Raw genomic sequence first — 230686 nt, 5'->3', positions numbered from 1 at the left:
ATTTTGTAAAATACAGTAAAGTGCAATAAGACCTGAAAGCCCAAAAAGCAGCGTAACATGAATGGGCGTAAATCGGGTATTCTTTAATTGATTGGCTAAGAATTTCCCGAATGGTCTTCCGTAATCTGATAAATCTAAAAATTTATCTGGAGCAGCAAGTTTAGACATTTAAGTTTATGAACAAAGAAATGCGACAATATAGTCGGGTATAAATAGTGAAAAAATTATTTTGATAAGCGGTGTAATGTGAAAGTCATTGCCGTCAATAAGAAAAATGCACTCACTTGATGTAAGAGTCCCAACCACAAAGGAACGCCATATAACAACGTTAAAACACCCAATCCAAACTGTACAAAAACCAATAATAAAAGCAATTTAATTCCTTTAGTTTGGGGTTTGTCTAAAGTGAAATTAATGCTTTTAAAGTACAATAAAACAATCATGCCAACAACAAAATAAGCTAATGTTCTATGTACAAATTGAACCCCGCTTTTTCCTTCTGTGAAACTCAAAAGTAGGTTTTTTTGTTCCAGAAAAACACTGTCATGGATAAATTGTCCATCACTCATTAAAGGCCAGTGATTGTGAATTAAACCCGCATTTAAACCGGCAACAAAGCCACCATATATAATTTGCAATAATAAAAAAGCCAGAGCTATACGGGCAATGGTTCGTAATGATTTTTCAATTTCTTTCTTTTCAGGATATAGTAAATCCAAAGCAACCCAAAGTGTATAGGCAAATGTGATAAAAGCAAAAGTTAAATGCAATGCGAGTCTAAAATGACTTACATCTGGATTATTTACCAAACCACTTTTTACCATAAACCAACCCAAAAATCCTTGAAATGCACCCATTCCCAGAAGAATGCCATATTTTTTTAAGGTTTCGCGGTCAATTTTTTTCTTAATTAAAAAATAAACAAACGGGATGATAAAAACAAAACCAAGAATTCGTCCAGTAAAACGATGAAACCATTCCCAGAAATAGATGAATTTGTAATCAGAAAGAGTAAAATCGTTATGGATGTTTATTTTTTGATATTCGGGAAATTGCTTGTATCGTTCAAAAGCTTCCTGCCATTTTGCTTCTGAAAGCGGAGGCAAGGTATCGGTAACTAAATGCCAGTCGGTCATGGAAAGTCCTGAATTGGTCAAACGTGTAATTCCGCCAACAACAACCATTATAAATATTAAAAGACAACCTGAAAGCAACCAAATAATAATTGACTTATTCTCCTTTTTCATTTTTGAAACTAATTTTTGCAAAGATATTTTAAAAACAATTAATCCTTAATTCAACAAGCGTTAATCTTCAGCCCTATTTTTTCGGCTCTTTTTAGCATAAAACTATAAGCAGCTTGATATTCGTTCGGGATTTCCCCTTCCAGTATGGCTTCTTTGATGGCTTCTTTGAGCATTCCAATTTCTTTGGATGGTTTAATGTTAAAAATTCCCATAATCTCTTCTCCTGTTATTGGAGGTTGAAAATTACGAATATTATCGCGTTCCTCTACTTCCACAATTTTCTTTCGAACAATTTCAAAATTATTATGGTATTTTTTGAATTTGGTTGGGTTTTTGGTGGTGATATCTGCTTCACAAAGCGTCATTAGATTTTCTACATCTTCACCGGCGTCAAAAACTAAACGACGTACCGCAGAATCGGTAACGGTATCTTGCGATAAAACAATCGGTCGCGAACTCATCATGACCATTTTTTGGACAAATTTCATCTTTTGATTCAAAGGCATGTGCAAACGTTCAAAGATTTTCTTCGCCATTTTTCCGCCCAGAAATTCATGTCCGTGAAATGTCCAGCCTTGCTTTTTATTGAAACGCTTGGTGGGTGCTTTTCCAATGTCGTGCAACAAAGCAGCCCAGCGCAACCAGACATCATCCGTATTTGGACAAATATTATCAACGACTTCTAAGGTGTGGTAGAAATTATTTTTGTGTGTGTGCCCTTCAATTTCTTCGACTTGATTCAAAGCAGTTAATTCCGGTAGAATGAGGTCCAAAAGCCCTGTTTTGAACAATAGCAAAAATCCAACAGAAGGTTTGTCTGTAGAAAGGATTTTATTCAATTCATCAACAATACGTTCACCGGATATGATTTTAATCCGTTCAGCATTTTTTGTAATAGAGTTCAAAGAGCGTTCCTCGATTTCAAAACCCAATTGGTTTGCAAAACGGATTCCTCTTAACATTCGCAAAGGATCATCAGAAAAAGTGATATCCGGATCCAAAGGGGTTTTGATCGTTTTGTTTTTTAAATCTTCCAAGCCATTAAAAGGATCTGATAATTCGCCAAAGTTTTTTGCATTCAATGATAAAGCCAAAGCGTTTATCGTAAAATCACGACGGTTTTGATCATCCTCTAGCGTTCCGTTCTCTACAACAGGATTGCGACTATCTACATTATAGGATTCTTTTCGCGCACCTACAAATTCAATTTCGGTATCTTCAAAACGCAACATCGCTGTTCCATAGGTTTTGAAAACCTGAACTTTTGGTTTTTTTGGAAGTAATTGGGAAACTTTCAAAGCCAATTCGATTCCGCTGCCAACGGCAACAATATCAATATCTTTTTTGAAATCTCTATTCAAAATCAAATCTCTCACGAAACCACCAATTACATAACTTTCAATGTTAAGTTCTTGGGAAGCTTGAGAAATCACTTCGAAAATTTTATTATTTAAGGCTTCTTTATAGGAAGTTTTGATGCTCATTTTAAAAATGTTTAAAGTCTATAGTCTAAAGTTGCTAAACTGAAAACTGAAAACTGAATACTGCAAACTATTTCCGAATCACTTTTACCTGCGCATCATTCGTCAATTTTATAATTGTAGAAGGTTTACCGGCAATTTTTTCGCGATGCAAATTTACAACATAGTCCACGCCTTTTATAATTTCGGGGCTAATTTCTTTGAAACTTTTTGGAGTAGGCTGTCCGGAAATATTTGCCGATGTTGAAACCAATGGTTTTTTCATCTTTTCCATTAATTTGAAGCAAAAAGGTTCTTTTACGATTCTAATTCCTAAAGTGTTATCTGGGGCAATTAAATTAGGAGCCACATTTCTTGGTTTGTCTAAGACTAATGTCGTTGGATTTTCGGATAAATCCATGATTTGCCAAGCCACTTCAGGGATATCCTTAAAAACATTGTACATCATTTTTTCACCATTCATCAAAACAATCATGCTTTGGGTCTCGGCTCTTTGCTTGAGTTTGTATATTTTGGCAACAGCCTCAGGATTTGTGGCATCACAACCAATTCCCCAAACGGTATCAGTAGGATATAAGATTATTCCACCTTCTTTTATGACTTCGTAAGCATTGTGTATTTCTTGATTGATATCCATTTTTTTGTTTTAATAGTGTAAAGATATTTATATGGATCTAAAAAAAATGGGGATATAATTAAAAATGTTTTTTTTAGAATATATGTGTTTCAGATTCCATGTTGATTTGAACAGAGAAATAGTTTTTCAAAATGGTTCCAGTTAAAGAATTAGAATTCTATTTTTCCCATTTTATTTTTTTTAAAGTCATTAATGGCTTTAAGTCTATATTTAAATAAAATAAAAATATTTTTTTGATACAATAGATTAGAAAATATTTGGCTTGAATATCTTTTTTTTCTTTCCCGAATAAATGTAGGAAACAATAAGCCATATTTTTTTTCTAAATAAAGCATGTTTCTAATAATGTAATAGATTCGTATGGGAGAATGTAACTGTTTCTCTTTTTTTATTAAATAGAATGTTTTAATGGAAGCTCTTTTTGTTTTTACGCCTAAAGAATGTTTTAAAAAATTGTTTTTAAAAAGAATACATTTCAGTCCCTTTTTTAGTACCGCAAAACAATAATCAAAATCAACACCGTCAATAAATAAATTTTCATCAAATCCTCCTATTGCATTAAAATGATTCAAATTTATTACGGATCCCGAAGTTATTAAAGAATGAACTTCTGCAGAAATAATATTTTTAGCATTTGCAATTCTATTTTCACTGCTATATTCTAAACCAAAGATTCCCACAGCGGCCTTATTTGAATAATTTTTAATATCATCAAAATAATAGTCCAAATTTTCTGTGATAAAAGAAGAATCTTGATCCATTGTCATTAAAAATTCAAAACCATCCGAAAGTGCTTCTTGGCATGCTTGATTTAATCGAACGGACAGTCCTTTGTTTTCAAAATCAGAAAAATAGACGATTTTATTATCATTTTCGAAAGGAATTATTGTTTTTTTGTTTTCAGTATTATCATAGATGTACAATTTATCTACTTTTGGCAAATAGCTTAATATGTTATTTAAATCTTTTTCTTTAGGATTGTATAATATTACACAGGCTGCAATTTTCATTTTAACTTTAAATTAAAGGATTTTGGGTTTGCAAAACTATACGTTTTTTATTAATTATTTCCAGAAAAGCGATGCGGCTCAATTTGAGAATTTTTTTTTGGATTAATATGTCTGATTAAGGGGATTTTTTTTCTGTGTTTTTTGATATATTTTAGCGTCTATTCCAAGAAGTAGTGCCCATCTAAAGAATTTAAAACGTTTATGTACATTATATTTTTAATTAAGATTCTATTTTTGTAAAGATTAATTTGCTCTAAATAATTTATATGATGGTAAAGCCTAAACGGATAGCAATAATAACGACACATTCATTTGGTTACATTGATTTTTTAGTCGCTAAGCTTAATGAAGCTCAGAATGTTGATTTGACTTATATTAATATCGATACTATTCCTTTTTCTTATAAAAATATATTTTATAAAATTTCTAATTTCTTATTAAAATTGATAAGTCTTCCCAGTTTAAAAGAAAAAAATAAGACAAATTATATAAAAAAAGTAATTGAAAATGGAGATTTATTTGATCAGATTTTAATTATCAGGCCTGACAAATTGCAGCGTAAGGCTTTGTTTATATTAAGGGACAATGCAATTCAAATGACCTGTTTTTTGTTTGATGGTATAGAAAACTTTAAAGATCAAAAAAAGACATTATCTTTTTTTGATACCGTTTATAGTTATGATAAAATGGATGTTAAAAAATATAATTTTCAATTTTTGACTAATTACATTTATGATGATAACATTCAAAATAACGACATTCAAAATAAAGTTTTTAATATTTCTTCATTTGATAGAAGATTCCTTTTTTTAGAGAAGGTTGCCAATTATCTATCTAAAAATTCCATTTCTTTTCGGTTTGTAGTTAAAAAAGATAAAATATTTGAACATAAAAACATAGAAATTATTAATGAATACTTACCCATTAGTGAGGTTAAGAAATTAATAGCTAGTAGTTTAGTTTTGGTTGATATTCAAAAGGAAAACCAATACGGATTGAGTTTTCGTGTTTTTGAAGCTTTAGGTTATAAGAAAAAATTAATCACTAATAATCAGGATATTGTTACTTATGATTTTTATAATAAGAATAATATTTTTGTGATTTCTGAAGAAAATTATGAAATACCGCTTGATTTTTTTGAAACGGACTATGTCGAAATTGATCCTGAAATTAGTAATAAATATAAATTAACAAGCTGGATTTCAGAAGTTTTTAAAGTAAATTCGTTATAAAATGAGCATTTTATAATTTTTAAGTGCTTTTTAAGTACTTTTTAATTTTTTGATAAAATGTTTAGATTACATTTACCGTTAAAATAATGTTAAATGAGAGTAATACATTTTACAACTTCAAAAGTTTGGCGTGGTCATGAACAAATGATAATAGATATTTACGAATCATTTAGAGATAATAAATTTGTTCAAAATCAATTAATTATATGTACAGCTGATTCGGAGATTTTTAGGATTGCCACTGAAAGGAAATTGCAAGTACAGACCATCAATTTTAAATCTGAATATGACCTTAAATTGGCTAAAAAAATCAAAAAAAATGCGGTTGAATATGGTGCGGATTTAATAATAATGCATAATAGTAAAGCACATACTATAAGTGTTTTATCGTCTGTTTTTTTTGGATTAAAAGTTCCTTTAGTTTTATGCAGAACTTTAATTAAAGATATTGGGACTAATTTTTTTAGAAAATACAAATACAATTATAATGGTATAAAGAAAATTATATGTGTATCAGATTCTGTGGTTGAGATACTTAAACCTTCTATAAAAAATCATAATTCCATGACTGTCATTGGAAGTGTCGTTGATACGGATAGGTTTCTTGATGTTAAAAAAAATGGATTCCTTCACAGAGAATTTAATATACCATTAGATTATAAAATAATTGGAAATATCTCTGCATTTTGTAAAGTCAAAGATCATTATACTTGGGTAAATACCGTCGAAGAGTTGCACAAGAGAGGGCTCAAAGCAAAATATATTTTAATAGGTGAGGGGTCTTTAGAATTAGAGATTAAGAACTATGTTAAATCAAAAGGATTAGAGAATGAGATTATCTTTGCGGGTTTTAGAACTGATATTAATAAATGCCTTCCTGAATTTGACTTGTTTTTATTTACTTCTAATTCGGAAGCAACAGGCGGGGTTATTCTAGAAAGTTATGCTTGTAAAGTTCCAGTAGTTGCTTCAAAAGCTGGCGGAATTCCAACAGTTTTAATGCATAATGAGACAGGTTTATTAGCAGAAGCGGGAAATTCGATTGATTTTGCTAATAAAGTTGAGATTCTAATTAACGACAAAATGATGCAAGATAAATTCACTAACAATGGCTTTGAATTTTTGATGGCTACTTCTACACGTTTAATAATTGGTACAAAATTTTTAGATGTTTTGAATGAGGCAATTAATACTAATTTGATTTAATTAAGTTGAAAAATATTGATACTATGATTTTTATAATAATTATGCTTTTTTTACTATTAATTGTTTTTTTGATTTTTATAAATATCCAATTTAAATTGTTTTATTTTCCTTCAAAAAAAGTTCGAATTTTAGAATATCATTCTATTTCTATAAATGGTTTTGAAGATCAGATTACAATTAGTAAAGAGAAAATAATTGAACAATTTGAATATTTAAAAAATAATAATTATACGACTCTTTGGATGTCGGACCTGGATGATTTACAAAATAAAAAACAGAATTTGGCCCCAAAAACGGTTGTTCTTACGTTTGACGATGGTTTTTTAGATAATTATACAGAGCTATTTCCTTTGTTAAAACAATACAATTTTAAAGCCGTTTGCTTTATGGTTTTGGGTAGAATAGGACAAGATGTGGACTGGAATGGACAATATGTTAATGAGAATATGAAGTTGATGAATAAGCAACAATTATTAGAAATAGGTTCTCATATTGAGTTAGGATATCATACTTTTAAACATGATAATTACGCTGATTTAAGTTTGGATGAAATTGAAAAAGATCTACAGCAATGTCACGAAATAGTAAAAAGAGAAAAACTGAATGTTTTCCCTGCAATAGCATATACTTACGGTGGATATTATAGAAAAAAAGGAGTTAATCAAAAGCTATTTTTTGATGTATTGAAAAAAGCTGGTATTAAATATGCGCTTCGAATAGGAAACAGAATCAATGTTTTTCCTTTAAAAAACAGTTACGAAATCCAACGTATTGATATTAGAGGTACAGATTCCATGAAAGACTTTAAAAAGAAAGTAATTTTTGGTCGTAAAAAAATATTTTAGAGTACTTAACTTCTAGGGTTCCATTTAAAAAATATTGGCTTGGGTTTTAGTAAAACCCTTTTCTTTTAAATAATTTTTTTAAAAAAGACATTTCTCATACACTTTCAAATAGTCAGCGGCGGCAACTTTCCAATTGAAACTTGCCGCTCTCTCTTTCATAAGTAGTTGCATTTCGTTTTGATTACTATAGAAATGATTTATACCATCCATCAAAATTGTTTTCATTTGTTCAGGATCAAAATTATCCCAATAATAAGCATGTTCTCCGCCTATTTCTGGTAAGGAAGTTTTATTGGATAAGAATACCGGTTTCCCAAAATGCATTGCCTCTAGAGGAGGTAGCCCAAAACCTTCACGAATAGATGGGAAAAGAAAAGCATGGCATTTTGATAAATAAAATTGTTTAGCAACATCATCTACTTTTCCAGTTAGAAAAACGCGGTTTTGCAAGTTGTTTTCCATAATGAATTTTGCTATTTCAATCCCATATGATTTATTGTTATTTCCGGAAATAATTAAATTGAAATCAGTGATGTGAACCATCATTTTCACTATGGATATGAAGTTTTTCCGCTCCAAGAAGTCCCCTATAGAATAAAGAAATGGCTTATCTGTTGGAATAGTTGACATAAAATTAGATGTGTCAAGTAGGGCTGTAATAGGATTTCCATTATGAATTACATATTCTGGAACATTTGGAACTTTAAAATACTCATGTGTTTGTTTTTTTGCAAATTCCGAAACGTAAGTAATTACTGTAGATTTTTCTAATTTTGCAAGAAAAAGTTTATTTACTTTATGATTCATGTCAGATGAAATTTCTTCTACAAAATTTACATCATGTACGGTAAGTAAATATTTATTGACGTGAAACGGTTCCACTTTTGTATTCTGATTTACGGAGTGCCATAAGTCATGTTTTTTTCGCGTTCTAAAAACACTCCATCGAGATAAATCATTGTATTTGTTGTAGTTGAATTTATTACCAAATTCAGCCTGATGAAGTGCTGGATTTTTGGTATTTAATGTTAATTCCAAATTATTAAAGTCTAATTGGTGCAAACCTTTAATTAACTCATAATTAAAAGTTCCTAAGCCAGTGGCTTTATTCTTAAGATTATGCGTTTCTAGTAAAACAGTTTTTATCATAGATATTTACTTTGGATGTTTTAGAACAACGGCAATAAACCGTAAATGTTGTTTATAGATTCCTCTTAATAATGGCGTTTTTTTTTATTGCACTCATTGTTTTAGACTTTGAAAAATCTAAAAGGTTTAATTTATTTTAAAGGATTATTTGCTAAATTTATAAGGTGTTGTTTTTTATAAAATTAATTATTAAATCTGTTTTTTATAAAATTAAAAAAGCATTTAACTATTTTTGTTTAATAAAAATACTCTAGCCAATTATTCATGCCACTATTTATAAATACTATATTCATTTCTAAAGAAAATGAACTGAAGAATCACATTAACAAATTTAATTCGACAGGGATTCTTTTCGGTGATGGTAAAAGAAATGTAATTAAATTATTCAAATTAGAGGAAATTACTATAAATATTAAATCCTTCAAGATTCCACATTTAATCAATAAGATAGCCTATAAATATTTCAGAAAATCTAAAGCCAGGCGTTCGTACGAATATGCCAACAGATTACTTGAAAATGGAATAGGAACTCCAAAACCTATTGCATACTATGAAAATTTCACGTTATTAGGATTACAAGAAAGTTTTTATATCAGCGAGCATCTTCAGGCAGAGTTGACTTTTAGAGAATTGGTGCTTGACCCAGATTATCCGGATCATGAAAATATATTGAGACAGTTTACTAAGTTTACTTTCGATTTACATGAAAAAGGAATCGAATTTCTAGACCATTCACCAGGAAATACTTTGATTAAAAAAGGTTCTCAAAATCAGTATGAATTTTTCTTGGTAGATTTAAACCGGATGCATTTTCATGAGATTATGGATTTTGATTCTCGCATGAAAAATTTTCATAGGCTTACGCCAAAAATAGAAATGTTGGCCGTAATGAGTGATGAATATGCTAAACTTTACAATAAAGAATATGATGAAGTTTTTAGTAAAATGTGTTTTTATACTAATGATTTTCAAGTGAAACTTCATAGAAAAATAGAACGAAAAAAGAAACTGCTATTTTGGAGATAGTAATTATTTTTTCCAAAGTTGTTCTAGCTCTTGATATCTAATATGAATGCAATACGCGTTCAGATAACAAATAAGAACACCTTTTTTTCCATCAAGAAAGCCCAAACGGATCAAATAATTGTATATAAAATTATAGGTTGGATGAAAAAAGTGAAGTAAATAGGAAGGTTTTTGTTTCTTTATAAACTTCTCTTGCGCTTTCAGCTTTCCGTAACGGATTATTTTTGATTTATAGGACTCATAATTGGTATAGGAAAAATGAATGAGTTTGTTTTTAAGGATTCCAATTTTTCCGTCTACTTTTAATTTCTCGTGAATCAGCCTGTCTGATGTATATTCAGCATCCTTTTTATCGAAAAGCCTAAATATTTTATCACTTTGATTTCCGCTGAAATGCAATACTTTATTTTCAAACATAAAAGTTCTGGGGAATAGAAAAGCAGCGTATGTTAGGTTGTTTTTTATAGTAAATAAAATTTCCTTTTTTAATTCAGTAGTCAATCGTTCGTCAGCATCCAGAAATAAAACCCAATCATTTTTTGCTTGTGAAATCGCAAAATTTCTTTGAGAAGAATAATTTTCAAACTTGTTTTGAATGAATTTTACATTTTCGAATGATTTACAAATAACCTCAGTAGTGTCTGTGCTGAATGAATCCACAACAATAATTTCGTCAGCAAAATCCAAATCAGCCAAAAGTGCTTTCATTTGACTCTCTTCGTTTAATGTAATTATTAAAACTGAAATATTCGTGTTGTGATTGTATTTCATTAATTTTTGGATGTTTTACAAAAATAGAGTATTATTCTAAATGTGTTTCCAAGAAAGTATGCAAAGAAGGAAAAATCAACTCGGGAGTAAACTCTTTGTAAAACGCAATGGTTTCTTTTTTTATGATTTTAGCCGTTTTACCTTCAAATAAATTTGGTTTGAACTCTGTTAAATGTAGCGAAACATGATTAATTCCATCTTCAAATGTAGCCCAACCTTTTTTATCAATCCAAGGAGAAAAAATAATTAATGAAGGTTTTTCTAATGCTTTTGCCATATTTATAGCGCCACCATCATTACCAATTATCATGTCACAATTATTCATTAGGGCAATAAACTCTCGAATATTTTTCCCTAAAAGAGAGAAATAAATTTTTTGTTTTGTACTTTCTCTACAACCATTGTAAATCGTTTTTGCATCTTCAATTTGCTTTGGAAAATAATTAAAAAGAATGTTTACATCCTCTTTATTTGCAATGAAATCTACTAATTGCGACATGTATTCCAGCGGATAGGTTTTAACTGGACTGCTTCCAATTATGCTGACCATAATTGTTTTTTTAGAGTGGTCTATACCGTGAGATTCAAAAAGGGAAGTAGCAAAATCATTCTCTTCTTTTGTAACATAAATTCTGGGAAATGTTTCTAATTCAATATCCAGATGTAAAGGATTTAGCAATGCTAATCGTTGTTCGATTATTAGACCTAAATTCGTATGGGTCGTTTTTTTTCTAATGACAGTATCCGTATAAAGAAAGTCTCTCCCTTTTTTCCAATACGATATTTTTTGTTTGGCACCCGAAAATAATACGACGAGCCAGCTTTCTAATTTGGAATACGCATCAATAACAATGTCATATTTTTCAGCTCGAATGGACTTCAATAATTTAAAATAGTCCCATTTGCTTTTTTGATGCTTTTCCTTGAAAAGTATCAAATTATCAAAACTTGTATTTCCTTGTAAAACTGCAATTGTAGATTCGTAAACCATATAATCAATTTGCGCTTTTGGATAGGCTTTGCGCAAATTATCGCATAATATGGAGCTTACTAAAACATCTCCAATCATTTTTTGTTGAATTACAAGTATTTTCATTCGAAGTAAATTTGAAAAAATTATGCTTTTGTTTTCAAGTAATTCATTGCACGAGGACTAATCCAAGTTTGTTTTTGTATTGCATTTAAATAATAAACGGATAAATTTTTAAGCATCAACCGATTCACTTTTAATTTTGGAATAAAAAATAAAAATAGGCTTAAAAGCGACAAGATTATTTTCTCACTAAGTACTCCTAAAATCAATACACTATGTAAATAGAGTTGTATTCCTGTTGAAAATTGATTGCTGATGTACACGTGTTTAGAAATAATAACTTCTGTTTTTGTGAGTGCTTTTGTCTTTACGTTTAATCGGGATGCACCACCATGTTGATGAAATATGGTTGCTTTTCGGGTAACGGCAACTTTTCCTCCAGTATCAAAAATCTTTTTACAAAGAGCAACATCTTCAAAATACAACCAGTAATCTTCGTTCCAACCTTTAATTTTGCTAAACCATTCTCGGCTTATAAAAATGACCGCTCCGGTAACCCAATCTGGGTAAAACAAATCAGCAGTGTTGTTGAAGCGTTTCTCCAGTTTTGCTTTGTTCCGTTTTCTAAAAAGAGATCTTGATATTCCGAAAAAGCGTCCAAAAGCCGGAAATAAATTATTCTGTTTGTAAAAAACATCATTTTCATTTATTTGCAAACAAGACAAAATTCCAATTTCAGGATGTGAAACAGCTGTTTGTAATAGGATTTCCAGGGCTTCAAGAGTAAGTTTTGTATCTGGATTTAAAAAAAGGAAATGGTTTCCCGTAGCAATGCTTGCACCAAAGTTGCAACCATTTGAGAAACCATTATTACCAGAATTTTCTATAAATGTAAACTTGGAATATTTTTGTTTAAAAACAGGAAATTGTCCGTCATTAGAAAAATTATCTACAAGGATAACTTCGAATGCCATTGTTTTTGAAGTAATGGAATCGATAGATTCTAAACATTCGTCTAAGGCTTTCCAACCTCGGTAATTGACAATAATTATTGAAATATCCAATAGGTCTTTTTATAAAATTTTTAACGAAAACGGATTATACCGCTACGTCATATTCGCGCAATGCATTGTTCAATGATGTTTTTAAATCAGTTGAAGCTTTGCGGGTTCCAATGATTAAAGCGCAAGGCACTTGGAACTCACCAGCAGCGAATTTTTTAGTATAACTTCCAGGAATTACTACTGAACGCGCAGGAACATATCCTTTCATTTCAACTGGAGTATCTCCTGTTACATCAATGATTTTTGTAGAAGCAGTCAAACAAACATTGGCACCAAGAACGGCTTCTTTTCCAACGTGAACGCCTTCAACAACAATACAACGAGAACCAATAAACGCTCCGTCTTCAATAATTACCGGAGCAGCTTGCAAAGGTTCCAATACGCCACCAATTCCAACACCACCACTTAAGTGTACGTTTTTACCAATTTGAGCACAACTTCCTACGGTTGCCCAAGTGTCCACCATCGTTCCTTCGTCAACATAAGCACCAATGTTTACATAACTTGGCATTAAGATTACGCCGCTTGAAATGTAAGCGCCATAACGTGCTACTGCATTAGGAACTACACGAATTCCTTTTTCGGCATAGCCTCTTTTTAGCAACATTTTGTCATGATATTCGAAAATACCGGAATGTAACGTTTCCATTTTTTGAATTGGAAAATACATAACTACCGCTTTCTTAACCCATTCATTTACTTGCCATCCTTCACCAACTGGCTCGGCAACACGTAATTTTCCGGTGTCTAGTAATTCAATAACCGCTCTGATAGCATCAGTTGTAGTCGTTTCTTGTAACAAAGCGCGGTTTTCCCAAGCTTGTTCTATAATAGTTTGTAATGGATTCATTTTAATTAGATTTTTGACAAAGATATGTTTTTTAGCCAAAAGCCAAAAGGCTAATTGAGTTGAAAATGTTACAGATTTAACTTGCTTTGTGTTTAATGTTTTTTAAATGTTGTAAATTTGATAAATCAATGAAAAACTTCTAAACATGAAAGATAATTTCTCCAAACAAGCTGCTGAATATTCAAAATTTAGACCGCAATATCCAGACGAATTGATTGATTATTTGGTTTCATTTGTCAAAAAAAAATCGATCGCGCTCGATATCGCAACTGGAAATGGGCAAGTGGCACAGAAACTTTCTCGGTTTTTTGAAACGGTTTATGCCATTGATATCAGTCAGAATCAATTGGATAATGCGATTCCTTCAGATAATATAATTTATAAAGTAGCCGCTGCTGAAAACACCTTTTTTAAAAATCAAGAATTTGACTTGATAACTGTGGCGCAAGCGGTTCATTGGTTTGATTTTGATTCGTTTTATAAAGAAATCTATAGAATTTTAAAACCGGACGGAATCTTTGCGGTATTAGGATATGGATTGTTTTCCACAAATTCGGATTCAGATAAAATATTACGAAATTTTTATCACAATATAATAGGACCGTATTGGGATGCTGAACGAAAATACTTGGATGAAAATTACAAAACGATTCCATTTCCATTCGATGAGATTGTTGCGGAACCTTTCGTAAATCATTTTACATGGACCTTTGAAGAACTTATCGGATATCTGGAAACGTGGTCAGCCACTCAACATTATATTTCAAAAAACAATAAAAATCCTTTGGACTTGATTTATGATGAGTTGAAAATTTCTTGGCAAAAAAATGATAAGAAAGTGACTTTTCCATTGTTGCTAAGAATCGGAAAATTAAAATAGTTACCTTTGAAAAAAATAAGCAAATGCCAAGAATACTCTCCATAGACTATGGTCAAAAACGTACTGGAATAGCCGTTACCGATGAGATGCAAATCATAGCTTCAGGTTTAACTACCATTCCATCCGCAACTGCAATTGCTTTTTTGAAGGATTATTTTGCCAAAGAAAAAGTAGAAGCGGTGCTTATTGGTGAACCCAAACAAATGAATGGAGAACCTTCCGAAAGCGCTTCCATCATTAAAGGATTTGTAACGCATTTCACGAATCATTTTCCGGATATGAAGGTCATTCGGGTGGATGAACGGTTTACTTCTAAAATGGCTTTCCAGACGATGATTGACAGTGGCCTGAGCAAAAAACAGCGCCAAAATAAAGCCCTGATTGATGAGATTTCAGCAACGATAATGCTTCAAGATTATTTGACGCGAAAATTATTTTAAAATTGTTCTTTCTTAGGCGTTAAAACGGCCGTAATGTTTTCTTGATTTCCTACTTTTTAATAATAATTTGTTATAATTTTTATGGTTATATAAAGTATCTTTGCGCTTTAAAATTTTGTTATGCCTGATACAACCATTCGTTCAAATAGTGATGTAGTTCTTATAGGAGCTGGAATAATGAGCGCCACACTTGGCTTAATCCTAAAAGAATTACAACCGGATATAAAAATTGAAATTTACGAAAGATTAGATATTGCTGCTGCCGAAAGTTCTGATGCATGGAATAATGCTGGAACCGGACATTCTGCTTTTTGTGAGCTTAATTATACTCCTGAAAGTGAAGATGGAAGTATTAGTCCTAAAAAAGCAATTAGTATTGCGGAATCTTTCGAAGTTTCTCGTCAGTTTTGGGCTTATTTAGTCCAACAGAAAAAAGTTTCATCTCCTGAAAATTTTATAAAAAGCATTCCACATATGAGTTTTGTTTGGGGTGATAAAAATGTAGCGTATCTTAAAAAAAGATATGAAGCCTTACAAGCTAATCCGCTTTTTAAAGAAATGCTTTTCAGTACTGATTTTTCTCAGTTAAAGGAATGGATGCCTTTGGTTATGGAAGGCAGAAATGAATCTGAGAAAGTTGCGGCAACTTCTATGGTAATTGGAACGGATGTGAATTTTGGAGAATTAACCAGAAGCATGTTCAATTATTTGACTCAATTGGATGGTGTTACGATGCATTTTCATCACGAAGTTCAAAAATTGAAACAACGTGAGGATAAATCTTGGAGAATAAAAATTACAGATTTGGCTACAGGCCAAAAAAGAAAAGCATATACCAAATTTGTCTTTATAGGAGCTGGTGGTGGTTCATTACCATTATTAGAAAAAGCAGATGTTCCTGAAGGAAAAGGTTTCGGAGGTTTCCCAGTAAGTGGACAATGGCTGAAATGTACCAATCCAGATGTGATTGCAAAACATCAGGCTAAGGTTTACGGTAAAGCTAGTGTAGGTGCGCCACCGATGTCTGTACCACATATTGATTCCCGAATGATAAATGGAGAAAAAGCATTGCTTTTTGGACCTTTTGCGGGTTTTTCAACTCGGTTTTTAAAAAATGGATCGTATTCTGATTTACCATTATCAATAAAGCCAGACAATATCTTTCCTATGATTGCTGCTGGGATTAAAAATATTCCACTTACAAAATATTTGATTGAGCAAGTGCGTCAATCACCAAAAGATAGAATTAATGCGTTAAGAGAATATGTTCCAAGTGCAAGATCTAAAGACTGGAAATTAGAGCGAGCGGGTCAACGCGTACAAGTTATAAAGAAAGACGAAAAAGAAGGTGGAATATTAGAATTTGGTACTGAAGTAATCACAACTGCGGATGGTTCATTATCTGTTTTACTTGGTGCTTCTCCTGGAGCTTCAACTGCAGTTTCTATTATGATTGATTTAATAGGAAGATGTTTTAAAGAAGAAATTGAAACACCGGAATGGCAGAAAAAATTAAAAATGATGATTCCGTCATATGGAAAGGCTTTGAATACGAATCCAACCCTATTGGAAGAAATAAGAAAAGATACTGCTGAAATTCTAAAACTGAATAATTAGACATTTTAAAATAAAATAAAATAAAAAGCGCTGGGTTTTTAGATATTCAATCTAATTCCAGTGCTTTTTGATTTTAGGAATCGATTAGCTCTTTTGTTGTCTTTACAATATTTTTTGATAAATTAGTTAACCAGAGTAATTGTTCTATAACCAATTGTGCTTCTTGCATTTTCAGTTGAAATGCTTCCTCATCGATAGGAATTCCTTCTTTTAATTCTTTTTCCCGAATGTTTTTTAACTCCGTAAAACGCATGGCTAAATCTTCTTTTGGCAGATTTTCTTTTATATCTAAATCATTTTCTTTCAATAGTGCAATAGCGTTATCCAGATTTTTAATAACGGTATCGACCACAACATTAAATGCCTCAGAAGCAGATGTTGTTTTGTGAGACTGAATGTAAGTTCCCAATGAAGCTGAAGAGGAAAGTAAGGAATGATTAAGTATGGCCAGTTTATATACTTGTGGCAGTTGTTTTTGTTTGGATTTGGGTTCTTGAATCATTCTTTGGAAAGAAGCCATTAAATTACCTATTTCGATAAAAGCATTCTTTCTGGCTAATCGGTATGCAGTAGAAATTATTCCTTTTTCATTGTATAAAACAGAGATTTCCTTCAGGTAATTTTGATTTGCTTTAATAGATTTCTCCAAATGAATAGGAATGTTTAAAAATTCCCATGAAGGCCATAAAAAGTGATTGGCAAGAAAAGCTAAAGCGGCTCCAACGATGGTGTCCAAAATTCTATATTGAATTACATCATTAATATTGGGAGTCAATATTCCATAAATAAAAACGATATACATGGTCACAAATGTAGCGCTGACTTTATAATTTGTTTGCGTAAAGGAGAATCCTAAAAGCATGCAAAGAATAGAAAAAATACTGATTACGATGCTGTTATGTATGAAGGTAAGAACTCCAAATGCAATTAACCCGCCTAAAATAGTGCCAAAAATTCGATGAAAGGAACGTTGTTTGGTCAAGCCATATCCTGGTCGCATGATTACGATGATAGTCAATAGAATCCAATATACGTTGTGAAAAGGCAGTACATTACCAATGATAAAACCGATCAGAATAGTGATGGTTAATCGGAGTGAATGCCTGAAAATAGTGGAGGAGAAACTGAGATTTTGAATCAGCGTACTTAAAGGATAGTATTGTGGCGTCAGAAATTTTTCTAAGTCTTTGTCTTTTCCTTTAAAATCCAATGAATTGATAGCTAAAGTAAAAGCACGTTCTACAATTTTTATTTTTTCGACTTGTTTTTCGGCATATTGAAGCATGGTAGTCAGCATAAAAACACCTTCGGAAGCGGCAGTTTTTCCTAAGTCATTTTCGTATTCTGTGATGGCAACTTGTAAAGCATTTAAATCCCCAACTAAATTATGTTTAGAAATATATTTGGTTCGGTTTTGTACACTTTTATATACGTGTTTTAAACTTGCCGCAAGATTATAAGCCAAACTTTGATAGGTTAGCAACACCTTTGGATGATCGTCAAATTTTTGATGCAGCTTGTCATGGTCGAATGAAGTGGATAAAGCAAGTTCCAAAATTTCTATCAAAGAAATAAAAACGATAAGCATCTTTCGGTTTTGATTGGAAGAACCAGAATTAGTATGACTGCTAATAAGTACTTCTCTTATGTTTTCTCGAATGGTATTGAGCTCTACCTGAAGATGTAGTTGTTTTTCAATAATTGCTTTTCTATCCGCGTCAATGGTCCATAAATCACCTCTTAGTTTTAAATACTTTGCCGTGAGTTTGATACACTCAGCAATTTGTAATTCGATGTAACGATGAGGGCTTACATAATGAAAAATGAGCGAGATTAGGAGGTAGAACAAACCTCCAGCCAGAATTAATCCTGAGTATTCAATCATTTCCCAGCCGGTATGTAAATGTGCAAAGGCTAATGCAACTGCAAGTAGTGCAGAGAAAGAAACCGCTGTGGCTCTTTTTTCATATACAGAAATCATGGATAACAAGAAAATCAACAAGGCTAAAAAAGGATAAAAAATCCAAGAATACGGATGCATAATATTGACTAACAAATTGACACCGGCAACTAAAAAAGCGGTAACGAGAACACCGTTAATTTTATGTTTTAAGCTACTTGGAATGTCACTTGGATAGGTGAAAAAAGCTCCTAGCGCTATTGTAAATCCCATTTCAAAATCACCAAGAAAAGAAAACAACAAAACTGGTAGAACAGCTGCTATTGTTACTTTTAGGGCATTATTGAAATAGGTACTGTCGGTAAATTTTCGGATTCTGTAAATCATATAGTTGAATTACAAACAAAGGTAAGAATTGTACGAATTATTCAAAGGATAAATAGAGGTGTTTTGGACTTAATCGTAAAAAAACACTAATTATCAATTCAGGATTAATGATTGTCTATTTTTTTACTATTTTTGCAGACTGAATTAAAGGGAAGACTATTCAGATTTTAGTAGATAATACTTAATACATTAATAATGATTTTACCAATTATAGGATATGGTGATCCTGTTTTGAGAAAAGTAGGAGAAGTTCTTTCACCGGAACATCCAAACTTGAAAGAAATAATTGCCAATATGTACGAAACGATGTATAATGCTTATGGTGTTGGACTTGCTGCACCACAAGTAGGATTAGCAGTTCGCTTATTTGTAATCGATACAACTCCTTTTAGTGAAGATGAAGATTTAGAAGATTCTAAACAAAAAGAATTGAAAGGATTCAAAAAAACTTTTATCAATGCAAAAATGATAAAAGAAGAAGGACCAGAATGGAGTTTCAACGAAGGATGTTTGAGTATTCCAGATGTTCGTGAAGATGTCTATCGAAATCCAACCATAACTATTGAGTATTGCGAAGAGGATTTTGTGATGAAAACCGAAGTATTCGAAGGTTTAATCGCCAGAGTAATTCAACACGAATACGATCATATCGAAGGGGTTTTGTTTACAGACAAAATTTCGACATTAAAAAAACGGTTGATTCAAAAGAAACTAAAAAATATCTTGGAAGGCAAAACATTCCAAGAGTACCGAATGAAATTTTTTGCCAAAAAAGGAAGATAAAATAGCATTTATAGCTTTACCTTGGTATGGTTTTTGGTTTTAAATGAAAAAATAAATAAGTCAAATTCTTAATAAATAATTACAAAAACATGAATTTAGAAAAAATATTATCCATTTCCGGGAAACCGGGTTTATACATTTTGAGAGTACAAACACGCACTGGGTTTGTTGCAGAATCATTAGTGGACGGGAAAAAAATTACAGTAAATTTAAAAAGTAATGTGAGTTTATTGTCCGAGATTTCAGTTTATACGTATGAAGGCGAAAAACCATTAGCTGATGTCATGCAAAAAATTGCAGATAAAGAAAATAAAGGTGCGGCGATTTCTCATAAAGAAGATAATGCTACATTAACGGCTTATTTTAAAGAAATTTTACCTGATTATGATGAAGAAAGAGTTTATGCATCTGATATCAAGAAAATTTTAAACTGGTATAATATGCTTCAGGCAAAAGGGTTGGTTACTGATGAAGTATCGGCCGCAACTGAAGAAACACCAGCTGCTGAAGAACTTGTTGCTGTTGCTCAAGAGACAGAAGTGAAAGCTCCTGCAAAAAAAGCAAAAGCTACAAAAGAGTAGTTCCTATTTTTAATATACTATTTAATCCTGTTCAGCTATTTTCCTGAACAGGATTTTTTATTTTTACAAAAAATCATTTCTTATGAATTCAAGACAAAACCAACTGCAAGCTTTCGAAAGATTATTGGATATTATGGATGATTTGCGTGAAAAATGTCCTTGGGACAAAAAGCAAACCATGCAAACTTTACGGCATCTTACCATAGAAGAAACCTACGAATTAGGCGACGCTATTTTAGATAATGATTTGAACGAAGTCAAAAAAGAATTAGGGGATTTGTTATTGCATATTGTTTTCTATGCCAAAATAGGAAGCGAAACCAACGATTTTGACATGGCAGATGTTTGCAATGAAATTTGTGAAAAGTTAATTCACCGTCATCCGCATATTTACAGTGATGTTGTTGTAAAAGACGAAGAAGAAGTGAAGCAAAACTGGGAAAAACTGAAACTCAAAGAAGGAAAAAAATCAGTTTTGGAGGGTGTGCCCAAAAGTTTACCCGCATTAGTAAAAGCCAGTAGAATTCAAGATAAAGTAAAAGGAGTAGGATTTGATTGGGAAGAATCGCATCAGGTTTGGGATAAAGTTCAGGAAGAATTAGAAGAATTGCAAGTTGAGGTTCAAGCTGGTGATCAGGATAAAATAGAAGCCGAGTTTGGAGATGTTTTGTTTTCAATGATAAATTATGCCCGATTTCTAAATGTAAATCCCGAAGATGCTTTGGAACGAACCAATAAAAAATTTATTAAGCGCTTTCAATATTTAGAAAGTAAAGCGGGAGAATTAGGAAAACCATTGATGGATATGACACTTGCAGAAATGGATGTTTTTTGGGAAGAAGCCAAGAAATTGTAATTTTTAATCGGCAATTCTTTTGAGTTTGGCTATGTCTTTTAAAACAATCTTTTTACCAGCCAAATCAATTAGTCCTAATTTTTTAAAATCCGACAGCAAACGAATACAGCTTTCGGTGGCAGTACCAATCATACTGGCTAATTCGTCTCTTGAAAGTTGGATTTTTAAGGAGTTATCTTCATTTTTTCCGAAAGTATCGTGTAAATAAAGAAGTGTTTCTGCTAATCTTTCTTTGACTGTTTTTTGTGCCAAATTGACCATATGATCATCAGCCTCTTTTAGGTCTCCACAAATAGTTTTCATCACATTCATCGAAAACTGATTGTTTTTGTCAAAGTATCCCATCACTTCTGACTTTGGAATAAAACAAACCTCCATGTCTTCAAGGGCAACAGCACTTAGATTTACAGGCTCGTCACTGATCATGGAACGTTGCCCTAATAACTCTCCTTTTGTAACTAGCTTAACAATGTGGTCTTTACCGTTTGGACTCAGTTTTGTGAGCTTGCAAATACCATCCTTAACGCAATAAATACCATTGACGTTTTCTCCTTCTTCAAAAATCACTTCACCTTTTTTAATAGTGTGAGATGTTTTGCAGTCAGAAAGTTTTAGTAATTCGTCTTTAGTAAGTGCTTTCAAAGAGCTAAATTCTCTAACGATACATTGTTCGCATTTGCTCATCTTGTTTATCATTTTATTGGTATTACAAAACTAACTCTTTAATATGATAAATGTCATATTTTTAACGTATTCAATTTGTCACCTTTGTTCAAGGTAAAATGAGCAAAGTTATGGACACACAAAACTGTTTCCATTGTGGGTTAGATGTTATAAAAGAAGATCAAATTATTTTTGATGCCAAAAAATTTTGTTGCAATGGTTGTAAAACCGTGTACGAAATTTTTAGCCTCAATGATTTGACTTGTTATTATGATTTTGAAAAATCCCCTGGAGCAACCCCGCAAGATAGTAATGGTAAATATGATTTTTTAGATAATGAAAGTATCGTTTCTAAACTTTTGGAATTTCAAGAAAATTCAACCGCTATTATTTCACTTAATATTCCTCATATTCATTGCAGTTCGTGTATTTGGATTCTGGAAAATCTACAGCGTCTTCAAAAAGGAATAAGCACTTCTCAGGTCAATTTTCCTGAAAAAAGAGTTCGAATCACTTTCAATCCGGAAGTTGTTTCTATTAAAACTATTGTTTATTTATTGAGTTCCATTGGATATGAACCCTACATAAGTCTTGAAAACTATGAAACGGGGACTAATAATGTCGATAGAAGTTTGACCTATAAATTAGGGGTAGCCTTCTTTTGTTTTGGAAATATCATGTTGCTTTCATTTCCAGAATATTTTGAGGTCAAGGAATTTTGGCTGGACCAATACCGAGACTTTTTTAGAGGAGCTATTTTTATATTATCATTACCCAGTTTTTTCTATTCGGCCAGTGGTTATTATGTTTCGGCGTATAAAAGTATCAAATCTAAAATGCTCAATATCGATATTCCCATTGCTTTGGGAATTATTGTGATGTTTGTGCGAAGTACATTCGACATCCTGATGGATTACGGTTCTGGTTTTTTTGACAGTTTAACAGGATTGATTTTTTTTATGCTTTTGGGTAAAATGTTCCAAATCAAAACCTACAGTTTTTTGAGTTTCGAAAGGGATTTTAAATCTTATTTTCCAATAGCAATTACCAAAATTAATACAGATGCTTCGGAAGAAAGTGTCGCTGTTTACGAAGTTGAAAAAGGGGATCGATTACTGATCAGAAACCAAGAACTCATTCCTGTTGACGGTATTTTAATATCTGAAAAAGCAGCAATAGATTATAGTTTTGTAACTGGGGAAGCTATTCCTATTACCAAACAATCTGGCGATAAAGTATTTGCAGGCGGAAAACAAATAGGTAAAGTGATAGAGATGGAAGTCTTACATTCCGTTTCACAAAGCTATTTGACGCAATTATGGAGCAATGATGTGTTCCAAAAAAATGTAGAACAAAAACACAAAACGATAACAGACAGAATTTCTCGTTATTTTACGCCCATACTTTTATTAATTGCCTTTGCTGGATTTGGATATTGGATTTCTATTGACGCTACTATTGCTTTCAATGTTTTCACAGCCGTACTCATTGTTGCTTGTCCATGCGCTTTGGCATTGACTGCACCATTTACTTTCGGGAATGTATTGCGAATTTTAGGGAAGCAGAAATTCTATCTCAAAAACGCTTTAGTTATTGAACAATTAGCCAAAGTAGATACCATTGTTTTTGACAAAACGGGTACCATTACCACCAATAAAAAATCGAATATATCGTATGAGGGTGACGTTCTAACTAATGAAAATTTGTTACTGATTAAAAATGTACTTCGGGCCTCCAATCATCCGTTGAGCAGAATGTTATATGAGTATTTACCAGTTCCGATTTTACAAAACAAATTGGCAAAGGAAACCAAAAAGTTAAAAGTTGATGCTTTTGAGGAAATTACAGGAAAGGGAATTCAGGCTCAAATTTTTGGATACCAAATTCAAATTGGTTCAGCAGCTTTTGTAGAAAAAACAGAAGAAAAGAACATTCAGCAAACATCTGTTCATATAAAAATAAATAGTGTTTATTATGGAAAATTCATTTTCAATAATCAATACAGAGAAGGGTTAGGGGAGCTTTTCAAGGATTTAAGCGGTAAGTATCAAATTAAGGTTTTGTCTGGAGATAATGAAGGAGAACGGGCAACTTTAGGAAAACTTTTGCCGAAAGGCTCGGAGTTAATTTTCAATCAAAAACCGGAAGAAAAATTAGAATTCATTAAAAAATTACAGCAGAACGGCAAAAATGTGATGATGGTAGGGGACGGATTGAATGATGCTGGAGCTTTGGCACAAAGTAACGTAGGGATTTCAATTTCAGAAAACGTGAATGTTTTTTCACCGGCCTGTGATGCCATTTTAGATGCCAATGAATTTCAAAAACTGAACTATTTTTTGAAACTGTCAAAGAAATCCATTACGACTATCAAAATGAGTTTTGCAGTATCATTATTATACAATGTAGTAGGGTTATCATTTGCTGTTACCGGAAATTTATTGCCTTTGGTTGCAGCCATTATCATGCCTTTGAGTACCATAACGATTGTTAGTTTTGTGACAGTAATGAGTAATTATTATGCGAGGAATAAATAGAATTATGCAAGCTTTTAAAAGGAGAGTCTTAATGATTTGGACTAAAAGGGTAAGTATGATAAATGTCATATTTTTTTAGAAAACAGCAATGTAATTTTGTTTAACACAAAGTAAGGTATGAGTGTCATTTATTTATTAATCTCCATCAGTATAATCGTAGCTCTTGTTTTTTTTATTGCATTTATTTTCGCAGTAAAAACAGGACAATATGACGATGATTACACACCGTCGGTTAGAATGCTTTTTGACGACGAAATCAAGAAAGCACCCCAAAAGAAAATACAAACAATAGAAGAAAAACAAATTTAATTATGGAAATGCAACAGTTTTATTATGACAACAAAATTGTAAAAAAATTCATTTACGCAACCATTGTATTTGGAGTGGTAGGGATGTTAGTGGGGCTTACATTAGCCTTTATGTTCCTTTTCCCCAATATAACTGATGGGATTTCGTGGTTGAGTTATGGTCGATTAAGACCTTTACATACTAATGCCGTTATTTTTGCTTTTGTAGGAAATGCTATGTTTGCAGGGATTTATTACTCTTTGCAACGATTGCTTAAAGCCAGAATGTTTAGTGATTTTTTGAGTAATCTGAATTTTTGGGGTTGGCAATTAATTATTGTTGCCGCTGCCATTTCCTTGCCAATGGGTTACAGTTCTTCTAAAGAATATGCTGAATTGGAATGGCCTATAGATATAGCAATAGCATTAATTTGGGTTGTTTTTGGAATCAATATGATTGGAACTATCCTGAAACGTAGAGAGCGTCATTTGTATGTTGCGATTTGGTTTTACTTGGCGACATTCGTTACTGTTGCAGTTTTGCATATTTTCAATAGTTTATCATTACCGGTTTCTGCTATGAAAAGTTATTCTGTTTATGCGGGAGTTCAAGATGCTTTAGTTCAATGGTGGTACGGTCATAATGCGGTTGCGTTTTTCTTGACTACGCCTTTCTTAGGATTGATGTATTATTTTGTTCCAAAAGCGGCTAATCGTCCTGTGTATTCTTATAGATTATCGATTGTTCACTTTTGGTCCTTAATATTTTTATATATCTGGGCTGGACCACACCATTTATTGTATTCAGCATTGCCTAACTGGGCGCAAAATTTAGGTGTTGCTTTTTCTATCATGTTGATTGCGCCATCATGGGGCGGAATGATAAACGGACTTTTAACGTTGAGAGGAGTTTGGGACAAAGTACGTGTGGATCCAGTTTTGAAATTTTTTGTTGTAGCGATCACAGGTTACGGAATGGCTACTTTTGAAGGTCCGATGTTGTCTTTGAAAAATGTAAACGCAATTGCGCATTACACGGATTGGATTATTGCTCACGTTCACGTAGGGGCATTAGCGTGGAATGGATTTATGGCTTTTGGGATGATCTATTGGTTGGTTCCCAGAATAACCAAAAGTAGTTTGTACTCTCTTAAATTGGCTAATTTTCACTTTTGGATTGGGACTTTAGGGATCATATTATATACAATTCCAATGTACGTTGCCGGATTTTTACAGGCTTCTATGTGGAAACAGTTTAACCCGGACGGAACTTTAACCTATGGTAACTTCCTGGAAACAGTAACTCAAATTATGCCCATGTATTGGATGAGAGCTATTGGTGGAACCCTTTACTTAACTGGAATGTTTGTTTTAGTTTATAATATTATTCAAACAGTAAAAGCAGGTTCTAAAATTGAAGATGAATTAGCCGAAGCTCCTGAATTATTGAAAATTAGTGCAGGAAGAGTAAAAGGAGAGAAATTTCACCCTTGGTTAGAAAGAAAACCGATCCAATTGACACTATTAGCTACAATAGCAATTTTAATTGGAGGTGTAATCCAAATTGTACCAACGATTATGGTTAAATCCAATATTCCAACAATTGCAAGCGTAAAGCCCTATTCTCCATTAGAACTCGAAGGACGCGATTTATATATTCGTGAGGGTTGCGTGGGTTGTCATTCGCAGTCTGTTCGTCCGTTCCGTAGTGAAGTGGAACGCTATGGACCACAATCTAAAGCAGGGGAATTTGTGTACGATCATCCATTCCTTTGGGGTTCAAAACGCACAGGTCCGGATTTATTAAGAGTGGGAGAAAAATACAATGACAACTGGCATTTTAACCACTTCTGGAGTCCTCAAAGTATATCTGCCGGATCAATTATGCCAGGTTATAAATGGCTTTTTGATAATAAACCAATGGATATTTCTTTAACCAAAAAGAAAATGGAAGTCATGGTTACATTGGGCGTTCCTTATACAAAAGCTCAGGTTGCAAGTGGATTGGATGATTTAAGAAAACAAGCTATTGCAATTGAAGAAAGCTTGAAAAACGACCCTGACTTTGTCAAAAGTTACAATGAAAGCAAGAAAAAAGCATTAGCCAGAGGAGAAAAATTTGTTCCAATGAACGAAAGGGAAATCGTTGCCTTGATTGCTTACATGCAAAGACTTGGAACCGATATTAAAGTAAAAGATCTAGCTAAAAAATAAAAGTCATGTTCGAACAAATAAAACACAATATGGAAACTATCGACGGAGTTGCGATATATCCAATCGTATCGTTATTAATTTTCTTCGTCTTTTTTGTAGGACTTGGTATGTGGGTTTTCTCATATAAAAAAGAAAAGATTAATGAATTGAGCCAAATTCCTTTGAACGACAATTAAATAGTATAATTTTTTAAAATTTAGAAAATGAAAAAATTAATTCCAGCATATGTTAGAGTCCCAGTTATTTTCTTTGCTGTATTTGGGGCAATGGAATATTTTATTGACTCTGGAGATAAACCGGCATTTATAAAATTCCCAATGGTTTCCGTCTTTTTGTTTGTGTTTCTTTTCCTTTTGACAGCAATAGAAATTACAATGAGTGCCGTTGATACTATTACCTATCAATTGTTATCAGAGGAACAAAAACTAAAATTAGAAGAAGCTAATTCTTTGGGTCTAAAAGAAAAAGAATGGTTCAAAAATCTGATAAAAAGTTTAACAAATACAGTACCATTAGAAAATGAAGGCGAATTATTGTTAGAGCATGATTATGATGGAATCAAGGAATTAGACAATAATTTACCGCCTTGGTGGGTATATTCATTTTATGCCTGTATTGTTTTTGCCTTAATTTATATGGTTCGATTTGAATTATTAGGAGCAGACAATCAAGAAATGGAACTTAAAAAAGAGGTTACCCAAGCCAAAATTGATATTGCCGAATACATGAAAACTGCACCGGATTTAATGGATGAAAAAACAGTTGTTTTATTGACGGAACCGGCTGATTTAGCGGCTGGAAAAGAAATTTTCACAACGAATTGCGCGGCTTGTCACAGAGCGGATGCTGGAGGACAGATAGGACCTAATTTAACGGATGTTAACTGGATTTTGGGCGGAGGAATTAAAAATCTATTCCATACCATTACAAATGGAGGCCGTGATGGAAAAGGAATGATTGCTTGGAAAGGTACTTTAAAGCCAAAAGAGATTCAGCATGTTGCCAGTTATATATTGTCTTTACAAGGAAGCAATCCTAAAGATCCAAAAGCACCAGATGGTGAAGTTTGGGTAGATGAGAATGCACCTAAAACGGTTGCTTTAAGCACTGAAGTTAAAAAATAATAGGTTAGTCTATTAACAATGTCAAAGGCTAAAACTTTAACGTAGTTTTTTAGATTAAATATTCAAAAATAAAAAAATGTCAAAATTACCAGACGAAGCTTTTAGAGATACTATTGGAACGATTGATGAAGAAGGGAACCGAAAATTTATTTTCCCTAAAAAACCCTCAGGTAAATTTTATGAATACAGAAAGTGGGTCAGTTACTTTTTGTTGACTGTACTTGTCGCCAATCCTTTTATAAAGATTAATGGTAATCAGTTCATGATGTTCAATATATTGGAAAGGAGATTCAATATTTTCGGATTTCCATTTTGGCCTCAAGATATTTATCTTTTCGTTCTTTTTATGATTGTTGGCGTCGTTTTCGTCATCCTTTTTACGGTAATTTTTGGACGTATATTTTGCGGATGGATTTGTCCGCAGACTATCTTTTTAGAAATGGTTTTTCGAAGAATTGAATATTGGATTGAAGGCGATCGTGGTGCCCAAATTCGTTTGGAAAAACAAGAATGGAATGCGGAAAAAATCAGGAAAAAAGGATTTAAGTGGTCTTTATTCCTCATTATTTCTTTTTTTATTGCCAATGTCTTTCTGGCTTATCTGATCAGCAGCGATACCTTATTTTTAATGATTGAAGAAGGACCCGAAAACCATGTAAGTACTTTAGTTTCTTTATTGATTTTCACAGGAGTTTTCTATTTTATTTTTGCATGGTTTAGAGAACAGGTTTGTATTATCGCTTGTCCTTACGGAAGATTGCAGGGCGTTTTATTAGATGATAAATCGATAAATGTTGCGTATGATTTTGTTCGAGGTGAAAAAGAAGTGGGTAGGGCTAAATTTAATAAACAAGAGGACAGAGCAACAACAGGAAAGGGCGATTGTATCGATTGTAAACAATGTGTGAACGTTTGTCCAACTGGAATTGATATTCGAAACGGGACGCAAATGGAATGTATTAATTGTACCGCTTGTATTGATGAATGCGATACCATTATGGATAGCGTGGGTTTGCCAAAAGGACTGATTCGTTATGCTTCGGAAGATGAAATCGAGAAAAAAGTAACGTTCAAGTTCACACCCAGAATGAAAGGCTATTCCGCTGTATTGTTTATTTTGACAGGGATTTTAATAGGATTATTGTTTTTACGTACAGATGTAGAAGCCAGTATTTTGAGATTACCAGGACAATTGTTTCAACACAAAGGAGATAATATTAGTAATATCTATACTTTTAAAATTATCAATAAGACCAATAATGATTTTAATGATATTCATTTCAAATTAGTTGGCGTAAAAGGAACTTTAAAAGTTGTGGGAAAACAAGCTGTAAAAATCCCAAAACAAGGAATGTATAATGGAACTTTGTTTATTGAAATCAATCAAAATTTATTAAAAAGTGATAAAACAAAATTAAAAATTGATGTTTATGATGGACTTAAAAAAATTGAAACCAGCGTAACCAGTTTTTTAAGTCCGAGAAGTTTTGATTAGCAGATCTGTTTTTTAGATTAAATATAAAAATAACAATACTATGAAAATTAACTGGGGAACGGGAATCGTCATTGCTTTTGGGTTGTTTATAACCTTCATTTTATATTTTGTTTTTACGGTGCAATCCGATTCAAAATATGACAACGAGTTGGTTGTGGAAGAGTATTACAAACATGATGCTCATTTTGGGGATGAAATGATACGCATTAAAAACGCGCAAAATTTGGCTCAAAAACCATTGGTAAATAGTACTTCAGATGGAATCACAATTGTATTTCCGGATGTGTTTGTGCCAAAAAATATTAAAGGAAAAGTATCCCTTTATAGACCGTCTAACAAAAGATTAGATTTTGAAACTCCAATTTCGTTATCTGATGCTACTTTGCTCATACCTAAAAAAAGTTTGTCAGGCGGTCGCTGGGATATTAATATGGAATGGCACTATGAGGGTAAATCATATTTGACCAAAGAAATAATTTATATAAACTAAGGATAATAGATAATAGACGAAAAGAGGATAGACAATACTATTTGATCCAACTTAAATATTCTGTCGGTAAACTTCTATTCGTCTATTATCTATCTGTCTATTATCTAAAAAAGATGCTTTACACGGCTTTCATTTTCGGTTTAATAAGTAGTTTTCACTGCATAGGAATGTGTGGACCTATTGCTATGATGTTACCTGTAGATAGGAATAATCAGGCAAAAAAAGTTACCCAAATTATCACGTATCATTTAGGAAGAATAACGGCGTATGCCACGATTGGTTTTGTTTTTGGATTGCTGGGTAAAGGTTTTTTTATGGCCGGACTGCAACAGAAATTATCCATATTTATTGGTATCTCCATGATTATTGTGGTGTTAACTCCTGATAAAATTTTTGCTAAATATAATTTTTCGAAACCAGTTTTTAAATTAATCGCTACAATAAAAACGGCTTTAGGTAGTCAGTTTAGAAACAAAAGTTATAAATCACTATTCATTATTGGCTTACTCAATGGTTTTTTGCCCTGCGGAATGGTTTATGTGGCTTTGTTTGGTGCCATTGCCATGCAGAGTGAAAGTCTGGGAGTTTTGTATATGATATTATTCGGATTAGGAACCATTCCTATGATGAGCAGTGTCGTGTATGTTAATTCCTTTTTGACCATTGCTATTCGAAATAAAATCCAAAAAGTAATTCCTTATGTTGCCGTAATCATAGGCGTATTATTTATTTTGAGAGGATTGGGATTGGGAATTCCATATATTTCACCATCCAATATAAGTTTGTTTATACAAGCAAACCCGAATTGCCATTAATTTTGAATATATAAAATCAAAGCTTTCAGTCTACTGTCTTGACGTAAATACCGTATAGTATAATAAACACGAATTCCACCAATTTCTACCAATTAATTCGTGCAAATTTGTGGAATTCGTGTTTAATTTTTTAATATTATTTTAAAAATTATGTAAATCTAATCACTAGATTGTCATCGAAAATAATTCGGTTTCTGGAGCTTTCCTTTTTAATCGTAAATCAAATGCCATACAGATATTACGAACATAAGGCATCCCTTTTTCCGTAACCTGAATCGTATTGTCATTTATGATAACTAATCCATCTTGTTCCATTTCCTTCAACTGAATTAAAACGTCGGGAATTTCAATAAAATAGCTCTCGTTATTTTGCCATGAAGTTTCAAATTGGCACATTAAATTCAAGATGTGTTTTCGGATGATGAGGTCTTCATCGGTTAATAAATGGCCTCTAAAAACAGGTAATTTATTCCATTCTAATATTTGATAATAATCTTCCAAATTTTTTACATTCTGGGCAAAACTATACCAGCTGTCACTAATGGAGGAAACACCCAAACCGATCATCAATTGTGTTTTTGAGGAGCTGTATCCCATAAAATTGCGATGCAATTTCCCGTTTTGGAAAGCGTCATGTAAACTGTCCGTTTTCAAAGCAAAATGATCCATTCCTATTTCATGATATCCATTTTCGTATAATAATTTTTTGCCCGTTTCATAAAGTATTCTTTTTTTATCATCTTTTGGAATGTCTTTATCATTAAAACCGCGTTGTCCATTTCCCTTAATCCAGGGAACATGAGCATAACTATAAAAAGCCAATCGATCGGGTTGTAATGATTTTGTTTTCTCAATAGTATCGATAACATCTTCAATTTCCTGAAATGGTAATCCAAAAATAATATCATGACCAATGGAAGTATAACCAATTTCTCTTGCCCAAAAGGTAACTTTTGCAACATTGTGAAAAGGCTGTTCTCTATGAATGGCTTTTTGAACTTTTTCAGAATAATCTTGCACACCAAAACTTACTCTACGAAAACCTAAATCATATAGTTTTTGTAAGTGTTCATGTGAAGTATTGTTTGGATGACCTTCAAAACTAAATTCATAGTCTTTGGCTTTATTGGCATAACTAAAAATACCATTTATTAAATCCTCCAGATTTTTAGTAGAGAAAAAAGTGGGAGTTCCACCGCCTAAATGAATTTCTTTGATCGTTGGTTTAGCTCCAAGTATTTTACAATATAAAGCCCATTCTTTCAAAACGGCTTCTATATATGGATTTTCGACAGCATGATTTTTTGTAATACGCTTGTTACAGCCACAAAAAGTACATAAGCTTTCGCAAAAAGGCAAATGGATATACAAACTTATTCCTTCCGAATTATTACTCGCTATAAATGATTTTTTTAAGGTTTCTACCCAAATTTCATCCGAAAAATCAGTTTCTTCCCAATAAGGAACTGTCGGGTAACTGGTATATCTGGGGCCTGGAACATTGTATTTTTGAATTAACGAGTTTTTCATGGTAAAGTCATTTTGCATAACCAAAAGTAGCATTACTCCTAAAAATTTAAAATGATAATTATCATATTAAAAATAGCATTTATAAAAAAAGAGACTGTCTTTTAGAACAATCTCTTTTAATGAATAATAATTATAGTTTAGGAAATACAATCTGTAATGATTTTTGTCCATTTTTGTGCCAATACATGGTCTTCGTACAGGCATTCCTGGTCAATTATTTCGTTTTCAATAGTGTAGAATTGAACTAATTCTTTCTTATGGGCTTCTTTGTATCCAAATTCAAATTCGATTTTTATGATTTTAGCAGAATTATTTTCAGTTGTAGCAACCAGTTTGCAAGAAGCAATATCATTTAAATTAACAAAAGTGACTACTTCTTCTGGAGCGTTAAAATCCATTAAAAGGAAGCCTTTGTTCTTTTTGTCTAACGCCAATACTTTTTTGTTTTGTGTTTCAGTCAATTCAAAATTTAAATGATTATTACGACTGTATTTCCTCTTTATCTCCTTGATTTTATTTTTATTAATAACATTTGAGCGAAATACAAAGAAGAGCGGAATGCCTATTAAAATTGTTATTACAAGACCTATTATAGTTACGGATGTATCCATTTTTTTATTTTTTGAGTTATTTGTAAAGCATGATAAATTCGATTGAAAACCAAAAGGAATTCATTCTAAAAAGAAAGATAAGTGTATCTTCAAATTACGGAATCAGCGCTTTAAATCACCAAAAATAATGGAAAGGAAAGAGTAGGAGCGAAACCATTTCACATCGGTTGATGTCTTGTTTCGCATGACGAGAAAAGAATTTTAGGACTTTAAAATCCGGAATTGCAACTAGAAAATTTTCAAGATATTTTGCAATTGTATAATCGATAGTTTTATAATGGAATCCAACTATATTGTTTGCGTGGGGCTGAATAAAAACTGACGAATGAATGGGGTCAGGAGAAAAGGAAGAACTGGTTTTTTCTATTTTAATTTTTTTAATAGAAGATTCGTTTGCATTAGAAGCAAATAATAAAACTATTGAAAGTCCAATAAAAACAACTGTTTTCCGAATCCAATTCATTTTGCAAATTTAAAATTAACAGCTGACTTAAGATGGTTTTTTCTGATAAATGAAAGTTAAATTTTTAAATTCGGAACCTCTTTTGCATAAAAAAACCTCACACTATTTAAGAACGAGGTTTATAATTTTAAAAATTTCTGAAAATTATTCTATTTTCAAATTTCTCAATTGTTTTAGTTTTTCTTTCCAAACATCAAGACTTTCTTTGTGAATAGCTATGTTTTTACGAACTTCTAATACAATGGAATTTTCTTTTTTTGCATTTCTTGTGTTGGTGAAAAACTGAATGTTATTCTCTAGTTGGAAAATTTCATTCTGCACTTCCTCAATTTTACGCATCAGGAATATCTTTTCGTTATCCAGTTTGCGAATATCGTTACTTTCTGATAAGTTGTCCATTCTATTGGCAAAACGGATCATATCAGTGTCCTTTTTACTCAAACTTAATTTTTCAAAAAGTGCATCTAATATTTTATTGAATTTTCCTTCGATATGTCTTCTTGGAAAAGGAACTTTTCCAAAGTTTTTCCAAGTTTCAATATGTAATTTTATGGAATCTAAATCCGTTTTATGATCACCGGTCAATTGGAATTCTCTCAACGTTTCTAAATAGGCTTTTTTATTATCAAAAGCTTCCACTTCTTCGCCATTTTCCTCATTCTTTTGCTCTTTTAATTTGTCAAAATAATGATTACAGGCATCTTTGAATTCTTTCCAAATTTTATCGGAATATTTTCTAGGGACATGTCCTATTTGTTTCCACTCATCCTGAATTTGCTTCATAATAGGTGTAGTCACAGCGAAATCAGTGCTTTCTTGTAGTTCTTTGGCTTTAGCAACAAGAGCTGTTTTTTTGCTTAAATTGTCGTTTTGATCTTTCTTAATGTCTTTATAAAATGAATTTTTGAAAGAATTAAAATTTCTAACGGCAGTTTTAAAACTTGCCCAAGTTTCTTCATTTACATCCGATGGGACTTTTCCGGCTGAAAAGAAAGCAGTTCTTAAGGCTTCTATTTTTTCTATTTGAGTCAGCCATTGCGAATGAGCATTCACTTTTTCGGTCGCTAAAACTTCAATTTTGGTGATAATTTCTTTTTTCTTTTCTAAATTTTCAAGTTCTGTTCCTCTTTGATTTTCAAACAAAACTTCACGTTTATCATGCATTTGCTTAGTCAAATCACTAAACTTGTTCCAGATTTCATCACGATGTTCTCTAGAAACAGGTCCAATATCTTCTTTCCAAATTCTATGTAAATCCTGTAATTCTCGGAACGCTTTATTAACATCAGCTTCTTTTACCAATTCTTCGACACGTGCGACAATTTTTTGTTTTTGTTCTAGATTATGTTTGAAATCCAAGTCTCTCGCTTCTCGGTCAAGATGCAAATAGTCATAGAAATTTTCCACATGAAAATGAAAATTATTCCAAACGTGATTGTATTTATCTTTCGGAATTGGTCCCGCATTTTTCCATCGTTCTCTTAAATCATTAAAATGTTTTAAGGTGTCTTTGATGTTTTCCTGTGGATTGATTAACTCTTTTAATTCCTCAACAATAGCCAAACGATTTTCCAAATTGGTTTTTAAGTTCGTTTGTAAACTCTTGAAATGTGTATTTTTAGTATCTCTAAAAAGAGAATAATATTTATCAAATTGGGTTTTTAACGGAGAATGATATTGAAATTCTTCATTTAGATCTTGATTTTTAGCGAGAAATTCCTCTTTTTTCTCTTCAAGAAGATGATTGTATTTTGCTAAGAATGCTTTTTTAATTTCTTCAATATGATCCTTTGCTGACATCACTTTCTCACTGGTAACTAAACTTTTAAGTTCTTCAACCAGTACCTCAAGAGACAATGTATCGTAATCCTGCATCGGAATATCGTGACGCTCTTTCAACGTGTCATCTTCGCTTTCTTCAGCATTAGCTTCCGTAATCGCGTTTAATACCGATTGGTTTTCAGTTTCTATAGTAGGTTCATCATGTGTCAACTCTTCCCCTGTTAGGGTTACAACATTTTCGTCAATAGGGTGAACAGCTACGCTATCGTTATTTTCGTCAATTGTTTCAGTTTCCATAATACTATCTGATTGATTTAATTCAAGTGAATTATTCTCTAAACTTCCATCTGCTTCCAGCAGGTTATCATTCTTTTCTTCTAACATTTTTTCAATGTGTAAGGTTTTTATTTTTTGTATCGAACACGAAAGATAGTAAAGGAGCATGAAATTACAAAATAAATCCTTTATTTAGAGTCGTTTTATGTTAAAATTTTCCTTTTTTTGATGCAATTTCCTGCTATTCGCTGTATCTTTTTTATCCGCCGAAAAAGCGGATAAAAAATGATGCCGCTACCATCAGGGCTAGGGTTTTGGTAATTAATCAGTTTTTTTATTTACTGCAGTTCAATATTTTAAACAAAAAGCCACTTTTTTTAAGCGGCTTTTTTACTTACATAAGTGTGTATACGAAAAATGAAGTTTTTCTATTATTTATTCCAAATCTTCCAGGCTTTCTCTGCTTGAAAAATAAGCATATCCAAACCATTTTTGATTTGAGCCCCTTGTGCAGCTGCTCTCTTAAGAAATTGAGTTTCTGCAGGATTGTAGATCAAATCATAAGCAATGTGCTTATTCGTGAAAAACTCATACGGAATTAATGGAAATGCATCCACATTAGGGCTTGTTCCTACTGGAGTGGAGTTTATTATGATTTGGTAATTATCAAATGTTGTCCCATTGATTCGGTCATAATCGATAGCATTTTCTTTGGCTTCTCTGGAAACAAAAGTGTATGGAATATCTAGTTCATCCAAAGCAAAAGCGACTCCTTTAGAAGCGCCTCCTGTTCCTAAAATCAATGCTTTTTTGTGGTGTGGCTGCAATAAAGGTTGTAATGATTTTTTGAAACCATAATAGTCCGTATTGTATCCTTTCAATTTTCCTTTTTTAGTAATTTTAATGGTATTAACAGCGCCAATTTGTGCTGCGTTTTTAGATAATTTATCCAAAAACGGAATTACTGTTTCCTTGTACGGAATGGTAACATTCAATCCTTTTAAATCCGAAGTGTTTTTAATTACCTCAGGAAAAGAGGATATTTGAGGAATATCAAAATTCTCATAGGTACAACCAGTGAAGTTTTCGTTATTGAATTTATCTGTAAAATATCCTTTTGAAAAAGAATAATTAATGTTGCGTCCTAATAAACCAAAGCGTTTTCTAACTATGTCAACCATTATTTTTTATATTTTGCTATGTAATTTTGTACCATTTTCTTTGTCCAAACTACAGGGAATAAATCTTCTAAAAGAATATAGTTGTCAAAATTCAATCGCAAAGCATTACTTAAATGGAATTTTGCTTTAGTGTTTTGTCCAATCATAAAATACAACCCGGCCAAACGGTATTCTACTTCATTCTCTTCCGGAAAATATTCAGAGGCTTGTAATAAAGTTTGAATAGCACTTTCAAATTCTCCTAAAAACTGAAGAATATCCACCCAAAACAACCAAGTGTCTAATCCGTAATCACCAAATTCCACTGCTTTCCTGTAGCCAAGTTCGGCTTCTTCAAAGAAGTTCATTTGTTTATTAATAGTTGCAAAGCGTTTCCAGTACAAACGATTTTGATTGTCAATGGCTAATGCTTTGTTGACAAAAAACAACGCTTTTTGATAGTTTTTTTGACGTACATAAAAGTCAGTTATAGCAATCCATCCTTTGTCTAAAAGAGGATCTTCATGTACCGTTTTATTGAAATATTTTAATGCTAAAACTTTGTTTCCTAGTTTTTCATAACATTTTCCCATACGGAGTAAAGCATAGGAAGTAGCATCATCTAATTCGATGGTTCTGCTGTAACTTTCGATGGCTTCGGCGTATTTTTTTAAACGCTCATAAGCTTTGGCTTTTTCCATGAAAGCACCTAGGAATTCATCATCTATTAAAGTAGCATAATCAAAGGCGCGAATTGCATTTTCATATTCTTTTACACCATAATGCAAACGACCCAATTGGTGCCAGGCGATTTCGCTGTATGGGTTTTGGTCGATGTATTTATTCAAATAGGCGATAGCCTCTTGATTTTGATCTAAAAATTCAAAACAATACACAACGTTGTATAATGCGGATTGGTCTTCCAGATCTTCTTCCAGACACTTGATAAAGCTTTCTTTGGCCATTTCAAGATTGTCCATAAAAAGATATTCCATGCCTATTAGATTATAGACATCGGCATAATCATCAGTGTATTGTAATGCTATTTTCAACATTTCCACGGCCTTTTCGTGCTGGTCTCTTTTAGAACAGATATTGGCTTTTTGAATATAAATTTCTTCATTGGTTGGTTCGATGGCATATAATTCATTCAATAGCTTTTCAGCTAATTCGAGTTTGTCATCATAAACCAGCATTTCCACTTGGACTAATTTTAGTCCGGTAGATTTTGGATGTTGTTCCAATGCCAGTTTCAACGCTTTTTTTGCCAAAGCGGCCTTACCCATATCGAGATAATGAAGAATGATTTCTTCAAATTCTTCGGAGTCAAAAAAGAGAACTTTGTTGGTTTTCAACATGGACTCAAATTTAGACAATGATAAGTTATAGTCTTCTTCTTCGTTGCTTAATTGCATACTGTGTGTTTTTAATTTGGCCTAAATAAATTTAGGGAATCGTGCGTGTACTGTGAGAAAAAGTTAGAATTGTTGTGAACAATTTAATTAACAAAAAAAGCTTTGGTTTAAACTGATGGCATAGCCCTGATAGAATTGGAAATCCCACGCTTTTCGCGTGGATTGCAACGTATAGCGGGACACGAGCAAAGCGAACTGACGAAGTAAATAGCTCCCAATTTTTTTAATTATTTTGAATCTATGTGATATGTAATCAATGTTGCTACTTCTGCAATCAAAAATCGTTAATCATCATTCTTCAATCATCATTTCATCCATTACTTCAAGTATGATGCTACAACCTTCTCGTATTTCTTCTTCAGAAATGGTTAGAGGAGGTGTTATTCTAATAGCACATCCTTCAAACAGTAACCAGAATAAAATGAGTCCTTTGTCTTGGCATTTAAGAATCACTTCGTTTGTTATATCGGCACTTTCAGTCATTGCGGCCAGCATTAATCCTTTTCCTCTTATTTCTACTATCAAAGGATGTACCAAAAGTGTTCTGAATAGCTTTTCTTTCTCCATAACTTCGGCCATGAGGTTGGTCTCAGTAATTTCCTGCAAAGTCGCCAAACAGGCTGACGCAATGACAGGGTGACCTCCAAAAGTCGTGATGTGACCCAGTTTAGGATTATCGCTCAACAAATCCATCATGGCAGATGAAGCCGTAAAAGCACCTACAGGCATTCCGCCGCCCATTCCTTTTCCCATAACGACAATATCAGGAACGACATCGTAATTTTGGAATCCAAAAAGTGTCCCTGTTCTCCCAAAACCCGGCTGGATTTCGTCGAGAATCATAATCGCGCCCACTTCAGTGCAGCGTTGGCGTACTTTTTTAAGGAAATCATTGTGTGGCTGAATAAATCCGGCGCCACCTTGAATGGTTTCCAGAATAATTCCTGCAGTTTTCGTTGTTATTTTTTGTATATCGTCTTCGTTATTGAACGTGATAAAATCGACATCAGGAATCAACGGGCGAAAAATTCTTTTGCGTTCTTCAAATCCCATCACGCTCATGGATCCCATAGTATTTCCGTGATAGGCATTGTGGCACGATATCAATTGGCTTCTTCCTGTGGTTCTTCTGGCGAGTTTTAAAGCGCCTTCAATGGCTTCCGTACCTGAATTTACCAAATAGGTTTTGTCTAAAGGAGCGGGCAGGAGCGAGGCTAATAGTTTGCAATACAGAACGGCGGGACTTTGGGAATATTCCCCATAGACCATTACGTGTGAATATTTGTCTAACTGATCTTTGATGGCCTGATTGACTCTGGGGTGTTGATGTCCCAATGTACACGCGGAAACTCCGGCCACAAAATCCAAATATTTTTTATTGTTGGAATCGTAAATATAAGAACCTACTGCATGCGATACTTCCATACCCAATGGATACGGGGAAGTTTGTGCTTGGTATTTTAGGAAATCGTTATTCACGGTTATTTGTTTATTCGTTTATTTTTGTGAACTGTTAGCTGAAACTTTTTATTTGGAATCTGAGCAATTGAGACTGACCACTACTTTTTGCCTTTCTTCTTATCATAGTTCAATGTTTCCTTTCGGATTTTTATTGGAACATCTTTCTTTGCATCTTCGGCTTTGGTTGCTTTGGCTATTTTAGCGTTGTCTTGATTTTCTTCCGGAGGAAAAATATCGTCTTTGGATTTTATTCTCTCATCGCCCCGCCAGACTAAACCCCGGAGTTTTCGTGCGTTTTCAGGTAACTCTTTCTCGGGAAATATATCGCCATCGACTTGCTTAAAAAAGGTGATGGTTTCTATCGTATTTTTGTCAAAGATAATATTGATTTTGCTACTTACATTTTTATTGATGCCAATGAGTTCTTTGGCGTCATTCCGCATATAATAAATGACTTCGGTGTTTTTAATTATGTCTACATCATGCAATTTTCCTTCCTCAAATTTCCCAAAGAGATTTTGTCCTTTTACCTGATTAAAGCCCGTTCCCAGTGTGTCTTTCGAGACCAGAAAAGTATTATTGAGGACTTTAAGCGAATCGAGCGCTTTGGTGGTATTATTCCCAATAAGATGCATGATGTCACCTGTAATCTGGTTTTCACCATTCCAAAGTATTGGATTTCCTATCAGTTTTGTCAAGGCTGTTTTGGAACTCGAATGTATCGAATCACATTTACCGCTCATGTCCGTTTTGTAAAAGCGAACATTGTTGAACGCTCTAATAATTCGGTTGCCTTCTTTACCGGTAACCATTAATTTTTTGCCATGAATGTAAACCGAGTCGTTTTCTACAAAGTTTACTGCTACGGCTCTTTTGGTGACAAACATCGAATCTTGGTTTTTATATATTTCGGCGTAATTCCCTTTAACAATTCCGCGATTGATGGAATCCGTTATTTTTACATTCCGTGTTGCCGATGCAAATTCCCTATTTCTATCATAGTACAAGCTGTCTCCTTTTATAACCCGATCATCGTATCTAATATACGATTTATTAAGAAAATGTGCCAGATTTTTTTTGGTGTCATAAAATCCTTTTTCGGTATAAATATAATTAGCCTTACTGGTAACTGTCGAAGGCCCTAAAAGATAGGAATGTCCTGAATTACTGAAATAATCCAAATGATTTGTTTTTATCACATACGTTGGATTTGTAATAGTAACAGCCGTTAAGAATTGGAATTTTTTTTGAGCTACATAATACCTTCCTGATTTGCTTTTTAAAGTATTATCCTTATTTACGATTGTTCCGGGAGAATTGTAAAATACTTCCTGCGTGTTTCTGTCAAAGTTGATAGTGTCTGTTGCCAATGTAGCATCTGGAGAACTCATTACTGCATTTCCCGTAGCAAGTGCTTTTTTTACATTTCCATTATATTCAGCATATTTACTGTTTAAAAATAAAGTGTCTCCTTGAACTAATTGTACATTTCCAAAAGCCTTTATGTAATTTTCCTTTTGAAAATAATAGGCTTTATTACAGGTTAAAACGACTCCATCATGATTGACACGTACGTTTCCGGTGAGTAAAAAAGCATCGGGCATTTCAACTTGATTTACATCTGCGAAATCGGAATGTTCAACAATAATTTTTTTTGGTGTTTGTGCCAAAACCAAATTAGTACAAAGTAAGAGCAAACAACAACGAATGAAAAATAGCGGTTTCTTCAAGGGATTTATTTTTTGTCAAATTTATGAAAAAGGAGACAATCCTAATCCATATTAGGATTTATTTATAATTAGATAGTAGGACGTCAAAAAACAATTGAGCTTATTCTAAAGTTATCAACAAATAATGAGACTCTTTCGTTGTAGTATCCTTTTTTAAAAACGGATTCATTTTAATTTCAAACGATAGCAGCTTCTTTATTCTAAAAAATATTAAATTTAAAAATTGATTTACAAATCATAAAAAAAGACAGAAATCAGCGTAAATAATTTTGTATGATAAAAAAAATAACTATTGTTGCAGGAATAAGCGTGGTGCTTTTGGCGACAGCTTGTAAAACGAAAGATTTAAAAATGAACGCAGCACAGAAAGAGACCGTCTCAAATAAAAAAGAAGTTGTATATCAGGTTTTTACACGGTTATTCGGAAATAAAAACACCAGCAATAAACCTTGGGGAACCTTTGAGGAAAATGGGGTGGGGAAGTTTAATGATTTTACAGATACAGCATTACAGGAAATAAAAGATTTAGGGGTTACTTATATTTGGTACACCGGAGTTCCACATCATGCTTTGATACGTGATTACACCGCAATAGGAATTTCTAATGATGATCCTGATGTAGTCAAAGGACGGGCAGGATCGCCTTATGCCGTAAAAGATTATTACAATGTGAATCCGGATTTGGCAGTTAATCCAGCCAATCGTTTGCAAGAATTTGAGGCATTAATTGCAAGAACGCATCAAGCGGGTTTAAAGGTAATTATAGATATTGTTCCCAATCATATTGCGCGCAAATATGAAGGGAAGAATAATCCAAAGAATGTTACTGATTTTGGTGCCAATGATGATGTAACTGTCGAATATAAAAGAGATAATAATTTCTACTATATACCAAATAAACACTTTGAAGTCCCTGATACCGAGAAAGCATTAAACGGAGAAGAGAATCCGCTTATTGATGGAAAATTTGAAGAATATCCTGCAAAATGGACTGGTAACGGGTCTCGTTTGGCAAAACCAGATCGCAATGATTGGTACGAAACGGTCAAAGTAAATTACGGAATTCGCCCTGATGGTTCGAAAGATTTTCCAGAACTTCCTGCTGGTTTTGATACAAAATCATACAAAGAACATTTCGATTTTTGGAAAGGAAAAGACGTCCCGGATTCTTGGAAAAAATTCAAAGATATTGCGTTGTACTGGACAGATAAAGGAGTTGATGGTTTCCGATACGATATGGCAGAAATGGTACCGTATGAATTTTGGAGCTATATGAATTCCGCTATTAAAGTTAAAAATCCGAATGCTTTTTTATTGGCCGAAGTCTACAATCCCAATGAATATAGAAATTACATTCGTTTGGGTAAAATGGATTATTTATATGATAAGGTAGAAACGTATGATAAATTAAAAGATGTAATTAGAGGGAAATCGTTGCCTGACGGATTATCGGACATACAAAACGGGATGGCTGATATTGAGCATCATATGTTGCATTTTCTAGACAATCATGATGAACAACGTTTAGCAAGTCCGGAATTTGCGGGAACGCCAGAAAAAGGAAAACCCTTAATGGTCGTTTCTACCACAATAAGTACTTCGCCAACGATGATTTATTTTGGTCAGGAAGTAGGAGAGGCAGGAAATGAAAATGCAGGTTTTGGGACGCATTCCAGAACTTCAATATTTGATTATGTAGGTGTTCCAAATCACCAACGCTGGATGAATGGAGGGAAATTTGACGGAGGTCAATTATCACAAAGCGAAAAAGACCTGCGTGATTTTTATAAAAGATTGCTGAATTTTTCTCTTAAAAGTGCTGCTTTGATGGGTAAATACCAAGAAATTCAAACAGTTAATCGCCATGAAACGCAAGGGTATGATTCCGGGATTTATGCTTTCCTCCGTTGGTCTGATACGGAAAAGTTATTAGTAGTCACTAATTTTTCTTGGTTAACCACTAGTAATTTCGAAATAAAAATTCCTTCGTATATTATGCAAAAATGGAATTTGAAAGATGGAAATTATACGTTAACAGATCAGTTGTATCATAAAAGTGCCATTCAATTGCAGGTTTTAAACGGGGTAGGAAAAGCCCATATTACAATAGCTCCTTCCGAATCGTTTATTTACCAATTATAGAACATAAGTAGGCTACACAAAGTTGTAGTTCCTTTATTGTGATTTTGAAAAGGAAAGAAAAATTTTAAACAAAAAATGCTGATATGAAACTATCAGCATTTTTTTATGATTTAAATCTAGAGAATTATTTTTTTATCGCGGCATCATAATTCTCCCCCACTTTTTTCCAATTGATTATATTAAAAAAAGCATCGATATAATTTTTTCTTTTGTATTGGTAATCCAAATAATAAGCGTGTTCCCAAACATCTAAGGCTAATATTGGAGTCCCGGGAATAAGTGCATTTTTCATTAAAGGATTATCCTGGTTTTGAGTACTGGTCACTTGAAGTTTTCCAGTTTTATCAACCACAAGCCATACCCAACCGGAACCAAATTGTTTTGTAGCTTCATTTTTGAATAAAGTCACAAAACTTTCGAATGAACCAAAATCGGTTGTAATTGCTTCGGCTAAAATACCTGTGGGATTTCCACCGGCTTTAGGAGCCATAATTTGCCAGTATAAAGTATGATTGTAATAACCGCCAGCATTATTTCTAGTATTGGCATCATTCAAATCTAACTTTGCTAATACTTCCTCAATCGTCAGGTTTTCTAATACAGTTCCCGCTACAGCCTGATTCAAGTTATTCGTGTAGGTTAAATAATGTTTAGAATAATGCATTTCTAGTGTACTAGCTGAAATATTTGGTGCTAAAGCATCATAAGAATATGTTAGTTTTTCCAGTTGAAAAGAACCTTCATTAGCCTTTACATCATCAGGAATTCCTGCTGATATTTTTTCTTGAACTGTTGGAAGAGGAACTTCAACAACTTCAGTCAGTTTTTTGTTATTGCAGGAGAGTAATAGGGTTGCTAATACTAAACAAGGGATATAAAAATTAAACTTTTTCATGAGTTAGATTATTTTTTTACAATAGAATTGATGATTTCGATATACTGTTCTTTAGCTTCATCTGTAGTAAGATGGCTTATTTGCATCCAAGCATTTATTTTGAAAGCATCTCTTAAATGATAATTTGAGGTTTGTTTTAGATCTAAAGTTCCCAGAGAAGCCTGTTTATAAAAAGCATAAAGTCTTAGCTGAACATCTTGTGGTAAAGATGCTTGAGTCATTTCAGAAGCTATTTCAACTGCTTCTTGAAATCGGGTATCTAAATCTTTTTCAATCATTATCCTTTTGTAGCAATAATTGTTTTTCCTCCAATTGCTTTTTGATTAAGAACTACATTTATTGGTGTTCCTAATGGTAAAAAAATATCTACTCTTGAGCCAAATTTTATAAAACCGGCATCAGTTCCCTGAATAACCTGCATCCCTTCTTCGGCATAGTTTACAATTCTTCGGGCTAAAGCACCCGCAATTTGTCGGTATAGAATGGCACCGAATGTATTATTTTCAATGACTACTGTTGTTCTTTCGTTTTCTTCGCTTGCTTTTGGATGCCAAGCCACTAAGAATTTTCCAGGATGGTATTTACTGAATTTTACAATTCCGCTTAGTCCATAACGCGTTACATGCACATTTATTGGTGACATGAAAATCGAAATTTGCAAACGTTTGTCTTTAAAATATTCTCCTTCATATACTTCTTCAATAACAACCACTTTTCCGTCAACCGGAGCAAGAATTACATTCTCATTAAGTATGGCAGTCCTTTTTGGATTTCTGAAGAATTGTAAAATGATAATCAAAAGCAAAAGGGCACTTAATTGAATTAACATTTTAAGCCAATTGGTGTCAATAAATTTGTCGGACAATAAAAGGACTACAGCAGTAAAAATAGTACCTAATAAAATTGATGGGGTTCCTTCTTTATGAAACATAGTTTAAGATTTGGTAAAATAAAAATATAATTGGTGCTACAAATATAACACTATCTAATCGATCTAGAATGCCTCCATGGCCTGGCATGATACTTCCGCTGTCTTTTACACCAGCTATACGTTTGAATTTGGATTCAATTAAATCTCCAACGGTGCCTACAATTCCAACAATTACAGCTATTGAGGTCCAAATTAAGATAGATCGGTCACTAAATTGTGGATTGGCTCGGATATAGTATTTTGATATTAAATAACCCGCTAAAACCGCAAAAACGACTCCGCCGAAGAATCCTTCTATAGTTTTTTTAGGGGATATTTTTTCGAATAATTTGGTTCGACCTATAGATTTCCCTACAATGTAGGCAAAGGTGTCATTAGTCCAGATTAAGATAAATAAACCAATTATAATTTTAGGATTATAGTCATTTATTCCAAATGAAATTTTAGTAATAAATACAAATGGCAGTATAATATACCCTAATAAATACAAGTATTTGGAAGAAGTACTTATTTTTTGAATATTATCATAAAACAAGAAAAGGATGCATTTTATGGATACCACCAATGCTACCACCAATAAAACTACGTCTAATTGTTGTATGTTTATTGAAATTTCTAAATCAGTATTGAATATATTATTGATAGTATCTGTAGTAATTTTATTGTAATGGCTTACTAAAGTTACTATAGTATATAAAACTGTTCCGAAAAGAATTGGAAATAATTTATGTATTTGAATTAAATTGCAAAATTCATAAACTGTAATTACAAGAAAGATTCCAAATAGAATAAAAAAGCTTTCCGTTGAATATAAAATAGAAGCGAGTAATAAGATGATATAAATGGCTCCTGATATACCTCGTTTTAGAGTTTCATTCATTTTAAAGATCTTCTAAAAGCAATAAATATAGATTTTTTGCCGAACTTCCGTATTGTGTAAAATCTTCCTCTTTCGCTTTTTCGAAATATTTTATTGTAGTTATATTGGTAGGATAATCAGTTTGGTATTTCTTTTTTATAGCGCTAAGCCCGTCACTTTTAGCATCAAGAATTTGACTTGTATGTGCTAAAATGATAATGTTTGCCGGTAATTCGTTTGGTTTGTTTTGTTTAATCTGTTTTGAAGAGAATAATATAGAACCTTCCTCAGCAATTAAATTTTCACAACTTGCAAGAATGAATTTTGGATTTTTAGGTTTGTCATAATTAAGCTTATTGTCATCAAGCATCCCAAAAAGAGCCGGCTCATAACATAAAGCTTCACTTTCAAACCAGTCATTTTCTTCGAGTATGTTTTCAAATTGTTCTTTTACTTCTTCTGAGTTTTCGCAGTATAAAAATTTACCACCATTTTTTTTAAAATTGTAGATAAATTTTTCATCTATAGAGGTAGCTTTATCAGCAAAGGAATTATTAAATTCACTTTCTTTATCTTCCTCAGAAGCCGGATTGCTAGAACCAAAAATTTTTCTAAAAAGACTCATATTCTTGTAAACTACTTAATTTATTATTTGAGAACGTCCAAAGATAAAAAAATCTTAATTCAAAAAAGGTTTTTGAATTAAGATTTTAAAAATAATTAAATAATTATGTATTTTTTTAAGAGACCACTTCCTCAAGATTTTTGTCAAAAGTTCTTTTTCCAAAAATAGCTTCTAAATCATCTTTAAAAATAACTTCTTTTTCAATTAGAATATTTGCAAGTTGATCTAGTTTATCTTTATTTTCTTCTAAGATTTCAATAGCTCTTTGGTACTGACTTTCAATAAGTAATGAAATTTCTTCGTCAATTACTCTAGCAGTTTCTTCAGAATATGGTTTTGAAAAACTGTATTCACTTTGTCCGGTTGAATCATAATAAGTAACATTACCTATTTTTTCATTCAAACCATAAATGGTAACCATCGCACGAGCTTGTTTAGTTACTTTTTCTAAATCACTTAATGCACCTGTTGAAATTCTGTTGAAAGTTACTTTTTCTGCAGCTCTTCCGCCCATAGTAGCACACATTTCGTCTAGCATTTGATCAGGACGAACAATTAATCGTTCTTCCGGTAAATACCATGCTGCACCTAAACTTTGCCCTCTAGGAACAATAGTTACTTTTATTAAAGGAGCTGCATGTTCGAGCATCCAACTTACTGTTGCGTGGCCAGCTTCATGGATAGCAATTGCTTTCTTTTCTTCTGGAGTTACAATTTTATTTTTCTTTTCAAGACCACCTACAATTCTATCAACTGCATCAAGGAAATCTTGTTTGTCAACTGCTGTTTTATTATGTCTTGCTGCAATCAAAGCGGCTTCATTACATACATTGGCAATATCAGCACCAGAAAAACCTGGAGTTTGTTTAGCTAAAAAGTCAGTATCTAATCCTTCTATTTTTTTCAAAGGAGCTAAGTGTACTTTAAAAATTTCTGCACGCTCACGAATATCTGGTAAATCAACAAAAATTTGTCTGTCAAAACGACCCGCACGCATTAACGCTTTGTCAAGAACATCAGCTCTATTTGTTGCTGCCAATACAATTACATTTGAATTGGTTCCAAAACCATCCATTTCAGTAAGTAATTGGTTTAGTGTGTTTTCACGTTCGTCATTTCCACCTGACATATTGCTTTTTCCTCTGGCTCTACCTACAGCATCAATCTCATCAATGAAAATGATAGCTGGAGATTTTTCTTTGGCTTGTTTGAATAAGTCACGGACACGTGAAGCACCTACACCCACAAACATTTCGACAAAATCAGAACCTGATAAAGAGAAGAACGGTACTTGCGCTTCACCTGCAACGGCTTTAGCTAGTAACGTTTTTCCTGTTCCTGGAGGCCCTACGAGTAAAGCTCCTTTTGGAATTTTACCTCCAAGATTGGTGTACTTTTCAGGATTTTTCAAGAATTCTACAATTTCTTGTATTTCTTCTTTCGCTCCTTCAAGACCAGCAACATCCTTGAATGTGGTTTTGATATCGGTTTTTTCGTCAAAAAGTTTCGCTTTAGATTTTCCAATATTGAAAATTTGTCCGCCGCCGCCGCCGCCGCCGCCTGACATTTTTCTCATGATAAAAATCCAAACACCTATAATGATGATGATTGGCAATAAACTGATTAAGATATCAGACCAATTATTTTTTGGTAAGAAGTTAAAATCTTTTAATTTTCCTTCAACAACAGCTTTTTCAAGTTTAGTTTGAAATATTTGATCATTACCAATATCGAATGAATAATGAGGACCTTTGTTAGGTCTGTCAAAAACATCTTTAGCAACTTTTTTATTCGCAGGATCTTTCAAAGCTGCTGCGTTAAGATATACTTCAGCCTCAGTTTTATTGTAAACGATAACTTTTTCAATTTGACCTTTTTCTAAATAATTATTAAATTTAGAAGAAGTTAATTGCGCTGGTTCACTTAAAGTTGAACCTCCAGTTATGAAACTTATAAACAAGAAAATTAAAAGAATTGCTGTATAAATTAACCAAGGACTTATTTTAAATTTATTCGAATTTGGATTATTATCTTTAGCCATTAGAAGTTTGTTTCTTTAGTATTTGTTTTCGATTGTAGTGATTTTTGCATCACCCCAAAGACTCTCAATGTTGTAATATTCTCGGATGTGTTTTTGGAAAACATGAACCACGATATTTACATAATCCATAAGAACCCATTCTGCATTATCAGTCCCTTCAACATGCCAAGGCTTGTCTTTTAATTCTTTTGAAACTGTTTTTTGGATAGAGTTTACAATTGCGTTAACTTGCGTGTTTGAATTTCCATTGCAGATGATGAAATAGTCGCAAACTGCCGTGTCTATTTCTCTTAAATCAAGAATATCAATATCATTTCCTTTTACCTCTTCTATTCCTTTAATGATGTTCGCTAATAGCACGTCATTGTTTATAGTCTTTTTCGCCATGAATTATTTTTATATATAAGTTTGTAAAGTTACCATTTTTTGTGATTATTTTTGAACCTTAACATAATATTAAATTCTGTTTCACAAAAAAACGTATATGAAAGTTATCAAACTCGATGCCATAGATTCTACAAATGAATTCCTAAAAGGGTTATCGAACAAACAAGAACTAGAAAATTTTACTGTTGTTACTGCTGAAAGCCAAACAAAAGGCAAAGGACAAATGGGTGCTGTTTGGGACTCTGAGGCTAGTAAAAACTTAATAATGAGTGTTTTGGTTAAAGATTTTTTATCAAATATTTGTCAGATATACAATCTAAATATTTCAGTTTCACTTGCAGTAATTGATGTTTTGGAATCCTATAAGATTCCCCATCTTAGTATAAAATGGCCAAACGACATATTGTCATACAATAAAAAAATAGGTGGCATTTTGATAGAAAATAGCATCAAAAGTGACGGCACTATTATTTCTATTGTCGGTTTAGGTCTAAATGTGAATCAAACTGATTTTGGAAATTTGCCCAAAGCGTCTTCTTTAGCGGTTATTTGTAATAAACAATTTGATAAGGAGGAATTGCTTTTTTCTATTATGGATAAAATAGAATCTAATATAAAATTATGGAACCAAAACGCTGAAATGTCATGGTCAGATTACACTGATAAACTATTTAAAAAAGGAATTCCAATGCCTTTTTCAGATCAGAATAATCAAAATTTTATGGGAATTATCCAAGGTATTTCTCCTATTGGAAAACTTCAGGTTCTTTTGGAAGATGATCGTATTTCTGAATTTGACATCAAGGAAATTCAAATGTTATATTGAAGTTGAATTGCAGTTGTTTTTTATGAAATAAAAAAGCATAATATAACGGTAACTTTAGGGTAATCCTGTAAGCGTAACTTTGTATCTTAATAAGATTCACTATGCTATTTTTATTGTATTTAACTTCTATACAATCGCTGATTACGGCTCTATTAATTTTTTTTAATAAAAAATTTAAACAAGAAGATTTTTATCTGAGCATTTTTTTTGGGGTAGTTTTTTTTCATATCCTGTTCAAAATAGCCATAATTTTGATTTATCAAGATGCGAATTTATTTGAAAAACTGCACGGGAGCTTTTCATTTCTCTATGGTCCAATGTTGTATTTTTATACACTCTCTGTTTTGGACAAAAAAATCGCCATAAAACAAATTTTATATCATTGTATTCCATTTTTTATTGGTTTTATACTCAATGTTGTCATATTATTTATTTCGGTAAATCATCCTTTCTTTTATATAATTATTAACAATTCTAATCTTGTCGTGATGGTGCTTTTAATGCCGTCTTTCCTTGGTTACAGCATTTATTGTTTGCGATTGATTACCGATTTACAGGTTGAAAGGAATAAAATTTTTGCCCATAAAATAAATATTATAAAAGTCATTAGCATCATTTTTTGTTTATTGGGAGTCCTCGTTGTTTGGGCCGTCCTTTTGATGGTATTTAACTTTACGAGTTCAATAAATATGAGATTTATTTTTTACCTCTTTATGTTATTTATTTTTGTTTACGTGATTCATATTCGATTTGCTATATTTTTCGAAATTCAAAAGGTGATTTCAGAATTAAAAATTGAAGAAAAATATAAAAATTATGAGTTAGATTCAACTGAAATGGATAATATAATTACTGCTGTAAATTCTTATTTTAAATTAAAAAAAGGTCATTTAGATTCTGAATTCAATTTAGACAAGCTTTCTTTGGATTTAAGGATTTCGAAAGTTAAAATCACGCAATCACTTAATTTACAATTAAAAACTAATTTTTATCAATATATCAATTCTTTGAGGGTTGAAGAGGCTAAAAGATTGATTGATGAAAAACAAGAATCCAATTTTGTAACCATTGGTTATGAAAGCGGTTTTAAAAACAAATCTACTTTTTATAAATATTTCAAACAAATTACTGGAGCAACTCCTAGTGACTATAAAAAGATGTTGTTAGAATAATAACTATCTAAAACATTTTTATTTTCTCCTAATTAATGTTTTCTACACTCTATTTTGTCTTAAACAAATTCTATTAAGAAAGTAAAATGTTCCGCTCTACAACTTATTTACACTTTGATAACAATTTGGTGTTGTTTGTAAATAACTGTAAAACAGTTGTTTATTTTTTATTTTGTTTGTTTTTGTACGTGTAAATTTAAAAAGACTTCTAAAAAAATATCTTCCAATAGTTTTGCCCCAGATATTTTTAAAAACTAATAAAACAATGAAAAAATTACTATTGCTATTCGGATTGATGTTGATTGGGACACAGATAATAGCTCAAAATCGAGCGTCAATTATCGGAAAAATTTCTGACGGAAAATCGTATTTACCAGGAGTAAATGTTACAATTCTAGAAAAAAAAATTGGATGGAATACTGATTTAGATGGGAATTACCAGATTTCTAATTTGACTGAAGGTCAAATTACAATTTATTTTAGTTATATGGGCTACATAAGCACAACTAAAGAAATAAAATTAGTATCTGGAATAAACAATTTAGGGACAATTGTACTTGCTGCAAAGGAAGGTGCTTTGAATGAAGTAATTGTAAAAGGTTTTACAGCTCATTCGCAAATTAAAGCATTGAGTATCAAGAAAAAATCATTAGCAATTATGGATGTTCTTTCGGCCGATGCTGTGGGTAAATTACCAGACCGTAATGCTGCCGAAGCCGTTCAGAGAATGCCAAGTGTAAGTGTAAATCGTTATCACGGAGAAGCGAATCAAGTAAGTGTTAGGGGAACTCCTTACGGATGGACATCGACTTTGTATAACGGAAATAGATTGCCGAGTGCTACAGTAACAGGAACAAGAAACACGCTTTTAGATGCTATTCCTACCGAAATGATTCAATATATTCAACTTTCAAAAGCAATTACTCCAGATATGGAAGGAGATGCAATTGGCGGATCTGTAAATTTTGTTTCACGAAATGCACCCCAAAAAACAATGTTGAACGCTAGTTTGGGTGGTGGATATAATGAAAAATCTGGAAAAGGTTCGTATAACGGATCTATTGTTTATGGTCAAAGGTTCTTTAAAGACAAACTGGGAATTGTATTTGCCGCTTCGGTTTGGGATAGAAATTTTGCTACAGATGAAGAGGTTGTTGATTATAATGTTAATGCAGCAACTCAATCACAAAAATATGCCATCAATTCGGTAAATGCTAAACGTTATTTTGGAGAAAGAATTACCAAAGCTTTTAGTGGTTCTTTTGATTATGTGTTGAATGATAAAAACAAATTTTTCGGTAAATTTTTGTATGATAAATTTCAAGATGTAAGGCCTGTTTATGAATCTTTTTATGATTTTGCCAAAAAAAGATACACCTTTAGTTATCGCTATTCTGATTACAAAACAAGTTTGAATGCGATAGAAATTGGTGGCGAACATCGAATTATTTCTAAATTGAAAATGGATTGGTCTTTCTCTAATAATGAAATGTCATACCTTTTAGACACACCGCCCAATATGCCATCTGACAAGAGAGGCTTACCAATAGCACAATTCAATCAGAAATTAGTTGGTGATTTTGGAAACAGATCTTCCGATGGATTAATCTACAACACATTCGATTCTCCAAACGGAACGGGAGTGGATATTTTTGCTATTGACCCAAAGTTGACCAATCCAAACGATGTTATGGATCCAACAAAATTAACCTTGCAACAATTGGTAATTTATCAATTAGACCAAAGAGATAAAGATCAAATAGGACAATTAAATTTAACCTATGATGCTACTGATAAATTATCCATCAAAGCGGGTTCCAAGCTAAAGTTTAAAAATTATTCAGGAGAGCAAACACCATTAGCTTACTTACCAGGTGCAGCTCTTGGTATTCCTGGTTCTCCAGCCTTGGTTCCAATGAGCAATTTAGCAAGCGAAGGATATCCAAATGCGGATAACTTCTTTTCAGAAATAAACAGTCCTTTCAATAATCTTATTGTAAATCCGATTACAAAAGATCAATTGTTTACTATTTTTTCTCCAGAATATTTTACTGCAAATGGGTTTAAAGATTATTCTTCAGCCTCCAATGCAACCACAAAATTTAATGGAAAAGAAGATGTTTTTAGCACATATGTAATGGGTGTTTATGACCTTACTGATAAAACAAAAATCATTGCTGGTGTTCGAAATGAGCAAACAGATGTTACTATGAATAGCAGCACTTATGATGCAAAAACTAAAGCTGTTTCGCCAATTACAAAAAAATCATCATACAATGCTTTCTTACCAATGTTGCATATAAAATACGCTATTAATGAAAATATCAATTTGCGAGCAGCTTATACAAGAACTTTTGCTAGACCTAATTTACCAGATTTAAACCCAAGTGAAATAGTAGATATTACAGGATCTGTATTCAAAATTACTAGAGGAAATACTGAATTGTTACCTACTTTTTCTAATAATTTTGATTTGATGGGAGAATATTTCTTAAATGACATCGGACTAATTACCGCTGGTGTATTTTATAAAGGAATCTCGGATTATATTTTTAAAGATATTTCATACGAAAAAATCAATGGTGTAGATTATTTAGTGACACAACCCAAAAATATTAAAGACGCTAGTTTATTAGGTTTCGAAATAGGAATTACAAAAAGATTTACGGAGTTGAGTGGTTTTATGGGAGGATTCGGGGTCGATTTTAATACTTCAATAATCAATTCAAAACTTGAAGTTTCAAGATATGATGCTACAGGTAAAATAATTGCCACTGACGAAACCACCTTGCCAAATCAATCTAAATTATTGTTTAACTCATCTGTTTTTTATGAAAAATACGGGTTTATGTTTAGAATTGCAGGAAATTTTAGAGGAGAATCGGTAGAAACAATCAATCAAAACTTAGGGCCTGATTATTATATCTCGGCCAAAAGTAATTTCACTGTCGATCTGTCGGCAGATTATTCCATCAGCAACAAAATAAAAGTTTTTATGGAAGTTAGAAATCTTAGCAACGCGCCATTTCAACAATATTTAGGAAAAAATCAAGGCAGGATTACTAACAGTGAGTGGTCATCAATAAACGGTCAATTAGGAATCAGATACCATATTTTATAAAATTAATAATATTAAATAAAAATATAAGATGAAAAATACAATGAAATTTAACATAGTTATACTATCACTATTTTTAGCAATAAGCAGTTTTGCTCAACAAAATATGAATATAGAAATGAGTTCTAATTTTAGATCCTTATCTGGAATCCAAAACCAAGAGGGAAGAAAGATCAAAGAAGGAATTATATATCGTTCAGGTAATTTTGCGAAACTTACAGAAAGTGATATTGCAAAATTTTATGCAATGAAAATTACTACAATTGTCGATTTTAGAAGTGACAATGAGATACAAAAAGATCCTGATTTTATTCCTGTTGGTCAAAAAATTGAAACCAAAAGAGCGTTAATAGGATCAATTAACGAAAAAGAAATGGGCCAATTTATGAAGGTTTTAATTTCTCCAAAGTTTAGTGAAGCGGCATTAGATTCTTTAATGATTGGAGTTAGTGATGGATTTACAAACCATATCAAAGATTTTAAACCTTTCTTCGATGAAATAGCAAAAGACGAATCAGTAGTGTTGTTTCATTGTACGGCGGGTAAAGACAGAACAGGATTGGCTTCAGCTTTATTTTTGTACATTTTAGATGTTTCAGATGAGGAAATTATGAAAGATTATTTAAGATCGAATGAAGCAATTCAAAAAACAGATTTAAATAAATACAAAGCCTATGGAATTCCAGAAGAAAGAATGGCTATGTTAATGGGGGTTAAAGCATCTTATTTAGAGGCTTCTTGGAATAATATCATCAAAAAATACGGAAGTATTGACAAAATGCTATTAGTAGAATTCGATATTGATAAAAAAATAAAAAATGAAATAAAGAAAAAGTATTTGGTAAAATAAATCAAATATAAAAAATAAGAAACCCGTCTAAAATTATTTAAGATGGGTTTTTTATTTTAAAACAATATTTTTTTTAATGTTATAATTTATTCATGTTCAAAGCCAATGTTTCAATAAATTTTCCAATAGGACCTTTGATCATCATCGCCATCATAGGATTAAAATCTCCTTCAAAATCGAGTTTTACAGTGCTTGAATTATCTGAAACAGCATCAATATTTGCGATTAAAGTAAAAGGAAGTTTATCACTTGCAGCACCCAAAACAATTTTGTTTGGCGCTACTTTTTCTTTCATTTTTAATTTTATTTCCGGCATGCCTTTCAATCCAAAAATGAATGCATCGTCACCAATAATTTCAAATTTAGCAATACTTTCCGGCATCAATTTTTCGAAATTTTTAACGTCACTCAATAAATCAAATAATTCTTGAGCTGATTTTGGAACAGTAACTTTTGGACTTTGTAAGTTCATAGTTTCGTGGATTTGTATTTTTAAATTTTTTAAACTTCAATATTCCAAGTTGATGGACTCACGTTCCATTCTCTCAAGGTTTGTTCCTCTTCTTCGGTAATATATTTTTTGGCAACAGCCAAATTCAATAAATTCGTATAATTACTAAGGGTAAATAAATCAATATTTGCATCTTTGAAATTACGGTCCGCAACATCAAAACCATAAGTAAAAATGGCTGCCATACCTTTTATGTTTGCTCCTGCTGCACGTAAAGCTTCAACGGCAAGTAAACTGCTGTTTCCAGTACTAATCAAGTCTTCTACAACGACTACATTTTGTCCTTTTTGTAAAAAACCTTCTACTTGGTTTAACCTTCCGTGTTTTTTTGCTTCTGGGCGAACATACACAAATGGTAACCCTAAACTTTCGGCTACGAGCATTCCAATTCCTATTGCTCCTGTGGCAACTCCGGCAATAACATCAGGTTTGCCAAATTGTTTTTCAATATTTTTGGCAAATTCATCCCGAACATAATTTCTTATGGCTGGAAATGAGAGTATTAATCGGTTATCACAGTAGATAGGAGATTTCCATCCGGAAGCCCATGTAAAAGGATTTCCTGGATTCAATTTAATTGCATTTATTTGCAAAAGCAATTCGGCTGTTTTTTCGGCTGTTTCTTTATTAAAAATCATAGTACAAATGTATAAAGTTTTTGTTAACGACAAACCACTTTTTTTGACAAATCACATCTCTAAGGAGACAGATTTTCAACTTTTTTTATTAGAAAGTATTGACATAGAGCAGCTTATAGTAAAAATCTTTCAAAATAAAATTCAAAAAGCCTACCTGTATCACCCCGATGAAAGGGAGATTATGAAGACTTTGAAAGCAAAAATTCCTGTTAATAAAGCAGGAGGTGGCTTAGTTTATAATAAAAAAGGGGAGGTTTTATTCATTTTCAGAAACGGAAAATGGGATTTACCTAAGGGGGGAATCGAAAAAGGCGAAGAAATAGAAGCTACAGCCATGCGGGAAGTAGAAGAGGAGACTGGCGTAAATGGTTTAACAATTTCCCATAAACTTCAAAAAACCTATCATATTTTCAGGCGTAATGGAAAATATAAACTAAAAATCACACATTGGTTCGAAATGCAATCTAATTTTGAAGGTACTCCTCAAGGACAATTAGAAGAAGGAATCGAAAAAGTGGCTTGGATGAATCCCGAACAAATTAAGGAAGCTTTAAAAAATTCTTATGAAAACATAAAATTATTGTTTGAAGAAGAAAAAAGTCTTCATTCATAAAGTAACGCTGTTTTGGGCGTGTCACCAGTAAAAAAAAGGGGCTAATCATCGAAATATTGATTTGCCCCTTTTTTTACCGCTGTCAGGCTATCCGCAGCACATGGTGCTTCGCTTCTATCCTTCACGCAGAGCAGTATCCAGATGACAGTTTACAGTCCCGATGCTACGGGATTAGTTTGTAGAATTTACTGTGTACTTTGTAGATTATGTTTTTTTGTTTTACTTTTTTATCAAATTAGTATCGTAAAATCGCTTCTGAAGCTCTGGAATTCGCTTTTGCCAAATCGTTCCCCGACGGCTGAATACTAAAAACTCAATATTTTTTACTTTAGTACGGACAGTTCGCGAACTGTCCCTTCATTTTTTAATTACCTTTGCAAAATGAATACGAAACACCATTCTAATAATATACTTTTGAATTTAGGCATCGAAAGCCTGAACGAAATGCAGGAAGTAGCGCAAGATGCTATCTTGAATGATAATAATGTTTTATTGCTTTCGCCAACAGGTTCTGGAAAAACACTGGCTTTTTTATTGCCCATTTTAGAAATGTTACAGCCTGAAATCCAATCGGTTCAATGTTTAATTCTGGTTCCATCTCGTGAATTAGGGTTGCAAATAGAGCAGGTTTGGAAAAAAATGGGAACCGATTATAAAGTAAATGTGTGCTACGGCGGACATTCCATTGATACCGAAATTAAAAATTTAAGCAATCCACCAGCGGTTTTAATAGGAACGCCAGGAAGAATTGCGGATCATATCGACCGAGGAACTTTCCGTGTGGATAAAATCCAAACGTTGATTCTGGATGAATTTGACAAATCACTTCAATTGGGTTTCCATGAGCAAATGTCATTTATCATTGGAAAATTAACCAAACTGAATAAACGTGTTTTGGTTTCAGCAACTTCCGATATTGAGATTCCAAGATATACAAGAGTGGTGAATCCAACGATTCTGGATTTCATTCCAGAAAACGTAAAAGAAACGAATCTTTCCATGAAAATGGTTGTTTCTAAGGAAAAAGACAAAATTGGCAGTTTGTTCAATTTGATTTGTTCGTTAAAATCGCAATCGGCAATTGTTTTTTGCAACCATCGTGATGCAGCGGAACGCATTAGCGACACATTGAACGAAAAAGGAATTTACGCCACGTATTATCATGGCGGAATGGATCAGGATGAGAGAGAACGCGCTTTAATTCAGTTTAGAAACGGAAGTGTGAGTTATTTAATCACTACTGATTTAGCTGCTCGTGGACTTGATATTCCTGAAATGAATCATGTAATTCATTATCATTTACCATCCAAAGAAGACGAATTCACCCATAGAAACGGTCGTACAGCACGTATGTTGGCTTCTGGAACGGCGTATATCATTGCTCATGAAAGTGAGAAAAAAATGGATTACATCGATTATGGTATGGAAGCTTTGAAAATCGAAAACTCGACTTCATTGCCAAAACCGCCTGAATTCCAAACGATTTACATCAGTGGTGGAAAGAAAAACAAACTAAATAAAATTGACATCGTAGGTTTCTTTTCCCAAAAAGGAAAATTAGAAAAAGGAGATTTAGGATTGATCGAAGTGAAAGATTTTATCTCGTTTGCAGCAGTGAAATTCAATAAAGTAAAAGAGTTATTGCACGCCATTAAAGATGAAAAAATGAAAGGCAAGAAATTTAAAATTGAAGTGGCCCGAAAAGTTATTAAGAAAGAAGAGGAGTAGTTTTTAGTTCGGAAACTTCGGAATCAGTCGGAGTATTTAGTTTTAAAAAAAAATCGTTAGCAGTATAATTTACTGTTAACGATTTTTTTATTTGAATCAGCTTAAAAGCGAATAGTGAAAAGCAATTTTTTTAAACTTCAGAGACTGAAAACGGTGATTGCTACTGAAAAAAGCTATATTTTTTTTACGTATTGTGTAATGATAACAATCTGCTGACCATCAACTTTTCCTTCAATATATTCTGCATTTTCATGGTCCAGTCTAATGTTACGAACTGCAGTTCCTTGTTTGGCCACCATACTAGACCCTTTTACTTTCAAATCTTTGATTAAAACTACTGAATCTCCATGTTCTAAGATGACGCCGTTACTGTCACGGTGAATCACTTTGTTTTCATCATCTTCCCCTTCCCCCGTAGCTTTCGCCCAAGCCAAAGTATCCTCGTCTAAATACATTTGATCCAATAATTCTTGAGGCCAACCTGCCGAACGAAGACGACTTAACATTCTCCATGCTACAACTTGTACGGCGTTATGTTCACTCCACATGCTGTCATTTAAACATCTCCAATGGTTTAAATCTACTGTCTCCGGATTTTCAATTTGGTCAATACAGGTACTACAGGCTAAAATACTTTCGTCAATTCCCCCTTTTTTGGTAGGTAAAACTTGATGTACTTGTAGGTTTTCTGTTGCCCCACAAAGTTCACATTTAGATCCGCTGCGTTTATTTAATTCTCTTTCTATACTCATGTCTAATGGCTTTTATTTTTGGCGAACGTAAGGCGTATTCCCTCGTTTCACAGATTTATATTTTTACTGTTGTTTGTCAATTGGAGCGCAGTCGAGACTGTATCGTTTTGCTCGACTTGACAAAATCCCTTGATAAACAAAATTAGTTTTTACGGATTACTATTTTACTCGGACTGCATTGGGAACCAGCATTTCATATTTTCCACCGTTACGAATAACATCCCTTACAATACTGGAACTGATATAGGATGTTCCTGCGGCAGTCAATAAAAACACCGTTTCTATTTTAGATAAGCGTCTGTTGGTGTGGGCGATGGCTTTTTCAAATTCGAAATCGGCGGGATTGCGCAGGCCACGAAGGATAAAATCAGCTTTTATTTTATGACACAAATCAATCGTTAAACCTTCGTATGTAATCACCGAAACTTTAGGTTCGTTTTTGAATGTTTCTTCGATAAACTGTTTTCTTTCTTCCAGCGAAAACATGTATTTTTTTTCGGCATTGACACCAATAGCAATTACTATTTCATCAAATAAAGAAATGCTTCTCTTGATGATGTCTTCATGACCTAAAGTGATTGGGTCAAATGAACCCGGGAATATGGCTTTTCTCATTTATTTTATTTTTAAACTAAAGCCAATTCTATCGCATTTGTAAACAAATCTTCTAATGAGATTCCGGCGGCTTTGGCTTGTTGGGGTATCAAACTTTCCGTGGTTAATCCCGGGATAGTGTTCATTTCCAGCATGTGTGGTTCTCCGTTTACAATAATAAATTCACTACGAGAGAAGCCTTTCATTTTTAGGACATCATAAGCGCGTTTGGCTATTTCGCTGATTTTTTGTGTCATTTCATCCGAGATTCTCGCTGGCGTAATTTCCTGTGATTTACCCAAATATTTGGCTTCATAATCGAAGAAATCATTATCAGAAACTATTTCGGTTATTGGTAAAACGGTTACGGTTCCTTTGTAATTGATAACACCTACAGAAACTTCAGTTCCGTCAAGGAAACTCTCTATTATGATTTCATTATCTTCTTTGTATGCCATTTCTATTGCGATTGGCAATTCGGCGGCAGTTTTTACTTTGGAAATTCCAAAACTGGAACCTGCTTTATTGGGTTTTACAAAACAAGGCAATCCTACTTTAGTTATAATTTCTTCGGTATTTATGATGTCACCTTTGTTTAGGTAATAGGAAATAGCAGTTTTTATTCCGTATGGTTTTAAAACCGACAATAAATCACGTTTGTTAAACGTTAAAGCTGCTTGATAATAATCGCAGGAGGTTTGCGGAATTTGTAACAATTCGAAATAAGCTTGCATTAATCCATCTTCGCCCGGAGTTCCGTGAATGGCATTGAAAACGCAATCGAAAGAGATTTTAGTTTCGTTTATTGTTACAGAAAAATCATTTTTATCGATGGGGAATTCGGCATCATTAGCATCAACATAAACCCATTTTTCTTTGAAAATATGGATTCGGAATCCGTTGTATTTAGTTTTGTCAAGAAATTGATATACGACGTTTCCGCTGATAAGTGAGATTTTATACTCGCTGGAATATCCGCCCATAATGATGGCAATGTTTTTCATTTTATACTATTTTTATCTTAATTGTTGAAATTAATAAAGTTGTTTTTAGTACTAATATCTAGCCCTGATAGCAGTGGAAATCCTTTTTATTTTTTCTTTAAAAATAAAAAGATTGCAACGTATAGCGGGAAATAGCTCCTGAAATTCATTAGGATTAAGCCTAAAAACGATTAAACAAAATTATCATTTTTTTTGAAACGAAATAGCTTTATCTTTGCCGCATATAAAAATAAATTTATGACTTTACGTAAGTATCTTACAAGCCGTGTCTTTTTTGGGCAGGTATTCATTGCTCTTGCCATTATTGCCGTTTTGGGCTATTTGTTTATGCATTGGTTGACGTTTACAACGGATCATGGTCATGAAATTGCTGTTCCGGATTTGCGAAAGCTAACTGAGGAACAAGTGGAGGATAAGTTGGATGAATTGGATTTAGACTATGTGCTTTTGGACAGTGTGGATTTTAGAAATGATTTCCCTAAGTTTAGTGTGGTAGAGCAAGATCCATTGCCAGGGACGAAAGTTAAAGTTGGTAGAAAGGTTTATATAAAAATAAATGCTTCGGGATTTTCGTCTGTACGAATTCCTGATTTGATTGAGAAAACATATCGTGAAGCAGTGCCAACATTGAAAGCTTTAGGCCTTGAAGAAGGAACTATTACTTATGTTCCAAATCTTGGAAAAGATATGGTACTGGAAATGCGTTACAAAGGTAGAAACCTGAAAGTAGGGGACAGAGTATTGAAATCATCCAAAATTGATTTGGTTTTAGGAGACGGAAAAATGAGTTATGAAGAGGAAAGTGCCGCAGTAGACAGTCTTGCAACACAGTTAGAACCAACACCAGCAGATGAACAATAATATCGATACAATAGATTTAGAAGAAGAGTTATTTGAACATTTCAGATTTGAAGTTCCTAAAGGGCAAGCGCCTTTGCGGATTGATAAATATTTGATGGGTTTGATTCAAAATGCAACTCGGAATAAAATACAGACCGCTGCAACAGAAGGAAATATTTTTGTAAACGACGCCACAGTGAAGTCGAACTACAAAGTTAAAGCCAATGATGTAGTACGCGTTATGCTTACGCATCCTCCTTATGAAAACCATATTAATCCGGAGAATATTCCGCTTGATATTGTTTATGAAGATGATGCATTGTTATTGATAAACAAATTGCCAGGAATGGTGGTGCATCCCGGTCATGGGAATTACACGGGGACTTTGGTGCATGCTTTGGCCTATCATTTTGATAATTTGCCAATGAACAGCAGCGAACGTCCGGGCCTTGTGCATAGAATTGATAAAGACACTTCGGGTTTATTGGTTATTGCCAAAACCGAAGCGGCTATGACACATCTTGCCAAGCAATTTGAAGCAAAAACTTCCGAAAGAGAATATGTTGCTTTGGTTTGGGGAAATGTAGTTGAAGAACAAGGGACGATTGAAGGAAACTTAGCGCGTCACCTGAAAGATCGCATGCAAATGGCGGTTTTTGCTGATCCGGAAATAGGGAAACCTGCTGTGACACATTATAAAGTGTTGGAGCGTTTTGGATACGTGACTTTGATTTCGTGCCAACTGGAAACAGGAAGAACACACCAAATTAGAGCGCATTTAAAACACATAGGACATCCACTTTTTAATGACGAGCGTTATGGCGGTCATTTGATTCTAAAAGGAACTACGTTTACCAAATACAAGCAATTTATAGAAAACTGTTTCAAAGCGTTGCCAAGACAGGCTTTGCATGCCAAAACTTTGGGCTTTGTACATCCTACAACAGGCGAAATGATGCGTTTTGATACGGAACTTCCACAGGATTTTCAGAATTGTATTGAAAAATGGCGTGGCTATTCAAAATCCCATAGCAGTGATGAAGAACAAGAAGACTAAAAATATGAAAAGCCCCAGATTTGGGGCTTTTTTTGTGGGCTTATGCGCTTCAGGCATGCGGATTGTAGTTTGTAACTAAAGTTTTTTCGCTCTTTTTTTGCAGCGCGTAATACATCGTTCTTCGTTCAGATTTATGTTTTGGGAATTTATTTATATTTTGGAAACTCAAAAGCATAGCTTTTTCCAAGAAGAAATAGTAATCCATGAACAATAGGCTCCGGTAGAAAGTTTAGTTTATTTAAATAAGAGTCGTATGTTTTATTGCAATAATTAGTGATTAAAAAAGGAGCAGAATTAGAAGTTATATAAATATCCGTTATCCTTTTACAGTCAAGTTCGGTGTTTTCGTTAAAACACGAAAAGCTTACTTTTTCATTTCCATTTTTTAGAGTAACCAAATCAAAAATGGATAATGGAATCGTTGGATTTATAGGATAGAAAAGTAGTGATTTGGAAACATCAATTATAAACCATTTTTGGAATTCTTTGGAATACACTTCGTTAAATGCATGACCGCCTTTAAGACTGGGGTCATTTGAAATTACTTTCAGTCCCCATTCTTTTACTTTTAAATCATTAATCACACAAAAATTATTGAAGACTTGCGAAAAATCACTGCAAACCCCTCCTTCTCCGTTCATCATTTTTATTAAAGCGATTTCTGATGATTTCCCTAATCCAGCTCCGCCTTTTATGTTGTTTCTAAGCCAAATAGCTATTTTTTTTGCTTTATCTACATCACTTAATGCGCCTTTTGTTTTTTCGAAAATTAAAGGATTTAACTCAAAATAGATTTCAGGAATATCGGCTGTTTTATTAATGTTGTTGTAGCAAAAATTTTCTACACGATCAACAGATGCATTTTTAGATAATAATCTAAATCGTACTTCGTAAAGTAAAGGATGCCTTCTTAGATACCAAATTAAAGATCTACTCATTATTCAATAATTTATCCTGTTTTTAAACAATTAAAATAAAGAAATGAAATGTAAAAAATGATTTTTTGTAATTGTAAATATATAGTAGTTAAGTAGGTATATCAAATATAGTGAAATTAACTATTTAAAAATATTTTTTCTGGTTAACCGTTTTAAGAGTGAATAAAAAGCTCCAAATTGGACTTTTGAATTCGTTTTTAAATGAATTCTAACGAGCTCCAGAAATTATTTTTTTAGAGGATAATTTGCTTCGAAAGTTTTAAATCGAGTGTCGAGATTTTTAAGCAATTGTTTTTTTACAGAAGTGTCTTTTATAAAACTATAATTTATGCTGTTGTAAACAAACTGTTTAATATTAGCGTAAGTAATGTCTCTGTATCTTTTTGCTAATAGCACATATTGCTCAGTCATATTAGTTCTTAATATTCCAGCATCATCGGTACTGATGACAATTGGAACGCCAAATTCTTTATACAATGTCAACGGATGACGGTTTTCTTTTACTTTTAAAATGAATTCATTACTCACCAGATTTATTTCGATGGGAATTGTTTTCTTAGCCATGTATCGCAGTAAATCATAAGAATTTTGTTCATACGCCATGTCCACACCATGACCAATACGGTTTGCTCCGGCAATATACACTGCAGCATTAATGTGCCAAGTCAGGTCTTCAGGTTGTACTAAACCAAGGGTTAATTCGCCGGCGTGTAACGTATATTTTACATTTGGATACCGAGAATGGCAATATTTAAACATCACCATATGCAACCAATAATCTTTCATGGATGTTTCGCCATCTTCCGGAGAAACAATGTTTACTCCGGCCATAAGCGGACTATTATCTGCAGAGATAAAAGCAATGACCAGATTTTTAAATAAATCTACAGGTTCCATGAAACGCAATACAAAATTTTGATAACGCATCGTGAAACGGGCATCATCAATTTTAAGGTCGGTATGCAGTTTGGCTACAAAGTTAGCATTGAAATCATTGGCGTACGATGTAGCATCCTTTTGCTGCAAAGCATTGTAAACAGAATCCAGCGATTTTATAATTGCTTTTTCATCTTTTACTTTTGCTAATTGTCTCAATCGGGTACTGAATTGGGTCAAATCATCTGTATTCATAGCACAAGGAATCGTAGATAATTGCGTTTCAATATAACTTACGTTTTCTGTAATAGCTCTGTTTTTTAGTTCCAATACTCCTTGTCCAAAATTACCTCTGATTGCTGGTTCAAATTTCATAAACGATTCGAAAAATAACTTGTCCGATGGATAATCCACATGATTATAATCTTTTACAGACCATTTTTGCATGATTTTTTGCTTGTACACATTTAATTGTCCATGGCTTTTCAATGCTGAAAATTGTTCCCAGTTTCCTGTAGAAGGTTTCTCTTTTTGAACTTGCATCGTTTCGGTATTCAGATAAAAATCTTCTGAAATAGCATGTTCCAATAAAGGTTCCGCATAAATCGATCCGGAATAGTGGTGGTGTAAATCGCCTCCTTTAGGCATTTGAGAAAAGAAAGCGGTTAATTTGGCTTCATTATTTCTAATCTTTTCAAAATACTCGTTAGTAGATTGTGAGTAACCGATATTCAAAAGAGCAGAAAAGAGTAAAGTATAAAGTAATTTCATATTGTAAATTTCAATTGAATGGTTTGTATATTGATCTTTGCTAAATCGTCAAAAATGAATTTAGCTTAGAAACTAAGAAGTTTAATAAGCATTTTAAACGAAGGTTTTTTTTTTCAAATTTAAGCAATTCCGTTTTCTATTTTATGCATCGAATAAAAAGTTTTACTTTTGCCATTCTATAGAAAAGTATTTTACCATTTTCTAATTTGCTATACTTTGGTTTAGTCTTTTATACTGATTTATTTATACAATTTCGTATTGTGGGTATTGACTTCTTTCGGGATTTTGATTTCATGAATCCTGACGCTAACATTTTACATGCCTAGTAAACAACCCATGAAGAAATATTTTGATTTTACGCAAGCTGTAAATTATAAAACTGAAATTTTCTCGGGTTTAACCGTGGCCATGACCATGATTCCTGAATCACTGTCTTTTGCTATATTAGCTGGTTTTCCACCTTTGTCAGGTTTATATGCCGCTTTTATTATGGGTTTGGTTACCGCAATATTAGGAGGTAGACCAGGAATGGTTTCCGGAGGAGCAGGGGCAACGGTGATTGTATTAATTGCCTTGATGAAATCAAACGGGTTAGAATATGTTTTTGCAGCAGTTGCTTTAGCGGGAATTTTGCAAATTTTAGTTGGTGTTTTTAAACTTGGGAAATTCATACGTTTGGTACCACAACCGGTAATGTTTGGATTTGTCAATGGCTTAGCGGTTATTATTTTCATGTCGCAGTTGGAACAATTCAAAAAGGTAGTCAATGGTCAAAGTGAATGGCTTTCCGGTAGCCCAATGTTGATTATGCTTGGTTTAGCCGCATTGGCAATTGGAATCGTTGTGTTTTTACCAAAAATTACTAAAGCTGTTCCGGCATCATTAGTAGCAATTATAGTAATTTTTGTATTGGTGTTTTTCTTAGGTATTGAAACCAAAACAGTCAGAGATATTGCTTCAGTAAGTGGTAGTTTTCCACCATTCCATATTCCGAATATTCCAATGAATTTAGAAACATTGCAACTCCTATCCCCTTATGCTTTGATTATTGCCTCGGTAGGATTGACGGAAGGTTTACTGACTTTGAATTTAGTCGATGAAATTACCGAAACAAAAGGAAACGGAAATAGGGAATGCATCGCACAAGGAAGTGCAAATATCTTAAATGGTTTTTTTTTCGGAATGGGCGGTTGTCCCATGATTGCGCAAACATTAGTGAACCTTTCCGCAGGATCCAGAGCCCGTTTATCAGGAATTATTGCTGCGTTGACAATATTGATGATTATTTTATTTGGTGCCCCAATAATTGAGCAATTACCCATGGCTGCTTTGGTTGGCGTCATGATTATGGTTGCTATTGGAACATTTGAATGGGCTAGTTTTCGCATCATCAATAAAATGCCGAAACATGATATTTTTGTTGGCGTGGTTGTGGCGTTAATTACTATTTTATTGCATAATTTGGCTTTGGCAGTTTTAATTGGAGTTATTATTTCTGCTTTGGTTTTTGCTTGGGAAAGTGCTAAAAGAATTCGTGCCAAGAAATATATTGATGAAAAAGGAGTGAAGCATTATGAAATATATGGACCTTTATTTTTTGCATCTACAGCAGCATTTACCGAAAAATTTGACATTTCAAATGATCCAAACGAGGTAATTATTGATTTTAAAGAAAGTAAAATTACCGATATGAGTGCTATTGATGCCGTCAACAAAATCACGGAGCGTTATGCCAAACTGAATAAAACAGTTCATCTGCGTCATTTAAGCCCCGATTGTAGTCAGCTATTAAAAAATGCTGATGAAGTTATTGAAGTTAATATTATTGAAGACCCAACTTATCAAGTGGTTAGTGAATAATTTAGAATAAAAATAAATTTCGGTATCTATTCAAGGCCATTTAATTAAGCTCCGAATGGAATTTTATTTTACCAATTGATCCTGTTTCCGTTGGAATTAATTCAAAAACCGAAGTTGGTTTCAGTGCAGGTTCGATTCGATGTGAAACATAGATAATCGTCATATTGGTTTCTTGCATTAAGATATTGATGAGGTGTATTACCAAGGCTACATTTTCATCGTCTAAACCTTCCACTGGTTCGTCTAAAATGACTAATGGGGGGTGTTTTAGAACGGCACGAATAATCAGTGCTACTCTTTGTTGACCAATAGAAAGTTGATTAAACATTTTATTCTTTAAATGGCTCATCTGAATTACATCGAGCCATTGTGCTACAATTTGTTTTTGCAAAGTAGTTGGTTCAGTATATAATCCGATTGAATCAAAAAAACCAGACAGAATCATTTGTTCTAAACTATTATTTCTTTGGAATAATTCCATCATTGCCGTTGAGAAAATACCAATTTGTTTTTTGATTTCCCAAACACTTTCACCGCTACCTTTTTTTCTTCCAAAAAGATATAATTCTTGTCCAAATCCTTTTGGGTTGTCCCCTGTAATCATGGATAAGAGCGTACTTTTTCCAGAACCGTTTGGCCCAATAAGTTGCCAAAATTCACCTTGTTTGATGGTCCAGGAAATTCTGTCTACAATTTTTCGATCCTCATAACTCACGGAAATTCCATTCATTTTTATAAGAACACTTTCGTTATAATTAAAAGGTTTTAAATATTTAGGTATTTCAGGCTTTACTGATGTTTTTTGATTGGTTTCAGTTGCATTGATTTTGTTTAAAGCAAAGGAATTATCAATTATATGCCCATTATTTTGAATAAAAGGAAGTAAATCAGTGGCACGATTTACCAATTGTATAATGCGAACAGAAGCTGATAATTTCACAAGTGAATTTAATAATGTTACTCGGGAGGATTGGTCTAAATGATCAAACGGATTATCAAATATGATATAATCTGGATTTTGATTGACACAATAGCGTAAAAACTCCTTTTTTTGTTCACCAGAGGAAAAAGTACGTAGTTTTCGGTTTGATTCTGGAGCAGCTTCTATAATATCATATCGATTTTCTTTTTCGATGAATTTTTCAATAGCAATATCAGAAAAAAGAATCCCTTTCAGTTCATTAAAAGTAGTTAATTCTCCTTTGGCTTCTCCTGAAATCAAGGTTTCAATAAAGATTTTTTTATTTACCTGATTAGATAAAAGGATGTTCCAATGTTTGTTTTTGTACATTTTAAAATAAGTAATTTGTGGTGCTAAGATGCATGTGCAAAATTAAACGTATAGTTTTTCAAACACAAATTTTACAGCTTTTATATCCTACTACTTTCAGTATTATTCAAATCAATAAAGGTTTTCTTTTAAATTTTCCACGAGCTAAAATTGAATTACTGATAAAGAAGTATTGCTTATCAATGTTTTTTATTCAATATAAGCTGCATTAATAAGTCGGTTTGTTCTTCATTTCCTAATGTGAAAACATGTTTGTCAAATTCGACAAACCCATTTTTCGAATAGAATCTTAGCGCTCTGTGATTTTCTTCCCAGACACCGAGCCAAATGTAATCAACACCAGTTTCTTGTCCAATTTTTTTTACTTTATCAATTAATAATTGACCCACATTCTTTCCGTGAAATGCTTGTGAAACATAAATTCGATGTACTTCCAAAGCATTTTTATTAATGGTTTCGGTTTGGGCATCGCCAAAATTTATTTTCAAATAACCAAGTATTTCGTTGCCTGAAGTGGCCAGATAAAATTGGGAATTTACATTGTTTAATTCAGAAGCTAATTGTTCTGAATTAAAACTTTCAGTTACATAATTAGCGATGTTTTCGGGTGTATTTACCGCTGCAAAAGTTTCTATAAAAGTTTGGGTACCTATCTTTTGTATTGTTTCAAGATCAGATAGTGTGGCTTTTTTAATTTCTATTGGATTCATAATAGTAAATGGTCTTTTGGTTTTTTTTCAAAACTCAAAAATACACAAAAATTTTTGGTGACAATTTTCATTTTCTATTATACTATTAAACAAATCAATTCATAGATTCTTACTTTGTTGTTTTCAATTTGTACTTTTGAAACAATTAATAAAAAGAACTTGAAAGAGTATAGTATATGAAAATTGTTATATCGCCAGCCAAATCCTTAAATTTTGAAAAAGAGTTGCCCACTCCACTTCACACAGAAGCCCAGTTTCTAAAAGAATCGCGACAAGTTCATAAAGTGTTAAAAGAAAAAAAGCCCGCCCAGTTGTCTGATTTAATGAGTATTTCGGATAAACTCGCTGATTTAAACTGGAGACGCAACCAAGAATGGAAAACACCTTTCACAGCTGAAAATGCGCGTCCGGCAGTTTTTACTTTTGACGGAGATGTATATACCGGATTAGATGCTTATTCGATTCCAATAGAAAAATTAGAAACATTACAAGATAGTTTGAGAATATTATCCGGTTTGTATGGCTTGTTGAAACCATTGGATTTAATACAAGCGTACCGATTGGAAATGGGAACAAAACTGCCTATTAGCGAAAGCAAAAACTTGTATGAATTTTGGAAATCAAAGGTTACAAAAGCATTAAATAAAGAACTTAAAAAAGGAGAATTATTTATCAATTTAGCCAGTACGGAATATTTTTCGGTTATTGATGTAAAAGCCTTGAAAGTGCCTGTATTCACCCCGGAATTCAAAGATTATAAAAATGGAAAACTAAAAATAATCAGTTTCTTTGCCAAGAAGGCGAGAGGAATGATGGTGCGTTATATCATTGATACCAATGCAAAAACAATTGATGATTTAAAAGGTTTCAATTATGAAGGCTATCAATTTGATGCTAATTTATCAAAAGACAATCATTTAGTATTCACCCGATAATAAAAAAATGCCGGTTTTTCGTAATGAAAAACCGGCATTTTTTTAATTTATTATTAATGCATCGCATCTGCAGGATTGATTTTATTTTTTCCTTTTTTGATTAAAAAAACAATAGGAATACAACATAAAAACATAATTCCGAGGTAAAGAAAAATATCCATATAAGAAAGAACAGTACTTTGCTTCATGACTGAATAATCGATCACCTGATAGGCTTTTTTCAAAGATTCATTACTAGTAAATCCTTTGGACATAAAACCTTTTTGCAACATCATTACACGTTGTTGTACTTCTAATCTGCTTCCGTCTAAATGAGAAACCAAATTCACCCGATGTTCCTGACTAAATCTTGTGATGAAAGTTGTGATAATGGCAATTCCGAATGAACCTCCAAGTTGTCGCATCATTCCGGTAAAAGCAGCCCCTTCACCAATGTTTTTTCCTTTTAATGTGGAAAGAGAAAGTGTCGTTATAGGTACAAAAAGCAATCCTAATCCGATTCCTCTTAAAATCAATCCCCAATAAAGATGTTCCACTCCAGTATTGGGTGTCATACTATTGTGCATCATCAGCGTAAAGAAAAAGAATATTAAAAAACCTATACCTACCATATACCCTTGAGGAACGCCCCTTTGAATTAATTTACCAATAATAGGCATCATAATAGCGGTGGTAATAGAACCTGGAATAAGCAATAAACCAGCATCTGTGGCGGTCCATCCTAAAACGGATTGTGTGTAAATTGGAATAATTAAAGTGGAACCATAAAGTCCAAATCCTAAAATGAAACACATTACCGTTCCAATTCGTAGATTTCCATCTTTTAGGACACTTAAATTTACAATAGGATGTTTATACGTTAATTCCCTCCATATAAATAGAATCAAACCAAAAACGGATACGACACTTAAAAATGTAATGACTTTATTATTGAACCAATCATCTTGCTGGCCATGTTCTAAAACAAACTGTAAAGAACCAATGAAAGCCGTCAAAAGAAAAATCCCCAACCAATCGACTTGTTTGGCTTTTAATTTTTCGCCAAATTTAGGGCTTCTTACAAAACTCAATGCCAAAATAGTGGCAATAATCCCAAGAGGAATATTAATATAGAAAATATAAGGCCAGGAAAAATTATCAACAAGATAACCTCCTAATGGTGGACCCAAAGTAGGTCCCACAATTACACCCATTCCATAAATAGCCTGAGCCATACCACGTTTTGCAACTGGATAACTTTCGGTTATGATTGTTTGTGCTGTAACTAACAGAGCACCACCACCCAGACCTTGTATAAATCTAAAAGCGATAAGCTCCCATATATTATTGGCATTACCACATAAAAAAGAGGATATGGTAAAAATAATGATGGAAGTCACAAAATAATTTCGTCTTCCAAATTGTTGCGAAAGCCAACTCGTCATGGGGATTACAATAACATTTGCAATAGCATAAGCAGTAATAACCCAGGCTACATCATTTAATGTAGCGCCAAGACTTCCTCTCATGTTCGTTAAAGCTACATTGACAATAGTAGTATCTACGATTTCCAACAGTGCACAAAGTACCGCTGTAATCGTAATTAGAACTCGTCTATAACCATATTCTACTAAATCATCTTCTACTTTTACTTGTGCCATTTTAGTTTAAATGTACGTCAACATCAACATTCATTCCCGGTCGTAATAATTTTATTTTTTCAACATCATTAGATGCATTCAAGTTGATTTTTACAGGTAATCTTTGAATGGTTTTTACAAAGTTACCAGTAGCATTATCCGGAGGCAATATAGAAAAACGAGAACCTGTTGCAGGAGAAAATGAAGTTAATGTTCCTTCAAAATCATAATCAGGATAAGCATCTACTTTGATAGTTACTTTTTGTCCAATAATCATTTTGTTCAATTGTGTTTCTTTGAAATTAGCAATTATCCATGCATTAGAATTGTTGATAATATAAAAAAGAGATTGCCCCGGTTGTACCAATTGCCCTGGTTGGATATCAATTTTTGAAACTTGACCATCGATAGCCGCGGTAACTGCAGTATAGGATAAATTTAATTTTGCAGCTTCTAGCATCGCTTCTGCTCTTTTGATATTGGCAGCAGCAACTTCAGTTTGTTTACCTGAAACTTTTGATTTGGCTACAATAACTGATTTTTGATAGGAGCTTGCTTTTTCTTGTTGTTGCAAAATACGGATTTGACTCTCCGCTTCTTGTTTTGCTGCTAAAGCTTGCTCATATTGTTGTTTGGTAATCGAATGATTTTTATATAAATTTTCGTAACGGTTGTAATCACTGGTGATTCTGCCTAATCTAATTTTTGCAGTTTCGATATTTCCACCTGCTGATTGTACATTAGCATCAGAGACAGAAATGTTAGCCAACGCGCTACCGATATCAGCTTTTGAAACTTCAAAATTCCCTTCAGCAGCTAATAATGCAGCACTTGCTTCATCAATTTTTAATTGATAATCTCTTTTGTCGATCGTAAAAAGCGTATCGCCTTTCTTTACAAAATCATTGTCTTTTATGTACACTTTGTCCACATATCCCGAAACTTTTGGAATAATTGGATTCATGTTTTTTTCAATCTGCGCATCATCGGTTTCTTCGTGCGATAAGGAATGCATGTATTTATATGTTCCATAAGTTCCGCCTAATACAACCAAAGCCACTAGGATAATAATGAATTTTGTATTTGTTTTTTTCTTTTCCATGTGATTGGTGATTATATTTTTGAAAGATTGAAAGATTGTGATAATTGTCCGGTAACAGAAAGCAATTCGTAGTATTTCTGTATAATATTGGCTTTAGCTAATGCTTTATTAATTTTGGACCCCAATTGTTCTACATCGGCTTCAAGTAAATCATTAGTGTCCGAAAGTCCGTTGTCGTACTTGTCTTTTATGATTCTGTAATTTTCTGTTGATTGTTCAACAGCCTGAACATAAACTTCATTTTGTTTTAATGCCAAATCATAATCTTCTATCGCTTTTTGAACTTGCATTTTGATATAATCCGTAAGTACTGCTTGAGAATTTTGTACTTCTAATGATTTGCTCTCGGCTAGTTTTACCATAGTTCCGTTTTTAAGAATAGAGCTTATGTCATAAGAAATACCAACACCAAAATTCATTGCATTTTGAACCGTTATCACATTTTTTAAGTCTAATGCCGTATAACCGCCAATAAGGGAAATTGCAGGGTAATAGGCGCTTTTTGCCATTTTGATATTAGCCTTGCTCGCTTTTTCCTGAAACCGAATCGCTTCTAAATCTTTACGATTTTGTAATGCGGGTTCATCATTAGTAGGGATATTATTCATTTGAAAATTAGCAAAATCACTTTCTCTAATTTCTAATTTGGTTTCAACTGGTAATTTTAAAAGTGTCACTAAATAGAAATTTACAACATTCAAATTGTTGTTTTCTTCGTCTATTGACAATTGAATTTTTGAAACTTGTAATTGTGATTTTAGTAAATCATTTCTTGGAATTACGCCATTTTTTTCCAAATCACTAAAATCAACGACACGTTGTTGTGCACTTTTTTGATTTTCTTTGAGCAGTTCAATCGTTTTTTGCGATTTGTATAAATTAGCGTAGCTATTAATCACTTTCATCGCAATTTCTTCTTTTGTTTGGGAAGCTGTTGCATTTTCAGCCTGATATAAATTCTCAGAAAACTTTATGCCATTTTGGATTTTAAAACCTGCAAAAACGGGTACGTTGGCATTAACTTGACCAATCATCAATTGATCTACAACAGGCATCGGTTCCGCATTACTGCTTTTGTTAATTTTTAAATTTACTGAAGCCTTTGCCAATCTTTGATATTGTCCCGAAACTTTTAAATCAGGATATTGACTGTTTTTTACCGATTGCAATTCGTATTTTTTAGTTGCTACTTTGGTATTGGCTAAACTAACTTCATTGCTTTTTGTCCAAGCCATATGAATGGCTTCATCGAGAGTAAGACTCGTTTTTTCTTGTGCTTCTACTGAAGAAATTCCTATAAAGAAAATCCCAAAGAGCATTAATTGACTAACTTTCATATATTAGAAGGGCTTTTATAGTTTGTTGGATGTGCTTTGTCAAATTGGTTCTTATGTAATTATTATATAAATCCTCGGTTTTTAAGTTTAGTAAATTTTGAAAGAACGGTTTATTCATGTGAAAATGAAAAAAAGTTCCCAGTATAGTTGGTGTTATTAGCGGAATTATGATGTCTTTTCTAAAAACCCCTTTCGTTTGGCCTTCTACGATTATAGCTTCAAGGGATTTTAGATTTCCTTTTTTTAATTCGGTAAAGGATTCAAAATTCAAATCTCGTTTATTAGTGGCAAATTCAAAATGTATAATTCTATAAATTCCTTTATTACTATTGATTCTATTGATATACAGCTCGATTAACTTATTGATTTTTTCAATAGGCTCGAGGTTTTCTTGTATTAATGAATCTAATTGAGATTTTAAATCGGAAGTTCTATACAAAATTAGGGATTCGAGCAAACGCTCTTTGGATCCAAAATAATAGGAAACCATAGCAATGTTTATTTTTGCTTCTTTTGAGATGTTTCTAATTGAAGTACCATCAAAACCTTTTTCAGCAAATAGTGTTTCCGCTACTTGAAGTATCTTAATTTGTTTTTCGTTAAAATCAGTAACTGAACCCATATACTTTAAAATAGGCTATAAAATTAAACAAGTGTTTAATTTAAACACTTGTTTAATTTTATTTTAACACAATTTTAACAATTTTAAAATTATGAAAATAAAATTTTCAATCTATTAAATTTTTCTTATTAGGCAAGCTTTTAGTGCTATATTTCCGATGTTAAGAGGGAATTTAGTCTGTTTAAAAATCACTTAAATACTTGTTAGTTTATTATTTCAAGTAAGCAGAAATAAATTTGTATACTGCCAAATAATAAAGAGGAAGTCAAAAATTACTTCCTTTTTATTATTCAGAGGTTTTCTAAGTCAATTAAAAGCAATATGAAATTTTGCAAATTTTACTTTCCTAATTATCTTTCGAAAATATGTTCTCCTGATCCAATATTGTCTAAATAGATGTAGTCACCTTCTTCAATACCATTGATTTCTTTTTTGTCGTATTTTATTGCGGTGCCGTTTTTACTACATTTTGGAACAAATACTTTGGCTATTATATTATCGGGTACCATTATTTTTAGAACATAGCCCTTGTCGCTTTTATTCCAATCAACTGAGATGTCGCCCTTATCCGTTGGATATACGCCTTTGGCATAGCTAAGTTTATTACCAAACCACAAAGGTTTAATTTGAATCTTTTCGTGTTGCGGGCTTAATGGTTTAATACCTAAAATGTAATTTTGCATAGCCAATAGACCTGAGGCGCCCCAAGGATGTGACATACTCTGATTGGTTACATTAGCATCCCAAGATTCCCATGTCATGGTTCCTCCAAGAGCAACGGTTTTTGCCCAACCATCCCATGTTGTGTTGGTATATAAATCGATTAAATGTTCTCCTTCATCGGCCTGACCAAGCGATTCTGGTAACCAACGCAGACAGACCATTCCAACGTTCATTTTACGGTTTTTGATTTCAGCCATTACCTGTTTTTTATTTTCTTCCGGAACAATGTTTAATGCATATGGAAGAATGTTAGCATGTTGCGAAACATGGGAACTAGGTGTTTGATTACTATATAATCCATCAATATAAACACCATCTTTATTCAGAAGCAGCGTATTCATCGCTTTTTTGATAGTGTCTGCTTTAATTCTGTATTCCTCTTTATCATTTGTATTTCCGAGTGCGTTAGCAATTTTTGAAATAATTTCGAAATTTGCAAAGGCATATGCATCGATAACGGTTCTGGAATCAACGGTCATATCGTAGCCATATCGCATCACTTCTGGCCAATCGATAATCCCATACTCATACGGTCCTTTTCCTCCTTTTAATTTATAAATTAATCCGGTAACATCATTTTTATAGGTATCCACATAGTCGGCAATTTTTTTCAATCGGGTATAATTCGATTGAAGAAATTCGATATTGCCTGTTTGCATGTAATAATCCCAAATCCAAACCAGATACGATTGGGTAAAGTCAGGGATATCTCTTGCGCCATCAACATTAGGATACACCGCATTTAAACGGCCATCAGGCCAATATTGATCCTGCGAATCGAGAAATTCGTTCAACACCCTCATGTTCATGGTTCGGTCGTACATAACACTCATATTGGGTACTGCTTGTGACCATCCATCACTCAAAAAAGCACCTTTTTCCCGGGTTGGCGTATCTACAAAACCTTCTTGGGCACCAACAAGTAGCGATTGAACCATTAATTGCCATACGTTGTTGAGCATAGAATTGGAAGATTCGAATGAAGAGCGTTTGGGATCAAGTTCGAAATGTCTGGAAATGAAACTTACATTTTCTTTGGTCAGAACATTGGGTGAATTCTCGACTTGTAAATAACGTAATCCCAAATACACAAAAGGATTAAAAATGGCAGTAGTGCCATTATGAATAAAATGAAATTGTAAATTGGTTGACTGATCGAATTTGGTCGATACCGTGTTGTCACTGTTTAAAACAAATCCACCAAGCATATTAATTGCATCTCCGGCGTTACCACCATTGAAGTCTATTTTGAAGCTGCCAGCATATATTTTTCCCAAATCAATAACATATTTCCCATTTCCCAAATCTTTTATGGCAACGGGTTTAATTTCTTTTTCAATAACCCTTGTCAGATCAGATCTTAAAGTACCTGTCCAAGGCGCTACCGGTGGTTTTCCTATTTCAGATGCGTTGGCCCAGCTGGTATCGTTAAAATTTTTCGCATTCCATTGCGGAATGATCTTACGGCTGTCGATTTTTTCTATTCGTCCAATACCTTCGCCATTGCGTTGCGGCTGGTCGGGAATCCATTGTGCTGCCTGAACTTGTTTCCAAGATTTATCGGTGCCAATAATCATTTTGGTTCCATCGTCATATTCTATAATTACCTTCAAAAGCAATCCGCGGGCACCTGTAGCACGACCCTGACCTCCGCCATACCAGTGGGTTAAACAACCAATTAAATTTTCCTTATATGCAGATACAAACGAACTAATATCCCATGAATTGTAGTAGCTATACTGTGGATAATGCATGTTAAATCCTTTTCCAACAAATTTCCCATTGATATACAACTCATAACTATGACAAGCCGAAATATACGCTGTCGCTTTTTTTATGGTTTTCTTCGGGAGGCTAACTTTTTTACGGAAATACGTATAATCATCGCTGTCTTTTGAGTCTCTTTTTATCCAAAAAGCCCCTGACCAATCGGCATTGGTTAGCAATCCTATTTTAAAGGTGGCTGTTGCTGCATACGAACTGACATTTCCGTCTTTATCCCAAGTGCGTACTTTCCAGTAATATTGGGTTGCCGGAGCCAATGGTTTTCCTTTGTAATAAACATAGTTTTGCATTCTGGAATTTGTTTTCCTGCTATCCCATACATCTCCTTTATTCATCGTAAGATTAGAAGGATTGGAAGAAACTATAATCTGATAGGCAGATTGAACCTCATTAGTATCCGGATCACTTACAGACCATCCAAAATAAGGTTTGTCATTCGTTCCTATTGGATTGTGCTTGTCAAAACTTCTTAAATTAAATGGTGCATTCGGATTGGAGGCAAATCCCTGAAAAAAGGTAAAGTTCAGCAGCAGCACTATAATCGCATAGCGTGCTATCGATATTTTTTTATTCATACTTTGTTAATTATACTAAATAATGGAAATTGGTTTGAAGGTAACTTGTTTATAGGTATGACAAAAAGCATACTTTATTTTTCTCAAAAATATATAAAAATAGCTGCAAATGATAAAAAGGACTATATATTTTATGAGTTGAATCTTGTTTTAAAATTAAATAAGAAGGTATAATAATGTTTCTAATTTAATTTTTTATGGAGATCTAAATTTATTCAAAGGAAAATAATGACTCAAAAAGACAAAAAAAAGCAATAGAAGAATCCATCCGAAATTGTGAATATCTATTTTATAAATTGGGAATTTATTTTCCCTTTAAAATCTATCTTTGACATCCTTAAAAAAAAGAAATGAGCACAACGTGGTATGAATGCAAAGTAAAATATAGAAAAACAGATGAAACTGGAGCACAAAAAATTACGACAGAACCGTATTTAGTAGATGCGTTATCCTACACGGAAGCAGAAAGCAGAATTAATGAAGAAATGTCGGCCTATATTAGTGAAGAATTTAAAATCACCAATATAAAAGTGGCTAATTATGCAGAGATTCATCCTTTCGAAAATGCGGACCGTTGGTTTCGATCCAAAGTGTCATTATTGGCGTATGACGAAGAAAGTGGCAAGGAACGCAAGTCGAATATGTATTTATTAGTGCAAGCCAATGATGTAAAAGAAGCTTATGATAACACCACCAGTGTAATGAAGGGTACAATGGGCGACTATACCATACCTGCTATTTCGGAATTGCCTATTATGGATGTTTTTCCTTATTTCAGTGGGGAAGAAGGAGAATTGGAACAATTAGAACGGTTCAATGCCCTCAAAGGTTCTAAACCGGAAGTTGCTGCCGAGATAGTAGATAATATGGAATTTGAAATGGCTCCTGAAGAAGAAGCTGCAGTTTAAGAGAAGTTGTTTTTTTTTAAATACCGCAAATTCGCAGATAAAAACAGTTGTAAACTAATTTTATTTGCGAATTTGCGGTTTTTTAATTTTAACCCTAAGTTTTTGATAATTTCAATTAGTCTTGTTTAGCTAAGACTTTTTCATATGCTTTTCTGGAACTCCCTCTGAAAAATACTTCGCCACAATACGTGTAACCCGAATTTTCAAAAATGTTAATCATGGCGATATTATCAAAATTAGTATCTGCTTTTATGCTGTATATATTGTTGCTTAGCGCAAAATCTTCGATGTGTTTGAGAATCATTTTAGCAAAGCCTTTGCCCAAATACTTTTCAGAAATCGCTACGCGATGCAGTACTATAAAATCACCATTCGTTAGCCAGTTTCCTTCAATTTTTTCGTAAGCAGGCTCGTCATTGATTAGTACCGCACTATAACCGACGATGGTTTCTCCATCAACCAAAACAAATCCTTCTCCTTTTTCAATATCTTTTTGTACGACTTCCGGATTTGGATAGCCGTCTTGCCATTGGGTACTGCCGTCTTCTTTTCTGCGTAGGATTGCTTCTTGTAAAATTTCCCATATCGAAGCTATTTCAGATAGTTCCGCTTTTCGAAAGTGATAATTCATCTTTATAATTTAATTTTGTCTGTTAAGGAGTGTGCTTTAAAAGTACAAAAGAAACTTTAAATTTTGGACAATCCGTATTATAGGGTGTGTTTATTTTTTAGAAGAGTATTTTCAATCTCGCTTTCCACATTATATGTTGTGAATGCGAGCGCGAGCGTCCCGCTCGTGAACACTATTTCGTTAACGAGACCTTTTACCGCTGGATTTAATTTTTAATAATATAATCTGAAATCGAGTAGATTACAAAGAGTATCGTGTTTTTTATGTAATTCTGCTACAATTTCAACAAGATCATCTTGTTCTTGACATAAGCTAAAGAAAGCTTTGTCGATGGGACCGCTGGTCAAGTTATGAAATGCCGCTCCATAACCCGAAATAGCACGTGCTCCTGTAATATCTAAAAAGTATTGTGCTTCTTCCCCGCTTAAGTCTAATACCTTTGAATTGGCAAAATGCAAAATTTTACCTGTCATTTTCCCTTCAAAGAGTTCGGCTATTTCTTCTAAACTATAGTAATACTCATTGAGGCAAATATTATTTCCTTGACCTTGCATGACTAAGTAGATTATTTCATAATCCTTAAAATTATGGTCCTCATGGAGCAAGGTATTTAAACTTTCTTCTAATCCTTCTATAGTATCACACGTCTTATAAATACTTGTAATACCTTGTTCAAAGGCTAATTGTTCTAAGTTTTTGACCACTTCAGTAGTGGTGTTCGTTTCTACATCTTGAACGGCTTCGAGGCAGAAAATAAATTGATCATAATCCATGAAATTTATTTTTTAGAAGACACTTCGCGTAGCGGGTAATTCATTATTGTAATTTAAGTTTTTATATAATTGGTGATAGTACACTACCATTCTTCCTTTTTCGTTTCAGAAATATATTTTTTTAAATTATCATTTAAATTATTGAAATAAACTTCAATATCATTCGGAGTATTACCCCAATATTTAATAATTTTTTTATCGGTTTTAAAATTCTGCATAGTTTTCAAATCTTTTACATTTTGAACTATTAGTGAAACAATTCCAAATTTATATTTATTGTCTTTAAAAGTAATTTCAACTATATAATTTATATTAAATTTAGTTTTATTGTTGTTTATGCTTGCTAAATTAGTTGCGATAGCATCTATTCTTATCTTTTCATTTAAAATTTGCATTTTTAAAACAATATCAGGATTTTTATAAGTTTCCTTTACCCAATTTAAGGTTTTGTCATAAATATCTTCTTTTTTCTTGTTTTGAATTTCTGTTACAACAAAATCATTTAATCCAGTTTCACTATATTCAAATTTCTCATTATTTTTTATTTCTGAAACTTGCCCAAATGCAAATGTGCTTGTTAGAAACACTAAAGCAATTTTAATCAATTTAACTATTTTCATAATTTTTTAAATATTGGTTTTTAATTTATTGAATTCTCCATTAGGGTTTTAGACAGTCTAACGTTCTAGTAGTTATTAGTAATCATTTTTTTTGTATTAAATTATTGAATAATAGACATATAGTATTAATGAAAAAATTGAAAGAATTAGAAGAATAAAGGTTGTTATTTCGAATATTTTTAAATTTCCTGGGTCTAAATGGCTAATTTGAACATCCTCTTTTTTATCTGAATCTAAATATTCATTTAGTTGTTTTTGGCGAACCTTAATTTCTTCACGATATTTTTTAGTCTCATAAAATAAACATATTGACAAGAAAAGTATTCCAAAAGCAATTAAGGTTATTGTTACCAAGAAAAAGACTTTTGAGTTCTGATTTGGCAGAGTTTCGGGTTTCAAACCAATTAATAAACCTAAAAAGCCAATTGAAATTGTCGCTAAATGTCTTAAAAATGAAAAATAGGATTCAGTTTCTTTTTTTTCGGTATTTATAATATTATTTAAATGATTTTTTATATTTTCATCAATCATAGTTTTCGTTTTATTATAAAGTAAACACCAACTTGTATAACCTAACCATAAAATGGCTTCAATCCAACCAATATAAGGTGTCTTTGTACCATAAGATGGCTTTTTGTTATTTTGTAAATATAAATAAATTATTACAAATAATTTAATGTTTTTATAACGTGTGACCACAAAAAAACGGCGTTTAAATGAACTTTAAACGCCGTTTGATTTATAGAAAAAGAGTTGTTTATCGAATCGCTTTCACAAACTCGGCAATTTTTGCTGTTCCGTTTTCGGTTAAATGGGTGATAAAAGCACTTCCTATAATCGCTCCTTTGGCAAATTGTGTCGCTTGATTGAACGTTTCTTTGTTGTTTATTCCAAAACCAATTACTTGTGGATTTTTTAGATTCATTGCTGCAATGCGTTTGAAATAATCTTCTTGGACGCTTCCAAAACCAGATTGTGATCCCGTAACACTCGCCGAACTTACCATATAAATAAACCCATCAGATACGCCGTCAATAAAATGGATGCGCTCGTCAGAGGTTTGTGGCGTAATCAAGAATATATTTTTCAATCCGTATTTTTCGAAAGTAGCTTTGTATTCATCCGCATACACATCAACTGGAAGATCTGGAATGATTAATCCATCGATGCCAATTTCTGCGCATTTCTGGCAGAAATTCTCCACTCCGTATTGCAACATCGGGTTAAAATACCCCATAATCACCAAAGGAATAGAAACCGTTTTACGGATGTCCTTTAATTGGTCAAACAAAACTTGTGTCGTCATTCCGTTGTGCAACGCTTGAGTGGAACTCGCTTGAATCGTAGGTCCATCGGCCAATGGATCACTGAACGGCAGCCCTATTTCAATCATGTCAATACCGCTTTTTTCTAAATCCTGAATGATTTGTACGGTATCATTTAAGTTAGGATATCCCGCAGAGAAATAAATGGAAAGTATCTTTTTGTCTTCTTGTAATTTTTGATTTATTCTGTTCATTGTTTTATTTTTTTCCTAACAGGTTTTTAAAAGCCGTTAGGTATATTAGTAAGTTTTTATTTAATTATCTGACTTGCCCAATTATCATTTTGATTTTCCACAAGTAATAATCCAGAATCTGAATCATTCATTTGAGCAACCAATTCTTCTTTATTATTCCAAAAAGCACTTTTTCCGCATCTTCTCTTTCGTAACCTGTAATAGACATTTCTGGAAAGGCAATTAAATTAGCTCCTTTTTGCACGGCCAATACTATAAGACGATAATGGTCGGCTAAATTAGCTTCGATATCTCCTCGTACTGGTTTTGTTTGTGCAGCTGCTATAATCGTTTTCATTTCTATTATTTATTCCTGCAAGGTTTTCAACCTTGTAGGTGTATATTTTTATATTTACAATTATTAATTTTCCATATAAATCCATGCAACTATTCCGGATTTCAATGTTATTTGAACTCTTTTATACGCATTAGATTCGAATTGATCTGCTTTAATCAGATCTTCACTGGAAACAGTAAAAACAATACCATTTATTTCATCCGAAGGATTTTCGCTTGGTGTTGCTACAAAATAATCAGCCATTCCAAATTCTTCTTCTATTTTTAGATCTTTTAGCTTGTAGCCTTTGAGTTGGTCTAGTGTTCCACTCAATAGCTTGTTAAAAACCTGCATTTGAATTTCTTTAGACTGTAATGTTCCGTAAGAGAATATATGTTCCATAATACTATTTTTTCTCGTTATTTATTTGCGTTAGGGATAGGAACGGCATCCTTTTTTGTGGTTTTTTCTACCACAAAAAAGATATAGTGTACAGCCCGACCCGACTTTTTTTGGGAGGGTAACGCTCAAATTATTCTTCAGTTATAATTTAAAATAATCGATATAGGTATTCAAATCTTTGTCACCGCGACCGGAAAGATTGATGACTACGACGTCCTCTGGTTTGAATTTTATTTCGTCCAGAACGGCAAAGGCATGTGCACTTTCGATAGCAGGAATAAGTCCTTCCATTTTAGATAATTTCAATCCCCATTGCATGGCTTGGTCATCCGTAATAGAGATGAATTGCGCTCTGCCTGTAGCGAATAAATTAGCGTGCATAGGACCTACGCCCGGATAATCCAGTCCTGCCGAAATAGAATAGGGCTCGGTGATTTGACCATCAGGAGTTTGCATCAACAAGGTTTTACTGCCGTGAATAACGCCTACTTTCCCTAATGCGGATGTGGCGGCACTTTCACCTGAATCGACTCCTAATCCCGCTGCTTCGACTGCTATAATGTTCACGTCTTCGTTATCCAGAAAATGATAATACGCCCCGGCGGCATTGCTACCACCACCTACGCAAGCAATCACATAATCAGGGTTTTCACGACCTTCTTTTTCTAATAATTGTTCTTTGATTTCCTTAGAAATAACACTTTGAAAACGCGCCACCATATCAGGATAAGGATGAGGTCCCACTACAGAACCGATGATATAATAGGTGTCAACGGGATTGTTAATCCAGTCGCGAATGGCTTCGTTAGTGGCATCTTTTAAGGTTCTTGAACCCGAAAGCGCCGGACGCACTTCGGCACCCAACATTTTCATACGAGCCACATTTGGCGCCTGACGTTTGATGTCTATTTCTCCCATATAAACGATGCATTCCAGTCCCATTAACGCACAAACGGTTGCTGTTGCAACGCCATGTTGACCAGCGCCAGTTTCGGCAATGATTCGTTTTTTACCCAAACGTTTGGCTAACAAAATTTGTCCGATGGTGTTGTTCACTTTATGCGCGCCAGTGTGGCATAAATCTTCTCTTTTCAGGTAGATTTTAGTGTTGTATTGTTCTGATAGACGTTTTGCAAAATAAAGTGGCGTAGGGCGCCCTACATAATCTTTAAGCAAGGCATCAAATTCAGCCTGAAATTCTGGTTCGGCGGTAATTTTCAAATAATTTTGACGCAGTTCTTCCACATTTGGATATAACATTTCAGGAATGAAGGCGCCTCCAAATTCTCCGTAATAGCCTTTTTCGTTGACGTTGTATGACATATTTTATTTTTTTATTTTATTATCTGTAGAGACCCACTGCAGTGCGTCTCTACATAATTGTGTGTTTTTTAATCCGGGTTCTATTTCAAATTTACTGTTTACATCAATGGCGTAAAGTGGTAAATTTGTTTTCGAAATTTCATTTACAGCGTCCATTTCATTAATTCCGATTCCACCACTCAAGAAAAAGGGTTTGTTCGAAGGATACTTTTCTAATACTTTCCAATCGAATGTGGTTCCGTTTCCGCCGGGTAATTTTCCTTTGGTATCAAAAAGAAAATAATCACAAACGGCCTCAAAGGGTTTCAATACTTCAAAATCAAAAGAATCATCTACCGAGAATACTTTTATAATTTCAATTGAATTATTCATTTTATCCTTTAAATCCAAACAAAATGCAACCGATTCCTGTCCGTGCAATTGAACGGCTTGCAAATCGTATTTTGCTATTTTTTCAAGAATTTCATTTTGTGTAGCATTTACAAAAACGCCTACTTTTTTAATTGATTTAGGTAAATCTGGAATACTATCTTCAAAATATCGAGCTGATTTCTCCCAGAATATAAATCCCATATAATCGGGTAGGAGCGAACCTACTTCGAGTATATTATCGGGATATTTCATACCGCAGATTTTGAGTTTCATATCGTTTTTTATTTAACCCTAACAGGGTTATTTTTTATAGTTGGCTAATAAATTCCGTTGCAGCTTTACCGGCATTGTCCGTTTTCATAAAGTTTTCTCCAATTAAGAATCCTTTGTATCCGTATGGTTTTAATTCATTAATCGCTTCAACGGATGAAATCCCACTTTCGGAAACTTTTACAAAGTCATTCGGGATTTGGGCTGCCAATTGCTTGCTGAAATCTAAACTCACTTCGAATGTTTTTAGGTTTCTATTGTTCACACCAATCATGTCTAATGTTGGCATAATCGATTTTTCCAATTCTTCTTGGTTATGGACTTCCAGTAAAACTTCCAATCCTAAACTTTTAGCAAATTCAGATAATGATTTGATTTCCTCTCTCGTTAAAACCGCTGCAATTAGCAAAATTAAATCGGCTCCATGTGCTTTGGCTTCTAATATTTGGTATTCATCAACAATGAATTCTTTTCTCAATAATGGAATATTTACTGTGGCTCTTGCCAAAAGTAAATCGTCTAGCGAACCACCAAAATATTTTCCATCCGTCAATACTGAAATTCCACAAGCACCAGCATTTTCATAGCCTTTAGTTACTTCTTCCACCGTAAAACTATAATTTATTTCTGCTTTAGAAGGCGAACGACGTTTGTGTTCTGCAATGATTCCGGATGTACTGTTTCTTAAATTGTCACTCAAAGAAAGGGTCTTTTTTCCAAAGAAAACCGAAGCTTCCAATTGCGAAACCGGAATAATGGATTTCTTGAGAATGACTTCTCTTTTTTTGTCAACTATAATTTTATCTAAAATATTCATTCTTATTTGTTTAAAGTTTTCTTTGTTTAAGGTTTAAAGTTATTGAGACAACTTTAAACCTTAAACTTTAAACTATTTTTATTTACTTAATTCCTGTAATATTTTTAAAGTGTTATATCCTTTCCCAGAAAACAAACTTTCCTTTGCTAATTCAAAACCTTCAAGCGGCGTACATTTTGTAACGGTTGCAATTGCCATTGCAGCATTGGCACAAACCACATTATTTTGAGCTTCGGTTCCTTTCCCAGAAATAATGTCAGTAAATATTTGAGCGGATTCTTCGATTGTTTTTCCACCTTCGATTTCGCTTTGCAACAAAAGCCGAACACCAAAATCTTCTGGATTTAGCATTCCTTCCATCGAACTGGTAATCGTTTTTGTAGGTCCTGTTAGGGAAACTTCGTCATAGCCGTCTAGCGAATGCAAGATGGTAAAATTCACATCGGTATTTTGGTACAAATACGCATACATTCTGGCCATTTCTAAATTAAAAACACCGACCAATTGATTTTTTGGAAAGGATGGATTAACCATTGGTCCTAACATGTTGAAAAAAGTTTTTACAGCCAATTCTTTCCGAATCGGACCTACATTTTTCATAGCGGGATGAAATAACGGAGCGTGTAAAACACAAATTCCTGCTTTGTCGATACATTTCTCCAGAAAATCAGTGTCATTACTGAACTTAATTCCCATTTTTTCCATCACATTACTAGAACCAGAAATAGAAGAAACACCATAGTTCCCGTGTTTTGCTACTTTTATTCCAGCTCCCGCAGCTACAAATGAAGCTAAGGTTGAAATATTGAAGGTGTCTTTTCCATCGCCCCCTGTTCCACATAAATCAATAGTATTGTAGGCTGATAAATCCACACGGATGCACAATTCCAACAACGCTTCACGAAATCCGGCAAGCTCTTCGATACTAACGCTTCGCATCATATAAACGGTAAGGAAAGAAGCAATCTGACTGGTGTTATAACTCCCGTTGGAGATATTTACCAATACATTTTTTGCCTCTTCTTGCGAAAGTATTTCGTGATTGATCAGTCTGTTTAGTATGTTTTTCATTTTATATTTTTTTTGCTGCTAAGGCTCAAAGACGCAAAGTTTTGATTTTTTTTAGTTTTTGGCTCCCCCTCCTTCGGAGGGGGTTGGGGGGAGGAACTAATTCTTCACCCAATTCTCCAATATCTTTTTTCCATTTGGAGTTAAAACACTTTCCGGATGAAATTGTACCCCGCGCACATCGTACGTTTTGTGTCGCAAGGACATTACTTGTCCATTTTCGTCGAATGAAGTCGCTTCCAGAACATCAGGTAAATTGGTGTCAACCACCCAAGAATGATAGCGTCCTACTTCAAATTCGTTTCCTAATCCTTCGAATAAAAGTTCATCATCCACTACGGTTTTTACCATCGTTGCTACACCATGATATACTTTATCCAAGTTAGAAAGCGTTCCTCCATATACTTCTCCAATAGCTTGTTGGCCTAAGCATACACCAAAGATACTTTTTGTTGGGCCATATTTTTTAATGACTTCTTTCAATAATCCTGCTTCATCTGGAATCCCAGGTCCGGGAGAAAGAAGAATTTTATCGAAAACTGCAATTTCATCAATATCAAATTCATCATTTCTGTAAACGGTTACTTCGCAATCTAAATCTTCGAGATAATGCACTAAATTATAAGTGAAACTATCGTAATTGTCTATGACTAGTATTTTTTTCATGTTTTTATCTTTCGTCTTGTCTCTTTCGTCTTTTTCTAAATTGTTTCCGCTAAATCCAAAGCGGCATTCAACGCTCTCAATTTATTATATACTTCCTGCATTTCGCTTTCTTCATCGGAACTGGCTATAATTCCTGCTCCGGCCTGACAATGCAATTGGTGATTTTTGCTCAGGAAAGTACGAATCATAATGGCATGATTAAAATTACCTTCAAAATCCATAAAACCAATAGCGCCACCATAAAAAGTCCTATTGGTTTTTTCATAATCTTCGATCAGTTGCATCGCTCTGTGTTTTGGCGCACCGCTTAATGTCCCTGCTGGAAAAGTATCGGCTACGACTTGCATCGTTGTTGCGCTTGGATGTAAATGTCCTGTCACTTTTGAAACCAAGTGAATCACATGTGAGAAAAATTGCACTTCTCTATATTTTTCAACATTCACATTATGGCCATTTCTGCTTAAATCATTTCTGGCCAAATCTACCAACATGACATGCTCACTGTTTTCTTTTTTATCTACAGATAATTCTTTGGCGAGTATGGCATCTTTTTCGTCATCACCGGTTCTTTTGAAAGTCCCTGCGATAGGATGAATTTCGGCTTTACGGTTTTTTACAATAATTTGGGCTTCTGGTGAAGAACCAAATATTTTGAAATCGCCGTAATCAAAAAAGAATAAATAGGGGGAAGGGTTGATGCTTCGCAACGCGCGGTATACATTAAATTCATCGCCTTTAAAACCTTGGGTAAACCTTCTGGATAAAACCAATTGGAAAACATCACCACGGAAACAATGCTTTTTGGCCAAAGCCACATTATGCTTGAATTCGTCATCTGTCAAATTAGAAAATCCGTCTCCTTCTTTAGAAAATTTATAAGAAGCAATATTTCGGGATTGTAACAATTGTTCGATTTCTGAAATGTTATTTCTTCCGTCTAAGCTGTGACAGAAAATATATGCTTCATTTTTGAAATGATTTATGGCAATGATATTTTGGTATACTGCATAATAAACATCAGGAATAGAAATACTATTGTCTTTTTTGGCAATCGTTACTTTTTCGAAATAACGAACAGCATCGTACGAAATGTAACCAAACAAACCATTATTGATGAATTTGAAATTATTCTTTTCGGATTTGAACTGATGCGAAAATTCTTGAATTACCTGTGGAATGTCGGTAGTTTTGTCAATGTTGATTTTCTCAAAACTGCCATCAGGAAAAGTCTTGTAGATAATTTCATTTTCTATTTTTATAGAAGCAATCGGATTGCAACAGATATAAGAAAAACTGTTATCATTTCCGTGATAATCACTACTTTCCAGTAATAAACTATTTGGAAATTTATCCCGAATTTTGAGATACACACTTACTGGAGTAATAGTATCTGCAAGGATTTGCTTATAATTGGTATTGAGTATAAAAGGTTTCAATTTGTATGTTTTTTAGTGTTGTGTGATAGTGATAAAATGGGCACAAAAAAAAGGCCTGTCGTGATGACAAGCCTTTTATATTTATAGTTTAATAATACTATAGGAAGCTTAGTTCACGACGATTGACGTAAATTGTTCCACCACCAAGTATTGTTTATTGTTGTTTTCATCATTTTTTTTCTTGTGACAAATATATAAATGAATTTCGATTATTCAAAAATAAAAAACCAAAAAAAATATTAAATTTCACGCTTTTTTGTTAAATAAATTTTGTCTAAAACACTAAATCAATATTTAATTCAAATTCATCGTAAATTGTTTTGTCTCCCAAATCATCAAAATAACTTCCGGAGCCGTATTTTATATCATATTTTGTTCGGTCAATTTTTAAAGCTGCTGTTGCCGTATTTCCTTTGACAATAAAATCAAATTTTACGGGATTGGTAACTCCTTTTATGGTTAAATCAGCAGTGACAGCATAAACGTTATTGCCTTTATCTCCAATGCTTTTAAAAACTAAATTTGAGGTATTGTATTCATCAACACCAAAAAACTCATCTGATTTCAAATGGCCCTCCAGTTTTATTTTTGACTTTCCTGTTTGATCTGTATTTATTAGTGATTTCATATCCGAAGTAAAATTTCCTCCAACCACTTTATTATTTTTGAAAATAATGTATCCGTCTTTTAGTTTTACTGTTCCTTCATGTTGACCAGTTACCTTTTTTCCAACCCAATTAATTTTACTTTTAGTGACATCAATTTTATTGGTTTGTCCTTCTACTTTGATAAATGTAAAAACTAGTATTAGAACGAGACTAATTTTTTTTAAATTTTCCATGATAATATTTTTAAGTTAAAAGTCAAAGTTGAATAATAAAATAGTGATCCAAATTTATTTATTCAAAATCAAAGTTACAAAATCAATTTCAAGTTTAAATAGTTGATAAGCTATATCTTAGTTAATTTTCACAATGATTTTAAGATGTGGAATTATCAATTAAATGCATTCCAATAACACAATATTTAAGGGACTTTTAAAGTTGGTTTTATTAAAAATTCATTTAATTACAAAAAGAAATCCCAGCAAGATTTGTTGGGATTTATAGGAATTAAAAAATTGAACTCTAAAAAGATGTTTAATTTCTGAGGGTTATATTAGCATTTGCTTTTAGCCTAAAATCAGGTGCTTTTTTAATGTTTGATTCTATGAATAGATCGGAGTTATTGATTTTAGAATACTCCAGAGAAAAAGAATCATTAGCATACCAATTCATTATTTCGATATTATTTGTTGCTACCTCACTTTGGATTTTATCCATGCAATTGTTAATGAGTAAATTATGAAGGTTTATTTTTGCTAAATTTTCTGAAAAAGCACCTATTTTTCCATCTAACAAGGCACAAAGTTTAAAACCTGAAATAACACTGTTACGGAGGCTAAAATAGCTTTTGTCTTTAATGTAAACAGCTTCTTTAACTAAGCCTTGATTGTTATCTTCTAGGTTTGCCAAAGTTATATTTGTGGCAATTATTTTGGTTAATTTTTTAGATAGGTCAGTGTTTTCAATTTTATCGAAAGAATCTATTTCAAAACATCGAGAACCGGAAATATCAGAAGAAAACGGATAACGAATAGCAATACTGTTATTCATATTGCATTGCGCACCTTGTGTAAAATCAAAATCGTCATCAGTTGCTCTGTATGAAATGAGATTTTCAAAATTTATGTCTCCACCATAACACTCAAAGGAATCATCATTGGAGAAGCTGATTTGAATAAAATTAAATTCAGTTTTTCGGCCTACACCTGCTAATGACAATCCGTTAAGTTCTTTCAACGCATTTAGTTTTCTTCCTGAGAATTCGATACGAACATATTTTAATATTCCAGAATTGCTATCTTGGTTTTCTCCTCCATAATGGCTAAGGGTAGGGTCTAAATTAAAATCTAGAAAACCAACCCCTCCAATTTTATTTATAGGAGCTTCTCCAAATAGGATGATACCTCCCCAATCTCCGGGTTTTCTGGATGAAATTTCTCTATTAGAAGTGAAAATTATAGGATCTGTTTCTTCGCCTTCTGCCATAATTTTTGAGCCTTTTGTTATTACGAGTGTACCACATGTTTCAACATCTCCTCTTATAACTGTTCCCGGTTCAATAGTCAACACCGCATTATTAGTGATGTAAACAACTCCAATTAATCGATATGTGTGTTTTTTATACAGCTTAAGATCGGTATCTATTATACCAGTTAAAATATTTGTTGCTTCAGGATATTCTTCAGAAGCAGGTTTAAAATTAGTCCAGTTTTTCATCCAATTAGTTTCACCAATGGTTCCTTTTATTTGTTGTCCATTTATGGACAGGTTGCATAGTAGGCTAATGAATATAACAAATAGGGCTTTTTTCATAATTAAAGTTTTTTGAGGTCAATTCTTTTGATAGGTATGTTTTTATTTCAAAATTACTTCGGATATGTTAAGACAATAAAGGCTATATGTTATTTGATTGTTACTATAAGTTATGGGATAAATGTGTATTGACTTTATATCTATGAGTATTTTTATTTTATTGCAAAAAGAAACCCCAACAGTTTCCTGTTGGGGTTTTTAGTATATTTAAAAAAAATATTAGAATTTCAAAGCTACAGCTAATTCAAAATCATCAGAAATTGCTTTGTCTCCTATGCTACTGAAGATACTTGCAGAATTATATTTGATACCGTATTTTGTTCTGTCCACTTTAAATGTAGTTGCAGCAGTATTTTTTGTTGTTGCAAGATCAAAAGTAATAGGATTAGTTATCCCTTTTATTGTTAAATCACCAGTTACAGTATAAACATTTGGCGCTTTAACAGCTATTTTTTTGAAAACTAATGTTGCAGTTGGAAATTTTTCAGTTCCAAAGAAATCTTCTGATTTCAAGTGACCGTTTAATTTTCCTTGGTATTCACCTTGAAGATCAGTTGCAGTCAATGATGTCATGTCAACAACAAAAGTTCCACCTCTTAATTTTTTTCCTTTAAAAACTAATGTACCTGATTTAAGGTTAACTGTTCCGTTGTGTTGTCCAGTTACTTTTTTTCCAACCCAGTTGATTGAACTGTTTGAAGCATCTACTTTCTTAGCTTGTGCTGTTACTGATAATGTAGATAAAACTACTACTAATGCTAATGCAATTGATTTTAAATTTTTCATGTGTTTAAATTTGATTTTAATTAATAATTATAGTGTAATAAATAATTCTTCGTTTGATTTTCTAACTTTTTTGTAATGTTGAGTTGCGTCCTCATCATGACGATATCCCAATGTTGTAATCAATGTGGCGTTCAGGCCTAGTTTATCTAATCCTAATATTTCGTTTACCTGTGCAGGAACGAAACCTTCCATTGGAGTAGCGTCAATTTTTAGTTCAGCTGCTGCATTCAATAAATTCCCTAAGGCTAAATAGGTTTGTTTTGCTGTCCAAATGTTTTTAACTTCAGTTTCTAATGTAGAAATTTTAGATTTCATAAAATCGCCATAACCAGACAAAGCTTCAATTGGAGTATTTCTTGTTTCACTGATATTTTTCAAATAACTATCAATTGTTGTGTTGTCAACGTTAGTTTCATTTGCAAAAATAATTAGGTGAGAAGCCTCAACAATTTGAGATTGTCCCCATGCCGCTGGCTGAAGTAGGGCTCTTAATTCTGGATTTTCAACGATTATTACTTTATAAGGTTGTAATCCGTAAGAAGATGAACTCAAACGAATGGCTTCTTTTAAAATATTTAAATCTTCGGTTGTTATTTTTTTGGAAGTATCAAATTTCTTTGTAGCATATCTCCAGTTTTGATTTTCTAAAAAAGTATTCATAATTTTAATGTATTTAATTTCTGTATTTTTCTAATAAATAATTTAATTGTTCTAATTCTTCGCTGTTTAATTTTTTCGAAAATAATAGTTCGTGTGCTATTACTTTAGGGTCTAATTCAGTTAAAATGTCTAATCCTTTTTGCGTAATTTGAACTTCAATTTTTCTTCTGTTTTCAGGACAAACATTTCGTGTTACAAATTTTTTTAATAATAATTTATCTACTAATCGAGTGGTGTTACTAGTTCGAGCTAACATACGTTCCTGTATTAAACACATATTTGCCGGATTCCCTTTTTGACCTCTTAATATTCGTAGTACATTATATTGCTCTCCGGATATGTCATATGGCTTCAATATTTCATTGAAATTATCTGTGATAACATTTTGAGTATATAAAATATTCAGAGTAATTTTTTTTGAAATGTCCAATGCTATTGTACTTTTAATTTCATCTTCAATTTTCATGCCTTTATCTTTCTCATTTGTCGGTACAAATGTAACACTTTTTATATTTGTATATACAAGTGTGAGTTATTTTTTTGTTAAAATTATTTTAAGGAACAGTAAAGGATTTATTTTTTATTTTAAACTATTGATAATCAAATGTTTGTATTTATTTTGAAAAAATAAAATCTTATCTGTTTTTTAGATTTATACTGACTACTGAAAATATTTAAATCTGTTTTTGAGTGTTTTGTCAAAATTTATGCCGCTAAATCTTTGAAGTTAAAAATATAACGGAAGTTAAAGAGGGTATAATAATGGTTTTCAGAATTTTAAAAGTATTGTTACAAGTTTTAATATGGATTTTACATTCAAAAAAACAGTACTTTTAATTAACTGATTTATTCAAAATGTCAAGAATAAAATACGGGTAAATAAAGCAGTTAAAATCGATCAGTCTGATTGAAAAAATTAAATTCCCTTAATAAACAATATCATTTCCCTAAAAACAAATAGTAACTTTCATAGTAGTGAAAAATGGAAAATATTTATATAGGCTGTTCAAGTTTTTACAACACGAAATGGGAAAGTATTTTTTATCCGAAAGGGGTGCCGAAAAGTAAATGGTTCGAATTTTATTGCCAAAATTTTAATACGTATGAACTAAACTCCACTTTTTATAACTTTCCTACTCTTAAAAGCTTGCAGGCATGGAACGACAGAAGCCCTGAACATTTCTTATTTTCGGTGAAAGCGCCTAAACAAATTACACATCTCAAAAAATTCATTGATTGTACAACTGAAATTCATGATTTTTATTCCATTTGTAAAGAGGGATTCAATGATAAATTAGGTTGTGTTTTATTTCAATTGCCGCCGAGTATCCAATACAATGCGGAATTATTGGATTTGATAATAAATTCATTAAATCCAAATTATAAAAACGCAATTGAATTCCGCCATGAAAGTTGGTGGTCTCAGAAAGTATACGACCGTCTATCAGCACATGCAATCGTTTTTTGTAGTGTAAATCATCCCACATTGCCTACTGTTATTATTGCCAATACGGCTATTCTTTACGTTAGATTGCATGGCAGTCCAAAAATGTTTTATTCTAATTACCGTCATGAGGATCTCAACATGCTGTATCAAAATATCATTAAAAAAAATAAACTCAAAGAAGTTTATATCTATTTTAATAATACTGCAAGTACTGCAGGAGTTATGAATGCGCTAGAATTGGCGCAACGTTTCTAGTTCGTTTTTTATTGAAAATATTTATTTAAACAGTTATGGATTATATTCAAATACTCGGTTTAGCAGCAGCGGCATTAACCACCGGAGCCAATTTTCCGCAAACCTATAGAATTATAAAAACAAAATCAACAAAAGATATTTCAAAGGTCACTTATTCGATGCTTCTTTGCGGAGGAATCATGTGGTTGGTTTATGGAATTTTTAAATCTGATCTTCCCATTATTATTGCTAATGCAATATCTGCAACAATCTGTGGCATTATTTTGGGCCTTAAATTTTCTTCTCGAAAAGTACTGGAAGATTTGAATAAAAAATTATAAATTACTGTGAATCAAAGTTATGTAAATTTAAAATTCAAGAATATTGTAAATTTAAAATACAATTATGTGAAAAAATTTAACTTTAATAATGTAAATTTATAAAACTTTAGAACGGGTTACAAATCAAAAAGCTATTAAAATGAAAAACAGCAAGAAAAACTTAGATGATTCTGAAAATCAGAAACAGCAGGATTTGAAATTAAATAAATCCGATGGTACGAATCAGTTTATGACTACGGATCAGGGTTTAAAAATCAATGATGATACTAATTCCCTTAAAGCTGGCGAACGCGGACCTTCGTTATTGGAAGATTTTATCTTAAGAGAAAAAATCACCCATTTTGACCACGAAAGAATTCCGGAAAGAATTGTACATGCACGAGGTTCAGCCGCACATGGTTATTTTCAGGTTTATGACTCTATGGAGAAATATACTAAAGCGGGATTTCTTCAGGATCCTAGTGTCAAAACTCCAGTTTTTACCCGATTTTCAACTGTAGCAGGATCAAGAGGCTCAACGGATTTGGCACGTGATATAAGAGGATTTGCAGTAAAATTTTATACAGAAGAAGGTAATTATGATCTAGTGGGAAATAATGTACCTGTATTTTTTATTCAGGATGCCATTAAATTTCCGGATTTAATCCATGCCGTAAAACCGGAACCGAATAATGAAATGCCACAGGCAGCTTCAGCCCATGATACTTTTTGGGATTTTATTTCCTTAATGCCAGAATCGATGCATACCATTATGTGGGTGATGTCGGACAGGGCAATCCCGAGAAGTTTGCGAATGATGGAAGGTTTTGGTGTGCATACTTTTCGTTTTATAAATAAAAAAAATGAATCTCATTTTGTAAAATTTCATTGGAAGCCAAAATTAGGAACACATGCTGTAGTCTGGGATGAAGCTCAGAAAATATCAGGGAAAAATTCAGATTTCCACCGTCAGGATCTATGGGAAGCTATCGAAAATGGAAATTATCCGGAATGGGAATTAGGCGTTCAAATTATTCCTGAATCTGATGAGCATAAATTCGAATTTGATTTATTAGATCCAACTAAATTAATTCCCGAAGAGCTGGTTCCTGTTACCATAATTGGAAAAATGGTGCTAAACCGTAATCCTGATAATTTCTTTGCTGAAACGGAACAAGTAGCTTTTCACCCTGGGCATATTGTTCCGGGAATCGATTTTACAAACGATCCTTTATTGCAAGGGCGTTTATTTTCTTATACCGACACACAATTATCGCGTTTAGGAAGTCCAAATTTTCATGAAATCCCTATTAATAGAACAATTGCACCAATGCATAATAACCAACGTGATGGCCACATGCGTCAGGAAATTAATGTCGGTAGGGTAAGCTATCATCCCAATTCTCTTGGTGGTGGTTGTCCTTTTCAGGCCAAAATTGATGAAGGTGGTTTTACCAGTTTCAATGAAAGGATTGATGCCCAAAAAGTGCGTGACCGCAGCGAAAGTTTCTCGGATCATTTTAGTCAGGCTATCTTATTTTTTAATAGCCAAACACAGATTGAAAAAAATCATATTATAAAAGCATTGCGTTTTGAATTGGGTAAATTAGAAACCCTTGCCATTAAAACCCGCATGTTGGGTTTATTATCGCAAATTGATAAAACATTAGCTGATAAAGTAGCCCAAGGTTTAGGTCTGAAAGTTCCTGCTACTCTGGAAAAACCAATGAATCATGGAATTGGAGCGAATGCTGATAAACAAAAGTATGAACCAAAAAAAGTTATACAAACCATGAAATCTTCGGATGCCTTGAGTATGCTTAAAAACAAAACATTGTCCAACACAATTGCCACTAGACAAGTTGCTTTTTTATGTTCAGAGGGTGTTCATCAGGCCTCCGTTAATGCAATGAAAACTGCATTGGAAAAAGCAGGTGCTACTGCAAAAGTTATCGCACCTCATTTAGGAACTATAAAAACAAGCGAAGGGAATGAACTTGTGGTTGATCAAAGTTTTTTAATCGCCTCTTCTGTTTTATTTGATGCGGTTTACATTCCGGGCGGAAAAAATGCTGGTTTTTTGAGTTCCAATCCGGAAGCAATTGAATTTATCAATGAAGCTTACAAGCATTGCAAAGTCATTGGTGCTGATGAATTTGAAATATTGGGTAAAACTAATATCGATGTAAAATTAGATAAAAATGCAGAACAAGGGGTTGTAATAAGTTCAGAAATTACCGATAAAAATTTCACAAATGCTTTTATAGATGCTATGGGACATCACCGTTTCTGGAACCGTGAAGAAGAACTGTAAATCTATTTGTTACATCATAGTCTATATAAAAAGCTAATTAATTTAAAATAGAATTATTTGCATAAAAGAAAGCCGAAACAAATGTTTCGGCTTTCTTAGGTTTGTAAAGGGACTCTAATCTACGCGAACTGACGAAAATTATCATCAAAAACTAATTACACCCAACGGGTAAATAGATTTAATTTGTTAGGGTATTTTTATTATATTTAAGAAATCTAATAATATTGATTAATATTTGAATTATGAGTATGAAAGAAGCAAAACCTACATATAACGATCTACTCAATAAATTGAAAGAACAAGATTTAGAAATAGATCGATTACTAAAAAAAGAAGAATCATTAACTAAATTCAAATTTTTTATTGAAGAGTCTAATGATTTAGTATGTATTGTGGGCACTGATGCTTTTTTCAAAGAGATAAATCCCGCATTTGTTGGTGTTTTAGGATATTCAAAAGAAGAATTACTTAATAATTCGTTGCTCCATCTTTTACATCCTAATGATCTTGAAAGATCATTAAAAGAGATTGAAAAACTTTCTACGGGGATACCTTCAATAAATTATGAGAATAGATTCAAGAAAAAGAATGGCGAATTTGTTACTATTCAATGGACTGCAAATAGTATTTCTTCTGGAAATATTTATGCAATAGGAAAAGATATTTCAGAGATAAGGAAAACCCAAGAAAAATTAATTAAAAGTGAAAATTTATTAAACCATGCACAAAAAAACGCAAAAATGGGTACTTGGGAATTCAATTTTAGAACTAAAGAAATACTTTGGTCTGATGAATTGTACGCTATTTTTGAAATTGAAAAAAAGAAAGATCAAGATTTATTCCAAGAATATTTAAAGAATTTTTCTAAAGAAGATAAAACGTTATTTCAAGAAAAAATAACACAATTAATGGTTGATAAAAAACCTTTTGAAATCGAACAAAGTGCCACTTTTTTTAATAAAAAAGTAAAATGGTTTAACCAAACTATTTTTCCGCTATTAGATGATAATGACAATGATAATGTGTTTGGAATCAGAGGTAATACTCAAGATTTTACTTTAAAAAAACAAATAGAGGTTGCAGTTAAAGCTGAAGAAAAAGCAGAAGTTGATTATAAACTAAAAGTGATTGAAGAAGAAAGCAATGCTAAGTTTAAAAATTATATAGAATGTGCACCAGATGGAGTTTTTGTATTAGATGAAAAAGGGCATTACTTGGATGTAAACCCTGCAGCAACCCTGTTAACTGGTTATTCTAAAGAGGAACTCTTAACGATGAAGTTTGGTGATTTGTCTTCTGTAGAATCACTAGAAGAATACTTTAAGGAATTCCGAAATCTTTTGAATAATGGAATTGCAAAAAAAGAAATTAAAGCGATTCATAAAAAAGGAGAAATTAGATGGTGGTCAGTTGAAGCTGTAAAACTTTCAGAAAATAGGTTTTTAGGTTTTGCAAAAGATATTACTGAAAGTAAAAAGACAAAAGACAAAATTGCCCAAAATGAAAAGCGTTTTCGTGCCATGTTGGAAAACAATGATGCAGTTGTTTCTTTAATTGATGAAAATTTAAATACTATTTTCCGCAGTTCTTCGGCAGCACGAATTACCGGATGGACTCATGAAGAATTTGAGAAAATTTCTGTCCAAGAATACATACATCCAGATGAAGTAGAATGTATCCAACAAATAATGAAAAAAGCTTTGGCTAATCCTGGACTCCCTTTTCCTGTTTCGCTAAGGGTAAGACATAAAGGAGGATATTATATCTGGATGGAAGGCGTTATCAATAATAAGTTAGATGATCCTGAAATAAGAGGTGTTATAACTAATTTAAGAGATGTTACTGAAAGTAAAAAAGCATTAGAATTACTTCAAGAAGAAAGAAATAAATTTGCTAAAATAGCGGAAACTTCACCAGGACTTATTTATTCGATGCGTCAAAATAAAGATGGTTCTTTATGTTATCCTTATGCCAGTAATGCTGTTGAAGAAATTTACGGATTTACTTATGAAGAAATTGAATATGACGCTAATACCATTTTTTCACTGATTCATCCTGACGATTTAGATTATGTTATGCAAAGCATTATTGAAACAAAATCTAAGTTAGTTCCTCTAAAAGGTAAATACCGTTACAAGCACCCAATAAAAGGATTGGTATGGCACGAAATGAACTCTTTGCCCGTGGTTGAACCGGAAGGAACCGTGATTTGTCATGGAATTATTACGGATATCACCGAAAGTGTTTTGGCCGAACAAAAACTTATTAAAGCGAATCGGCTCTATTTATTTATTAGCCAGATAAACCAGATGATTGTTCGTACTACGGATGAAGAAACTCTTTTTAGTGAGACTTGCGCTATTGCGGTAAGCTTAGGAAAGTTTAAGTTGGCATGGATTGGTATGATTGATTCAGAAACTAAAAAAGTAGTTCCTGTAATGTTTGCAGGAGAAGATCAGGGTTACCTTTCGACAATTAAAACTATTTCAATGGAGTATATACCACCAGAAGGTAGAGGTCCAACTGCAACAGCTATTAAAGAAGGGAAGAGCGTTATTTGCAATGATATTGAAAATGATTTGCGAATGCTCCTATGGACAGAAGAAGCCTTAAAACGAGAGTATTTTTCTTTAATGGCGATTCCAATAATAAAATTTGGTGAGATAATTGGAGCTATTACTTTTTATGCCAATGAAAAGAACTTTTTTGATGCAGAGGAAATCGCATTATTAGAAGAAGCTACGGGTGATGTAGCTTTTGCGTTGGAGGTTTTTGAGAATGAAGCGCTGCGCAAAAAAGCGGAAGAGGCCGTTTTTGAAAGTGAAGTGCGCTATCATACACTTACTGAAGTATCTCCAGTAGGAGTTTTTCGTACTGATATAAATGGACTCACTACCTATGTTAATCCCCGCTGGTGTCAAATTTCGGGGTTATCTTATGAGGAGGCTTTAGGAAACGGTTGGCTAACCGCTGTTCATAATGATGATAAAAAACTAGTGTTTAATGATTGGGAAAAAGCAACTTTTAATCAGGAAATCTCCTTGTCAGAATATCGTTTTGTTCGTCCAGACGGTTCAATTTCATGGGTAATTGGGCAAGCTATTCCAGAGAAGAATACAAAAAATCAGGTTGTGGGCTATATAGGCACAATTACTGATATTACAGAACGTAAAATTGCGGGAGATCTAATTTTAAAGGAAAAACAGCTTTCAGAAACGGTAATTAATAATCTGCCAGGTATTTTTTATCTTTATGACGAATCTGGAAAATTTTTAAAATGGAACAAAAATTTTGAAGAGGTTACCGGGTATACTAGCAATGAAATAGGCCAAATGAGACCATTTGAATTTTATGAAGAAACACAAAAAGAAAGAATTCAGGAAAGAATAAAAATAGTATTTGATAAAAAATCTCCTGGTATAGAAGTTGAATTATTTACAAAAACAAAAAATAAAGTTTCGTATTATATAAATTCACTTGCAATAGAATATGAAGGGAAAAAATGTTTGCTGGGAATGGGCTTAGATTTAACTGAAATTAAAAAAGCAGAAGAAAAAATTAAAACTGCTAATGAACGATTTGAGAGGATTTCAATTGCAACAAAGGACGCTATATGTGAAGTAGATCTATTAACGGGGCAGAGTTGGAATAATAAAGCATTTACTGAGCTTTTTAATTTCGGCAGTAGTGGTGAACCAAGTAATGTAGATAATAAGGTAATATGGCGCTCTAGACTACATCCTGATGATAGCGAAAGAGTTATTAAAAAGCTTGAAGAAACGTATGCCAGTGCTACAAATATTTGGGCGGATGAATTTCGTTTTCAAAAAGGGGACGGTAGTTATGGATACTTTTATGATCGTGCTGTTATTATTAGAGATGAATTAGGAAAAGCAAATCGTTTTGTTGGTTCAATGACTGAAATTACGGAATTAAGAAATGTTAAGGAACAACTTCTTAATAGTGAAGAAAAATATCGCAGCCTTATAGAACAAGCTTCAGATGCTATTTTTATTAATGATATTTCAGGAAATTTACTTGAGGTAAACCAAAGTGCCTGTATGATGCTTGGTTATACTAAAGAGGAACTTTGTACAAAAAAAATAACAGATTTATATAGCGTTGATGAACTTGTCTCTAGACCCATTATGATAAAAGAATTGCTTAGTGGTCAGCAAACTCTAATGGAGCGTAATATGCTGCATAAAGATCAATCGTTGATTTCTGTAGAAATTACTGCCAAAATGCTTGTTGATAAACGTATTGTAGCAATAGTACGAAATGTAAGTAAACGCAAACAAACAGAAGACGAGTTTAAGAAAATGCACAAAAAATTGGAAGCTGTATTAGAAGCAATTCCTGATTTAATGTTTGAAGTTGATATAGAAGGTCGGATTTATAGTTATCATTCTCGTAGAGATGATTTATTAGCATTGCCTGCAGAGCTTTTTCTTGGTAAAATGTTTTCGGAAGTATTGCCTCCAGATGCTGCAAATTTAGGTTTGTCAGCAATACAGGAAGCTGCTGAAAAAGGATTTTCTACAGGGAAACAATACTCATTGGAGTTACCGGATGGTTTACATTGGTTTGAACTTTCAATAGCTCCCATGCAGGAAAGTGTAGACAATGAGCTACATTTTATTTGTTTATCTCGAGATATTACCAGTGCTAAACAATTAGATAGTGCACTGCTAAAAAGTGAGGAAAGATACCGCGGTTTGTTAAATAATCTAGATGCAGGTATAGTTGTTCATGCATCGGATACTTCAATTATTGTTAGTAATCTAAAAGCATCAGAACTGCTTGGGTTGAAAGATGATGAAATGAAAGGAAAAATGGCGATTAGTCCAGCATGGAAATTTTTGAATGAAGACGGTACAGAACTATCGATTGAAAAATATCCAGTTAATCAAATTATTTCGAAGAAGAAATCAATTAAAAATATTACACTTGGAGTAAATCGGTTAGACACGAATAATGTTGTATGGGTTTTAGTAAATGGCTTTCCCAATCTTGATGCTAATGGTAAAATAAATGAAATTGTAATTAGTTTTATTGACGTTACGGAACAAAAAATCATGGAAATGGAGTTGGTTAAAGCTAAAGAACAGGCTGAAGCAGCTAATAAAGCCAAGACTGATTTTCTAGCTAATATGAGTCACGAGATCAGAACTCCATTAAACGGAATAATTGGTTTTACTCATTTATTGATGAAGTCAGATCTGAAGAAAAACCAGTCAGAATATATGACTACCATCAATGAATCTGCAAATTCATTGATGGAAATCGTTAATGATGTTTTAGATTTTTCTAAAATAGAATCTGGAAAATTAGAGTTGGATATTGAAGAAATAAATCTTTTTAAATTAACAAATCAGATTATTAATCTGTTTAAAAATCAAGCCAATCAAAAAAAGATAAATTTAATACTCCATATAGATGAAAACGTTCCGCAATATATTCTTGCGGATTCCATTCGATTAAAACAAGTAATAGTAAATCTATTAAGTAATGCTATAAAGTTTACCCATTTTGGAGAAATACGATTGGATATTACTGAAATAGCCCAAGAAGATATAAAATTGTCAAACATAAAGTTTTCAGTAAAAGATACCGGAATAGGTATAAAAGTAAACAATAATGAAAAAATATTTAATTCTTTTGTGCAAGAAGATAATTCTACGAATCGGAAATTTGGAGGTACTGGATTAGGTTTGGCTATTTCAAATCAGCTTTTAGAATTAATGAACAGTAAATTACAATTAATTAGTAAATACGGTGATGGAAGTGATTTTTTCTTTGTGATTAAATTTATAAAGTCTAAACACAAGAAAAATATAGATTTAATAGCTAGTAATACGATTAATGAGAACGCAATTGTTTTTACAGAAATTCTAGGTGATAAAAAGATTTTAATAGTTGAGGATAATAAAATTAATATGCTTTTAGCAAAAACACTAGTGAAAAGAATAGTTTCTAATTGCACTATTTTTGAAGCTAAGGATGGAAATGAGGCTATTGAAAAATATGTAAAAGAACAACCAGATGTCATTTTAATGGACATTCAAATGCCAAATAAAAATGGATATGAAGCAACTGACGAAATCAGAAAATTAAAAAATTCTGAAAACATTCCAATAATTGCAATAACTGCCGGAATAATGGTTGGGGATAAAGAGAAATGTTTTCAAGCAGGAATGGATGATTATCTGCCAAAGCCAATTATTCAAGCTGATTTAGAAAAAATACTGCATAAATGGATGGATAAAAAATAATTTTATTTTTAAAACAAAAAAAGTGTTTATTGATTTAAACACTTTTTTTGTTTTATACTAGTATCGGTTTGTTTGATGATTATTGAATTTAATTTATTTGTAAAAAATATTTATTTTCACTAAATTTAATATTAATTACCCCTAAATTCAGATTAATATTTAATTTATAATAGTATAGTGTTGGATTAAATGTATATAAGTTATTTTTCGTAGTATTAGAATGAAGTTTATTATTTTAAAAAGGCAATCAATTGTAAAACAGAACTGATTTCTTGGCGAAAGATTAAGAAAATTTAACAGTTTTTACTTTTGTGAAAAAGCAATTTAGTCCATAATAACGTATTAATTTAGCCAAATTATTTTAGCCAAAATAAAAAAAAGTAATTGTGAATGAAGAAATCCGATTCAACAAATAAAAGATATAGAAAATTCTAATTTCGTGATGATAAACAATAATCAAATCAATCTGTTGGAAGACAAAGTTTTAGATTTGAAATCAGATTCAATTTTGTCTGGAACCGATACCAATGATTTTCCAGTCATTGGTATTGGAGCATCAGCTGGAGGACTTGAGGCATTAGAATTGTTCTTTAGAAACATGCCCAATAACAGCGGCATGGCATTTGTAGTTATTCAACATCTGGATCCCACACATGTTGGAATAATGCCTGAGTTATTACAAAGAATGACACAAATGGAGGTTTTACAAGCCACTGATATACTTAAAGTAAAACCAAATCACGTATATGTAATTCCGCCAAATAAAAGTTTATCCATTTTAAAAGGGAGACTGCATTTATTTGATCCTGTTGAATCCCGTGGCTTACGCTTACCAGTCGATGTTTTTTTTAGATCTTTGGCCTTAGACCGAATGGAAAAAAGTATAGGAATCATTCTTTCCGGGATGGGGTCCGATGGTAGCTTGGGATTAAAATCCATTAAAGAAAAAAATGGGATCGTACTTGTTCAAGAACCTTCATCTGCAAAATTTGATAGTATGCCCCGCAACGCAATCGAAGCTGTCATAGCGGATATTATAGCTCCCGCCGAAGAATTGCCCGTTAAACTGATTGCCTTGCTCAAATATTTTCCCGAAATAAACTTGGATTCTGAAGTACTTCTTAAAAGTAAAAGTAGTATTGATAAAGTTATAATCTTGCTTCGGGAACAGTCGGGACATGATTTTTCGATGTATAAAAAAAACACTTTAATGCGACGGATTGAAAAGAGAAAAGCAATACATCAAATAGACAGAATACAAACCTACGTCCGTTTTTTACAAGAAAATCCAAAAGAGGTAGAATTACTTTTCAAAGAATTGTTAATTGGTGTCACCAGTTTTTTTAGAGATACCGCCGTTTGGGAAAAACTCAAAGAGGAAATTATTCCCAATATGTTGAAAAACATACCGGATGGATATACTATTAGGGCATGGGTTCCAGCCTGTTCTACAGGAGAGGAGGCGTATTCTTTGGCTATAGTTTTTGCGGAAGCCATTGCAAAAATTGAAAAAGATAAAAATATTAAATTCCAGATTTTCGCCACTGATTTAGATCTTGTAGCGATAGAGAAAGCCAGAAAAGGAGTTTTTTTATCAAATATTATAAAAGATGTAGCTCCGGAGCGTATCAACAAGTATTTTTATACTGAAAAAACAGGTTATCGTGTGAATGCATCCATTCGCGAAATGATAGTTTTTGCTCCTCACAATGTTATAAAAGACCCTCCATTTACAAAGCTAGATCTATTGACTTGCCGAAATATGTTGATTTATATGGAGCCACAATTACAAAATAAATTGATAATGCTATTTAATTATAGTCTTAATCCAGGCGGGATAATGGTATTGGGAACGGCAGAAACTGTAGGAAACAGTATCAAAGGATTTGAAGTAATTGATTCCAAATTAAAAATTTTTAAACGTACTTCAAAATCAGTTGTTCCTGAATTCACTAATTTTCCAAGTTCTTTTTCCCAAATTAAAAGATTAACCACCGATATTATGAAAGAAACTAAGGTTGTAGAAAACATACAAATCCTTGCAGATCAAATTTTACTTCAGCGTTTTTCACCTGCAAGCATATTAGTTAATAATAAAGGAGACATTATTTATATTACTGGAAGAACTGGAAAATATCTAGAACCAGTTGCCGGTAAAGCAAACTGGAATATACATGCAATGGCTCGGGAAGGTTTGCGAAATGAACTACCTGTTGCTTTCCGTAGAGCATCACAAAGCTTTGATCCGGTAAAAGTTGAAAATGTAAAAATAGTTGAAAACGGGAGTAAATATTTTGTAAATTTAACACTCCAACAGATTGAAAATCCAGATGCTTTAAAAGGGATGATTATGTTGGTATTCAGTGATGTAACGGAAGATATAGAATCGGATGGAAATACATTAAAACAAAAAAAACAAAGTGTTTCCAGAAAACAAAAGGAACTGGAAGCTGAACTAATTCGGTGTAATGAAGATTTGAACAGTACTCGTGAAGAGATGCAAACCTCACAAGAGGAGCTAAAATCGACCAATGAAGAGCTGCAATCGACTAATGAGGAACTGCAGTCCACTAACGAAGAACTTACTACTTCCAAAGAAGAGTTGCAAAGTCTAAATGAAGAATTGCAAACGGTAAATGCAGAACTCCAAAGTAAATTAGTTGATTTTGAACAGGCTAACAACGACATGAAAAACCTGCTCAATAGCACTGAAATCGCTACTCTTTTTCTAGATAAGGTGTTGAATATTCGCAGATTTACTGATCCGGTGACTAAAATATTTAAATTAAGAGGAGCTGATATAGGAAGACCTTTTACTGATTTAGTTTGTGATTTGAAATATCCTGAAATGGAAAGTAATGCGCTTGAAGTTATCAAAACACTTACACCCATTCAAAAGGAAGTTGAGACAAATGATGGCAGATATTACTATGTTAGAATAATGCCCTATCGCACTCTGGACGATCGTATTGATGGAATTGTGATTACTTTTACTGATATTACAACAACAAAACAGGCAGAAGAGTCTCTGAAAATGGAGAATAGATACCGTCGTCTCTTTGAATCAGCAAAGGATGGAATTCTGATTCTGAATTCCGAAACAGGGATGATAATGGATGCAAATCCCTTTTTGGTTGAAATGTTAGGCTATTCACATGATCAATTTATCGAAAAATCTATTTGGGAAATTGGTTCTTTGAAAGACATAGTTGCCAATAAAGATAAATTTTTAGAACTACAAAAAAAGGAATTTGTTCGATATGAAAATTTACCACTTGAAACGGCAAATGGAAGAAAAATAAATGTAGAGTTTGTAAGTAACGTATATTTAGTAAATAATAAAAAAGTGATACAATGTATTATTCGTGATATTTCTGATCGAGTAGAGGCTCAAGATGCATTAGTCTTTTCAGAAACACGTTATAATCATCTTTTTGAATCAGTTAAGGATGGAATTTTATTTCTGAATCCTAAAACAGGAATAATAACAGCCTTAAACCCATTTTTGATTGATTTATTAGGCCATACCAAAGAAAATTTTATTGGAAAAGAAATTTGGGAAATTGTTTTTTTTAAAAATATTATTCCAAATATGGAAAAATTTAAAGAATTAAATCAAAAAGAATTTGTTCGTTTTGAGAATATCAATATTGAAACAGCTGATGGGAAAAAAAGAAACATTGAGTTTATCAGCACAATGTATTTTATAGGAAGTCATAAGGTGATTCAATGCTTTATTCATGAAATCCCGAATCGCTAAGTAAAAAAGTAAATTCAAATAAGAGTAGAACATATATAATTCCCCAATCATATCTTCAAAAAAGACAATATTTAACACAGGCGGAAATTATGAAAAAAACTAAAAATGAATCAGAAGCCATGATAATTCTTCGGGAAAAAGCGGAAGAATTACAAAAAAAGCAACAGTTAAAGTTAGACTCTAATCTTTCTGAAGCCGATACGTTGAAACTTATTCATGAATTTGAAGTTCATCAAATAGAACTTGAAATGCAAAATGAAGAACTTATTCATGCGAAAGAACAGGCCGAAGTTGCTACTGAAAAGTACACGAATTTATATGATTTTGCTCCGTCTGGCTATTTTACGCTTACAAAAACAGGAAAAATTGCAGCACTTAATTTGACGGGATCCCAAATGCTAGGGAAAGAAAGATCTCGATTAATGGAGAGCCAATTCGGATTTTTTGTCACCAATGATACAAAGCCAATTTTTAATCTTTTTTTAGAGAATGTATTTAGCGGTAAAGTTAAAGAATGTTGTGAGGTTGATTTATTGTTAGACAATAATAGTATAACGAATGTTTATCTCACGGGTATAGTTACTCAGGATAGGGAACAAGCTCTGATTTCAGTTGTGGATATCACACAATTAAAATTGGCGGAAAAAGCACTTAGAAAAAGTGAAGAAAGGTATCGTGGATTATTAAATAATATCGATGTTGGTATTATTGTTCATTCTTCAGATACTTCTATTATTTTATCTAATCCTAAAGCGTCGGAGTTGATTGGTTTAAGTAGCAATCAAATGAAGGGCAAAATAGCAATTAATCCAGTATGGAGACTTGTAAATGAAAATTATGAAGCTTTGCCAATTGAAAATTATCCTATAAACCAAATTATTAGCCAGAAAAAACCAATCAAAAATTTTATCATGGGAATTAAAAGACCCGATAATTCTAAAACGATATGGCTTTTATTAAATGGATTTCCCGTTTTTGATTATCAAGGAGAAATAACAGAAGTAATTATAAGTTTTATTGAGATTACGGAAATGAAAATGTTGGAAATAGAATTGACAAAAGCAAAAGATCAAGCCGAAGCCGCGAATAAAGCGAAGTCAAGTTTTCTTACTAATATGAGTCATGAAATTAGAACTCCATTAAACGGAATAATTGGTTTTACTGAATTGTTGATGAAATCAAATCTTGATAAAAATCAGCTAGAATATATGAATACCGTAAATGAATCGGCAACGATATTAGCTGAAATTGTAAATAATATTTTAGATTTTTCAAAAATAGAATCCGGAAAATTAGAATTAAATATCGAAGAATTAAATCTCTTTGAACTTGCACGCCAAGTTGTTGATCTTTTCAAATATCAGGCGGCTTTAAAAAATATAGATTTAGTTTTAAATATTGATAAAAACGTACCTCATTATGTCTTTGGGGATTCCATACGATTGAAACAGATTCTAGTAAATTTAATTGGGAATGCATTAAAATTCACAAAAACAGGTCAAATTGTATTAGATATTCATAATAAATCTAACTCAGGAGTTAATACTGCTAACTTACATTTTTCAGTAAAAGATACCGGTATTGGTATAAAACTACAAAATCAAGATAAAATATTCCAGTCTTTTGTTCAAGAGGATAATTCTATAACACGTCTGTTTGGAGGAACTGGCTTAGGATTAGCAATTTCAAATCAACTTTTAAGTTTGATGAACAGCAAATTAGAGTTAATAAGTAATTATGGACACGGAAGTGATTTTTTCTTTACCATTGAACTTAAAAAATCGAAACATTTGATAGAGCCAAGTCATAGTGAAAGTAATCGAAAAGGGGAAGATGAAATTATACCTACTGAAATTTTAAATCCCATCAAAATATTAATTGTTGAGGATAATAAGATTAATATGCTTTTGATAAAAACACTTCTTAAAGCTATAATTCCTAATTGTATAATAGTAGAAACTTCGGATGGAATTGGGGCAATAAAACTGTGTAAAAAAGAGCAACTGGACCTCATTTTAATGGATATACAAATGCCAATAAAAAATGGATATGAAACGACCGCTGAAATTAGAAAATTACAAAAAGCTAAAAACATTCCTATTATTGCCTTAACTGCCGGAATAATGATAGGAGAAAAAGAAAAATGTTTTGAGTCAGGGATGAATGATTACATTGCGAAGCCTATTGTTAAATCAAATCTAGAACTAATTCTGCATAAATGGTTGGATAAATAATTTTAATTATTGTCAAAATAAAAAAGGAGATGATAGCAAATTCAGCTATTAGTTGTTTTTATCTTTTTCTTCTTTCTCCAAACCACCATTTGGCTTTATAAGGTTGCTTTTTTAAACCAAATTGTTTAATTGCATGTTTTTTTATGTGCGCTATTAATTCATCTACGGAATCAGTTACAAATAAAAGCTTCATATCTTCCGGACTGATACTTTCATTTTCTGACATCATTTGGATATGGTGAATTAGCTCTTCGTGATATTTTTTATCAAAAATTACTATCGGAAAATTATTTATTATTTTATTCTGAATTAAAGTTAAAGCTTCAAATAATTCGTCCAAAGTGCCAATTCCTCCAGGCATAACAACAAATGCATAAGAGTATTTTATCAGGATTACTTTCCTGACAAAAAAGTAGGGGATATAAACCCATTTGTGTAAATATGGATTTTGTATTTGTTCTACGGGAAGGACAATATTGCAGCCTACAGAATAGCCGCCAGCTTCATAAGCGCCTTTATTTGCCGCTTCCATTATTCCGGGACCTCCGCCAGTCATTACTGTAAATCCTAGTTTGGCTAACTTTGCTCCAATTTTTACCGCATCATGATAATGATTCGTTTCCGGACCAAATCGGGCAGAGCCAAAAATGGTTACACAAGTACCAATAGAATGCATTTTTAGGAATGCATTAACGAAGTTATAAAGGACTTTACATAAGAAAACTAAGTTTTTGAATCGTGATAATGGTTCTCTTACAAACAAAGATTCGGATTTTGAAAGCCTGTAGTATTGAGGGAATTTTTTCATAATGATATAAAGTTAATTAACTTTTTTATAACTCCACACAGCCAAAACATTTAAAATAAAAGCATAAATAATAATGACAAAAAATTGAAATAAAATATCTGAAAAAGAAGCACCTTTGAGCATTACCATTCTAATAATTTCCACAAAATACCGAATGGGGTTAAACAAAGTTACATTTTGGGCCCATTGCGGCATACTTTCTATAGGTGTAAATAAACCGCTCATTAAGATGAAAATCACTATGAAAAACCATGCAATAAACATGGCTTGTTGTTGGGTTTCCGTATGGTTTGATATGAACAATCCGATGCCCAGAATGACAAATAAATATACCGATGTGAACAAATAAATCAATCCAATATTACCTAAAATGGGAACATCAAAAATCAGTTTTGCAATGAGCAATCCCACAGTTAAAATCACTAAGCCCAATACCCAAAAAGGAAATAATTTTCCAATAATGAACTGGTGTTTTTTTATAGGAGTAACGTTGATTTGTTCTAATGTTCCCATTTCTTTTTCCCGAACAATATTCATCGAGGACAGAAATAAAGTAAGCATTGTAACCAAAAGAACCAAAATTCCAGGAACCATTAAGGTTTTATAATTCAAGGTGTTGTTGTACCAAAAGGAAGGTATTGTAACAATATTTTGAGGTTGTACAAAAGTGGCATCGTTGTATTGAAACAGTTTAGTTTGTATGTTTTGATTGAATGCCGTTATGATTTGGGTGATATACACATTTTCAATTCCGGCGGCCGCACCGTCGATGGCATTGATGCTTACGGAAAGACTTGTTTTTTTTTCTTTGATGAGGTTGCGTTCAAAATGGTTTGGGATTTCGAGAATGATGTCTACTTTTCCTTTTTGCATTTCCAGATTGGCTTCGGTTTTTGAAGTAAAGCTTTGGACTACTTTAAAATAATTGGAGGCTTGAAACTTAGAAATTAATTCTCGTGAAGCAGCCGAATGATCATTGTCAACATAGGAAAACTGGATATTTTTTACTTCAAAACTAGCCGCGTTTGACAATATCAATAATTGAAGTAAGGGCATAACAAATATAATGGGAAGCATTGCTTTATTTCTAAAGATTTGCCTGAACTCCTTTTGGATGATAAATAGTATTGTTTTCAATTTTATGTTTTTAGCCTTGATTCTTCACTTAATTTCAATTTTCATCGGAGTTCAGTGAACTTCGTTTGCAGTAAAAATCCTTTATAGTTTCCTTTTTTGGAAACAATAAAGATTGTAACGGATAGCAGGAAATAGCTCCTGAAAAAATTATTCTAATCTTATTTTATATTGTCTAATACTTAATGCAATGAAAAACACGGTCATTCCCAATAGAATCAATGTTTCTTTCCAAATCACTGCAATCGATGCGCCTTTGAGCAGGATGGCTTTGATGATGATGATAAACCATTTGGCAGGAATGATATTACTGATGATTTGCATCGCCTTGGGCATACTGGAAATTGGGAAAATAAATCCTGAAAGGATAATGACGGGCAGCATTAATCCCATCAGGGAAATCATCATGGCGGTTTGTTGCGAATTTGAAATAGTTGAAATCAATATTCCTAGTGAAAGTGCAGAAATAATGAACAGAATACTTTCGAAAGCCAATAAAAATAAGCTTCCTTCAATAGGCATTTTGAATACAAAAAAGCCTAAAAGTATTATTATCGTGGCATTGATAATTGAAAGGAAAACGTACGGAAATACTTTACCAATAATCACCTGAAAGGGTTTCAGTGGTGAAACCAAAAGGACTTCCATGGTACCAAGTTCTTTTTCTCGGGTAATGGAAATCGAGGTCATCATGGCGGAAACGAGCATCAAAATGATGGTCATAACGCCGGGTACAAAATTGTACACACTTTTCAATTCTGGATTGTAATACAATTGTGTCTGCGTTTGTATTTGGTAATTGGATGGATTGTTTTTATTGATTTCCTGTGTGTGATTTTGCAAAATAGCATTCACGTAATTCGTAATTGTATTGGCAATATTGGGATCTGTCGCATCAGTTATTACCTGAACTTTGGCTTGTTTTTTAGTTTGGAGGTTTTTTATAAAATGGTTTTCAAAAACGAGAACTGCTTTTACTTTTCCTTTTTTGAAGACTGATTCTATTTGGCTTTCACTGCTGATTTCCTGTTCAATATTAAAGTACTGAGAAGCATTGATTTTGTTGATTATTTTTTGCGTTTCAGTATCTTTTGATTGGTCTAAAATAGCAATATTCACATTGTTGATTTCATTGGTAATTGCAAAGCCAAACAACATGATTTGTGCAATTGGCATTCCGAAAAGGATAAACATAGTGCGTCTATCACGAAATATGTGATAGAATTCTTTTGTGACAAATCCGATGAATCTTTTCATTTTTAAAACTTTTAGTTTTTACTCCACATTCCTCGATAATTTTAAAAATACGTCATTCATAGAAGCCACATTATAGTGTTTTTTTAAGTTTTTTGGAGAATCCAAAGCTTCGATGCCGCCTTCGACCATGATGGAAACACGATCACAATATTCGGCCTCATCCATATAATGTGTGGTTACAAAAATGGTAGTTCCTTTGTGGGCTTCGGCATAAATCATTTCCCAGAATTGTCTTCTGGTTATGGGATCCACGCCACCGGTTGGTTCATCCAGAAATACGATTTTAGGCTCGTGTAATAAAGCAACCGAAAAGGATAATTTCTGTTTCCATCCCAATGGCAGTGCGCCAACCAGTTTGTCGGCTGCTTCTTCGAGTCCTAATTTGTGAATTAATTTGTCTGTCTTATCTTTAATTTGGATTCGGCTTAAGCCATAAATTCCGCCAAAAAAAGTGATATTTTCCTTGATGGTCAAGTCATCGTACATCGAGAATTTTTGACTCATGTAGCCAATACTTTTCTTCACCATTTCGGACTGTGTTTTGACATTGAAACCGGCAACTATAGCTTCGCCGGAGGTCGGTTTCGAAATCCCGATAAGCATTTTCATAGCGGTAGTTTTTCCGGCTCCATTGGCTCCCAGAAAACCAAAAATCTCTCCTTTATTCACATCAAAAGAAATACTGTTGACCGCGGTGAAACTGCCAAATGTTTTAGTGATATTTTGTACGCTTATGATTTTTTCTTGGTTCATATTGTCATTGTGAGGCACGAAGCAATCGCATTATTTTTAATCTTATAAATCCATAAATACGTCTTCGATTGTTGGATTTGAAATATGAATTTCTATTTCAGCATGATTTCTACTTTGAAGATAATTCAGCAATTCAGCGCTATTAAAATCTTCTTTTTTATCAATATAATGAATGTATTCTCCAAAGGCAAAAACGCTGTATTGACTGGGATAATGTTGCAAATCCTGAATGAGTTGATAGGTGTTTTTGGCTCGAACATCGTAAATAGTTTTATCATAGTTGCTAATGATATTTTCAGGACTGTCTATTTTTAGGATTTTCCCTTTTTGGATTAGCGCGATTCTGTCACACAAAGCAGCTTCGTCCATATATGGCGTTGAAACCAGAATCGTGATTCCTTTTTGTTGCAATCGCTTGAGCATTTCCCAAAATTCTTTTCGGGAAACAGGGTCAACTCCCGTGGTGGGTTCATCTAAAAAAAGCACTTTTGGTTTGTGGATTAAAGCGCAACACAAAGCCAATTTCTGTTTCATTCCTCCCGAAAGTGCACCCGCTCTTCGTTTTTTGAATGGCTCAATCTGAATGTAAATATCCTTGATTAAATCGTAATTTTCTTCAATCATTGTTCCGAAAATAGTCGCGAAAAATGTCAAATTTTCCTCAACTGACAAATCTTGGTACAATGAAAACTTTCCAGGCATATAACCCACCGAATTCCGAATGGCTTTATATTCTTTCACAACATTAAAACCTGCTACAGTAGCCGAACCTTCATTAGCCAGCAAAAGCGTTGTGAGAATCCTGAAAATAGTTGTTTTTCCTGCGCCATCAGGTCCAATTAATCCAAATAATTCCCCTTCTTTTACTTCAAAAGAAATGTCCTCAACCGCTTTGATATTGTTGTAAGATTTGGATATATTTTGGACTTGGATACTCATTATTTAATCAGTATAAAATTGCTGTCTTCTTTAGCGTCTACCCAGTGTTTTACATTTGCTTCGATATTCACATAATCGCCGGATAGTAATCCTATTGATTTTCCTTTTTCATCGTGAAAAATTGCATCTCCATTGACACAAACTAATAGTGCAGGAACTTTTGTAATATGCTCTTTTAGCTGTTCGCCTGCTGCAATCTGCAAGGAAATCACTTTTCCTTCTTGTGTTGAAAAAAGTACGTTTGTTTGAACAGGCTTTTTTTCTGTATGCAAGTTTTTTAAGTTCATCATTTTGTTTTTTAAATTATTTGATCCACATTTCGGCTGGCATTCCTATTTTTAGAATGCCGTCATTTTTAACTTTTACTTTCACGGCATAAACGAGATTGGCGCGTTCTTCTCTGGTTTGGATTATTTTTGGTGTAAACTCCGCCGATGAAGCAATCCAGGAAATAATACCGGGATACGATTTCATGTCTTTTTGGGAATCTATTTTCACAGTAACATTTTGTCCGACTTTTATTTGAGCCAATTGGGTTTCGCTGACATAGACGCGCAAAGTCATTTCAGAAATATCGGCAATTTTATAAAGTGGTTTGCCAAAAGCGGTGACTTCATTTGGTTCCGAATATTTGGCCAAAACCGTTCCTTTTATTGGATTGATGATTTTGCTTTTCTGAATTTGGTCGTTGATTTTTTCGATTTGCACATCAATCGATTGTACTTCGTTTACGATGGGCGCATTTTGAGTTCCTACACTTTTTATCTGTTCATCCAACACATTTACTTTCCCGATAATTTCATCCACTTGACGCTTGGTAGCTGCATTTTCGGCAAACATGTTTTGAATTCTTTTTTGTTCAATTAGAGTAGTTTTTAGCTGTTCTCTCAATACATTGGTTTGTGATAAAACGTTTTTGGATTTTGAAAAAACCGTGCTTTTGGAAGCAATCAATTGCTGTTTGTTGAAATACAATTGGGTTGTGTCAATCAATCCCACTTGGGTATTAGGTTCGAGAATATCGCCTTCTTCCAATTGTAAAAAGTCAATTTTTCCATTAGCTTCCGCCGAAATCGTAACTTCGGTTGCTTCAAAATTTCCGTAGTCATCCGCTTTTTCATTGTTTCTAGTACAAGAAATTAGACTGGTAAGAATTAAGAATGTAAATATTGTTTTCATTTTTTTATTTTTATTATTTTCTGAAATCATCTCATTATCAAGTTAATACCCTTTATTAACCTGATAATTTGCTTTGGCCAAAGCCAACTGAATTTCATGCAATTTTTGATTGTTTTTTGCTTCGTATAAATTGGTCAGTTCCACCAAGTATTCGGAGGAAGTAATCACACCATTTCGCAATTGGGCATCAGATGATTTGACCACATATTCCCGTAAAGTGATGATTTCAGAATCAGTTTTAATAATTTCTTCCGATTTTTTTATTTCGTTTTCGATTTCCTGAACTTGCAAATTGTTGTTTAGTAAAAATGTATCTTTTTCTGTTGTTATAATATTTTCTGAAATGGAAAGTGCTTGTTTTTCGATTTTCGATTTGTTCCAGTCAAATACATTCCAATTAGCTTTTAACCCCACCATATAAAAGGTTTGAAACGAATTATCTAACATATTTAAACCCGGATTTCCATAACCTGCCTGACTAAATGCATTTACTTTTGGGAGATTATTTTTCGAAATCACCTCTTTTGAAATTTCGATCTGTTCGTTTTGCAAATCGAATAATTTCAATTCCGGACGATTAGTATCTTTTGTAAAATCAGTAGCAATATTTGGTTTCTGCAAAGTGCTATTTTCATCTAATGGCGAAAAAATAAGCGTAGATAAATTGTCCAGCATTCTTTTTTTGTCAAATTGAATTTCTATGAGTTGTTGTCGTATTTTTAAATTTTCGGCTTCTAAAACTTGCTCCGAAGCAGGAAGAATAGCGCCAAATTTCACTCCCGTTTTCACTTCTTTGATTTTGGAAATCAGTTGTTCTTGCTTCGAAATAAAAATAGCTTTCCGTTCCTGCAGTAACAAAACAGAGAAATAAAACTGATTGATTTTATTTTTAATTTGGTACAAATTAACTTTAACTTGTTGCTGTTGCGTTTTGGTTTGTGCGGTTTTAAGTTTGGCATTGGTGTCAATCATTCCGCCATTATAAAGTAATTGGTTTACATCTAATGTTGCTCGATATTGGTCTTTATTTAACGGAGTTACGTTGGGCATCGCAATTGGCAATCCTGTCACATCTGATTGATAAGTTGCTTGAGCATTTATGTCAATTTTAGGTAGTTTCCCTTTGTTGAGTGCGTCAATTTCATAGACTGATTTTTGTTGCAGCAGTTCGGTCTGTTTGTACAATGGATAGTTTTTGTTTGCTAAAGCGTAACAATCCTCTAGCGAAACTATTTGTTGCGCATTCGTATAAAAAACGACTAATGAAAAAAGGGTGATTAGTATTCGTTTCATCTTTTTATCGAATTAATAATTTGTTCCGCAATGCTGGTTTTTCGTTCTTCCATCAGCTGATTAAACTCTGAATCGGATATTTGTATGATTCCTTTCACCATCATTTGTGCTGCAAATGGAAAAACGGTCATCGAAAAAATATCCAATAATAGTTGTTTTGGATTAATTGGTTTTATGATTCCTGATGCAATCTCTTTTTCGATTTGAGAAATCAGCAGAGTAGGGTTGGGTTTGTTTTCGTGATTTAAAAAAGACATCATAAACTCCGGATTATTATTCATTTCCTGAATGATAAATTGTGGTAAATACGGATTGTCAATAACAAACGAAATATAGCTGTAAGTAAACTTTTTTATTTTATCGAAAACGGTTTCATCAGAATTAAAAATAGTATTGATTTGCGGTGCTAATTGTCCAAAAGCATTCATAAAAACAGCTTTAAAAAGCAATTGCTTGTTCTTGAAACAATAATGAAGCATAGCTTTATTTATTCCGGCTTCATCTGCTATTTCCTGCATTCTGGCGCCTGCAAAGCCTTTTTTCTGAAATACAATCCTGGCGGCGTTGAATATTTTTTCTTCGGTTGTCATGGTGATTTAACTATACGGTTTAACCATTTGGTTAACAAAGATAATTAAAAAAAAAAGTATCTCAAGATGAGATACTTAATTTTTTTTTTAATTATCTTTCACAAACATGTTAAACACTAATCCGCCGATTAAACTCCCGTTAAATGTAGAATTTAATGGTTTTGAAGTAATGGCACATTTTCCAGTAGCGCAACCTATATAGTAATAATACAGATAACCTGCGATGGCACCTACAACTATCCCTAATCCTGTGACAAGGATTGCTTTTCTAGTCATGCATTACTTTTTTCTATAATAGTTTTAATTATTTCTTCTTTAGTCAATACGCCGGATTGTCTCCAGAGTTGTTTGCCATTTTGAAATAAAATCATTGTGGGAACACCTCGTACTTGGTATTGAGACGCTATTTGTTGGTTTTTGTCTACATCAATTTTGATGATAGAAACACGGTCTCCTAAACTGTCTTTTACTTCTCTTAAAATGGGACTAAGCATTTTGCATGGTCCACACCATGTTGCAAAAAAGTCTATTAAAACTGGCTTTTCGGATTGGATAATACTGTTGAAATTACTCATCTTTACTGTATTTATTGTTTGAAATAGTACAACCATTAGAACCGCAACTTAAATTAAATAGCACTTGAATGAAGAAAAATAACCCAAAGGCGATAAACATCCATTCTCGTAATATATAGGCTTGAGCAAATAAAAATAAGGCAAACGCCAGACGAACTAATCGCATAATATGCCAATTTGTAAATAATAATTCTTTCATTTTATTTTTGAAAAAAGCAAACTTGTATGACTAACTTATTTTTTTAATTTGATACTTTTCATCATAAGAAATTGCATTTTGTAATGCTGCGGCTGCAATTTCATATTTACTGACAATTAGTATTTCCGCAAAATCACTGCTCATACTTACATTTACTATTCCATCTATTGCAGCAAATTTTCGTGTAACAGATTCCGTACAACCGCTGCAAGTAATCCCTTCAAATTCATAAAGATTAACATTGACTTTGTTGTTCTTTTTTAATTCGAAAAATAATTCCGAATTTGCTCTTGGTGCAATCGAATTCAGACTAACTTCCATTTTTAAAAATTCAAAAGCTGCTGTGAAAAGTGTCTCATATTCTTCTTTACTTCCGCCAAAAGGGGGGCTTACTTCAAATGTTCTAGTAAATAATAATCCTGCCAATTTTCCTTCATCAGCCAAAAGTTGATGCATTTTCCAAACGTATTTTTGACGTAGGGTAGGAGGCAAAGCACAGAAAAAAGTCTGTTCAATAATCAAATCGTATTTTCCTTGATGTTCAAAAAAATCACCTAATATGATTTGGATATTGGAATTGTTTTTGAACTTCTCTTTTAAATCAGCAACCGGTGTTGGCGCAATATCAATAACGGTAATATTAGTAAAACCATGTTCCAGAAGGTATTTAGCTTCATAGCTGTTCCCGCAACCAGGAATCAAAATAGCGATGTTTTTATTTTCTAATGTATCTATATAGGTTTGTAAAGGAGGGGATGTTTTACCTAAATCCCAACCGGTGGCTTTGGTTTTGTATTGGGCTTCCCAATACGCTGCGTCAAGCGGTTTTTCACATGAAGTTACACAGCATTTTATATCTTCCATAATTTGATTTTTTTGAATGTAATTACTTTTATTTCAAAACTTTGCTTTGGCAAACGAAATCTGTTTTTGGTAAATTTGTTTTTGCAATAGCATTGAAACCGCCTTCAATTTCAGTGAAATTTCTAAAACCACGAGCTTCTAATATGGAAGCTGCAATCATGCTGCGATAGCCACCGGCACAATGCAAATAAAAATGTTCTTTTGGATTAATGTCTTTGATCCAATCATTGATAACTGCTAATGGCTTGCTAAACGCTTCCTCAACGTGTTCGGCACAATATTCACTTTCTTTACGTACATCAATTACTTTGCTTTCGCCAATTTTTACTTCTTTGGCAAATTGTTCGGCAGTAATTCTATTTACGGTGTCAATTTCTTTTCCAGCTTTTGCCCAAGCATCAAAACCACCTTCCAGATGACCTATTAAGTTATCAAAACCCACACGACTCAAGCGCGTAACGGTTTCTTCTTCTTGTCCTTCTTCGGAAACGATTAGAATTGGTTGTTTGACATCGGCAACTAAAGCACCCACCCAAGGAGCAAAATCGCCATCAATTCCAATATTTATAGATTGAGGAATAAATCCTTTGGCAAAATCAGTGTTTTTTCTGGTGTCTAAAATTAAGGCTCCGGTTTCTTCGGCAGCAGCTTCAAATTCAGTTACCGATAAAGCACGCATTCCTAAGTGTAATACATTCTCGAAACTTTCATATCCTTTTTTATTCATAGCTACATTCATCCCAAAATAGGCTGGAGGCGGCAACAAACCTTCCGTTACTTCCTGTACAAATTCGGCTTCAGTCATATCAGCTCTCAAAGCATAATTAGTTGCTTTTTGGTTGCCAATAGTTGAAACGGTTTCTTTACTCATGTTTTTACCGCAAGCGCTTCCTGCACCGTGAGCCGGATATACAATAACATCGTCAGCCAAAGTCATCACTTTGTCTCTTAACGAATGGTATAACATAGCGGCTAATTGTTCCTGAGTCATGTGTGCCGCTTTTTGGGCTAAATCCGGTCTTCCCACATCACCAATAAATAAGGTGTCTCCAGAAAAAATAGCATGATCTTTACCGTTTTCATCAATCAATAAAAAGGTCGTGCTTTCCATGGTATGTCCGGGCGTATGTAATGCTTTTATTTTGATGTTTCCAATGATGAATTCCTGACCATCTGTGGCAGAAACGCATTCAAATTCACATTTTGCATTTGGACCATAAACAATTGGAGCTCCGGTCTCTCTGCTTAAATCAACATGTCCGGAGACAAAATCAGCATGAAAATGGGTTTCAAAAATGTATTTCAGTTTTACCTGATCACGTTCCAGTCTATCTAAATAAGGTTGAATTTCACGAAGAGGATCAATTATAGCTGCTTCACCATTTGAAGTAATGTAGTAAGCGCCTTGTGCTAAACAACCCGTATATATTTGTTCAATTTGCATGATTACAATTTTTTTATTTACTGTACAAATGTACTTCTGTTTTTAAGAAAAATTGGTGACTAAAGTTACACAACTTTTTTTAATTTCAGGAAAAAAGACGCCAATAGTATTCGCTATATTTCTATATGAAAATCTACTAAATTGAAGAGAATAAAGTTGGATTCTGTAAAAGAAATGTTACTTATAATGGGTAAATTTGCAAAACCTCTGATAAAATATATTTGAATGGAAGAAATGCTTTTTTACGACCGAATGCAATTTGCATTTACGATTACCTTTCACTACTTGTTTCCTCAATTGACCATGGGACTTTCCCTAATCATTATTTATTTCAAATGGAAGTTTTTGCATACCCAAAATGAACATTACAATCAGGCTACCCATTTTTGGATGAAAATCTTCGCACTTAATTTTGCGATGGGCGTGGTAACCGGAATTCCGATGGAGTTTCAGTTTGGAACCAATTGGGCTAAGTTTTCGGAATTAACGGGAGGAATCATTGGACAAACGTTGGCTATGGAAGGCATGTTTTCTTTCTTTTTGGAATCCTCCTTTTTAGGTTTGTTTTTATTTGGAGAAAAATTAATCGGGCATAAATGGCATTTTGTCACCGGATTACTCATTTTTATAGGTTCCTGGGCCAGCGGATTTTTAATAATAGCAACGCATTCCTGGATGCAATATCCAGTTGGTTATGAAATTTTAGCCAATGGTAAATTTGTCCTGAATAACTTTGCAGCGCTATTTACAAACCCTTGGTTGTGGCCTTCCTATTTTCACAATCAGGCAGCTTCTATGGTAACCAGTTCTTTTGTTGTTGCAGGGATTGGCGCTTTTTATATTTTGAGTAAAAAGAATGTGGTTTTTGGGAAATTATTTGTGAAAACGGGAGTGATTTTCGGATTGGCTTCAAGCCTTATCGTTGCAGTTCCTACCGGAGATTTATTAGCCAAGAATGTCGTAAAATACCAACCTGTTACTTTTGCCGCTATGGAAGGGATTTTTCACAGTGAAAAAGAGGGTTCCGAAATTGTTTTGATTGGTCAACCTGACGTAAAAGATAAAAAACTGGACAATAAAATTGCAGTGCCTAATATTTTGAGTTTTTTGACTTACGGGAATTGGCATAGTGAAATTAAAGGATTGGATCAATTTAAAGAAGAAAATCATCCCACTAATATTTCAGGATTATATTACGCGTATCACATTATGGTTGGACTCGGAACGGTTTTCATCGGTTTAATGGGTTTTGCGGTTTTTCAGCTCATTCGAAAAAAATTATTCGAAACCAAATGGATTTTGTGGTCGCTGCTTTTTATGCTTCCATTTCCATACATCGCGAATACAACAGGATGGTACACCGCTGAATTAGGAAGACAGCCCTGGTTAGTATATAATTTATTACGCACCGCCGAAGGTGCTTCGCCAACAGTTTCCTCCGGAAATACGTTATTTACGTTGCTTGGATTTATAGGATTGTACCTCTTATTAGGCATGTTGTTTTTACTCTTGGTTGGTAAAATTATAAATAAAGGACCTCAAACAGAAAATAAATAAATTATGGAATTCTTTTGGTATGTAGTTTTAATGGGAATTTTGGCCGTTTATATTGTACTGGATGGTTATGATTTTGGAGCGGGAATTATTCATTTGTTTTTTGCTAAAACAGAGAAAGATAAAAAAGCGATAACCAGCGCGATTGGCCCTTTTTGGGATGCCAATGAAGTATGGTTAATTGCCGCAGGCGGGGTTTTGTTTTTTGCTTTTCCTACGTTGTATGCCTCTTCATTCAGTGGATTTTATTTGCCTTTAATGATGATTTTATGGTTGCTTATCTTCAGAGCTGTAGGTTTGGAATTGCGTGGTCAAATTCATCATCCTATGTGGGAAGTCATTTGGGATAAAGCCTTTGGGATTGCGAGTTTATTATTAGCCATATTTTTTGGTGTGGCTTTGGGGAATATTGTTCGCGGTGTAAATCTGGGCATGGTAGAAAATGGTGTTTCAACACAGGAAGCTCATTTTTTCTTTTTGCCGTTGTGGAATCCAACTTTTAGTCCAAAAGCGGATCAATTGGGAATTATAGATTGGTTTACCCTGTTTTTAGGAGTGGTTAGTGCTGTTACGCTGACGATTCATGGTGCGAATTGGATTATTTATAAAACGAATTCTTCTTTGAATGCAAAATTAAAAGAGGTGGTTTTTAAACTCAATTTTGTGTTATTGGGATTGGTAATGATTTCATTATTAATTTGGCACAGAATAGAACCCAAACCGTTTCACAATTTTGTTGAAAATCCATTTCTTTGGATATTCCCATTGATTGCATTTATAGGCATTTTTGGATTGTTTAAAGTAAAAACATTTAAAAAAGACGGGCATGGATTCTTGTTTTCGAGCATGTTTCTCGTAGGAGGATTTGCCGCAACGACGGCTTCTATTTTTCCGAATGTCCTGCCTTCGACCAATGCGGTGAATCCTTCGTTAACCATTTACAATACTGCTGCTGGAGAATATGGATTGTCAGTAGGCGTGTATTGGTTTGTTATCGCTTTGCCTTTAGTTATTGTGTACTTCATAATTCAGTATAAAGTTTTTAGCGGTAAAATGGACGAAATCGGGTATGGTGAACATTAGCATTGTATTCAAATTAAAAAATAAAAAGTATTCCAACTCGGGATACTTTTTTGTTTTTAATGAAAGAAAATCTCTTTAGTAATGATGTAAATTCCCATCACTAATACAAACCAGCCAAAGATTGGTTTTAGTTTAGCACCGTCAATTTTTTTCGAAAGTTTGATTCCTATGATCATTCCTAAAAACGCTATGACGGTAATCCCCAGTAGAAAAGGATAATTTATAGGTGTACCAATATATAAATCGCCACCAAAACCAATTGAAGAGTTGATGAAAATAATGAGTAAAGAGGTGCCAACGGCTTGTTTCATGGGCAAATTAGCAAAAAATAACAAGGCTGGTATGATTAAAAATCCGCCACCCGCACCTAGAAAACCAGTTACAATTCCAACTATAAACCCAATGATTCCCAGTTGTGTGTAGTTTGTTTTTGGAGTGCCCATTACCGGTTTTGTTTTGCGTATCATGGATATAGCAGCGGCCATCATCAATACGGAAAAAACAATCATAATCAGAAAACTTTTCGATACTTGGTAAGATGCAATAGAGAATAGTGTTGCCGCTATTTTTGGAAAAATAACTTCCCGGATTATCAGTATTGAAAAAACCGACGGAATGGCGAAGTAAAGTGCGGATTTAATTTTAAGATTTCCCATTTTATAATGGCTAATACATCCAAATAATGCGGTAACTCCAACGATGAATAACGAATAACTGGTTGCTAATTCTGGTTCGATCTTAAATAAGTAAACTAAAATGGGAATGGTTAGAATTGATCCGCCGCCGCCTATTAAACCTAATGAAAGGCCTATGATAATTGATGCAAAATAGCCTAAATATTCCATTTTAAAACTTTTTATTGCAAAGGTTGTCTGTAAATTTTAGACAAACAGTAACATTTATCACATTAGGAAGATTTATTTCAAAAGTTCAATGTTATTGCGCTGTAAATTGACCAATCCTCGTTGTTCCATTTTTTTTAGTAAACGGGAAATAACTTCTCTTGATGTATTCAATTCAGATGCAATTTCCTGATGGGAAAGTTTTAAATGGTTGCAGCCACAAGCATCGGCATGGCGTTTTAGGTAGAATTCTAAGCGTTCATCCATTGCTCTAAAAGCGATACTGTCAACAACTTCCAGCACTTCTTCAAATCGGCTGCGATAGGTATCAATTACAAATTCATACCAACTGCGGTGTTGCATCATCCATTTATCCATCAGCGGTAAAGGAATCATTATCAATTCTACGTCCTCAACAACTTTGGCCATGATTTGGCTTTTTGTATTCTTTGTAGCGCAAATCATGGAAATAGCACACGCTTGACCGGGTTGTAAATAATACATGAAAAATTCACCACCATTTTCATCTTCGCGGTAAATCTTAATCTTGCCACTGATAACCAAAACGGTGTTTTTTATGTATTGTCCAGTTCGCATAATAACATCGCCTGCTTTGAAGGATTGAAAAGTAGCATTGGCATCAACATCTTTGACTAATTCAGTAGAAAATGAAGGAAATAGTTTCTTTATAGGATCAAGCATTTTCGTATTATTTTAAATTTTGGCAATAGTTATATTGTAAAAGTAGTCTAAAAACTCAAAAGATTATTGCAATTATAGTATTCAAAAAGAGATTGATTCCTGAATTATCAGGTGTTGTGCTTTATGTATTTCCGATGGATTTAATAGACTATTTTTCGCAAAAATAAACGCCGAATTTATAGTTTCTTGATAGTTAATGTTTTGCGAAAACGTTTTCTTTTGAATATTATCTAATTAACAAATGGAGGGTTTATTGTTTGGTAAAATCTTTGTATTTTTACAAAAAAAGATACTATGAATTTAACACAAGAAGATTGGGTTGCTCAATTCGAAGCTGATGAAAATGCAGTAATACTTGACGTGAGAACCGAAGACGAAACGAATGATGGAATTATAGCTAATGCCATACTTATCGATATTCACAAGGGACAGGGTTTTATAGACGAAATAGAGGCTTTAGACAAAAGTAAAAATTATTACGTGTATTGCCGTTCCGGAATGAGAAGTGCAAAAGCTTGTGAAATCATGAACGAACTGGGTTTTGAAAACACCTACAACTTATTAGGAGGAATTATAGAATGGAATGGCGATATCGTTTAACCATAAAACTATAAATACGAAGGCCTCTTTTTATTAAATTTTAAATATAACCAACCTATAATGAGTTTTATACCAGAAGAATTTCAAATTAATACGCTACTAAATCAGGATACTTATTTAATCAATGGGGAACTAAAAAAATGGACCGGTCAAACCACTCCAGTTTTTTCTACGATTTCATCTACTGAAAAATACGAACCTACTATCTTGGGTTCTATTCCATTTATGGGAGAAGCAGAGGCTATGGAAGCAGTTGAAGCGGCATCTGCGGCTTACAATAACGGACAAGGTTTATGGCCTACAATGAAAGTTGTGGATCGCATCAAATGCATGGAAAATTTTGTTGCCCAAATGAAAACGACTCGAACAGAAGTTGTTAAACTTTTGATGTGGGAAATTGGAAAATCATTGGGTGATTCTGAAAAAGAATTTGACAGAACTGTAGAGTATATCTATGACACTATTGAAAGTTATAAAGAATTAAACGCCCGTAGTGCTCATTTTTCTAAAGTACAAGGGATAAATGCAATGGTTCGTAGAGGACCGCTAGGGGTTGTATTGTGTCTAGGACCATACAACTATCCATTGAATGAAACTTTTTCGTTGCTTATTCCTGCCTTAATTATGGGGAATCCTGTAATTTTTAAACCAGCTAAACACGGCGTTTTATTACTATCTCCTTTGTTAGAAGCGTTCAGAAGCAGTTTTCCAAAAGGAGCTATCAATATTGTGTACGGTAGAGGACGTGAAGTGGCTTCACCAATCATGAAATCTGGAAAAGTTGATATTTTGGCTTTGATAGGAAACAGTAAATCAGCGATTGCTTTGCAAGACCAACATCCAAACAAAAACAGATTGCGTTTGGTATTAGGATTAGAAGCAAAAAATCCTGCGATAATCCTTCCGGATGCCGATTTAGATTTGGCCATCCAAGAATGTATAGCGGGATCTTTGTCTTTCAACGGGCAACGTTGTACTGCTTTGAAGGTATTATATGTGCATGAATCAATAGCGGACGAATTCAACAGACGTTTTGCAGCCAAAGTGGATGCATTAACTTTTGGAAATCCATGGGATAAATCAGTATTTCTTACTCCTTTACCAGAAAAAGAAAAACCGGCTTATATTCAGGAATTAATAGATGATGCTACAAGTAAAGGAGCAAAAGTTATTAATGCAAAAGGAGGAGAGCATTCTGATAATTATATCTTCCCAGCAGTTTTGTTTCCTATAAACAAGGAAATGCGTGTGTATCATGAAGAGCAGTTTGGACCAGTTGTGCCTATTATTTCTTTCAAAGACATTCAAGAGCCATTGAATGATATGGCTGAGTCTAATTACGGACAACAAGTAAGTTTGTTTGGAAAAGACATCAAAACTATTGCACCGCTTATCGATACTTTAGTAAATCTTGTTTGTAGAGTAAACTTGAATAGTTCTTGCCAAAGAGGACCGGATGTTTTCCCATTTACAGGAAGAAAAGATTCAGCAGTGGGTACGTTGAGTATTCACGATGCATTGCGTTCGTTCTCTATCAGAACTTTTGTTGCCTCTAAAGATAATGACTACAACAATGCCATTTTACAAGAGTTATTAAATAGCAAAGAATCCAATTTCATTAATACCGACTATATTTTGTAAGTATTAAATAGTTATAATTGAAGCCGTCTCGTTTTTTCGAGACGGCTTTTTTATGAGATTTGGATATTGAATTTGGGTTTTATTTTCCGTAAATTAAATATGGACTTGTATTTTTTAAAATAATAACAAAAATAACACAGCTTTACGGGAAACCGCAACATAACGGAAAAACATTACATTATATTTGTTAAAATTTTATTTTTACCGGATGGCAATGATGGTAATCGTTGACTAATTTAATACGCAATTATGAAACACCTTTACAAGATTATTTTTCTTTTTGTCTTGATAATTTCAGTTAATAATTTAAATGCTAAAAGCAATTACCCACATTTGGGCATCGATAAAATTGTTGTAGCGGAGAGTACCAATATTTTAGTATTACCAACTGCTACAATAACCACAAATACAACTTCTGTTTGTACTAATGGAACCCAACCTGTAATAACTTTTACAGGAATAGGAGGGACTGCTCCCTATACTTTTACGTATAAGATAAATGGTGGACCTGATATAATTACTTCTCAATCGACAGGAGATATTTTTACATTGAATGTGCCAACTTCTACTATGGGAAGTTTTGTATATACATTAGTTAGTGTCAAGGACTCAACTAATGCAACCCAAGCCCAAACTGGATCAGTAACGATAGAGGTTAATGCTTTGCCAGTTATAGATTTTACATTTACAAATGACAATTCTTGTTCGGGAACAGCACTTCAATTTTCTTCTTCCACAACAGGTACAGTAACATATACTTATGCGTGGGATTTTGGAGATGCCACAACCTCAACGCAACAAAATCCTAATCATTCTTTTACTTCATTAGGATGTGGTACTACAACATTCAATGTTACTTTAACCGTAACAGGTGGTGGTTGTGCAGTAACCAAAACAAAGACCATTACTGTAAAACAAAAACCTGATATCAATTTTATAGATGTCAATAATCAATTTACTGATCCATTTAATAACTGTGCCAATGCATCCTCCAATTCTGTGTATTTGATTACAGTTGGAAATTCTTCTGCTTCCTCTTGTATTTCTTCCTTTTCCATAGATTGGGGGGATGGAAACACACAATCCAATATTACATTCCCTATTTCCCATACCTATTCTTCCATTGGGGCTTATTCTATGACCATCACTGCCAATGGAACCAATGGTTGCGTTAATTCTAAAACCTATATTGTCAAAAATGTTTCTAATCCACTTGGAGGTTTAAATAGTCCCGGATCTACTCAAAATTTATGTGCTCCAACAGCCAATCTACAATTCTCCATCTCGAATTGGGGAGGTAATTCACTTGACACAACCTATAAAATAAATTATAATGATGGTTCTCCAATAGTCATTTTAACCCAAAATCAATTAAACAGCTCTACTTATTATAATTCATCGAGTCCCTTAAATTCTCCCAACTATCCTATTCCACATACTTACACCACAAGTAGTTGTCCAGCACCCAGTTTTGAAGTAAAATTAGAAATAACCAATGCCTGTGGAATGACCCCCTTATCATTGGGAAACATATCCATATTAACAAAACCTACAACAAATTTCACGGTGCCTGCTAATGGTACTGGATGCGTAAACAATAGTATTCTATTTACCAACACAACTGTTTCAGGCTATGGTCAAAATTGTGTTCAAGGTTCGATTTATACTTGGGATTTCGGAGATGGCTCGCCTATTGTCACAACTCCGCTATCAGCTCCTCAAAACATTAATCATACCTATTCTAATACAGGAACATATACAGTTACCCTAAACGCCCAAAACGGATGTGGAACTGCAACAAAAACCCAACCAATCTGCATAGAATCTCCACTAACTCCTCAATTTACGCTTAATACTACTTCGGGTTGTAATCCTCTTACAGTAACTACAACCAATACAACCAATATTACAAATTCTTGTACTACGCCAACATATTTATGGAATGTTGCTTATACAAATCTAAATTGTGATGTTGTTTCAGTCAATCCAGTCTATACTAATGGTACCAATTTAAATTCTGCTAGTCCTTCTTTTAATTTTACTGCCCCAGGTACTTATACTTTAAAATTAACGGTAACAAATTCCTGTGGAAGTACGAGTACTACTCAAACAATAACTGTAAAAAAGCCACCAACAGCCATTATAAATACTATCCCAAATGCTTGTGGGACAGCAACTATTTCACCAACGGCTGTAGTACAAGGATGTGCACCTGCTTCTAGTGTCTTAACGTATGCTTGGAGTTTTCCTGGTGGTACTCCGGCAACTGCAACCACAGCTATTCCGGGAACGATTACTTATAATACTTCGGGAAATTATACGGTTTCATTAACAGTAACCAATGAATGTGGTGTTTCTGCAACCGCCACCAAAACATTTTCGGTCAGTACAACACCAACTTTAACAAATACATCCTTAACCGAAACTATTTGTTCTGGTTCACAAACGAGTTTAGTAAACTTAACGGCTGATACTGTTGGAACTACTTTTTCTTGGACGGCAACAGCAACAGCAGGAATCACCGGTTTTATGGCTTCCGGGACAACGAATACAATTCCTGTACAAACTATTTCAACAACAAATACTGCAGTAGGTACCGTTACTTATGCCATTACTCCCATATTAAACGGATGCTCAGGAGCAGTAGTAAATTATGTTGTTACTGTAAACCCAGCGCCAAATATCACAACCCAGCCCGCTTCAAATACGATTTGCCAAAATGGAACACTTAATGTATTAGCTGTTGTTTTAAATACTTCAACAGGAACGCCAACGTACCAATGGTATTCAAATACAAGTAATAATGCAACTACGGGAACGCCACTTTCTGGAGAAACAAATGCTACTTATGCGCCGCCAAGTGCAACAATTGGAACAATTTATTATTATTGTATTATTACATTGGGTGGTTCTGGAGGCTGTTCCAGCATTACTTCTGCTGTAGCAAATATTACAATTACTGCCAGTGCAACAATTATTTTGCAGCCAACAGCATCACAAAATCTCTGTGTTGGAAGTACGATAAGCCCGCCATTAAAAGTAAATTATTCTGGTGGAACAGGAATTCCGAGTTATCAATGGTTTTCAAATACAACCAATACAAACAGTGGTGGAACCCTCATTTCGAGTGCCACTAATTCAAGTTATACTCCACCGGTTTTCCCTATTGCAGGAGTAAACTATTTTTATGCAGTTATAACATTATCAGGAAGCGGATGCGGTCCAATAACAAGTAATCCTGCAGAAGTTAAAGTTGTTGCGGACCCAATTGTTACTGCACAACCATTGTCAACGCAAACTTTATGTCAAAATGTTGCTCCAACAGATTTATCTGTAACTGCCTCTGGAGATGCTAGTGTTGGGACTGTATCTTACCAATGGTTTTCGAATACTACAAATTCAAATAACGGAGGAACTTTATTAATCGGAGCAACAAATGCTACTTTTACGCCGCCTACAGCAGCAATAGGAACAATTTATTATTATTGTGAAATTTCACAAAGTGGCTTGGGCTGTAATACCAAAAGTAATGTAGCTGCCGTAATTATAAATCTTGCGTCCACAATTACCTTGCAACCCTCCTCAAGTACGTTATGTTTAGGAGGAACACCTACACTTTTAAAAGTAGCTTACAGTAATGGAGTTGGTACACCACAATACCAATGGTATTCTAATGCAACTAATTCTATAATGGGAAGTACTTCAATTTTAGGAGCAACAAATGATAGTTTCAATCCACCCGCTATAACAGTTGGAACAACGTACTATTATTGCATTATTACGTTGTCTACTGGAGGATGTTCTGTTTTAACATCCGCTATTGCATCAGTTAAAATCAATCAAAATCCTATAATTGTAAATAAAAGTGCAGTACTATGTAGCGGAACAGCTTTTACAATTACACCAGATAATTCAAGTGGTGATATAGTGCCGGTTGGAACCACATACACTTGGACAACTCCGGTAATTAATCCTTCGAATGCTGTTAATGGCGCCGTTGTGGGAACAATTCCTCAAAATAATATCAGCCAAACGTTGATTAATACAACAACTAGTCCGGCAACGGTTACTTATACTGTTACTCCAACTTCGGGAACTTGCGTTGGAATTAATTTTACAATTGTTGTAACTGTCAATCCATCAATAAGCCCAAATAGTATCCTCACAAATAATACTTGTTTTGGCATTAATAATGGTTCAATACAAACTAATTTAACGGGAGGAATTCCTTTTACTGTTGGCGTACCATACGTAGTTTCATGGGTGGGACCAAATGGATTTACATCTAGTGCAACAAGTATTTCTAACCTGTCGCCGGGAGATTATACACTTTCAGTTTTAGATAATGGAGGTTGTCCTTTTTCAAAAATTTATAAAATTACAGAACCTGATGCCATCGTTATTACTACCGATTTAGAAAAGGATATCACCTGTTTTGGTAATGTCAATGGAGCGATAGCAATTACAATAACTGGAGGTACTATAAATTATAAGTATGCTTGGACTAAAGATAATTTACCATTTGCAAACACTGAAGATTTATCAAATTTAAGTCCGGGCATATATACTGTTTCGGTTTCGGATAGTAATAATTGTGGCCCAGTAACAACCACTTTCACAATTAAGGAGCCGCCTGTTTTAGTTTTAAATTTAGTAAGTCAGACCAATGTTTTATGTTTTGGAACTGCAACCGGAGCTATCGCTATTAATGTAATGGGAGGAACACCAATCCAGATTTCCCCTGGCGTTTTTGATTATAATTATGCTTGGACAGGACCAAACGGATTTACAAGTTCCAATAAAAATCTAAGTTCCATTTTAGCTGGAACGTACGACTTGACTGTAACGGATAATTCAGGCTGTGCCAAAAAGCTATCGGTTCTTGTAACACAATCTTCAGAAATTACAATAAAGGCAACCACTACCGTAATCAACTGTTATGGTGATAATAATGCGTCAATTAGCTTAGTTGTTTCCGGTGGAATTGCACCTTATAAAATCACATGGAGTACTTTAGCAACTGGATTATTTCAAGACAATCTTTCGGCCGGAGATTATCTGATTACAGTTACGGATGCTTTGAATTGTATTAATACATTAAATGTCAACATACCCGAAGCACCAATTTTTACCATCAATCCGGTAGTGAAACAAATTTCTTGTTTTGGAATGAATGACGGCAGTATAAATCTAAATTTAGTAGGAGGAATTGCTCCACTAAAATTGGTATGGAGTGATGGAAGTACGGCAGGTTTGACTAGAAATAATCTAGGCCCGGGTTTTTATACTGTAACCATAACCGACAGTAAACCCTGTATTATAACCAGAACTTTTATACTATTGGAACCTCAAAAATTAGTGCTTTCGGCAAATGTTACCCATGCATTCGACTGTGATGATACTAATAGTGGCGTGATCAATCTGCTAGTTGCCGGTGGGACGCCACCTTTCACGTACACTTGGTCAAACGGAGCTACAACCGAAGATTTAACTACTATTCCCGCAGGAAATTATTTGGTTACAGTCACTGACAGCAGAGGTTGTTCAAAAATGGCCCAATATGTTATCAACAGACAACCACCAATAGTAATTGGAGTGGAAACAAAAACCGATTTTAATTGTGATGCTAAATCTGTCAAACAAACTTTTGTGGCACAAGTTTCAGGTGGAGTCCCTCCTTATCAACTGACTTGGTCCAGCGGAACGATAAGTGGAGTCAATAACGAAATGATGAACACCAATCAAAACGGAACAGTTATTCTTGGCGTTACGGATAACTTGGGTTGTACTGCAAATTATACTTTCAATGTGGCTATTCCAAAATTAGGAACGCCTTCCTTCACAACCAGTTCGTATTCGTATGCTACTTTTGGTACTTTTTCAATTAGTGATCCCATACAATTCACGAATACAGCTACGGCAGATTATAGCAGTACTGCTTGGGATTTTGGTGACGGAAGTGTTTCCAGTGAAGAAAATCCAACTCATACTTTCGTCAAAGAAGGGAGTTATGTAGTTACTCAAACCGTTATTTATCCTTTTGGATGTATTTATACGCATATTGTAACATTACTTATTGACAAAGGGTATAAAATGGTAATCCCAAATGGGTTCACTCCCAATGGAGATGGAATTAATGAAACTTTTAAACCGGTTTTTGTTGGATTGAAATCACTTCAACTCGATGTGTATGATACTTGGGGAGAATTAATATATTCTGAAAAAGGAGAGACATTACAAGGATGGGATGGGAGAATAAAAGAAAGAGAATCGGAAAATGGAAATTATTATTACAAAGTAAAGGGAACCACTTTTTATGGGAAAATAATGAATGAAAACGGTCCTTTTACACTAATCAAATAAGAATAGCATAATGAAAATAAAAATTACAACTTTTATAATTTTGTTTGTTTTTTCTTTAACGGTTAAGGCGCAAGATCCCATTTTTACACAGTATTTCATGGTTCCCGAAACGTTGAATCCTGGATTTACAGGATTCCTCGAAACGACTAACGCTGGAATATTGCACAGAACGCAATGGCCTGATTTGAATTTTAGAGTCGATTCAGATTTTGGTTTCATCAATACGTGGTTAGAAAACGCCAACAGTGGAATCGGGGTAAATGTTTTGAATCACAGGGAAAAATTCACGAATTATAATTTCACCCAGGTTAATTTTAATTATGCGTATCGGGTTCAATTAAATGACGATTGGTTTTTTAGACCCGCAATAGAAATGGGCTTTGGAAACAAATCGTATGGTTTTCAGAATATCGTTTTAGAAGACCAAATCAACATTGGGCAAGGAACCATTAACACATCGAGTGTAGATCCACTTTTATTAAATGAAAAAGTAACTTTCTTTGATTTTTCGGCAGGAATGCTGTTTAACAATGAAGAAGCATGGTTTGGTCTTTCTCTAAAACACATTAATAAACCTAATATCGCATTTTCAAACACCGGAAATGTGCCGTTAGGGATGTTTTTCTCTGCCAATGCAGGATATGAATTCTTACTGGGAGATTACATTGACATTACCTATTTTCCTTATGAAACCAAAATGCTTTTAACGTCTAATTACATGCATCAAGGACAATACAGCCGATTTGATTTAGGAATCGGGCTTGTTTTTAAAAAATTTTTCTTCGGGGTTAGTGCAGCTACAAATCCAGGGAAGAAAGTGGATAACAGTCATTTCTTGACTTCGGTAAACGCCTTTGGAGGATTGCAATACGAACATTTTAAATTTGGTTATTCCCATGATTTTAGTACATCAAAAATAGGTCAGACAGGTGGAATTTATGAACTCTCCGTAACCTATCAATTTGATTTGAAAGTAAAATGTTTCGGTTGTCCCAATTATTATTAAGCATTATAGGAAACCTATTAGACTGAAAAACCGTCTCGTTTATAATAACAAGAGGGTTTTTTATGAATTTGAAGTGTTGACAAAAATTAAAAATAAGTACTATTTAATCATTAAAATTATCGTTATAAACAGCATTTATTCTTTTGAGTTCAATTGCCTTTGGCTTTAGACAAAGGTTTTTAGAGGTTGCATTTATTGGCTTTAGCCAAAATTGTATAATTGTTTTGCCTAAAGTGAATTACACATTCAACCTAAATTCCGGAGACTAAAGTCAACGGCAATTGAAACAACAGTATTGCAGTATATTCAAAGATTAAATGGTATTATTTTTTAACCTTACTTAGATCAAAGCGATAAATGGTTTCCATCTTAAATAGGATAGTGTTTGATTTGTCTTGAAATAATTTTGTACGGTTATCACCAAATTTTAACGCTAGAATTTGTAAATCAAGTTTTTGATCGATTGGATATACTCTAAACTGGTTTAAAGAATATCCCATTTTTAGGCGTAAAAGAATTTTTTTATCGAACACGCTTCGTTGTACATAAGAAGAAAAATCTATCGAATTATTTTCTACATAATTGGAACGGATATTATCAGTTGTCACTTTGTAACTGTTTCCATGACCCAGAAAATCAACACCTATTTTTGTTTTATCAGTCAAACTATAATTGATATCAGCATCATTTGGCATAAAGAAATTCATCTCGAAACGTTTATCCGGACTGTGATAATAGAGACCAATGATTGGCACCATAGACATACCATAAGCTTCATTACTGCCGTAAAGTCCAACACTATAACCGAAGTTTTCGTTTCTTTTATATTTTAATAACGCTAGTCCGCCAAAGTAAAAATCGTCACTGCTCAGATGGATATAATCTGAGGCGACTTTTGGAAGCAAAAGGTATATTCCACTCCAGTGTTCAGAATGGCTTATTCTTAAACCAGCTCTTAAATTTGTTGAATATAAATGACTGTTATTGGAATCAGGGAATAATTGTAAGTTGTAGCTGCTGAAATTTACTCCGGTGATAACCGTGTATTTTTCATTTAAAACAACGGGTAAAGTAAGATTCGTTTGGAATGTGGATATAGTGGTGTTAATTGATGAATTTTCAAAGGTAGTTTTTTGCGATTTCCCATAGTTCACGGAAAATAGATCTATATATTCTTGAGCGTTACATAAAAAAGGTACTATCAAAAATAACAATTGTATTATTTTTTTTTTCATTTTATAAATTTTGATATTACGTTATTAATCCCAAATATTCATTCTTAAAATTAATAAAAGAAACCTCAATCCGCTTTAAACAAACGGGATAGTGATGATTAATCATCCTACTTATTTGGCGAATATAATGATATTGTTCTTCCGTAAAATTGGTATTTAAAGAATTCAGTGAATTATACAAGTAAACGGGAAATAATTTTGAATCCAAATAAATTTTAATCATTTCATTATCAGTACTTTTAGTTATATTATGTAATAAAAATAACTTAAAAAAAAATAATAGTATGAGAAACATTAAAAATTTTTTAAAACCAGTTTTGATATTAGTTTTTACCGTTGCATTTTTATCTTGTAAAAACAATAAAACTGAGAAAACAGAGCCTGAAGAAGTTAAGGCTATGGACACCACTTCTGCTGTTGTAGTCTTTGAACCTTTTCAAGTGATAGTGCATAAGCTGACCTTAGTAATAATTCTATTTTCACATTAAGGTGAAAAAACTACTTTGATACTATCAAATGATATTATCAATGAATTCTCTCTAATATATTACTCCTAAGATTTTAAAATTAATAACTACCATTTCTTAAAAATTACTGTTTTCTAAACCATCAAATGATAATTTATTCCTAAAGCGGAACAATGTGTGGAAAGGTTCGCAGTAACTTTAGCAAAAAAATAAATATGAGTTTATCTGATAAAGTTGAAGAAAATAATAATGCGGCCTTAAATCCAGTAACCTCAGAACTTGAAGCTTGGGTTGGAATTTTATATTCTTGTATTTCTGCGGACAATCTTATTAAGGATTCCGAAACAGCGTCATTATCCAAATTGTTATATTCAAAAGAGAGGTTTGCTGGAATTGATATCGCGCCTCTTTATGCAAAATCGTATCATTTAAAAACAGAACTTGGACAATTAAAATACATTGGGGCTTGTTGTGAACTAATTAATGAAGTAGATAAAGAAACGGTATTTGCCCTTGCTTTGGAAATCTTACTTTCGGATGGCTTGCTAGGGGAAGAAGAAAAAAACGTAATTGAAGTTTTATCAAACCAACTTAAAATGGATACCGGAATGACCAGTAAAATTATAGAAGTTATTTTCTTGAAAAATAAAGGTAATCTTAAAGAAATATAAGTAATTGCTGGAAAGATTAATACTTTGTTTAAAAATAGAAGTAGTCTAAAGCCATTATTTTTTTAAATAGCAATCACAATACAAAAGAGGATTTCCATACGGTCATTCTCTTTTTCTATTTCATAACCCTCTTTATATTAATTTTATTACGTAATTTAGAGTAATAAAATTGCAAACCACAATCGGTGCGAATAATCTATAACGGTGTATTTAAAAAAAATTGAATTATCAAAAAGAAAATCAAAATAGCGAAACAAAATATTCATGAAAGACTGCATCGGGAACCGTATTTCACGCATCCCAGATTGAAGTTTCTTCCTAATATTGTTGTGAACTTGGTTAGCTTTATACTTTCCATCACCGTGGTGGCTACGTTACTCTATTTTGTGCTGAATTATTTGGTTAAAAAGTTTTACCATTTGGATTAAAAAAGAATTGTGATTTCGTCTCTTCGAGGTTTTTCATAATCATGTTATCCATAATTTCTGTTAAGTAAGGATAAGTTTTTTTAAATAAAAAATAGAAGGCATTAAAAAGCCCTAATAAATAGGGCTAATAAGAAATTATTGTTTTTTTAATTGTGTAAGCACAGTTTCCGGAACTCTTAAAACAGTACCGTGACGAGTACCTAAAGGAAAACTAATCTTTTCGGAAATATCCTCCCAGCCATTTGCTGTTTCTTTTACAGCACCATATTTCTTCTGGGTATATTTATCAAAGTAAACTACCCAATTTCCATCTATTTTGACAGCGGTAGGTCCTTCAGCCCAATAATCACCTGTAATAGAATTACCAGCTTTAGTGTATGGTCCCGTTAAACGCTTGCTGTAGGCTATTTTTATGTTTTTCTGTATTGGTTTTCGGGTTTCATCTTTTAGATACATAACAAAGCCCTTATCTTGTTTTAAAATCGTGGCATCTATGACATTAAAACCAGGCTCATAAAGAAGTTTAGTACGGGTGAATTTTTTAAAATCTTTTGTGCTGGTATAATAAATTCTATGATTGTATCCTTTTTCTTCCTCTGATTGAGTTTCCGTAAATTTTCCTTCAATGGTTGATGCCCAATAGATAATGTATTTATTCGCTTTTTCGTCAAAAGTGATTTCTGGTGCCCAAGTATTGCGAGCATTTTTTTCATGAGCCATAACGGGAATAAATTCTTGTTTAGACCAATGAATTAAATCTTTTGACGAAGCATAGCCTATTCCCTTATCCGTCCAACTTACGGTCCAGACCATGTGGTACAATCCATCACCGCCCTTTATAATACAAGGATCTCTCATTAATTTATCTTTCCCGACTTCAGGAGTCAAAAAGGAAGTGTCATTTTTTAAAGTATTCCATTTATAGCCATCTTCACTATACGCTAAATGCAAACCATCTTCGCCATTTCCTTTAAAATAGGAAAAAACATATCCATATGCTTTTGGAATCAATCCGTTGGCAGCCAACCATTTTTCACAAGCTTTTGGCCATTCTCTATTCGTTCCTTGGGTGCCCAAACCAAAACCATGTCCGCCATTTTCATACAGATGCATTTCAGTTGGTACTTTGTTTTGTTTTAAAGCCAAATAATAATTGATGCTATTCTCAACAGGAACCGCCTTATCGTCTGTAGCATGCGCTAAAAACGCTTTTGGTGTATTGGAATCAACGTGCTTCTCATTGGAATATTTTGCAATCAATTCACTGTTTGAATTTTTACCCAAAAGACTCTCTTTAGATCCATTATGAGTAATTCCGTCTTCCATAGAAATCACAGGATATATTAAAATTGAAAAATCCGGGCGCGCACTTAGGTTGTCTTTCGAATCATATACATTGTCAGAATAATGTGTGGATAGGGTAGCGGCCAAATGTCCTCCCGCAGAAAATCCCATAATTCCTATTTTACTGGAATCTAAATGCCAGGTATCAGCATTGCGGCGTAATACTCTTACTGCCTCTTGTGCGTCTTGCAAAGGGCCAATGGTTTTGTCTTTCATAATGACATCACTTGGCAATCTGTATTTAAGAACAAACGCAGAAACCCCAATAGATTGAAACCATTCCGCTACTTTATCGCCTTCTTTTTCATGAGACAAAAGCGCATATCCACCACCTGGGCAAATAATTACCGCTGTGTTTTTGGAATTATTGTTATCCGCCAAAAAAACTTTCAAAGTAGGCTCCGTCACTTTTCTAATTCCCGTTATTTTTCCTTGGGAATCTAGTCTCGGTTCTTCCTTATAGCTTTCATTATTTATTGCTCCGGGAATCTGGTCCCATAATTTTATTTCTTTGTTTTGCGAAAAAATGGTATTTGTTAATCCGAAAAACAATACCAATCCCCAAAATAATACTTTACTTTTATTCATTTTGTTTTTCATAAAATTCTATTTCAACTATACGCAACTGCCCTTTAGCATCTACTGCTGTTTTATCTTTGAATAAATCTAATTCTTTATTTGCCTCGACTTCAATAATTTTGTCAAAAGCATCTTTTTCTGAATTGATTCCTGTTAATTCAATAGTTATTTGTTGTGCTAAAACGGGTTTTAAAGGCAGCGTAATATATCCTAAACTTTGCATAGTATCCCCTTTATACACTTCTTTTCCATCCGCTAAAATTCGAATAGGATAACTTTTGGTTCTCCATCCCGTGAATTTAACCACACATTCATTTATTGCGGAAGGTTTGGTCAAGGTATATACTATTCGGCCCGTACTTATTTTTCCATCATTGGACCATTCTGTTAGTTCATTGTCATCATAACTTTTATAAACGTCTTCATTGTTCGACAAAGCAGTGGCATGTGAAATAAAAACAGGATTCCTTTTTAAGGTATAAGAAGCCGTTTCAGGAGTTGGTCCTTTTTGTAAATTAGATAACAAATCGGCTCCCGGCAATTGTTTCGAAAGTCCATTTTCAGTTGAAACTGCAGTTGCATTCAAGACAATTTCTGACGATTGTAAGCCTTCAGATTTGGCAGTAACACGTATTGCTCCTGATTTCAGGGTAGATTGTAACATGATTCTATTTACTCCGTTTTCTACAGGCAAGTTCTTTAAAAGAATATAATTATCCGGTCCTTGAGCGATTCCTCCTAACCATGTTGCATCTCCAGCAACAGAGAATTCAATCATTGCATTGTTTGTTGGACAACGAATACCGTCTTTATCGACTACTTCCACATCCACCAAGGCAACATCGGCACCATCCGCTAACATTCCGTTCGGGTTGGTGTGTTTAGATAGTTTAATTGCAAATGGTGCTCCGGAAGTGGTTTTTGTTGCTTCGCTGAGTATTGCTCCTTTAGCATTATAACTTACTGCTTTTATAGTTCCAGATTCCCATTGAATATTGTCAAAAGTAAAGAGAAAAGAATTGCTTCGCGTTCCAAATCCTTTAGATTTACCATTAACAAAAAGTTCCACTTGGTCTCCTGTTGAAACAACATATTCCTTTTTTGCAGTGGTATTGGTATAATTCCAATGGCCTAAAAGATGCGTTCGGTGTTTTTCTATATCTACCCAACCATCCCATATCACTTGATGTGTGAAAAAACCATCTTTCGGAATGCGCATTGCGTCCACTTCGCCACTGGTTCTGTAGTTTGATTCGCCTCTGTGATGGGTATTGGAATCCGAAAAAATAATATTTACACCTCCGGAATTTACTCTTTTACCGGTTCCCGGACGTTCCCTAAAATAATCATTCCATCGGACAACATTTTCAATGGCATGTCTATCTTGATTGTGATTGTAGTCTGCTGCATTTTGTCCGCGATACAATGGACCTTCGCCTTCTTTATGATAAGGAGGGGAATATTCATCCCAATATTTACGCAATCCTTCGTCTCTGGAATATTCCGTAGCCCACAATGGTTTTTTTGCACTTTTATTGATGTAGAGCATTTCTCCTCCGTATTCCGCTTCTTGACTGTCTAACATTTCACGGGAACCAATGGCCCTTCCGCCATAAGGATCGTAGGTATTCCGAAGGCTTTTCATTTCTTGCATATGGGGTTCACTGATAACTTCATTCCCACATTCATAAAAAATAATACTCGGATTGTTTCGATTGTAAATGATGGCATCCCGCATCAGGTTGACACGATGATTCCATTGCTCGCCTTTAGCATCTTTTTCGGCATCACCTGCAGGCATTGCTTGCATTAGCCCAACTCTGTCACAGGATTCTATATCCTGTTTCCACGGTGTAACATGCATCCATCGCACTAAATTACCATTTCCTTCCACGACTAATTGATTGCTAAAATCACTTAACCATGCTGGAACTGACATTCCTATTGCTGGCCATTCATTACTCGTTCGTTGCGCATAGCCTTTAATCTGTATCACACGGTCATTGAGTACAACTTCCCCTTTCTTAAATTCCGTTTTACGGAAACCCGTTTTGGTATGTACTTCATCAATAACTTTTCCATCCACTTTCAAGATGGTTTTTACGGTATACAAATAACCGTAACCCCAACTCCAAAAATATAATGATTGTAGTTGCTGACTGGCTTTAATTGTTTTTATTTCTCCCGGAGCAATTGTTATTTTTTCTCCAGAAAATTCCGCCACCTTTTTATTTTCCATATCGAATAATTCTACCTGATACGAAAAAGTTTTAGGAATCGCATATTCATTTTTCACCTGAGATTCAGCCGTTATTAATGCTGATTTCCCCGGAATATTAATTTGAGTTGCATGGATATAAGTCCCTGTTGTTTCCAAGCTTGAATACAGGGGTAAGGTTTGATATAATTTGTCGGTTATATGCAGAAAAACATTCTTTGGAATCCCTCCATAATTTGCATTAAAATTGTTGTTATTCCATTGAAAAGTGGATCCCGTTTTTTGTTCTTTGTATTTCCAATCGTTATCAATACGAAGCGCCACAATATTTTGAAAAGGATAGGGCTTTATGAATTCGCTAATGTCTAAACCAAATGCCATGACCCCATTTTCATGCATACCGATTTTTGTTCCATTCACATAAATTACACCACCTTGACGAATGCCTTCAAATTCTAAAAAAATCTTTTTATTGGAAATACCTTGAGGCAATTTGAATTTTTTGCGGTACCAAACAATTCCTGTTGTTATATCTTCAATTGATTTTTTAAAAGCCTCCTTCTGATTGTAAGCATGCGGAAGCGTAACCGACTCCCAATTTTTATCATTAAAATTGATGTTTTTTGCCTCCACGAAATCTCCCGATTTCAATTTCCAATCTGCGTTAAAATTGTATTTATTTCTAACAAATTCCTGCGAAAATGAAATCGAAACAGTCAATAATAAGAACCAGAAACATAAAGCTTTTAAATATTTATCCATTATTTCATTTTATAAATTTCTGATCCTGCCAATAAAAAACAACCTAATCCATAATCTTCAAAATCAGGAATTTTATCATAGGATAGCGGTTGACCGTCTTTTGGTTCTTTACCGGTAGATTGCAGGTAGCCCAAAAAACCATTATCATGTAGACTTTCTTTTGTCATGGCATTCCAAGCTTTTTGAATTACTGGCAAATACGTTTCTTTTTTTAAAATTCCACTATTAATACCATAAGCCATTCCGTAAATGAATAGTGCTGTGCCAGATGTTTCTTTTTCGCCAAAATTAGTTGGGTCATGCAAGCTTACATTCCAAAAACCATCTGTGCGTTGAACTTTAACTAATGCTTCTGACATCGCTTTCAAATCTTTTACATATTGTTCTCTATGAGGTGCATTTTGGGGAATTATGGTCAGCACTTTGGCCAAAGCCGCAATTACCCAGCCGTTACCACGACTCCAATAGCAATCTTCTCCATTAGGTTCTTTATACGGCGGATCAAAATCGGCATCACGCCACCACAGACCATCTTTAGGATTATAAAGTCCATGGTCTCCATGTTTATTTCTGGAAAACATATACATTTCATACATTTTTTCGAAATAACGATTGTCTTTTTCCAATACACCCATTTTTGCAAAAACAGGCATTCCCATTTGTATGGCATCAATCCAAGACCAGTCGTTCAATTGAGGAGTATTAAGCAACATATTGATATTTGCTTTTGTATTCTTCAATTTTTTAGCGTCCGGCTCTAAGTTGTATAGATCGATATAGGTTTGAGCTGCACAATAATTGTCAGCATTTCGGGTAGTATTTCCGCTATTAAATCCCCATTTATGAAATTCGGACCAAGAATAGGCATAATTATAATAGGCTTCTTTTGGGTAAATTTCATGTAAGGCCATTAATCCTTCATAATACACCCCACGAGTCCAAATATTGCTGGGACGTTCCTTGTTGGTAATTATAGTTTTACCGGTATCTGGCCATTTATCCATAAAATAGCCATTTGCCAATTGCATTTGTTTCAATACCAAGTTTCTGTCAAATGTTTGTTGTGCCATTGCTGTTCCCGAATATATAAGGGATATAGCGAAAAATAAAAGTAGTTTTTTCATTTTTTGGAATCGTTAATTAAAATTAATTGTTTTCTTTTAATGGTGTAATAGTAATCGGGCCTAACAATCCTGATGGAGTAGGATACCATTTAGTGGCATCGAATTTTTTATAATCCTTATCTACCATATTTATTTCGTAAAAAATCTTCCATTCTTCTCCTTTGAGTTCCATATCTCTAATTCTGTTGGCTCCAAGATTAGTGACTTTAACAGTCAATGTATTTTTTCCTTTTTTCAGCTTTCCCAGGTTAATTGTAAAAGGTGCCGACCAAGCGGTTCCAATATACGAACCATTCAACCATACTTTGGCACTTTCGCGTACATCGCCAAGATTCAAATTCCAATTATCCGCTGCTGTATTTGGAGCATCAAATTGTAACGTATAGGTTGCTGTTCCAGAAAAGGCTTCTGCTTCTGGACTTAATTTTGTCCAAGATTCTAAAGTTGAAACTTTGGCATTCGAAGGTAATTTAGGCCCTCCTTTATCAAAAGACAGTTCCCAATTCCCTTTTAAAGCAATGGCATCGGCTGTTTTTTGATAATATTTCCATTCCTGCTGTGACGCTTTATCTTCCGTTTTAAGGATAAAAGATTGTCCGGATTCAAGGTGAAGCTTAACTAATGTTGCATCTGATTTTTTTTGAACAATAGCATTACCGTATTCTTTGGTTAACGGATCAAAAATTACCACTTCCTTATTGCCAATTTTTAACGGAATAAAACCATCGATTGCCTTAGCAGTATGATTAACCAAATAGTATATTTTTTCTCCGTCAATAGTTCTTCGGATGTATTTTAAACCCGTGTTAACTAGAGTTTCAGGATATACTTGTGCTTCATCTAATGCTTTGAATAGGTTAGCAACAGGTTGAATGCTTTTTTTATTTTCTTCCATTAAAGCAGCTAATTTTTTGTTCTGGTTTTCATATTCATAATAACCAGGAATTGATGTTGGAAGCCCTTGGAAAATAATTGCTCCTCCGGCTTTTTTCAAGGCTATTAATTTTTCTAAAGTTGCCATTGGCATTTTATCGCAGGCAGGAACAATCAAGGATTTAAAAGTTCCTCCCGGTAAAACTATTTTTCCGTCTTTAACCTGTGCTTGAGAAATAAAATTATCAGAAATAAAATCTACTCCATAGCCATTCTTCATTAGGTTTTGGGTAGTATCATAAAAAGCAGTTCCTTTTAACCATTCTGAAAGAGAATGTATTTTAAACTGAAAAAACAAAGTTCCGCCTTGATACTTGTTCCAAGTATCATAGATAGGCCAATACAATAAGGTTTCATTGTCTGATTTTCCCTGTTGAAGCATCGATTGACAACTGGCAATATAAGAAAATAGGGAAGGAGCATCCTCCCAAGTGGGATCGGTTGCATTAAAATTTGCGGAGGCATAAAATTTCCAGCCCGGCCATTTTGCTCTTTCTGGCGAATAAGTAGAACCATGAAGAAATATATGGTTGACTCCATTGAGAAGTAATTCCTCAGCCTCTGGTTTACATTGCGACAACGCGATTTTAAAATGATCGCGTAACCAAGTAAAAGTCTCTGAAGAAACCAATGGTTTTCCTGAAATATGTGCTGCAGAGGAAGAAAATTTAAGCATAACAGGATCGGCATCACCTTCTCGAATGTCTTGTTTTTCTCTTCTTAAGCCCGAAATGTCAAATGGCATAGAACCAAAAGTTTCGCATTCTGGAATATCTGCGGAAGCGTATAAATCAATCAGATTCCCTGGGGATCCATGTGCTTGAAGTCTTGTTTTAAATTTTTTGGTATGTGCCCAATTGGTCCACGGCTTATCAAAACGGTTCAATAATAGATCGGAAAGGGTTTCGCGATAATCGCTTTTAATTCGGTTGTCCGCTTCATCATCCGTTTTGCTTAATAGTTTTGGGAGTTGTTCTTTAAGATCATAACCTCTTCTGCTTTCAAATTCTTTCAGGAATTGAGGCGTAAAATCAGTGTCGTATACCTCATAACTATCATTAAAAATCGAACGTACTTTTCCTTCAAATCCTTTGAACGCTTTATCAAAAGGTACTACATAAGCATTAAGTGCCTCTTCTGAATAATGATCTAAAGTGTAGCCTTTTCCTCCTGGGGCTGCACGTTTTACCTGCTGTCCCGTTTTTCCGCTAAAAATGGCATACAGCGTATAATCTGTTTTTTTTGCTTTCCATTTTAATAGTGTCCCGTCCAATTTATCCGTCAGGTCTATATATGTACCATCAGCACCATAACCCACGACATTTAATAGTTGGGCCGGTACTTTTTCTTTGGTACTGTCAGGTTTGATTTCTTGAATGATTTTTGCTCCCTTTTTTACACTATATTTTTCTACCACTAATTTTGTTGCGGCATAGGGCAAGGTTACTTGAGAACCTCCATAAGGCCATCCTGTTCCTAAAACCATGTCAACTTGCATACCAGTACTATCTGCAATGTGAATTGTATAATCAAGCATTTCCATCCATTTTGGGGAGAGGTAATCTATAAAATTTCCTTCTTCACCTTTTACGCCATAAATAGGGGTTATTTCTACACCACCAATACCAGCCTTATGTAAATTGATAAGGTTTTTTTTAAGATTAGGCTTGTCAACGGCGCTTCCCATCCACCACCAACGGGCCCATGGTTGATTTGTATTTGTTATTTTTGGCCATGGCGAAACTGCTGTTGTTTGAGCAGAAGATTCATGAGAAAAAAGAATTCCTATTGCAATAAGGATGTAATATTGTTTAAATTTCATGGACATATATTATTGTTTAAATTTATCAATTGCTACGGCATATATTTGGGAATTCCCTTCAAAATTAGCCCTAAAAATAATCAATTTTCCGTCTGGAGAAAAATGTACATTGGGTTCTAATTTATAATTATGATTTTTCATGTTCACTAATTTTGTGGAAACCATGTTATCCCCTTTAGGTATAAAGTGGTAAATCCATCGACCATCTTTGGCATGGGCAACCTGTCCATCGTTACCACCATCACCAGCAAAGGATTTTAAATCTGGAGCAATGTTGTAATGAATAGACCATTCATCGCGTTGTAATGCGTACCGTTTTTCTTCTCCATTTTTAAGATTTTTTCCTGCAAGATAAAAAGTTTCTCCTCTGGGTATTTGAAGGTCAAACCAAATTGTTTTACCGTCAGGACTAAAAAATTCATGTCCAGCAATTTCCCTTTCAATTGTTCTTTTGTGAATGATTTCCTTATTTTTTGTATCAATATTCACATTCCATATCCTATCCACCTTATGCCAAGGTCCTTCGTGGCAGTACATCAATAATTTAGGATCAGTTGGAGAGAATTGCTCATGGTTCAACCAAGATTTTTCAGAAAATAATTCTTTTAGGCTTCCGTTTGCTACATCAATTGTGATTAAAGTGCGCTCTAGCTTTGCATCATATATTCTGTCGAAAAAGTCCTTTTTCTCAGGGTATTTTTTCATTATTTCTTGTTCTTCTTTGGAAGATATAACCCCACCAAGCATAGTTTCATCAGCATTTAAAGTAGTTATAGATCCCATTTTGTCCGTTGGGAATTTAAAGATAAATGTTGTTTCGTGTGTGTCAATGTGGGTAGCAAAAATACTGTCATTTATTCGGTAATACACTTTACGTGTTTTGTCACCTACAATTTCGCCACTTTTACTTCCGGATTTATTTGTGATTTGAACAATATTCTTTGTTTTCAAATCAATTGTAAATAATTGCGACCCATTAGGAGTACTTCCGTAAAAAACCATTAACCATCCTTTTTTGTTTTTTGTTGGTAAAAATGGATTGTTGTGAAAATAAAAACTGCTATTGTTTCCTTTTCGGTCAATCAACTTTTCTATTTTGTGTCCAGTTTCTGAATCTATCCAAACGGTAGCCAAAGAACTTTCTTTGGATGTTTCTAAAACTGGAATCTTGCTTTGATTGCTAATAGTACTCTGTTTTTCTTTACAGGAAAAACAAAATAGTATCACAATAGCCAACACTATTTTATGAGTTCTCATTTGCTGTTTAAATAAAAAATTTTAAAGTAAAAATAGAATCTCTCTTCAGAAATGCTATCCTGTTGCATCCTGTGTTTTCGAATATAGCGTTATCAATGTCGTTTAATTCAAACAAATTCATTCAGTTTTTCCTTTTTCATGGCTCTTATTTATAAATTATTAGTTTTAAAAATCCCAATAGCCATGATTTTTTTGTCTTGTTTCAAAATAAAAAACTTTGAATTTAGATGCTATTTTTATAAGGTGGGGAAATAAGAAACTCATCAGGATTTATTTTTAAAATAACATAAAAACGAACAATTACACTGTGATTTTATTTCTCTATGAATTTCCAAACTTTTTTTTCAGCATTTCAGATGTCGAAATTTCACACAAAAACCTTAAAAATTATATAATTGTCATATTTACAAATAATAATTTATTAGAAACACAAAAAATTAAGTTAAAAATTCAAAATATTGAATTGCAATCGATTACATGATAATTAAAAGTCAATTTTACAAAAAATCATAAAATATTGAAAATAAGCAGGATAGTACAGGATAAGTATAGGGTGACGTATAAATAGTTTTGAATAATTTACTAATTTAAATCTTTAAGAAAACAAAATTAATCTTTTTGATAAGCTTAATCATGTATTCTATAGTGATTACCTGATTTAACTAATGTTATCAAAGGTTTCAGAATTTTTATTAGAAGTGTTTTTTTTTATTGTTTTTTTTGTATTTATAATAATTTATTTGAATTTACTTTGGTGAATTGAAAATTATTATATAGTTTTGTGTAATCGATTACATTTATTTAAAATTGATATATAAACGTATTTGTTACAAAAACAGCATTAGGCATAGAAAATGAAAACTAATTCAGCAATTTTTCTATAATACCTATAAAGAGCATAGAGACAAATTAGGTTAGAAAAGGTTGTCTGCTGTTTTGTCAAAATAATTTATTTGAATATTAACTAAACTAAATACTATTTCATGAAAAACAAACTTAAAATTTTGATGAGCACCATCATATGTGTATTGATATACACATCTGGTTATGCTCAAGGAAAAACAATTACGGGGGTAATAAGCGACGCCTCAAAATTCCCTATACCAGGAGTAAACATCCTTATAAAAGGAACCCAAAAAGGGGTGAGTACCGACTTTGATGGTAAATACAGCATTGCAGTTCCAGACGGAGCTACGTTAGTTTTTTCTTATATAGGTTTTAAAGCAAAAGAACAAAAAGTAGGTGCTGCAAGCTCCTATAATATTACTTTAGAATCTGAAAGCGCAACATTAGATGAAGTTGTTGTTGTTGGTTACGGTGTAAAGAAGAAAAAAGATCTTACCGGATCTATTGTAAGTGTAGGTGCTGAAGAAATTGCCTCTAGACCTGTACAAAATGCGGTGCAAGCCATGCAAGGAAAAGCCGCTGGGGTTGATATATCGTCTAACGAACGTCCTGGACAAGTAGGAAGTATTACTATTCGTGGGGCTCGCTCTATTTCGGCTTCCAATTCACCACTTTATGTTGTGGATGGAATTCCTTTAAATTCGAGACTTGTTACCGATTCAGCAGGAAAAATTAGTGTTGATGCAAATTCGGGTGGAATTGATTTTTTAAACCCAAATGACATTGAAACAATTGACGTTCTAAAAGACGCTTCGGCTACCGCTATTTATGGTTCTCGTGGTGCCAATGGGGTTATCATTGTAACAACCAAAAAAGGTAAAAACGGAAAATTCACTTTAAATTACGATACTTCTATTGTTACAGAAACGATACATGAGAATGCTCCAATGATGACTGCGGGAGAATATATCGAATTTCGTCGTTGGGGAAGACATTACTCAAATCCAACTGCTTTCCCAAAAGGAGATGCGCCAAATATCGTGAATGATAAATTAATTTTCTTGGAATCTGCTGATCCATCAGCATGGGCAAACATCCAAAAAGGATGGGCTGGAGGTACATGGGATGGTTCTAAAGTGGCGACCACCGATTGGACTAAATTTGTTACCCGTACCGGGATTACGCAACAACACAACGTAAGTGTTAGTGGTGGTACAGAGAAAATGAAAGCGTATGGTTCTTTTGGCTTTTTGGATAATACAGGAACATTAAAAGGTCAAGGTTACAAACGCTACAATGGTACTGCCAGTATTGATATTACACCAACTAAATGGTTCTCTATGGGAGCCAATCTTAATACCAGCTATAGTATAAACGAATTCGGACAATCTAACGTAGGTAGATCTGCCACTACAAGTTCTGGAGGGATATATCAAACAGCTCGTGCTAATCTTCCGTACGCAGTTCCTTATGACAGCAATGGAGTACGTATTGATAATCCAGGAGGAGATACAACTATTAGAACCGTTGTGGGCGAAGACAAATTCTCTCAAGACCAACGTATAACATTACGTGCTTTTGGTAGCTTTTATGCGCAGTTAGATTTTGGTTCATTTTCTCACGCACTTGATGGTTTAAAATACCGTGTCAATTTTGGTCCGGATATTACGTCTTACCGCGACGGGGTGTTTTTAGATGGTAAATCAGCGATTCGTTCCGGTACAAGTTTTGCTTCATTGGCAAAAGAACAATCCATTTCTTATACTTTAGACCATTTACTTTTTTACAATAAAACAGTAGGCAACCATAATTTTGGCTTGACTTTATTGCAGAGTCAAACACAATATCACAATGAAGGAAGTGCCATGTCTGCCAATGACATTAAAAATGTGGCAAACAAATGGAATGCTTTAACTCCTGCAAATGTAACGCTTGCCAGCTATTCTTCTGGCCTTACAGATACTGGATTGTTATCTTATATGGGTAGAGTAAACTATGGCTATGCAGACAAATACTTACTTACGGCATCAGTTCGTCAGGATGAAGCTTCTCAGCTAGCTCCAGGAAACAAAGCTTCGATTTTTCCTAGTGCTTCTGTAGCATGGCGTTTAGATAGAGAGAATTTTTTGAAAGATGCATCTTGGATTAACCAATTAAAACTAAGGGCAGGTTACGGAGAAACCGGAAATGCCGCAGTACCTGCTTACGCTACCCAACCTCCATTAACAGGAATAGTTTACGCAACAGGAACTGGTGTAACAAATAATACCTCTTTAGGTAATTTAGAATTGGGCTGGGAGCAAACGGCACAGTTTAACTATGGTATCGATTTCTCTATGTTTAACAGCAGGTTATCTGGTGCTTTAGAATATTATACAAGTCAAACTACTGATTTATTATTAAGAAGAAGTGTTCCAACGGTTATTGGAGTTACTAATACGTATCAAAACGTAGGTGAAACAAAAGGAAATGGAGTAGAACTTACTTTGAATACTATAAATGTAAGAACGAAAGATTTTGAATGGAGTTCTAGCTTTAGTGGTTCCTATCAAAAAAGCCGTATTGTTTCTTTACAAAATGGTAAATTTGATGACATTAATAACAACTTATTTATCGGACAATCGCAAAATGTGATTTATGGTTTTGAATCAAACGGAATTTGGAAACCAGAGGATGCTGTCGAAATGGCTAAATTCAACGCGTTTTCAGCTACACCTATTTTTTCATTTGGAAATGCCAGACCGGTAGATCAAAACGGTGACTATAAAATTGATGCTAACAACGACCGTGTGATAATAGGTAGTGCTGATCCAAAATTTATAACAGGATTAACAAATACTTTTAGTTATAAGAATATCGAATTATCTTTCTTTGTATATGGACGTATGGGATACACCTATAATACAGGAGGAGAAAACGAAGGTGCAAAAGGTAGTCAAAGAGCTATTAATTATTATAATGATAATAATACCAATTCAGAATACCAAAAACCAATCTTTTCGGCAGGTACTGGTGATTCCTTTTTTCCTATTTTAGGGTATCGTAATGGTTCGTTCTTAAAAATACGAAACATCTCTTTAGGGTATAGCTTCACAGAAGAATTGGCAGAGCAAATTGGTGTTTCTAAAATGAGATTTTATATTCAAGCAAGCAATCCAGGTATGATTTTTTCTAAAGTTAAATGGACTGATCTAGACACACAAACAACTGCTTCTAATAGAGGATTTACTTTAGGAATGAATGTACAATTCTAAAATTAAATTTAAATAAAAAATAAATTATGAAAAATTATAAAAAACTATACATCAATTTGATGCTAGTTGCTACATTGGGCCTTAGTACCTCCTGTAACCAAGATTTCCTGGACGAAGAATTAAATACTGCGTATAGCAAGGATTATTACACCACCGAAGTAGGAATTCAAGCTTTGGCTGTTGGAACTTACTACCAAGTATTTGCAGCAGAATTGAGTAGCGAAGTGCCTCTTACCGCAACACAATCAGGTACAGACGAATTTCATGCTGGTGGAGATCCCTCTAACTGGACATGGAACTCGTACTCTACCGGTCTAAAAGCTTTTGTAACAGTATCTAATGCTAACACTGTTGCAGCTAACACTAATTGGGATAATTTGTATATTGGAATTGGTAATGCCAATCAATTAATTGAATCAGCTACAGCAATTGTTTCTACTAATGATGCTATCAAGAAAACAGCATTAGGGGAAGGGTACTTTTTGAGAGCTTTCAATTACTTAAAACTGGTGAGCCAATATGGAGGTGTACCTATAAAATTGACTACCAGTTCTAGTGTAGAATTGGAATTTACCAGAGCGACTCCAGAAGAAGTATTTAAACAAGTAATTGCTGATTTTACACAAGCGTATGGTTTATTAAGTAATGCAGGAGCACCTGCTAAAATTACTAAAGATGCCGCTGCCCATTATTTAGCAAAAGCTTATTTAGCACGTGCTAGCGAAATTAATGACAGCTGGAACTCGACCACAAAAGCAGCGGATTTGCAACAAGTAGTTGCCTTGTCAGACCAAGTTATTGCTAGCCATCCATTAGCCGCAAATTTTGGCGATTTATGGAACTATACAACAGCAGATGGTGCAAATGAAAAACTACCGGAATTAATCTTGTCTGCTCAGTTCAATGCCAGTGCTTTGACTTCCGGAGGGAATCAACAACACTTGCATTTTCTTTCAACGTATGACCAGTTGCCTCAAATGAGACGTAACTTGGCTGGGGGAAGACCATTTAGCCGTTTGGCACCTACTTATTTTGTTTTTGATGTATTTGATCAGGTAAATGATTCCCGTTTCTGGAAAAGTTTTCAAACAAAAAGCATCGTAAATAATAAATCAGGAACTTATTATGTAAATGGTGATTTAGGTATTATGTACGTTATCAATAACGCTACGGACACTCGCTTTGCAAAAACTAAAAATACAGACGCTATAATCTATTCAAAAACCGGAAAAACAATTCCAAGTGTTTATGTAGCTTATGCAGCAGACAAAGTTGGCTTAATGGCAGATGTAAGATTTCCATCTTTAAGTAAACATCTGGATGGTAACAGGGTAGATGTAGCTAATACAAAAGGATCTCGTGACATGACATTAGCGCGTTCGGCAGAAACCTATTTGATGGCCGCTGAAGCAAAAGTGCGTTTGGCTAAATTAGGAACAGCTAGTTTTGCAGATGCTCTATCTTACATTAATACAGTTCGTACACGTGCTAATTACAAATCTGGAGAAAATCGTGCTGCTTATACTGATGGATCAGCTGCATGGACAGTTGCTGGACAAGTAGGGATTCCTATTTCTTTTATTCCTGAAAACTCGTATTACGAATCTAATAACATTGCAACTACAACTGCAGCGACTAACTTAGCAATTGCAAGCATTAGTGCCTTGCCTGCAGCGGATCAGGCTGTAATTACAAAACTAGGATACTCTAGTGATTACGACCGAATGCTGTGCTTAGTATTGAATGAGCGTACCAGAGAACTTTGTGGGGAATTTCACCGTTGGGAGGACTTAAGCAGAACTAAAACTTTGGTAGCTAGAGCAAAAGCTTACAATCCTGAAGCAGCTCCAAATATTCAAGATTTTCATAACCTGCGTCCTATTCCTCAAACTTTCTTAGATGGAATATATGCAAGTGGAAAACCATTGACGGCTACTGAAAAACAAGCAATGCAAAATCCTGGTTATTAGTCTAAAGGATCTATTATTAAATATTTTTTTAAGCGCTATAGTTTTTACTATAGCGCTTTTTTTATATACTTCTTTCTACTTTAAAGGTCAGCAAAGACTATTAGTATAACCAAAAATGAAATAAGCATAAATATTTGACTCTTTTATTAAATATTCTTTTTTCATATAGTTTTTTCCTGTTTTAATAACAACAAATGAGGTAGAAGTGTCTCTTTATAATTCTGAAAAATTGCTGTATGAAAAAGGAAATAAAACAAGATTAACTTCTAGAAGTATTCGTAAATACAGTTGTTTTTAGGCTGACTACTAATTAACTTCATAATTGTATGTTTAGTAATACTATCTATTTAAGCTAAACTAAAAAATACTATCCTCAGTAATCTATTTAATTTTTTAAGATAGAAAGTTAATGTATCATGCATTTAAATGGTATCAATAAATTATTTTTTTAGGATAAAAATTCCATTTTTTTTTAAATATGTTTAAAAATTAAAAAAATAATATGAACTTTTCGCAAACTTTATATTTAAACAATTTAAAATCAATGATTTATGATTTGTAGGAATTATGTCTAACTCAAATTATAATATTATGTTAAAAGACTACAGGAAGGCACAGGATAGAGGATGTTTTTCTTATGGATATATTTGGATTGAATTAATAATAAAATTTAATGTAATATGAAAAACAAAATTATTCTTTTGATGAGTATAATCATGTGTACTTTGATGTGTACATCAGGTTTTGCTCAGGAAAAAAATGTTACAGGGACAGTTAATGACCCTTCAAATCTTCCTATACCAGGAGTTAATATATTTGTTAAAGGAACTAAGAAAGGAGTAATTACTGATATTGATGGGAAATATAGTCTTTCAGTATCTACAGGAGAAACTTTAGTTTTTTCTTTTTTGGGTTTTAAAACAAAAGAGCAAAAAATAGGTAGTGCAAGTTCCTATAATGTTTCTTTAGAATCTGAAAACGCTAGCTTAAATGAAGTTGTTATTATTGGTTATGGAACACAAAAGAAAAAACTAACGACAGGGGCGATTTCTGGAATTAAAACAGAGAATTTCACAGAGCGACCATTATCAAGAGTTGATCAAGGTATGATTGGACAAATTGCAGGGGTTAGGGTAAAACAAACTTCAGGTTTGCCTGGACAACCTTTTAGTGTTGAAATTAGAGGTGCAGGATCTATTACTGCAGGAAACGAACCTTTATATGTAGTAGATGGATTTCCTATTTATACAGAGGGATCTAATGGTTCAGGAGGATTCACTAATGGTAGTCCATTAGACAATATGAATGCTAATGATATTGCTTCAGTAGAAGTGTTAAAAGATGCGGCAGCAGCTGCAATTTACGGTTCCAGAGCTTCAAATGGAGTTGTTTTAATTACAACTAAAAAAGGTAAATCAGGAAAAGCAAAATTCTCTTTTAATACTTATTCTGGATTGAATATGGAAGCGAATAGAGTGGATGTGTTAGATTCACAACAATGGATAGATAGAGCAAAAGTTTTTATTGATGCGCAATGGCTAGCTTCTGGAATCCCCGGAGCGACAGCTTCTCAAACTACCGCACAGAGGACAGCTGCTTATAATGCAGTAAATCCTTCGACTCCACTTACCATAAGTAATGCCAGATACCCTACCTATCTTTATGATGATAGATGGGATATGCCAGGTCACCCAGGATTAGATTATATTAATTGGCAAGATAAAGTATTCAGTACAGGAGAATTTCATAATTATCAATTAGCCGTTTCTGGAGCTACTGATGCCGTTAATTATTATGTTTCTGCAAGTTACCAAGATAACGAAGGGTATATGGTTGGTACTGGTTATTCCTTGTTTTCTGCAAGAGCAAATATTGACATCAAATTATCCGATAAATTTAAAATGGGAATTAATTTAGCTCCTTCTTACTCTATTAAGGATGACCCAGGTATAGAAGGAAAAGACAACATATTGCACAAAGCACTTGGTGCAACTCCAGTTTTCGAAAATACACCCAATATTGATGGAGAAAAATATACTGTAAAGTACTTATGGGGAAGCACTACGACAAGTATGCTTAATTTATTGGATAGAAAAGGACAGAACTCTATGTATAGAAACCTTGTTTCCTCTTATGCAACTTATCAGCTTACAGATGGTTTAACACTTAAGAGTACTCTTAATTTTGACAATACTGACAATACTGCTGAAAATTATACACCGGGTAGTAAATTGACGGATATTCGTGGATCTTATAATACCTATAGAAGACAAAATGCGGTGATTGAAAACACCTTAAATTACATTAAGTCATTCAAAAATCATAATTTCAATGTACTTTTAGGTCAGTCTTTCAACTCTTATAAAATTACAAAATCGACGCTTTCTTCTGGTGCTCTATATACTAATTTTGTTACCGAAACTTTACCTACGGGATCACTTGGGACCACTACTGCAGAGAAAAATACGTTACTTTCTTATTTTGCCAGATTGCAGTATAACTATAAAGAAAAATACTTGTTTTCTGCCAGTTACAGACGTGATGGTTCTTCAAAATTTGGATCAGAACAAAGATGGGGGGAATTTCCTTCGTTGTCATTGGGATGGAGAGTTAAGCAGGAAGGTTTTATGGAGAATGTAGATTGGATTAACGATTTAAAATTGAGAGTGAGTGCAGGTGTGAATGGTAGTAATAATATTCGAAGCTATCCTCAACCAGTACTTGGAAATTATAATTATACCGTCGGAGGAGTTCTTGCTATCGGACAAGGTGTTTCATCAATTGAAAACAACGCAGTACACTGGGAAGAATCCAAAAGTATTGATTATGGTGTCGATTTTTCGATATTAAAAAATAGAATTTCTGGAACATTTGAAGTCTATAGAAAAGAAAACAAAGAATTACTATTAAATGTGCCTATTGCAAGTGCCTCTGGATTTAGTAGTTATCTTGATAATATTGGAACTGTTTTGAACCAAGGATGGGAAGCAGAAATAAATACTGTTAATGTTGCCAGTAAAGATTTTCAATGGAAAACTTCCATGAATTTAAGTCATAACGAAAATAAAGTTTTGGAATTAGGACCTGGGCAACAAAAAATTGAAATTGCAGCCAGCGGTCTTAGCGGCGTTCCATTCGTGAAATTAGAAGTTGGAAAACCAATGTATACCCTATTTATGTTAAAACAAGATGGTGTGGTAACTCAAGCTGATATTGATACTGGTGGTACTACTATCGGAGGGAATAAATTAGTGCTTGGTGATCCGAGATATGTAGATCAAAACGGTGATAAAAAAATCACTACTGATGACCGTGTTGATGTTGGGAATCCAATACCAAAATATACTTGGGGAATTACTAATACATTCAAATACAAAGATGTTGATTTGAATATTTTAGTTCAAGGTCAAAACGGCGGTACTGTTTATGGTTTAATAGGAAGAGCTATCGATCGTACAGGTCAGGCTTCAGTAGAAAATACACTTGATGTTAACCCTGCAGTTAGAGGTAACTGGAGAACTTCTTTTGGATTTCAAGCGAATACGGATTGGTTGTATTCTTCCGATTATGTTAGTATCAGAAGTATAACATTGGGTTATGATTTAGCCAAAGCTGTAAAATCGTTGACAAGAATTGACAAAGCAAGATTATACATAACTGGAGAAAACTGGTTTTACTGGAATAAATACAAAGTAGGTTTTAATCCAGACGCAGTAAATACTTCTGCAAGTTCTGATGGTAACTTCTCGCTTCCCGTTGATTATGGAGGAGCTCCAATAGCTAAATCAATAGTTGTAGGACTTAACATTAATTTTAATTAAAATTACGATGAAAAAATATATTTATTTCGCTGCAAATATCGTTATGCTATTTGCGCTCGGATCATGTGAAAATCAACTGGACCAACTTCCATTGTCTCAGCCGACTGCCGATAATTTTTATGCTACGCCGGGAGACTTTATTCAAGCTAGAAACGCAACGTATTCATGGGCATTTCATGGTGCTAACGAATATGGTTATGCCAACAGAGTGTTGAATTTAAGTGAAACCAGATCCGACAATTTGTATGCTACTACCACGGCTTCAAGAGAATGGGAGGGTATTAACAGTTTTTACACTTCGATAAGTTCTAATTCTTATATTAAAGAGGCTTATGTAAGTAATTATAAAGCTATCTTTTATGCAAATCAGTTACTGGAAAAATTAGATGAAAAAGGAAGTGTTATTCCTCTTCCTGCTGACAGGGCTGCTATGGCAGCGGAGGCTCATTTTCTTAGAGCATTCTGTTATTTTGACTTGATAAGATGGTTTGGTCGTGTTCCCTTAATTGATAAAACAGTAACAGCTCAAGAAGCTGCCAAAATTGGAAGAACTCCTGTTGCTGATATATATAATTTAATTTTATCCGACTTGCAAATAGCAACAACTGATTTACCTACTTCTTATTTAGCTGCAGACTATGGAAGGGTAAACAAATTTGCTGCCAAGGCGTTTTTAGGGCTTGTGTATATGACTCGTTCTAGTCCAACTTATGGCATAGACGGATCTATTTTGGGACTTAACGAATGGGCTAAAGGGTACCAGCAATTAAATGATGTAAAAACAAGTGGTTTATATGCTTTTGGAGCTGATTATGCGACCATATTTACAACAGAAGGACTTACTAACAAAGAAAACGTTTTGACTATTCCTTATACTACAGGAAATGATGTAGGTGGTAATTTCGTAATTGAAGTTGGATACGAGCCTTATTTTACATCTATTGGTATGTCACAACAAGGGTCTTTGGAAGCCAGACCAATTTCAACTGGACTTGTAAGTAGTTTTGCCACAGCTGACAAAAGAAAAATATTTGGTATTGCTACTAGTTACACCGCTTCAGGTCTTGCCTATACGCTTCCTGTTTTTAAGAAATATATAGACAAAACGAGATATGGATTATCTCGAACCGATTGGGGAGTAGATTTTATGGTTATGCGATATACTGATGTATTGATGTTGATGGCCGAATGTACGCTTCACGGTGGTGGAGGAACTCAAGCAGACGTTGATGCAATCATGAACCAAGTGAGAACTAGAGCTGGTATCCCTGCAAATGCTGTAAATACAACTTTGAGCCAATTATTTGATGAAAGAAGAAAAGAATTCTTTTCAGAAGGTACTAGATGGTTCGATTTAATAAGATCAGGTGATGCTTTGACTATCATGAATAATTGGAAAACTTTAGAAGATACTCAAAAGAAAATACTTACGATAGATAAAAACTCTTTGCTTTATCCATTTCCATTACAAGAAATGTTAGCTGCTCCAGGTCTTTACACACAAAATCCTGGTTATGATTAATTTTTAGTTTTTAGTTAAATAGAAAGCGCTATGATTTTTGATCGTAGCGCTTTTTATCTTTTAGGACAATAGTGTAATTTTTTTTGTTTTACATTTATTCCTTTATACAGGGAAGCACAGGATGCTTTTGCTATTCAACTCTTTTATCTTTAATGTTTAGTATTATAAATTAAATAACATGATTCATTTAAAAAAACTTCTTATAATTCTAATTGTTTTAGGTGGAAAACTGTCTTTGTCGGCTCAAGTTAAATTACCTGCCTTGGTTAGTGATAATATGGTTTTACAACAAAACGCTAAAGTGAATTTATGGGGATGGGCAGCGCCAAATGAAAAAATAAATATTCAATTGGGGTGGCAAAATTCTCCTTTAGGAATTATAACGAACCTGGATGGAACCTGGAAAACAGTAGTAAATACCCCTCAGGGTAGTGAAAAAGCCTACGATATTACTATTGAAGCAACCAATAAAATCATTCTTCACAATGTGCTTATTGGCGAAGTTTGGATTTGTTCAGGACAATCGAATATGTATTTTCCGGTAGGAAAAGAAGAAGGAACTTGGAAAACGGGTGTGAAAAATTACGAAGAAGAAATTGCAAATGCCACCTATCCGAATATCCGAATATTCACAGTTTTGACTAAAGCCTCTCCAAAACCATTGGATGATGTTACGGGAAGTTGGGCAGCATGTTCACCAAACAATGTGAAAACATTTTCGGCAGTAGCCTATTTTTTTGGAAGGGATTTGTATCAAAATTTAAAAATCCCGATAGGATTGATTTCGTCTTCATGGGGCGGAACAAAGGCCGAAGCCTGGACTTCGCAAAATGTTTTGGAAGAGAATCCAGATTTTTTATCTATTTTGGAAACCGATGCAAAAAACGAAAAATTATTCCAAGAAAAACTGGAAAGCTACTATTTGAATTTAAAAAAAGAACGAATTGCTAACAACAACGATGTATCTAAAAGTGAATTAAAAAAGCCTAAAAAAGAAGAAAACAAAACCTCTTATGTACTTTATAACGCCATGTTGCGGCCTTTAACGAATTACACTATGAAAGGCGTAATTTGGTATCAGGGGGAAAGCAATGCTGAGCAAGCCTATTTATATCGCAGCTTGTTTCCAGCAATGGTTAAAAATTGGAGAAGTGATTGGAAACAAGGAGATTTTCCATTCTACTATGTGCAAATTGCGCCACATAAAGGACAAAATCCAGATATAAGAGAAGCGCAGCTACTTTCCTTGAAAAATATTTCAAATAGCGGAATGGTCGTTACAACAGATGTTGGGAATGCGACAAATATTCATCCAATAGACAAGCAAACGGTAGGTTATCGACTAGCCTTGATAGCGCGTGCTAAAACCTATAATGAGCCTAATTTAGTGTACTCAGGACCTATTTATAACCATATGAAAATCAAAAAAGATCGAGTTCAATTGTTTTTTGATTATGCCAATTCTGGGCTTGTAAAAAACGGAGACGTTTTGAAAGAATTTGAGATTGCAGGAGAAGACCAGTTGTTTTATCCGGCTGATGCCAAAATTGACGGAAAGACCGTTGTGGTTTTTGCTGCAAAAGTAAAAAAACCGGTAGCAGTTCGTTTTGCGTGGAAAGCGGTACCGGAACCTAATTTATTCAATAAAGAAAATTTGCCGGCTTCCCCTTTCAGGACAGATAATTGGGTAAGTCAAACCGTCAAAAATTAATTAGAGATAAGAAGAAATAGAGGAAAATCTAATTTATACGAATAATTAAATGAAACGAAGAAAATTTATAGTTGGAAATTCCCTCGCTCTTATGAGTTTATACCTCCCGTTTTCAACTAGAGGCGGTGGTTTTAGGAGTGATCCAAACCTTTCTGAATTTGAAAAGAAACTTCAACCCGTAGGACGTGTATTAGAATTTGAAGATTATTATGTGTGGTGCAACAGTCCGATTGAAGGACCTGACGGCAAAATTCATGTGTTTTTTTCGCGATGGCCGAAAGCGAAAAGTATGAGTGGATGGATCAATAGTTCCGAAATTGCTCATGCAACAGCTGATAGTCCCGAAGGGCCTTATACGTATGTAAGTACTGTTTTAGCTCCTCGTGGAGAAGGTTTTTGGGATGCAACCACATGCCATAACCCCAGTATTCATTTTGTGGATGGAAAATATGCTCTTTTTTTTATGGGAAATTCCAATGGTAAAATGAATACGAAACGTATTGGATTAGCCACTTCAGATTCACTTTATGGACCTTGGGAAAGACCAGACAAACCCTTATTATTACCTGGAGAAGAAGGTTCCTGGGATGATTTATTAACAACAAATCCTTCTTTTTTAAAACACCCCAACGGAGAGTATTGGCTCTATTATAAATCATTGGATATCGAAAATTATATTCATCCAAAATTTCCAATTAAAGGAAATAGAAAATATGGATTAGCCATATCTAAATCGCTGCATGGGCCTTATGAAAAATACGTAGGTAATCCGGTGGTCGATTTCTCTACATTGGGAGATAATAAACAATGTGAGGATGCTTTTGTTTGGTACGAAAACAAAAAATTCAAAATGTTAGCTAGAGATATGGGAGTTTTTGGTATGGACAATGGTCTTTATATGGATTCTGACGACGGAATTCATTGGAGTAGCCCCTTAATATCCTACCAACCCTTGAATAAATATATAACTCAACCTGAAGCACCCAAGCATTTAAACCGTTATGGTCGGGCAGAACGTCCACAATTATTATTTCAAAACGGGAAAGCAACTTATTTATTTACAGCTTCTCAAGGGGGGGGATTTGAAACAGCTTCAGGATTTATTTTTAAAATAACCTAAAAAGGCTTTGTAGACTGGTACAAATTTTGACAGCCACTGTTAAAAAAATGTTTCCGCCTAAGATCTCTCCTAAAGCTAAAATGATAATTATATTTTGTTTTTATGAATTTATTATAAACAGGGAAGCACAGGATGCCGCTTTTGTTCAATTCTTTTATCTTTAAACTTTTAGTGCTAAAAATTTCCTTCTTTTTTCCGTACCGATTATTGGCCTGAAAAAAAAACATATGAATTTTTAATTTATTTACAGAACATAAAATATATGAATGCTATTTACACCGTTTTTAAAATGCCATTTTTAATTGTTTTACTACTTTGTTTTCAATTGAATGGACAAGAAAAAATTGATAGGAAACTTTTGGTTTCCAGACATAATATTGAAATTAAAGCGATAGATACGCTGGCTTCATTAAGTGTAGGAAACGGGACTTTTGCGTATACTGTTGATGTTACAGGATTGCAAACTTTTCCTGAAGCGTATCAACATGGTATTCCTTTGGGAACTCAATCAGAATGGGGTTGGGATAGCTACCCAAATACCGGAAATTATAAATTTAGTGAAACGCTAAAGGAGTTTGATCAGTATAAGAGAAAAGTTTCTTATGCTGTACAATTAAAAACACCGGGAAGACAAGTTGATGCGGTTAATTATTTTCGTGCGAATCCACATCGATTACAACTGGGAAATTTAGGGTTGGAGTTGTATAAAAAAAATGGGGATAAGGTGAAACCGGAAGACCTCAAGGATATAAAACAAACCTTAAATTTATGGAGTGGTGAAATTGAAAGTCATTTTTCAATAGAAGGAATTACGGTAACGGTTTGGACGGCCTGTCATCAAAAGGAAGATGTTGTTGGTGCTCGAATACAATCGGATTTAATTAAGAAAGGACAATTAAAAATTCGCCTTAGATTGCCTCAGCCAACTGGTGAATGGGCTGATTTTGGTACAAAATGGAACGATAAAATAAAGTACGCAAGCAATATTTCTTCTCAAAATAAGCAAAAAGCGGTAATTACCCGTAAAATGGATTCTATAACCTATCACATAGGATTGTCATGGGAAGGACAAGCAAAAATAAGCGTAAAAGAAGAAAATTATTATCTTTTGACTCCTTCTAAAACGGATTCTTTTTCATTTAGCTGTACTTTTAAAAATCAAAAAATTGAAGCGATTCCATCTTTTTCTGCTGTAGAAAAAAGTAGTGTCGACGGATGGAAGAATTTTTGGCAAAGTGGTGGTGCTATAGATTTTTCTGGAAGTACGGATAGTCGGGCTAATGAATTGGAACGCAGAATTATTCTTTCGCAGTACCTTACCAAATTGCAATGTACTGGAGCTATTCCTGCTCAGGAAACAGGCCTGACCTTCAACAGCTGGTATGGTAGACCTCATTTAGAAATGCATTGGTGGCATGGAGTACATTTTGCTTTATGGGGCAGATCGGAATTATTAGAGAAAAGTTTACCATGGTATCAAAAAGTATTTGATAAAGCAGCTAATATTGCTAAAAGACAAGGTTTTGAGGGTGTTAGATGGCAAAAAATGACAGACCCGGATGGAAATGAAGGTCCGTCTTCTATTGGGGCTTTTTTAATTTGGCAACAGCCACATTTCATAACATTCGCGGATTTAATGTACAGAGCGAATCCTTCAAAAAAAACCTTAGAAAAATATAAAAAAGAAGTCTTTGCTACTGCAGATTTCATGGCTTCTTTTGCAAATTATAATAAAGAAAAAGACAGATACGAACTAGGACCAGGTGTAATTCCGGCACAAGAACGATTCAAAGCTATGGAAACATTTAATCCTACTTATGAATTAGCGTATTGGAATTGGGCACTGGGAACAGCTATAAAATGGAAAGAACAATTGCACGAAAAAGCACCTTCAAAATGGGGAAGTGTTCTTGAAAAATTGTCTGCATTACCGGTTCAAGATAATGTTTATTTAGCAACAGAAAGTGCTAAAGATTCGTACACTAATCCAGAGTTTAAAACAGATCATCCGTCTGTTTTAGGAACTTACGGAATGCTGCCGGAAACCTCTTTATTAAATAAAGAGATTATGAAAAATACGTTTGATTTAGTTTGGAAGACTTGGTCTTGGGAAAAAACCTGGGGTTGGGATTTTCCTATGACAGCGATGGCAGCTGCACGTTTAGGAATGCCTGACAAAGCGCTTGATGCATTATTTATGAAAGTACAGACCAATACTTATTTAAAAAATGGTCACAATTACCAGGAAGAGCGTTTGCCTCTTTATTTACCCGGGAACGGAGGTTTATTAACCGCTGTTGCAATGATGTGTGCTGGATGGGATGGATGTGAAGGAACAAACCCAGGATTTCCTAAAGATGGCTCTTGGAAGGTTAAATGGGAAAGACTAAAAAAAATGCCCTAAAAATTTTGAGCCACATTAATTTGAACAAAAAGATAAAAAGCTTAAATTAGAAATATGAAAATAAAATAGCATGAAGATTTATTTTCAAAATAATATAAAAACTACAAATAGCATTCTAATCTTCTGCTTTTAGCAACTCCCAATCATCCCTAGTTTTTTTCAATTCATTTAATTGAAAAAAACTAGGGATTTTTTATTTATAAATACTCCTAAAAATCATTTTTCAGCAATTTCAAATCAGAAACTGCCAAAATACACTCGCAATACTTACTTTGAGTAATTTCGCAAATAAAACGTAGTAAATTATAATAATTGTCATTATAACAATAAATAAATTATTAAAAATATATAAAATTAACTTAAATTTTCAAAATACTGAATTTCAGTCAATTAGATTTAAATAAATTTAAATTTCACATTTTAAAATTTAATAGTCTGAAATATAACAGGATAGGACAGGATGCTATTAAATAGACAACCCAATAAATTTGAGACAACTAACCCCAATCTCATCAATATGAAATATGTTTATTGAATTCTATGTTGTTACCTTTTAACTATTTATAATCAATAAATACTCAAAAATCTACAGGTGACTGTGGCTATAAAGCCACGAAAAAACTAATTATATTATTTTTTAATTCTTAACCATTTATTGATATATGAAAAAACAACTACTTTTTGAGTCTATACCGTTTCTTTTCCGGAAGATACTCTTTAGACTTTCTTTTTTTACTGTTTTGTGCCTTTTTACTGTACATACCTCGTTTGCACAGCAATGGAATATTTTGGGCAATGAGACTCAGATATCATCCGTTGCGGCTACGTACACTTCCATCACGGTTTTGGATAATGTCCCTTACGTAGCGTTCAGAGAAGGCTCTATTGCAAAAGTAAAAAAAAGAAATACTGCTACAGGCACATGGGAACAGCTGGGTAATGATATTGGTTCCAATCTCACGTATACAAGAATATATCTTGATAAAGCCAGCAATCTTTTTGTTACCTATGTTGATGCTTCTAATGGAAACAAATTAGCAGTAAAAATTTATAATACAGACACACAGATTTGGGAACCGCTGAACGGCGACAGTAACAACTTGTATGTTTCGACTGGCTCGGTTACCAATACCGTGTCTCAATACAGTTCAACACCACGCAGTTCATTGGCATTCGATTCAGACAACAAGCCCTACATTGCCTTTGGTGATGGTGCGAACCTGACCCCTTATGTGAAGAAGTTTGATGGTACTTCTTGGACAACGGTAGGTTCCGCTCCTGTGAATGCTTCCGCAAAAGCTGTAGCAGTAAGCTTGGTAATCGACGAGGCGGATGTGCCTTGGCTTGTCTATTGCAACTTGGCTGCAACTAATTCTACTACCGGGACTATGGCGCTTTACCAATGCAATAGCGGTACATGGAATTATATTACTCCCACCGTAACCGCAGGTATTCGTCATACCAGTATGGCACTCAATTCTTCCGGAAATTTGGCGATTGCCTATTTCAATACCGCCACCACCAATAGGGCTACGGTTATTGTTTACAACAAAATAGCTGGAACCTGGAGTTCGGCAACAAGCCTTTCTTCTCGGGATGCACCAAGCATCAGCTTAATCAGAGATGTTTCAGGCAGCTTGTATTGCTCCTTTATTGATAATGTTAGCAGCACCGCTACCTTTTCAGCACGCGTTTTTAAGCAAGCTGCAGGTGTAACTGCTTGGACCGAAATGAAAGATCCTTTAGTAGCACGTGGTATCGACGAGCCTGTAGGTAACCTAACCATTGCCACAGGAAGTGAATATCCTCTTGTAGTTTACACAAAAAATAATTCAAGTAGCATCAGCACACCTGTTGTCCGAATCTACGCTCCACCGCCACCCCCGGCAGTACTTAGTACTCTTGCTGTGACAAATATCACTACCACATCGGCAGAAACAGGTGGAAACATTACTTCTGATGGTGGATCAGCCATTGCGGAAAGAGGAATTGTTTACAACACTAGTGGAAATCCAACAACGGCAAACATCAAAGTTGTAGCTGCTACTGCCGGTTCAGGATCATATACTGTGACTATTCCCGGTCTTAATCCGACAACTTTGTACTATATAAGAGCTTATGCCATTAACAGTGGTGGAACCTCTTATGGTGATAATGTGAGATTAAATACCCTGGTTTTACCAGATGCGATTGTGACCACTCCGAAGCAAATGGAATTCCTGAATCGTGGAGTAGTTGCGGTGCGTAAATCGAGCAGTCAAGTTTTTATTAGCTGGCGCTTGCTGGGTAATGACCCTGCAGGAATTGCTTTTAATATTTACCGAGATAATGTGAAGCTTAATGTAGCACCTATCACGACTTCAACAAACTTTCTGGACAATACTGCCTCTAACGGCAGCTATACAGTGAAAGTAGTGAAAAATAATGTAGAAGGACCAGCTTCAGCTCCTATTTCAGTATGGGCAAATAATCAATTAACGATTCCGTTACAAATTCCTGCAGGAGGAACAACTCCCGATGGTAAAGTCTATACTTACACAGCAAATGACGCCAGTGTGGGTGATGTAGATGGTGATGGAGAGTATGAAATTTTCTTAAAATGGGAGCCTACTGCAAAAAATGACAACGCAGGAGGGTATAGCGGGAACCAAATCTTCGACTGTTATAAGTTGAACGGAACCAAATTATGGCGTATTGACTTAGGTATCAATATGAATGCAGGTCCGCATTTTAATCAATTTATGGTATATGATTTTGATGGAGACGGGAAGGCTGAAATCATCTTAAAAACTGCCGACGGCAGTAAAGATGGAACTGGAGTAGTTATTGGTAATGCCAATGTTGATTACCGTAATACTTCCGGATGGGTGCAACAGGGACCTGAGTTCCTGACTGTCTTCAACGGATTAACAGGTGCTGCTATGGCAACAATCCCTTACCAGCCCGCCAGAGGTAATACTTCGGATTGGGGAGATAATTATGGCAACCGTCAGGATCGTTTTGTATCAGCTGTGGCTTACCTTGATGGTGCCCGTCCAAGCCTGATTGTAGGCCGCGGATATTATGACAAACTGGTGCGTGCAGCATACGACTGGCGCAACGGACAACTTACACTACGCTGGATTTTTGATAGTAAAGACCCGAGTGATCTAGCCAATAATGCTATATCAAGCCAAGGAAATCACCAGATGACTATCGGTGACGTTGATGGTGATGGGAAAGATGAAATCATTAACGGATCAAGCGCAATTAACGATAATGGTAAACGACTTTGGACTTACGGTCAGGGTCATGGAGATGCGCTGCATATGTCGGACATGGATCCGGATCGTCCGGGTCAGGAGATTTGGCAGTGTCTGGAGTCTCCAGGTCAATACAGTCCATATGGTATACGACTTAATGATGCCAAAACCGGCGAAATGATTTTTGGCGCACCAACTACAGGGGATGTTGGTCGTGCTTTGGCCGCAGATATTGATCCTAACCACAGAGGGTATGAGATGTGGAGCTCTTCGGGCAACCTTTATAATGTTCAGGACGGTGAAATTGGAACAATCAAACCAACTAACGGTAGTCAGTCCGTTAATGGTGCTGTATGGTGGGATGGCGATTTAGGTCGCGAATTGTTGGATGGTACAATCATGGATAAATGGAATCCTGCGACAAAATCACTGAACCGTTTGTTTACTATATATCAGGCTGCGCCGGTTTCGTCAAATAACGACACTAAAAAGAATCCTGCTCTTACTGCAGACCTTATGGGCGACTGGAGAGAGGAAATTATTCTTCGCCGCTCAGATAATACAGCGCTAATTCTTTTCACTACTACTATTCCTACGGAGCACCGAATTTATACCTTGATGCATGACCCTCAATATCGTACCGCTATAGCGTGGCAAAATTCAGGCTATAATCAGCCACCACACCCAAGCTTCTTTTTGGGTTATGATATGGCTGAAGCGCCAGTGCCTAATATTGAAGTAAAATACATTTCGGCACCTGCGGTTATAGGTGCAACTATGAATACACGTGCTGATGGATGTGATGCAGTTGTCACTTATGCCGCAGAAGCAGACGGACTTCCAGCTCCAAATTATACTTATACTTTTACGGGAGCCACTTCAGGTTCCGGAGATGGGACAGGTTCTGGTAGCGTATTCAATAAGGGAATTACGAATGTGACGGTTACGGCTAACAACCCTTCGGGTTCCGTTAACTACAGTTTCGATGTCACTGTAATTGATTCAATCGCTCCAATTATATCAGTAGATAACTTAACAGTTGCCACTAATGAGGGATGTACTGCAACAGGAGTGATATTGACACAGCCAAGTATTTCAGACAACTGTACAAATACCGCTGATTTAATACTAACCAGTGATGCGCCTGTGTCTTATCCTATTGGTACGACAACCGTTACCTGGACAGTGAAAGATGCGCAGGAAAATGTGGCCACAGCAATCCAAATAGTAACTGTTGCAGATAACCAGGGTCCTGTTTTGATGACTCCTTCTGCCCAAAATTTATGCTACAATGCAACCTACAGCATTCCTACTCTAGGGACAAATGACAATTGCGGTATAGCTTCCATTGTCTATAAAATAACAGGAGCAACCGAAAGAAGTGGTTCAGGTAGTGATGCAAGCGGAAATTTCAATGTTGGTCTATCCACTATCACTTGGACAGTTACTGATGTTAATGGGAATCAAACAACCGGTAGTACCTCTGTTACGGTTGGCACTCCTTTAACTGTAAATATCCCTGATGTATATGCTTTAAGCCAAACTATTGTTCAAAAGAATACACTTTATACAGGTTATGGCCCTACATCATTTACTATAGGCGCTATACAAACAGGCGGTACTTCTCCTTATACATACAGTTGGAATACCGGACAAACATCCGCATCCATCAATGTACATAGTGCCGGTACATACACCGTAACTGTAACCGATGCAATAGGTTGTACCAGTGAAGCATCAATGGTGATTAATGTGATTGATATTAGCTGTGGTAATAAAAATGATAAAGTTATGATTTGTCATAACGGAGTCGCGATTTGTGTTGCTTCTTCTGCTGTTCAAGCTCATCTTAATCATGGTTGCAAACTGGGATCTTGCACAACAACAGCTAAGACAACTACCACTTCATTGAAGATTGACGGACCAAGCGTTTCAATTGTACCTGAAGTATTGGTTTATCCAAATCCATCAGCAGGACAATTTACAGTGCAACTTAGTGGCTACAAATCGTCAAAAGCGGATGTTATAATTATGAACATGACCGGACAAATTGTAACACAAAAAGAAGTCAAACTAATTGATGGTAGGCAAACTGTCGCATTCAATATATCCAATCATGCTCAAGGTATATATCTTTTAAAAGTACTTAGTGCAGATGGGGTAAATACCCTAAAAATCGTGCTTGAAAAGTAATACGATTATTATCTTGCAAAGGAGGCTGTCTTTTAGACAGCCTCCTTTTTTTATACCTAAATTAGTTACCCTATAGCACAGGACAGTATTGAAACAATAAATAAATAAATTTGAAATAAAATACTCATCTTCTTTTCATGAAATTGACTTCCATACACCCACTTAAAACCTTCTTTTTAAGAACTTCAAAACATTTATTTTTAATATGCTTGGTCATCCCATTGGGAGTTTGCTCTCAAATAGTAAACAAGAAAACGGCAGAGAAAAAGCCTAATATTTTGGTAATCATTGCCGATGATGCAGGCTGGAATGATGTAAACTATAATGGCTCTGAAATACAAACGCCAAACATTAATTCCTTGGCGAAAAAAGGAATTCAACTCAACCGATTTTATACGAGTCCAACCTGTTCTCCATCAAGAGCATCCCTTTTAACTGGAATGCCGTCCAGTAGAATCGGAATTGTAGCACCCATTAGCGACAAAAGCAAACTAAGCTTACCCGATTCAATAACGACCCTGCCACAAGCTTTGAAAAAAAAGAATTATGAAACTGCCTTATTCGGCAAATGGCATTTAGGACTCAATACTGCAAGCGGCCCCAATGTTTTTGGTTTTGATTATTCCTATGGTTTTCTTCACGGACAAATTGATCAATACACCCACAAATACAAGAACGGAGACGCAAGTTGGTATAGAAACGGCACCTTTATTACAGAAGAAGGACATACCACTGATTTAGTCACCAAAGAAATGATCGATTGGCTGGCGAATAAAAGAGATTCCTCTAAAAATTTCTACATTCAGTTAGCGTACAGTGCACCCCATTTCCCATTACAGGAAGAAGAAAAATGGAAAAAACCTTATTTAAAAACCATCAAAAATAGCTCCCGAAGAGATTATGCAGCTGCCATGACCCATATGGATTATAGTATTGGATTGGTGATGAAAGCCTTAAAAAAATTGAATTTAGAGGACAATACCCTTATCGTTTTTCTAAGCGATAATGGCGCCATGGAAAACTGGAATTCTAAAAATGAATATGGAGGAGTACATGAATCCAATCCTGTGTTGGGAACTAATTTTCCTTTGCGAGATTGGAAAACATCCAATTATGAGGGCGCCATTCGAGTTCCGGCTATTGTATATTGGAAAAACCATCTGACTCCTAAAAAGAATAACAACTACATCGCCATCACAGATCTTATGCCTACCTTCCTGACCCTTTCAGGAGCCGAAATACCAAAAGGAGTTGAAGGAGAAAACATTTGGCAAACCATTTTCAATTCTAAAACAACAACGCATGACATATACATCAGAGGACACATTCAAGAAAGCCTGATACGCAAACCTTGGAAAATCATTCGAAGCCGTCATGCTGATGATTCTCCTGCATTATTTGAACTTTACAATGTTGAAAAAGACCCCGAAGAAAAACAAAATGTAATTTTGTATAATGCTACAATTGCTGCTCAAATGAAAACAGCACTGGAACAGCAGTTTTTAAAAGACGACAAAAAAGTCAATGCAGATTTAAAATAAAAAATGACTCCAATAATATGAAGCTTAAAAAATCATTTATCCTATTATTAATGCTGTGTTGCCTTCCTGTTTTTGCTCAAAAGAAGGAACAAAAAGAGGAAAATACTATTGCTGACAAACCATTATTTCGTGACACAATTTATGATGGTGCTGCAGACCCTACTATAATTTGGAATAAAAAAGAGAAAAAATGGTTTATGTTTTATACCAATCGCAGAGCTAATATAGGAGGGAATGGTGTAAGCTGGGTTCATGGAACTCCCATTGGCATTGCTGAATCATCCGATGGCGCCCATTGGACTTACAAAGCCAATTGCACGATCAATTACAGTATGAAAGATGTTACCTATTGGGCTCCGGAGGTAATTGAGCATAAAGGAAAATACCATATGTACTTAACTATTGTTCCTGGTGTTTTCGAGGATTGGTACCATCCACGTTACATCGTTCACTTAACCAGTAAAAATGCGATAGATTGGAAATTCGAATCCAAATTAAATCTCGCATCTGAACGTTGCATTGATGCGTCTGTATTTCGTTTACCAAATGGAAACTGGCGCATGTACTACAATAATGAAAACGATGGTAAATCGATATATTATGCAGATAGTAATGATTTATACCATTGGGTTGACAGCGGTAAAAAAGTAGTAAAAGATCGTGGCGAAGGCCCAAAAGTATTTCAATGGAAAAACAAAAATTGGATGATAATCGATGCTTGGAAAGGCTTGGGGGTTTTTTCTTCTAATGATTTTGTAAATTGGACCCGACAAGAGAAAAATATTTTACAAATCCCAGGAACAGGCAAAGATGATCAAGTAATTGGCGGCCATGCAGATGTAATTGTGAATGGTGACAAAGCGTATATTTTCTACTTTACACATCCTGGACGCACACCCGAAAATAAAGGAAAAGATACTTTTGAAACCAGAAGAAGTTCCATTCAAGTAGCCGAATTAGAATATAACAACGGTGAAATTATATGCAACCGTGACAAACCTGTAACGATTAACCTTAAACCAACAAAAAAATGGAAAATAAAATGATTCGCAATGCTTTTAAAATGAAATTAAAACCAGGTTTTGAATTGGAGTATAAAAAAAGACACGACGAAATTTGGCCTGAATTAGAAAGCTTACTTTCTGAAACCGGCATTCAGGATTATAGCATCTTTCTGGATGAAGAAACGCTGATACTTTTTGCAGTTCAAAAAATAAACGAAGATTTTGATATGGATTTTTTACCCAACCATCCTATCGTAAAAAAATGGTGGGCGTATATGGGAGATATTATGGAAACAAATCCAGATAATTCGCCAATTGCGAGTTCGTTAAAAGAAGTCTTTCACATGGATTAAAGGTTATACAAATGGTTTTTATTTCAAAAATGGACTATAAAATCTAAAGTTACAAAAAGTGAAACTTTAGATTTTGTGGCTCATTTTTTCAGGATTAGACCTAAAGATTTTTCCTGGGAAACGATTCAACGAGATTGTTATAAAGGAGAAAAATCAAACCTTTTTCTCCGTATTTAAAATTTAATATATACCAAAATTAAAGGGAACAATTTAAAAAATTGCCTTACCATTATTAGACAAAAAAGAACTATGAATATTATGAAATATACGCTTTTAATACTAACTATTTTACTGGTATCTTCCGGGATCCATGCACAAGAAAGGGTGGTTACTGAACTTACAAATGGATGGAAATTCTCAAAAGGCACTAACGAAAAGGCTTTCGAAAATGATTTTAATGATTCCAAGTGGCAGAATGTAACCGTTCCACATGACTGGGCTATTTACGGACCTTTTGATAAAGAAATAGATAAGCAAATTGCTGCCATTGAGCAAAATGGTGAAAAAGTAGCTACTGAAAAAACAGGTAGGACAGGAGCCTTGCCTTATATTGGAGAAGCTTGGTATCGAAATCAGTTTTCATTGCCCAATTTTGATAAAAACAAAAAAGTAATTCTCCTTTTTGAAGGTGCTATGAGCGAACCCAAAGTCTTTGTAAACGGCCAAAAAGTGGGAGAGTGGAATTACGGTTATAATTACTTCTATTTTGATATTACAGATTATGTTGCTGCCAATGGAAAAAACAGTCTGGCTGTTCATTTATCAAATCTTGGATTATCATCGCGTTGGTATCCTGGAGCAGGTTTATATAGAAAAGTAAAAATTATAGTAAAAAATAAGGAGAGTATTGACCAATGGGGAACCTTTATTACGACACCATTTATTTCTCCTGATTTGGCTAAAGTGACTATTAAAACAAAAGTTTCCGGCGAAAACCTTCGGATTATCACCAAAATAAAAGACGCCAAAGGAATTGAAGTAGCGACTAACGAGAATTCGACTATTTTCGGAAATGAATTCGAACAAAATATTGCAGTTAAAAACCCGCATTTATGGAGTCCGGAAAACCCTTATCTCTATACAGCAACATCTCAAATATATGTTGGCGATGTCCTGAAAGATGAAACCACCACGCGATTTGGTATTCGAAGCATTAAATACGAGGCAAACAAAGGTTTTAGTTTAAATGGTGAAGTACGCAAATTCAAAGGGGTTTGTTTGCACCACGATTTAGGGCCTATTGGAACTGCAATCAACAAAGCTGCTTTGCGCAGGCAGTTGACTATTTTAAAAGATATGGGATGCAATGCCATTCGCAGTTCACACAATATGCCGTCATTGGAACAACTGGAATTGTGTGACGAAATGGGATTCATGTTCTTGGCAGAAAGTTTTGATGAATGGGCCAAGCCAAAAGTTAAAAATGGCTACCACCGCTTCTTTGATACAGATGCTGAAAAAGACATTGTAAATTTGGTTCAGGCAACCCGCAATCATCCTTCCATAGTGATGTGGAGTTCCGGGAATGAAGTTCCAGATCAACATGGAGCCGAAGGGGTGAAAAGAGCGAAGTGGTTGCAGGATATATTTCATCGTGAGGATCCTACAAGACCGGTAACTGTAGGAATGGATCAGGTAAAAGCTACTCTGGCATCAGGATTTGGGGCATTGTTAGATATTCCCGGACTTAATTATCGCGTTCATTTATATGAAGAAGCTTTTGGGAAATTTCCGCAAGGTTTTATTTTAGGGTCTGAAACGGCATCAACAGTAAGTTCACGAGGTATTTATAAATTCCCTGTGGTAAAAGCACAATCCAAACAATATGATGATTTTCAAACTTCTTCTTATGATTTAGAATATTGTAGTTGGTCTAATTTGCCGGATGATGATTTTGTTTTGCAAGATGACAAGCCTTGGGTTATTGGTGAATTTGTATGGACTGGTTTTGATTATTTAGGCGAGCCTACGCCTTATGATGAAAAGTGGCCTTCCCGAAGTTCTTATTTCGGGATCAGTGATTTAGCTGGTTTACCAAAAGATAGATTCTATTTGTACCGAAGTCGTTGGAATACCAATGATAAAACGTTACATATTTTGCCACATTGGAATTGGGAAGGAAGAGAAGGACAAACGACTCCCGTATTTGTCTACACGAATTATGAAAGTGCCGAACTTTTTGTGAATGGAAAAAGTATGGGAATTCAAAGAAAAAATAATGCCACACCACAAAATCGTTACCGATTGATGTGGATGGATGTCAAATACGAACCTGGAACGATAAAAGTAGTTGCTTTTGACACACAAGGAAATCGGGTTGCCGAAGAAGAAATCCATACCGCAGAAAAGCCATACCAAATAAAACTCGAAGCCGATAGAACGAACCTGGAAGCAAATGGTGAAGACTTAGCCTTTGTTACGGTTTCTGTAGTCGATAAAAAAGGGAATCCTTGTCCAACGGCTACGCAACAATTAAACTTTAGTGTAACTGGCAAGGGAACGTATCGCGCTGCCTGCAATGGTGATGCCACTTCATTAGAGCAATTTCATTTGCCTACGATGAAACTATTTAGCGGTAAATTGGTTGTTTTAGTTCAGTCCACTTCAGAAGCTGGTGAAATAGAATTAAAAGTTACGGGTATAGGACTGAAAACCGCAAAAATACCTTTGAAATCAAATTGACTTCCAAAGAATTAAAAAGACTTTATAATAAACTAAAATAAAATTTAAGGAAACCAAAGTATTAACAGTATGCAACAGGACAGTTTAACTATTTTTATTAAATAAATTTGAAATCGATCACAAGATTTACAATTTAAAATAAAGAACAACATAGGATGAATAAGAGTTTTAACTTTACATTTTTATTAGTATTGGTTCTAATGAATTTTGGAATTCTATCTGTAAAAGCTCAGAAAGTAGTAACCGTTATAGATGTTACAAAGTACGGCGCTATTGGTAATGGAAAAGCGTTAGATACAAAGGCAATCCAAAAAGCAATTGACGTAGCTGCAAAATTAGGGAATGGCACAAAAGTTTTACTTCCTACAAACCACCAATATCTTATTAGTACGCTGGTTTTAAAAAGTAACATTGAATTTTATTTAGAAGGAAACGCACAACTTTTGGTAAGTACTAAAAAAGAAGATTATTCGGTTGAAGGATCCATAATAGCTAATGATGTTAAAAATCTAAAAATATCAGGCACCGGAAGTATTAATGGACGGGCTTTAGAGTTTATGACGCATTACGATACTATTAAGGAAATTTGGATACCAAAAGACTGGAGACCAAAATTATTTATTCTTACTAAATGTAACTATTTAGAAATAAAGGATATCACTATTGAAAAAGCACCTTCCTGGAGTCTGCACATGCTGGGTTGTGAAAATGTATTAATAGATGGTGTAAAAATTAAGAATAATCTCGACGTACCTAATTGCGATGGAATTGATCCAGATCATTGCAGAAATGTTGAAATTCGTAACTGCGAAATAAGTTGCGGCGATGATGCGATAGTAGTAAAAGCGACGCAACAGGAAATCGATTATGGTCCGTCTGCCAATATATGGGTTCACGATTGTAAACTTGAAACTCAGGATTCAGGACTCAAAATTGGGACAGAAACGACACAGGATATATACAATGTTGTTTTTGAACGTTGCGAAATTAAAACCAGTTGCCGTGGATTGACAATTCAACTTCGGGATGAAGGTGATGTTTATAATATTGTTTTTAGAGATATAAATTTCACATCACGTTATCATTCCAACCCATGGTGGGGTCGGGGAGAGGCTATTTCGTTAACTGCCATACCACGGAATCCAGAAACTAAAATCGGGAAAATTCATACTATTTTAATCGAAAATGTAACAGGAATAGCCGAAAACAGTATCCGTATCAATGGCACAAAGGAAAGCCGAATTAGTGACATACGCCTTTATAATGTCAATGTTACCTTAAACAGATGGACAAAGTATCCCGGCAATGTCTTTGATAACCGACCTACAAAAGCGTATGAAGGTATTGAAACCCACGATACTCCAGGAATTTTTATTCGACATAGCGATCGTGTGGTATTGGAAAACTGTAGTATAGCTTGGGGAAATACTATTCCGGATTATTTCACCAATGCAATTCAGGCAAATAATGTTACAGGATTAGAACTGATTAATTTTAAAGGAGAATCAGCTAATCCAGCAAAATATAAAGCTATAGATATTTCCAAACTGTAACCAATTTTATAGAATATGACTTTAAATTTGATAAATACGTATTGGATGAAGCTATGCAAAAAATCATTTTTATCTTTGGTTGTACTGATACTTTTTGGAGTTCAGGCTTGGTCACAAGAAAACCGCAGTTTTAAAATTTTCCAGTTTCCTGCCAATAAAATTCCGACGATTGATGGAAATTCCGACGATTGGAAAATAGTTCCTGATAGTTATGCTGTTGGAATGGGCGAATTATGGGATGACAGTGGAAAACAGACTAAAGCTGATCCGAAAAATCTGGATGTGAGTGTAATAGTGGCTTGGGTAAAAGGATTGAATCGGCTGTATTTTTTATACGAAGCGTACGATAATTATTGGGATTTTTCTTTGACGGGTTTACACAATGATATATTTGAAGTCACAGTCGACGGCGATCAATCCGGTGGTCCGTTTATTGATCGGTTTCATCCCAATAAATCATTGACAAATACGATGGATGCCTATTTCTCCTATCATGGCGTTCAGGCACAAAACTATCATATTTTCACCCCTTCGGAAGGAAAAGATTGGGCTTTAGCTTGGGGAAGTCAACCTTGGATCAAGGAACTGCCTTATGCTAATGCTGCGACCCATTATAATTTTAAAACCGGAGAATCAGGAAAATTGACATTAGAGTTTTGGATTACTCCTTTTGATTATGCTGGAAATGATCCTGAAAGAGCTATTGAATCCCTATTGGAAGAAAATAAAAATATAGGACTTTGTTGGGCAATAATTGATTATGATGATGTGAATAAAGAGGCCAATAACGGGTTTTGGAACTTATCAAAAGAACATACCATGTACGGAAATGCCAGCTATAGTTTGCCTTTTAAATTAATGCCACTTGAAGATCAATTCAAAAAAGGAATAGCTGCAAAATGGTCTTTTAATGTGGTTGATATGGATCGAAGAATGGTTGCTTTTATAAATAAATCCGAGGGGGAAATCAAATCGTGGAAATGGGATTTTGGGGATGGAACAACTTCTTCAGAGCAAAACCCAATACATCAATATAAAGAAGCTGGAAAATATATTGTGGTTTTAAATATTGAAGGCCCTAAAGGAAAATCTAGACTTTCCAAAGTTTGGGATGTTGCAGTAAAATAAATAATAATATCATAAATGTTTTAAAATGATGCATAATAAATTAAACTTATGTTTGCCTGCAGCCTTTATAGCGCTATTATTTGTAGGCTGTAAAACGTATAAAAACACTACTGAAACAGGAATAGTGTTAACCAATAATTCTAGTTTGGAATTAACAGATAAACCAATTTCTATCGCAAAAAAGCTGTTGCCTGTAAAAGAGAATTTGAATAATTACCCTGTATTGGTTTATAAAAATGACACTATCCCTTCTCAAGTTAATGATTTAGATGGCGATGGAAAATGGGATGAACTATTTTTAGTGACCAATTTTTCAGCCAATGAAAAGAAAAACACCCAACTTGTTTGGGTAAAAAAAGCACCTAAATTTACGATTAGAACTAGCGCAAGATTTGGAAAAAGAGAAGCCGAAAATGAACCCTTACAACCCGCAACCGAAGAAACTGTAAATGCGAATCAAGTCTATAAAAAACTAGGTTTTCAAAAATACCAAACCGATGGTCCTTCCTGGGAAAATGACAAAGTAGGTTTTAGACATTATCTTGACGGTAGAAATGCCAAAGATGTTTTTGGAAAAAAAATACCCGCTATTACTCCGGAAAATGTTGGGATTAGCAGTAAGGGAGCCGTAGAAGATAATTATCATGTGATGTATGATTGGGGAAGAGATGTTTTTCCCGTGGGTAATTCAGCAGGCCTTGGAGGTTACGCTTTACTTGTAGGCAATGAAATTAATAGACTTGGAATTCTTGGAACGGATACTTTGAATAATATTGAAAGAACCACTTTTAAAATTGTGAGTGAAGGACCTGAAAATTCTGTTTTAAGTTATGATTATCACAATTGGAATGCATCGGGAAATAAGTATCAAGTAAAAGAAATTACGTCTATCTGGCCCGGAATGTATGGCTTTAAAAACACAGTTAGTTTGGATGGACTTAAAGGAAACGAAATGTTACTTATTGCCTTGTCAAACATTAACAATCAAAAGCCTTTAAATGTAGTTGAAGCCGGTAATTTTGTTTGTCTTATACAACATGATAACTTAGGTTATAATCGCGAATGGATTATGGGAACAGCAATAATAGTTCCTAAAAAAGGCTATAACGGCTATATGGAAGCGCCTAAAACAGGGCAAATAACCAATTCTTATTTGGCTAAATTCAAAGTCGAAAACAATGAGCCAATCAGTTATTATGCCATTGCAGCTTGGGAATTGAGTGCCGATAAAAATTTTAAGGATGCCAATTATTTCACCAATTATGTGACCAATTTGGCAAAACAACTTGCAGCCGAAATTACTGTTATTATAAAAAAATAAACTAATAATCCCTATTTTGGAGTTTCTAGCTTTATGAAACGGGAAGACAAAAACGGATAACTATATTCGATTAAAACAGATGAAAATTCGATATTTTTTAAAGGCGCTGGTTTTCATGTTATTACTATCAATTCTGATATTAACGGCATCGTTCATTATAAAGGATACCAACCTTTATGAAGATAAAACAGCTAAAGATTTTGCTGATGCAAATGGTCCAGCTCCATATATTTTATGGCAATGGATGAATGGCTGTGTAACCAAAGAGGGAATTACATCTGATTTGGAAGCATTTAAAAAAGTGGGTATAAAAAATGTTCAACAATTTTTGGTAGGCGGATCTGAAGCCGATATTACCGACCCAAATATTACCGTTTTAGGTGATAAATGGAACGACTTAATGAAATTTTCATTAGACGAATGCCAACGATTAGGACTTGATTTTGGAACTCATAACTGCCCTGGATGGTCATCAAGTGGTGCGCCTGGTCTAAAGGTGGAAGATTCTATGCAAAAACTGATTTGGGTTAAAACATCGGTTTCCGGGAAAACGGCTAAAGGAACTACTATTGCCAAAGGTGAAATAGAGGTAAAATGGAATTATTATAAAGATATATGCTTGATTGCTATACCCAAAGACGCAACAATTCTCACTAAAGATAACATCATCGTTATTACAGATGGTCTTGATAATGCTGATCGATTAAAAAAATCACTACCGGAAAGGCAATGGGAAATAGTGCGATTTGGACATACCACTACCGGAGAAATGAATCTAACTGCCCCACTATCCGGACAAGGTCTGGAAGTAGACAAAATGAGCCGAAATGCACTTGACAAATTTTGGACTTTATATCCTGAAAAATTAATAGACATGGCCGGAAAACATGCTGGAAAAACATTCAAGCGACTTGAAATTGACAGTTATGAAGCGGGATTACAGGACTGGACTCCCAAAATGGCAACCGAATTTAAAAATCGCAGAGGCTATGAATTACTTCCGTGGCTGGTGGTTACTGCCGGATACATTCTGGAGTCAAAAGATAGTACGGAACGTTTCAAATACGACCAGCAACGAACCATTAACGAACTTTTTGCCGATAACTATTACGGATATCTTGAAGAATTGGTCCATAAAGTTCCAGGATTGGAACTTGTAGTTGAACCTTATGGAACGGGAAAGAAAAGTTTTGATGAAACAGCTATTCGTGGTATTGGGGATATCGTTATGTGTGAATTTTGGACAAAACCAACCACTTGGGGCTGGGAAACCCTTTTGCCAGTTTCCAGTAATGCACATATAAACGGTAAAAAAATTGTGGCAGCAGAAGCTTTCACAGGCCAACCACAGTATGCTTTCCAGATTGATCTTGCCGATTTGAAAGCCACAGGCGACCAAGCATTTTGTGAAGGAGTAAACCTTTTTGTACTTCATGCCAGTGCGCATCAACCATGGCCGCAATTGAAGCCGGGGATGACAATGGGATGGTGGGGGACGCAATTCGGTCCATCACAAACTTGGTGGGATCATGGCGCGACGGAGTGGGTACAATATTTAACACGCTGTCAACTCCTGCTTCAAAAAGGCTTGTTTGCGAGTGATTTGTGTTATTTACAGCTCTACAGACAAAAGAAAACATTTATTCCGGAGGGTTATAAAGCAGATGTTTGTAATGAAAAAGAGTTGCTGACCCGTTTCTCCGTTAAGGATAATAAACTGGTCCTTCCCGATAATATGACCTATAAAATGTTGGTATTGCCAAACCGTTGCAAGATAGAACCGGAACTTGCCCGTAAAATAGAAAAACTGGTCAATGATGGAGCCATTGTAGTTGGAAATGGATTTACAGGTAGTCCAGGCTTAAACAACTTTGCGGTGGTTAATCGCGAAATGCGAAGTATTAGTGAACGTTTGTTTGGTTCGTTTGGAGCAAAAGATGTCACTGAAAAAAAAGTAGTAAACGTGGGTAAAGGAAAAGTCTATTGCGGCTATTCTGCGGAGGAAGCTTTGGCATTAGAAAACATTTCGAAGGATGTTGAGGTATTAGACAATGAAAAAAATCTTGCCTGGATTCATCGAAATGATGGAAATGAAGATTATTATTTTATTTCAAATCAAGCATCAGAAAATAAATCATATAGGATAAACTTTCGAATAGAGAATATGAAACCGGAACTTTGGGATCCTGTTTCCGGAAAAATGACGAATGCATTAGTGTGGAAAAATATTAACAACCAAACTATGGTAACGCTAGACATGGAAGCCAATGGCTCTTGTTTTGTTGTATTTCGCAAAAAAAGTGAAAGCCAATTAAATTCCATTAAGAATATTTCGCTAAACGGTGAGGATTTAAAAATAAACTCTTATCTAACACGAGATAATCAACTGATTTTAAATAAAAAAGGTGTTTATAAAGTAAATTTTCAAGACAATAAAACCATTACAAAAAAACAGGATAAAGAAGCTGAAAAGATGCTTTTAAACGACAATTGGGATGTTCGTTTTCAGGAAAATAGTGGAACACCATCGGCTGCTCATTTTGAGAAACTCATTTCATGGCCATTGCATTCGGATTCCGGTATTCGGTTTTTCTCAGGAACTGCACATTACAACAAATCGTTTCAACTCCATTCAAAACAGTTGAAATCCAATAAACGTATTTTATTGGATTTAGGGAAAGTAAAAAATATTGCCACCATTACGGTAAATCAGAAAAAAGTTGTGGTGATTTGGAAACCTCCATTCTCGGTAGATATAACAGACTATTGTAAGGCAGGTGAGAACCAATTGGAGGTGATGGTTACTAACCTTTGGCCCAATCGTATTATTGGTGATAAAACAGAACCCGAAGATTGTGAGTGGGGACCTATTCGTGACTTTCCTTATGTGAAACCCGTTCCCATAATTGGGCGGAACCTTCAAACGGTACCTGAATGGATTATTAATAAAACAGCGCGTCCGAGTATAAATCGCATTACTTTTTGCACAATGGATTTGTTCGAAAAAGACACGCCATTATTAGCTTCAGGATTAATTGGACCAGTACAAATAAATATTGAGGACATTTGGGATTTAAAAAATAATAAATAACAACTTTCATATTTAATAAATAACTAACTAAAAACCATAAATTTAAAATCATAACGCTATGAAACATTACCACATCCCAGTTGTAGCCTTGCTTTTTTTGGGCAGCCTAACTTCAGTAAATGCGCAAAAAAACGATGCAACTGCCCCGCTGCACTTACTTCAACCCGATTACCCTACACATTATGGAGCTCCTAAAAAAGATAGCATCAAAAAGGTATTGGACAGAGTTTATAAATTTCTGGATGCAAATTCAGCTTCTAAAATTGTAAATGCAACCACAAAAGCCGAAATCACGAATTATAAAAAAGGCAATGAAGACATCATGTTTGAGCCAGGTGCTTTTAGACTTACCAGTTACGAATGGGGAGTTACTTATGCGGGAATGCTTTTAGCTTCTAAAGCTACGGGCGAAAAATATTTTGCTGATTATTCTAACAAACGAATCAAATTAATCGCCGATATCGCCGAAAATTATCAAGAGAAAAACATCAAAGATAAAGACATGCTCAAAACCTTGCATCCTGAAGCATTAGATTTTGCAGGAGCACTTTGTGCAGCCTTTATAAAAGCAAAGCAAGAGGGACTAAAAGCAAATGTAGATCCGCTGATTAATAATTATATTGATTTCATCAGCAACAAACAATTTAGATTGCAAGACGGAACTTTGGCCAGAAACAGACCTCAAGACAACACACTTTGGTTAGACGACATGTTCATGAGCGTACCTGCACTTGCCCAAATGGGTAAATATACAGGAGATGTTAAATATTTTGATGATGCCGTAAAACAAGTCAACCAGTTTTCGGGGAGAATGTTTAATAAAGAAAAAGGAATTTATATGCACGGTTGGGTGCAATCCATGGAAGACCATCCTCAATTTCACTGGGGTAGAGCTAATGGTTGGGCAGTGATGACAATGGTTGAATTATTGGAAGTTTTGCCTAAAAACCACCCAGGATATGCAGGAGTTTTGGCGCAATTGCAAGCACATATCAAAGGATTGGCAAAATACCAAGACGGAACTGGTTTTTGGCACCAATTATTGGATAGAAATGATACTTATCTAGAAACTTCGGCAACAGCCATTTATACCTATTCAATTGCCAGAGCCATTAATCGTGGTTATGTTGATAAAATGACTTATGCACCAGCGGTTCTATTGGCTTGGAATGCAGTAGCCTCCAAAGTCAATGACAAAGGACAAGTAGAAGGAACTTGTGTGGGGACAGGAATGGGATTTGACCCTGCATTTTATTACTATCGTCCCATAAATGTATTTGCAGCTCATGGTTATGGGCCTGTTTTATTGGCTGGATCTGAAGTGATTTTGTTATTGAAAGACAGCCAATTTGAAATCAACGATAGTTCAGTCCAATTAAAGATAGAAGGAAAAAATAACCAGCACAAATGAAAATTAAAATCCTTTTAAATACCATTATACTATTCGTTACGGCTACTACTTTTGGTCAAATTGGCACGCGGTTTGCTTCAGAAAAAAAAATAGTTAAAGACCCTGTTACGGGTCAGGAACTAATTTTTTTAACGACGAAATCGGCTGGTGATTCTAAAACATATCCAACGCATCCTCAATGGACTTCAGATGGGGAATGGCTCATATTTAGATCTAACAGAGTTAAAGGGGAAGCTATTGCCGTCAATGAAAAATCAGGTGTACTGGTCCAGGTTACAGAAGGAGGCTACTCGGGTACATTATGTATAGCGCAAAAGTCTATGAAATTATACTTTATGCGTAAAGGACCAGAGGAGAACATGCAAATCATAGAATTAAATCTGGGCACTGTATTTGAAGACAGTAAATCGGGGAAAATGAAACCCGTTGCTGCTTATGAACGCCTTTGCGGTATTACTAACCCGGAAATGGGAGCTTCCGGCGATATGGCATTGGATGCCGATGAAGAAAGAGTTTATTTTAGAGTTGGAAAAGAAGAAGCCGCTAAACATTTGACTGCCGGGGTTACTCTCGAAAAAAGTTTTGGACCCAGAAATATGGGCGCAGGTCCGGGAGGAATAGGCAGCATGAATTTGAAAACAGGCGAGTTGAAGCACGTGATATCCGTACCTTTTCAAATTGGACACATCCAATCGAATATATGGAATTCGGGCGAAATTATTTTTTGCTGGGAAACAGGAGGGAAGTCGCCGCAACGTACGTGGACTGTTATAGCAGATGGTACGGGTTTACGTCCTTTGTATCCTGAATCTGATTTTGAGTGGGTCACGCATGAGGCTGTAATTTCCAAAGACGAAGTAGCCATGGCCATTATGGGACATCGAAAAATTGATATTGAGAAGGATACTCCTGTGGAAGTTGCTGCAAACGGCGAGATCAGAAATCCGGTAAATCCGGGGCAAGAAAGTAATTGGGGAGCCACGGGAACTCGAGAAAAACCTACAGGTCTTGCCATTGTAAATCTGAGAACCAGGGAAATGATTATTGCAGGACAAACTAAAAGCGGCAGTGGTTTATGGCACGTTCACGGATCTGCTGACGGGAAGTGGGCAGTGGGAGATGATTTTTCGAGAAGTTTATATTTGATTGATCGAAAAACAAATGAAATGATGATGCTTACTACTGGTCATAAAGAAACAGCAGCAGACCACTTGCATCCTACTTTTAACAGAGAAGGAACAAAAATAGAAATACAATCGGCGATGCTTTCCGAAGACAATCGTTCTATGAATATATGTATTGTCAACGTACCGAAAGAATGGTTGAAACGTAAATAAGAAAATTAAATATAATAGTAACATAATACAATAAATTAAGAGTATAATGAGAAATATTTTCAGATTGTTAATTTGCCTTATCGGATTTTCGCAAATAACATTTTCGCAAAAAAATAATAATGACACCTTTCCTGATGGGACTTTAATCCCAAATTGGTTTAAAGATTACACTAAAATTGAATTAAAAAATTTGGGCAAAAAATATAGTGTCACTGATTATGGTGTAAGTAATGATAGTGCAAAAATTCAAACTCTCGCCATACAGAAGATTATTGACAAGGCGTCAGCAAATGGAGGAGGTGTAATTGTGATTCCGAAAGGTGTTTTTCTGAGTGGCGCTTTGTTTTTTAAACCTAAAACAAGTTTATATATTTCCGAAGGAGCTACTTTGAAAGGTTCGGATAATATTTCGGATTATCCAATCATGCCTTCACGAATGGAAGGTCAAAATTTAGATTATTTTCCTGCTTTAGTAAATGCTTATGGAGTTGATGGTTTCTCCATTTCAGGCAAAGGAACTCTAAATGGGAATGGTTCAAAGTATTGGGAAGCCTTTTGGGCAAGACGTAAAGTAAATCCAAAATGCACCAATCTAGAAGTTTCAAGACCCAGATTAGTATTTGTTTGGAATTCTAATAATGTGCAACTTCAAGATGTAAAATTGATTAATTCAGGTTTTTGGACCAATCATTTTTATAAATGTAATAATGTAAAAATATTGAATGTTTATATTTTTTCCCCGCACCTAGAAGCTAAAGCCCCAAGTACAGATGCCATCGATATTGATATTTGTTCTAATGTTCTTATAAAAGGCTGTTATATGTCTGTAAACGATGACGCTATAGCATTAAAAGGAGGCAAAGGACCTTATGCAGATCAGGATAAAAATAATGGTCCAAATTCTAATATTATTATTGAAGATTGCCATTTTGGATTTTGTCATTCGGCATTAACAAACGGAAGCGAATCGATTCATAACAGAAATGTGATCATGCGTAATTGCCAAATTGACGGAGCTTCAAGATTATTATGGCTTAAAATGAGACCTGATACGCCTCAAAGATATGAGTTTATTAGGGTTGAAAATATAAAAGGAGAAGCTAAAACGTGTCTTGCGATTTTTGCATGGAAACAATTTTTTGACTTAAAAGGGCGACCAGACGTACCCTTATCATACGGGGATAATATTACGTTAAAGAATATTGATCTTAAATGTGATACTTTTTATGGAGTAGAAAAAGATCCTAACGTTCGTTTATCCAATTTCACCTTTGAAAATTTGAATATTGAAGCTACTAATACGGCTATCGATAAAAGCATAATAAAGGGAGTAACTTTTAAAAATGTTTACATCAACAAAAAACGAATAGAATAATTCTTATCCATACTATATTGTGCCGATAGTACAGAATGCTATAAAAAAACGAAAGAGGAATTTAGACTTTTTTTAAATTATTAAATATGTTCAAAAACTGCTTTTTAAAGTATGTTAAAAATTTTTTAACTGTCGTAATCCTTTTTATTTGTAGCTTTTCAAATGGACAAGATCCCCCAAAAAAATTCCAAAACCCTATCCTGCCGGGATTTAATCCCGACCCTTCTATTTGTAGAGTAGGTGACGATTACTATTTGGTTACTTCTTCTTTTTCATGGTATCCGGGTATTCCTATTTATCATAGTAAGGATTTAGTAAACTGGGAGCTTATAGGGCATGGAATTACTCGTCCCGAACAACTTAATTTCAATGGCATAAAGGATAAAAACGGAATTTGGGCGGTTACCATTCGATATCACAATGGATTGTTTTATCTCATAACAACCTGTTCTGATTGTGGTGGAAATTTCTATATCACCGCTAAAAATCCTGCTGGACAATGGTCTGATTCTGTCTGGCTAAAAGATGCGGCCAGAATCGATCCTTCATTGATGTGGGACGATAATGACAAATGTTATTATTCTGGAAACAGCTGGGATTTTAAAAAATCATGGGCGGGACAATGTGCTATTTGGGCACAAGAATTGGATTTAAAACAACAAAAGTTAGTTGGTGAAAAAAAAATACTAACTTATGGATATGCAAATAATGCGGGTTATGCCGAATCCCCTCATATCTATAAAATAAATGGAGACTATTTATTAATAGCTGCCGAAGGGGGAACAGACATGTATCATTCCATTACAGCACATCACAGTTCTTCGATATTAGAACCCTTTAAAGCTGATAAAATAAATCCCGTATTATCACATCGGCAATTAGGAAAGGATTATCCAATTCAGGCGGTAGGTCATGGCGATTTGGTACAAACCCAGAACGGAGACTGGTGGGCAGTCGTGCTTGGCAAAAGACTTGTAGACGAACAAATACCGCTTTCCCAGGAAACATTTCTATGTAAAGTAAATTTCGAAAATGATACACCAATATTTAATCCCGGCTACGGAAAATTTTTACTGGAGCAGGAGCGTCCTAACCTTCCATGGACACCTGTAAAAATAGAACCTTTCAGAGATGAATTTAATTCGGATAGTTTAGCCTTAAAATGGCACACCGTCAGAACACCTAAAGAAAAATGGTACAGTTTGGACAAGGGTTTTTAACCTTGAAACTGCGTCCACAAGTCGTAGACAGTTTAGGTAATGCATCCATGCTTATACAACGCACCAGTCATGTTTAATTTTCAGCGTCCACTAAATTAAATTTCAAAACCTCAAAGGAGAACGAACAAGCCGGTTTGATAATTTACCGCACAAATGAAAGTTATTATATGCTTATGAAAGAAAAGCCACGAATTGTGTTAATTAGAAAGTTTAATGGTAAAAAAGAGATTATAGCGGAAGCTCCTTACACTAAACCAGAAGTTTATTTTAATGTTAAAGCAGACAAATTAGATTTGCAGTTTAGTTTTGGCGAAGCATTAGACCACATGAATATTATTGGTGGTATACAAAGCTTATTGGTAATTTCAGAAAGCAGCGTTAATAAATTTAATGGTACAGGTATTGGTGTGTATACAACCAGTAATGGTCAAATAAGTAAAACCAAAGCTTCTTTCGATTGGTTTGAATACAAATATTAGAAATAGTACAGTATACTATTAAAAGCAGAAAAAAATAATTTAGATTAAAAAAATCATATATGTTCAGAAATAGTTATTCCATTTTCAGACAATTAAGCAAAAAAATATTTTGCATTATCTTTTTAATCAACTCTTCCTTTTTATTTGCACAACTCCCGGGGAAAATGGAAGCCATATATTCTGGAACGCCTTGGTTTGACCAAAACGGAAATGTTGTAAGTGCACACGGCGCCAATATCATTAAAGATAAAGGTAAATTCTATCTTTTTGGTGAAGCCCATAGTGATACTAATAATGCTTTTGCTGGATTTAATTGTTACTCCTCAAAAGATCTTTATAATTGGAAATTTGAGCAAATAGCACTTCCTGTGCAAAATTCGGGTAAATTAGGTCCTAGCCGAGTTGGTGAAAGGGTTAAAGTAATGAAAAATCCTAAAACTAAAGAGTATATTATGTTTATGCATGCTGATTCGATTACTTATAAGGATCAGTTTGTGGGTTATGCGACTTCAAAAACGATTAAAGGCCCTTACGAATTTAAAGGCCCATTGCTTTTTAATGGCAAACCTATAAAAAAATGGGATATGGGAGTTTTTCAAGATAAAGATGGTTCCGGATACATCCTTATTCATGGTGGTGAAATTTATAAATTGGGCGACGATTACAAATCTGTTGTTGAGCAAGTAAATAAAAACATGACATCAGGATTTGAATCCCCTACCATGTTAAAAAAAGACGGTCTTTATTATCTTATTGGCTCAAACCTTACCAGTTGGGAACGCAATGATAATTACTATTACACTTCTAATTCGATCAGAGGCCCTTGGATATCCAGAGGACTTATTGCTCCGGAAGGGACATTAACCTGGAATTCACAATCAACTTTCGTATTACCTATTGAAGGGACAAAAGGCACTACCTATATGTTTATGGGCGACCGCTGGTCTTTCCCTAAACAGGCCTCATCGGCAACGTATGTTTGGCAACCTCTTTTAATATCAGGAACTTCAGTATCCATGTCTACTTATCAGGAAGCGTGGCAACCCAATACTTCAACTGGACTTGCAACTCCGTTGGAAACCTTTGATATAATTATCGAAAATACGGACAAGCAAATTCAATATATTGGGAAATGGAACCATCTCAATAATAAAGATTTAGTGTCTGAAAGTAAATCAGACGACAAAGACGCCTCTTTTTCAATCAAATTTAGCGGTCGACAAATTGCTTTATACAGTTATGTGGGGACCGAAAACGGTTATGCGCGAGTGGTACTGTCCGATAAAAAAGGACATCCACTATTAAGCTCCCTGATTGACCTATATAGTAAATCAGCTCTGTCAACACCAGTATTCGTCTCTCCACTTTTAAAAAAAGGTGATTATAACTTAACCGTTTATGTAACAGGGGAAAGATCAAATTGGTCTGATAAAAGTAAAACAAATTATGGCAGTACCGGAAACTTCGTTTCTCTTGACAAAATAATAATAAATAACTAGACTTTCCGAAGACAATAAATCAATAAATAGCTGCATTGTTCCAATATCGGAATAGCAGCTAAACGAAATAAAAAGATTGATGCTCAAAATGCGGATATCAATAAAAAACGAATCAAGTAATTTTTGAAATTAAATAAACCGAAATGAAAAAAAGCTTCCTTATTTTATTCCTACCACTATTCTATTTCTTTACCATAACTTCTTATAGTCAGGATAAGAGTGCAATAAATTATTCCATTATAACTTCAAATCAAACAGCGACTATTTTTATTGACAGTGATACCGATGAATTAGTGGTTTGGGCAGTGAATGAATTGGCTGACGATATTCAAAATATAAGCGGTAAAAGACCTCAAATTGCTACTGCCAAAACGTTTTCGAACAAAGGAATATACATTGGAAAAGTATCTAGTGCGCTATTCAAATCAAAATTAATACAGCAAAAATTATCAGGTCAATGGGAAAAATTTTGTATCAATAAAGAAAAAGATAATCTTTTGGTAGTGGGAAGTGATGTCCGAGGGACAGTATTTGCAATTTTTGAAATGGCGGAACGTCTGGGTATTTCTCCATGGAAATGGTGGGCAGATGTTCATCCCATAAAAAAAGAAACAGTGTCGCTAAAATTACCTAAAAACGGCATTATTTCATCGCCATCAGTACAATACCGTGGCATTTTCTTAAACGATGAAGATTGGGGATTACAGCCTTGGGCAGCCAAAACTTTTGAAACCGAAACAAAAGATATTGGTCCTAAAACGTATGAGAAAATATTTCAATTGCTATTGCGTTTGAAATCCAATACCATTTGGCCAGCCATGCATCCGTCTACAAAAGGTTTTTTTACGATTGCCGGAAATAAAGAAATAGCTCAAAAATACCATATCATTATAGGTTCTTCCCATGCCGAACCCATGCTAAGAAATAATGTTGATGAATGGAAACCAAAAATTCATGGTGATTATAATTATTTTACCAATAAAATACAAGTAGATAAATATTGGCAGGATCGATTAGATGAATTGAAATCTGCTCAAAACGAAACGATCATGACTTTAGGAATGAGAGGCGTACATGACAGTAAAATGGAAGGTGCAAAAGATTTACAGGAGTCTGTCACGATGGTGGAAAAGATAATTGGTGTGCAGCGTAACATGCTATCCAATACTTTTAAAAAACCTTTAAAGGACATTCCTCAAGCATTTGTACCCTACAAAGAAGTGTTAGAAATGTATGATAACGGACTTAAAATTCCTGAAGATGTCACTTTAGTCTGGCCTGATGATAATTATGGATACATTAGACGCTTAAGCAATACCGAAGAGCAAAAAAGACCCGGAGGCGGTGGCGTTTATTATCATTTAAGTTATTGGGGAAGACCTCACGATTACCTTTGGCTAAGTACCACCCAACCTGGTTTGATATGGTACGAAATGAAAAAAGCCTATGAAAATGGCGCAAAAAAAATGTGGATTGTCAATGTGGGTGATATCAAACCAGCCGAGTATGATATGGAGTTCTTTCTGGATATGGCTTGGGATATCAATAGCATCAAATCAGATGGGATTAAGCACTATTTAAAAAACTGGATCAGCAGAGAGTTTTCTCCATACATGGCAGAAGATTTAAGTGCTGTATTTGAAGAACATTACCGATTGGCATTCCTCAGAAAACCGGAATACATGGGATGGAGCCAGACAGAGCCAACAACACCAATAAAACTTTCCGATTTTACTGCAGAAGAATCTTTGGAAAGAATAAAAGCCTACGATAATTTGATTAACAAAATAGGTGACTTGTATTCTACTGTTGCAGTAGATACGTCATCACCTGTTCCCGATGAAAGAGAGGATGCTTATTTCCAATTGGTGGTTTACCCAATTGAAGGAGCGGCATATATGAACCATAAATTTTTATATTGGAATTTGGCGGCATTGACAACCGATTTGAAACAAAAGGAAAAATATTTGAATTTATCGGCGAAAGCTTTTGAGAAGATCAAAGAACTCACGGCATATTACAACAACGGCTTGAGTAAAGGAAAATGGAATGGGATGATGTCGATGCATCCGAGAAATTTACCGGTTTTCGATTCCATAAAAACATTGCCAAAAGAAATTCCAGTAAAACAAAGTCCAAAATCCGTGATTACGATACAGGCAAACAAATTTGTTGCCAGTAAAGCCTCCAAAAACTATAAATGGGAAACGATTAATGGTTTAGGGTTCAGTAATAATGCAGTTACTTTATTTCCATTCAAGCACAGTTATTTTAAGGATGTAAAACCTTCAATTTCTTATGAATTTGTAGTAGATAATACAGGTAATTACGAAATAGAAATTCATTTGCTCCCAACTCATGCTAACAAGTTTGACCATGAAGTAGGAGTACAAATAGACGGAAAAGAAACAAAGTCTTTTTTGATTAACACCAAAGATAGAGATACTGCATGGAAAGAAAATGTATTACGAAACAGTGCGATTATAAAATTGCCAGTTTCATTTGCAAATATTGGAAAGCATACTGTCACTATCACAGTCAATCAAACCGGAATTGTTTTAGATCAATTGGCTGTTTATCTTTTGGAACAGGGAGGCTCTTATGAAATACCAGCCTATAAAGAAGAAAAATAAGTGCTGTTAAAAAATAAAAACACCCTCCTGAAATCTGATTTTTGGGAGGGTGTTTTTATTTACAGGAATGAACCATCATAAAAAAACTATGCACAAAAAATGTCTTTTTGAGAAAAACAAGTTGCATGGTACACAGAATTAGTTATCAGTAGTTTTAAAAAGATTAACCTATTCAAAACAACCTAAATCAGGAGCGGTTCCTTTAAATGGAAACCCAATAGCAGTTCCAGCGTTAATTATATTACTTGCAGCATTTAATCTAAAGAAATTATTTTTAGGCAGACTTCCATCAGCTTGTCTGGGAGCCGTTAAAAGCGTTTCATCTAGGCTTAAAAAATCGGAATCATTAATCGTTAGATTGAGGTCAAAATAATTGTGGGTTAACGTACAAGCAGATTTGTCGATATCCGTCAATTCTTTTTCCGTGGCTTTGTAGCCCAAGTTGTTGCTCATTACATGAGCCCAGCCTGGAACATTGGTGAGATAATCCGCCGTGTTGGCAGCTTTTCTGTTCAGCATATTATAGTTTCTCTTATTTCGATACGCCGAATTATTATACCAATTGCTTCCGTTTAAATGATGATTGGAATAAAAACCACTTTGCTTGTTTCCCACCACCAGACAAAACCGAATAGTGTTCCGAGGTATTGGATTAGGTATTTTGTCCAGAGGACTACCACCATAACCGCCAACCTTAAAACCATTGCCGTCGGCACGGCTTATAAAGTCCGAGGTATAGCCATTGTAAAAAGCCCAACAATTTTCAATTAAAACAGTTTCTCCAGAATTAATTAAATCAAAGCCGTCATCACTATTAAACCAAGCGCGACATCCTCTAAAGATGTTGTTTTTATTGCCAATAGGAGCGTGGCATCCAAAACCATCGGTATTTCCTCCTTTGCCACCTTCGGATACTGAATCCCAATTTCTGAAGGCATCACAATTTAATATTAGGTTATTGGAACCTTTCAATATGTAAACGCCAATAGCCATATTATCATGTAGTTGCAGTTTTTCCAGTGTGTTATTGCTACCTTGAATCTCAAAACATTCGGATTGGGTATGGGTTGTTATTGTTACTTGAACACCAGTTATTTCAATGCCTTTGATGCGAATATTGCTTCCATTGACATAAAATGCTATAATGCGATAATTGGCGGGGGTAATGTTGTTATAATTAAATACTGGTGTTTCGTTTGGAAAAGCTAAATAACTGATTCCGCTTTTGTCCAGTTTGGTGACATAAGCCATAGCACGATTATATGCTGCTATTTGTTCTACTCTCATTGTATACATACCGCCTCTGATGTAAACGGTATCTCCAGCACTAGCTAATTCCTGGGCTCTTTTTATGGTTTCGACAGGCTTGTCTATACTTCCAATATTGGAATCTTTTCCATTCGGAGCAACATAATATTCGGCTGCAAAAGAATACAAACTGCTTACAAGGAATGTCAGTATTAGAATTTTATGTTTCATATATGTAAAAAATATTAGTCAGTTGTCATATATTGTCTCGCCTTTTTATTTATTGATGTTTGCTTGTGTAAACTTGTTGTTTGTGGCGATTTCATAAATATCCAATGGAGTTTTAAAATAGTGGATGAGATTATTTCGCGGAAATCTCAATATACTCTTTCAATCCACATTCTTTTATTTTTTTGAGACTCTCCGCTACGGTAAGTGCATTGAGATTGGCACCTTCGAAACCAGTATGGGTATGGTCTTTTGGGAAAAATGTTTTTACAGTCTCTTTGCCTAAAGCTTCGTATTTCAAGGCTACAATTTCGTTTAAATCGACATAAAAAGCGCCCGCATTAGTTGCCGCTATTTTCGACCATCCGCCATAAGAATCACTTCTGCGTTCTACTTTGTCGTTTGGCCATTCGTTTCTTGGAGTCTGGCTCAAAACGATAGGAATAGCTCCTTTTGCTTTGGCTTCTTTAATAAACGTTTCCATATACCACCCAAAAGTGTGCACTGTTTCGGTCAAACTGTCCCGAACTACTTCTTGGGTTTCATTGCCGTTTCCTTTTAGTGAACCCCTAAATTTTTCTTTATCAACCGCTCCGGCATCGTTATGACCAAATTGTATCATTACGAAATCGCCCGGCTTCAATTGATTTTTTACCGCATCCCACAATCCTTCCTTGGTAAAGGTGCGCGTGCTTCTTCCGCCGCGGGCTTTGTTGATGACTTCAATTCGCGTGGTGTCGCAATAGGTGGGAAAAGCAACACCCCAGCCCACGGCATTGGGATTCTCGCCATTATTCGCCATTGTCGAATCGCCAATTAAAAATACTCTTTTCTTGACAGGAAGAACAATTTTTGGATTTTTTAAAATATAATTTTTCAAGGAATTATCGCTTTTTTTCAATTCATTGATAATTACCGAAGCAGAAAGTACGGCTCCTTTCGCTGATGTATGGGTGTGGTCGCGTTTGTAGAAATAGGTTCCGGTTACTTTTGCTTCACCCAATTTTTCCATTTCGATGGCCATATTATCGTTGAGTTCGATAAAAGTCACTTTTTCTTGTTCAGCGATTTGTCGCGCCCACAATCCATAGGATTTATTGTTGCGAGGCACTTTGCCTTCCTTCCAATCATTTCTCGGAATCGAAGAACAAATCACTGGAATTGCACCTTTGGATTTGGCATCTTTAACCAGTTTTCTAATATACCAACCATAGCTATGAACGACTTCGTGTTTCTTGGTCAGCATATTGTCGATTTCTTCGGTTTCTTCACCAATCCCTTTGATAGTTCCTCTGGCTCTGGAATCATCATTTAAAGGCCCATCATCATTATGTCCAAATTGAATCAGCACATAATCTCCTTTTTTTAGTTTATTGTAAACAGGCAACCACAAACCTTTGTCTTGAAAAGTTCTACTACTGGTTCCGCCCAAAGCGTGGTTTTCGAGTCTAACTTTCGAAGTGTCCAAAAATTGGCCTATGTAATCTCCCCAGCCCCAAAGTCCACCGTCACCTTTGCCACTGCCATTTTTTACGGTTGAATCTCCAACGGTATAAACAGTTGGTTTGTTTTTTTGTTTTTCCGTAAAATTAAATAACAAAAATGCTAAACAGATGACAGAAAGTATTTTAATCAATTTCATATTTTAAGGTATAAATTTTATTTTTCAGTTAATGCTCTAAAATCGAACCAAAGATTCATTGAAATTCCATCATCACCCTTTTTGATACGGATGTTGGTAGCTTGACTTTCTGGCCCTTGGTGTTCCAAAGGTTTGAAATCACGCATTGCTGGAATTTCATACATAAAGGAAATGTCTCCTTCTGGAAATGCGGGTTGCGGATTGCTTCCCGGAAAACCGTTTTTAGGCAAATCGGGAGTGAATACTCGTAAAAATAAATTCTCGGATTCGCTAAATACTTTGAAAGATGATGCACCCGCTTTTAGATTCGCATCCATTACATTGGCGTGATAACCTTTGAACTCTGGATAAACCAAATTTTCAAAACTTTCCCCTGTTATGGTCGTGTTGTACTCTTTTTCCCAAATGCCATAAGTCGTTCCCTTGATTCTGTTTTTCCAAACGTGATATGGGCCTCTTCCAAACCATTTCATTCCCGTAACACCTTTTTCAGGAAAACTGAACGTGATTCCGAAAGCATTGATTTTATCTTCAAAATAAGCGCCGTCGAAACCACCGGCATTTTCGGCATTTTTCAGGGCAATTAGTTCCATTTTGAATCTTCCATCTGGATGCATTGTCCATTTTATGGAATGCAATCCACCAGAATATAGTACGGTACAAACCGAATTTTCGCCTTCTTGTACAACTTGAATTTCTTTTAGTTTGGCTTTCATCCCGATTGGGCGAGGGCCATTGGTCAGCGGAATTACTGAAGTGGCGTTTTTGACAGAAAGAATTTCACCTGTTGTTTTATCCAAAGTTACGCTGATATCGCTTCCTTTTAAAGTTACCTCATTGCCAGTTTGAACTGCAGTTGCTTTTGCTTTGGTCGTTTTGGCAACCAAAAACTTGTTCGCATAAAACTGGGCTTTGTGTATAGGCCAAGTCCAAGTATAAATTGCTGCACCGTGGATGTCATTTGCCGTTATGGACAAAACATCACCTTCGAAAAAGTTGGCTGGAACCGCAAATTTAATCTTGCGAGTTTCTCCAGGTTCAATGCTTGGAATGTCAATTTTTCCAGAGCTTAATGTTGCTGGAACGGTATTTGTATAAAGAATGTTGGCATCTGATTTCAGTACTTTATATTCCATTGTACAGGAATTCAAATTACTGAAAAGATAGTCATTGGTAACCAAAAATGCGCCATCAAAACTTTCGGTAATTTGTTTTGTTGCAAATTGAATGGGAGCCCAAACTTCTTTTACCGTATAATAACTGCCTTCTTTTTCACGGTGTGGTCCCAGAATTCCGTCGGCAGCGAGAGAACCTTTGGAATCAAATTTGGTGTCTCCTTTCCAATCCGAACGGAAAACCGCTTCGTCGAGCATTGCCCACATAAATCCTCCTGCAAACAAAGGACTTTGTTTGTAGCGCGTCCAGAAATCTTCCAAGGCAGCTCCGTGTCCGTTGTCGTAAGTTCCGTGCATAAATTCCGTTGGGAAAAACACATTTTCGCCACTATTAAATCGGTGCATTCCAGTTAAATAAGTTGGGTAGTGGTGCGTGTCCCAACCATTGAAATCAGCCCATGGGTGAATAACAATTCTTTTTTGAGGGTCATTATCTTCAAAAACTTTATCTACATCGTAATTCCAACCGCCTTCGTTACCATTGTCCCAAATAATTACGGATGGATGATTGACATCACGAGTAACCATTTCGGTGACTAATTTTGTTCCTAATTTGGTATCATACGAATTTTGCCAACCTGCCAATTCGTTCAAGACAAAAAGTCCCAAGGAATCACAAACTTCCAAGAAATGCTCGTCGGGCGGATAATGGCCACGCACGGCATTCATGTTCATGTCTTTTAATAAATTCCCGTCCAATACGCTGATGCGCTTGCTGGTGCTACGTCCGCCTTCCGGCCAAAAGGAATGACGATTGATTCCTTTCATTATGATTTTGGTACCGTTTACGTAAATTCCGTCTTTCTTTTTGAACTCCAAGGTTCGGAAACCAATTCTTTTTTCCACTTTATGAATCGCGGTTCCGTTTTGCTTTAACACCAATTCCAAATCGTATAAATTCGGTGTTTCCGTATTCCAAGGTTTTACGTTTTTCCATTGGGCAGCAATCGTTTCTTTGGTGCTTTTGGCTTTTATTGGAAAAGAAAAAGCGGCAAATTTTTCGCCATCCAAACCTTTTAAAGTTGCTTCGACAGTGGCATTCTTACCAATATTTTTAAGGTTCATATCGACAGAAATCGAACCATCCATTTTTGGATTCACCGCAATATGTTGAATTTGTGTTTTAGGAGAAACCTCCAACCAAACCGGACGATAAATCCCGCCAAACAACCACCAATCGGTTTTGCGTTCGGCTGCATTTACGGTATTGTTGCTGGAATGTTTCCACACGTGGACTTCCAGTACATTTTTGGCACCAAAGTTTAAAAGAGCCGTAATATCATACTTGAATTCATAAAAACCACCTTGGTGAATTTCTCCGGCCAACTTCCCGTTGACTTTCACTTCGGTATCGGTCATGGCTCCGCCAAAAGCGATTAGGATATCTTTGTCTTTATAATCGGCAGGAATTTCGAATTCATATTTGTACAAACCTTCTTCTTTGCTGGGTTCTTTTTGGTTCAATTCTTTATACCATCGGCCATAAGTATATTCGCCAAAACCTTCCAATTCCCATTGCGAAGGAACATTTATTTTTGACCAAGTCTTGCTGTTGTTGCCACCGGTGCAATAAAAATCCCATTGCACGGGATGTTCAAAATCTTTTCCAGAAAGATATATTTTGTCGGTTTGTTGTGCAAAACCGTTCAGCGCAGAAAACGCAGTAAGCGCAACAATAACAAAAGAGTGAAAGGTATTTTTATGTAACATAATTAGGTTTTTCAAAAGGGATTTAATTACCATCAGGTTTTGCAATTTCAAAGCGGGCACTCATCGGAAGAGTCCAATTCGAAATGTAATTCGGTTTCGTTGGGTCGTAAGCAGGAGTTTCTTTGCTGATGTATTTTTTCAAAGGAAGGTCAAGATCACGAATGCCTTTAATCACGCAAAGTGCAATTTCGTTAGCTCCAAAACTATTGAAATGCGTGTTGTCTTCCAATGCTTTTTCCTGTCCCGGAAAAGTATTGGCGGGATAATGTACCAAAGCATTTTTTGAAGCCTCAACACCCCATTTTTCATACAATTGAGTCGTCATTTGGGTAATGTCGATAAGCGGTACATTCATTTTTTTAGCTACGGCTCGCATGGCATCCGGGAAATCGCCATGTGTTGGTTTCAAAGTTCCGTCGGTATTAAAAGACCGGCGTTGTGTTGGGGTAACTAGAACAGGAATTGCACCTTTTTTTCGTGCCGTTTCAACATATTCCGTTAAATATTTGGAGTAGGATTCCCAAGCAGTATTCTCAGGGCCTTTTAATTTTTCGTCGTTATGAGCAAATTCAATAAACAAATAGTCATCTGGTTTTAGTAATCCGCTTATTTTTTTCAAACGATTGCTTCCCTTGAACGAGCTTAAAGCGGAACCTGAAACGGCATAATTGGCCACCACGACATTGTCATTAAAATAGTTGGGGATAAACTGTCCCCAAGACGCCCAAGGTTCTACATCTTGGTCGGTAACTGTAGAATCGCCAGCTAAATATACGACAGAGAGATTTTCTTCAGGAATGATTTTAATACTTTGGATAGATACAGTACCTAGAAATTCAAGAGTTAGTTTGCTGTCCCAATTGAAGGTGTCTTTTTCTCTATCTTTAAGACTAATATTGGTGGTAGCATCAATTTTGGCATTTCTAATATTTACATTAAAAGTCGTTGTTATTTGACTTCCTTTTTTTATAGAAAATTGGTTCAGCATCAGCCTTCTGGATTCTGCTTTTATGGTAATATTCGATGCTTTTTCTTTGCTTCCCATAGTTACTTCAATTCTATAATTTCCCTCGGGAACTGCTACTGAAAAGTAAGTTGGTTTTTCGGCAGTAAAAGCAGTAGGACTGATTTTTATATTTTGAGCAGTATTAAAATCAAAACCATAACCTCTTTTTGAATCGAAGATCAATTGAGAATCAATGAGCGTTCCTTTCTGAGATTTTCTCTTACTCCCGAAACAAAATAATTGGGTCTTAGTAGAATTTACATCAGAAGTTGGAGTCTTTTCTTTAGAGATGGGATTTTTATGCTCTTGCAGTAAATAATTCGAATGCATAGAAAAAAGTTCGCCCGGCAGATAACATAAAAAAACAAGTAATAATAAACGTCTAGTATTTACCAACGGTATAAGATTTAAATTTAATAGTTTTTCAAAAATAACGGTTACTTTTTAATATAGTATCCTGTACTATGATGATGAAAAATGATTACAGAATTACGCTGATATAGGGCACTATGGATATTTATAAAATCAGGTAGGTACAGGATAGTATACCAATAAAAAACAAAGAACTTGCCTGATAATTACTGAATTAAAACAAAATGAGATATATTTTTATTTTTTGGGTATTGTTAGCGAATATTAGTCTCTTTTCTTGCGGAGTAAAAAATACGAATAGTTCAGAGAAAGAAAATGGTACAAGCAGTATCAGTTTGCCTTCTTGGATTAAAAAAGTGGGATCTAAATCAACTGCTTTTAAAAAAAACAGTTATTCTGTAAATGAATTTGGAGCAATTCCAGATGGAAAAACACTAAACACAATAGCGATTCAAAAAGCAATAGATGCCTGTTCAAAAAATGGAGGGGGTGTTGTTACTTTTCAAAAAGGGATTTATCTAACAGGTTCCTTATTTATAAAAGAGGGAATCCATTTTAAAGTTGACAAAGATGTCGAAATTAGAGGAAGTCAAGATATTAAGGATTACAAACAAATAGATACCAGAATCGCAGGAATTGAAATGAAATGGCCAGCTGCCTTAATCAATGTGCTGAACCAACAAAATATTATGATTGATGGTGAAGGAATAATCAACGGTCAAGGAAAAGTATTTTGGGATTACTACTGGGATCTGCGCAAGCAATATGAACCTAAAGGATTGCGTTGGATTGTGGATTATGATGCGCAACGCCCTAGAACTATTTTAATTTCTGATTCTAAAAATATTACATTGAAGAATCTGAACATCCAACAGGCCGGTTTTTGGACAGTACAAGTGCTATACTCCCAATACATAACCGTTGATGGTATTACTATAAGAAACAACATTGGAGGTCATGGTCCAAGTACTGATGGAATAGACATTGATTCTTCGAAATGGATTTTGGTTCAAAATTGTGACATTGATTGCAATGACGATAACTTTTGTCTAAAAGCCGGAAGAGATTGGGATGGCCTGAGAGTAAATAAACCTACTGAGTATGTAGTTATTCGAGATTGTATCGCTCGCAAAGGTGCAGGACTATTGACATTAGGTAGTGAAACTTCAGGAAGTATTCGTCATGTATATGCTTCAAATATAACAGGAGACGGTACTAAAAATGGATTGAACATAAAATCAGCTTCTAATAGGGGAGGTACTGTAGAAGATGTGCTTATGGAAAATATAAAAATGGAAAATTGCAACACTTTTATACAAATATCCATGAATTGGAATCCAAGCTATAGCTATTCTAAACTTCCTGATGGATATACTGAAGAAAACTTACCGGAACATTGGAAAAAAATGCTTACCAAAGTAGAACCGGTCGCTAAAGGAATACCACATTTTAAAAACATCGCACTCAGGAATATTCATGTAACGAAAGTTGGTAAGGCTATTAGTGTTGAGGGAATGGCAGCATCTACAATTGAAAATATCACTTTGGACAACGTTTATATCGAAGCGGAAACTGCCGGAAGAATTTCTTATAGCTCTAATTGGACTCTGAGAAATGTATCTATCAAAACAAATGATGGCTCGAAAGTAAGTATAGAAAACGCAACTAATGTAAACTTTTCGGAAACACTATGGGGATTAAAAAAATAAGCATTCAAATTCTAGTTTTCATGCTTTTTCTGTCATCAATAGTAACAATTGGTCAGGAAAAAGAGCTTTGGCATGGTATTTCCCGTAAAATACACTATACTCCAGAAGGCAATAGCTTTGTTTTAAAAAATGGCTCGCGGAAATTTAACCGAGCTCTTTATGGTACTAATTCTGGATTTAGGGTTGAAGCAGGAGATTTGCCTGAATTTGCCATGTATATGCCCGGGATGGGCGGAAATTTTAAACTTGGCTTTGCCAAAGGAGAAAACAGCAAATGGATTACAGAAGCTAAAACAATAGATACTCGGTACACGCTGGGAATCATGTATTATACAATTAAAGATCCCCTTTTAGCAAATGGAGAATTACTTATTGAACTAGTTGCTTTAAAAGCAGGAGAAGGTTTCGCACTAAAAGTTATGGGAAATAATATTCCAAAAGACGTTTCACTGATATGGGCTTTTGGCGGAGCCACTGGAAAAAAATTTAGCAGAGACGGCGATATCGGTGCTGATCCAGAATCGGTGTTCTACTTACAACCCAATTATTGTATCAATAATACGTATTCTCTAAAAAAAGAATCTTTTCTGTTGGAATATGGCTCAGAAAGTAACAAGCAAAAAACAGGCAACAATAAAAGTCTAATTGGGATACATCCTGATTCCAAAACACATTTGGCAGATGCTAATAAACAAAAAACGCCAACCGATCTTTACAATTCAACTCCAGATTCGTTAACTGTTATAACTGGAAAAATAGATGTCATTCCGCAAACGGGGTTGTATTGGATGATGGAAACCAACACCAATACGAAATACAAGAGTCAAAAGGCAATAGCCGATGTTTTTAAGAAATCCGTTGAAGCAACACTACTGTTAGCCAATCGTGTTAAAGTGGTTACACCGGACCCTTACATCAATACTTTGGGAGGAGCATTATCAATCGCAGCAGATGCGATCTGGGAAAGCCCGGCTTTTCTGCATGGAGCAATTGCCTGGCGCATGCACCTAAATGCCTGGAGAGGTGCTTATGTTGCGGATCCTTTGGGTTGGCACGACAGGGCAAAAACTCATTTTACGAGTTACGGGAATTCACAGGTAACTGCTCCTTTAAGTGGCCCCGTAGTATTTGACACTATCAGAAACTTAGCGCGACAAAAAGAAGAAATGGGAACCGCTCTGTTCAGTAGCGGTTATATCAGTAGAAATCCAAATGACAATACCAAAGCCCATCATTACGATATGAATTTGGTTTTTATAGATCAATTGTTACGTCATTTTAAATGGACGGGAGACACCACCTTCATGAAAGAAATGTGGCCAGTAATTGAGCGGCATTTAAAATGGGAAAAAAGAAATTTTGACAGTGATAATGACGGACTCTATGATGCCTATGCTTCTATATGGGCCAGTGATGCTTTGCAGTATAGTGGGGGAGGCGTAATCCATTCTTCAGCTTATAATTATTATGCCAATAAAACGGCGGCGACAATTGCCAAAATGCTACAACAAGACACACAGCCTTATGAAAAGGAAGCCCAAAGCATTTTCAAATCGGCAAAAGAACAACTTTGGATACCAAAAAAAGGGGTTTTTGCAGAATACAAAGATGCATTGGGAAACAAACTATTACATGAGGCTCCCGGGATTTGGAGTATTTATCATGCAATAGATGAAGAAATTTCGAATCCGTTCCAAAACTATCAGATGCTTCGGTATGTTGACACTAATATTCCTCATATTCCAATCGGTGCCGAGGGATTAAACAAAACGGACCTTTATACCATTAGTACGACCAATTGGCAACCGTACACCTGGTCGATCAATAATGTCGCTCTTGCCGAACAATTGCATACTTCATTGGCTTTTTGGCAGGGAGGACAATCCGAAAAAGCTTTTACCATGTGGGAAAGTGCTTTGATAGAAAGTATGTATGTTGGGGCTTCTCCGGGAGGGTTTGAGCAACTGCTGTTTCATGATGCCATAAGAGGAGAATTATACCGTGATTTTGCGGACCCTATTGGTATGGTAGCACGTACACTGGTGGAAGGACTTTTTGGCATTCAGCCGGATGCGCTTGCCGGTACTTTGACTATTCAACCGGGATTGCCTGTCAAATGGGACCATGCAGCATTGGATATTCCGAATATTTCATTTTCTTTTAATAGAAAAAACAATACGGATTCCTATCACATCAAACCTAATTTTGCAAAAAAAATGGGATTGAAATTTGTCGTCAATGTTCCTTATGAAAAAATAAAAAGTGTATTTATAAATGGAGAAAAAACGGACTGGACAACCACTTCAGATGGTATAGGAATGCCGCAACTGATTCTAAAAAGCCCTTTTAAAGAGGATTACAAGATAGTGATAACTTGGGAAGGAAACCATTTGGAACAACTTAACTTAAAGAATATATATAGTACTGGTGAGGTTATAAATCTCCAGACATCTAGCTCAAAAATCATCGAGGTATATGATCCGCAATCCGCTTTGAGCGAAATAAAAGAAACAGATTCCGAATGGAGAGGGAATGTAAATGGAAGTGAGGATAAAACTTTTTTTGTAAAACTTCAACAGGGAAATATGATTTGGTGGAGTCCAATAGATATTATTATTAAACCTAAAATAGAAGGAAATCCGATACGGCTGGATGGAGATACACTTATTTTTTCTTTAAAAAATAATTCTCAAAATACCATCAATGGTAATTTAATCTTCAATCCTTATGGCACAGCAATTTTGCAAAGAGTCACGCTAAATAAAAATGCAGAAACTACTATTTATATTCCAGTTCAAAATTTAGTTTCTGGTACCAATACTTTAGAATTAAGAACCGCAGAAGGCGAAATACATAAAATTTCATTTGTAAACTGGGATATTCCAATGAAAAAACAACAGCAATTTGAATTAGTGCCGCTGTCGGAAGCTTTCAATGCAAAGGTGACGGATATTTTTAATTATAAGTATACATCTCCCAGACCGCAAACCCCTACTTTACAACTTCCTACTACAGGCATAGGGAATTGGTGTTACCCAAACATAACAGTTGCAATAGATGATTCCGGATTACGGGAAAAGGCTAAAGCGAACCAACAGGTTATAACACCTTTGGGTATTTCATTACAAACGCCTTCAGATTCGAATCAAAAAAATATTGCATTTACATCCTTATGGGATAACTTTCCGGAAAATATCAGTGTCGCTTTAAAGGGTAATGCTTCTCACTTGTATGTGATGGTTGCAGGCACTACCAACCCTATGCAAAGCAGGTTTGTAAATGGGGAATTAGTTGTTAACTATTCCGATGGCAGCACTGAAATTTTGCTGCTTAAAAACCCTGAAAATTGGTGGCCAATAGAACAAGATTATTATTCGGATGGGTATGCGTTTACCACTAATGCTCCCAAACCACCAAGAGTGTACTTAAAATCAGGAATTATTACCCGAGATTTCGAAGACTTTAAGACAATAAAAGGATACAGCAATTATGGAATCGACGGTGGCGCCGCGACTGTTTTGGATCTTCCATTAGATAAGAATAAAACACTGGAAAAACTTACGATAAAAACAATCGCTAATGATGTGGTGATAGGGCTAATGAGCGCTACCCTTATTAGATAACAAAAAATAACAATTATGAATCTATCAAAAAAATTTTGGACACTATTCTTTTTATTTCTTTTATCAGCACCCGCTGTGTTTAGCCAAAAGCAAATGGAAAACCTGGATCGAGGGGTTATTGCTGTAAAAGAAAAAGGTCAGTTTTATATTGGTTGGAGGGTTTTAGGGACGGATCCAGACCTTCTGGCTTTTAACCTCTATAGAAAAAGTGGTACTAAAACTGCTGTACGGATCAATACCGGTCTCATTACCGGAGCTACTAATTTTGTTGATCCCACTGCTAATCCTCAAGATGAGAATACTTGGTATGTGAAAAGTGTTCTAAATGGTGTAGAAAAAGAAACATTAGGAAGTTTTACCATTGCCTCAAACAGTCCTGATAAAAACTATTTGTCGATTCCGATAAAAGAAAAAAACGGCTACATCCCTAATGATGTTTCTGTTGGTGATCTGAATGGTGACGGTCAATATGATTTAATAGTTCATTTGACAGGAAAAGGTCGAGATAACGCTTCCAAAGGAATGACTGATCCACCCGTTTTTCAGGCTTATACTTTAAATGGCACTTTCCTTTGGGAAATAAATCTGGGTATCAACATCCGGGAAGGAGCGCATTACACGCAATTTATGGTCTATGATCTGGATGGTGATGGTATTTCGGAATTTGTCTGTAAAACAGCCGATGGATCCGTGGATAGTGCTAACAAAATAATTGGAGATGCGTCTAAAGATTGGAGAGACACAAATCCAGAATCTGCTACCTATGGAAAAATATTGAAAGGACCCGAATATCTTTCTGTTTTTAATGGAAGAACCGGAGAAGTAATAACAACGACTGACTATATACCTGAAAGAGGCGATATCGGTGCTTGGGGAGGAAAAGGAGGAAATGGTAAAAATGACGCAACAGGAAATAGGGTAGACCGTTTTACAGCCTGTGTAGCTTATTTAGATGGTGTGCATCCGAGTGTAATAATGTGCCGAGGCTACTATGGAAGAACCGTTTTGTCCGCTTGGGATTTTAAAGATAACAAATTAACTTCCAGATGGGTATTTGACAGTAAAAACGGTGATAATCCATATTCTGGAATGGGATATCATAACCTTTCCGTAGCCGATGTTGATAATGACGGGAAAGATGAAATTATTTTTGGGTCTATGTGTATTGATGATAACGGAAAAGGCTTGTATACTACTGGTTTTAGACATGGTGATGCGTTACATGTAAGTGATCTTGATCCGGATATACCCGGTTTGGAAGTTTTTGGTGTACACGAAATTGAAGAAGGAACAAAAGGACCCGGAGTTGCCTTGTTTTCGGCCGAAACAGGAAAAGTATTGTTTACCGATGCTCTCAATGAAGATGTAGGCAGAGGTGTTGCAGATAATATAGATTCAACACGAGTTGGAGCTCAAATGTGGTGGTCAGGGGCTTCTTCTCTGTATGATATTAAAGGCAATAAAATTGGGAAAGTTCCCAGCTCGACTAATTTTTTAATTTATTGGGATGATGATGCTACCAGAGAGTTGCTCAACGCTAATTATATCGAGAAATATGGTAAAGGTCGATTGTTTACCGCTGAAGGGGCGCTATCCAATAATGGGAGTAAATCAACACCCGCACTATCCGCAGATATTTTTGGAGATTGGAGAGAAGAACTAATTCTGAGAAGTTCAGATAATACCGAATTACGCATTTATACCACAACTATTCCAACAAGCATAAGACAGTATACACTAATGCATGACCCGCAATACCGGATGAGTATTGCTTGGCAAAATGTGGGCTACAACCAACCGCCACACACCAGTTTTTACATGGGCAAAGGAATGAAGCCTGCTCCAAAACCAAACATTGAGCTGGTACCTTTTCCTAAATCTATAAAAAAAATAAATAAGCCTTTTTAGTTAATTCAATGATTGAAGCAGGAGCCATGATTTATTTTTGGAGCTCTTGTTTCGAACATTGAAATAGTTTATTTGAAAGACACGAGATTTTACTAATTATGCTCTAAAACATTTAATAAAGTTATGTTCCTCTAACATAAAAAAATAGCTTAAATCGAATTCCTGTCGATGAAATTGAAAGGTATTTTTATTTTACCTTTTTCTTTATTGAGAATCATTCTGGAAGCAGTTTCTCCCATTATTTTGAAGTCTGTTGAAATAACGGTTATTCCTAGCAGCTCCTTTAACGGAGTGTCATTATAGGAAATAATACCAATCTCTTTTCCCAAAACAAATTCATCATCCCTCATTTGTTTTACTAAATTAACTAAATCAGATTCTTCAATGGTAATAAATAAATCTCCTTTTTTAAGAATCATATCGTCATATACCTCATTAAGAATCTCAAAATTTAAAGAATATTCTATGCAAAACTTCTTAAATCCGTGTAAAATTCTTCTTGGATAAGGATATACTGCATTTTCAGGATAAATTAAAATTAATTTTTCATAGGTAACTATTTTTGTAAGTCCTTCTTTTAAAGCATTATAAATATCATTTTCAAAATCTTGATAAATTTCAATAATTTCACCGTCCATTCCAAGCTTAATATTATCCATAATAATCAGCTTTTCTTTCGGTAGTCTTTTAATCGCCTTAACCACTTCGTCAGTATAACTGACATGTTTTAAATCTTCCGTTTTAAAATGCGGCATTATAACATAATAATCATAAGCTCCTTTATTTTTATCCAATAAATTCAAAAATAAGGTTTCATCGCAATGATAAATTAACAAATCGGTGTGGGAATTTGCACCTATACTATTGACAAAGGAATTGTAAGTTGTCATTTTATAAGAACTCAACTTATTAATTAAAAATAGAATATTTATTTTGGAAATTAGTTTTGTTCGTGTAATATAATAGCCCTTACCTCTAATGGATGAAATTACTTTTCGCTCCTTTAGAATATTGTATGCTTTTTCTACGGTATCTCTAGAGATATAAAAATCCTCACTAAACATATTAATTGAGGGGATTTTTTGATCTATTTTGAGATTTCCTATAGAAATATTAAAGATGATAGAATCTACAATCTGCTTGTATTTAGGTACACGCGAATTCTCATCTATCTTAATAAACTTAATCATATCCATGTCAAATAAATTATGTCCAAAATAGGCATTAATTTTTTAATTAATAGGCATTCTATTTAAAAACTAGTTTTTGTGCTAAAAAAATTAGGTATTGCTAATTCTTATTATTCCTCATTTATAAGTTTTAATTTAATAGGGTAATTTAGGAACTAAACCTTCCACTATTAATCTCTTCGTAAATAATATTTTCTATAAGAAAAAAATAGATAATTGTATTTGCGCAATCGATTACACAAATATAGATTTTTAAAATTAAAAGGATATAGGAACATGAATATTATTTTATTTTTTTTGATTAAATAAACAAATAGTGTAAAAAAAGTATTATTAAATTGTGATATTACTAAAGTAATTACATCCTCAATAATTGATTTTTAAAATGTCATTTTGACAAAAAATAATTATTGAGGATGTTATATTTAGTTGAACTATTTTATATAGTTCAAAAAATAACAAACATCAATATTCTAAATTGGCTACAATAATTTCTATTTAAAATGGTGTTTATTAGCTTAAGGCTACAGTTGATATTAAAGTCAATTTATCGAATTGGTAGTTTCATAGCATTCAAAATTGGAAAAAAATAGTGTCACATTATTTTGTGAAATTTATTTTTTGAATTAAATGCGCTATCTACTAAAGGATAGTACAGGACAGTTTTGTTTTAGAGATTCTTTTATTTTACATCACCAGAATTATTAACCCTATAAATTAAAATATTAAATGGAATCATTACTCGGTATTCTTTTTCACTCCATAGGAGGTTTTTCCTCAGGAAGTTTTTATATGCCTTTTAAAAAGGTTAAAGGTTGGGCTTGGGAAAGCTACTGGATTGTAGGTGGATTCTTTTCTTGGTTAATCGTTCCGCCAATTGCGGCTTATTTAACCATTCCGGGTTTTGTCGAAATTATCAGTGCAGCAACTCCATCAATAAAAACAGTTACCTATTCAATGGGTTTAATCTGGGGAATAGGCGGATTAACCTACGGACTTGGTGTTCGCTACTTGGGAATGTCGTTAGGAAACTCAATTACCTTGGGCTTTTGTTCTGCTTTTGGAGCATTAGTACCGTCTATTTATTATAATTTTTATCCAGTTGTAGGTAAAGTTTCATTTACTGATATGTTATCTAATACCGGTGGCCGACTCGTACTATTTGGTGTTTTGGTTTGCCTTATAGGAATTGCCTTTTCTGGAAAAGCAGGAATGCTTAAAGAAGCTGATTTTGCTACAGGTCATGAAGATAAAGACAAAGATTTTAGTTTAGTAAAAGGATTAATTATTGCTATTATTTCTGGAATTCTGAGTTCTTTTTTCAATTTCGGAATCGAAGCTGGAAAACCAATGGCGGAAGAAGCCGTTAGACAAGGTTTTAATCCTTTGTTTCAAAACAATGTTACCTATATAATTATACTTTGGGGTGGATTGACAACTAACTTTATTTGGTGTATGTACCTTAATTTCAAAAACAAAACTTTCGGGGATTATACCAATACGAATACTCCAATCGCTAAGAATACACTTTTCTCAGCCATTGCAGGTACCATGTGGTTTTTGCAATTTTTCTTTTACGGAATGGGCGAAAGTAAATTAGGTAATGGGGCCAGTTCATGGATTCTACACATGGCTACCATTATTTTAACGGCCAACTTTTGGGGATTTTATTTAAAAGAATGGTCTGGGGTCTCTAAAAAGACTTTTAATACATTCCTTTTGGGTATTGGTCTTATTCTTTTGTCAATTGTATTGGTGGGAATTGGGAATTCGCTTTAATATTTATAACATTCATTTTCAAACTTTTTTATAAACACTTTTAATATAACACTATGTCAAATATAAATACAAATAACATGACTTTTCAGCACGTAAGCTACCTTTGGGATGATGCAAAAGCTGCAGCATTAGCAGGAGATGAAGTAGCACTTTTCATCTATCGTTCTAATTTATTAGGAGCCGATTTGAGATTAACGAACTATGGCGGTGGAAACACTTCCGTGAAAATTACTGATAAAGACCCATTAACAGGAGCTGATTCTGAAGTAATGTGGATCAAAGGTTCTGGTGGAGACATCGGAACATTGACGAAATCAGGTTGTGCGGCACTTTATTTAGAAAGATTGCTCAATCTTGAAAACGTATACAGAGGAATCGAATTTGAAGACGAAATGGTGGAATTGTTCAACCATTGTATTTTTGACTTAGCGTCAAAAGCACCTTCGATTGATACACCATTACATGGTTTTTTGCCTTTCAAACACATTGATCACTTGCATCCTGATGCGGCTATTGCTATTGCTGCTGCAAAAGACGGAGCAAAAATTACTGAAGAGTTATTCAACGGAGAAATCGGTTGGGTGGGATGGCAACGTCCAGGTTTCGACTTAGGTTTACAAATGCGTGCTTGTCTTGAAGAAGCTGAAGCTCGTGGAAAAAAATTAAAAGGAGTAATGTTGGGTTCTCACGGTTTATTTACTTGGGGAGATACGTCTTATGAAAGTTACATCAACACACTTGAAGTAACTGAAAAATGTGCTGCCTATTTAGAAAGCAACTACGGAAAAAAACGTCCCGTTTTTGGAGGTCAAAAAATAGAAAGTTTAGATGTGGAAGCACGTCAGTTAAAAGCGGCTAAAGTTGCTCCAATATTACGTGGTTTCTGTTCATCAGAACGTAAAATGATTGGTCATTATACAGATGATGCGAGAGTATTGGAATTCATTAATTCAAATGATTTAGAGAAATTAGCTCCTCTTGGAACTTCTTGTCCAGACCATTTCTTGCGTACAAAAATCAGTCCTTTGGTTTTGGAATTAGATCCAAACGAAGATTTATCGGATGTGGAAGCAATCAAAGCAAAATTAACTCCTGCTTTTGAAGCGTACCGTGCGATGTATGCAGAATATTACAATACCTGCAAGAAATCGAATTCACCAGCGATGCGTGATCCAAATCCTGTGGTGATTTTATATCCGGGAGTAGGTATGTTTACTTTCGCAAAAGATAAAACAATGGCGCGTTTAGCATCAGAATATTATATCAATGCAGTAAATGTGATGAAAGGTGCTGAGGCAGTTTCAGAATATACTTCATTGCCGCGTCAAGAAGCTTTTGATATCGAATATTGGTTATTGGAAGAAGCTAAATTACAACGTATGGCAAAACCAAAAGCATTGTCAGGAAGAATCGCTTTGATTACAGGTTCTGCAGGAGGAATTGGAAAAGCTATCGCAAAAAGATTTGCAGAAGAAGGTGCTTGCGTTGTCATCAACGACATCAACGAAGAGCGTTTGCAAGATGCGACTGCCGATTTTATCAAATCGTTTGGTAAAGATGCCATTTCTAGCACATTATTGAATGTAACGGATGAAAAAAGTACCGAAAAAGCATTGGATGCTGCTTGTTTGGCCTTTGGTGGAGCAGATATTATTGTGAATAATGCGGGAATCAGTATCTCAAAATCGATTGCAGAACATACTTTAGAAGAGTGGGATAGATTGTATGATATTTTGGTAAAAGGACAATTTATTGTTTCTAAAGCTGGAACAGAAGTAATGCGCAAGCAAGGATTTGGTGGGGATATTGTAAATATTGTATCTAAAAATGCAGTAGTTGCAGGACCTAATAATCCTGGTTATGGATCTGCAAAAGCAGCTCAGGCACACTTAACACGTTTGATGGCTGCCGAATTAGGAGCAGACAAAATCCGTGTGAATACGGTAAACCCGGATGCAGTAATCTCTGATTCGAATATTTGGTCAGGTGGTTGGGCAGATGGTCGTGCCAAAGCGTATGGTATTACGGTTGCAGAATTGCCTGCTTACTATGCCAAACGTACATTATTGAATGAAATTATATTGCCGGATGATATTGCAAATGCTTGTTTTGCATTCGTAGGTGGCTTGTTGAATAAATCAACAGGAAACGCTTTGAATGTTGACGGCGGAGTAGCAATGGGCTTTTATAGATAGGTTTTTAGATGTTTGTTTTTTAGACTGATTTTTCTAACGTTCGTATCTTTCGGACGTTAGATTTATCTAAATTTGTAAACAAGTTCTTTTTAAAAATATACTTCATCCATAAACTTCTTTAAAAGAAGTTTTTTATTTAATTTTAAAAAAAATATCATGTTAATTGAATCATACAAAATAGCTTCTCATAATGATGACCTTTTAAAGGCTCATAAAAACAAATTGGTTTTCACCGCATCAGAAATTGCTGAAACCGAAAGTATTATCCAAAAATTAATTGATTTTCAAATCGCAATTCCATCTTGGGCTTTAGGAACAGGAGGAACACGTTTTGGTCGTTTTCCAGGTGGTGGTGAACCCCGTTCATTAGAAGAAAAAATTGAAGATGTAGGATTGCTACACGCTTTAAACAATGCTTCTGGAGCTATCTCTTTACACATTCCTTGGGATATACCAACGGATTATCAAGCAATTAAAGTGTTAGCTGCACAACACAATTTAAAATTTGATGCAGTCAATTCAAATACTTTTCAAGATCAGGCTGATCAAGCACATTCGTATAAATTTGGATCTTTACAAAACGTAAATAAAGCAGTTCGTAAACAAGCGGTTGCTCATAATATTGAAGTGATTCAACAAGGAATTGCTTTAGGTTCTGAATCATTAACAGTTTGGCTTGCTGATGGTTCTTGTTTTCCGGGACAATTAAATTTCCGTAAAGCCTATCAAAATACTCTAGAAAGTTTAGAAGAAATTTATGCAGCATTGCCATCAAACTGGAAATTGTATTTAGAATACAAATGTGCGGAGCCTAACTTTTACTCTACCACAGTTGCTGATTGGGGACAATCGTATTCTTATGTTAAGAAATTAGGAGACAAAGCATTCACTTTGGTTGATTTAGGCCACCATTTACCAAATGCAAATATTGAGCAAATTGTTTCTTTATTGCTGATGGAAGAAAAATTAGGTGGTTTCCACTTCAATGATTCGAAATATGGCGATGATGATTTGACTGCTGGCGCATTAAAACCATACCAATTATTCTTGATTTTCAACGAATTGGTTGAAGGAATGGATTCCAGAGGAATGAATCACGCTAAAGACTTAGGATGGATGATTGATGCTTCGCATAACGTAAAAGATCCGATGGAAGATTTATTGCAATCGGTAGAAGCGATTATGGTTGCTTACGCACAAGCACTTTCCGTTGACAGAAAAGCATTAGAAATTGCACAAAACGAAAATGATGTCGTTACAGCGCAAGAGATTTTACAAAATGCTTTCCGCACGGATGTTCGCGCCTTAGTTGCTGAAGCACGTTTGCGCTCTGGAGCTGCATTAAATCCAGTTGGATTATACCGTGATCTTGCAGTAAGAAAGGGGCTTATCACTGAAAGAGGATTTAAAACAGTAGCTACAGGCTTGTAAAAACTAATCAAAAATGAATGTAGTAGCGATTTTTGATATTGGTAAAACAAACAAAAAAGTCTTTCTGTTTAATGAAAACTATCAAATAGTTTGGGAAAGGTCAGTGAATCTTCCCGAAACAGTGGATGAAGACGGTTTCCCTTGTGAAGATATTGCAGAACTCAGAAACTGGATCGTTTTTAGGTTATCAGAAATGCAGGAATTAAAAGAATATATCTTAAAAGCGGTAAATTTTAGTACCTATGGAGCCAGTTTTATTTATGTGGATGAAGAAGGGAACTCTTTAACACCATTGTATAATTATCTAAAACCATATGCTGAAGCGCTAAAAAAGAAGTTTTATGATAAATATAAAGGAGAAGAAAAGTTTGCGTTAAAAACAGCTTCTCCTGTTTTAGGAAGTTTAAATTCCGGGATGCAGATTTACCGTTTGAAAGAGGAAAACCCGGAATTATTTGCAAAAGTGGCCTATTGTTTGCACTTGCCACAATATTTAAGTTCTCTTTTAACGGGAAAATATTTTGCGGATATCACCAGTATCGGTTGTCATACCAATCTTTGGAATTTCAAGAAGATGAAGTATCACAAATGGCTTAAGAAAGAGGATATTATAGATAAAATTCCGCGTATTCATGATGCTGGGCATACGATAAACACAATAGGTGATATAGCCGTTGGAGTAGGATTACATGATAGTTCTTCGGCAATTATCCCTTATATGATAAATTTTACGGAGCCTTTCGTTCTGTTGTCCACTGGAACCTGGAGTATTTCTATGAATCCTTTCAATGAGACCCCACTGACTTTTGATGAAATGCAATACGACTGTTTGTGCTATTTGCAATACAAAGAAAAGCCTGTGAAGGCGGCTCGATTGTTTGCAGGGAATGAACATGAAGTGCAAACCAAAAAGTTAGCGAATCATTTTGGATTACCATTGGATACTTATAAAGAGATTCTTTTTGACAAAAACATCATTTATAAATTGAGAGAAATTAACCTGAAAAGGTATTCTTCAAATGATGATAAATATAAAATTCTTCAGGAATCTCCTTTCGAAAAGAGAAATCTTAGTGATTTTAAAAATTACGAAATTGCGTATCACCAATTGATGTTGGATATCGTTGCACAGCAAATACTTTCAACGAACTTAGTGATTCATAACAGTCCCGTTAAAAAGGTATTTGTAGATGGTGGTTTTAGTAAAAACTCTATTTTTATGAATTTACTGGCAGAAGCTTTCCCAGAAATGGAAGTATATGCCGCTTCTATGGCGCAAGCAAGTGCTTTGGGTGCTGCTTTGGCGATTCATAAAAACTGGAATCCTAAGCCGATTCAAAATGATTTGATTGATTTAAAATTTTACAAACATTAATATGAAAATTGGACTTTTTATACCCTGTTATGTGGACCAATTTTACCCAAAAGTGGCTATTGCAACCTATGAATTATTACAGAAATTAGACTGTGATGTTCGTTTTCCAATGAAGCAAACCTGCTGCGGGCAACCCATGGCCAATAGCGGGTACGAACATTTGACTAAAGGTTGTGACACTAATTTCATTGCTAATTTTGCAGAGTTTGATTATATTGTATGCCCTTCCGGGAGTTGTGTATTGCATGTAAAAGAGCATTTACATGATGAAAACAATGAAGCATTAGCATCTCAAATGAGAAAGCGTGTTTTCGAATTAACCGAGTTTATCACCGATATTTTGAAAATCGAATTGATCCCCGGGAATTTTCCCCACAAAGTAGGGATGCATCAAAGTTGCCACGGACAACGTGGATTGAAGCTTTCGCAAATGACGGAGTTGAATGCGCCATTTTTCTCTAAACCGGAACAATTATTAAGTAAAATAAACGGAATAAATCTGGTTTCATTAAGCAGAAAAGATGAATGTTGTGGTTTTGGAGGGACTTTTTGTGTAACCGAAGAAGCGATTTCTGTAAAAATGGGACAAGACCGTATAAAAGACCATGAAGACCATCAGGTAGAATACATTACCGGCGGTGACATGTCCTGTTTAATGCACTTAGAAGGCATTTTGAAAAGACAAAAAAGCCCGATAAAAATTATTCACATTGCGGAAATATTAAACGCTACGATATGAAAAGTAATTTAGAACATAGCGAAGCCGCAGCGATTTTTAATAAAGATGTTAAACGAGTAGATTGGCATGACGAAACCCTTTGGTTTGTTCGTGAAAAAAGAGATAAAGCAGCTTTTCAAATTCCAGAATGGGAATTACTCAGAGAAACGGCTTCAGACATAAAAAACAATGTGCTTTCGAATATTCATGAGTATTTACTTGAATTTGAATCGAAAGCCCAGAAAAACGGAGTTATCATCCATTGGGCTGCGGATGCCGATGAACACAATAAAATAGTGCATTCCATCATGGAAAAACATGGCGTGAAGCAGATGGTTAAGTCTAAATCAATGCTTACCGAAGAATGCCATTTGAATGAATATTTATCCGAAAAGGGAATTGATGTGATCGATTCAGATTTAGGGGAACGTATCGTTCAACTTAGAAAAGAACCACCAAGTCATATTGTTTTACCTGCAATTCACCTCAAAAAAGAAGATGTAAGTGAAACGTTCCACGAACACCTTGGAACAGAAAAAGGAAATAACGACCCACAATATTTAACCGAGGCGGCAAGACTGCATCTTAGAGATACTTTCCTTACGCGAAAAGTGGCATTGACGGGAGTAAATTTTGCTATTGCTGAAACCGGTGAAATTGTAGTTTGCACCAATGAAGGAAATGCAGATATGGGTGTGCATCTGGCTGATGTACATATTGCCTGTATGGGTTTTGAAAAAATAATTCCACAGCGCAAACATTTAAGTGTTTTCCTTCGATTATTGGCAAGAAGTGCAACCGGACAACCGATTACCACTTTTTCCAGCCATTTTAAAACGCCCAGAGACGGGAAAGAAATGCATATTGTTATTGTCGATAATGGCAGAACGACCCAATTAGGGAGGGAAGATTTCAGGAGTTCATTGAAATGCATCCGTTGTGGGGCTTGTATGAATACGTGTCCGGTTTACAGACGAAGTGGAGGACACAGCTATCACAATGCGGTGGCAGGACCTATTGGTTCTATATTAGCACCAAATCTTGACATGAGTAAAAATGCCGATTTACCTTTTGCCAGTACCCTTTGTGGTTCTTGCACGAATGTGTGTCCCGTAAAAATTGATATTCACGATCAATTGTATAAATGGCGCCAAGTATTGGTAAAAGAAGGACATTCTCCGCTAGGGAAAACTATAGCAATGAAAGGAATGGCAACCGTTTTGGCTAATCCTATGGTTTTTGATTTTGCAGGAAAAGCAGGAAGATTTGTGATGAAAAACATGCCCGTTTTGGTTAATAACAGCCTTAATCCTTGGTATAAACAAAGAGAAATGCCTGCGCCACCCGAAGAATCATTTAGAGAATGGTACAAGAAAAATGCAAAGGAATCTAAAGACAAACAAAATGAGTAGCAGAACCACTATTTTAGAAAAAATAAAACAAAACCAACCCACGACAGCTAGTGAATTACCTAATTTAGGTACTTTAGGATTAGAAGTTTTTGAGATACTCGACAAATATAAAACGGTATTGAAGGGAATTGGTGGAGACTTTGTAGAGGTCCCTAATTATGATGCCATAATTGCATTTGTCAAAAAAAATTATGACACCGAAAAACGAATGATTACAACGATTCCAGAACTTGCTGAAATTGCAGCTACTGATTGGTTTAACGATGATCCACATACTTTAGAAAATGTAGAATTGACTTTGGTTAAAGCTCATTTTGGTGTTGCTGAAAACTCTGCGCTTTGGGTAACCGATGCTCTATTAGGGCAACGCGTTTCCACATTTATTCCTCAGTATTTGGCTATTGTAGTAAACAAAAAAGATATTGTAGCCACTATGCATCAAGCATATGATCGTATTGGAAATCAGGAATATGGTTTTGGGACTTTCATAGCCGGACCTTCAAAAACTGCCGATATTGAACAATCGTTAGTTTTAGGCGCTCATGGTGCCAGAGGATTGACGGTATTTCTTATGGAATAAATTTTTGTTTTCTCCATGATGGAGTCAATTATAATCAGAAACAAGAGGAAATTAGAATAAATTTTTAATAGTTTTACATTACGATTTTTGTCAAAAATAAAAATATTAACCTATTACTGAAAATTCATAATGGAAGAAAGCAACAAAACCTTAGGAGAATTTATTATCGAAAATCAAAAAGATTTTCAATATTCATCAGGCGAATTATCTCGAATTTTCAACTCCATCCGATTGGCAGCAAAAGTAGTCAGTTATAAAGTGAACAAAGCGGGATTAGTTGATATTATTGGATCAGCAGGAGATAAAAATATACAAGGCGAAGACCAACAAAAATTAGATGTTTATGCCAATGAAACGTTTATTCAAACCTTAATAAATAGAGAAATTGTATGTGGTATTGCATCAGAGGAAAATGATGATTTTATCACCGTAGAAGGCAGCGACAAGAGTAATAATAATAAATATGTGGTTTTGATGGATCCTTTGGATGGGTCTTCAAATATAGACGTGAATGTTTCCGTAGGAACTATTTTTTCTGTCTACAGAAGGATATCACCGATAGGAACGCCGGTTACACTAGAAGATTTTTTGCAACCTGGAATCAATCAAGTTGCGGCAGGTTACGTGATTTACGGAACCTCGACGATGATTGTCTATACCACAGGCCACGGCGTAAATGGATTTACTTTAAATCCTGCTATTGGGACTTTTTACCTGTCACATCCCAACATGAAATTTCCGGTTGATGGGTCTATTTATTCGGTAAATGAAGGGAATTATGTTCATTTTCCACAAGGGGTTAAAGACTATATTAAATATTGCCAATTGGAAGAGGAGGATAGACCGTATACCTCAAGATATATTGGGAGTTTAGCATCGGATATGCATAGAAATATGATTAAAGGAGGCATTTATTTGTATCCAACAAGCTCTGGTGCCGCCAAAGGGAAATTACGACTGCTCTATGAATGCAACCCGATGGCATTTATAGCAGAACAGGCCGGGGGCAAAGCCTCAGACGGGGTTTCCAGAATAATGGAAATTTTACCTGCTGAATTGCATGAGAGAACTCCTTTCTTTTGCGGTAGTGCTAATATGGTAGAGAAAGTGGAAGAATTTATAAATAATGCACAGTCGAACAACCGTTAGATTGGACTAATGGAGCAAGAGGATTAACTGTGTTTCTTAGATTAATAGTTTAATAAAAATGTCACTTCTTTAAAAAAGGTTGTGACATTTTTATTGTAAGTTTTATTTTAAATTTATAACAACCATAAAAAAACAAAACTCAGAATGAAACCAATTAACTATGGTCTCAAACTGAGTCTGATTACTGGAATCTTACGGTTGTTTTTTAATAGTCAAAACGTTTAAAAGCTTCTATAGCTTCATATTCAGCCAAACCTAAAGCATCATATAGTTTTGCTGTATTTTTGTTGCGATCTTCGGCTCTAACCCAAAATTCTCTGGAGTCATTCCCTTGAAACATCACTCTGTCTTTTTGAGATTGGTGATACAAAATAGCATGTCTTTTTAGTAAAACTTCATCAGGACTTAAGGGAACGGCCATGTCTATTTCATGGATATCCCATTCGTGCCAAGCACCTCTGTACAACCATAGCCAACAATCATTCATGTATTTCTCTGGCTTCAATTGTTTCATTGCAGCAAATATGGCATTCAAGCAAACTTCATGCGTACCATGCGGATCTGCCAAATCTCCTGCAGCAAAAACCTGATGCGGTTTTATTTTTGCAATAATGGCTGCAACAATGGCTACATCTTCAGGGCCCAATGGGTTTTTCTTTACGCGACCCGTTTCATAAAAAGGAAGGTCTAAAAAGTGCGTGTTTTCATCTTTTAAGCCAATGTATCTTGTTGCGGCATAGGATTCTCGACGTCTGATAAGGCCTTTTAGTTTTCGAACTTCAAGAGAATCAATCTGATTTTCGGTTTTGTTGTTAATGAAATTGATTACCGCAGGAAAATCAATATTGCAATCGGTTTCTCCAATAAAATCATTGCAAACTTCAGCAAATTTCAATGCTTCATCATCCGTTACAGCAATATTTCCAGAAGTTTGATACACTACATGAACCTCATGACCTTGTTTTATCAATTTAGAAAAAGTGCCTCCCATAGAAATTACGTCATCATCCGGGTGCGGACTAAAAAGTATGATTCTTTTCTTGGCAGGATTGGCTCTTTCAGGCCTGTGGGAATCATCCGTATTGGGTTTCCCTCCTGGCCATCCAGTTATCGTGTGCTGCAATACATTGAACATGTTTATGTTCAAATCATATGCAGAACCTTCTTGCGCCAAAAGATCCGACATCCCGTTATTGTTGTAATCCCTGTCAGTCAGTTTTAATATCGATTGTTTTGTTTCTTGGCACAGCCAAACAATGGCTTTGTTTTTTAATTCTGTTGTCCAAATGCATTCTCCAACCAACCACGGGGTTTCAAATCGAGTTAACTCGGAAGCTGCCGATTGATCTAAAACAAAAGTGGTATTGGTATGATTTTGCAAAAATGTAGCGGGAACCTCCGAGCTTGTTTCTCCTTGAATGGTTCTCTTTATGATGGACGCTTTATTTTGGCCCCATGCCATTAATACAATTCTTTTTGATCTCAAAATCGTAGAAACGCCCATTGTAATGGCTCTTTTTGGAACATTATCAATGCCATTAAAATCAGAAGATGCATCAACTCTGGTAATGTGATCCAAAGTAATGATTCGGGTTCCGGAATTGATATGGGATCCCGGTTCATTAAACCCTACGTGTCCGGTACGACCAATTCCCAATAATTGAAAATCAAGTCCTCCGGCATTTTTTATTTTTATTTCATAATCAACGCAATATTGATTCAGTTCATCAATCGCTACCGTTCCGTCAGGAATATTTATATTTTCCGGTTTAATATCGATATGATTAAAAAGATGCTGATGCATAAAATAATGATAGCTTTGGTTGTTTTCTTTTGTCATTGGATAGTATTCATCCAAATTAAAAGTGACCACATTACTAAAGCTAAGTCCTTCTTCTTTATACATTCGTACCAATTCTTCATAGACCTTTATAGGAGAGGAACCAGTAGCCAAACCAAGTACACACGGTTTATTTTCGGCTTGTTTGGATCTAATTAATGCGGCTATTTCTTGTGCAACAATTTTTGAAGCTTCAACGGAATTTTTAAAAATTTCGTTATGAATTTTTTCAAATCTCGTTTCTTCAAATTTACCGGCACTTTTATAGCTGATGTCAGGTTTAATTTCTAAAACACTTTTCATTTTATTTTCTATTTGAGTTAGTTGTATAGTTATTTTTTTAATATTTATTTTTTAAATCGAATTACAGTTTAGGGTTTCTATTCTTGACAGATTATCATTGAAAGTGACAAAACTTGCCGGAAATCCCGGTTTTATTTTACCCAATTTATTTTCCATGTTAATAGCGGCTGCTACGCGGCAAGTCGCCATTTTAATTGCTTCATCAGCCGATACGTTCAAATGATTGAAAGCATTCTGAACCGCTTCTTTCATCGAAATACTGGCACCGGCTAGATTGCCTTCTTCATTTCTGTAAAAGCCATTATCGAGATGAGCATCAAAATTTTCCCATTTGAAATTGGCAACTTTACGTCCTAAAAAAGCAGCGTCACTAATTAAAAAGAATTTATCCTGCTTTAGTTTATATGCTAATTTTGCAGCAGCATAATCACAATGGGCACCATCTAAAATAACAGGAGCATAAACGCTTTCGTTTTCTAAAGTGGCTCCAACCAAACCCGGTTCCCGATGCCCAAATTGAGTCATCGCATTAAACAAATGGGTGACCAGTTTAATCCCTCTAGAAAAATAATATTGCGCTTCTTTGTAGGTCATCGTCGAATGTCCCGCAGAAATGACAATACTACTTTCTAACAGCATGTCCAACTGCTCATCTGTAAAACATTCCGGTGCAATTGTGATTACCTTTATCACATCTTTACCGTGACGGATAATTTCTTCCAATTCGGAATTAGTAGGTTTACGAACCTGATTAATGCTATGTGCGCCACGTTTTAAAGGATTCAAAAAAGGCCCTTCCAGATGCATTCCTAGTACTCCATTATTGTATTTTGCCTTATAATTGCGAATGGCTTCAATTCCTTGAAGAATGGTTTCTTTGGAAGACGATATCAAGCATGGAAGAACATGAGTGGTACCATATTTCAAACTGGTATCATAAATATCTTGAATGGTTTCTTCTGTTGGAGTTTGGCTGAAATAAAGTCGCTCTCCACCATTTATTTGGATGTCTATGAAACCAGCAGAAATGTGTTCTCCTTTTAAATCAATTAGAGAAATAGTATTGGGAATTTCTTTTTGAACAGAAATAATTATTCCATTTTCTATAATAATTACATCATTATTTATTTCATCGCCAGTATGTACAATTCCGTTAACAATGGCTTGTTTCATTTTTTATAATTTAAATGTGTTTAACTTATTCCTGTTTAAAAAAATACAATCCAACAGGCTTATTTTTTTATTATTTTTTTATTGATTGTTGTTTTAGAATCACTTACTTGTAAAATGTAAATGCCTTGAGCTTGATCTCCTAGGGGAATTATTGCTTCACGGTCACTATCATTTAGTATCGTTCTGTAAATTATTTTACCGGATAAGTTCGCTATTTTAACAGTAACGGGTTCATTGGTATTATTGATTTTAACCCTTAATAAATCAGCTATAGGATTAGGAGCAACGGCTACAGTCAGTTTAAGATTTTCAATAGTTGTTTTAGTTGTTTTATTTTTAAGAATAAGGGAATTTGGAACAAATGTATCCGCTCCATTTGTTAACCAATTTAAGCTGAATCGCGCAAAATACATTTGATAAGTTGAACTTTCACCGTTTTCATAATAGATTCCTATTGTTCCGTCAGGCAAAACCGTTAGACTAGAATATGCCGATGCTCCAGGAAAAATTGTTTTTCTGATTGGCCAAGTAGCTCCTTCATCGGTACTCATTAACACAGAAACATTGGTTCTATTTGCTGCAAAAGGAATCGTATGCAGCAAACGGTTTTTATCAAATCCATCTAAAGTTGAGGTATAGCGAATAAAATCCCCATCGCAATTAGGATCGGTAAGATTAGCCTGATTGTAGGCTGTGCCCCAAGAAACACCTTTGTTGGTTGATACATTAAATCTGCGTGTTCCCGAATTACGGATGCTCATCATCAGATTTCCATTATTCAATTCGACAATTTTGGCTTCATCGCCACCTGTTTCAGCAATTCCTGTTGATGGACTCCAAGTAATACCACCATCAGTACTTGAAATCATGTAATTGTTGATTCCGCCACTTGATTCTCTGACACAAATGGCAGCAACGATACGACCATCTCTTAATTGATGTGCTCTACCTGACGCTACAAATACGCCTAACCAATTTTGAGTGATAGCATTACTGCAACCAGCGCCATAAATTTGATTCGTTATATCTACTGGTGCGCCCCAAGTGATTCCATTATCAGTACTTCTGCAATATTTTATTTTAATTGGATTTGTTGGTGTCGAAGCAAAGAAACCTAAATCGGCAGCAAGTAAACAAATTAAATTTCCAGTTGCTTTATCCATAACCAATGCCGCATCTCCGACTCCGGTAGGGGCACCAAAATTGGCAATGGTCACAGGCTCTGACCATGTTTTTCCATTATCTGTGCTGCGGCGGACTACCGGGTCGATTTTTGCTGCTAAATCTCCCGCACCATTCCATCTTTTGTCCGTTACGGTTACCAATGAACCATCGGCCGCAGTTATGATTGCAGGGATACGATAGTTTGAGGATCCGGCATCTCCCGGAGTAAATAAAAGGGTATTAGCTAATAGGATAACGCGGTTACCTGCAACAGTGTTGGCAGCGGTATTATAAGTTATAGTATTTGCAACTATCGATTCACAACTGGCATCCAATAGATTTCCTTCAGTTGCTCCAGAAGCTACATCATAAGTAATCCAAAAATAATTATCTCCGGACACTAGTGCTTGGCTTCCATTAACGATTAGGTTACCGACTGCAGGTGCTGTAGTTCCAAATAACGTAGCAGTAGCAGTATTAAAAACGGAATCGGTTCCACTTGAATATATTTTAATAGTGCTAACATCAGCACTATTTGTCGTACCATTCATAGTGAATTTTAGTGCGCTTACAGTAAGTGGATTGATCGTTCCGTTGGCAGCGACTTTTACAGCAACAATACGTTGATTAATATCTCCCATACCCGTTGGAAGTTCCGTTTGAATTAAGGATACTGTATTAATTTGCATGGTATTTGTTTGAGCGATTACTGATGCTCCGCCGTTTAGCGTACCGGGATGGCTGTGGCCAGAAATATCTGGAACAGTAACTCCGCTTACATTTTCAAAATCCCATGCTGCTAATAAATTAGCTTCGGTACCAGTTACAATTGCTGTTTTATCTGTAAGTACTTCTGCAGCTGTCATTGCTTTCCTCCAAAAACGGATATCATCAATTTGAATATTCATAAAGGATGCAAAATTGCTTAGCGTTCCAAACAATAAATTACCAGTATTAGAAACAGTATTTATACCACCAATATTTGAGGTAGTTTTGGTTTGTTGTAAAGCACCATCCACATAAATTTTACAACTCGTAGTGGCCACATCAATAACCATTGCCAGATGATGCCAGATGTTATTAGATACATTTGATGTACCATAAGGTGGTCCGGCAGCGCCTCCACTTGTTGTTAGATTAACTCCAAATTGCCCGCCGCCAGCTGATGAATTATTGATAAATTCATAACCAATACCCGAACCGCCTGGTCGCTTACTCAAGATTCTTTTAGAGAAATCGGCTGTTTTAATTCTACAGGTAACGGTTAAACTTTGTCCCATTGCCAAATTAAAATCGGCATGATTTGCAACAGACATATAATCATTTACCCCATCCAAAGATAAAATCATCGGAAAAGCATTTGAAACTGTTGGAGACCCAAAAAGAGTTCCTGCATGATTATTACCGGAAACATCAGGAACAGTGCTGCCACTTATGTTTTCAAAATCCCAAGCAGCGAGTAGGTTAGTGGTTGGTCCATTTATTACTGCAGTCATGTCTGCCATTAATTCTGTTGGAGTCATTGCTTTATCCCAAACTCGTATAGCATCAATTTGTCCAGCCCATTTGTAACTGTTATTTGTGTCAGATGTAGCTCCAACAACAAAGTTCAACGCATTGGAGAAATCCGAAGTAATGGATGTAAAGGTTTTTCCTGTATTTGCTAAAACACCGTCTACATAACCATATACTGTTCTGTTACTGGAAGCATCTAATACCAATGCTATATGGTGCCAAGTCCCATCAGCAATTGAATTTGCAGAATAACCTGCTGTACTAATGTTATTTGGTGTACCCGTACCTTGCATATTTATGGCAAACTTGCCGGCATTTGAACCATTACCGGTCCAAAACTCATATCCATTACCTGATGAACCATTTCTTTTAGCAAAAATACGTGGGGTACCAGTTGTAGTGGTAGTTTTTATCCAACAGGTAATTGTTTTATTTTGGCTTGTGCCAAAGTTTAAATCGGCATGATCAGCAACCGTCATGTACGTACTAGTTCCATTAAGGTTTAAGACCTTACCACTTTGTGCTTTTAGGCTATTAGCGTATAAACACATAAAAAACAAACAAAAAGAAAGTAATAAATTTTTCATATTTTTTAATATTTGGTTAAAATTGGTTAGTAAAGCATAAGATTGTAATCCGGAACGGTTTTGTTAAACTAGCTGACAGCGATAGCCGAAATCAAATTTAACTGTCTTCTAAATACTCATTAAGTAGTTGTAAACAATACCATTCCTGTCTTGGCAAATGAAACGGTCCTTTGAACATATTTCCTTTTGCCGTTTGGGCAATGGTTCCGTCTTTATGTAAATAGCCAAACCATTCTCCATTTGCTGCATCATGGAATTTGCTGTAGGCATAATCATGTACCATTTTGTGCCAAGTTGCATATTTTTCATCGCCTGTCATAGTGTAGGCCAGCAGCGTTGCGATAATCACTTCGTTATGAGGCCACCAAAACTTCATATCCTGCCAGTATTCCTGAACAGGTTTGTCGTATACATCACGGTAATATAGAATACCACCATGTTCTTTATCCCATCCGCGTTCCCACATATAATCGAGCATTTTACAGCCCAATTCAATTAAATGAGGATCATTGTTGCGGTATTTTGCTTCATGTAAAATAAACCAAGCTCCTTCAATAGCGTGACCGGGATTCAACGTGCGCCCATCAATATGATCTATAATAGAACCATCTGGCGCTACTTGTTCCATCACACATTTGATATCATCTTTTACAAAATCGGTTTCAATTTCAGTAATCCAGATATCAATCCATTCATCACAACGCGGGTCTCCAATATTTTCCCGTAATTGTTGTGCCGTGTTTATCATAATCATAGGAGTTCCAATTCCTTTTGACGGTCGGGTAGCGGTGAATTTAGGTTCTAATAAACCAGATGTAGTGGAATATTCGATACATTTTCCGAATAAAAACCGTGCTTTTTCAGCGGCAGCCTCATCTCCGCTTGCTTTTGCGTAAGCTGACATTGCTATAACCGCAAAGGTCTCCGAAAAATAATACCGGCGTTTGCGTATGGGTTGTCCGTCGCGTGTTACGTGAAAAAACATTCGTCCATCGGTATCAAAGCAATGGTTGTTTAAAAAATCGATACCTGCCTTAGAACCTTCCAGCCACTCTTGTTTTGGCTCGACAGTATTATAAAGTGTAGCCAATAACCAAGCAGCACGGCCTTGTATCCATACTGCTTTGTCATCATCAATCAAACTTCCATCTTGATCACGCATTAATAAATAACCCCCAAACTCGGTATCAATAGAACGTGGAAACCAAAATGGCACGGTATCATTTACTAATTGATTCTGATAAAAATCTTTTAAGCTGAGAAGGTCTGTTTTTGAATAGCTCATTTTTTAATATATGTTTTGTAACTAGTATTTTTTATGTTGTACTAGATGTTAATTTTTTGTCTCGTTTAGTCAGTAAATAAAGGATTTGACTTTTTTTAGTTTTCAGTGGCGGGATTCAATTCGAGTTTAAAAGTCGAACATGGAAGTCCTGCTTCATTCACCAAATTGGCTGAAGAAAAAGGTTTCCATGCATATAGAACTGTTTTTATTTTTTCTCCTTTCGGGATCGTAATTAATACTTGATTTTTCACGATAGCTGTTTTGCTTTGAATGTGAATTCCCTTGTCATTTACCAATTCAAAACCAATTAGTTCTTTTTTGTCCGAAGTAGTTAATTGTTTTGCAAATGAAAATGAAACTAGAATGTTGTCGCCTTTTTGTATGGCTTTCAAAGCGGAAGGACCATTCGCAATTACAGCTTTTCTATAGGAGTAGCGCAAGGCCAAAAGCGCCAAACGATCTGCCACTTCTTTTTTCTTAATTGGATGCACATTTAGAGCATCTCCATAATCCATACTGACAGCCATACCGCTGTTTGGAATTTTATTTTGCAATCTATTTTGCATATCTCTGAATGCTGGCCAAGTTGGTCGCTCCATACTTGATAATTGCACATAATAGAAGGGAAGGTTTGAGCCCCAGGCTTTACGCCAACTTTCTACTAATTTTGGCATGAGATGTTCATATAATTCAACGTTATGTGCATTGCTTTCGCCTTGGTACCAAATCACCCCTTTTATCGGGAATTTTGTAAAGGCTTCCACTCCAGCTTCGAAATTGTAACAAGGGTCATAGGGATGGCGTTGTTTTGCATTTGTAGCATTTTTCAAATTTAAATTGGCACGTTCTCTGACCCAAGGCATGATAAAATCCGATTTACGCCAGTTGGTTAATACATCAACTACTTTATCGTCATGTTCCAAGGTGTATCTGTCAATCCAAGATTCTATCGGTGATCCGCCAACGGCAACTTGTATCAAACCCACAGCTACATTTTCTTCGTGAGCAATGTTTTTACCAAAGTAATAGGCAATGGCCGAGAAATCTTTGGCACTTATCGAATCACATACCGACCAACTTCCGGAAAAGAATTGCAGCTGATTGGTTTTAACCAAAGTGAGAGAATCCCAAGCCGTTTCATCAGTCTCCCGTATTGCTTTGGCATTGAATAACCGAATAGTAGTATTGGCGATTGCCTTTTTCACTTCTGCCGAACCATTTTCTGAATTTTGAAGTTGAAATGCCATATTCGACTGTCCAGAACAAAACCAAACATCTCCAACCAGAATGTTCTTCAAAACAAGGTTTGTTTCCTTAGATTGAATAGTCATTTCATATGGTCCGCCTTGTGTCATAGCGGGAAAAGTAATTTTCCATTTTCCATATTTGTCGGCAATGACGTTCTTTTTTTGTTGTTTAAAAGCTACTTCTATAGTATCACCTCCATTAGCCGTTCCATAAACTGGAATGGGTCGATTGCGTTGCAAAACCATATTGTCAGTAAAAACAGCAGCTAATTTTAATCCACCATAATTTTGAGTTATGTTTTCATAAACGGTTTTGGCCAGGATAGTTGCTCCTTCTTTCGTTGGATGTAAAGCATCAGGAAAAAGATCGGGACGATGGTATAACTTTTCATGTAAATCAATTAGACCCACTTGATTTGCTTTTGCAATGTTCGGTATATGAGATTGAATTTGCCAAAACCAATCTCTGGTTCCCGATTTAAAACGAGGGTGCTCATTAAATAGGGGCGTTAATCGACAGATGTAAATTTTAACTGCCGGATTTTGTTTTTTTAAGGTGTCTATTAACCAAGTGTAATCGGCATCAAATTCCGCATTGTAATTAGGCCAATTTCTAGGATCTGTATCATTTAAACCCAAATGAATAATAGCTATATCAGGTCTGTATGCAATGGCATCGGCACATTCTTTTGTTTTAAAATAGGGTGTGCTTCCTTTTTTCAAAAGTATTGCTCCGCTATGTCCGAAATTCTTCACCTCATATTGTCCGCCCATCAAGATTTGAAGCTGCGAAGGATAGGATTCATTTGCAGCATCAGATAAGAGATAACCCGCTGTAACGGAATCTCCAATGCAAGCCACTTTGAGGATTGCTCTTTGCGCAACTGATTCAAAATGAAAGGCTATTGAAATGAAAAAGACTACTAAAAATAGATTCCTTTTTATCGTATTCATGTTTTTGTTTTTTTCAGAAATTATTACAAATAGGCGTAAATTATCCCCAAGGCGGAACACAAGGCTCCGCCTTAAAAGATAAAAAACAAACCCAACTTAAAACAATTATTTGAACTTAGTAAACGATACTAATGGATTTTAAGCATCGACAAAATCATTCACTTTTGGACGCAGAAAACTGATTTGGACTACCAATGCAATTATAACAACCCCCGCCATCAAAGCAAAACCGGAGCCTAAAGTTCCGCTATCCGAGGATTTGCCTAAAAGGGAAGTTACTAATGCACCGCAACCAACTCCGGTCATATTTAGGACACCATAGGCCGTCGCCCGGTGTTTTGAAGAAACAAACTGACATATAATTGGCATGTTATTGGCATCAAACATTCCGTAACCGATACCGAAACAAAGCGCAGCACCGACCACATTGAATAATGAATGTCCAAAACCAATTAACAATAAAGCAGGAATAGTTAAACTCAGACCAATCGCACTGGTATACACCCTGCCTTTTATATTTTTTTGTACCCATTTATCAGATAGAATACCACCAAAAATCACACCCAATAAGGATGAAAAGGAGATGGCAATGGTGGCTAGCGGACCTGCTTCTTCCATAGGAATTCCTAAGTTTTCTGAAAACAGGGTAGGCAACCAGTTTTTTGTAGCCCAGCCCGGTAAACTTATTATGGCAAAATAGAATAAGATAACCCAGAAAGAGATGTTCGTGAATAACAAAGCCATGCCTTTGAAGAGCGAACTTTTTTCTTTTATTAGCATCAAATCGGAATCTATAATTTTTACTTCGGCAACTTTTTGCTCTCTTAAAAAGAAAACCAAAATGAATGCATAAAAAACACCAACTATTCCAAAATAATGAAAAGTAGTATGCCAAGAATAGGCAGCGGCAATAGTAGCTCCAAAACCCCCTAATGCGGAACCTACATAAAGTCCGGTCATATGAATACCAATCGCAAGTGATCTTGTTTTTTGCTGATGGTAATCGGCAATTAGTGATAAACCGGCAGGAATATATAAAGCTTCACTTACTCCCATCAGGGCTCTTAGCCAGTACACCTGATTGTAAGTTGTTGCATATCCCATAGCATACGTTACTGCTGACCAAACAAATAAGCTCCCTACAATCAGCCATTTTCTGTTTAATTTGTCTGCGATAATTCCGGATATAGGACTCATTAAAGCATAAATCCAAAGAAAAATAGCCATTAAACGTCCAAAGTTCTCACCAGAGACCAATTCAGGAATATCTGTTTCCATTGAAGGACGCATCGTTGCCAGCATTTGTCTGTCCATATAGTTTAGCAAGGCTACAAGCCATAACAAACCTACTACTACCCAAGGATAATACTTTGTATTTTTCATATTTTGATATGCTTTAAATTTCATTTGTGATTTTACCTTCATTTTTCGATAGCAAAAAATGGGGGTTAAAACCTATTTTGAGTGTAATTACTTTATAGTTCCTAACATCACATCAGGAGTACGAATACCTGGTTTTATTTCTCCATTAGACAAAACAATTTTATCGTTCCATAGCGTAGCTGTAGTCGTCACATGAGCAAGAAAGGGCAGTTCGCCAATGGTAGACCAGGAATCGGTAACAGTATCGTATAATAAGATTCCTTTATAAAAACCGTCATGATTCGTGTTCAATACATTTTTTTCTGCGATTAGCTTGGCCTTTTCCTCAGGAGAGTTGGTTTGTGCAATTTGGGATAAATACGTTTCGATTTTATGAAAAACGATACCATTATCACCACCAACGATTATTATGGAATGATTCCCCACTGCCACACCCGCACCCGCTGAAAAGTTGGTTGTGTTTTCTCCATCGGATATATTTGCACGAATTTCCCAGATTTGTTTTTTTACATTAAAGGCAAAAGTGGTATTGTGTAAATCACTTATTCCTGAAGGTGTTTTCGTTCTGCCGCCAATCACATAAATAGTGGTTTCATCCTTATCTTTCTGAACCACCGCAACTGAATTGGATAAAGCGATGGGTAATTTTGGTAATGTTTTCCACTCTGGATTAGAACTGTTTAAATCAAGACTTAAAAATAAATCAGAAGATTTAGTCGATTCATCACCGCCAATAGCATAAACTACATTTTCAATATGTGTTAGCGCTATATTGGTAACAGGTACTGGAAAATCAGGTAGGGATGTGGCTTCAACTTCAGTTGCAGCAGCATTCCATTGTAGAATAAAAGCTTTATTTGAAAGTCCATTTTCATTTTCACCCCCCACATATACCACTCCTAAATCAGTTGAGGTAGAACCACAATAGGCGATTGGTTCGGGTAATGTGCTGTGTACATTTTTATTCCAACTATAGGTATCGTTGCATTTCTGCAATACATGAATTTCTTTTGAATACTGTTTTTTTCCACCTTCCCAAGGCATTTTATCTTGGAAATTGGCACCT

General features: G+C 34.6%; 170 protein-coding genes and 1 pseudogene (2 of these 171 cut by a window edge). 78 read left to right on the top strand and 93 right to left on the bottom strand.

From position 1 onward, the window contains the following. The 5 genes from ACM55M_RS06055 to ACM55M_RS06035 all read right to left on the bottom strand — a co-directional run. Positions 1-168, bottom strand: the 5' portion of a protein-coding gene (locus ACM55M_RS06055; RefSeq protein ID WP_416856685.1) for a CDP-alcohol phosphatidyltransferase family protein. Its footprint begins 606 nt before the window's first position; the window shows 168 of its 774 coding nt (coding positions 1-168); the start codon lies at positions 166-168; the stop codon falls past the left edge of the window. A 56-nt stretch (positions 169-224) separates the two neighbouring features. Continuing rightward, positions 225-1247, bottom strand: coding sequence for a COX15/CtaA family protein (locus tag ACM55M_RS06050; RefSeq protein WP_416856684.1), 1023 nt, complete (start codon positions 1245-1247; stop codon positions 225-227). Positions 1248-1297: 50 nt separating this feature from the next. Beyond that, positions 1298-2731: a CCA tRNA nucleotidyltransferase gene (locus ACM55M_RS06045; protein WP_416856683.1), complete on the bottom strand. Its 1434-nt coding sequence runs from the start codon at positions 2729-2731 to the stop codon at positions 1298-1300. Positions 2732-2798: 67 nt separating this feature from the next. Beyond that, entirely contained in the window at positions 2799-3365 is a 567-nt protein-coding gene (locus ACM55M_RS06040) for an L-threonylcarbamoyladenylate synthase (RefSeq protein WP_416856682.1), read from the bottom strand. Positions 3366-3514: 149 nt separating this feature from the next. Then, positions 3515-4375, bottom strand: coding sequence for a glycosyltransferase family protein (locus ACM55M_RS06035; RefSeq protein ID WP_416856681.1), 861 nt, complete (start codon positions 4373-4375; stop codon positions 3515-3517). A 266-nt stretch (positions 4376-4641) separates the two neighbouring features. Between ACM55M_RS06035 and ACM55M_RS06030 the strand changes: the two genes are divergently transcribed. The 3 genes from ACM55M_RS06030 (at position 4642) to ACM55M_RS06020 (ending at position 7658) form a co-directional block, all read left to right on the top strand. Then, positions 4642-5607 (top strand): WaaS/CpsH family glycosyltransferase, encoded by a 966-nt coding sequence (locus tag ACM55M_RS06030; protein WP_416856680.1) that lies wholly within the window; start codon positions 4642-4644, stop codon positions 5605-5607. 93 nt (positions 5608-5700) lie between these two features. Continuing rightward, positions 5701-6813 (top strand): glycosyltransferase, encoded by a 1113-nt coding sequence (locus tag ACM55M_RS06025; protein WP_416856679.1) that lies wholly within the window; start codon positions 5701-5703, stop codon positions 6811-6813. A 23-nt stretch (positions 6814-6836) separates the two neighbouring features. After that, entirely contained in the window at positions 6837-7658 is an 822-nt protein-coding gene (locus ACM55M_RS06020; protein ID WP_416856678.1) for a polysaccharide deacetylase family protein, read from the top strand. Positions 7659-7736: 78 nt separating this feature from the next. Here the strand turns inward: ACM55M_RS06020 and ACM55M_RS06015 are convergent, their stop codons facing one another. Further along, entirely contained in the window at positions 7737-8807 is a 1071-nt protein-coding gene (locus ACM55M_RS06015) for a glycosyltransferase family 4 protein (RefSeq protein ID WP_416856677.1), read from the bottom strand. Positions 8808-9071: 264 nt separating this feature from the next. Between ACM55M_RS06015 and ACM55M_RS06010 the strand changes: the two genes are divergently transcribed. Continuing rightward, positions 9072-9833: a lipopolysaccharide kinase InaA family protein gene (locus tag ACM55M_RS06010; RefSeq protein ID WP_416856676.1), complete on the top strand. Its 762-nt coding sequence runs from the start codon at positions 9072-9074 to the stop codon at positions 9831-9833. A gap of 3 nt (positions 9834-9836) precedes the next feature. Here the strand turns inward: ACM55M_RS06010 and ACM55M_RS06005 are convergent, their stop codons facing one another. The 4 genes from ACM55M_RS06005 to ACM55M_RS05990 are packed head-to-tail and all read right to left on the bottom strand — an operon-like array spanning position 9837 to position 13551. Next, positions 9837-10604 carry a glycosyltransferase family 2 protein gene (locus ACM55M_RS06005; RefSeq protein WP_416856675.1) on the bottom strand — a complete coding sequence of 256 codons (768 nt, stop codon included), beginning with the start codon at positions 10602-10604 and terminating at the stop codon, positions 9837-9839. A 31-nt stretch (positions 10605-10635) separates the two neighbouring features. Then, on the bottom strand, positions 10636-11700 hold the full coding sequence (locus ACM55M_RS06000; RefSeq protein WP_416856674.1) for a glycosyltransferase family 9 protein: 1065 nt from the start codon (positions 11698-11700) through the stop codon (positions 10636-10638). A 20-nt stretch (positions 11701-11720) separates the two neighbouring features. Beyond that, positions 11721-12701, bottom strand: a complete 981-nt coding sequence (locus tag ACM55M_RS05995; protein WP_416856673.1) for a glycosyltransferase family 2 protein — start codon at positions 12699-12701, stop codon at positions 11721-11723. 34 nt (positions 12702-12735) lie between these two features. Beyond that, the gene (locus ACM55M_RS05990; protein ID WP_416856672.1) at positions 12736-13551 is read right to left on the bottom strand and encodes a 2,3,4,5-tetrahydropyridine-2,6-dicarboxylate N-succinyltransferase; all 816 of its coding nucleotides are present in this window, start codon (positions 13549-13551) and stop codon (positions 12736-12738) included. 145 nt (positions 13552-13696) lie between these two features. Here ACM55M_RS05990 and ACM55M_RS05985 point away from each other — a divergent pair, with 145 nt between their 5' ends. The 3 genes from ACM55M_RS05985 to ACM55M_RS05975 all read left to right on the top strand — a co-directional run bounded on the left by ACM55M_RS05985 (position 13697) and on the right by ACM55M_RS05975 (position 16488). Then, the gene (locus tag ACM55M_RS05985; protein WP_416856671.1) at positions 13697-14431 is read left to right on the top strand and encodes a class I SAM-dependent methyltransferase; all 735 of its coding nucleotides are present in this window, start codon (positions 13697-13699) and stop codon (positions 14429-14431) included. Positions 14432-14454: 23 nt separating this feature from the next. Further along, positions 14455-14871 (top strand): Holliday junction resolvase RuvX, encoded by a 417-nt coding sequence (gene ruvX / locus ACM55M_RS05980; RefSeq protein ID WP_416856670.1) that lies wholly within the window; start codon positions 14455-14457, stop codon positions 14869-14871. A gap of 120 nt (positions 14872-14991) precedes the next feature. Continuing rightward, entirely contained in the window at positions 14992-16488 is a 1497-nt protein-coding gene (locus tag ACM55M_RS05975) for a malate:quinone oxidoreductase (protein WP_416856669.1), read from the top strand. A gap of 73 nt (positions 16489-16561) precedes the next feature. Here ACM55M_RS05975 and ACM55M_RS05970 read toward each other — a convergent pair whose 3' ends face one another. Then, positions 16562-18775 carry an FUSC family protein gene (locus ACM55M_RS05970; RefSeq protein ID WP_416856668.1) on the bottom strand — a complete coding sequence of 738 codons (2214 nt, stop codon included), beginning with the start codon at positions 18773-18775 and terminating at the stop codon, positions 16562-16564. A 195-nt stretch (positions 18776-18970) separates the two neighbouring features. Here ACM55M_RS05970 and def point away from each other — a divergent pair, with 195 nt between their 5' ends. From def to mazG, 3 genes are all read left to right on the top strand, one after another. After that, positions 18971-19558: a peptide deformylase gene (gene def, locus ACM55M_RS05965; protein ID WP_416856667.1), complete on the top strand. Its 588-nt coding sequence runs from the start codon at positions 18971-18973 to the stop codon at positions 19556-19558. 89 nt (positions 19559-19647) lie between these two features. Continuing rightward, complete coding sequence (locus tag ACM55M_RS05960) at positions 19648-20139, top strand: DUF5606 family protein (protein WP_416856666.1); 492 nt, start codon at positions 19648-19650, stop codon at positions 20137-20139. A gap of 82 nt (positions 20140-20221) precedes the next feature. Continuing rightward, positions 20222-20995, top strand: a complete 774-nt coding sequence (gene mazG / locus ACM55M_RS05955; protein ID WP_416856665.1) for a nucleoside triphosphate pyrophosphohydrolase — start codon at positions 20222-20224, stop codon at positions 20993-20995. A 3-nt stretch (positions 20996-20998) separates the two neighbouring features. Here the strand turns inward: mazG and ACM55M_RS05950 are convergent, their stop codons facing one another. Continuing rightward, positions 20999-21679 (bottom strand): Crp/Fnr family transcriptional regulator, encoded by a 681-nt coding sequence (locus ACM55M_RS05950; protein WP_416856664.1) that lies wholly within the window; start codon positions 21677-21679, stop codon positions 20999-21001. Positions 21680-21789: 110 nt separating this feature from the next. Here ACM55M_RS05950 and ACM55M_RS05945 point away from each other — a divergent pair, with 110 nt between their 5' ends. The 8 genes from ACM55M_RS05945 (at position 21790) to ACM55M_RS05910 (ending at position 30620) form a co-directional block, all read left to right on the top strand. Continuing rightward, positions 21790-24195 carry a heavy metal translocating P-type ATPase gene (locus tag ACM55M_RS05945; protein WP_416856663.1) on the top strand — a complete coding sequence of 802 codons (2406 nt, stop codon included), beginning with the start codon at positions 21790-21792 and terminating at the stop codon, positions 24193-24195. A gap of 117 nt (positions 24196-24312) precedes the next feature. Next, a complete protein-coding gene (ccoS, locus tag ACM55M_RS05940) occupies positions 24313-24504 on the top strand; it encodes a cbb3-type cytochrome oxidase assembly protein CcoS (RefSeq protein WP_416856662.1) in 192 nt (63 codons plus the stop codon). Positions 24505-24506: 2 nt separating this feature from the next. After that, entirely contained in the window at positions 24507-26696 is a 2190-nt protein-coding gene (gene ccoN / locus ACM55M_RS05935) for a cytochrome-c oxidase, cbb3-type subunit I (protein ID WP_416856661.1), read from the top strand. 5 nt (positions 26697-26701) lie between these two features. Beyond that, a complete protein-coding gene (locus ACM55M_RS05930; RefSeq protein WP_416856660.1) occupies positions 26702-26872 on the top strand; it encodes a CcoQ/FixQ family Cbb3-type cytochrome c oxidase assembly chaperone in 171 nt (56 codons plus the stop codon). Between the two features lie 27 nt (positions 26873-26899). Next, positions 26900-27820, top strand: coding sequence for a cbb3-type cytochrome c oxidase N-terminal domain-containing protein (locus tag ACM55M_RS05925; RefSeq protein WP_416856659.1), 921 nt, complete (start codon positions 26900-26902; stop codon positions 27818-27820). 76 nt (positions 27821-27896) lie between these two features. Further along, on the top strand, positions 27897-29315 hold the full coding sequence (gene ccoG / locus ACM55M_RS05920) for a cytochrome c oxidase accessory protein CcoG (protein WP_416856658.1): 1419 nt from the start codon (positions 27897-27899) through the stop codon (positions 29313-29315). Positions 29316-29355: 40 nt separating this feature from the next. Further along, on the top strand, positions 29356-29805 hold the full coding sequence (locus tag ACM55M_RS05915; protein WP_416856657.1) for a FixH family protein: 450 nt from the start codon (positions 29356-29358) through the stop codon (positions 29803-29805). Between the two features lie 113 nt (positions 29806-29918). Continuing rightward, positions 29919-30620 carry a sulfite exporter TauE/SafE family protein gene (locus tag ACM55M_RS05910; RefSeq protein ID WP_416856656.1) on the top strand — a complete coding sequence of 234 codons (702 nt, stop codon included), beginning with the start codon at positions 29919-29921 and terminating at the stop codon, positions 30618-30620. A gap of 165 nt (positions 30621-30785) precedes the next feature. On the opposite strand, the gene hemN is transcribed toward ACM55M_RS05910, so the two are convergent. From hemN to ACM55M_RS05870, 8 genes are all read right to left on the bottom strand, one after another. Continuing rightward, positions 30786-32150: an oxygen-independent coproporphyrinogen III oxidase gene (gene hemN, locus ACM55M_RS05905; RefSeq protein ID WP_416856655.1), complete on the bottom strand. Its 1365-nt coding sequence runs from the start codon at positions 32148-32150 to the stop codon at positions 30786-30788. Between the two features lie 137 nt (positions 32151-32287). Beyond that, complete coding sequence (locus ACM55M_RS05900) at positions 32288-32761, bottom strand: hypothetical protein (RefSeq protein ID WP_416856654.1); 474 nt, start codon at positions 32759-32761, stop codon at positions 32288-32290. Between the two features lie 115 nt (positions 32762-32876). Continuing rightward, positions 32877-33224: a hypothetical protein gene (locus tag ACM55M_RS05895; RefSeq protein ID WP_416856653.1), complete on the bottom strand. Its 348-nt coding sequence runs from the start codon at positions 33222-33224 to the stop codon at positions 32877-32879. A 144-nt stretch (positions 33225-33368) separates the two neighbouring features. Continuing rightward, on the bottom strand, positions 33369-35390 hold the full coding sequence (locus ACM55M_RS05890) for a DUF349 domain-containing protein (protein WP_416856652.1): 2022 nt from the start codon (positions 35388-35390) through the stop codon (positions 33369-33371). Positions 35391-35713: 323 nt separating this feature from the next. Continuing rightward, positions 35714-36463: a shikimate dehydrogenase family protein gene (locus ACM55M_RS05885; protein WP_416856651.1), complete on the bottom strand. Its 750-nt coding sequence runs from the start codon at positions 36461-36463 to the stop codon at positions 35714-35716. Then, the gene (locus ACM55M_RS05880; RefSeq protein WP_416856650.1) at positions 36463-37857 is read right to left on the bottom strand and encodes a tetratricopeptide repeat protein; all 1395 of its coding nucleotides are present in this window, start codon (positions 37855-37857) and stop codon (positions 36463-36465) included. Before ACM55M_RS05880 ends, ACM55M_RS05885 begins: the two co-directional genes overlap by 1 nt. Positions 37858-38148: 291 nt before the next feature. Then, on the bottom strand, positions 38149-39336 hold the full coding sequence (locus tag ACM55M_RS05875) for an aspartate aminotransferase family protein (protein WP_416856649.1): 1188 nt from the start codon (positions 39334-39336) through the stop codon (positions 38149-38151). Positions 39337-39416: 80 nt separating this feature from the next. Next, positions 39417-41048, bottom strand: a complete 1632-nt coding sequence (locus ACM55M_RS05870) for an OstA-like protein (RefSeq protein ID WP_416856648.1) — start codon at positions 41046-41048, stop codon at positions 39417-39419. Positions 41049-41321: 273 nt separating this feature from the next. Between ACM55M_RS05870 and ACM55M_RS05865 the strand changes: the two genes are divergently transcribed. Further along, positions 41322-43190: an alpha-amylase family glycosyl hydrolase gene (locus ACM55M_RS05865; protein WP_416856647.1), complete on the top strand. Its 1869-nt coding sequence runs from the start codon at positions 41322-41324 to the stop codon at positions 43188-43190. 124 nt (positions 43191-43314) lie between these two features. Here ACM55M_RS05865 and ACM55M_RS05860 read toward each other — a convergent pair whose 3' ends face one another. The 7 genes from ACM55M_RS05860 to rsfS all read right to left on the bottom strand — a co-directional run bounded on the left by ACM55M_RS05860 (position 43315) and on the right by rsfS (position 48928). Then, positions 43315-44085: a superoxide dismutase gene (locus ACM55M_RS05860; protein ID WP_416856646.1), complete on the bottom strand. Its 771-nt coding sequence runs from the start codon at positions 44083-44085 to the stop codon at positions 43315-43317. 8 nt (positions 44086-44093) lie between these two features. Next, entirely contained in the window at positions 44094-44363 is a 270-nt protein-coding gene (locus tag ACM55M_RS05855) for an acyl-CoA-binding protein (RefSeq protein WP_416856645.1), read from the bottom strand. Continuing rightward, positions 44363-45016, bottom strand: coding sequence for a phosphatidylserine decarboxylase family protein (locus ACM55M_RS05850; RefSeq protein ID WP_416856644.1), 654 nt, complete (start codon positions 45014-45016; stop codon positions 44363-44365). The genes ACM55M_RS05855 and ACM55M_RS05850 overlap by 1 nt, the downstream gene beginning before the upstream one ends. After that, positions 45006-45896: a phosphatidate cytidylyltransferase gene (locus ACM55M_RS05845; RefSeq protein ID WP_416856643.1), complete on the bottom strand. Its 891-nt coding sequence runs from the start codon at positions 45894-45896 to the stop codon at positions 45006-45008. Before ACM55M_RS05845 ends, ACM55M_RS05850 begins: the two co-directional genes overlap by 11 nt. Before the next feature lies 1 nt (position 45897). Next, a complete protein-coding gene (locus ACM55M_RS05840; RefSeq protein WP_416856642.1) occupies positions 45898-46500 on the bottom strand; it encodes an LUD domain-containing protein in 603 nt (200 codons plus the stop codon). A 115-nt stretch (positions 46501-46615) separates the two neighbouring features. Continuing rightward, complete coding sequence (ftsH, locus tag ACM55M_RS05835; protein WP_416856641.1) at positions 46616-48541, bottom strand: ATP-dependent zinc metalloprotease FtsH; 1926 nt, start codon at positions 48539-48541, stop codon at positions 46616-46618. Between the two features lie 15 nt (positions 48542-48556). Further along, entirely contained in the window at positions 48557-48928 is a 372-nt protein-coding gene (gene rsfS, locus ACM55M_RS05830; RefSeq protein WP_039109645.1) for a ribosome silencing factor, read from the bottom strand. A gap of 97 nt (positions 48929-49025) precedes the next feature. On the opposite strand from rsfS, the gene ACM55M_RS05825 reads away from it, so the two are divergent. From ACM55M_RS05825 to ACM55M_RS05810, 4 genes are all read left to right on the top strand, one after another. Continuing rightward, positions 49026-49754 carry a biotin--[acetyl-CoA-carboxylase] ligase gene (locus tag ACM55M_RS05825; protein WP_416856640.1) on the top strand — a complete coding sequence of 243 codons (729 nt, stop codon included), beginning with the start codon at positions 49026-49028 and terminating at the stop codon, positions 49752-49754. Positions 49755-50530: 776 nt separating this feature from the next. Continuing rightward, positions 50531-50926, top strand: a complete 396-nt coding sequence (locus tag ACM55M_RS05820; protein ID WP_416856639.1) for a helix-turn-helix domain-containing protein — start codon at positions 50531-50533, stop codon at positions 50924-50926. Positions 50927-51191: 265 nt separating this feature from the next. Further along, positions 51192-54047 (top strand): TonB-dependent receptor, encoded by a 2856-nt coding sequence (locus ACM55M_RS05815; RefSeq protein WP_416856638.1) that lies wholly within the window; start codon positions 51192-51194, stop codon positions 54045-54047. A gap of 28 nt (positions 54048-54075) precedes the next feature. Continuing rightward, the gene (locus tag ACM55M_RS05810) at positions 54076-54894 is read left to right on the top strand and encodes a tyrosine-protein phosphatase (protein WP_416856637.1); all 819 of its coding nucleotides are present in this window, start codon (positions 54076-54078) and stop codon (positions 54892-54894) included. Positions 54895-54973: 79 nt separating this feature from the next. On the opposite strand, the gene ACM55M_RS05805 is transcribed toward ACM55M_RS05810, so the two are convergent. Further along, positions 54974-55366: an SRPBCC family protein gene (locus ACM55M_RS05805; RefSeq protein WP_416856636.1), complete on the bottom strand. Its 393-nt coding sequence runs from the start codon at positions 55364-55366 to the stop codon at positions 54974-54976. A 29-nt stretch (positions 55367-55395) separates the two neighbouring features. After that, positions 55396-56043 carry an orotate phosphoribosyltransferase gene (gene pyrE, locus ACM55M_RS05800; protein ID WP_416856635.1) on the bottom strand — a complete coding sequence of 216 codons (648 nt, stop codon included), beginning with the start codon at positions 56041-56043 and terminating at the stop codon, positions 55396-55398. A 7-nt stretch (positions 56044-56050) separates the two neighbouring features. Here pyrE and ACM55M_RS05795 point away from each other — a divergent pair, with 7 nt between their 5' ends. Continuing rightward, positions 56051-56656, top strand: coding sequence for an NUDIX hydrolase (locus ACM55M_RS05795; protein WP_416856634.1), 606 nt, complete (start codon positions 56051-56053; stop codon positions 56654-56656). Between the two features lie 381 nt (positions 56657-57037). Continuing rightward, positions 57038-58384 carry a DEAD/DEAH box helicase gene (locus tag ACM55M_RS05790; RefSeq protein ID WP_416856633.1) on the top strand — a complete coding sequence of 449 codons (1347 nt, stop codon included), beginning with the start codon at positions 57038-57040 and terminating at the stop codon, positions 58382-58384. A 173-nt stretch (positions 58385-58557) separates the two neighbouring features. On the opposite strand, the gene ACM55M_RS05785 is transcribed toward ACM55M_RS05790, so the two are convergent. From ACM55M_RS05785 to ACM55M_RS05775, 3 genes are all read right to left on the bottom strand, one after another. Beyond that, positions 58558-59136 carry a PhnA domain-containing protein gene (locus ACM55M_RS05785; RefSeq protein ID WP_416856632.1) on the bottom strand — a complete coding sequence of 193 codons (579 nt, stop codon included), beginning with the start codon at positions 59134-59136 and terminating at the stop codon, positions 58558-58560. Between the two features lie 159 nt (positions 59137-59295). After that, positions 59296-59751 (bottom strand): pantetheine-phosphate adenylyltransferase, encoded by a 456-nt coding sequence (gene coaD / locus ACM55M_RS05780; RefSeq protein ID WP_416856631.1) that lies wholly within the window; start codon positions 59749-59751, stop codon positions 59296-59298. A gap of 11 nt (positions 59752-59762) precedes the next feature. Continuing rightward, positions 59763-60734, bottom strand: coding sequence for a D-alanine--D-alanine ligase (locus ACM55M_RS05775; RefSeq protein WP_416856630.1), 972 nt, complete (start codon positions 60732-60734; stop codon positions 59763-59765). 237 nt (positions 60735-60971) lie between these two features. Here ACM55M_RS05775 and ACM55M_RS05770 point away from each other — a divergent pair, with 237 nt between their 5' ends. Further along, the gene (locus ACM55M_RS05770) at positions 60972-61595 is read left to right on the top strand and encodes a PASTA domain-containing protein (protein WP_416849673.1); all 624 of its coding nucleotides are present in this window, start codon (positions 60972-60974) and stop codon (positions 61593-61595) included. Further along, the gene (locus tag ACM55M_RS05765; RefSeq protein WP_416856629.1) at positions 61585-62631 is read left to right on the top strand and encodes an RluA family pseudouridine synthase; all 1047 of its coding nucleotides are present in this window, start codon (positions 61585-61587) and stop codon (positions 62629-62631) included. Before ACM55M_RS05770 ends, ACM55M_RS05765 begins: the two co-directional genes overlap by 11 nt. A 146-nt stretch (positions 62632-62777) precedes the next feature. Here ACM55M_RS05765 and ACM55M_RS05760 read toward each other — a convergent pair whose 3' ends face one another. Further along, complete coding sequence (locus ACM55M_RS05760; protein ID WP_416856628.1) at positions 62778-63569, bottom strand: transglutaminase domain-containing protein; 792 nt, start codon at positions 63567-63569, stop codon at positions 62778-62780. Between the two features lie 225 nt (positions 63570-63794). Continuing rightward, positions 63795-65216 (bottom strand): adenosine deaminase, encoded by a 1422-nt coding sequence (locus ACM55M_RS05755; RefSeq protein ID WP_416856627.1) that lies wholly within the window; start codon positions 65214-65216, stop codon positions 63795-63797. A 336-nt stretch (positions 65217-65552) separates the two neighbouring features. Here ACM55M_RS05755 and ACM55M_RS05750 point away from each other — a divergent pair, with 336 nt between their 5' ends. Then, positions 65553-67076, top strand: a complete 1524-nt coding sequence (locus tag ACM55M_RS05750; RefSeq protein WP_416856810.1) for a SulP family inorganic anion transporter — start codon at positions 65553-65555, stop codon at positions 67074-67076. Between the two features lie 40 nt (positions 67077-67116). Here ACM55M_RS05750 and ACM55M_RS05745 read toward each other — a convergent pair whose 3' ends face one another. Next, on the bottom strand, positions 67117-68367 hold the full coding sequence (locus ACM55M_RS05745) for an ATP-binding cassette domain-containing protein (protein WP_416856626.1): 1251 nt from the start codon (positions 68365-68367) through the stop codon (positions 67117-67119). A 179-nt stretch (positions 68368-68546) separates the two neighbouring features. Further along, a complete protein-coding gene (locus ACM55M_RS05740) occupies positions 68547-69077 on the bottom strand; it encodes a GNAT family N-acetyltransferase (RefSeq protein WP_416856625.1) in 531 nt (176 codons plus the stop codon). A 176-nt stretch (positions 69078-69253) separates the two neighbouring features. Between ACM55M_RS05740 and yaaA the strand changes: the two genes are divergently transcribed. Continuing rightward, positions 69254-70012 (top strand): peroxide stress protein YaaA, encoded by a 759-nt coding sequence (gene yaaA / locus ACM55M_RS05735; protein ID WP_416856624.1) that lies wholly within the window; start codon positions 69254-69256, stop codon positions 70010-70012. A gap of 53 nt (positions 70013-70065) precedes the next feature. Here yaaA and ACM55M_RS05730 read toward each other — a convergent pair whose 3' ends face one another. From ACM55M_RS05730 to ACM55M_RS05710, 5 genes are all read right to left on the bottom strand, one after another. Continuing rightward, on the bottom strand, positions 70066-71652 hold the full coding sequence (locus ACM55M_RS05730; RefSeq protein WP_416856623.1) for an MDR family MFS transporter: 1587 nt from the start codon (positions 71650-71652) through the stop codon (positions 70066-70068). Between the two features lies 1 nt (position 71653). Then, entirely contained in the window at positions 71654-72733 is a 1080-nt protein-coding gene (locus ACM55M_RS05725; RefSeq protein ID WP_416856622.1) for an HlyD family secretion protein, read from the bottom strand. An 11-nt stretch (positions 72734-72744) separates the two neighbouring features. Next, positions 72745-74070, bottom strand: a complete 1326-nt coding sequence (locus ACM55M_RS05720) for a TolC family protein (protein ID WP_416856621.1) — start codon at positions 74068-74070, stop codon at positions 72745-72747. Then, entirely contained in the window at positions 74060-74692 is a 633-nt protein-coding gene (locus ACM55M_RS05715) for a TetR/AcrR family transcriptional regulator (protein WP_416856620.1), read from the bottom strand. Before ACM55M_RS05715 ends, ACM55M_RS05720 begins: the two co-directional genes overlap by 11 nt. Before the next feature lie 350 nt (positions 74693-75042). Then, positions 75043-77775, bottom strand: a complete 2733-nt coding sequence (locus ACM55M_RS05710) for a family 78 glycoside hydrolase catalytic domain (RefSeq protein WP_416856619.1) — start codon at positions 77773-77775, stop codon at positions 75043-75045. A gap of 350 nt (positions 77776-78125) precedes the next feature. Here ACM55M_RS05710 and ACM55M_RS05705 point away from each other — a divergent pair, with 350 nt between their 5' ends. Next, complete coding sequence (locus ACM55M_RS05705; protein ID WP_416856618.1) at positions 78126-78683, top strand: DUF4494 domain-containing protein; 558 nt, start codon at positions 78126-78128, stop codon at positions 78681-78683. Between the two features lie 115 nt (positions 78684-78798). Here ACM55M_RS05705 and ACM55M_RS05700 read toward each other — a convergent pair whose 3' ends face one another. The 18 genes from ACM55M_RS05700 to ACM55M_RS05615 all read right to left on the bottom strand — a co-directional run bounded on the left by ACM55M_RS05700 (position 78799) and on the right by ACM55M_RS05615 (position 93225). After that, positions 78799-79314, bottom strand: coding sequence for a GNAT family N-acetyltransferase (locus ACM55M_RS05700; RefSeq protein WP_416856617.1), 516 nt, complete (start codon positions 79312-79314; stop codon positions 78799-78801). Positions 79315-79526: 212 nt separating this feature from the next. Next, on the bottom strand, positions 79527-80087 hold the full coding sequence (locus ACM55M_RS05695; protein WP_416856616.1) for a DUF6642 family protein: 561 nt from the start codon (positions 80085-80087) through the stop codon (positions 79527-79529). An 83-nt stretch (positions 80088-80170) separates the two neighbouring features. Next, entirely contained in the window at positions 80171-80707 is a 537-nt protein-coding gene (locus tag ACM55M_RS05690; RefSeq protein WP_416856615.1) for a DUF4468 domain-containing protein, read from the bottom strand. Positions 80708-80803: 96 nt separating this feature from the next. Then, positions 80804-81406: a hypothetical protein gene (locus tag ACM55M_RS05685; protein WP_416856614.1), complete on the bottom strand. Its 603-nt coding sequence runs from the start codon at positions 81404-81406 to the stop codon at positions 80804-80806. A gap of 58 nt (positions 81407-81464) precedes the next feature. Continuing rightward, complete coding sequence (gene trpA, locus ACM55M_RS05680; protein WP_416856613.1) at positions 81465-82226, bottom strand: tryptophan synthase subunit alpha; 762 nt, start codon at positions 82224-82226, stop codon at positions 81465-81467. A 127-nt stretch (positions 82227-82353) separates the two neighbouring features. Beyond that, entirely contained in the window at positions 82354-82563 is a 210-nt protein-coding gene (locus tag ACM55M_RS05675; protein WP_416856612.1) for a nitrilase-related carbon-nitrogen hydrolase, read from the bottom strand. A gap of 63 nt (positions 82564-82626) precedes the next feature. Continuing rightward, positions 82627-82944 (bottom strand): gamma-glutamylcyclotransferase family protein, encoded by a 318-nt coding sequence (locus tag ACM55M_RS05670; protein ID WP_416856611.1) that lies wholly within the window; start codon positions 82942-82944, stop codon positions 82627-82629. 141 nt (positions 82945-83085) lie between these two features. Continuing rightward, positions 83086-84267 (bottom strand): tryptophan synthase subunit beta, encoded by a 1182-nt coding sequence (trpB, locus tag ACM55M_RS05665; protein WP_416856610.1) that lies wholly within the window; start codon positions 84265-84267, stop codon positions 83086-83088. Between the two features lie 3 nt (positions 84268-84270). After that, entirely contained in the window at positions 84271-84912 is a 642-nt protein-coding gene (locus ACM55M_RS05660; RefSeq protein WP_416856609.1) for a phosphoribosylanthranilate isomerase, read from the bottom strand. Positions 84913-84946: 34 nt separating this feature from the next. Then, positions 84947-85726, bottom strand: a complete 780-nt coding sequence (gene trpC / locus ACM55M_RS05655; protein ID WP_416856608.1) for an indole-3-glycerol phosphate synthase TrpC — start codon at positions 85724-85726, stop codon at positions 84947-84949. Positions 85727-85804: 78 nt separating this feature from the next. Next, positions 85805-86797 carry an anthranilate phosphoribosyltransferase gene (trpD, locus tag ACM55M_RS05650; RefSeq protein WP_416856607.1) on the bottom strand — a complete coding sequence of 331 codons (993 nt, stop codon included), beginning with the start codon at positions 86795-86797 and terminating at the stop codon, positions 85805-85807. A 96-nt stretch (positions 86798-86893) separates the two neighbouring features. Further along, positions 86894-87460 carry an anthranilate synthase component II gene (locus ACM55M_RS05645; RefSeq protein WP_416856606.1) on the bottom strand — a complete coding sequence of 189 codons (567 nt, stop codon included), beginning with the start codon at positions 87458-87460 and terminating at the stop codon, positions 86894-86896. Between the two features lie 35 nt (positions 87461-87495). Beyond that, positions 87496-88896, bottom strand: coding sequence for an anthranilate synthase component I family protein (locus tag ACM55M_RS05640; RefSeq protein ID WP_416856605.1), 1401 nt, complete (start codon positions 88894-88896; stop codon positions 87496-87498). 274 nt (positions 88897-89170) lie between these two features. Beyond that, entirely contained in the window at positions 89171-89737 is a 567-nt protein-coding gene (locus ACM55M_RS05635; protein WP_416856604.1) for a YceI family protein, read from the bottom strand. Positions 89738-90035: 298 nt separating this feature from the next. After that, complete coding sequence (locus tag ACM55M_RS05630; protein ID WP_416856603.1) at positions 90036-91313, bottom strand: hypothetical protein; 1278 nt, start codon at positions 91311-91313, stop codon at positions 90036-90038. Positions 91314-91532: 219 nt separating this feature from the next. Beyond that, positions 91533-92099: a YceI family protein gene (locus tag ACM55M_RS05625; protein ID WP_416856602.1), complete on the bottom strand. Its 567-nt coding sequence runs from the start codon at positions 92097-92099 to the stop codon at positions 91533-91535. 27 nt (positions 92100-92126) lie between these two features. Further along, complete coding sequence (locus tag ACM55M_RS05620) at positions 92127-92759, bottom strand: NAD(P)H-dependent oxidoreductase (RefSeq protein ID WP_416856601.1); 633 nt, start codon at positions 92757-92759, stop codon at positions 92127-92129. Between the two features lie 13 nt (positions 92760-92772). After that, entirely contained in the window at positions 92773-93225 is a 453-nt protein-coding gene (locus ACM55M_RS05615) for a MarR family winged helix-turn-helix transcriptional regulator (RefSeq protein WP_416849704.1), read from the bottom strand. 516 nt (positions 93226-93741) lie between these two features. Here ACM55M_RS05615 and ACM55M_RS05610 point away from each other — a divergent pair. From ACM55M_RS05610 to ACM55M_RS05585, 6 genes are all read left to right on the top strand, one after another. After that, a complete protein-coding gene (locus tag ACM55M_RS05610; protein ID WP_416856600.1) occupies positions 93742-94461 on the top strand; it encodes a DUF72 domain-containing protein in 720 nt (239 codons plus the stop codon). A 35-nt stretch (positions 94462-94496) separates the two neighbouring features. Next, positions 94497-94781, top strand: coding sequence for a SemiSWEET family sugar transporter (locus tag ACM55M_RS05605; protein WP_416856599.1), 285 nt, complete (start codon positions 94497-94499; stop codon positions 94779-94781). Between the two features lie 139 nt (positions 94782-94920). After that, entirely contained in the window at positions 94921-97074 is a 2154-nt protein-coding gene (locus tag ACM55M_RS05600; protein ID WP_416856598.1) for a catalase, read from the top strand. 242 nt (positions 97075-97316) lie between these two features. Then, positions 97317-103349: a PAS domain S-box protein gene (locus tag ACM55M_RS05595; protein ID WP_416856597.1), complete on the top strand. Its 6033-nt coding sequence runs from the start codon at positions 97317-97319 to the stop codon at positions 103347-103349. Between the two features lie 442 nt (positions 103350-103791). Beyond that, positions 103792-107109 (top strand): chemotaxis protein CheB, encoded by a 3318-nt coding sequence (locus tag ACM55M_RS05590; protein WP_416856596.1) that lies wholly within the window; start codon positions 103792-103794, stop codon positions 107107-107109. 89 nt (positions 107110-107198) lie between these two features. Continuing rightward, positions 107199-109343, top strand: coding sequence for an ATP-binding protein (locus ACM55M_RS05585; protein WP_416856595.1), 2145 nt, complete (start codon positions 107199-107201; stop codon positions 109341-109343). Between the two features lie 58 nt (positions 109344-109401). On the opposite strand, the gene ACM55M_RS05580 is transcribed toward ACM55M_RS05585, so the two are convergent. The 14 genes from ACM55M_RS05580 to ACM55M_RS05515 form a co-directional block, all read right to left on the bottom strand. Continuing rightward, entirely contained in the window at positions 109402-110151 is a 750-nt protein-coding gene (locus tag ACM55M_RS05580) for an LOG family protein (RefSeq protein WP_416856594.1), read from the bottom strand. A 12-nt stretch (positions 110152-110163) separates the two neighbouring features. After that, complete coding sequence (locus tag ACM55M_RS05575) at positions 110164-111288, bottom strand: ABC transporter permease (RefSeq protein ID WP_416856593.1); 1125 nt, start codon at positions 111286-111288, stop codon at positions 110164-110166. 147 nt (positions 111289-111435) lie between these two features. Beyond that, positions 111436-112542 (bottom strand): ABC transporter permease, encoded by a 1107-nt coding sequence (locus tag ACM55M_RS05570; RefSeq protein WP_416856592.1) that lies wholly within the window; start codon positions 112540-112542, stop codon positions 111436-111438. Positions 112543-112560: 18 nt separating this feature from the next. Then, positions 112561-113295 carry an ABC transporter ATP-binding protein gene (locus ACM55M_RS05565; RefSeq protein WP_416856591.1) on the bottom strand — a complete coding sequence of 245 codons (735 nt, stop codon included), beginning with the start codon at positions 113293-113295 and terminating at the stop codon, positions 112561-112563. 42 nt (positions 113296-113337) lie between these two features. Next, entirely contained in the window at positions 113338-114234 is an 897-nt protein-coding gene (locus ACM55M_RS05560; protein WP_416856590.1) for an ABC transporter ATP-binding protein, read from the bottom strand. Beyond that, the gene (locus ACM55M_RS05555) at positions 114234-114524 is read right to left on the bottom strand and encodes a cupin domain-containing protein (protein ID WP_416856589.1); all 291 of its coding nucleotides are present in this window, start codon (positions 114522-114524) and stop codon (positions 114234-114236) included. The genes ACM55M_RS05560 and ACM55M_RS05555 overlap by 1 nt, the downstream gene beginning before the upstream one ends. 13 nt (positions 114525-114537) lie before the next feature. Next, a complete protein-coding gene (locus tag ACM55M_RS05550) occupies positions 114538-115413 on the bottom strand; it encodes an HlyD family secretion protein (protein ID WP_416856588.1) in 876 nt (291 codons plus the stop codon). Positions 115414-115455: 42 nt separating this feature from the next. After that, entirely contained in the window at positions 115456-116706 is a 1251-nt protein-coding gene (locus tag ACM55M_RS05545; RefSeq protein ID WP_416856587.1) for a TolC family protein, read from the bottom strand. Next, complete coding sequence (locus tag ACM55M_RS05540) at positions 116703-117296, bottom strand: TetR/AcrR family transcriptional regulator (RefSeq protein WP_416856586.1); 594 nt, start codon at positions 117294-117296, stop codon at positions 116703-116705. The genes ACM55M_RS05545 and ACM55M_RS05540 overlap by 4 nt, the downstream gene beginning before the upstream one ends. 87 nt (positions 117297-117383) lie before the next feature. Continuing rightward, complete coding sequence (locus ACM55M_RS05535; RefSeq protein ID WP_416856585.1) at positions 117384-117572, bottom strand: hypothetical protein; 189 nt, start codon at positions 117570-117572, stop codon at positions 117384-117386. After that, positions 117569-117871, bottom strand: coding sequence for a thioredoxin (gene trxA / locus ACM55M_RS05530; RefSeq protein WP_039109689.1), 303 nt, complete (start codon positions 117869-117871; stop codon positions 117569-117571). Before trxA ends, ACM55M_RS05535 begins: the two co-directional genes overlap by 4 nt. After that, positions 117864-118070, bottom strand: coding sequence for a hypothetical protein (locus tag ACM55M_RS05525; RefSeq protein ID WP_416856584.1), 207 nt, complete (start codon positions 118068-118070; stop codon positions 117864-117866). Before ACM55M_RS05525 ends, trxA begins: the two co-directional genes overlap by 8 nt. A gap of 30 nt (positions 118071-118100) precedes the next feature. Next, positions 118101-118934, bottom strand: a complete 834-nt coding sequence (locus tag ACM55M_RS05520; protein WP_416856583.1) for a methyltransferase — start codon at positions 118932-118934, stop codon at positions 118101-118103. 28 nt (positions 118935-118962) lie between these two features. Then, positions 118963-120378, bottom strand: a complete 1416-nt coding sequence (locus ACM55M_RS05515; RefSeq protein ID WP_416856582.1) for an MBL fold metallo-hydrolase — start codon at positions 120376-120378, stop codon at positions 118963-118965. Positions 120379-120603: 225 nt separating this feature from the next. Here ACM55M_RS05515 and ACM55M_RS05510 point away from each other — a divergent pair, with 225 nt between their 5' ends. Further along, the gene (locus tag ACM55M_RS05510; protein WP_416856581.1) at positions 120604-121935 is read left to right on the top strand and encodes a cytochrome ubiquinol oxidase subunit I; all 1332 of its coding nucleotides are present in this window, start codon (positions 120604-120606) and stop codon (positions 121933-121935) included. A 3-nt stretch (positions 121936-121938) separates the two neighbouring features. Beyond that, on the top strand, positions 121939-123015 hold the full coding sequence (cydB, locus tag ACM55M_RS05505) for a cytochrome d ubiquinol oxidase subunit II (protein WP_416856580.1): 1077 nt from the start codon (positions 121939-121941) through the stop codon (positions 123013-123015). Positions 123016-123071: 56 nt separating this feature from the next. Here cydB and ACM55M_RS05500 read toward each other — a convergent pair whose 3' ends face one another. Together ACM55M_RS05500 and ACM55M_RS05495 are read right to left on the bottom strand one after the other, a co-directional pair. Continuing rightward, positions 123072-123860 carry a sulfite exporter TauE/SafE family protein gene (locus ACM55M_RS05500; protein WP_416856579.1) on the bottom strand — a complete coding sequence of 263 codons (789 nt, stop codon included), beginning with the start codon at positions 123858-123860 and terminating at the stop codon, positions 123072-123074. A 72-nt stretch (positions 123861-123932) separates the two neighbouring features. After that, on the bottom strand, positions 123933-124559 hold the full coding sequence (locus ACM55M_RS05495; protein WP_416856578.1) for a Crp/Fnr family transcriptional regulator: 627 nt from the start codon (positions 124557-124559) through the stop codon (positions 123933-123935). Positions 124560-124853: 294 nt separating this feature from the next. Here ACM55M_RS05495 and ACM55M_RS05490 point away from each other — a divergent pair, with 294 nt between their 5' ends. The 4 genes from ACM55M_RS05490 (at position 124854) to ACM55M_RS05475 (ending at position 134169) form a co-directional block, all read left to right on the top strand. Then, entirely contained in the window at positions 124854-125159 is a 306-nt protein-coding gene (locus tag ACM55M_RS05490) for a rhodanese-like domain-containing protein (protein ID WP_039109696.1), read from the top strand. A 60-nt stretch (positions 125160-125219) separates the two neighbouring features. Next, on the top strand, positions 125220-126800 hold the full coding sequence (locus ACM55M_RS05485) for an NADP-dependent glyceraldehyde-3-phosphate dehydrogenase (RefSeq protein ID WP_416856577.1): 1581 nt from the start codon (positions 125220-125222) through the stop codon (positions 126798-126800). A gap of 249 nt (positions 126801-127049) precedes the next feature. After that, entirely contained in the window at positions 127050-133163 is a 6114-nt protein-coding gene (locus tag ACM55M_RS05480; protein ID WP_416856576.1) for a PKD domain-containing protein, read from the top strand. Between the two features lie 10 nt (positions 133164-133173). After that, positions 133174-134169 (top strand): PorP/SprF family type IX secretion system membrane protein, encoded by a 996-nt coding sequence (locus ACM55M_RS05475; protein WP_416856575.1) that lies wholly within the window; start codon positions 133174-133176, stop codon positions 134167-134169. 323 nt (positions 134170-134492) lie between these two features. Here the strand turns inward: ACM55M_RS05475 and ACM55M_RS05470 are convergent, their stop codons facing one another. After that, positions 134493-135404: a DUF6268 family outer membrane beta-barrel protein gene (locus ACM55M_RS05470; protein ID WP_416856574.1), complete on the bottom strand. Its 912-nt coding sequence runs from the start codon at positions 135402-135404 to the stop codon at positions 134493-134495. A gap of 284 nt (positions 135405-135688) precedes the next feature. On the opposite strand from ACM55M_RS05470, the gene ACM55M_RS05465 reads away from it, so the two are divergent. Both ACM55M_RS05465 and ACM55M_RS05460 read left to right on the top strand, forming a co-directional pair. After that, positions 135689-135892: a hypothetical protein gene (locus ACM55M_RS05465; protein WP_416856573.1), complete on the top strand. Its 204-nt coding sequence runs from the start codon at positions 135689-135691 to the stop codon at positions 135890-135892. Positions 135893-136086: 194 nt separating this feature from the next. After that, positions 136087-136542 carry a hypothetical protein gene (locus ACM55M_RS05460; protein WP_416856572.1) on the top strand — a complete coding sequence of 152 codons (456 nt, stop codon included), beginning with the start codon at positions 136087-136089 and terminating at the stop codon, positions 136540-136542. A gap of 563 nt (positions 136543-137105) precedes the next feature. Here ACM55M_RS05460 and ACM55M_RS05455 read toward each other — a convergent pair. The 5 genes from ACM55M_RS05455 to ACM55M_RS05435 are packed head-to-tail and all read right to left on the bottom strand — an operon-like array spanning position 137106 to position 147009. Beyond that, the gene (locus tag ACM55M_RS05455; protein ID WP_416856571.1) at positions 137106-138914 is read right to left on the bottom strand and encodes a prolyl oligopeptidase family serine peptidase; all 1809 of its coding nucleotides are present in this window, start codon (positions 138912-138914) and stop codon (positions 137106-137108) included. Continuing rightward, positions 138895-141873 (bottom strand): glycoside hydrolase family 2 protein, encoded by a 2979-nt coding sequence (locus ACM55M_RS05450; RefSeq protein WP_416856570.1) that lies wholly within the window; start codon positions 141871-141873, stop codon positions 138895-138897. Before ACM55M_RS05450 ends, ACM55M_RS05455 begins: the two co-directional genes overlap by 20 nt. Continuing rightward, positions 141873-142997, bottom strand: coding sequence for a glycoside hydrolase family 88/105 protein (locus ACM55M_RS05445; RefSeq protein WP_416856569.1), 1125 nt, complete (start codon positions 142995-142997; stop codon positions 141873-141875). Before ACM55M_RS05445 ends, ACM55M_RS05450 begins: the two co-directional genes overlap by 1 nt. A gap of 22 nt (positions 142998-143019) precedes the next feature. Then, a complete protein-coding gene (locus ACM55M_RS05440; RefSeq protein WP_416856568.1) occupies positions 143020-145752 on the bottom strand; it encodes a glycosyl hydrolase in 2733 nt (910 codons plus the stop codon). 9 nt (positions 145753-145761) lie between these two features. Continuing rightward, complete coding sequence (locus ACM55M_RS05435; RefSeq protein WP_416856567.1) at positions 145762-147009, bottom strand: oligogalacturonate lyase family protein; 1248 nt, start codon at positions 147007-147009, stop codon at positions 145762-145764. 983 nt (positions 147010-147992) lie between these two features. On the opposite strand from ACM55M_RS05435, the gene ACM55M_RS05430 reads away from it, so the two are divergent. From ACM55M_RS05430 to ACM55M_RS05320, 23 genes and pseudogenes are all read left to right on the top strand, one after another. Further along, positions 147993-151109: a SusC/RagA family TonB-linked outer membrane protein gene (locus ACM55M_RS05430; protein WP_416856566.1), complete on the top strand. Its 3117-nt coding sequence runs from the start codon at positions 147993-147995 to the stop codon at positions 151107-151109. 26 nt (positions 151110-151135) lie between these two features. Beyond that, positions 151136-153079 (top strand): RagB/SusD family nutrient uptake outer membrane protein, encoded by a 1944-nt coding sequence (locus tag ACM55M_RS05425; protein ID WP_416856565.1) that lies wholly within the window; start codon positions 151136-151138, stop codon positions 153077-153079. A gap of 680 nt (positions 153080-153759) precedes the next feature. Further along, positions 153760-156900, top strand: coding sequence for a SusC/RagA family TonB-linked outer membrane protein (locus ACM55M_RS05420; protein WP_416856564.1), 3141 nt, complete (start codon positions 153760-153762; stop codon positions 156898-156900). Between the two features lie 7 nt (positions 156901-156907). Further along, positions 156908-158422 (top strand): RagB/SusD family nutrient uptake outer membrane protein, encoded by a 1515-nt coding sequence (locus ACM55M_RS05415; protein ID WP_416856563.1) that lies wholly within the window; start codon positions 156908-156910, stop codon positions 158420-158422. 178 nt (positions 158423-158600) lie between these two features. Beyond that, entirely contained in the window at positions 158601-160133 is a 1533-nt protein-coding gene (locus ACM55M_RS05410) for a sialate O-acetylesterase (protein ID WP_416856562.1), read from the top strand. 49 nt (positions 160134-160182) lie between these two features. Continuing rightward, positions 160183-161253 carry a glycoside hydrolase family protein gene (locus tag ACM55M_RS05405; RefSeq protein ID WP_416856561.1) on the top strand — a complete coding sequence of 357 codons (1071 nt, stop codon included), beginning with the start codon at positions 160183-160185 and terminating at the stop codon, positions 161251-161253. 262 nt (positions 161254-161515) lie between these two features. Then, positions 161516-163657 (top strand): hypothetical protein, encoded by a 2142-nt coding sequence (locus ACM55M_RS05400; RefSeq protein ID WP_416856560.1) that lies wholly within the window; start codon positions 161516-161518, stop codon positions 163655-163657. A 662-nt stretch (positions 163658-164319) separates the two neighbouring features. Further along, entirely contained in the window at positions 164320-169092 is a 4773-nt protein-coding gene (locus ACM55M_RS05395) for a rhamnogalacturonan lyase family protein (RefSeq protein WP_416856559.1), read from the top strand. A 137-nt stretch (positions 169093-169229) separates the two neighbouring features. After that, entirely contained in the window at positions 169230-170633 is a 1404-nt protein-coding gene (locus ACM55M_RS05390) for a sulfatase-like hydrolase/transferase (protein ID WP_416856558.1), read from the top strand. Positions 170634-170650: 17 nt separating this feature from the next. After that, the gene (locus ACM55M_RS05385; RefSeq protein WP_416856557.1) at positions 170651-171679 is read left to right on the top strand and encodes a family 43 glycosylhydrolase; all 1029 of its coding nucleotides are present in this window, start codon (positions 170651-170653) and stop codon (positions 171677-171679) included. Then, positions 171664-171990 (top strand): L-rhamnose mutarotase, encoded by a 327-nt coding sequence (gene rhaM / locus ACM55M_RS05380; RefSeq protein WP_416856556.1) that lies wholly within the window; start codon positions 171664-171666, stop codon positions 171988-171990. Before ACM55M_RS05385 ends, rhaM begins: the two co-directional genes overlap by 16 nt. A 249-nt stretch (positions 171991-172239) precedes the next feature. Continuing rightward, positions 172240-174672 (top strand): DUF4982 domain-containing protein, encoded by a 2433-nt coding sequence (locus ACM55M_RS05375; protein ID WP_416856555.1) that lies wholly within the window; start codon positions 172240-172242, stop codon positions 174670-174672. Between the two features lie 200 nt (positions 174673-174872). After that, positions 174873-176225 carry a glycoside hydrolase family 28 protein gene (locus ACM55M_RS05370; RefSeq protein ID WP_416856554.1) on the top strand — a complete coding sequence of 451 codons (1353 nt, stop codon included), beginning with the start codon at positions 174873-174875 and terminating at the stop codon, positions 176223-176225. A gap of 45 nt (positions 176226-176270) precedes the next feature. Then, positions 176271-177353: a PKD domain-containing protein gene (locus ACM55M_RS05365; RefSeq protein WP_416856553.1), complete on the top strand. Its 1083-nt coding sequence runs from the start codon at positions 176271-176273 to the stop codon at positions 177351-177353. A gap of 25 nt (positions 177354-177378) precedes the next feature. After that, complete coding sequence (locus ACM55M_RS05360; protein WP_416856552.1) at positions 177379-178674, top strand: DUF4861 domain-containing protein; 1296 nt, start codon at positions 177379-177381, stop codon at positions 178672-178674. A gap of 115 nt (positions 178675-178789) precedes the next feature. Beyond that, a complete protein-coding gene (locus tag ACM55M_RS05355; RefSeq protein WP_416856551.1) occupies positions 178790-181765 on the top strand; it encodes a glycosyl hydrolase in 2976 nt (991 codons plus the stop codon). Between the two features lie 58 nt (positions 181766-181823). After that, positions 181824-183176 carry a glycoside hydrolase family 88/105 protein gene (locus tag ACM55M_RS05350; protein WP_416856550.1) on the top strand — a complete coding sequence of 451 codons (1353 nt, stop codon included), beginning with the start codon at positions 181824-181826 and terminating at the stop codon, positions 183174-183176. Continuing rightward, positions 183173-184513 carry a TolB-like translocation protein gene (locus ACM55M_RS05345; protein WP_416856549.1) on the top strand — a complete coding sequence of 447 codons (1341 nt, stop codon included), beginning with the start codon at positions 183173-183175 and terminating at the stop codon, positions 184511-184513. Before ACM55M_RS05350 ends, ACM55M_RS05345 begins: the two co-directional genes overlap by 4 nt. Before the next feature lie 46 nt (positions 184514-184559). After that, positions 184560-185888, top strand: coding sequence for a rhamnogalacturonidase (locus ACM55M_RS05340; RefSeq protein WP_416856548.1), 1329 nt, complete (start codon positions 184560-184562; stop codon positions 185886-185888). Positions 185889-185974: 86 nt separating this feature from the next. After that, the gene (locus ACM55M_RS05335) at positions 185975-187108 is read left to right on the top strand and encodes a glycoside hydrolase family 43 protein (RefSeq protein ID WP_416856547.1); all 1134 of its coding nucleotides are present in this window, start codon (positions 185975-185977) and stop codon (positions 187106-187108) included. Between the two features lie 89 nt (positions 187109-187197). Next, positions 187198-187587 (top strand): annotated as a pseudogene (locus ACM55M_RS05330) (beta-xylosidase family glycoside hydrolase); the annotation flags it as partial. Positions 187588-187646: 59 nt separating this feature from the next. Next, a complete protein-coding gene (locus tag ACM55M_RS05325) occupies positions 187647-189086 on the top strand; it encodes a family 43 glycosylhydrolase (protein ID WP_416856546.1) in 1440 nt (479 codons plus the stop codon). A 143-nt stretch (positions 189087-189229) separates the two neighbouring features. Further along, the gene (locus tag ACM55M_RS05320) at positions 189230-191719 is read left to right on the top strand and encodes a glycosyl hydrolase 115 family protein (RefSeq protein WP_416856545.1); all 2490 of its coding nucleotides are present in this window, start codon (positions 189230-189232) and stop codon (positions 191717-191719) included. Between the two features lie 168 nt (positions 191720-191887). Here the strand turns inward: ACM55M_RS05320 and ACM55M_RS05315 are convergent, their stop codons facing one another. From ACM55M_RS05315 to ACM55M_RS05300, 4 genes are all read right to left on the bottom strand, one after another. Then, positions 191888-193198 carry a right-handed parallel beta-helix repeat-containing protein gene (locus ACM55M_RS05315; protein WP_416856544.1) on the bottom strand — a complete coding sequence of 437 codons (1311 nt, stop codon included), beginning with the start codon at positions 193196-193198 and terminating at the stop codon, positions 191888-191890. Positions 193199-193328: 130 nt separating this feature from the next. Further along, positions 193329-194837, bottom strand: coding sequence for a rhamnogalacturonan acetylesterase (locus ACM55M_RS05310; protein WP_416856543.1), 1509 nt, complete (start codon positions 194835-194837; stop codon positions 193329-193331). A gap of 17 nt (positions 194838-194854) precedes the next feature. Then, positions 194855-197722: a glycoside hydrolase family 2 TIM barrel-domain containing protein gene (locus ACM55M_RS05305; protein ID WP_416856542.1), complete on the bottom strand. Its 2868-nt coding sequence runs from the start codon at positions 197720-197722 to the stop codon at positions 194855-194857. 22 nt (positions 197723-197744) lie between these two features. Next, on the bottom strand, positions 197745-199058 hold the full coding sequence (locus ACM55M_RS05300) for a rhamnogalacturonan acetylesterase (RefSeq protein WP_416856541.1): 1314 nt from the start codon (positions 199056-199058) through the stop codon (positions 197745-197747). A 266-nt stretch (positions 199059-199324) separates the two neighbouring features. Between ACM55M_RS05300 and ACM55M_RS05295 the strand changes: the two genes are divergently transcribed. The 3 genes from ACM55M_RS05295 to ACM55M_RS05285 are packed head-to-tail and all read left to right on the top strand — an operon-like array spanning position 199325 to position 206340. Next, positions 199325-200809 (top strand): glycoside hydrolase family 28 protein, encoded by a 1485-nt coding sequence (locus ACM55M_RS05295; RefSeq protein ID WP_416856540.1) that lies wholly within the window; start codon positions 199325-199327, stop codon positions 200807-200809. Positions 200810-200829: 20 nt separating this feature from the next. After that, entirely contained in the window at positions 200830-204432 is a 3603-nt protein-coding gene (locus ACM55M_RS05290) for a DUF4450 domain-containing protein (RefSeq protein WP_416856539.1), read from the top strand. Between the two features lie 15 nt (positions 204433-204447). Continuing rightward, positions 204448-206340: a rhamnogalacturonan lyase gene (locus tag ACM55M_RS05285; protein WP_416856538.1), complete on the top strand. Its 1893-nt coding sequence runs from the start codon at positions 204448-204450 to the stop codon at positions 206338-206340. Between the two features lie 149 nt (positions 206341-206489). Here the strand turns inward: ACM55M_RS05285 and ACM55M_RS05280 are convergent, their stop codons facing one another. After that, entirely contained in the window at positions 206490-207530 is a 1041-nt protein-coding gene (locus ACM55M_RS05280; protein ID WP_416856537.1) for a GntR family transcriptional regulator, read from the bottom strand. A 729-nt stretch (positions 207531-208259) separates the two neighbouring features. Here ACM55M_RS05280 and rhaT point away from each other — a divergent pair. The 8 genes from rhaT to fbp all read left to right on the top strand — a co-directional run bounded on the left by rhaT (position 208260) and on the right by fbp (position 218169). Further along, a complete protein-coding gene (gene rhaT, locus ACM55M_RS05275) occupies positions 208260-209309 on the top strand; it encodes an L-rhamnose/proton symporter RhaT (protein ID WP_416856536.1) in 1050 nt (349 codons plus the stop codon). 53 nt (positions 209310-209362) lie between these two features. Beyond that, entirely contained in the window at positions 209363-211504 is a 2142-nt protein-coding gene (locus ACM55M_RS05270; protein WP_416856535.1) for a bifunctional aldolase/short-chain dehydrogenase, read from the top strand. 156 nt (positions 211505-211660) lie between these two features. Beyond that, positions 211661-212935, top strand: a complete 1275-nt coding sequence (locus ACM55M_RS05265; protein WP_416856534.1) for a sugar isomerase — start codon at positions 211661-211663, stop codon at positions 212933-212935. Positions 212936-212948: 13 nt separating this feature from the next. Continuing rightward, entirely contained in the window at positions 212949-214310 is a 1362-nt protein-coding gene (locus ACM55M_RS05260) for an FGGY-family carbohydrate kinase (protein WP_416856533.1), read from the top strand. A 1-nt stretch (position 214311) separates the two neighbouring features. Next, positions 214312-215049 carry a (Fe-S)-binding protein gene (locus ACM55M_RS05255; protein ID WP_416856532.1) on the top strand — a complete coding sequence of 246 codons (738 nt, stop codon included), beginning with the start codon at positions 214312-214314 and terminating at the stop codon, positions 215047-215049. Continuing rightward, on the top strand, positions 215046-216440 hold the full coding sequence (locus ACM55M_RS05250; RefSeq protein ID WP_416856531.1) for a lactate utilization protein B: 1395 nt from the start codon (positions 215046-215048) through the stop codon (positions 216438-216440). Before ACM55M_RS05255 ends, ACM55M_RS05250 begins: the two co-directional genes overlap by 4 nt. After that, positions 216433-217020 (top strand): LutC/YkgG family protein, encoded by a 588-nt coding sequence (locus ACM55M_RS05245; protein ID WP_416856530.1) that lies wholly within the window; start codon positions 216433-216435, stop codon positions 217018-217020. Before ACM55M_RS05250 ends, ACM55M_RS05245 begins: the two co-directional genes overlap by 8 nt. Positions 217021-217149: 129 nt before the next feature. Further along, a complete protein-coding gene (gene fbp / locus ACM55M_RS05240; protein ID WP_416856529.1) occupies positions 217150-218169 on the top strand; it encodes a class 1 fructose-bisphosphatase in 1020 nt (339 codons plus the stop codon). Positions 218170-218374: 205 nt separating this feature from the next. Here the strand turns inward: fbp and nagB are convergent, their stop codons facing one another. The 7 genes from nagB to ACM55M_RS05205 form a co-directional block, all read right to left on the bottom strand. Further along, positions 218375-220312 (bottom strand): glucosamine-6-phosphate deaminase, encoded by a 1938-nt coding sequence (nagB, locus tag ACM55M_RS05235; protein WP_416856528.1) that lies wholly within the window; start codon positions 220310-220312, stop codon positions 218375-218377. A 51-nt stretch (positions 220313-220363) separates the two neighbouring features. Then, positions 220364-221485, bottom strand: coding sequence for an N-acetylglucosamine-6-phosphate deacetylase (gene nagA, locus ACM55M_RS05230; RefSeq protein ID WP_416856527.1), 1122 nt, complete (start codon positions 221483-221485; stop codon positions 220364-220366). 59 nt (positions 221486-221544) lie between these two features. Then, positions 221545-224751: a LamG-like jellyroll fold domain-containing protein gene (locus ACM55M_RS05225; protein WP_416856526.1), complete on the bottom strand. Its 3207-nt coding sequence runs from the start codon at positions 224749-224751 to the stop codon at positions 221545-221547. A gap of 97 nt (positions 224752-224848) precedes the next feature. Next, a complete protein-coding gene (locus ACM55M_RS05220) occupies positions 224849-226036 on the bottom strand; it encodes an AGE family epimerase/isomerase (protein WP_416856525.1) in 1188 nt (395 codons plus the stop codon). A gap of 95 nt (positions 226037-226131) precedes the next feature. Then, positions 226132-228237, bottom strand: a complete 2106-nt coding sequence (locus ACM55M_RS05215) for a GDSL-type esterase/lipase family protein (RefSeq protein ID WP_416856524.1) — start codon at positions 228235-228237, stop codon at positions 226132-226134. Positions 228238-228375: 138 nt separating this feature from the next. After that, a complete protein-coding gene (locus ACM55M_RS05210) occupies positions 228376-229620 on the bottom strand; it encodes an MFS transporter (protein WP_416856523.1) in 1245 nt (414 codons plus the stop codon). An 87-nt stretch (positions 229621-229707) separates the two neighbouring features. Then, on the bottom strand, positions 229708-230686 hold the 3' portion of the coding sequence (locus tag ACM55M_RS05205) for a galactose oxidase (protein ID WP_416856522.1). Its footprint extends 194 nt past the window's final position; only the last 979 of its 1173 coding nucleotides appear in the window; its start codon lies beyond the right edge, outside the window — the gene reads right to left on this strand; it ends in the stop codon at positions 229708-229710.

It is taken from the genome of Flavobacterium galactosi (genome assembly GCF_048158585.1).
Classification (GTDB): Bacteria; Bacteroidota; Bacteroidia; order Flavobacteriales; family Flavobacteriaceae; genus Flavobacterium; species Flavobacterium galactosi.
The sequence above is the reverse complement of the archived record's forward strand: the minus strand, read 5'-3'. Positions and strand labels throughout refer to the sequence as shown.

Bases quoted from the DNA above. Each gene is read 5' to 3' on its own strand.
- ACM55M_RS05960 (WP_416856666.1), top strand. From the start codon at position 19,648: ATGAATTTAGAAAAAATATTATCCATTTCCGGGAAACCGGGTTTATAC.
- ACM55M_RS05500 (WP_416856579.1), bottom strand. From the start codon at position 123,860: ATGGAATATTTAGGCTATTTTGCATCAATTATCATAGGCCTTTCATTA.
- ACM55M_RS05970 (WP_416856668.1), bottom strand. From the start codon at position 18,775: ATGATTTACAGAATCCGAAAATTTACCGACAGTACCTATTTCAATAAT.
- ACM55M_RS05405 (WP_416856561.1), top strand. From the start codon at position 160,183: ATGAAACGAAGAAAATTTATAGTTGGAAATTCCCTCGCTCTTATGAGT.
- ACM55M_RS05825 (WP_416856640.1), top strand. From the start codon at position 49,026: ATGAAAGTTATCAAACTCGATGCCATAGATTCTACAAATGAATTCCTA.
- ACM55M_RS06000 (WP_416856674.1), bottom strand. From the start codon at position 11,700: ATGAAAATACTTGTAATTCAACAAAAAATGATTGGAGATGTTTTAGTA.
- ACM55M_RS05600 (WP_416856598.1), top strand. From the start codon at position 94,921: ATGAAAAACAGCAAGAAAAACTTAGATGATTCTGAAAATCAGAAACAG.
- ACM55M_RS05595 (WP_416856597.1), top strand. From the start codon at position 97,317: ATGAGTATGAAAGAAGCAAAACCTACATATAACGATCTACTCAATAAA.
- ACM55M_RS05345 (WP_416856549.1), top strand. From the start codon at position 183,173: ATGAAAATTAAAATCCTTTTAAATACCATTATACTATTCGTTACGGCT.
- ACM55M_RS05250 (WP_416856531.1), top strand. From the start codon at position 215,046: ATGAAAAGTAATTTAGAACATAGCGAAGCCGCAGCGATTTTTAATAAA.
- ACM55M_RS05710 (WP_416856619.1), bottom strand. From the start codon at position 77,775: ATGAATAAAAAAATATCGATAGCACGCTATGCGATTATAGTGCTGCTG.
- ACM55M_RS05325 (WP_416856546.1), top strand. From the start codon at position 187,647: ATGTTCAGAAATAGTTATTCCATTTTCAGACAATTAAGCAAAAAAATA.
- trpB (WP_416856610.1), bottom strand. From the start codon at position 84,267: ATGTCATACAACGTCAACGAAAAAGGCTATTACGGAGAATTTGGAGGC.
- trpA (WP_416856613.1), bottom strand. From the start codon at position 82,226: ATGAACAGAATAAATCAAAAATTACAAGAAGACAAAAAGATACTTTCC.
- ACM55M_RS05645 (WP_416856606.1), bottom strand. From the start codon at position 87,460: ATGAAAAAAATACTAGTCATAGACAATTACGATAGTTTCACTTATAAT.
- ACM55M_RS05720 (WP_416856621.1), bottom strand. From the start codon at position 74,070: ATGAAAGTTAGTCAATTAATGCTCTTTGGGATTTTCTTTATAGGAATT.
- ACM55M_RS05270 (WP_416856535.1), top strand. From the start codon at position 209,363: ATGTCAAATATAAATACAAATAACATGACTTTTCAGCACGTAAGCTAC.
- ACM55M_RS05365 (WP_416856553.1), top strand. From the start codon at position 176,271: ATGAAGCTATGCAAAAAATCATTTTTATCTTTGGTTGTACTGATACTT.
- ACM55M_RS05350 (WP_416856550.1), top strand. From the start codon at position 181,824: ATGAAACATTACCACATCCCAGTTGTAGCCTTGCTTTTTTTGGGCAGC.
- ACM55M_RS05610 (WP_416856600.1), top strand. From the start codon at position 93,742: ATGGAAAATATTTATATAGGCTGTTCAAGTTTTTACAACACGAAATGG.
- ccoS (WP_416856662.1), top strand. From the start codon at position 24,313: ATGAGTGTCATTTATTTATTAATCTCCATCAGTATAATCGTAGCTCTT.
- ACM55M_RS05360 (WP_416856552.1), top strand. From the start codon at position 177,379: ATGATGCATAATAAATTAAACTTATGTTTGCCTGCAGCCTTTATAGCG.
- cydB (WP_416856580.1), top strand. From the start codon at position 121,939: ATGGAATTCTTTTGGTATGTAGTTTTAATGGGAATTTTGGCCGTTTAT.
- ACM55M_RS05630 (WP_416856603.1), bottom strand. From the start codon at position 91,313: ATGAAAAAAGCCCTATTTGTTATATTCATTAGCCTACTATGCAACCTG.
- ACM55M_RS05565 (WP_416856591.1), bottom strand. From the start codon at position 113,295: ATGAACCAAGAAAAAATCATAAGCGTACAAAATATCACTAAAACATTT.
- ACM55M_RS05395 (WP_416856559.1), top strand. From the start codon at position 164,320: ATGAAAAAACAACTACTTTTTGAGTCTATACCGTTTCTTTTCCGGAAG.
- ACM55M_RS05335 (WP_416856547.1), top strand. From the start codon at position 185,975: ATGTTCAAAAACTGCTTTTTAAAGTATGTTAAAAATTTTTTAACTGTC.
- ACM55M_RS05475 (WP_416856575.1), top strand. From the start codon at position 133,174: ATGAAAATAAAAATTACAACTTTTATAATTTTGTTTGTTTTTTCTTTA.
- ACM55M_RS05670 (WP_416856611.1), bottom strand. From the start codon at position 82,944: ATGGAACATATATTCTCTTACGGAACATTACAGTCTAAAGAAATTCAA.
- ACM55M_RS05840 (WP_416856642.1), bottom strand. From the start codon at position 46,500: ATGAGTCTTTTTAGAAAAATTTTTGGTTCTAGCAATCCGGCTTCTGAG.
- ACM55M_RS05375 (WP_416856555.1), top strand. From the start codon at position 172,240: ATGAATATTATGAAATATACGCTTTTAATACTAACTATTTTACTGGTA.
- ccoG (WP_416856658.1), top strand. From the start codon at position 27,897: ATGTCAAAATTACCAGACGAAGCTTTTAGAGATACTATTGGAACGATT.
- ACM55M_RS05675 (WP_416856612.1), bottom strand. From the start codon at position 82,563: ATGAAAACGATTATAGCAGCTGCACAAACAAAACCAGTACGAGGAGAT.
- nagA (WP_416856527.1), bottom strand. From the start codon at position 221,485: ATGAAACAAGCCATTGTTAACGGAATTGTACATACTGGCGATGAAATA.
- ACM55M_RS05705 (WP_416856618.1), top strand. From the start codon at position 78,126: ATGAGCACAACGTGGTATGAATGCAAAGTAAAATATAGAAAAACAGAT.
- ACM55M_RS05485 (WP_416856577.1), top strand. From the start codon at position 125,220: ATGAGTTTTATACCAGAAGAATTTCAAATTAATACGCTACTAAATCAG.
- ACM55M_RS05900 (WP_416856654.1), bottom strand. From the start codon at position 32,761: ATGGATACATCCGTAACTATAATAGGTCTTGTAATAACAATTTTAATA.
- ACM55M_RS05470 (WP_416856574.1), bottom strand. From the start codon at position 135,404: ATGAAAAAAAAAATAATACAATTGTTATTTTTGATAGTACCTTTTTTA.
- ACM55M_RS05355 (WP_416856551.1), top strand. From the start codon at position 178,790: ATGTTATTACTATCAATTCTGATATTAACGGCATCGTTCATTATAAAG.
- ACM55M_RS06030 (WP_416856680.1), top strand. From the start codon at position 4,642: ATGATGGTAAAGCCTAAACGGATAGCAATAATAACGACACATTCATTT.
- def (WP_416856667.1), top strand. From the start codon at position 18,971: ATGATTTTACCAATTATAGGATATGGTGATCCTGTTTTGAGAAAAGTA.
- ACM55M_RS05715 (WP_416856620.1), bottom strand. From the start codon at position 74,692: ATGGGTTCAGTTACTGATTTTAACGAAAAACAAATTAAGATACTTCAA.
- ACM55M_RS05990 (WP_416856672.1), bottom strand. From the start codon at position 13,551: ATGAATCCATTACAAACTATTATAGAACAAGCTTGGGAAAACCGCGCT.
- ACM55M_RS05910 (WP_416856656.1), top strand. From the start codon at position 29,919: ATGCTTTACACGGCTTTCATTTTCGGTTTAATAAGTAGTTTTCACTGC.
- rsfS (WP_039109645.1), bottom strand. From the start codon at position 48,928: ATGGCGAAAAAGACTATAAACAATGACGTGCTATTAGCGAACATCATT.
- ACM55M_RS05555 (WP_416856589.1), bottom strand. From the start codon at position 114,524: ATGATGAACTTAAAAAACTTGCATACAGAAAAAAAGCCTGTTCAAACA.
- ftsH (WP_416856641.1), bottom strand. From the start codon at position 48,541: ATGGCTAAAGATAATAATCCAAATTCGAATAAATTTAAAATAAGTCCT.
- hemN (WP_416856655.1), bottom strand. From the start codon at position 32,150: ATGAAAAACTCGTTAATTCAAAAATACAATGTTCCAGGCCCCAGATAT.
- pyrE (WP_416856635.1), bottom strand. From the start codon at position 56,043: ATGATTTTTAATAAAGAAACAGCCGAAAAAACAGCCGAATTGCTTTTG.
- ACM55M_RS05440 (WP_416856568.1), bottom strand. From the start codon at position 145,752: ATGAAATTTAAACAATATTACATCCTTATTGCAATAGGAATTCTTTTT.
- ACM55M_RS05625 (WP_416856602.1), bottom strand. From the start codon at position 92,099: ATGAAAAATTTAAAATCAATTGCATTAGCATTAGTAGTAGTTTTATCT.
- ACM55M_RS06020 (WP_416856678.1), top strand. From the start codon at position 6,837: ATGATTTTTATAATAATTATGCTTTTTTTACTATTAATTGTTTTTTTG.
- ACM55M_RS05260 (WP_416856533.1), top strand. From the start codon at position 212,949: ATGAATGTAGTAGCGATTTTTGATATTGGTAAAACAAACAAAAAAGTC.
- ACM55M_RS05860 (WP_416856646.1), bottom strand. From the start codon at position 44,085: ATGAAAAAGTTTAATTTTTATATCCCTTGTTTAGTATTAGCAACCCTA.
- mazG (WP_416856665.1), top strand. From the start codon at position 20,222: ATGAATTCAAGACAAAACCAACTGCAAGCTTTCGAAAGATTATTGGAT.
- ACM55M_RS05420 (WP_416856564.1), top strand. From the start codon at position 153,760: ATGAAAAACAAAATTATTCTTTTGATGAGTATAATCATGTGTACTTTG.
- ACM55M_RS05605 (WP_416856599.1), top strand. From the start codon at position 94,497: ATGGATTATATTCAAATACTCGGTTTAGCAGCAGCGGCATTAACCACC.
- ACM55M_RS05635 (WP_416856604.1), bottom strand. From the start codon at position 89,737: ATGGAAAATTTAAAAAAAATTAGTCTCGTTCTAATACTAGTTTTTACA.
- ACM55M_RS05785 (WP_416856632.1), bottom strand. From the start codon at position 59,136: ATGAGTATAGAAAGAGAATTAAATAAACGCAGCGGATCTAAATGTGAA.
- ACM55M_RS05760 (WP_416856628.1), bottom strand. From the start codon at position 63,569: ATGAGTAGATCTTTAATTTGGTATCTAAGAAGGCATCCTTTACTTTAC.
- ACM55M_RS05295 (WP_416856540.1), top strand. From the start codon at position 199,325: ATGAGATATATTTTTATTTTTTGGGTATTGTTAGCGAATATTAGTCTC.
- ACM55M_RS05285 (WP_416856538.1), top strand. From the start codon at position 204,448: ATGAATCTATCAAAAAAATTTTGGACACTATTCTTTTTATTTCTTTTA.
- ACM55M_RS05255 (WP_416856532.1), top strand. From the start codon at position 214,312: ATGAAAATTGGACTTTTTATACCCTGTTATGTGGACCAATTTTACCCA.
- ACM55M_RS05385 (WP_416856557.1), top strand. From the start codon at position 170,651: ATGAAGCTTAAAAAATCATTTATCCTATTATTAATGCTGTGTTGCCTT.
- ACM55M_RS05915 (WP_416856657.1), top strand. From the start codon at position 29,356: ATGAAAATTAACTGGGGAACGGGAATCGTCATTGCTTTTGGGTTGTTT.
- ACM55M_RS05520 (WP_416856583.1), bottom strand. From the start codon at position 118,934: ATGGAAGATATAAAATGCTGTGTAACTTCATGTGAAAAACCGCTTGAC.
- ACM55M_RS05390 (WP_416856558.1), top strand. From the start codon at position 169,230: ATGAAATTGACTTCCATACACCCACTTAAAACCTTCTTTTTAAGAACT.
- ACM55M_RS05300 (WP_416856541.1), bottom strand. From the start codon at position 199,058: ATGCATTCGAATTATTTACTGCAAGAGCATAAAAATCCCATCTCTAAA.
- ACM55M_RS05975 (WP_416856669.1), top strand. From the start codon at position 14,992: ATGCCTGATACAACCATTCGTTCAAATAGTGATGTAGTTCTTATAGGA.
- ACM55M_RS05815 (WP_416856638.1), top strand. From the start codon at position 51,192: ATGAAAAAATTACTATTGCTATTCGGATTGATGTTGATTGGGACACAG.
- ACM55M_RS05730 (WP_416856623.1), bottom strand. From the start codon at position 71,652: ATGGCACAAGTAAAAGTAGAAGATGATTTAGTAGAATATGGTTATAGA.
- yaaA (WP_416856624.1), top strand. From the start codon at position 69,254: ATGAAAATTGTTATATCGCCAGCCAAATCCTTAAATTTTGAAAAAGAG.
- ACM55M_RS05570 (WP_416856592.1), bottom strand. From the start codon at position 112,542: ATGAAAAGATTCATCGGATTTGTCACAAAAGAATTCTATCACATATTT.
- ACM55M_RS05660 (WP_416856609.1), bottom strand. From the start codon at position 84,912: ATGAAACTCAAAATCTGCGGTATGAAATATCCCGATAATATACTCGAA.
- ACM55M_RS05755 (WP_416856627.1), bottom strand. From the start codon at position 65,216: ATGAAATTACTTTATACTTTACTCTTTTCTGCTCTTTTGAATATCGGT.
- ACM55M_RS05430 (WP_416856566.1), top strand. From the start codon at position 147,993: ATGAAAAACAAACTTAAAATTTTGATGAGCACCATCATATGTGTATTG.
- ACM55M_RS05535 (WP_416856585.1), bottom strand. From the start codon at position 117,572: ATGACTAGAAAAGCAATCCTTGTCACAGGATTAGGGATAGTTGTAGGT.
- ACM55M_RS05950 (WP_416856664.1), bottom strand. From the start codon at position 21,679: ATGAGCAAATGCGAACAATGTATCGTTAGAGAATTTAGCTCTTTGAAA.
- trpD (WP_416856607.1), bottom strand. From the start codon at position 86,797: ATGAAAAACATACTAAACAGACTGATCAATCACGAAATACTTTCGCAA.
- ACM55M_RS05425 (WP_416856565.1), top strand. From the start codon at position 151,136: ATGAAAAATTATAAAAAACTATACATCAATTTGATGCTAGTTGCTACA.
- ACM55M_RS05490 (WP_039109696.1), top strand. From the start codon at position 124,854: ATGAATTTAACACAAGAAGATTGGGTTGCTCAATTCGAAGCTGATGAA.
- ACM55M_RS05585 (WP_416856595.1), top strand. From the start codon at position 107,199: ATGAAAAAAACTAAAAATGAATCAGAAGCCATGATAATTCTTCGGGAA.
- ACM55M_RS06040 (WP_416856682.1), bottom strand. From the start codon at position 3,365: ATGGATATCAATCAAGAAATACACAATGCTTACGAAGTCATAAAAGAA.
- fbp (WP_416856529.1), top strand. From the start codon at position 217,150: ATGGAAGAAAGCAACAAAACCTTAGGAGAATTTATTATCGAAAATCAA.
- ACM55M_RS05810 (WP_416856637.1), top strand. From the start codon at position 54,076: ATGAAAAATACAATGAAATTTAACATAGTTATACTATCACTATTTTTA.
- ACM55M_RS06035 (WP_416856681.1), bottom strand. From the start codon at position 4,375: ATGAAAATTGCAGCCTGTGTAATATTATACAATCCTAAAGAAAAAGAT.
- ACM55M_RS05615 (WP_416849704.1), bottom strand. From the start codon at position 93,225: ATGAAAATTGAAGATGAAATTAAAAGTACAATAGCATTGGACATTTCA.
- ACM55M_RS06025 (WP_416856679.1), top strand. From the start codon at position 5,701: ATGAGAGTAATACATTTTACAACTTCAAAAGTTTGGCGTGGTCATGAA.
- ACM55M_RS06015 (WP_416856677.1), bottom strand. From the start codon at position 8,807: ATGATAAAAACTGTTTTACTAGAAACGCATAATCTTAAGAATAAAGCC.
- ACM55M_RS05370 (WP_416856554.1), top strand. From the start codon at position 174,873: ATGAATTTTGGAATTCTATCTGTAAAAGCTCAGAAAGTAGTAACCGTT.
- ACM55M_RS05435 (WP_416856567.1), bottom strand. From the start codon at position 147,009: ATGAGAACTCATAAAATAGTGTTGGCTATTGTGATACTATTTTGTTTT.
- ACM55M_RS05790 (WP_416856633.1), top strand. From the start codon at position 57,038: ATGAATACGAAACACCATTCTAATAATATACTTTTGAATTTAGGCATC.
- ACM55M_RS05540 (WP_416856586.1), bottom strand. From the start codon at position 117,296: ATGACAACCGAAGAAAAAATATTCAACGCCGCCAGGATTGTATTTCAG.
- ACM55M_RS05550 (WP_416856588.1), bottom strand. From the start codon at position 115,413: ATGAAAACAATATTTACATTCTTAATTCTTACCAGTCTAATTTCTTGT.
- ACM55M_RS05930 (WP_416856660.1), top strand. From the start codon at position 26,702: ATGTTCGAACAAATAAAACACAATATGGAAACTATCGACGGAGTTGCG.
- rhaT (WP_416856536.1), top strand. From the start codon at position 208,260: ATGGAATCATTACTCGGTATTCTTTTTCACTCCATAGGAGGTTTTTCC.
- ACM55M_RS05740 (WP_416856625.1), bottom strand. From the start codon at position 69,077: ATGAATCCAATAGAAATTAAAAAAGCCACACTATCTGATCTTGAAACA.
- ACM55M_RS05590 (WP_416856596.1), top strand. From the start codon at position 103,792: ATGATAAACAATAATCAAATCAATCTGTTGGAAGACAAAGTTTTAGAT.
- ACM55M_RS05775 (WP_416856630.1), bottom strand. From the start codon at position 60,734: ATGAAAAACATTGCCATCATTATGGGCGGATATTCCAGCGAGTATAAA.
- rhaM (WP_416856556.1), top strand. From the start codon at position 171,664: ATGGAAAATAAAATGATTCGCAATGCTTTTAAAATGAAATTAAAACCA.
- ACM55M_RS05450 (WP_416856570.1), bottom strand. From the start codon at position 141,873: ATGGATAAATATTTAAAAGCTTTATGTTTCTGGTTCTTATTATTGACT.
- ACM55M_RS06045 (WP_416856683.1), bottom strand. From the start codon at position 2,731: ATGAGCATCAAAACTTCCTATAAAGAAGCCTTAAATAATAAAATTTTC.
- ACM55M_RS05460 (WP_416856572.1), top strand. From the start codon at position 136,087: ATGAGTTTATCTGATAAAGTTGAAGAAAATAATAATGCGGCCTTAAAT.
- ACM55M_RS05795 (WP_416856634.1), top strand. From the start codon at position 56,051: ATGTATAAAGTTTTTGTTAACGACAAACCACTTTTTTTGACAAATCAC.
- ACM55M_RS05410 (WP_416856562.1), top strand. From the start codon at position 158,601: ATGATTCATTTAAAAAAACTTCTTATAATTCTAATTGTTTTAGGTGGA.
- ACM55M_RS06010 (WP_416856676.1), top strand. From the start codon at position 9,072: ATGCCACTATTTATAAATACTATATTCATTTCTAAAGAAAATGAACTG.
- ACM55M_RS05580 (WP_416856594.1), bottom strand. From the start codon at position 110,151: ATGAAAAAATTCCCTCAATACTACAGGCTTTCAAAATCCGAATCTTTG.
- trpC (WP_416856608.1), bottom strand. From the start codon at position 85,726: ATGAATATTTTAGATAAAATTATAGTTGACAAAAAAAGAGAAGTCATT.
- nagB (WP_416856528.1), bottom strand. From the start codon at position 220,312: ATGAAAAGTGTTTTAGAAATTAAACCTGACATCAGCTATAAAAGTGCC.
- ACM55M_RS05225 (WP_416856526.1), bottom strand. From the start codon at position 224,751: ATGAAAAATTTATTACTTTCTTTTTGTTTGTTTTTTATGTGTTTATAC.
- ACM55M_RS05525 (WP_416856584.1), bottom strand. From the start codon at position 118,070: ATGAAAGAATTATTATTTACAAATTGGCATATTATGCGATTAGTTCGT.
- ACM55M_RS05445 (WP_416856569.1), bottom strand. From the start codon at position 142,997: ATGAAAAAACTACTTTTATTTTTCGCTATATCCCTTATATATTCGGGA.
- ACM55M_RS05455 (WP_416856571.1), bottom strand. From the start codon at position 138,914: ATGAAAAACAAAATGAATAAAAGTAAAGTATTATTTTGGGGATTGGTA.
- ACM55M_RS05210 (WP_416856523.1), bottom strand. From the start codon at position 229,620: ATGAAAAATACAAAGTATTATCCTTGGGTAGTAGTAGGTTTGTTATGG.
- ACM55M_RS05465 (WP_416856573.1), top strand. From the start codon at position 135,689: ATGAGAAACATTAAAAATTTTTTAAAACCAGTTTTGATATTAGTTTTT.
- ACM55M_RS05415 (WP_416856563.1), top strand. From the start codon at position 156,908: ATGAAAAAATATATTTATTTCGCTGCAAATATCGTTATGCTATTTGCG.
- ACM55M_RS05480 (WP_416856576.1), top strand. From the start codon at position 127,050: ATGAAACACCTTTACAAGATTATTTTTCTTTTTGTCTTGATAATTTCA.
- ACM55M_RS05305 (WP_416856542.1), bottom strand. From the start codon at position 197,722: ATGTTACATAAAAATACCTTTCACTCTTTTGTTATTGTTGCGCTTACT.
- ACM55M_RS05880 (WP_416856650.1), bottom strand. From the start codon at position 37,857: ATGCAATTAAGCAACGAAGAAGAAGACTATAACTTATCATTGTCTAAA.
- ccoN (WP_416856661.1), top strand. From the start codon at position 24,507: ATGGAAATGCAACAGTTTTATTATGACAACAAAATTGTAAAAAAATTC.
- ACM55M_RS05690 (WP_416856615.1), bottom strand. From the start codon at position 80,707: ATGAAAATAGTTAAATTGATTAAAATTGCTTTAGTGTTTCTAACAAGC.
- ACM55M_RS05895 (WP_416856653.1), bottom strand. From the start codon at position 33,224: ATGAATTGGATTCGGAAAACAGTTGTTTTTATTGGACTTTCAATAGTT.
- ACM55M_RS05245 (WP_416856530.1), top strand. From the start codon at position 216,433: ATGAGTAGCAGAACCACTATTTTAGAAAAAATAAAACAAAACCAACCC.
- ACM55M_RS05855 (WP_416856645.1), bottom strand. From the start codon at position 44,363: ATGATTGAAAAAGATTTAGATACCCGATTTCAAGAAGCAGTTGAAATA.
- ACM55M_RS05515 (WP_416856582.1), bottom strand. From the start codon at position 120,378: ATGCAAATTGAACAAATATATACGGGTTGTTTAGCACAAGGCGCTTAC.
- ACM55M_RS05885 (WP_416856651.1), bottom strand. From the start codon at position 36,463: ATGGTTGACATAGTTAGAAAACGCTTTGGTTTATTAGGACGCAACATT.
- ACM55M_RS05745 (WP_416856626.1), bottom strand. From the start codon at position 68,367: ATGTACAAAAACAAACATTGGAACATCCTTTTATCTAATCAGGTAAAT.
- ACM55M_RS05320 (WP_416856545.1), top strand. From the start codon at position 189,230: ATGAAAAAAAGCTTCCTTATTTTATTCCTACCACTATTCTATTTCTTT.
- ACM55M_RS05545 (WP_416856587.1), bottom strand. From the start codon at position 116,706: ATGAAACGAATACTAATCACCCTTTTTTCATTAGTCGTTTTTTATACG.
- ACM55M_RS05925 (WP_416856659.1), top strand. From the start codon at position 26,900: ATGAAAAAATTAATTCCAGCATATGTTAGAGTCCCAGTTATTTTCTTT.
- ruvX (WP_416856670.1), top strand. From the start codon at position 14,455: ATGCCAAGAATACTCTCCATAGACTATGGTCAAAAACGTACTGGAATA.
- ACM55M_RS05770 (WP_416849673.1), top strand. From the start codon at position 60,972: ATGACTTTACGTAAGTATCTTACAAGCCGTGTCTTTTTTGGGCAGGTA.
- ACM55M_RS05865 (WP_416856647.1), top strand. From the start codon at position 41,322: ATGATAAAAAAAATAACTATTGTTGCAGGAATAAGCGTGGTGCTTTTG.
- ACM55M_RS05215 (WP_416856524.1), bottom strand. From the start codon at position 228,237: ATGAATACGATAAAAAGGAATCTATTTTTAGTAGTCTTTTTCATTTCA.
- ACM55M_RS05695 (WP_416856616.1), bottom strand. From the start codon at position 80,087: ATGGATTATGATCAATTTATTTTCTGCCTCGAAGCCGTTCAAGATGTA.
- ACM55M_RS05560 (WP_416856590.1), bottom strand. From the start codon at position 114,234: ATGAGTATCCAAGTCCAAAATATATCCAAATCTTACAACAATATCAAA.
- coaD (WP_416856631.1), bottom strand. From the start codon at position 59,751: ATGAGAAAAGCCATATTCCCGGGTTCATTTGACCCAATCACTTTAGGT.
- ACM55M_RS05220 (WP_416856525.1), bottom strand. From the start codon at position 226,036: ATGAGCTATTCAAAAACAGACCTTCTCAGCTTAAAAGATTTTTATCAG.
- ACM55M_RS05845 (WP_416856643.1), bottom strand. From the start codon at position 45,896: ATGAATGAAACTCTAAAACGAGGTATATCAGGAGCCATTTATATCATC.
- ACM55M_RS06005 (WP_416856675.1), bottom strand. From the start codon at position 10,604: ATGAAATACAATCACAACACGAATATTTCAGTTTTAATAATTACATTA.
- trxA (WP_039109689.1), bottom strand. From the start codon at position 117,871: ATGAGTAATTTCAACAGTATTATCCAATCCGAAAAGCCAGTTTTAATA.
- ACM55M_RS05700 (WP_416856617.1), bottom strand. From the start codon at position 79,314: ATGAATTATCACTTTCGAAAAGCGGAACTATCTGAAATAGCTTCGATA.
- ACM55M_RS05290 (WP_416856539.1), top strand. From the start codon at position 200,830: ATGCTTTTTCTGTCATCAATAGTAACAATTGGTCAGGAAAAAGAGCTT.
- ACM55M_RS05725 (WP_416856622.1), bottom strand. From the start codon at position 72,733: ATGGAAAAGAAAAAAACAAATACAAAATTCATTATTATCCTAGTGGCT.
- ACM55M_RS05620 (WP_416856601.1), bottom strand. From the start codon at position 92,759: ATGAATACTTTTTTAGAAAATCAAAACTGGAGATATGCTACAAAGAAA.
- ACM55M_RS05765 (WP_416856629.1), top strand. From the start codon at position 61,585: ATGAACAATAATATCGATACAATAGATTTAGAAGAAGAGTTATTTGAA.
- ACM55M_RS05510 (WP_416856581.1), top strand. From the start codon at position 120,604: ATGGAAGAAATGCTTTTTTACGACCGAATGCAATTTGCATTTACGATT.
- ACM55M_RS05850 (WP_416856644.1), bottom strand. From the start codon at position 45,016: ATGTTTCATAAAGAAGGAACCCCATCAATTTTATTAGGTACTATTTTT.
- ACM55M_RS05400 (WP_416856560.1), top strand. From the start codon at position 161,516: ATGAATGCTATTTACACCGTTTTTAAAATGCCATTTTTAATTGTTTTA.
- ACM55M_RS05805 (WP_416856636.1), bottom strand. From the start codon at position 55,366: ATGAACTTACAAAGTCCAAAAGTTACTGTTCCAAAATCAGCTCAAGAA.
- ACM55M_RS05890 (WP_416856652.1), bottom strand. From the start codon at position 35,390: ATGTTAGAAGAAAAGAATGATAACCTGCTGGAAGCAGATGGAAGTTTA.
- ACM55M_RS05310 (WP_416856543.1), bottom strand. From the start codon at position 194,837: ATGAAATTGATTAAAATACTTTCTGTCATCTGTTTAGCATTTTTGTTA.
- ACM55M_RS06050 (WP_416856684.1), bottom strand. From the start codon at position 1,247: ATGAAAAAGGAGAATAAGTCAATTATTATTTGGTTGCTTTCAGGTTGT.
- ACM55M_RS05495 (WP_416856578.1), bottom strand. From the start codon at position 124,559: ATGCTTGATCCTATAAAGAAACTATTTCCTTCATTTTCTACTGAATTA.
- ACM55M_RS05945 (WP_416856663.1), top strand. From the start codon at position 21,790: ATGGACACACAAAACTGTTTCCATTGTGGGTTAGATGTTATAAAAGAA.
- ACM55M_RS05985 (WP_416856671.1), top strand. From the start codon at position 13,697: ATGAAAGATAATTTCTCCAAACAAGCTGCTGAATATTCAAAATTTAGA.
- ACM55M_RS05265 (WP_416856534.1), top strand. From the start codon at position 211,661: ATGTTAATTGAATCATACAAAATAGCTTCTCATAATGATGACCTTTTA.
- ACM55M_RS05315 (WP_416856544.1), bottom strand. From the start codon at position 193,198: ATGAAACATAAAATTCTAATACTGACATTCCTTGTAAGCAGTTTGTAT.
- ACM55M_RS05750 (WP_416856810.1), top strand. From the start codon at position 65,553: ATGAAGAAATATTTTGATTTTACGCAAGCTGTAAATTATAAAACTGAA.
- ACM55M_RS05280 (WP_416856537.1), bottom strand. From the start codon at position 207,530: ATGATTAAGTTTATTAAGATAGATGAGAATTCGCGTGTACCTAAATAC.
- ACM55M_RS05340 (WP_416856548.1), top strand. From the start codon at position 184,560: ATGAGAAATATTTTCAGATTGTTAATTTGCCTTATCGGATTTTCGCAA.